This is a genomic window from Paenibacillus sp. FSL W8-0194, assembly GCF_037969745.1.
Classification (GTDB): domain Bacteria; phylum Bacillota; class Bacilli; order Paenibacillales; family Paenibacillaceae; genus Paenibacillus_AQ; species Paenibacillus_AQ cookii.
Window position 1 is genome coordinate 518,074 of the sequence record NZ_CP150205.1, and the last position, 230,686, is coordinate 748,759.

Consider the following 230,686-nt stretch of genomic DNA (forward strand, 5'->3'; position numbering starts at 1 on the left):
TTCAGCGATCCGAACGTATGGGCCGAAGCGATGGGATACTGCGTGTCGGGCGATCCGTCCAAGCTTCTGCAAGCGTTTGGCGGCCCAACCTTTTTTAACATCATGAGCACGAAGGTCGACCAGCAGGTAGGCGGCATCGTCATGAAGTTCATACAGGAGTTCATTTTCGCCTCGATGCTGGGAAGAGTATTTTTCCGCTGGTATCGGGCTGAAAATAAGGAAGAAGACATTCCGCCTGCCGAGTTTAACGAAGGTTCATTGAATCGGGCGTAAACCGCCCGCTTTTGTGAAGTAAGGAGGATTTCGATGGATTTATATACGCTGCTGCCGACCATCAGCACGTCGTTTATCGTCATCAGCGCGATTTTGGTGGCTATAGGCTGGGCGCTCATTATTCGCGGCAAACGGGAAGCCCATAAAAAAGTGATGATCCTTGGTGCCGTTGCGGCGCTCCTGTTTTTCATCATTTACGTGTCCAGAACGGCATTCGTAGGCAACACTTCTTGGGGCGGCTCGGATGAGCTTCAAGTATACTATCAGATCTTCCTCATCTTCCACATTACCCTAGCGACCGTAGCTGCGGTGTTCGGAATAACGACGCTGGTGCTTGGCTTCAAGGAGAAATTCGCGAAGCACCGGAAATGGGGAAGAGTGGCGGCAACCATCTGGTTCATTACCGCCATTACGGGGGTCGTGGTTTATGTCCTGCTTTACGTCTTGTATCCGGGCGGGCATACGAAACCGGTTTGGGACGTTATTTTGGGCGCTTGACCAAGCGAATATGTTCGTTCGAGTGAACGGCTTTAAGAAAGACCTTTTCGAGTTGACCTGGAGGTGCTTCGGCATCTGATACATGCAGGCCAAATGAAAAGGTCTTTTTGTTTTTTCTCCCTCATATTAGTATTTGTGCGCTTTTTCGCGGGTAAACCGGATGATCATGATAAGGGGTGAAAGCATCAAGTCGGACAATTTACAGAAAAATTAAAAAATTGATAACTTTATGGTCCCTCATTACGTCTAAAGAGTATAAGAGTGAAACTCCAAATCACTAAAGAAAGTCCGGGGATCCACATGAAACGTATCGGCAAAACTTCATCGGGGAATATGAGGGGAAGGCTTTACATCTTGGCGGCTGCCGTTATGCTAATCCTGCTTTTTACCACCTCGTTATCAACCCCCGGCTCGATGTCGGCAGACAAGCAGCATGATCAAGAACAAACCGGTCAGCGTCCGGAGGACCAGCCCGCTTCGGGCCAGGAAGGCAATTCAAGCCCAGGGCAAGGCGGCCCTGCAAGCACAAGCGAGCAGGCAAGCGTGCAGTGCGGCGTGCTGAAGCTGGATCAACCGGGAGAAGGCATCGGTCAGATTCCGCTGTATTGCATCTCGGGAACGTTTTACGGCGGGATGACGCCGCCGAATGTTCCGCATAAGGATTTGCCGATATTGCGGGGAACCACCATTCCGGTTCCTGAATTGGCGCATTGGGGAGCCTTTTTCCTGAATGAAGGCAGCAATCACGGTTATCTGCTTCTGGCTCCGCGCCACTGGAAGGTCGTGACGGCGGATACCGGCATGGACGGCTCAGTCAAAATCGAGCTCCAAGACCCGTCCAACCCCCGCATCCGCATGACGTACCTGGACACGGGATCCTGCGGCGGATGCGCGATTCAAAGGATCGGAAGTTATTTTCCGGGTATGAAGGCATGGGCGGAAGAACAAGGGATGATCCCGGATCTGCCGGCATTCGAAAAACGTTCGATGCTGAACGAACATGTCGTTCAATATCGCATGCAAAAAGACGCCGAAGCCTATCAGACGTTCGGGGCGGCCTACCGCTTTACAGGGCAGGACCATAACGCTTTTTCGATGCTGGAAATCGAAGCGCCCGAAGCCCAGCTGAAGGTTATGCAAAACATGCTTGATTTTTTTGCCAAGTATCCGGCTGCATTCATTTATTGATAAGTGATCAAGTCCTTGCGCAGCAAGGCCCGAGATCCGTTACGGCGGATTCGGGCCTTTTTTTCGTCCCATAAATTTTTCCAAACTTTTAGCGAAACGGCTATTGCATGAGTGTGCTTCACCCTGTATACTGTGTATAAAGATATATACAGTGAGCACAGTAAACGTGGCATATGCACACCTGAGAAGATGGAACAATTTTAACCTGACGGATAAGTCTTGACGGGAGCGAGGGAGAGCCGTTTTGGAAAACGCGAGAAAAGCTTGGTTCATCATGCAGAAGGACCTGAGATGTGAGAAAAGATATCTGGTTTGGACCGTTGTTTATGCGGTATATATGGCGGTGATGATCGGGATGGCCGTTCGGGGGCAGATGGAAGCGCCGGAATACGTAAGCCCGGTCACCGACGGGATGTTTTTGCTGCTCATTCCGATGCTGGGTTTTTATTTCAGCCGAAGATCCTTCAAATATTTGAGCGAGGATTCGTATACGCAAATGCTGGCGTATTTCAGGGCGCTGCCGATATCGGATCACGTCATTATCAGCTATCGCCTGCTGCAGATGTTTATCGCTTTCAGCATCAATGGCATCGTATTTTTCGGGATCATGTTCTGGACCGCCGAACCGATACGAAGCGGCATATCGTTGGCCGGTTATGCGGCTTTTGCGTTGACATGGATCGGTTATGGACTGGCGATTTCGGGACCTTATATGTATTTTGAATTTGCCAAACACGGCAAAGCGTATTTCAGATCGACGTTAATCCTGTTTGGTGGAGCGATTGCAGCGGCGGTCGTCATTAAAATATGCGGCGGAAACATGCTGCTTTATTCGATCGAGGCGGGGACCCGGTGGAAGCTGCTTTCCCCCCTGATGTGGGGCATGCTTGCGGCAGCGGCCGCGAGTTTGACGGTGTTTACGAGGTTAACACGGCTTAAACTGAGAAGCAGAGACTTGGTGTAACCCGACCGGAATAAGGATTGGATTAAAGGCTGACCTCTGGCAGAATTGCCGAAAGCGGCGTACTGACCGGGAAAGCAAGAGGTGAGGTGCGAAAGGTGTGGATCCCAATACAACTGAATGAAAATAGCGCTGAACCGCTTTATCATCAGATCGAATCCCAGTTAAGGTCGCTGATCATCAGCGGGCAAATCAAGGAGGGGACCCTATTGCCGTCCATCAGGGAATTTGCTGGAGGTTTGAACTGCAGCGTCATTACCGTCCGCCGGGTGTATCAGGACCTGGAAAGCGAAGGGCTGCTGCGAACGAAGCAGGGCACCGGAACGTTTGTCGCCAAGGTCGGCGATACGGAACGGGAGACCTTCAGGCGCGAAGCGGTAGAGGAGGCGCTGCGTTCGGCGGTGGACGTCGGCATGTCCGTGAAATACGAAGAGGAAGAGCTGAAGCGGCTGTTTCTGGCTATTTTGCATAAAAAATATCATCCGGACGGGAAGGAAGGTGAGTCATAATGGAGCAAACGGCCATCGAAATGAAGGGCGTCGAGAAAAAAATGCGGCAAAAGCTGATCGGCCCGATCAACCTGAAGCTGCCTAAAGGATACGTCATCGGATTGATCGGGGAAAACGGTTCGGGCAAAAGCACGCTCATTCATATGATTTTGAAAATCGTTTTTCCCGACCGGGGCGACATTGCCTGGTTCGGCGAAAGTTATCCCTACGAGATTCCGCAGCAGGTGCGGCGCCAAATCGGGTTCGTGTCGGAAAAGTCCAGCGTCGAAGAGGACAATTTGACCGCGGAGGAAGCCGCCGAGTTCCGGGCGGAATGGTATCCGGAGTGGGATCAGACGTATTTTGAGGAGCTGCTCGGAAAATTTAAGGTCCCCAGAAACATCAAGCTGAAAAAAATGTCCAAGGGGGAGCGGCGCAAATACGAAATATCCGCCGCGCTGGCGCATCGCCCCAAGCTGCTGCTGCTCGACGAACCTTCCTCGGGGCTCGATCCGTTCGCTTGGAAGCTGATGATCGACGAGCTTCGCGAGTACATGGAATCCGGGGAGGCAACCATTTTGCTTTCGACCCATATCGTCGAGGAAGTGAAAAGGCTGGCCGATTACGTTGTGCTCCTGCATCACGGCAAGCTCCACGGCATGGCGGAAAAGGACGGCCTGATGGACAATTGGAAAGAGCTTTGGATCAGCGGCGGCATGGACCTGGCCGAGGATTTGCCCGGCATCATTCAGGTCCAGCAGGATTTCCATGGCGTGGTGCGCATGATTACGACGGAGTGTTTGCAAGCGGAACGGATTTTGCACGACTCGGGCATCTCGGTGTTAAAGACGAGAACGCTTGAGTTGGATGAAATATTAAGCCTGTGGCTCAAAGGCCATCTGCCTGCGGGAATGCAGTCAGGGAAAGGAGATTAAACGCATGGTATCGTTGCAATTGGATCACGTGTTTAAGCAGTATGGGGAAAAAACGGCGGTGAACAACATATCGCTCCAGGTAGGGCAGGGCGAAATCTACGGTCTTTTGGGCGCAAACGGCGCCGGCAAAACGACGACGATGCGGATGGTGCTGGGGCTCATTTATCCGGACGGGGGCGAAATCCGTTACCACGGCAAGCCCTACAGCAATGAACTGACGCGGGTGATGGGATATCTGCCCGAGGAACGAGGCTTGTATCCGAAGATCAAGGTCAGCGAGCAGATCGTTTATCTGGCGCGGCTGCGCGGGATGTCCAAACAGGACGCGGACAAAAGCCTGCGTTATTGGCTCGACCGGTTCGAAGTGCCGGAGTATTACGATAAGCGGATTGAAGAACTGTCCAAGGGCAATCAGCAAAAAATGGGTTTTATCGCCGCCGTCGTGCACAAGCCGCAAATTTTGATTTTGGATGAAGCCTTCAGCGGCCTGGATCCGGTCAACGTGGAACTGCTCAAGGCGACGGTCAAAGAGCTCCGGGACAACGGAACAAGCATTTTGTTCTCCACGCACCGGATGGAACATGTCGAGGAGCTGTGCCGCCGCATCACGATTCTTCATCGCTCTAATACGGTAGTGCAGGGGGATATCAAGGAAATCAAAAGCCGTTACCCGCGGGAAGAGGTCGTGCTGCATACCGAGGGAGAGGTGGAACGGCTGGAATCCATCCCGGGCGTCAAATCGGTGGAACGCAACGAGCGGGGATACCAGATCAAGATCGGCACGCTGGATACGGCTCAGCTGATTTTGCAGCATGCGATGGCGCAGACCGTCGTTGAACGCTTCGAAATCAAGGAGCCGACGTTGAACCAAATCTTCATTCAAGAGGTGGGTGAATCCAATGAGTAACAATCTGGGGACGATTATCGGTTTTACGTTCAAAAATAAAGTCAAAACGAAATCATTTCTCATTACGACGCTGGTGCTGGCCATTCTGATCACGATCGGGATGAACGTGCCGTATTTCATCAAACAATTCAGCGGCGGGGACGACGGCCCGGATCGAATCGGCCTTTTGACCGGCAGCGGGCAGGCCGTGGCGTCCGAGCTGGAAAAGTATGCGGCGGCTTCGGGTAACAAGGATTATACGTTTGTGAAATATGAAGGAAATGCCGAAGATCCGTTGAAGCAGGACGTGAAGGACGGCAAGCTTGAAGGGTATTTGAAGTTCGAGGAGGATCCGGCCGATTCGTCTTTTCCGAAAGTCGTATATGCCGGCGAAGGCGGAATGGGGCAAGGGCTGAGCACGTATTTGCAAGGAGCGCTGCAAAACGTCAAAACGGCCATGATCGCCAAGGATGCCTTGACCGCGGAGCAAATCGCCGCCCTGAATAAACCGGTAAGCCTGGACTCGCTTGACTTATCCGAAGAGGCGAAGGCCAATGCCGGAGGGGACACGGAAAAGGAAAGAAACCAGAAAATCATGAATTACGTCACGGTCTATTTTCTCATGATTTTGTTCTTCAGCTCCAACATGATGACGGGCAACATGATCGCCGCGGAAGTCACCGCCGAAAAAAGCTCGCGCATTATGGAAATTCTCATTACGAGCGTGAAACCTCTGAACCAAATGTTCGGCAAAATCATCGGGATTTTCCTGGTAGGGCTCGTTCAAATCGCCGTGTTTGGCGTGGTGGTGGCAGCGAACCTCATGCTGCCGAACAACGTGGGCATGCTTCAGGAGTTCCATCTGAGCCTGACCGATCTCAATATTTCCGTGCTGCTGTACGGTCTGGTGTTTTACATTGTCGGCTACTTCCTGTTTGCGGTGCTGTATGCCGCCGTCGGTTCCATCGTCAGCCGCACCGAAGAGCTGGGGCAGGCGGTCATGCCGATTACGATGCTTGGGCTTGCCGCGTTCTACATCGGCATTTTCAGCATCAGCTCGCCGGGAACGATGCTGATCAAAGTCACGAGCTTCATCCCGTTCACGGCTCCTACCGCGATGCTGGTGCGGATCGGAATGGGTACCGTGCCGACCTGGCAAATTCTGATTTCCCTGGCGCTGCTCGTCGTATCGATCATCGTGTTCGGCTGGTTGTCGGCCAAGATCTACCGCACCGGCGTTCTGATGTACGGCAAACGTCCGTCGTTCAAAGAGCTTCGCAAAGCGATGAAGGCGTACAAGATTTGAATATCATCCAAATACTCATTTCATTTTAAGGAGAATCCAACATGAAACATTGGAAACGAATGCTCTTATCCATCACGATCTCGGCGGGACTCATGGCCACGGCTGCGCCTGTCATGGCCGCTCCGCAGCAGCCGGCAGTCAAAGTGAATAACCATGCCGTTCAATATGCCGGAGGGGCGCCGATCATCGAGCAGGGGACCACGTATGTTCCGCTGAAATCGACGCTCCAGGCCATGGATGCGAAGCTGACGGGCGCGGAGAATGATACGATTCACGCCGTCGTGAACGGCAAAACGATTACGCTGAAAGGCAAACTCAAACGCATCAACGGCGTGACCTATGCGCCTATTCGGGTGGTTGGCGACGCAGCGGGTTACGAGGTTCGCTGGGATGCCAACACGCGCACGGTTCTGCTCGTTTCCAAGGGAGCCGAAACCGCCAAGACCGGCGGCAAAGGTTTCATGTGGGAAGTGGAGAACAACGGGAATACGGTGTATCTGGTAGGCTCGATCCATATTGCGGATGACAGCTTTTACCCGCTGCGTCCGGAGTTTGAAGAAGCGTTTGCCGAGGCCGACTATCTCGGCGTCGAGATCGATTTGAGCAAAGCGGCCGACGAAGCGCAGCAGAAGATGGTCATGGATATGGGCATGTATCAGGACGGAACGACGCTGAAGAATCATATTTCCGGCGAGACGTACGCCAAGCTGGGCAAAATTCTGCAGCAAAGCGGCATGAAGCCGGATGCCTTGGATGCCTTCAAACCGTGGGTCGTCGAAACCACAATCAGCAGTCTGAAATCGGTGAAGGCCGGATACGAAGCGGCTGCAGGAATCGACCTGTATTTCATCCAAAAAGCGATCGAACGCAAAATCCCGGTGGTCGAGCTGGAATCCTATGAGTCCCAATTGAGCATGTTCAACGGCTTCTCCAAGGAATTGCAGGAGAAAAACCTGAACACCGCGCTGGACAATTTCGACGTGCTGGATGACGGTGTAGACAAGATGGCCGAGATGTGGAAAACGGGCAATGACGAGCAGCTGCTCGAGCTGACCAACAGCATGGCCTCCGAGCCGGAATACAACAAAGCGATGCTGATCGACCGAAACGAGAAAATGGCCGAAAAAATCGACGGATACTTGAAAAACGGCAAAAAAGAAGAGTATTTCATCGTGGTTGGGGCGGCTCACTATTTGGGCGAGCACGGCATCATCAAGCTGCTGCAGGATAAAGGATACACTGTCGTTCGGAAGTAAATCGACTTGAATTCGTTGAGGCCCAAAGACCAGGTTTGAAGAAAATGTAGAAAGATGCACAGCCTTTTGTCCCCCGAGCCTTTGCCGTTACCGCGGCAAAGGCTCTTTTTAGCGTACGCCGAAAAAGAGATATCCAGGCTGTTAACGAGCGGCCTTAACCGGAAAAAGCGCCGGCTAGGCGCTCTACGTTCCTGTCCCCAGGCTACCCCCTGCACGGAACGAAAAGCTTCTGTGGGGGCATCCATTCCAATGATCATCCGTTCAACTCCTGCATAGTCGATGTATGAAGAATAAACGGTTGTTGCTTAGACCATAATGGAATTACAGGGATTCTTGTCTATACGACGCAAATGTTGCCTTAACAGGGGGCCGACATGTGGAAAATGGTGCTTTTCTACCTTCCGGATTGGAAGGTTTTTATGCAGGGTTTCATTGCATTTGCGATTCCGTATGTGCTCTCAAGGTTTTTTAAATGGATTCATCACTCCAAGGAAGACGAAGGAAAATAACATGGCAGGTACCAACGATGGAACAACATGAAAATAAAGAAAACAACACATGGAATGCTGCCCAAGCCTCATTAGAGCCATTTACGGGGAATTTTGCCTTAGATCTTGAACGGGTGAGAAAAGAAATCGGTCATAACTCGGATGTGCACTTTAGGGAGTTTCAGATCGGAGGCACAGGCATTTGTGCTGCCGTCATTTTTGTGGATGGACTGTCGGATAAAGAACTTATCGACAAACACATTATGAAATCGCTGATGGCGAGCTTCTCGGAAAAACATCATCAGGAGCCAGCCTTTGTGCAAGGCCCTGTTTCTAAAGAGTATATTAAAAATCAAGTTCTTACCATTGGTGAAGTAACGGAAGCACGTCATGCAAAAGATCTGGCGTCCAAGATATTGACGGGTTCGACCGCCCTGTTAGTGGACGGCGTGCGGAATGCGCTCATTCTCGGTACAACCAAAGGGAAGTCGCGCAATATGGAAGAACCGTCATCGGAGCCGTTGGTTCGAGGCCCGCGGTTAGGTTTTACGGAATCGTTAAAAGATAATACCGCCCTCTTACGACAGCAAGGCGGCAACAACAACTTATCCATCATCAAGTTTCAAGTAGGAGAGCGTTCAAAAAAAGAACTCGTCATCGCCTATATCCAAGATCTGGCTGATCCTGCTTTGGTGGAAGAGGTCCAGCAAAGAATCAAAAAAATCAATATCGATGATGTGCCGGAATCAGGCTATGTAGAGCAGCTGATCGAGGACAATTACCTCAGTCCTTTTCCGCAAGTACAGAATACGGAGCGCCCCGACCGCGTATACAGTGCCTTGATGGAAGGACGAGTTGCCATCCTGTTGGACGGGACGCCTTTCGCTTTGATCGTTCCTGCTTCATTAAGTATGATGCTGCACTCACCGGAAGACTATTATGATCGTTGGATGCCGAGTTTCCTCATCCGCTTATTACGATATTTTGCAGCCCTCATCTCGCTTTTTGGACCCTCCCTGTATATTTCGTTCGTCTCGTTTCACCAAGGGTTGATCCCTACCAAACTGGCCTTGTCCATCATGGGCACGAGGGAAGGGGTACCGTTTCCCGCCATCATCGAAGCCCTGATCATGGAAGTTTCGATCGAGATCCTGCGGGAGGGCGGTCTGCGATTGCCTACACCTATTGGTCCGGCCATGGGGATCGTTGGCGGATTAGTCATAGGGGAAGCAGCCGTACAAGCGGGGATTATCAGTCCTATTATGGTGATCGTGGTGGCGTTGACGGCGATTTCCTCCTTCGCTATCCCTCAATACAGCGCCGGAATTTCGTTTCGCATGCTTCGTTTTGCAGCCATGTTTTTCGCGGCGGTGTATGGATTGTACGGGGTGGTTTTGTTTTTCCTTTTCCTTTGCAGCCATTTAGTGAGGCTGAAGAGTTTTGGCGTTCCTTTTATCACGCCGGTCGTTCCGTATCGAGTGAGTGATTGGAAAGACTTTATGATTCGAATGCCGCTTGTGAAAATGAGACGCTTTCGGAAGGCGATACATAAGAAAGATTCCATGCGTAAAGGATAGCTCTTTATGAAAGGAAATAAAACCAACATGAGTAGTCCAAAAGGCCAAATTACGAATTTGCAGGCAGCGGTTATCCTCGTCAATTACATTCTGGCAGCCGGGATCCTCACCCTCCCCCGAACATCCGTGGAGAAGGTGAAAACACCCGATGTGTGGATCACCGTTATTTTGGGCGGGATCATCGCCATGATCATAGGGCTGATCATCGTGAAATTAAACCAGCGATACCCCGAAAAAACCTTCTATCAATACAGCCAGGAAATTGTAGGAACGTGGGTGGGCGGGTTCCTCAGTTTGCTTATTATAGGTTACTTTTTTACTCTTTCTGCATATGAAGTCAGAACGATGGCAGAAGTAACCGGGCTTTTTTTGCTGGAAGGAACCCCCACCTGGGCCATCATCCTTCCTTTTATATGGATAGGTCTTTATCTGATCATAGGCGGAATCAATGCGATCGCCCGATTGTTCGAAATTATATTTCCTATTACGATCATCATTTTTTTACTGGTTGCTTTTTTGAGTTTAGGCATATTTGAAATAGATAATCTCCGTCCCGTATTAGGATTGGGAGTTGTCCCTATGCTCAAGGGAATCAAGACAACTACGCTCGCTTTTTTAGGTTGTGAAATTATGCTGCTCCTTGTAGCATTTATGAAACAGCCGGACAAAGCCGCAAAAGTCGTTCTGATTGGCGTATTCATCCCTTTGCTTTTTTACGTCATCACCGTTGTCATGGTCATCGGAGCCCTGTCAATCGACGGAGCGGTCATGAGTACATGGCCTACGCTGGAGCTGATGCGAAGTTTCGAGATCCCCGGGTTGATCTTTGAACGGTTTGAATCTTTGCTGCTTGTCATCTGGATTATGCAAATATTCACGACCTTTACGATTACCTACTATGCGGCTGCTTTAGGTTTGGCCCAACTTTTCAAAAAGAAGATTCGCCCATTTGTTTATGGCTTGGTTCCGATTATTTATCTCATTGCCATGGTTCCAAAAGATATCAATGACCTGTTTAAATTCGGGGATATGGTCGGCAATGCCGCGTTATTATTATTTGCCGTACTGCCAGTCATTTTGCTTCTGGTATCGAGCGTGAGAGGTGGAAAAGCTTGAAGCACGTTACGGTACGAAACCTTTTGATTTCGCTGTTGGTTCTTACACTCCTGTCTCTTACAGGATGCTGGAGCAGTAAAGAAATTGAGGATTTAGGCCTGGTTGTAGGCACTTCTTTGGATCTGGACACACAGGAGGAGTCCCGGGAAGAATCTGCTGGTCAAGCAGGCGGGTCTCCCCGCCGGGATCGAATTACGATAACCAATCAGTTTGTCACCGCAGAGACGACAGGCAAAGGCACAAAAAACGCTTCTTCACAACCAAAAGCTTATAACAACGTTTCCGAAACCGGAGATGCGATCATCCCGACCTTACGCAATATGATATTAAGAATCGAAAAGCGCGCCTTTGCCGAGCATTCAAAAGTGATTATTATTGGCGGGGATCTTGCACGTACCTTGGATCTGCAAAAGATCTTGGATTTTTTTATTAGGGAACAGGAAATGAGGCCAAGCTGCCTCCTTCTCATCGCTCAGAACCGGGCGAGCCAAACGCTGGATTCGAAAAAGCCGATGGAAGTTCCAGCGTTTAAACTGGTTGAAATGACACATGGCCACGGCAGAACCACCAAGATATTACCACCGACAACACTGACCAAGATCGAGGGGAAGCTGCATTCCGGGACCAGCTTTCTATTGCAAAATGTCGTCTCGTCGGCGAGTGGCGACATAAAATTTGAAGGAGCTGCCGTCATTGAAGGGAAAACCAGAAAGCTGCGCGGATTTTTGAATGAAAAGGAATTGGAAGGCTTAACGTGGATCATCGGAGAGGGGAAGGGCGGTTTGGTTAAAAGCGTGGACAAAAAGACAGGTGAGCCCATAGTATACGAGGTGTTGTCCATGAAAAGCAAAATGAAGCCCCGCGTTGATGGAAACAACATTTCATTTAAAATAGAAATCGAGTCTGAAGGAAGAATCGCCGAGCATTGGGTGGTTTCGGAGAAAACCATCGAAACGGACTTTTTGAAAAGAGCGGAAAAAGCGGCCGAAGAAGAGGTGGAGCGTTTAGTAGAGAATGTATTGGATAAAATTCAGCATGAATACAAAACGGACGTTGCCGGCTTCGGAAACAAATTGAGAATTGCATATCCTCATGTATGGAAAACAGTCAAAAAAGATTGGGATCAAACCTTTAGCGAGGTTCCGATCCGGTATGAGGTCAACCTAACGATCAAAGATTATGGGACGGCCGATGAATAAGTTGGGTGCTAAAAACGGCTGAAGGACGGGGACGAGGCGGCTGCAGGGATCAGCCTGTATTTCATTCACAAAGCGATCGAACGCAAAACCGGTCCCGCGTTACTGCAAAATCCGGATCGGAAATTGCACAAACAAAACATATTAAGCTAAAGACGTACCAAAGCCCCGGGCAGGCATGCCCGGGGCTTCTTTGCGGTACGTGGATACGTTGTGCGGCTATGGCATGGTTACGCCCGGAAGGCGGCCGGCAACCTCCTCGATGGAGGGACCGGGATTTCCCTTGACGTAACGATCGAAAAATGCAACGGTGAGCGCGTTGATCGAAGCTTGCGTCTGCCTCGGTTCGGCTCCTTTCGGGTGAAGCAGCGGCGAGAACAGATAAAAATCGGTAAAGCTCATATGGTTCGCGTGGGCAAAAGTGACCGAATACGCCTCGCTCGAGGCAGTGGCCCGCTGGCGTCGTTTCGCGGACTCGTCCCAAAATTGTTCGTAATCCTCCCGGCTGCGGCCGGATTGCTGGATCGCCTGATCCAGCGATTTGTCGAAGACGTCCCGGCTGATGCTCAGCTCCGCGTTCATTTGCAGATAGGGTTTGCCGAAGCCGCCTTCCGGCACAGGCTTGCCGTAAAGCGTGCCGTCCATGTTCAGGGCTGCTTTGACCCGTCCATCCGCCAGCAGCATTTGCGCTGCCGTGGCGCCGCCGAAGGAATGTCCGAACATGCCGACCTTGTTTAGATCGAGCCTGCCGGAAAACATCCCTTTTTGGCTCGGATCGTTCAAACGCTGCAGTTGATCCAACACGAATTTGGCGTCTTGGACCCATAATCTGCTTTTGTCCACATAAGCATCGAAGCCGGATGTATGTTCAAGCTTTAGCGTGGCCGTATGGTCCGGAAAAACGACGGCGGCCGCATCGTAGGTATGGTCGATGCCGACCACGACATATCCGCGGCTGGCGAGTTCCGCCACCTGAAACGTGTTTTGGTTCCGGAAGCCGGTTAATCCGTGGGAAAACAGCAGCACCGGGTAACGTTCCTGTTCCCTGGATGGTTCCGCATTTTGCATTGCATCGGTATGCACGTATTTGAGCTGGCCCAGCAGGAACGGGGGAAGGGTGATCGCCTGGCGCAAGCCGTCCAATATTTCCGGCAGGTGCTCGATGTAGGGGGCCGGCCCCGTTCCGGTACCGGCTTGGGCCGGATACCAGATTTGAATCATGAGCTTTCGGCGATCGGCAGGGTCTGCGGTGGCCGGTTCTTCCCTGCTTGGATCTTCAAGCATCATCGTCGTGGTTCCTACCGGGTACGGCCCTTGGGGTTTGGCGAAACTGAAGACGGGCAGAAGGGTCGGCAGCGCGACCGACACTCCCGCATATACGAGAAACAGAAACGCCACGATTCCGCGGCGGAGTCCTTTGGCTGCGGCGCGCGGTTTTTCCGGCAGCGTATCTGCCCGGGCCTCCGCTTTTCGCGACGTATGCCGGCGGAGCAGGGCCAAGCCTCCGGTGACAAGACTGGCTGCGTAGACGGGAAGCATCTGCCAGCGATATCCTTCGGCGATTATTTGAACCAAGCTAAGAACTGCCGTTGCGGCGGTGGCCCAGGCATACCCGTAAAACGAGCGCCCCCGTTTCCTAGTAACCAGAACGCTGCCGAGAATCAGCGTAAAGTTCGCGATGAATAAGGCAATTTCCCAGATTCGCATGTTTTTCCTCCTGTTTTGGATGTGTACCATCAGCGTATCAATCGAAACTGTAGCCCATCTGTAGCCAACCTTACATTATCCTTACAATTGACATTCGTTTCGCATGGGACGATCATAGCAATGTATATTTTTAAATGAATAGGGCGGACAAGCCGCCAACATACAAGTGGAGGAAGAAATCATATTGATGCATGAACGAAGAGAGATCGAGGAGCGTACGATTCTTGTCGCGGATGACGAGCCGGAGATTGCGGAGCTGCTGAAACTGTTTCTGGAGCGGGAGCGCTGCCGCGTGATCGTGGCGGGAAACGGGCAGGAGGCATGGAGGATCATTCAGCAGGAACAGGTGGACCTGGCCGTGGTCGATATTATGATGCCGGAGCTGGACGGCTACCAGCTGATCGGGCGGATCCGGGAAAAACATACGATCCCCGTTATCATTTTGTCGGCCAAGGGCGGTGACGTGGACAAGGTGACCGGGCTTGGGATCGGGGCGGACGACTACATCTCCAAACCGTTTAGCCCGATCGAGGTGGTGGCGAGAATCAAAGCCCAGCTTCGCCGTTATTATGAGCTGAAAGGGGCCGGCGGAGACGGTGCTTCGCCGAAGCTTGCCACCGTCTGCGGGCCGCTGAAGCTGGATCATGAAGCCTGCATGCTGTACAAACGAGGCGAAGAGATTGCGCTTGGGCCGCTCGAATATAAGCTGCTCAAGCTTTTGATGGAATCGCCGGGAAGGATATTCACGAAACGCCAAATATACGAAAACGTATGGAACGAGCCTTATCTGGAGGACAGCAACACCGTCATGGTTCAGATCAGCAGGCTGAGGGACAAGCTGGAGGACGACCCGCGGGAACCGCGGTTTCTCGTGACCATTAAAGGGCTGGGATACAAACTGGATCCAAGGGACGTGGCGCCATGAGGAACATGCGCAGCGTCCATGCTGGCTTAATGCTGAATTACGTCCTTTTTTCCGTCATTCTCGGCATCATTGGTTTCATGGTGTACAAAGGCATGTACGATGCGCGGGACCAGTACTTGAACCAAACGCTGCCTATGGTCGAAGCCAGCCATTTGATCCGGGACGATTGGGAAAAGATCCCCTATGAAACCGTTCAATCCTTGGGCGGTTACATTCAGGTGCTGGATTCCGATTTGCACGTCGTTTTTTCGCGCGGCAGCGGCAAGGAAAAAGCCAAATCCGCTTATACGGAGGAGGAGGTGTACGCGATGTTTTATGATGGAAACCGTTCGGCCTACTATTCCTTGGCGCCTTTCGTTGCGCCTGACGGCCGGCCATACCGGCTGCTTGTCGCGATCCCGGGCGGGGCCGTTCAGAAGGAAAGCCGGTTGGCCAAGACGAACGCCGAAACCACCCGCGTATTTGTCGGTTTTCTGCTGCGGGGCTTGTTGTGGTTCGCCGCCGCGTTTTTGGCAAGTGTATGGCTGTACAGCCGGATCACGGCCAAACGGATTACGAAGCCGCTCGCCGCGGTAACCCGCGGACTCGACCGCATCGCCGAAGGCTGGGAAGACGAGAGGCTTTTTTATCGGGCCGACCGGGAGCTGATGGACCTCCAGTTTCGCTTCAACCGCATGGCCGACAGGCTTAAGCAGGCCGAGGCGGCCAAACGGAAGCTTGAAGAAGGGCGCCGCCGGATGATGATGGATATTTCCCATGACCTCAAAACGCCGATTACGACGATCCAAGGTTATGCGGAAGTGCTGCGGCTCGGCATGGAACAGGACCAAACGCAACGGTTCGAATTCGCAAACCGCATTTATTTGAAAGCCAAGTTCATCGCTTCGCTTGTCGATGACTTGTTCGAGCTGACCAAGCTTGAAAGCTTGGAGCCGGCGTACGAGCGCAGGACCGAAGATTTGGCGGAGCTGTGCCGTACCGCGGCGGCCGATCTATATGATTCGTTTGAGCAAAAAGGCATCGCCTTCGATGTCCGGATTCCGGAAACGCCGGTCAGGGTGTGCTGCCACGAGGGGCTGATACGCCGGGCGGTCACGAATTTGTTGGCCAATGCGTTGAAGTACAATACGGAGGGGGCCCGTGTATGGCTATCGCTGGAGGTTTCGGAAGAAAACGTTCGGGTGACGGTAGGAGATAACGGGCCGGGGATCTCGGACCAAGTGAAAGAAACCGTGTTCGAGCCGTTCGTTCGAGGCGACCGGGCCCGCCGGAGCGACGGCGGGAGCGGGCTGGGACTATCCATCGCCAAAGGCGCCGTCGAGCGGCATGACGGGCGGATTTGGCTCGATCCGGAAGCGAAAGGCACCGTCATTCACATCCTCCTCCCGACTCAACATTGCACGGAAGGCGCCAAGGTTAAAGGGCGAACGAAAATGACAATTTGAGCCATGCCTACGCAAACGCCGTATAACATTTCCGGTCCCCGGTCCATCTAATCCTATAGAGGGCCCTCGAACGATACTGAAATGTTTAGGAGGAACTATAAATGAAGTCGATATATAAAGTGATGAGCGCCGCCGTCTTGGCCAGCTGCGTATTGGGAGGAGCCGCATGGGGGACAGCCTACGCCGCCCAGGCTCAGGCAACCAAATCCGCTTCCGGCACCGTGACTCAGCAAGACATTTCCCTGCGCGTCTCCAAGGCGACATACGACGGCAACGTCGTTCAGCTGGAAGTCGAACGTAACGGAAAGGGCCTCGTCGGAGGCATGACCGACTGGAAATGGGATGATCAAAAACAAGAAAGCGTTCAGGAAAAAGGAGCGATTACATCCCTGGAACTCTTTATTAACGGTATCTCCGCCAATGCGTACGGCGGGTCCAAGCTATGGGAGCGCCCCAACGTTACTTGGCAAGCGGGCTCCGGCCCGGACAAAGCGCTCATCACGATGGCCGATGCGACTTATCTCGGAGATATAGCCAGCCTGAAGGCTTTGCCGGACAACTTCAAACTCACGGCGAAGATTACGCTGAAAGGCGTCAACAAGCCGTATACGCTGAACGTTCCCGTACAAAAAAATGCAGGCACGGTGCAGAAGCTGAATCCGAACATCACGAAAAAATCGGGTAAAACCTCCATTACATTCAAAAAGGCAAACGTGACTTCGCATTCCGCGAGACTGCAGCTGATCGTTACGGGGGTGGACGCGAACACGACGATGCTGTACGATTTTTATGACGATCAAGGCCGTAAAATCGAGCAGTTATCGGGCGGAAGAGGCACCGACGAAAACGGGGCCAAGGGGGTCATGTACCACGACTTCTTCCTGGATATGCAGGGGAAAAACATCAAGTCCATTACGATTAAGCCGGCCAAACCCGTCTTTGAGGAACCGGGCGCCACATCCGGCGCATTCAAGGTAGATGACCAAGGCGAAGTGGTGATGGAATACTTGAAAGATCTCGAAATGACTGCCAAGATAAAATAGAAGCAGCAGAATAAAAGGCTTATCCTACACTTTTTTTAGGGTTCAATGAATTTTGAAAACATCGCGGTCCCTTTCCGGCAGGCACCTGTTCGCCGGGAAGGGATTCTTCGTTCTGCCGCAATTTTTTCCATATAACATTTCGCGCCTCCGGACCATCTAATCCATAGAGGGCCTTTAAAAGGAGATGAAAGCAACGTGGTAACCATGGCACTTGAAGTCAAGAAGGCGCAGAAGGGAGACCTGGATGCGTTCGTCCGCATCATGCGCGGTCTGGAGCCCCGGCTGTACAGCTTGGCTAAGTCCATTCTGAGAAGAGACGAAGACTGCGCGGATGCGATGCAGGAGGCAACGCTGAAAGCCTATAAATCGCTGTCGACTTTAAGAAAACCTGAATATTTCAAGACATGGATGATCCGGATTCTTATCAACGAATGCAATCAATTGCTGCGAAACAGGCAGCGGACCGTGGTGATGGACGAGCTTCCGGAAGCGAAAACCTCGGAGGCTTATTATGGCAGCTATCAGAAGGTGGATCTTCAGGAGGCGGTGAGCCGGTTGGACGAGTCGCTTCGAATCGTCATCCATCTGTTTTATTATCAGGATCTTCCGATTAAGCATATTTCAGAAATTCTCGGCATTTCGAACGGTGCCGTCCGGGCGCGCCTGCACCGGGCAAGGGGCATTTTGGCGGATCAAATGAAAAACGGAAAGGAGGGGGATTTATCGTATGAGCCTGTTTGATTTGGAACGTGAACTGACACAATCCGGCAAGAAACAAATCGCCGCGGAGGTTCCGGAGCTGATCCGCCGCAAGCAGGATGAAATCTACGCCGCTTTGGCCGAAATGGAAGAGGACGCGCGGCCGGGAAGAGACCGTCAACGAAAGAAAACCGGCAAAATCGCTGCAGCGGCGTCGGCTGCCGCCTTGATCGCGGTTTTGGGAAGCGGCTTCGTTTCTCCGGCGATGGCTCAAACGATGAAACAGATCCCTGTCGTCGGCGGCATTTTTAAGCTTGCGGACGAATTGGGGCTGCGGACGGCGGAAGAACAGGGGCTTGTATCGAATCCCGAGGCCTACGACGAACATGACGGAACGGTTCTTAAAATACGCGAGGTCGTATTCGACGGCACGCTTCTGTCGTTTTCCCTTCAACGGGAGGGCGGAGATTTTCACGGAGGAATATCCGATTATAAAGAAGTTCGTTCGGGCGGCGAATCAAAAATCGTCTACGAAAAGGGAGCGATCAAAGATGCCGAAATGTTCGTGGACGGCGTTGCGATGAATAGTTTTCCGGGATCGTACCGTCCGGATTTGACATGGGAACCGTCGGCCGATGACGACGCGGTGTTGTTCCATGTCTTTAACAACAGCAATGGCTCGGTCCCGAATTCCACGCATTTGCCGGACAAATTTTCGCTCACATTGAAGATTACCCTGGAAGGCTTCAAGGATCCTTTCGTGATCACGCTCCCTGTCTATAAACAGGCGGATCGCGTGACCGTTTCATCCGGTGAACAGAAAACGTGGAACGGGCTATCCATGACGGTAAAAGAATTGGAATTCTCGCCGGTTTCAACGATCCTAAGGCTGGAAGTCCATGCCGACCATGAATGGACCGATGCCGAGAAGGGCAACCTGCTTTTTGAGGTGGTCGGAAGCAACGGCGAAAAGGGAAATCAAATCGGCGGCAAAGGGATTTATCCGGACCGAAAGACGGTAGCGTTCGATATCGTGCTGGATCGCTTCAAGGAAGCGCCCGAATCCGTCACCATCAAGCCGTTTATGCCCGTCTTTGCCAATCCGGGCGCGACCTTTGGCGGGTATGCGCTGGACGAGAACGGGGAGATTCGGAAACATTTCATGCAGGAATTGAACATGACGGTTCCCGTCGACCGGCCGCGCATCGACGAACTGTATCGTCTTAGATAGAGATGTTGCCGTTTTTGGCGGAAGGATAGGTTAAATCAGTCTATCGGATCGTGAGATCAAGATCGGGGTATGAAAACAAGGTCAGGCGCTCATGTTATGTATGGAGGTGAACGTTATGACTGGAAGAAACAACAAACCGAAGAATGACGGACCTGCCTCCTCCCCTGGACGGCTGGATCAATTCGGCGAGAAGCTGGCGGAAGATCAAGGAAAGAACCCGATGAACCCGGGGAAAAACGGCGGAAAGAGCTGCTGAGTTTATTTAGTTGAAAAGAAGCCGAGAGCAGAGATTTGCTCCAGGCTTCTTTTTTATGGTTCCGTGTTCAAAAGCATATCTGCCGCTCAGTAACGCGACAAAAGGAGCCTCTTATCATGTATGCCTAAATCATGTCGCGAAGGCTGCTTGTGGGGATGACTTGAGCAAACGTACCCTGCAGCGATGCCATAAAAACATCATGGACGGTTTGGGCCGGAATCACGGCACCGTTCCATTCCAAGTCCCTGGTGGCACACGCATCGTCCAGCAGCACCACTTCATATCCCAAGCGGCTTGCGCTTCGAACCGTCGAATCGATGCATATGTGGCTCATCATGCCGCAAATGACCAACCGCTTTGCTTGGATCGATTCAAGATGCTCTTGCAATTCGGTTTGAAAAAAGCTGTCCGGCGTATGTTTGACGATTACTTTTTCGTCGGATCGAGGTTTTACGCCTTCATGAATGCGGATTCCTTCGGTGCCGGGGAGGAAAAACGTAGCCTGCTCATCCAGAAGAATGCACTGAATATGAATGATGGGCAGGTTCTTTTCCCGGAACAGCTCCAATGCTTCTTGGGCATGAGTTAACGCCTGGTCGGGATGATATAACTCGTTTCGGCCCCCTTTGAAATAATCGTTCTGAATGTCTACCGATATAAATGCAGTATTCATGGTACATGGCTCCTTTGCTCGTAGAAAAGTTGGTTTCTACACGCATTATAGTACCGGTATGACGTACCGTGAATTACCCACTTTTTTGTGGGTATGGAATGCCTTTGCGGTCGAGAAGTTCGGTTTGCCCCATCTCCACCATGTAATCAATGCCTATTTCCTGCATGATCAACACCGCGTCCAGCAGCCTTTTTCCGCGCTCGGTAAGATAATATTCGACGTGCAGCGGATAACCCTCCGTTTTGATTTTATCGACGATTCCGGAAGACCTGAGCTCTCTTAAATGCTGCAGCAGCATCTTTTGGGTGATCTGGTCGATATCCCTCTCCAGTTGGGCCAAGGACATACTACCGTCTTTTAGTTGATAAATGATCATGGTTTTCCATTTGCCCTTTATAATGTCATGTACAACCTCTAAAGGGCAGGTACATTGCTCTCGAATCATCATCGGACTCACCTCTATGCCATCATATCAAAAACAGGAAAATTCTTCATTTGTTCGTTTGCTCCGTTTTTTTCGTTCGCCGCTTGTTTTTACCATAAAAAAACTGGCAAGCATCCCAAAATGCTTTACACTAGAGTTACATTTTCTGACAATCGCCGCGTATGTGGAAATGCCCATGATGATCGTAGAAATGCACATACTGGCCCGATTTTAGAACTGATATATTGAAAGGGCGGAGGTGTTGGCAGATGAAGCTGCGGAACCCGTTAACGAAAATGAACGTCAAGCAGCAGATGATCCTGCTGTTTCTGGTGCTCGTCATTCCGCTTTTTATCCTGAACAGTTACGGCAACGGCAAGGCCGGGCAAGTGTTGAAACGCCACGTGACCAATGCGTACATCGAGTTGAACAAGCAAAACTTCAAGCTCATCAGCCGGGATATCGAGACGATCAACAAGGTGACGTCCACCGTGCTGCAAAATGCGATGATTCAGCAGCTCAGCACGGCCGGGGACGAAACGATTTTGACCCGGGTGAAAAATTACGAAAAAATCGAGGTCATGCTCAATACCTATTCGCAGGAGACCGATGAGCGGGAGCCGCTGTATTATTCGCTGTACGTGTACGATCCGGATAACGCTTATTTTTTTGCCCCTTATTACCCGGAATCGAAAAAGTCGGGGCTGTATTTCTTTTCGAGCGAGAAGGAAAAACCGGAATGGTTCGACGAAGCCGTTTCCCGCAAAGGGAACGGTTATTTGAGGCTGACGGATCATCTTTCCCCTCCCGTGAAGGGACAGAAGGATCAGCAGACGCTTCTTTACGTGCGGGCGATCAACAACATCTACAAAGGCGGGACGATCGGCGTGCTGGCGGTGTCCAACGTCGATGCCCGGATCGGCGAATCCTTGAAAACGGTGTCACTGCCGGAAGGCGAGATTTATTTTACCGATTGGAACAACCATATTTTGACGACGACGGAACAAGGGAGAACGGGCGTGCTCGACCTGCCGCCGGAGCTTGACCCCGGCAATTCCGCCATTGGCGTCAAGGACGTGATCGCGAAGGATTTCATCTACGTGGCGGATTACAATTACGTGCTTCAGCAGAAGCTGATCTACAAAGTGCCCGTCAAAGCACTGCTTCAGCAGCAGAACGAAATCAAGCGGGTCATTCTGGTCATTTCGATCGCTTATTTTATCGTCGGCCTGATCATCATTTTGTATTTCTGGCGGTCGCTGATGACGCCGCTGCAAAAGCTGGTGTTTTTCGTCCGCAGGTACGAACCCGGCCAGATCGTGCCGCAGACCCCGCTGCGGAAACGAAACGACGAGGTCAGCGTGCTGATCTCCACGATCTATGACATGGCGCGAAGGCTGAACGATCTCATCCATTATCAATACGCGATGGACCTGAAGCAGAAGGAATTCCAGCTTTCGCTTTTATACCAGCAGATCAACCCGCATTTGCTGTACAACACCCTGGAGAGCATCTACTGGAAAAGCATGATGGAAGGGAACACGACTTCCGCCGAAATGATCAAGGATTTGTCCAAGCTGATGAAAATCAGCCTCAGCCGCGGGCGGGAGCTGATTACGCTGGAAGAGGAACTCGAGCATGCCACGGCTTACATCAAGCTGCAGCAGAACCGGTACGATTATGCTTTCCGCGTCGAAATGGACGTACCGGAGCATTTGTATTCAGTCCACATTCCGAAAATCACGCTCCAGCCCCTGATCGAAAACGCGATCATTCATGGCATTAAAAATATGGGCGAAGACGGGGAAATCCGAATTGCCGCCGAAGAGCGCCGGGGCGTGCTGTACATCCGCATTTCGGACAACGGCTTCAAACCCGTGGATTACGAAACGATCCGCAAAGTGCTCGGCGACGATTCGCAGAATCCCGCGAAAGGGTACGGCATCCGCAACATTCACCAGCGCCTGCAGCTGCATTTCGGGCCCGAATACGGACTGGCTTACGAGGCGCGGGAAGGCGGAGGCACGACGGTCACCGTATCGCTGCAGATCACGAGGCAGGAGGACTAAAAGGAGGCACTAAAGCGATGTACAACATTTTGGTCGTGGATGACGAACCGCTGATTTGCAAAGGGCTGGCCGGGCTTTTGAACGCTTCGGGCCTTGGCATCGGCAAAATCATGACGGCGGGGAGCGGAGAAGAAGCGCTGGATTACATTCGCATGGAGGATATCGATCTGCTCATCACGGATATCCAAATGGGAGAAATGAGCGGGATCGAGCTGATGCATCAAGCCAAAATCGTCAAACCTTGGGTGCAGACGATCATCATTTCCGCGCACGAGACGTTTCAGTATGCGCAGATGGCCATCCGCCTGGGGGCGCGCGATTATTTGATCAAGCCGCTGAACAGCGAGCAGTTTCTCGACTCGGTGCGCAGCGTGCTGCTCAAGATGGATAAGCCGCTGCCGCGCACGGAAGAGGTGCTGTCGGGCGGCCAAGGGGATTTTCGCATGGAGGAACCGCAGCCGGAGGTTAACGAGCCGCTGAACCGTCTGCTCGCGGAAACCGTCGAACATCCGGATGAGCCGTATCCCGAGCAGCCGTATTACGAAAGCATCGGGATTGCCGGACCTTATTTCGCCGTCATCAAGGTGAAGCTTGCCTTGAACGGGACGGACGGGGAAAGCCCGTTTCCGGAAAAGGACATTCCGCTCATGCAGTACGCTTCGCTGAACATCATCCAGGAGCTGCTGGATCGGGAGCTGGATGCGCGGGTATTTTATGCGCCCGACCGCAGCATCAATATTTTGGCGCAATGGAGCGAGGAGGCATACGAGGAGCAGCATGCGAACCGGATCAGCCAGCTGGAGATGATCGGCCGGAGCATGCACCATCATATCGGCAAATATTTGAAAATGGAGTGCACGGTCGGCATCAGCCAGATCCTGAAAGGGCTGCAGTTCGTCCACGTACTCAGCCGCCAGGCCGACAAGGCGATGCTTTGGGCCCGGGAGCACGGCGATTACCACGTTTTTTATTACGGCGATTTCAGCTGGCATAACTATGCCCGCGACCCGAACCCCGACGAGCTTTCCACCCAGAGCAACCGCATCGTGGAGCAGGCCAAAGCCTACATCGAAGACAACTACTGCCAAAAAGGGCTCACGATCCAAGAGGTCGCAAGGCGCAACCATGTCAGCCCGAACTATTTGAGCTATTTATTCAAAAAAATGACCGGCTTCAACCTGTGGGAATACGTGGTGAAGCTGCGGATGGAGGAAAGCCGCTCGCTGCTGCTGCACACCGATCTGCGCCGCTACGAAATCGCCGAGCGGGTCGGCTACGAATCGCCGGAGCACTTCAGCAAAATTTTCAAAAAGTACTACGGCGTCAGCCCGAGCGACCTGAAGAAATAGAAGAAGTAAGATCAACCATAATTCACATAGAACTAGACATGTTCCAGGGCAGCTCCCTTTCCTACAATGAAACGTAAGCTGGAAATCAACAAGGAATGAGGGAGAACCATGGGGGAGCCAGGTTTGGTGAGGCAGCCGGCCATCGAGAACCAATCGTCCAAAAGAAGAGGCCTTTTGAAAAAGCACTTTTGGGGATACATGTTTTTGCTGCCGGCTGTCGTGATTTTTATTTTGTTTTTATGGGTGCCGATCGCCAAAGGGGCTTTGTACAGCTTTTACGAGATCGATTTCGTCAATGGCAACACCTTTGTCGGTCTGGACAACTACGTCCGGGTGTTCCATGATCCTGACGTATGGACGGCGATCAAAAATACGCTGTATTACATGCTGCTGACGGTCATTATCGGATTTTGGGTGCCGATCGTCGCTTCCATCGCGATTTCGGAGCTGCGCCGGTTCCAAGGCTTCGCGCGCATCGCCGCCTATTTGCCGTTCGTCGTGCCCGGCGTGGTGCTGTACGGCATGTGGAGATGGATGTACGATCCGGTCGGGCCGATCAACGGGCTGCTCAGCTCGCTCGGCGTCGATCCGGTGTCGTTCATTTCGGACAGCCGCTGGTCGATGATCGCGATCGTGTTCATGGAGACGTGGCAGCAGTTCGGGTCGGCGATGCTGATTTACCTGGCCGGCGTGCTCAGCATTCCGCGGGATTGGTATGAGGCGGCCGAGATCGACGGCGCCGGCGTATGGAGCCGGATTCGGCACATCACGCTTCCTTCGATGCGCAGCCTGATCATCCTGATGTTCATTTTACAGGTCATCGGCACGTCGCAGGCATACCAGTCGCAGCTGGCCTTGCTGGACGGCGGACCGAACAACGCGACGCTGACGTATGCGCTGCTCATCGTCAAATACGCCTTTACGCGGCTGGATTACGGCACGGCCACGGCGCTCGGCATGCTGATGTTCATCGTGCTCAGCCTGGTGGGCCTTCTTCAATACAAGCTGAACAAGGAGGAGTATGAAAGATGAGCAAGCAGCATGAACGCGGTATCCTGTCCGATTCCGACCTGAAAAAGCCGTTGAACCGGGTCGTGTACGGCCTCATGGTGTTCGGCATCCTCGTCATGATCGTGACGATGCTGTATCCGATTTTGATGACGATGTTCAACGGCCTGAAAACGAATCAGGAAGTCAACACGTTTCCGCCGCATTTTTTCCCGGAGACGTGGAACTGGAGCAACTTCAAGGAAGGCTGGGAATACATCGATCTGCCGATGTTCCTGAAAAACACGCTGTTTGTATTCGCCGGCAACCTGGTGATGACGATTTTCGTGCTCGGCCTTGCGTCCTTCAGCATTTCGCGCCTGAAGGTGCCCTATCACCGGGCGATCTACTTCTTTATTTTGATGACGTTATTTATTCCGGCTTCGAGTTACATGATTCCGAACTTCGTCAACCTAAAGGACCTCGGGCTGCTTAACACCTTCTGGGCGTTCTGGCTTCCGGCGGGGGCAAGCGCGTATTATTTCCTGCTGATGAAAAATTTTTTTGACGGCATCCATCCGGAAATCTTCGAGGCCGCGCGAATCGACGGAGCTTCGGAAATCAACAGCTACATCCGCATTGCGGTCCCGCTGTCCGTGCCGATTTTTGCGACGCTGGCGATCTTTATTTTTTCGGGCGCCTGGAACGACTGGTTCTGGCCGTCCCTGGTGCTGCACAGCGAAGAGAAATACACCTTGGCGACGGCGATCTACAAATACGTCATCAACGCGCGCAGCATGGACAACAGCATCAAATTCGCGATCCTCTTCATGGTCATGGTGCCGCCGATTTTCGTGTTCCTAGTGTTCCAGCGGTTTATTATGCGGAGCGTCAGCCTGTCCGCGGTGAAGGGATAACATCCGGCAACATCGTAGGCCTGCACACGAAGGGCATATGATTGCACATCGTTAGAACGAATCATCTCTTTTATGATAAAAGGGCAAGTATAACTTTGAAACGAAAAGGGGAGTTTCCATGCGCAAGTTTTCCATGTTGCTGCTCAGCCTGATGCTGTCGGCCGCCATGCTGGCAGCCTGCAGCGGCAATAAAACGGCGGAGGATAACAAAAGCGGAACCGATTCCCAAGGCACGGGCGGGACGGGAAGCAAAACCGAAGAACCGGCCAAAACGGACGACATTTCGCAGAAAAAGATCACGATCAAGATCCACTATCCGCTGCCGGACCAGAAGGAAGCCAGAGCCCAGGAAGACGATAAAATCAAACGGTTTACGGAGAAATATCCGAACGTGACGATCGTCAAGGACGACTGGCAGTACAACGTGAACGAAATCGGCATCAAAATGGCTTCGAACGAGGCGCCGACGTTCTACAACACCTTCGCGACCGAAGCCCAAATGCTCGTCGAGCACGGCTGGGTGGCGGACATCAGCGACCTCTACAACAGCTGGGAATACAAGGACGAGATGAACCCGCTCCTGCAAAACCAGTTTATCGTGGACGGCAAAGTGTACGGCATCACGCAAAACGGTTACGTGACCTCCACCGTCATCAACAAAGGCCTTTTGGATGCCAAGCAGGTTCCATTGCCGGACATGGACTGGACGTGGGATGACATGTACAACACCGCCAGAGGCGCCACGGACGCCAAGAAGGGCATTTCCGGGATCGCGCCGATGGGCAAGGGCAACGAGGCCGGCTGGAACTGGACCAATTTCCTGTTTGAAGCCGGGGGAGAAATCCAAAACATCGAAGGCGAAAAATATACGGCGGCCTTCAACTCCGATGCCGGCGTCAAAGCGCTCGACTTCTACAAAAAGCTGAGATGGGAAGCGAACGCGATCCCGCAGGACTGGGCGCTCGGATGGAGCGACGCGATTAACGCGTTCCAACAGGGACGGACGGCCATGGTCATCGCGGGCGCATACGATATTATCGACTCCGCCTTGAACCAGGGCGGCCTCAAGCCGGAAAACGTCATTGCCTATCCGATGCCTGCGGCGGAAAAAGGCGGCAAGCATATCGGCATTTTGGGCGGCAACTATTTGGTCATCAACCCGAACGCGACGAAAGAAGAGCAGGAAATGGCTTTCCGTTACATCACGTTCGATTACTTCACGGATAAAGGCCTGGAAGCCCTCGACGCCAACATTCAGGAGCGCAAGGGCAAAAACAAATATTACGTGCCTGCTCCGCTGAACTACTTCAGCGACAACTCCGAATACGCGAAAAAGGTCAATGCCATCTACGCCAAATACGACAACGTCTACCATTACGACGAAAAAATGCTGAGTCTCATCGACGGCAAACCTGAAGCGCAGTACGGAACGCAGGACTATTACGGCGCCATGTCCAACGTCGTGCAGGAGTCCTTCTCGAAGAAAGGAACGGATTCGAAAGCGCAGCTGGACGCAGCGGCCAAACTCGTGCAGACGAAGTTTTTCGACCAGATCAAAGCGCAATAATCGATATTCAAAGAAGCAAAAAGAGGTTCCACTCGGGCGCGCACCCCGGTGGAACCTCTTTTTGCTTTCGGGATGCGGGGCATATAACGGGGACGGAGGACTGCCGCGGTTCGATTCCGCCTTACAGTCCTCCGTGGTGACTTTCTCTTTTAATTGTTATTCATATACGAGCCGGTTGGTGTGATCGGCCGGGCCATGTTCAGCTTGCCGAAGCCGGTTCGTTTGCTTACCAGTTGTTTCCCGACACCCGGATCACCTTAAAGTTCGGGCTTTTGTCTTCGCCGTAAATGGCCTTGATTCCGGGATTGTTCACTTTAACGTTGGTGAAGCTTGCCGCGCCGACTACGGGCCCTTGCCCGTCTTCCGCTTTGGCTACAAGCTTGATGCCGTAGCGGGTCGGATTGTTGATGTTGATGTTCTCCAGGCGGATGTTTTCCATCGGTAGGTTTTCCGGGGATTTGGATTGGAACATCAGCCCGAAATACACCGGATTGTTGATGTCGACGTTTTTGACGACGATATTTTTGAAGCTTCGGTCGCCGCCGTAGAACCAAATCGCGCCGAAGTTCTGGTAGTCGTTGATTTTATCGTCGGCCCCGACGCTGGTCCAGAAATCTCCGCCCGTGCGGTCGAGCGTCACGCCGTCGATGACGGTATCCTGATCGCCGAAACCTAACGTGTTGTATCCGAAGCTGAGGCTGCTGACGGTCACGCCCGGGTAGGTCAACGTATCCGCGCCGTACAGGTTCTGGAACAGGTTGCCTTGACCGCCGTAGACCGCAAAAGCGGCCGCGCGTCTGACGTTGGTGGCGGTGAGGTTGGTGTACTTGTTGCCCACGTTGTAGGATCCGCCCGAATCGATCGCGCTGAATAACGCAAACGAGTCGTCTCCGGTGCCGCGGGCGTAGTTGTTGTCGATGATATTGTAGGACGATCCGTTGGTCATGTTGATGCCGTCCGCGAACATGTTTTTGATCCGGTTGTTTTTGAATGTGTTGTAGGAAGAGTTGACCCCCCAATAGAGGCAGACGAAATGCTCCGCCCAGACGTTTTCGACGGTTACGTTCCGCATGCCGTTCCCGTCGATGAATTTGCCGGGACCGTCCTGCCTGTACACATAGTTGCCCCAGGCGGACAAGTTCTTGATCGTTGAACCGTTTGCTTCCGATCCGATATTAAATCCGACATCGGTATTCGTTTGGTTTTGGGGGGCCATCAGTTTGGTGTGCCAAGGGCCTGCGCCGATAATTTCGGTGGCCCGGCCGTATAAGTAGATCTTGGAAGGAATCGTCCATTCGCCGGCCGGTATAAAGATCCCCTTTTTGGTCGGGTCTTGCCTGAATTCGTTCAGCGCCTGCTCAATCGATTTGGTGTTCGACACCTGGACGTATTTGCCGGGATCGGGATTAGCGGCGGGCGGAGCGACGTTTTCCGTTTCGATCATATCGACGTAAATCCACGGAACGTCTCCCGGGTCTTTTTGAATCTTGATCTTGGTGCCCTTCGGATAGACTTGGTCGAGCATGAGCTGGGCATCTTCGTACAGCCAATACGCCTTGGAACCCGAGTTGTCGTATCCCAGCCGGCCAAGCGTAGACGGCGTGGCATAGACGTACGAGAATTTGGACGAGACGGCAAAGGTGCCTTTTTTCACGCCGTCGACGTACACGCTGACCGTTCCGGCGGTGTTCTCCGCAACGGCATTGCGAAGCACGAAAGCGTTCGCCGGGGAGGTGAGGGTGAACTCTACATATTCTCCGTTAGCGTCCAGGTAAACGGCCGAACGTCCGGAAGCTTCGCCCGCAAAATCGCCCGGGGTAAAGTTGGGAGCGAGTTTCGTTCCGTTCGTCTTGTTGGAGGAAGACTCGGCTTCAAGGATGGTGAAAGGCATGTTGGCGCCTCGGCCGGTGTGGTTGTCTCCCGAACCGAACCGGGTGACGGCGTTGCTTGGCGCGGAGGAATTGCCGGCGGCGTCTTTGGCGATGACGTAATAGGACACGGTTGCGTTCGAAGGCTGATTGTCCGTAAACGTAAGCGTCGATCCGTCGACGCTGCCGCGGAGCTGGCCGTTTGCGTAGATATCGTATCCGGCAACGCCTGCATTATCGGTCGCCGCATTCCAGGTCAGCTTGATCGTGTCCGGGGTCGGCTGCGTGAAAGCTAGATTTGCGGGGGCGGCAGGAGGTTCATGGTCTCCGTTGTCCGGCACGAACCGGATCCAGTTGATATTGAAGTCATAGCCGCTGGCATAGATGCGAAGCGTTTGCGGTCCTGCGTTTAACGTCACGTATGCAGTGACGGTTTGCCAATTTTGCCATCCGCCGGTGTTCGGCACCTTTGTGGTGGCAAGCGTCGCCGGGCCGGATTGAAGCTGAAGTTCGCCGGTGGAGGCATTGCTGGCCACCCGGTACTCGACGGCGTACGTGCCGGCGTTTTGCACGTTAACGTTGTAATCCAGCCAGTCGCCGACATGAATCCACCCGACGTTGAGGCCGCCGCCGGTATCCGTCGTCGGTTCGGTTTGGATGCCGTTCATGGCGCTATAATTTTCGGCTTCGATTTTGCCCGGGATCGCTCCGGGTTCGGCTTCGCCGCCGGAAGTGCCGTAAATTTCGATTTCCGAAAACTGCGCGGCCGGCCAGCCGGTATTGGCGGTGACGTGAACCCGCACGTAACGCGTATTGACGGCGGGGAAGTCGATCGCGACCGTATTCCCGGCATTCGGATCGAACGTATAGTTAGCCGATGCCTTGACGTTCGAGTAATTGGTTCCGTCCATGCTTCCCTGAATGGCTAAGGTCTGCGTCCGGCTTTCCCATCCGGAGGGAAGCTTCAGCACAGCCTGGTTGATGGCGGATTCTTTGCCGAGGTCAACCTGAATCCATTGCGGGAAGGCGTTGTTGATGCTTTCCCAGTAGGTGCCCTGATTGCCGTCCGTTACGTTGGAGGCGACATATACGTCGGCGTGGCCGGATGCCGTCGCAGGTTTGCCGGCCGCCAAATTTTGAGCGGCGGCTGCCCGGACAGGGCCGGGGAATCCCGCCGGACTAAGGAACATGCCCCATATCATGGTTAGGGTGCAAACGGAGGCCAAGATTCGTTTTTTGCTTCTCACGTTTTTCATTCTCCCTTTACAATAGTTTTTTTCGAGCGGCTCTGGGTCCCTGTTGTGCTACTCTTGCGTCCTCATAATGGAAAAATACTTCCTTTTATGCAAATGTAAGCGCTGCCTAAAATCGGGAAACACCTCCTTTATTTTCATGATAATCTAGTGCTGCATTATGATCATAAGGCAGTCTTTGCTTCGAATTGAAGTCGCATTTCTATCGACATTGTGTGCGGTATTATGAAATGTCGGGCATCTCCCCGAGTAAGCGGAAGGCCCTCAATCCCGTCTTATCGCGGGGTTGAGGGCCTCGTTGTCCGCATCGGACATCGGACGTGATGGAAGTTTTTCGGTTCCGGACCCGTTTCCAGTCCGATCTCGGGGCAGCATTGATCCGCCGTCCACCGTCCGTAATAGGTTATTCCCGGCTTATGGCTGCTTCGGTACGCGCCAATCGCTTGACTGCCGGAACATCGGTTCAAACGGCAGCAAAATTTTGACAGGCAGCGGATACGGGGAGTGGATGCATTGGAGCATCGTTTTTGCCGCAACGACCCCAAGCTCGAATGCCGGGATGTGGATGGTCGACAGCGGCGGCACCGTGTACCGCGACGGTTCGTTATCGTCAAAGCCGACGACGGCGAAGTCCTGCGGGATCCGGTAGCCCTTCTCCGAGATGGCTCGCATCGCGGCCATGGCCATAATGTCGCTGGCTGCGAATACGGCCGTCGGCAGCTGACCGACGGGCGGCTGCTCAAGGAATTTCAGCATCAGCCGGTAAGCATTGTCGGGCTCCCACTCGGCATTCAGGACATACTGCCTTTGGACGGCGAGACCGGCCTGCTCCAGCGCGGTTTTGTAGCCGCGGTAACGCTTTTCCCGCTCAAAGTTGCCGGAAAGGCCGGTTCCGCCGATGAAAATGATATCGCGGTGGCCTTGGTCGACCAGATGCGCAACGGCCATGCGCGCAGCTTCGACCCGGTCGTAGGAGATCGTCGGGATGCTCGGATCGGACACGTCGATGCCGACAATCTGTTTGACGTGCTTTTTCATATGGTTGTACATTTTTCCATCGAGGCCTTCGATCAAAATGATTCCTTCGATCTGCGGATCTTCCGTCACTTCCCGCCAAATTTCCGGCCGCTTCAGCTCCTCCTGCGTATGGGTAAAGGCGAGCTTGTAACCGTTTCTAGCCAATTCCTTGTCGATGCCTTCGCATATCACCGAAAAGTAGGGATGGTAATGGCGATCCTGCATCGTCGATACGATGCACCCGATTCCCTTGACCGTCGGAGCTTGATCTTGAGAGGCCGGCTTGACGGGGTACCCAAGGTCCCGTGCGGCATCCCAAATTTTTTGCTTGGTTTGGCTGTTGACCGAGCGGTTGGATTCGTTGGCCAGCACGCGGGAGACGGTGGAGATGGAAACGCCGACGCGTTCGGCTATATCTTTTAATGTGGGCATAACGTATAACCTGCCTTTTTTCGCTATGTCAGTCATGTTATTGCTTTTATTTTTGCGGCAAAATCCCACATTCTATGTTAAGGAAAAAGAGATGGGAGGTCAACTGCATTTAGCGCAAATACAGAAAAACACGAGAAAAATTTGCCGCAAAACATGAAATCGAAACCATTGACGTAATCCATTGAATGCGCTATATTTTCCATATGGATTGAGGAGCATTGCCATAGGAACTTGGATAAAGGTTGAAAGGAGGAGGAATGTGCGAACTTCTAAAGTTGCGGCAATTTTATTATTTTTTTGCGCATATTTTGCAATATCAGGATGCTCGGCAGGAGTAGGATTGAACGCAAGCGTTGACGGCAAGGTAAAGCTCGTTTTCTGGGCGCATCAGGAAGACGCTTTCGTTGCGGCTTATGAAAAGCAGATTGAAGCCTATCAAAACGAGCACCCCAACGTCGAAATCAAATTTCAAACCTTTCCTTACGAAATTTACAACCAGAAATTAAAAGCCTCTTTTTCGGCGAGGACCCCTCCCGACGTTGCTGAAATGTTCGGTACATGGGTGCCGGAATATTCCCGTCACGGCGCGCTTGCCGAGCTTCCGGACGGGGAATCGCTGAGCAAGGAGTATTACCCGGCGCCTGTCGGCGGTTATATGTTGAACGGCAAACTGTACGGGCTTCCGATGGAGTACAACATCGAAAACGGCGGCATGCTCATTCACCCGCAGATGTTGAAGGAGAAGGGAATCGACCGTCCGCCGACCACATGGGACGAACTCGTCGATGCCGCGAAAAAGCTGACCGTGCGGGATGGCAAAGGCTTGAAAGTGAAAGGCTTCGATTTCGTATCCTCCGATAACATCACCTTTTCGTTTCTCTCGCTCATTTTGCAGCAGAAGGGCCATTTCTGGGGCGAAGACGAGCACGTGAATTTCCAGACACCGGAAGCTGTCAAAGCGATGACGGCGCTTAAGGCGCTCGTCGCCGACAATAAAGTGGCGGATTTGACGACCTTCGGCAGCCAGCTGGATATCTCGGATTATTTTTTTCAAGGCAACTCCGCCATGACCTACCGCGGACCTTGGACGATCGCGGCGGGGCTGGATAACTACCAGGTGAAGGATTTCGATTACGTGCCCGTGCCGTCGTTCACCTCGGAAAAACCGTTTTTTGCGGCGGAATCCGGGTGGGGAACCGTCGTCGCCCAAAAGAGCAAGGCGAAAGCGGAAGCGCTCGATTTCATTCAATTCATGGCGCAGAAGGATCGTCTGAAAGCATGGAATCTCGACACCTTTACCGTTCCGGCCAAGAAGGAAGTTGCGGCTGACCCGGAATTCGTCAAGGAAAATCCATATATGAAAACATCGCTCTCCGTCCTTCAGTACGGGCAATGGATCGGTCCGATCGCGGACCGCGATTATTTCTTCAAGCAGGTGAATGATCATTTTCAACTGATTGCAGCGGGGAAAGAGAGCGTGGAAGACGGTCTCAAAACGATGGAGAGAGCGATAAACGATAGTCAGGACAACCATAAATGATCGGAGTGTCTGGATAATGAACGAAGCGACCGTAATAAGCGATAACAAGCGGGCAGGAATGCGAAAGAAGCCTGGCCGTTACCGCAACGAGCGGCGATTTGTATTCGCTTTCTTAACGCCTGTGCTGCTGTTGTTCGGCGTGTTTGCCTTCCTTCCCATTGCGTGGAGTCTGATTTTGTCCTTGTTTCAATACAACCCGATGAGCGATCATGCCCGCTACGTCGGCGCGGCGAATTATTTGCGCATGTTTACGGACGGGGTGGTCCTGAAATCGCTGTGGGTCACGTTCAAATTCGTCTTTATTACCGTCATTTCCAATCTTGTCATTACGCTTTTGATTGCGATGGCTATTCAGCGGGTGCGGGTACGCTGGCTCAAGGATTTATTCCGCACCGTATTTTTTCTTCCGACCATTGCTCCGCTTGCCGGGACGGCCATCGTCTGGAGCACGATGTTCAACTACCATAACGGCTTGTTCAACATGATCCTCGGCGAGCTCCACATCGCGCCGGTACAATGGCTGAGCGATCCGCATTACGCTTTGCTGTCGGTCATCATGATGACGTTGTGGGCCGATATCGGATACAACATCGTCCTGTTCATGGCGGGTCTTGATTCGATTCCGGAGATGTACTATGAAGCCGCCATTTTGGACGGGGCGAACCGTTGGCATTTATTCCGCCATGTGACGCTGCCGTTGTTAAGCAGATCGACGCTGTTTGTCACGATTACAACCGTTATTTCTTATTTTCAAGCATTTCCGCAGTTCCAGATCATGACCAAGGGCGAGCCTTTCAACGAAACGAGGGTACTTGCGCTGCAAATTTACGACCAGGCCTTTTCCAATTCGAATATGGGCTATGCGTCGGCTTTGGCCACCTTGTTCCTCGTGATTATATTAATCGTCACTGTGCTGCAGTTGAGATTGGGCCGTACGCAGTGGGAATATTGAAAGGAGTCTGAAAACGTATGCGTCGCAAAAATGTCTGGCTTGATACTGCCGTCACGGCTTTGCTCACGGTAGCAGCCTGTGTCATGCTGGTCCCCTATCTGTGGATGGTGCTTTCGTCATTCAAGGGCAACATGGACATCATTTCGGGCTCAGGCGGCTTTTGGCCCAAGCATCCCAGCCTGGACGGCTATCGTACGGTGTTTGCGGACGCTCCCTTCGGCGTCTGGCTCTTGAACAGCGCAGTCACTTCGGTCATCATCACGGCCGCCACGCTGTTTACCAGCGCGCTTGCCGGATATGTATTCGCCAAACATCAGTTTCGCGGCAAACGAATTTGGTTTCTGCTGATCCTGGCTACGATGATGATTCCCTTCCAAGTCATCATGATTCCGACGTATTTGATTACCGCCAAGCTTGGGCTCGTCAACAATTTGGCCGCGATCGTTTTGCCCAATCTCGTCAGCTCTTACGGCGTGTTCCTGGCGAAGCAGTTTATCGAGGAGATTCCGAACGATTTGCTCGAGGCTGCGAGAATCGACGGGGCGGGCGAACTGAAGTTAATGGTCCGCATCATCGCGCCGCTTATTTTTCCGATGTTGTCCGCGCTGGGGATTTTTACGTTCATGAATGCATGGAACAACTACTTATGGCCGCTCATCGTGCTGAACGATACCGAAAAAATGACGGTTCCGCTCGCGCTGGTCTATTTTAACGGCACCCATGTCGTCAATTACAATGTCGTGATGTCGGCCGCCGTCTTAATTACGATTCCCGTCATCGTCGTGTTCCTGATTTTCCAAAAGCAGTTCGTTAAAGGTTTGACGATGACCGGCATGAAATAAACAAAATGGAGAGAGAACATATGACGAAAATAACGATTATCGGCGCAGGCAGCGCTTTTACGCAAGAAATTGCCGTGGATATTTTAAACATCGAAGGCGTGGAGGGCGGTACGATCGCGCTTGTCGACATCGATGCGGATCGGCTGGAGATCGCCCGGAAGCTCGTCCTCAAAATTATCGAAATGACCGGGAAACGATGGGACGTCATCGCCTCCGTCGACCGCAGAGAGGTACTCGCCGGATCCCGGTTTGTCATTAATCAGATCGAAGTCGGCGGACTGCAGACCGTTCGGTATGAATACGAAATTCCATTGAAATACGGCGTGAATCAATGCATCGGCGATACGCTGGGCCCCGGCGGTTTGTTCAAAACGCTGCGAACGCTGCCGAGCTGGATGGACATCGTGCGGGATATCGAGGAGTTGTGCCCGGACAGCATTATTTTGAACTATACGAATCCGATGTCGGCCGTGACGCTGCTTACTTCCCGGATCACCGAGATCCCGGTCGTCGGGTTATGTCACTCGATCCAGAACACATCCAGACAGCTTGCCAAATATGCAGGCGTTCCTTACGAAGAGCTGCAATGGAAAGCAGGGGGCATTAATCATATGTCCTGGTTCGTGGAGCTGACGCATCAGGGCAAGAACTTATATCCGGTGCTTCGCGAAAAAATCAAGGACCCTGACCTGCTGAAAAAAGATCCCGTGCGTTTTGACGCGATGAAATACTTGGGAGCATTCGTCTCGGAATCGAGCGGACATTTCTCCGAATACATTCCGTATTACCGCAAACGGCAGGATTTGATCGATCTGCATTGCAGTTCCGGCTATAATGGGGCGACCGGCTTCTATGCCAACAACTGGCCGATCTGGCGCAAGGAGAACGATGAGCAGATCCTGCAAAAGCTTGAAGGAAAACTCCCGATCAGCCTGGAGTCCAGCAATGAATATGCCGCGATTATTATTGAAGCGATGCTGAAGAACGAACCGAAAGTGATTTACGGCAATGTGCCGAATGAGGGGCTTATTCATAATTTGCCGCAAAACGGCGTCGTCGAGGTCGCATGCATGATCGACCGGAACGGTGTAAACCCTTGCCGGTTCGGCGAGCTGCCGGAGCATTTGGCCGCGCTCTGCCGCTCCAATATGGCATTCTTCGAGCTGGCCGTCGGCGCCGTGCTCGAAAACGATAAAGAAATGGCGCGGCATGCGCTGATGGTGGATCCGTTATCGGCCGCCGTATGTTCCCTTAAAGAAATCAGCGACATGTTCGAAGAACTGTACGAAGCGGAGCGGGATTTCATCCCGGATTTGCGATGAGCGGAGCGGAAAAAGGGGGGACCGCCCCTACCGTCGTCATCGTCGGAGAGTTGAACGTGGATGTCATTGTTACGGGCAGCGACGTTATGCCGGAATGGAACCGGGAGAAAATCGTCGACGGCTTTCGGGTCGTCCTCGGTTCTTCCTCGGCCATCACCGCCTGCGCCCTTGCCAGTCTCGGGGCGGACGTCAGGTTCGTCAGCGTCGTTGGGGACGATGATTTCGGGACGTTCTGCATATCCGAATTGAAACGTATGGGAGTGAATACGGAACATATCGTCCGTTTGCCCGGCGTGCAGACAGGCGTGACGATGTCCTTCTCTACGCCGTCCGACCGCGGTTTGCTGACTTATCCGGGCAGCATTCCGCTTGTCGGACCGGAGCATGTCCCGGAAACGCTGCTGATGGAAGCAGACCATCTTCATTTCGGCTCCTATTATTTGCAGGACGGAATGAGGCCGCATTGGCCGAAATTTTTCAAGCGCGCACAAAGCCACGGCGTCAGCACTTCGTTCGACACGGGATGGGACGTAAGGAATGTATGGGACCGGGAAGGAATATGTGCGTTGCTGGTCCATACCGATTTGTTTATTCCGAGCGAGGAAGAGATTCTGCATATTTTCGAGTCGGCGTCTCTTGGCCAAGCATTTGCCAAAATCCCGCCGACTGCAGGCCGCATTGCCGTCAAGCAAGGATCCAAAGGGGCTTCGCTGCTTGAACCGGACGGCACGGTTATTTTGGCTGAGCCATACCGTGTGACGCCCGTCGATACGACGGGAGCGGGGGACTGCTTTAATGCCGGCATCATCTATGGGTATTTGCATGGAAAAACGGCTAAATCGCTGCTTCGCTATGCCAATGCATGCGGCGCGTTGTCGACGCTGGGCGTGGGCGGCGCCGGCAGCTTGCCGACGGCGGAGGGGATCGCCCGCTTGATGGCAAAAAAATAGCCTTTCGGCGAGCTAACCCGGTGTTACTGAGTTTTGAAGGAAACGAAGCCGATAGAGAGGGGAGGTGGTTTTGTAATCTTGTTCTAAAACCTATTAATGAAGGAGCTGATTGAAATCATGTTGAAATTCGGTAAACGTATGATCATGGGTCTGAGTATTGCCGCCTTGGCGGTCTCTCTTGGGAATACGGCACCGTCCAAAGCCGCGGCGGATGGAACGGCCGAGTATTACGTATCGCCAAACGGCAACGATTCGAATGCCGGGACGCTCGCCTCTCCTTGGAAAACGCTGCAGCACGCAGCCGACGTTGCCACACCCGGCAGTAAGGTTTACGTCCGCGGCGGAGTCTATAACCAAAAGCTGAAAATCACCCGTTCCGGGTCCGCGGAGCAAGGTACGATCACGTTTTCGAATTATGATAATGAAGTACCAATTATCGACGGCACCGGGCTCTCGGTCAGCGGAACGGAAGGAATCGTCGATCTGACCGATGCTAAATACATCACAATAAACGGCTTTGAAATCCGAAATTATACAACGACCCAAAACGGCGTTATGCCTGTCGGCATCTATGTGCATGGTACGGGCAGCAACATTACCTTATCGAACAATAAGGTCCATGACATCAAAAATACCGCTGCCCCGAAAGGATCGGACTTGGAAGGCAGGGATGCGCACGGGATCGCCGTATACGGCACGAAAGCGCCGGATTCCATCAACAACATTACGATCGACGACAACGAGCTTTACAATCTCGTCCTCGGCTCCAGCGAATCGCTGGTGGTGAACGGCAACGTCGATACGTTCCATATCACGAATAACGTGATCCACGACAACGACAACATCGGGATCGATGTGATCGGCTTTGAAGGCAAGTCCCCGAACGCCGCCTACGACCAGGCGCGAAACGGACTTATCAAAGGCAACAGAATCTACAATGTCACGTCCGCCAACAATCCGTCCTACGAGAAAGGCAGCACCGAAGCGGGCGGCATTTACGTCGATGGCGGCAAAGACAGCATCATCGAGCAGAACTACAGCTACAACAACGACATCGGCATCGAAATCGCATCCGAACATGCCGGCAAGTCGACCAGCAACATTACGGTGCGCAGCAATATGATTTACAAAAATCGCTTGACCGGCATTGCCATGGGCGGATATGACACGGAACGCGGCTCCACCAAGAATTGCAGCATCGTCAACAATACGCTTTATAAAAATGATTCCTTGGGCGAAGGAAACGGCCAACTATACGTTCAGTACGATACGGAAAATAACGTCATCAAAAACAACATCATGGTGGCCGGTTCCTCCGATGTCCTGATCTATAACGAATACACGAAAAATACGGGGAATATCGTCGATTATAATCTTTACTTCTCGCCAGGAGGCAGCTCCAACGCAACGTGGACATGGAAAAGCAAAGAGTACACCGGCTTCTCGGCGTATAAATCCAAAACAGGCAACGACGCGCACTCCATCTTTGCCGATCCGAAGTTCCTGAACGTTTCGAATAACGATTTTCACCTTCAGCCTGCGTCGCCGGCGATCGATGCCGGATCGACGGATACGGCCATCATTGGTGAATACGATATCGATGGTCAAGCCAGAGTGCAGGGTTCGTCCGTGAACATTGGGGCGGATGAATAGGGATAGATCGCATATTTTCTAATGACGGTCGGCTCAAGACGACTTGCGTCGAACCTTTATGCTCAATGAGCATAAAGGTTCTTTTTTTGCGTGGATGAAACGCGCTTTGTTAGAACCCGCCTTGATCTCTTTGTTTTTTTGTATTATGTTTGCTTGGACGTTCCGTAATAAATAGGCGTGGCGCAAACCCCGACAATCGAGGACAAAGGGAGGACGTTCATTTTGGTCATCAAAATTTCCAGGGAACAAAAGGCTGTTATTGCCGATAAAGTGCAGGCTTACTTCGAGGAGGAGCGTTCCGAAAGCATCGGTCGGCTGGCGGCGGAACAGATCATAGATTTTATGATCGGCGAACTCGGACCGTTTATTTATAATCAGGGCATCGCAGATGCCAGGGCTATGATCGCCGAGAAGACCGCTCAGATCGACGACGAACTGTACGCGCTCGAGAAGCCGGTTTTTCAACGGGGACGCTAGCATGGTGAGCGCCATTAAAAAATAAAGCGGGAGGCTATCGTTTGTTCCCGTTCGCTTTTGGGTAAAAACTACCTGACGCAGCTTGGATGATCAGGCTGCAAGCATTTATGCGAAGGTAGGTGGATAGGATGTCCCAAGAGCAAATGCAACAATGCATTGATGCATGTTTACAGTGTATGGTCGCCTGCAGCATCTGTTATGATGCCTGTCTGAAAGAAAATGACATCGGCAGGATGAGGGATTGCATCCGCTTGGACCGCGAGTGCGCGGACATGTGCGAGCTGGCGGCTAAATCCATATCCCAAGGCAGTCCTTTCGTTCGGGAAATATGCGTGTTATGTGCCGACATTTGCGATGCATGCGGAAAAGAGTGCGAAAAACATATGCACGAGCACTGCAAACATTGCGCGGAAGCCTGTTTTGCTTGCGCGCAGGCATGCCGGAACATGGCGGCTTGACGGATAGGAAAAAGGGCGGAATCGGGTTGGCGGCGCTCCTTGGTTACAAAATAGTGCTTATATGACTTGAAAGTGCGTACTTCGCAAAGAGATGTTTTCGATGCACAATGGGAGCATATCAAGCACAGCCAAAAGGAGCTGAATTGCCATGAATCACCCGTCTGTCCATCAAGAACGTAAAGTCGCGCTGGTCATCGGCGCCAACGGCGTCATCGGCCGCAACCTGATCGATTATCTGACGACGCTGCCGGATTGGGATATCATCGGCGTATCCCGCAGGGGAGGGGAGAATACCGATCGGGTCCGCTACGTGGCCGCTGATCTGCTGGATCAAGAGGATACGCGAAAAAAGCTGGGAGGTTTGTCCGAGGTTACCCATCTGTTTTACGCGGCTTTTCAAGACCGTCCGACCTGGGCGGAGCTGGTCGCGCCGAATCTGGCCATGCTGACGAACAGCGTGGAGGCCGTCGAAGCGGCTGCTCCGGGCTTGCGGCATATCAGTTTGATGCAGGGATACAAAGTGTACGGAGCGCATTTGGGTCCGTTCAAAACCCCGGCCCGGGAGACGGACGCCGGCCATATGCCGCCCGAATTTAACGTGGATCAGCAAAATTACCTGGAAAAGCGGCAGCCAGGGAAGTCGTGGACTTGGTCGGCGCTGCGCCCCTCCGTCGTTGCGGGTTTTGCGCTCGGCAATCCGATGAACCTTGCGATGGTGATCGCGGTGTATGCCTCCATCTCGAAAGAGCTGGGCATCCCGCTCCGTTTTCCGGGCAAGCCGGGGGCATATCACACCTTAATGGAAATGACGGATGCAGGGCTGCTCGCGAAAGCGACGGTGTGGGCCGCAACGGATCCGCGCTGCGCCAATCAGGCGTTTAATATCAATAACGGGGATTTGTTCCGCTGGAACGAAATGTGGCCGAAAATCGCCGGTTATTTTGGTCTCGAGACGGCTCCCCCGCTGCAAATGCCGCTGGAGGTCGTCATGGCGGACAAAGAACCGCTGTGGAATGAAATGGTGAAGAAGCACGGACTTGCGCCGCATTCCTATCAGGAAGTGTCCTCCTGGCGGTTTGGCGACTTCGTGTTTTCCTGGGACTATGACTTTTTCGCCGACGGCTCCAAAGCCCGCCGTTTCGGTTTTCATGAGTTCGTGGATACGGAAGAGATGTTTATGGGCATATTTGACGAATTGCGCCGCCGTAAAGTCATACCTTAACGGCAGGGCGTAACCCAAAAAAGGCTGTTCCCATGCCGGCTTCAACGGGAACGGCCTTTATGCGTTTTTACCGGGAGGCTTCGAGCTCGCGGCTTTGCAGGACGACGGCTTTGCCGTCGTATTTTTGTTCGATGTGGGTGTCCCCCCAGCGGCACATCATGTACAAAATGTCTTTCAGCGTCCAGCCGTATTCGGTCAGCTCGTATTCGACTTTGGGCGGCACCTCGTTATAGACGATCCGGGAGATGACGCCTTCGTCCTCTAGTTCCCGAAGATGCTGCGTCAGCATTTTTTGGGTGATGGACGGAATCAGTTTCATGAGCTCGCTGTTGCGCTTTTTTCCGAACGTCAGATGAAAAAGGATCACGGGCTTCCACTTGCTGCCGATGACCTCAAGCGTGGCTTCCACTGCCGTATTGAACACTTTTACGGGTTCTTCCATGCTATTCTCCTCCCATCGATCGGATCATCATAGAACAATATAGCACGAAAATAACCCTTTATGGCAGGATCTCTCGTACCGGGATCGCGTTTTTTTGCCGCGTCGAGGGCATTGGCCTGTTGTCCCTTTTGGATCAGGCGCGCGGGCCGTCCGTTTTTTCGCCCTCTTTTTTATTTTTTTGAAGCATCCTCAAAATTTCGAGCAGCAAGACGTTTAAACTGATCCACACCCCTCCAAAAACGTACCCTGCAACCACGTCGCTCGGAAACTGCGTACCGAAATAGACGCGGCTCGTTCCGATCAGGACGCATACCAGGATGACGATGAGGGTCACGGGAATCGCCACCGCGCTTTTGCCCGCATGACGGAGCAGCAGAAAGGCGGAAAAGCCGTAGATCGTCACCGCGGTGAGCGTATCCTCGCTCGGAAACGTGTTGATCCATTGATGGCCGGATACGACCGGGCCGGGACGATGGAACAACGCGCGCAGCCCCTCATCAAGCAGCTCGCCGGAGGTGAGAACCCAAAGGAAAAACGACAGCTCCAGCAGCTTTTTCCGGGATTTGAACAATACCCATAACGCCGTCACCAAGATCACGGAAGCATAAAGAACATCGGAGCCCAGCGCGGCGAAAAATTCCATCGGCTGCCGCCACTCCGGCCCGAACAGCGCAAGGATGATGTAGGAGGCGATCTCGTCGAATTGGCTGAATTCCTGCGCCAAAAAGTCCTGAATGAGCCCGAGCATCAATGAAACACATGTCACAAACACCACAAACGCGACCAAAACCAGAAAGCGGACTTTGCCCAGCGAGTTGAAATGGCGTATTCCCTTTTGAATTAGAGACCCGATCGATTCCAGCAAACGTTGTTTATTTTTTCGGTATAAATAGATCAAGGCGCCCAGTACTGCGGACAAAATCCCGAATATCACCATATAACGATTTACGGTTTTGTGATACATCTCCCACTTGGGGCCAAGCACTCTTCCGAGCGAAATGAACAGACTGACCCAAAACACCGCGCCGGGGAGCGCATATACCGCGTATTTTCTGAACGGCATCCGGGTGATCCCGCAAAAATAACCGGTGATATGCCTGACGCCGGGGATAAAATATGCGACAAACAGCAGTTTGTTTCCGTATTTCTCGAACCAGCTGGTCATCTTGGCGAGCCGTTCTTCTCCCAAATGAATACGTTCGCCGTATTTGGTCACGAGCGTATTGCCGAAGCGGTAACCGATCCAATAAGATAACGTAACGCCGGCCGAAACCCCCAATCCCGCCGCAACGATGCTTATTAGCCAGTTCAATTTTCCTTCAAAGACAAGCAGACCGGTGTAGCTCATCATCATTTCGCCGGGAAGGGGCAAAGCAAGCATCTCTAAAAATAAGGCCGTAAAAATCAGCGCGTAACCGTATTGTTCAAGCCAAGAAGTTATGCTTACCATAGAATGCCCTCCTTTCCAGTAGTCTGCTCTGAGGATCGTCATTCCATCCGGTCAGGAAGGTGGAAAGGGCAGACCGTACTTACATTTTTTTTGGTATATAATTAAATGGCTTTACTATCCATATATGGTTAAAATGAAATCATTCATCCGAAAGAATGGGGGGATTACATTTATGAAAATGAACCAACGGGGCATCCTGAAAAATTTTATTTATCTTGTTTTTATTGTCGCTTTTTTCGCATTAGGAAGTATGTTAATAGAAAACCATCTTGAGCAAGTAAAAACAACCTATCGTTTTAGTCCTGTATATGTGACGATCATCTCCATCGTGTTTTTTGGAGGCATTGGCGTTTTGCTAGGCCTTGGCAGCAGGGATCGGCGAACCGGGGGCACGATACTGATCGATAAATCAAGGCTGTTGTTGCTGACTTTACCGTCTTTGGTCGTTTCTTTGAGTTATGTCTGGGTTCATCTAGGTTTATTTAAATGGAATCCATCGATCGCCGCATATATCGCAACAAATCATTATATTGTTATCGTCTCCTGCATCATTATGGGGCATTCCCTGATCACTAGTTTTAGAAAGCAATGAGCAAACGGGCGACAAAAATAACAGCACCCTCGATTTGGATGGAGAGGTGCTGTTCATTATTTAATATTCACCTTTAATGACAAAAAACGAACCCCGGATGGTTCCAGCCAGTTTGGATTTCTGCCGGGCAAATTTAAAATTCCCTAATTCTTTTGGTACCTCCATTCCCTCCGAAAGCTTAAAACCAACCGCCCGCTTCTTCGGGTCATCCACCGTATACATGACATTGAGGCCAAGGCCATCTTCATAAAAAACGTAAGTAAATTGGATGTTTTCCACTTGAAAGCGCGACGTTTCCAAAGGTTTGGCCGCAAACTCAATCCCACGTTCTTCTTTCAAAATCCGGTTCACATAATCAAGAGTCTCTTGGCTTTCGCTGGCGGGTACAACCGTAAATTCATGCTTGTATTTGTTCATAAAGTAACGGGCTTCATTCGCGCGCAAACCGGCAAGCGCTTCTGCCACGGGTGAAGACTCCAAACCAACCGTAGACACATTTTTAAAATCAACGATATAGGACATTTCTATTCCTCCTTATAGGGATCAATATTATTTTCTAACCACAGGAATCCACATTTCGCCAACAACGTTGCCGTTTCGCTGACCCATCTCAACCGTCGCGTTTGGTCCGCCGACATAGGCAAAATCCTTTGCTTCCGGCAATACTTGACCAAAGGCAATGCCGGCTAGCGTATTACTCAACTCTTCAGATGTCTTCGCTTCCCCTTTAACTACGAGGTATTCCCCCTTAGGGAATTGGATGATTCTCGATGCTTCGGGTAGCGATGCTTCTGTCATGACGCCGGCATAATACATCATCTTGTTGTTTACCGCTTCGTTCACGGCAAAAATGTAGTTATTTGCGGCGATGGCTTTTAAAGTGTCCAGTCTTCCGTCTTGTTCGACGGCCGACCAAAAGTCTGCTTTTTCCTTGTTTATGCCGGCAAAGTCTGTGTAATGGCTTTTAAGCTCCGTACCAATGCCCAAAACGGTAAAGCTGTCTTTTTCTTCAATCGTATAGTTTGCCATATTCAAAACCTACCTTTTCTTAAAATTAGTGCTTTCGCTTGGTTTTATCATAGCTCTAAATCATGTCAAAAAATGATACTGTTTAGTGGAGTAAGTCCATTTATCATAATCTAGTAAAACAGCTTTAACACATTCGCTAAGTTGTAAACGGCTGGCTCACGCGATTTTCTTTTCGATCCTATGTCACAAAACGGACCCCTGAATTGTTATATGGGCAAAACGTAAAAGGGAGTGTTGCGGGAATGGCGGTTAAAAAATTATTCGATCAAGCGAAGGAAGCTTTTATCGTCAAAGCGCCTGAAGAGGTGCAAGTGCAGGTTTTTCGGCACATAAAGGAGCAGCAGGAGTCCGGCATCGTTTTCGGTTTAAAGGAGGGGGACGAAGCGCCGAATTTTACGCTGGCCAATCCGCTAGGTGAGCAAGTGAACTTATATGACGAGCTTGCCAAAGGGCCGGTCGTTCTGACCTTCTACCGCGGCAGCTGGTGTCCGTTCTGCAATATCCAGCTCAGGGCTTATCAACAATTGCTGCCGGATATTAAGAAACTTGGCGGCCAGCTGATTGCCGTTTCTCTGCAAAGCCCGGACAACTCGCTGTCGCATAAAGAGAAGGAAGAGCTGACCTTCCAGGTGCTGAGCGATTTGAACGGCCGTGTCGCCGATAGCTACCGAATTCTCTATGAACTGCCCGATTACCTGCAGAACACCTACACCAAGTTCGGTATGGATCTCACCGAGTTCAACCAAACCGATCGTTGGATTTTGCCGCTTACGGCGACGTTTATTATAGATAAAAAAGGAGTCATTCGTCGCACGCACGTCGATCCGGACTTCATGACACGCATGGAGCCCCGGGAAATCATCGACCAGTTGAAAAAAATCTATGAGCAGCATGAAAGATAAGCAGCATCGTGCAGTTTCGGATGCTAACAAAGGGGCTGTCCCAAAATGTCATCGTTATTGACAGAGGGGCGGCTCCTTTTTATGGATCGGACAAATTTTCAGCGGGCGTCGATAGCCCCCCTTTTTTTCTTGACGCGGACGTGGTTTTTTATGGAAAATGGGAGAGGCGGTGTTGGATGACGCAAGTATGCCTTGGAAAAGGAGGGACGGCGAATGGAAGAACTGTACGATCAGTATAGAGCACTGCTGTTTACCCTGGCTTATCAGTTGACAGGCTCTGCGGCAGACGCGGAAGATGCGTTGCAGGACGTGTTTTTAAAGGCGTATGACGTGCATCCCGAACGTTTGGAGCAGCCGAAGGCGTATTTGTGCAAAATGGTAACCAATCACTGCATCAATCTTCAGAAGTCGGCGCGGAAGAAAAGGGAAATGTACGTCGGCCCGTGGCTCCCCGAACCGATTCGGACGCCGGAGGCGAATTCGGTCGAGACGGCGGTCGTCCGTCGCGATTTGCTGTCATACGGCATGCTCGTGCTTTTGGAGAGGTTGACGCCGACAGAGCGGGCTGTTTTCGTCCTCCGCGAGGCGCTTGGCTTCGATTATCCGGAAATCGCCGAACTGCTCGGCAAGCAAGAGGCAAATTGCCGCAAGCTGATGAGCCGGGCAAGAAGCAAGTTGGAAATATCGGAGGAGGAGACGGTCGCGGCCGAAGCGGTCGAAATGGAATGGGTTGGCCGGTTCCTGGCATCTCTTGAACAAGGCAACGTTGATCATGTCATGTCCCTGTTGACCGAAGATGTCATGCTTGTCTCCGATGGAGGCGGAAAAGTCAGAGCTTTGAAGCGTCCGATCCAAACGCGCGATCATGTGGCTCGAATCCTATGTATGTTGTCCCAGGCAAAACTCAGCTTCGAGGTTGCCCCTCTGAACGGGGAGACCGGTATAATACTCCGTTCGGGCGACGAAACTCTGGCAGCTATGTTTATACGACGCCGACACGAAAAATATGCCGGAATCTACATGGTACGAAACCCTGATAAGCTTACCCGGATTCACGAAGTGATTTGAGATGTCCCCCTAACGATCAGGAATTAAATTGAAGGCAGCCGACCTCATATGGTCAGCTGCCTTTTTTAACTATCGGGCCCGATTGATTCGCGGATTAAACGGGCGTATGCCAAGGTTAGTCCGCTCCTTTCCAGTGTCACAAATCTGAGGCTTGCATTGTTATATGTGCAAAACGTAAAGGAGCTGAGGAATATGAGCGATTTCACATGCATCATCATCGGGGGCGGCCATGCAGGGCTTGCCGCGCTCAAAGCAATAAAAGAAACGACCCGGGGCGCGGCGAACGGACGGCGGATTCGGTTTGTTCTGATCGACAAGCAGCCCGGTCATGTGCGCAAAGTGCTGTTGTTCCGGCCGGCCGTGGGTGAGGAAGAGATTACGATCCCCTGGAAGCATTATGGTTTTTCGGAAGGGGTCGAATTCGTGCAAGGCATGGTTACGTTCGTGGACCGTGAGGAAAAACAGATTCGGTACACGGATGCGCAAGGAAAGGATGCCCGTATTCGTTATGACCTTTTGGTTGTAGCGGTCGGCAGCGTCGTTCGTCAGCCGGATGCCGACCAGGGCGGCATATCTTTAACTGATCAGCAAAACGCGGCGGCTATCCGGAAGCGCTGGCGCGCCAATCTACGGCAAGCTGTGGGCGAGACAAACCCTAAAAAACGAAAGCAACTGATGACAGCTGTAGTTGCAGGAGCCGGCATCAGCGGCATTGAGACATCCGCCGAGCTGGCGCTTGGGATGCAAAAGGAAGCATCGTCGCTAGGGCTGAATCCTTCCGATATCTCTGTCTATTTGCTGAGCGGGCAGGAACGTTTGTTCACGGAAGGACCAAGGAAGGTAGGACGAAAATTGGATCGCATCCTCAGCGAATGCGGGGTGACGGTGCTTTACAATCGTAAGGCGACCCGGGAAGAAGCCGGAGTGGTGACGCTCGACAACGGCGATCGCCTCGAGACCTCCCTATGTATATGGACGATCGGTCTGATTCCGAATCCGGCCCTTCGTACAATGGGCTTGCCACTTGCCCCTAATGGCCAGGTGCTAGTGGATGAATCTTACCGCGTTCAAGGGGCACCGGGCGTGTACAGCATTGGCGACTGTGCGAGAATCGTCGATCCCAAAAACGGGAAGGCCGCTCTGATGAGATGCGCAGAACTAGCGACACAGGAGCATCGACTGGGAAAAATCGTGATGGCCGATCTGGAAGGCCGCCCCGCGCCGGTCCACAAATCGGCGCCCTTGGATCTCTTCTGCATCGGACTGGGGGAAAATCGCGGATTGGTGTGGGGACACAAATGGGGATTTCATATGATTATAACGGGAAAACCTGCGTGGAAATTCAGAAATGCTGCATGGAATGCAGGCAGCAAGCTTCGTTGGAGGTAAAGGGACAACATGGCGTCCGACTTCTTTGATGCGCGGAGGAATTGGATTACCGGTTGCGTTTTAATGTTTGGAGCGGCCCAAATTAGCAATCTTGTAATGTTGTAAAGTGTAGTTAATCGTAAGCATACCACATGAACAAAAGGAGAATTGACAATAAGAAAGCTTATTTTATTTTTGCATTCACCGCTTGACGGTTTTGTAGAGGGGCCAAACGGCGAAAGGGACATTGGCTGGCAATCATTTGTGATTTACTGTGCTCGGAGCCGCCACGGTCGGAAGGGTTTACTTATTAACCCGCCGCTGATGACGGCTGCGCTTCTTCGTCGTCATGTCCCGCATCACCCGTATGCGGCATGAGGCCCACGGGAACGATAACACAATATAGACATTTGAAGGCAGCCGGCCTTATTTGGTCGGCTGCCTTTCTTAATTTACGGACGGCAGGGTTCCTCTGTACAAAAGTGTCGCCCAATATACGATAAGTGACTAAGAAAAAAACGAGGCAGGAGTAATGGGCTGCCCGGTTTGCCGCGCCGCTTTTACGGCACCATCTCGATGAATTTGGTTGCCGCCGCGGAAATCGGGAGGTTGCGCATGACCATGATCCCGACTTTGGAGGGCGGAATTTCGACGTCCAGCTTGACCTCGAACAGCGAACCTTCCTTGAGTTCCTTGGAGACGAATTCCCGCGTGACGTAAGAAATGCCAAGCCCCCTGCGGGCAAACTCGATGAGCAGGTCGACGCTCCCCACCTCAATGTCGGGCTTCAGCTCGTGGCCGTATTTTTCGAACAGCTCGTTGATCGCCATTCGAACCCGGCTGTTGCGCGAAAACAAAATGATCGGATATTTCATCAGTTCTTCCATCGTCAGCGTCTGTCCGCTCAGCTCCGCATAACGTTCGCCGGCGACGAAGCAATCCTGAAGCTCGGTGCTTTCGGTAACTTCCAGCTGGGCATCCACGATCGGCATCCGCACGACCCCGAGGTCGATGCGGCCCTCCTTCAGGTAGGAGATGACCTCCGGCGTCGTGCCGTGCTTCAAATGCAGCTTGATGCCCGGATAACGCACGTGAAAGTCTTCCAGATACGGGAGGAGGTAATGCTTGAACAACGAATCGCTGCCGCCGATGCGAAGCTCGCCGCTTTCGAGGCTTTTGAGCGCTTCCATTTTTTCTTCGGCCAACGAAATGAGAATTTGGGACTGCTCGATATACGAAAAAAGAATTTTGCCTTCCTGCGTCAGCGACACGCCTTTGGCGTTGCGGTAAAAAAGCGTGAGGCCGACCCGCTCCTCCAGCTGCTTGATGGCATGGCTGACGCTGGGCTGGGTCAAGTACAGCGCCTTGGCCGCTTGCGTCAGGCTCCCCGTTTTGGCCGCCCAATAAAATACCTTATACAGCTCATAATTATTAGTCATAGACATGATCTATATCTCCTCAGAAATATATCAATTACGTGTATGGTACTTATTTGTATTATAGTGAATCCAAGACATAGAAACCAGAGTGGAACCGGCGAAGTCTTCACCCTCGTCCCCAAGCTCTGAAGGAGGGAGAAAATCGAAATGAATCCTACCACTTTCGTATTGTTTGGAGCCACCGGAGATTTGGCCAAGCGCAAAATCTACCCGGCTTTATACCATTTATATATCCACGGAAAACTGCCTGCGTCTTTTTCAGTAGTTGGACTTGGGCGAAAAGAATTGACCGACGAGACGTTCCGCGCGCACGTCAAGCAATCCCTGCATGATTTTTACCGTCTGGAGGTCCAAGAGGGCGACACGCTGCAAGCCTTTTTGGGTTTGTTCGGCTTTCATGTCCTGCATATCGACCGCGGGGAGCATTTTGTTCAGTTGAAGGAACGGGTGGAGCGCTGGGAGAAGGAAGTAGGAGGAGCGGCCAACCGCTTGTTTTATTTGTCCGTCGCCCCGGACTTCTTCGGCACGGTCGCGTCGCAAATCGAGCAAAGCGGCCTGGGCAGCGTCACGGGCTGGAAAAGGCTCGTCATCGAGAAGCCCTTCGGGCATGATCTTGCTTCGGCGCGCGAACTCGACAGCCAACTCAGCCAGGCGTTTACCGAGGACGAAATTTACCGGATCGACCATTACCTCGGCAAACCGATGGTTCAGCGGCTTGAAGCGCTCAAACAAGCGAACCCTGTCATTCAGGCGCTGTGGACCAGCCGCTACATCGCGAACGTCCAGATCACGGCCGACGAAACGGTCGGTGTGGAAGACCGCGCCGGTTATTACGACAAGGCGGGGGCTATTCGGGACATGTTCCAAAACCATATGCTCCAGCTGCTTATGATGTTGTCGATTCATGTTTCGAACAGCAACGCTACGGCCGAAGATATCCGACTGAAGAAAAAGAACGTGTTGGAAGCCTTGGAGCCGCTGTCCAGACAGGACGTGCACACGCGCATCGTGCGCGGCCAATATACGGCGGGATCCATCCAGGGCAAGCCGGTGCCAGGGTATACTTCCGAGCCGGGCATTTCGCCCGATTCGACGAACGATACGTTTATTGCGGCCAAGCTGAACATCGACAATTATTACTGGCGGGGCGTGCCGTTTTATATCCGGACGGGCAAACGCCTGAAATCGAAAAATACGCGGATCGTGATCGAATTCAAGGAGCCGCTCCGCTCCTCGGCTTCCGCGGAGGATTCGAGCGTGCCGAACCTGCTGGTGTTCGAGATCGGCCCGAACGAAGGCATCACGCTGCAGCTGAATACGAAAGACCCGCATCATAAAGACGAATTCAAGCCGGTTCATATCGACATGTTCCCGGACCGCGCAGAAGCGCAGGAGGCTTACGAAACGCTGATTCATGACGCGCTGAACGGCGATTCCACGTTTTTCGTGCATTCGGATGAAGTCGATTTGTCCTGGCAGTGGGTTCAGCCGATCCTTGAAGCGTTTGAAGCGGGCGAAGTGCCGCTTTATCCGTATCCTGCAGGTTCCCACGGTCCGGAGGCCGCCAACGAGCTGCTTGCCCGGGACGGATTCCACTGGTGGTTCGACGAACCGTCCGAACAGGAGGCGGCAAATGCCGCAGAGGCGCGGAAGCAGCCTGTTGAGCATGTCACGGCCAGCTGATTAAAGCAAAACGGATCACCTAATCCAACATAAAACGATGAAAAGAACATTTTCGGGAGGTTGTATTTCATGAAATTTTTTATTGATACCGCCAATTTGCAGGATATCCAATCCGCTTACAAAATCGGAGTGTTGTCCGGCGTGACGACGAACCCGTCCCTGGTCGCCAAAGAAGGCGTCAAATTCGAGGACCGCATCGCCGAAATTTGCCAGGCCGTTCCTGAAGTCGAATCGGTGTCCGCCGAAGTGACGCCGGATGCGGAAACCGCCGAAGAGATGATCGCGCAGGCCAACGAGTTGATCAAAATCAACGGCAACGATCCGAAAATCACGATCAAGCTGCCGATGACCCTGGCGGGTCTGGAAGCCTGCCGTTATCTGTCCCGGAAAGGCGTCAAAACGAACGTTACCCTGATCTTTACGGTCAATCAGGCGCTGCTTGCGGCCCGTGCCGGAGCAACATACGTATCGCCTTTCCTGGGCCGGCTCGATGACATTTCGGAAGACGGCGTGCTGCTGGTGGACAAAATCGCGCAGCTGTTCCGCACCCATAACCTCGACACGCAAATCATCGCCGCATCGGTCCGTCATCCGGACCATGTTACCCGCGTAGCGATGGCGGGCGCCCATATCGCGACGGTGCCGTTCTCCGTCATTGCGCAGCTGGCGAAACACCCGCTGACCGACCAAGGCCTCGTCAAATTTGCGGCCGACTGGAAGAGCAGCGTGAAGTAATTCTACAAATGAAAAAAGGCAATCTCCGCGGTGCTGTCCAAGACAGACCGGGAGATTGCCTTTCTTTTTTACCCTTGTTATGCGATACGCATGCGAGGATGGTGTCTCGAGAGGCGTTCCCTTATTTGAGCTTGATGACGCCGGTCGTGTGCAGAAGCACGAGCACGACAAGGATCGGAGCGATGTACCGCAGCATGAACAGCCATACCCGGAACCATCCGGATTTGAGGCCGGCCGCTTCCGCGGCTCCCTTCCAGAAGTACCCCGCAAACAGGGTGGTGATCAGGCCGCCCACCGGAAGCAGGATGTTGGAGGCGATAAAATCGAGCCAGTCGAAAAAGTTTTTGCTGCCCATGTGCGTAAAGGCCGGCACGATGCCGAAGGACAAGGCCGAAGGAAGGCCGACCAGCAGCACGAGCACCGAGATGATCAGAACGGACTTCATGCGGCTCCAGCCCCAGCGGTCCATCGCAAAGGAGACGGGAACCTCCAGCAGCGATACCGCCGACGTCAGCGCCGCGATCGCCAGCAAAATGAAAAACAGTCCCCCGAAAAACGCGCCGAACGGCATGGCCGAAAAGGCGGCCGGCAGGGCGATAAACACGAGGCTTGGCCCGGAGTCGGGCGCGATCCCGAAGGAAGCGGTGGTCGGGAAAATGATGAGCCCGGCAATGAAGGCATAGATCAGGTCGCCTGCCCCGATCGCGATTGTCGCCGCCCCGAGCGATTGGCGCTTGTCCACGTACGCCCCGTATGTCAGCAAAATGCCCATCCCCAGCGACAGGGAGAAGAAGGCATGTCCAAGAGCGACCAAAGCGGATTCCGCGTTTAATTTCGAAAAATCGGGTTTCAGGAAAAACGATACTCCTTCGCCCGCACCCGGCAATGTAACGGCACGGATCATCAACACGATCAGCAGGATGATCAGGCCGGGGATAAGGACCTTGTTGAATTTTTCGATGCCCCCGGAAATCCCTTTAACGACGACAAAACCCGTGATCGCAATGGCGATGACCTGCCAGACGATCGGCATATAGCCGCCGATAAAGCCGTTAAATTGACCCGTGAAATCCGTACTGTTGTACAAATGCCCGCTAAACGATTGTACCGCGTAATGAAGCGTCCAACCCGCCACGATGACGTAGAAGGTCAGGATCAGAAACGGGGCGATGATCTGCAGCAGGCCGAGACGGCCGAAGATTTTGGAGCCGCCGGCATTGACGAAGGAGGTCGCCGCGCTGCCCCGGCCGGCCCGTCCGATGGCGAGTTCAGCCAGCAGCACGGGCAAACCGATGATGATCAAGCAAACGATAAAAAGCAGAAAAAAAGCTGCACCGCCATTTTCGCCCGTGATGTACGGAAACTTCCACATGTTCCCGAGACCCACGGAGCTGCCGATGGCGGCAAGGATAAACCCTGCCGAGGAAAAACGTTCCTTTTTTCCCGACGCCGCTGGGTTTTTTGGTGGTGTTGTCATAGATGTTCCCCCAGTTTATTTTTGAAAGTTCCTTTTATTATATTTCATTTTAACCGCAAAGCCATATGAAAATCTTCCTAAAAAGCATATTGTGGATGCCTGAGGGCCTCTCCGGCGGTTCGGTGCACGGAATAAAAACCGGCTGCCTCCGGCTTTATTTGGGGCCTTGCTTACACCGTCGCCCCGGTCGACTCCCGCAAAATCGGCTTGGTCTGGATGTGCGTCACTTGGTAAGGCTGGGAAGGTTCCTTGATGCGGGAGAGCAGCATGTTCGCCGCGGCGATTCCCATTTCGTCGCTGTAAATATGGACCGTGGTGAGATGGGGTTCGATGATCCGGGACTCGGGCGCATTGTCGAAACCGGCCACCGCGATGTCGTCCGGCACGGCAACGTTACGGTTTTTCAAAGCTCTCATGACGTTGACCGCGATAAAATCGTTCGCGCATACGAACGCGGCCGGCAGCTCCTTGATTTGGCCGAGCCGTTTCTCCATCCAATCCGATTCCGAAGAAAACTCGCGGTCCGGATTCAGGATGCATTGGCCGGCATCCAGCCGGATTCCCGCCTCGGCCAACGCCCGGTTGAAGCCTGCCCAGCGCTCGTTGAAACTTTTGCAGTGGTTGTAGTCGCCGATGAAGCCCAAGGAGCCGCAGCCGCTTGCTATCAATGTTTTCGTCACGTCGTACGTGCTATGCTCGTTTTCCATCAGGAGCAAGTCGGCTTGCAGGGCAGGATAGGACATGTCGGCCGCGCAATCGATAAAAATAGTCGGGAGCCCGAGGCTCGTGATCAACTTGCTGTATTCCATGTCGAACAGCTCGATGCAGATGATGCCGTCCACCTTGGACGCCTCGAAATTGTTCGGCAGCTGCAAGGCGCTCCGCTCAATATCGCGCACGATATGGATCGAAAGGTTGTATCCTTCGGCGCTGATCCTTTTTTCGAGCCCGCTGATCAGCCGCGAGCCGAAGTGGGAGTTGCTCGGCATATTGGCGGTGAGCAGCGCGATATTTCCCGGGTTTTTGGTGATAAGGTTCTCGGATTCCATGTAGGCAAACTGCTTATATTTAAGCTCGATCGCTTTTTTGATGACTTTGTTCCGGGTTTCGCTCGGAATGCTGCCGCTGCCGTTCAGCGCTTTGGATGCCGTGTTCCTGGAAATGCCCAGCGCATCGGCTATATCTTGAATTGTGACTTTCTCTTTCGCCATGTATACGATTCCACCTCTAATAGTTTTGGTTATCGGCGTCCGATCCCCGTCGTCTTCTCTCTTTAATATACGTCAAATGTATAATAGTTTAGCTAAAATAGCAATGATGAATTTACAAATGCACAATTCGAATTTACATTTACACCATGAAATGACTTTGGCAATTATGGCCGTAGTTTGTTCGAAATCATAGAAATATGCATAATGCGATGGGGGATATTTTGGTTGGGCGATTCCTTGAAATGACGATCGTTTCCACTGATTTGTTACATTTCATGCTGATTTAAGTCATTTATGAACAAATTAAATTTGTCAATTGCACAAAAATTAATTTACAAAAGTTATTGACGAATCGGAAATTCGTTTGGTAAATTGTAAAGGCAGCAGTTCACAATCGTAACTTTGAAAGCACTTTCGGCCTGCTGCATGCACAACTTCTTGAAAGAATGGAGGTCAACGTTTGGAAAACACAGTGGAAGTCGATCGCAGGGGAGCGGCGCTGAGGCGGAGGAGTTCCACAGGACGGGTGCTTCATGAGATGAAAAAGCATTATTTTCTTTATCTTCTGCTCGCTCCGGCACTCGTACTGACCCTTATTTTCAAATACGTCCCGATGTACGGCGCCGTCATCGCGTTTAAGGATTTCAGCCCGATCAAGGGGATTATGGGCAGCGAATGGGTGGGATGGAAGCACTTCGAGAAGTTTCTGTACTCGCCGAATTTCGACGTCATTTTTATGAATACGCTTAAATTAAGCTTGTTCGGCCTTTTATGCAGCTTTCCCGTGCCGATCCTGCTCGCGCTGATGCTGAACCAGATCCGCAGGGCGTCCGTGAAAAAGAACGTGCAGCTCTTTTTATACGCCCCGAACTTTATATCGGTGGTCGTTATCGTCGGCATGCTGTTCATCTTTTTGTCGCCGACGGGCCCGATCAACCACCTTCTCGCGTGGATCACGGGAGAGCCGCTGATGTTCATGTCCGATCCGAAGTATTTCAGGTGGATTTACATTTTGTCGGATATTTGGCAGGGGGCCGGATGGGCATCGATCATTTACGTGGCGGCGCTGGCGAACGTCGATCCGGAGCTGCACAACGCGGCCAACCTGGACGGGGCGAATCTGCTGCAGCGGATCAGGCATATCGATCTTCCGACGATCCGGCCGATCATGGCGATCGTGTTTATTCTGGCGGCCGGCGGCATCATGTCGATCGGGTTCGAAAAGGCTTATCTCATGCAGACCTCGATGAACCTTCCGGCTTCGGAAATCATCGCCACGTACGTGTACAAGGTCGGCTTGCAGTCCGGCGATTACGCGTATTCCGCGGCGGTCGGACTGTTCAATTCCGTCATCAACGTCGTGCTGCTCGTTACCGTCAACCTGATCGTCAAAAAACTGAATGAAGGCGAAGGCCTCTACTAGGAAGGAGTTTTAGGTCATGGCCGTCAAACATTCCCGGTTCGACCGGTTGTTATTGTCCCTCAACGCCGTTGTTCTGGCGCTGGCCGTTCTGATTGTCGTCGTGCCTTTGGTGTACATCGTCGTCGCTTCGTTTATGGATCCGACCGTGCTGCTGAATCAGGGGCTGTCTTTTCGGTTCTCGGATTGGACCTTGGACGGATACAAAAAGATTTTGGAGAATCCGGCCATGCTGCGCGGGTTCGGCAATGCCGTCTTGTATTCCGCCGCGTTTGCCGTCGTCACCGTTGCCGTTTCGGTATTTGCCGGATATGCGCTTTCCCATGCCCAACTCGCCGGCCGCCGTTTTTTTATGACCTTGTTCGTGATCACGATGTTTTTCGGGGGCGGGCTGATTCCTACATACCTGCTCGTCAAGCAGCTGGGCATGCTGAACACCGTGTGGGCCGTCATCATTCCGGGCGCCGTCAACGTGTGGAACATCATCCTGTCGCGTACCTTTTTCAAAGGCGTGCCCAACGAGCTGAAGGAAGCGGCCAACGTCGACGGCGCTTCGGAGGCCGGCATCTTTTTCCGGATCGTGCTGCCGTTGTCCAAACCGATCATTTTTGTGCTGGCGTTGTATGCTTTCGTCGGACAATGGAATTCGTATTTTGACGCGATGATTTATTTGGAGGATGCGAAGCTGCATCCGCTGCAGCTGGTGCTGCGTTCGATTTTGATCCAAAATCAGGCGGCGCCGGGCATGATCAGCGACCAACTGGCCATGAACGAGCTGAAACGGCTGTCGGAAATGATCAAATATTCGGCGATCGTTATCTCCAGTCTCCCGCTGCTTGTGATGTACCCGTTTTTTCAGAAATATTTCGAAAAAGGTGTCCTGGTCGGTTCCTTGAAGTAAAGGCCGCCTGAACATCCATGGCAATGATCCATTCCTTACATTATGGAGGTCATAAAGATGAAGAAGGTAAAAAGAAAGCAAGCGATGGTCCACACGTTGTCCCTTTCCGCCTTGGCGGCGCTGCTGCTTCTATCGGGCTGCGGCGGGGGCGGAGGGGAAAGCAAGGAGCCGGTAGACGGCAAGGTGACGCTCCATTTCCTGACGCAAAGCTCGGCGCTCGCGCCGGCCGATCCGAACGACAAGCTGATCAACAAACGGCTGGAAGAAAAAACGGGCATCCATATCGATTGGAAAAACTACACGAACGACGTGTTTGCCGAAAAACGGAATTTGGCGGTGGCGAGCGGCGATTTGCCCGACGCGATTTTCGATGCCGGCTACGGCGACTACGATCTGCTGAAACTGGCAAAGGACGGGGTCATCATTCCGCTTGACGATTTGATCGAGCAGCATATGCCGAATTTCAAAAAGGTGCTCGAACAGGCTCCGGAATACAAAAAAATGATCACCGCTCCGGACGGGCATATCTATTCCTTCCCGTGGATCGAAGAGCTTGGTTCCGGGAAGGAGCGCATCCAGTCGGTGGACGATCTTCCGTGGATCAACGTCGAATGGCTGAAAAAGCTGGGGCTCGAGATGCCCAAAACGACCGATGAGCTGAAAAAGGTGCTGATCGCCTTCAAAACGCAGGACCCGAACGGCAACGGAAAAGCCGACGAAATCCCGTTATCATTCATTAATAAGCCGGGCGGCGAAGACCTGGCATTCCTGTACGGCTCCTTCGGGCTTGGCGAGAACTGGGACCACACCGTCGTGACGAATGACGGCAAGGTGGTGTTTACGGCGGCGCAGGACGGCTACAAAGAAGCGGTCAAGTTCATCCATGAGCTGTATCAGGAGGGCCTGGTCGACATCGAGGCGTTCCAGCAGGATTGGAACACTTATCTGGCCAAGGGCAAAGATCACCGCTACGGCTTGTATTTTACGTGGGACAAAGCCAACATTACCGGGGCGAACGATACGTATGACCTGATGCCGCCGCTGGCCGGCCCGAGCGGGGAAATCAATGTGACCAGAACGAACGGCATCGGGCTGGACCGCGGGCGGATGGTCATTACGAGCAGCAATAAGCATTTGGAGGAAACAGCCAAGTGGGTGGACCAGCTCTATGATCCTTTGCAGTCCGTCCAGAACAACTGGGGAACCTACGGGGACGAAACCCAGCAAAATATTTTTGAATTCGACGAAGCCAAAGGAATGCTGAAACATTTGCCTTTGGAAGGAACGGCTCCGGTCGAGCTTCGCCAAAAAACGAGCATTGCCGGCCCGCTGGCCATTTTGGACGAATATTACGGCAAATATACGACGATGCCGGATGATGCCGCATGGCGGCTTAAACTGCTGAAAGACGTGATGGTGCCGCATATGAAGGCGGAAAATACGTATCCGAACGTATTCTTTTCCATCGAAGACTTGGATCGGCTGTCGACCATTCAGGCGGATTTGTTCCCTTACGTGGAGCGGAAGCGGACCGAATGGTATCAAAACGGCAACATCGATCAGGAATGGGACGCCTATTTGAAAGAGCTGGACCGTCTCGGATTGCAGGAATGGCTGAAAATCAAGCAGGCGGGTTACGACCGGAACGCAAAATAACGGGCTTGAAACCGATAAAGGAATGCGGCCGCGCACGGCATGTTCCGGCAAGCGCGGCCGTTTCCGCAAGAGGGCCCATAACGAAGGAGTTTAACGAATGTCAACAATCGCAAAGCAAAACCACCGCGGCGCATATCATTTTTCCCCGCGGGAGAACTGGATGAACGACCCCAACGGCATGGTGTATTTCAAGGGGAAATATCATTTGTTTTACCAGCATCACCCGTTCGGAACGACCTGGGGGCCGATGCACTGGGGGCATGCGGTCAGCAAGGACCTGGTGGCGTGGGAGGAGCTTCCGATCGCGCTGGAGCCGGACGAACACGGCATGATCTTTTCGGGCAGCGCGGTAGTCGACCGGCGCAACACGACGGGTTTTTTCGGGGAAGAGCCGGGGCTTGTCGCGATTTTTACCCATCATGCGGAAGGGACCGATTCGCAGCCGCCCGTCCAATGCCAAAGCTTGGCCTATAGCATGGACGAGGGCAGGACATGGACGAAATACGAAGGCAATCCGGTGCTGCGGCATGATTCCTATACCGATTTCCGCGATCCGAAAGTGTTCTGGCACGAGCCGTCGGCGCAATGGGTGATGATTGTCGCTTGCGGCCAGACGGTATGCCTTTACCGATCCCCGAATTTGAAGGATTGGACGCTGTCCAGCGAGTTTGGGGAAGGGATCGGAAGCCATGACGGCGTATGGGAATGCCCGGATTTGTTCCCGCTTCCGGTCGAAGGCGCGAAGGATCAAAGCCGTTGGGTGATGCTGGTCAGCATCGGCGACCATCCGGGTTTTGCGGAAGGGTCACGAACGCAGTATTTTATCGGGGAGTTCGACGGCGAGCGGTTTATTCCGGATGCCGGTTCGCGGGAGAACGTCCGGTGGCTCGATTACGGCCGGGACAATTATGCCGGCGTCAGCTGGTCGGATATTCCCGCGGAAGACGGCAGGCGCCTGTTTATCGGCTGGATGAGCAATTGGAAATACGCCAACCTGACGCCGACGAACGGCTGGAGGGGGGCGATGACGATCGCCAGGGAGCTGCGTCTTCGGGAATATAGCGGCGGCATCGTGCTGGTCCAGCAGCCCGTCCGTGAGCTGGAGGCCTACCGCAAGCCGGTCGTTTCCCTGGCAAACGTAGATGCAACTGCCGCTGCGAAGCGGTTATCCGGCCTGCGGCTGGAAAGCTTCGAAATCGTCGCTCGCGTACGGTTCCCGGATTCAAGCCGGGGGGAGATCGCTTTTCACGTAAGAGCCGGAGCCGGCGAGGAAACGGTCATCGGATACGATGCGGCTGCGGCGGAGATATTTGTGGACCGTACCCGATCCGGCATCGCCGATTTCCATCCGTCGTTCGCCTGCAGGCATTCCGCCATGCTGAAAGATGCGTCGGGGCAGCTTGCGCTCCGCATTTTCGTTGACCGCGCTTCCGTCGAGGTGTTCGCAAACGGGGGCCGGGTCGTGATGACCGATTTGATTTATCCGGATCATGCCTCTACAGGCATTTCCGTTGCCGCCGATGATGAACGGCTGATGATCGAAGCCCTCGACATATACGATTTATCCGTCTAGTCATTTTAGTTTACTCGTTAAGCGAAGACGCGATGGTTACGGAAACCGGAAGATTGGAGAGGAGAAGACGGATATGCGGATTGGAGCGATTGAAGCGGGCGGGACCAAATTCGTCTGCGGGATCGGAAACGAGGAAGGAAAGATCGAAGACAGGATCAGCTTTCCGACCGAACGCCCGGACGAGACCATCCCGAAAGTCATTTCCTATTTTGCGGATGCGCAGGTGGAAGCGATCGGCATCGGTTCGTTTGGACCGATCGACCTCAGGCCTGACAGCCCGGCATACGGCTGCATTACGACAACCCCCAAACCGGGGTGGGCGCAGTACCCTTTCCTAGGGAAGCTTAAACGTCATTTTGCCGTTCCGTTTGGATGGGATACGGACGTCAACGCCGCCGCTTTGGGCGAAGCCGCCTGGGGAGCGGCCCGAGGCCTCGATAGCTGCATTTATTACACGATCGGAACCGGCGTCGGCATGGGCGTCTATTCCGGAGGACGGCCCGTCCACGGATTGGTTCATCCGGAAGGCGGGCATGTGCCGGTCCGGCGTCACCCGGAGGATGACTTCCCCGGCATCTGCCCGTTTCACGGGGATTGCCTGGAAGGCATGGCTGCCGGGCCCGCGCTCGAAGCTCGCTGGAAGGCGCCCGGGCATCGGCTGCCGCCCGGGCACCCCGCCTGGTCCATCGAAGCGTATTATATTGCCCAGGCGGTCGCCGGGGCGGTTCTGACGCATTCGCCGCAAAAGATTGTGTTGGGCGGCGGCGTCATGCAGCAGCGTCAGCTTTTTCCTCTGATTCGGGAAGAGGTGAAGCGCATCCTGAACGGTTACGTCCAAGCCGAAGAGCTGCTGGATAAGATCGGGGAATATATCGTGCAGCCGGTACTCGGAACCGATGCCGGTTTGCATGGCGCATTGGCGCTGGGATTGCAGGCCCTGCAGGGCGGAGGCGCCGATTTTGCCTCCTGTGGATCATCCTAGCTCAAAGCAAAACTGCCCTGGGGAGTCTCCCCGGGGCAGTTTTTTATACTTTAGAAAAAAATCGGCTCAACCGATGCCGGCAAAGGTGCCGTAGACCAGGAATACGTTCAGCGCCGTCAGCACGATCGCGATGGCCCAGGTCAAATATTTGATCCAGGAGCGGTTCGCGAACTCGCCCATCCGCTTCTTGTCGCTGGTGAAGATGACCAGCGGGATGATCGCAAACGGAAGCTGGACGCTCAGGAATACTTGCGTGTACAGGAGCAGCTGTTCGACCGCGTTTTCCCGGCCGCCGTACAAAACGACGCAGATGATGACCGGAATGACGGCGAGGAGCCGCGTAATGATGCGGCGCAGCCAGCCGGGCATCCTCATCCGGATAAAACCTTCCATGACGATCTGGCCGGACAACGTGCCCGTAATGGTCGAGTTTTGGCCCGAAGCCAGCAGCGCGACCGCAAACAGGGTACTCAGCAGCGGGCTGGCGATGGCGCCGACGATGGCGTTATCGGAAAGCGCGTTGTACAGATCGGTGAACCGGCCCAAATCGCTGGTCGAACCGAAAAACATGGCGGCTCCCAGCACCAGCAGCAGACAGTTGATCACGAATGCGATGCTGAGCTGGATGTTGGAATCGATCGTCGCGAAACGAACGGCTTCCTTTTTGCCTGCGGAGGTGCGTTCGAATTGGCGCGATTGCACCAGCGACGAGTGCAAGTAGAGGTTATGCGGCATGACGGTCGCCCCGACGATTCCCAGCGCGATCAGCAGCATGCCGTTGTTGGTCGCGATTTCCGGACTCGGGATAAAGCCTTGGAGCAGCGGCCCGATGCTTGGGCTGGACAATAACACTTCGTAAAAGAACACGATAAAAATGGTGGCGATCAGCGTTGCGACGATGGCTTCGATTTTACGGAAACCGACTTTGGCGAGCAGCAGCAGCAGCAACACGTCCAGCGTCGTAATCAGCACGCCGACCAAAAGCGGAATTTTGAATAACAGCTGCAGCGCCACCGCGCCGCCGATCACTTCGGCAATATCGGTAGCCATGATGGCAAGTTCGGTCAAAATCCACAAGACGATGGCGACCGGTTTGCTTGTCGCTTGGCGCGTCGCCTGCGCCAAATCCATGCCCGTCACGATGCCGAGCTTGGCGCACATGCTCTGAAGCAGCATGGCTATCAGGCTGGAAAGCAAAATGATGCTTAGAAGCGTATATCCATATTGTGCTCCGCCTTGTATGGAAGTAATCCAGTTTCCCGGGTCCATATATCCGACGGCGACCAGGACGCCGGGTCCGCTATAGGCGGCGAGCTTTTTCCAGAACCCCGCGTTTTTCGGGAGCGAAACGGTATTGTTGATTTCGCTGAGGCTGAGCCCGTTCGTGGAGCTGAATACCTGATGTTTCCGGTTATGTTTTGGGGTTGGGTCAATAGAAGTCATGTTTTCCATCGTTATCCCTTCAATCTATTTATGAGTTTAATGATTCATGATATAGAACGTTCTTCGTCTTGATACCTCTATTTTGCCCCCGGTAAACTTTTTTGTCAATGGCAAATATAATTTGATACGATTAACTTAATTGTTGTTGTACAAGTCTTGGAGGATGACGAAAAAAGGAGGGTCCTGCGGGCGCCTGCCTATTAAAAATATAAACGACAAAAAACCGCCCGATAAACCGGAGGGGCGATTTTTTGGATAGGCGTACATTGTGTTTTTCAGTGCGTTTCTCTCGGCTTTCCGGAGCCGAATCCGCGTTTGAACAACATCGTCGTCGACAGCTTGGCGCAGCATAAGGAGACCGCAACGAACACGAGACACCAGACAACGGCCGGAACATACGTCGCTTCGGCCAGGTTGGCGGCATCGCCCGCGGAACCGGGACGCGTCACCGACCGGAACAAAATGACGAACGGGCTGATCACGGACTCGACCAAGCAGATAAAAGCAATAAGCATATAATAGCATTTTTGCAGCAGAGGCGGAGCCGCAAAAGCGACGAGCCCGCTCAAAACCGCAAAACCGATGCACCAGATGACCCCGTAGCCGTTGCGCACGAATAGCGCGGCCGCGACGATGGCCAGAATCATGGCGGTGATCAGTCCGGCGCGCTCTTGTCGTCTGGCATAAAGGTAAAAGAGCAGCACCGCAAACAGCGCGGAACCGACGTATCCGGCAAGCGAGATCGGAATAGCCATCCAGTTGCGGTCAAACGTGGAGAGCGTGACTCCGCCCTGGTTGCTGTACAAATGGATGACATTGACCCGGCCCGATAAGGCCAGCGTCATCAGGGCATGCGACAGCTCATGGACAAGGGTGTCCACGTTGCGGAAAAACGCCGAAAACGGAAGAAAACGCGTTAAAATGCTGGTCAACACGACAACCGCGATCATTTTTAACCAAGCTTGAATGGCGGTTCCCTCATTTCAGTATGATTTGCTTCTATCTTACATGCGGCTGAAGGGAAATGCCAGCGCCAATCCGGAGAAAGCGGATGCCGAACGTGTCTTTTCCTGAGAATCAGGTCTCGCTCCGGAACGTCTTCCCGAGAAAATCGCCCAGCGCGAAATAATGTCTGAAATTATAGATCAGCGGGCTCCATTTGGCGGGATCGACGTGGTTTTCGCGAATCAAAATATCTTCGTGGGCGTGAACGCGAACCGCCTTCGTTTCGATCACCGCAAAAAAGTCGGCGTATTCCGGCAGGCGGATGTTCACCGCTTCCGCTTCGATTTGCAGCGGACACTCCAGAATGCGGCTCGGGCGGACGGCTTCGGACGGAATCGGCGTCAGGCCGCTGACGGCGTATTTGTCTTTGGCGCAGGTGAAGCCTAACGCTTGTTTGAACGCGGGGACGGGGTCTTTGCCCGTAAAAGGGGCAAGTTGTTCGACATGTTTCCACAAGGACGGATCGGGGATATTCAACACGCACTCCGGATGGCGCTTTAAATTGTCGTACGCCTTGCTGCTTGTCCCCAGGCCCAGAACGATGTAATCGCCGAGCGCCCAGGAGGACGAGATCGGGCTGATATTGACCGTTTCGTCCTCGTTCAACGTATTCAGCAGCAGGACGGGGGTGCCGTAATATAATATTTTGGGCTCTATCGTTGCGATTCGAACATCGGATGTTTTCTTTTGCGTATGAGGCATGAACTCACATTCCTTTCTGCGATGGGTTGCAAGGAATAGTTTAATCGAGAAAAAATTCGATGCTCATCGAAATGTGAATGTTAGTTTCGGAACTGCCCCTTCCGGCATGTTAGCGTTCTGATCCGGTCCTTGGTCAAAAATAATGTACAGGAAAAATTTAACGAAATTATATTGCGTATCGATACGTAACATGATATTATTGTTTCAACGAAGGGCACATCGATGAGATGGCCTTCGGGTTGGATCGGGGATGACCTGGGATGTCCGGACGTCCGCGATGTTCCCGCCAATCAGACCAAGGTATCGATACAGGAAAGGAATGATTTTTTTTTGATCATTCATATAGCGTTACGTAACGTCATATACTATTTTGAATCGAAAAGGAGATGTATTTATGAAAAAAGTTTTGTATGTGCCTCTAGACGATCGCCCTTGCAATCTTGACGACGTGGTCGTGCAGGCTCGGGCGGCAGGGATTCAGGTCATCACTCCGGATGCGGAAGACGTGAAAAACAGGCTTGACACCGAAGCGGACGCCGAAGGGAACACGCTGCTCGACACGCATTCCCCGGTCTTTGGAAACACGGATCGGATCCGGCGGTTTATTCAGAAACATATTTTGGCGGTCGACGGATTCATCATCTCGTCCGATATGCTTGCCTACGGAGGGCTCATTGGCAGCCGGCGCTTCCGCACCAGCGGGGGCGGCACTTATCCGGACTATGATCCGGAAACGACCGGATTGCTTGACGTCATTCGCGAAATTAAGCAAACCTGCCCCCATAAGCCCGTGTACGTACTCGATACGATTATGCGGCTTGCCACGACCGTATTCGTCGAGGGACTGACCCAAAGCGCGTACGACGAGGCCCGCGCCTTTGCGCAGCAGCCGCGCGCGGCCGCTTCGGAATTCGATGCGATTTTGGACGGCTACGACATCAAGCCGGACGGCACGCATTTCGGGACGCCGGTACACTTCGACAAGGAGCAGTATTACAATGCGCGGCGCCATAAGTTCAAATCGAATTATTACATTTTGGACCAGCTCGTCCGCTCGGGAGCGATCGATTTTCTTGCCATCGGCGTCGACGATTCGTATACGCAGGGCGTGCAGTCGAATGAAATCGACTTTCTTGAAGCTTATGTAGACCAGCATTTGAACGGCCACGACGGCCAAAATCCGGACCGCGTCATCCTTCTTCCGGATGCGGACGGCCTGGGTCACTCCCTGATGGGGCGCATGGCACTCCATTTGCACCGCTGCGGCTTCAAACCGCGATACAGCGTCCGGTACTTCGGGCCCGACGGTTCGACGATCGTGAATCCCTATGAGTATATGAGCGTGCACGATAATATCCGGTATCATGTGGACATGATCGGCGGACGTTTCGTAGACTCGGGGCCTTGCGACATCGAAATCGTTGCGATTACGGGAGCCGACAAGGCCATGGAAGCCGCGAGCCATATCGCGGGCAATGCCGATCGGCAGCTTCCGACCATCGCGATCGACTTCGTGGGAGGCGGCGCGGCGAACGAAACCGTGACGCAGGCGCTGCTGGACGATGCAGCCACCGGAATGCTGCTTGGGTACAGCGGCTGGAATACGGCCGGAAACAAAATCGGGCTTGCGCTCGGAATGGCCCAATCCCGATATGCGTTTCTGATCACGGAACGCCGGCCCCATGCGTTGGGGGATGCCGCCAACGCGCATGGCTCGCTGCTCTTCAAACGTTTCCTGAAGGATTATTATTATAAAAAGCTGACGATAGCCGAAGTTCGGACCTATTCCCGGGCGCATTCCCTGTACGAGAACGTTCCTTATGCAGACCAGAATATGCTTCTGTTCAACTCGCCGGAAGACTATGAAGTTCTCGTGAAGCTGCTGCGGGACCGGATGCAGGAGAATACGAAAGCTCTTGCGGAACGTAAAGCGTTCCAGGCCTGCGCTTCGCGGGCGATCCGCCAGATCAAACGATCCGGCAGCTGGATTTGTTCGGCTTATGCCGGCGCATCGTTAGCGTATGATAATCCGGCATTCATTTGGGGACGCGCGTTTGAAATTACCCTCGGGCCATGCGTTACGTTGGAGTGAATAAAGATATCCATAACCGCTACAGGAACTTATAAGGAATTATAGATCGTAAAAATCATGAGAGCAGTCCGTTTCCTAACGGGCTGCTCTTTTAGGGATGACGGCATGCCGGATGGATGCCTTATATTGCGTAACGTTACAAGGCATACTATAATACAACCGTGAGAAAGGAGAGGTGGCATGAAATACGCCCTCAATTTATTCGGATATACGGTTGACTGCCGGATCGATTTTCGGGACGGAACGATGCGGATCGACATTGACGATGAGGATCAGGCCGCATTGCGGGCATATCTGCTGCGGGTATTGGTAAAATACGGACGGCAGCCGGGACCGCAGGACAGCCTCGAAAGCCTGGTTCGGGCCGCGATCGAAATCGAAAAGGGCATGAGCGGACACTTAAGCGAGCCGAAGCTGAAGCTTCCTTATGAGTTTCAGCCCGAGATCAAGGAAAAGCTGATCGAAGCCGCCGAGCTCCAGGACATGTCCGCAACGCAGCTTTTGATTCGCCTGATTGAAAGAAAACACCAAAGCGTATTCGGGAAGGAAGGCTGAAGATGGCATACGGAAACAAGGTGAAATTCCATTACGACGTTCCTGTGTACATTAAGCAAATGCTGGCGGATACGGCCAAAAAATTGAACATGACCGCAACCGAGCTTCTGTCGAGAACGATTGAAGAGGAATATGCCCGCGTCAAGGCTTTGAAGGAAGGGGCTAAACAAGATTAAGCTTGTCCGCCATATCGGCAAACACCCGGACGTTGGAAAGCGGCAGGCTTTCATACGCGTACCCGGGGTCGCCCATGTCCGTCGAAAAGCAGTGGCACTGGGCGTAATTTTCCTTACGGTTCCTCTCGATCAGCAAAAGCTGAATCTGGGCGCGATCCGTCAGCAGCTTATAGAAATAATCCGAACCGGAATCGGCTTCGATCAGGTCCATCACCGCTTGCCTGATTTGTTTGGGCAGCCGGCATCTTAAATCCGCGGCTCCCGTTTCCGGATCCATTTTTTGAACGATCGTCGTCAAGCCCATCAACTCCGTTTCTTTCGTTCATCTGTTTTCGCTAAAAACATAAACGGTCCTTTATTTCAAATTATACCAAACATATGTTCCTATGTTAAGTGGATTTTTGATACCGTTCCACGCAAAAAAAAGGGATTCGAGCCCTCCGATAAGGAGCGATCGAATCCCTATTTATGTTGGGCAGCCATAGATTTGGCAGTTTTGGCGTCCCGCTTAATGGGTTAAAGGGGTTTCGGTCTGCGCTTTATTGTTCATCGGCTTTCCGGTTAATAGAAGGTAAATGCCGAACACAAGCTTGAGGCCGATATCGACATATGCGAGCAGATGAAAGCTAATATTCGAATCGAGAAGGCCCAGAAGCGCATCCGCGATCAGCAGCACGGCGAGCACCAACATCGAAGGCCCGTGCACCCAAGCCATCGGGATAAAATGAATGCCTATAGCGAGAAACGCCCCAAGCCATATGAGGCGGTAATTTTCGTCCGCAAAATGCGGCCCGCCGATCAGCACCATCAGTACGAACATGAGGATGATCGAAAAGAAAAGCATCCGGTTTTGCCCTTGCGTCGGTTTTCCGTACGATAATTTGCTGCTTAACGATTTGTTGGCCAGAATGCCGAAAATCCCGATGACGTAACCGAAAGAAAAAACGGGCATCATGATCAGCTGCTTTCCTCCCGCCATCAGCCCGGCGAAAATGACCACAGCGACCCAGATCAGCCATAACCCGCAAACCCGCTTATTCAAAAAGTTAGATTTGTTCCATATTCCCCCAGACAAAGACTTTTCCGTCACTTGTTTCCCTCCCTAACAACTGGTTCAGTAACCATTATAGACCAGAAGATTCGGCTTGAAACCCTGCCCATACACCTAAAAATGCTGATTCTTTCGCCCCTTGCGGCCGCTCGTAACGACCGTAACCGGCTCCGCAAAACCGGCCGCAAGACAATTGTGGAGAACCCTAAACACGTATTCGGTGAAGCCGGATAAAAGCTATGTTAGTCTGTTTACAGGAAGCAATTAACAAATGCACCAAGAACTTTTGAAGGGAGACATTCCTTTGGGAAACTGCTTGAACGTTAACTTGCCCCGTACCCAATTGTCGTAAAAAGGAGGTGAACGTCATGAGCGACCTGAACATGGAATTGAACAAAGAACTGGAAAATCTCGACCTGGAGCTGATCGAGCTTGATCAAGCGGAAGCGATCCCTTCCACTGCGGCATCGAGCGGAAGCGGCAGCAGCTCCACCTGCGGATCTTCGTCCTGCTCCTCTTGCTCTTCATCTTGTGCATAAGCTTAAAAAAGCGAGACCATCCGATCGAACTCATTAAAAATTTTAAAGGAGATGTTAAACATGAACCAATTGAACAAGGAATTGAACAAAGAACTGGAAAATCTCGATCTGGAGCTGATCGAACTTGATCAAGCGGAAGCGATCCCTTCCACTGCGGCATCGAGCGGAAGCGGCAGCCACTCCACCTGCGGATCTTCTTCCTGTTCTTCCTGCTCTTCTTCCTGTGCTTGATCACATTCAGCCGAGCAAATCAAACGCCTGCGCAAGACTTACTTTCCTAAGATGGATTCAAAAACCTTGGATGGGGCGGTAGCGGCCGCTTCATCCAAGGGATTTTCCGGAGGAGGAGCATTGGTGACGGAACCCCACGTATTCATCCGCCAGAATCATCTGTCTTCACATTCTATTCAGCGCCTGAAGGATCATTTCTACCTACGATTCGCCAACTATCGGGAAGAGCGCGCTGCCTATGCAACGCAGCGGCAGAAGCTGCGCCAACAATTATCCGGATTCATTGAACGTGAGCCGGGAGCCAGAATTGCATACATACGCCTCCAGCAGGGGATGAAAAGAGGCAAGGTACAGTTCGAAAAGATCCCCAAGATTGAATTCGTAGATCCGCTTCTGTTGGAAAGCATCCGGTCCCATCTAATCCGTGGACAGGAGCTTCAGCAGCATGAGGAACTTTTGCGGGAACAATTTGAAAAAGTATATAAAAGGCAAGCGGAAGAGCTTTATGAGCTGTTCCGGGAGCAGTCAAACGTACAAAATGCATTGCTGTTCACCAACTTTGAAATGTATTGTTCGATGAACAATTCCTATAGCCCCAAAAAAACAGGAAAGGTTTGGAAAATCATGATGCGTTCATTTGCCAAAACCGCCCCGTTATCCACGTTTACCTCCATCGGCAGGATAGGTGCCCGGACATCGAGTAGCCGGATCCGTTTGGCCCAGTGGATATTGCTTGCATGGTTTGATTATTTTCTCCTGCTGCCGGAAGTCATCCGAGCAAGCCGTTTTCGAATTAAATATGAGGCCGATCCGTCCGGAGAAGCAGTTTGGACCGTCGGCGCCGGGGAGCCGTTAGAGGTCCGGCCCGGTCTATATCAGCGTCAAAAACGGCGATTCATGTTACAGGAACCCAGGCTGCGAAATCTCCCTTCCGGCAGCATCGTTACATGGGAAGAACTCGCCTCCCGCTTGGGTGTCGGAACGGATTGGATTGAAAGCCGGACCGCGAAGCTGTTGGCCGCCGGCTATCTTCGAAATGTGCTGGAGCGCAAGGCGGAGACCCTTACCTTAAACACCCTGATTGACGAAGCGTCTTCTTTCCGGAGCGTTTCCGGGAGAGTCGACGGCTTTGTCAGGCATCTGGAGGCACTGCATCTCATCGCTTCCCGGCTGGAGAACACCGCGGATCTTCATATAAGGGAGTCGCTGATCCTTTCCGCGCAGAAGCATGCGTCAGCATGCTGCGATGCGGTGTTGTGGAAAGGAAAACGTCCCTTGGATCTTTTTCATGAAGACAGCTATATTCCTGCGGGCCCCTATGAGATTCGGGCTTCCGCCAGAAGAATGATCGACAAATGGGCAGATATTCTTCCATTATTCGATCACAGATTAAAGTTCAGGCTGTTCATGAAAGAATGGCTTAAGGACCGGCTCCCTGCTTCCTATGAGTCGCTTCGCCAGTCTCTTTCGGAATACGCCGGCATGTACGAAAAAGAGGTAGCTCTGCGCCGCACCAGCCGAAATACAGTGTTTGCCGCATCGCCCCAGGTAACCCGCCTTGAAGATATGAAGGACGTTTATCGGGAACGGATCCAACCGGCTGAAAACGGCGAGGACGTGCATATCGGGGAAGATGAACTTATGGATCTTAAAGCGCAGCTTGAGGAGCTCGGCATCAAGCCGCAGCGGACGCTGCAGCTATTCATTCAGCCGGCGATGGACGGGAAATACGTCGTCAATGATTGCAAAAACGGTTATCTGGCGTATTCCATCTACCATGACCCGGGGCGCCATGAGCAAGTGCTCCATAAAATAAGATCCGCTTTGGGATGCAAAGAGGCGTTGCTGCTGACGTATTCGCCGTCCTGCGGATTTAATCCGAACACGAACGATTTTACGGAAACGTATTCCTTGACGGAAGAAATACACGATCCGGAGGAAGGGGGACAATCGGAAACATCCCGTTTGATTGCCCTAAACAGCTGCACATTGGAGTGGAACGCGGACATGAACCGGTTTGAGCTGCGGGCCGGAGATGTTCGGGGGATCGCGCTTTACACGGGCAGCCTTGCGCCGGCATATCTTCCGGAAGATTACAGGAATATTGCCCTTCTAAGTCAATCGGGCTTTTTAAACGGAATTGGATTCGAGTATAACGAGATTTCCATCGGGGAGAGCAGGAAGCTGGGAAGAATCAGCTTTGGTGATCTTATTTTGCAGCGCCGCAGAAACATATTGAACTCCAGCCTTTTCTCAAGTCTGACCTTCGACCTGGAAGGATACGGCTCTTTCCATGAGCTTCTAGAATCCCATGATATTCCGCTGCGTTCTTTTGTCAGGATTTTTCCAGTCCGCGAAGGAAAGCTCCATATCGAATATGGGGCGACGGCCATTCACAAGCCGATTTTTTTTGATGCGGAAGAGCCGCTCTATGTTATCGAAATGCTGAAGCACATCCAGCGGAGCCGGCAGCAATATGGGGACATCGCCGTTGTGTTTGAAGAAGCGCTGCCGGATCCGTACCAGACGGATTATACGGCTGAATATGTGTACGAAATGTAATGCCGGAAAGGAGGAAGAAGCGATGGATAAAAGTCCCGTGCGGATCATTGGCGGCCCCGGCAGGGTTGAATTGCTTGGACGCAGCCGGATGATCAGTCTTCCAGCTGCCAGTTATGACGATATCGTCCATCTTTTTGCAAAGCCTGATTCGAACCCGCAGGAAGCGGAGTGGGTGGCCCGCGTTCGCAGCCTGCTGCGGGAGACGGAAAGGCCCCGGCCGAAGGAACGTTACGAGTTGGGAGACCGGATCATATTCGCCGATGGGGTGTGCATGAGCTGTCTTGGGCGGCAATATCCGGTGTCTTCTTTGAACAGGTTTCCTCTTCCCAAGCTGTTGGAAACGCCGTTATGGGAGGGAGACCGCATCATCACGATGGATGCTGACGGCCTTGTGGCCATTGCTCCGCTGCCCGAAACCGCTCATGCGGAATGCTGCCCGCTGGTCCGAAGCCCGCTTCTGAAGTTGGGAGAAGAAACACGCGATGAAAGCGTGCTTGAACAGGAATTGGTTCAGGAGCGGGTGCGGCAAATAGAGATCGATTTCGAAACGTACTGGACGTTAACGGCGGATTTCGGAGATCACGTCCGCAAATTTGACGGTCCGAGCAAACGCCGGGTGCTGGAGGATATGTACGCATACATGCTCACCCATTATTGCAGCTACCGCACGCTTTCTCCCGGATTAACCGATCGGGCCGCCTATCTGAATCATATCAACCGTTACGGATTGAATGGCGGGGAAGAAACAGAGCAGCGGATTTTCGATCCCGGACAATTTTCGTTTTGGATGCCCGGCCCCGTGTTATTCCCGCCTGTCATGAGTTACAAGGTCATTGAAGCCTTGATGCCGGTATACGGCGTTGAATGGAAAAGCGGCGGAGTTCTTTTGCGGGCTTTCGGAGAGGATCTGGAGGATGCCTTGTTCCGGTTATGGAACAGACTCCGCGGAAAGGGAGGATCCACGGAGGCTAATGCAGGAACTTTCAGGGATGAAAATAGGCTGGCGGGGGGCTATCATACACGGGACCGGCAGAATGGCGAGCTTCCTCTTTTTCGATATGAAGACGGGTTTTCCCGCAAATACGGGTTTGCTTTATTGGGGGGAGGTGATGATTCATGATCGCAACACACGCGTTAAACGAGGTACTGAACCGGAGAGAGCCTTGGACGCTTTTGGAGGTCGAGGGGGAACGGCTGCCCTGTTTGATCACGTACGGCGACCGTCCGGAAACAAACGGATATTTGGAGCGGAAGCCTCCGAAATTTGCCCTGCTGCACGTGGACGCGCATGAATGCATCGTCGGGCCGGTTTTTTACCGTGAAGAATTAGGCTGCCCTTCCTGCTTCCTGAAACGAAGGACTTTCAATCTTCGGGAGCATGAATATCGGCTTGAAGGGGCGCCCAGCAGGCTGGTCGGAGACCTGCAGGTACCCGAGGATCTCGTGATGGAATGCTTCGGCATGCTGCTCCGCAAGCGCAGGCGGCCGGGGCTGCTGGACTATTACCGGATGAACGGAAACGGGTTGTTGAAACGGCTGACCTTTTGGCCGGCGGAACGATGCTCCAATTGCCCGGAAGGCGGGAAGCCGGATGACGCCGAAGCGTTTGCGGCGGCTTTTAGGGAGAAGGCGGTTTACACGTATGGAGACAGTTATCGCCCGAAGGAGGCCTCCATTCCGAGCGATGCATTCAGGGCGGATAATACCGACTCGAATTTTATCGTTTATAAAGACCGGAATACGCGGTCCTTCTTTTCCGTCTCCACCTTTTTCCGGGTAAATAGGGAAGAAAAATATGGAATGGGGATCGGAAGTACGACCGATTATCGGGCAAGCGAGCGCAAGTCTTTGTTTGAAGCCCTCGAAAGGTATGCGGGCATGCATCCGCGAGGCCGGGAGCGAACGGTTGCCCGCGCCAGTTTTAACGCCATGCGGCAGTCGGGGCATGTGACGGATCCCCGGATCTTTATCAGGGATGTTGCAGGTTCAAGCGAGAGTCTGATTCCCTTTGACGAAGATGGCGAGTTGCCATGGATCCCCGCCTATTCCTGGAGCTCAAAAGCGCTAACGTATGTTCCCGAAAGCTTGGCTTACTACAAAATGGATCAGAATTATCCGGGCGGCGCGCTGCGGGTTTATAAAGGGAACTCCAACGGCAACGCGGTGGGTACCGGCCTTCTGAACAGCGTGTATTATGCCTGCCTCGAATTGATCGAACGGGATGCTTTTCTGAATCATTGGTATTTACGGCATGCGCCCCCGGAAATTCGACTGGAATCCGTTACGAACGGCAAAGCCCGTTACATGTGCGGAAGGCTGGAGCAGCTGGACTACGATGTCAGGTTGTTCGACATCACCATGGATACCGGAATCCCGGTCATCTGGGCGCTTTGCTTCGGCAGGACGCCGGAAAAGTTTGCGGCGTATTCGACGTCCGCGGCGCATCCCGATCCGGAGAAAGCCATTCAGAACGCGCTCGAGGAAATGCTGCTCGCCCTTGAATTTTACGATACGCATACCGGCGAAATCCGTGAGAAGGCCAAACGCATCAAGCGCCAGGGCGTTCGGGAAGTCGAAGATCACCCGATCCTCTACTTCTTGCCGGAGGAAAGGCATCATTTCGATTTTTTGTTCGGAGGCGGCGACGTGGATCTTATGGAACGCTTTGCAGATTATTACGAAAAACTCAGATATACCGCCATTGATATGGCTAGCGAAACTTCGGGGCTCCTTGACCGGCTGACAGCCATTTTCGGCGACGTCATTCTGGTCCGCCAGACGCCGGAGGGATATACGCATCTGGGCCTGGAGGTCGTCAAAGTGCTGATCCCCCATTTACAGCAGCTCTGGTTTGGAGAGGAACATCGGATGTTAAGCCGGAAGCGGCTGGAGCAAGCAGCCCGGCTCTGGGGCGTTGCGCCGGGAGACATTCAGCATGCGCCTCATCCTTTTCCTTAAAGGAAAGGCTCTAAAGTTTCTATAAAGCTCCTCGTACGAAGCCCGAAACAGAGACATGGCATATTTTACGAAGGCCAAATTTTTAAAGGGAAGAAGGAGATTGTTGATGCTGTTGAAATTTAACCAGGTTGAAAAGCGCTTTAAGGAAAAACAGGTATTGTCCGGAGTAAGCTTCGAGATCGACGAAGGGGAGAGCATCGCGCTGATTGGGCCGAATGGAGCCGGGAAAACGACGATGATCCGTTCGGTATTAGGCCTTACATCGATTGATGGCGGCGAGATCATCCGGAACTTTAATACGCGGCAAGATGTCGGCGTCATGCTTCAGCACGATTTGTTTCCGGATCATTTGCGGGTCAGGGAAGTGATCGAATTGCACAAAAGCTACAGCAAATCAAACGTAAGCACCCATGCCCTGCTCGAGGCCGGCGATCTTGTCAAAGAAGCGCGCTCAATGGTCCAAAACCTTTCCGGCGGCCAGAAACGGAGACTGTCTTTTGCACTTTCGCTGGCGGCGGATCCCAAGCTGCTGTTCCTGGACGAACCGACGGTAGGGATGGATGTGACGGCCTCCCGAATGTTCTGGAATAAAATCCGGGAAATTCAGGAGCAGGGCAAGTCGATTTTCGTAACCTCCCATCACCTCGACGAGTTGAATGACTATTGCCGCCGGTTTATTTTCCTGAAGAACGGCGAGATTATCGCCGATGTGCGCAAAGAGGATTTGAACACCCAAAAGGTGATCGTCGTTTATCTGGAGACGGCAGAGGAAGCATTCGATCTCCAGCGCCAATTCGGGGGTCTGTTGGAAGACCGCAAGCTGTATGTCACCGACAAGAATAAACATTCCGTGCTTTGCGCGTATTTGCAGCAGCGGGGCATGACGTTTGAGGAAAGGCTGAAGGAAGTCAGGGATTGTTACCGGGAAATTTATGATCTGAATCCGCAAGAAGGAGTGAAACAGGCATGATCACGATCATTCGTTATGAAATATTGAAGGTGCTGCGCAACAAACGTTTCGTATTTTTTACGTTGGTGCTGCCGCTGGTGTTTTTGGTGGTTTTGAACGCTTTTGCCAAGCCGGAAGGCGACCAAGGGCAATACATTACTTATCTTGCCGTATTTTGCACGTTGTTCGGAACGGCGGGGAGCGGACTGAACACGCTTAGCACGCGCGTCGCCAAGGAAAAGTCCTACATTGGCAGCATCTATGCCGTCACGCCGTATTCGCCGGGAAAATTCATTTTTGTGACGGCGTTTGTCCAGCTGCTGCTCAACGTGTTGATCGCCGCCGTCATTATTGTATTCGGCCTTGCCGTTTTCAGATTGAACATCGACGGAATGCTGCTGAAAATGGAGCTGCTTGCGGTCTACTCCAGCCTCTACTACATTTTCATCGGGCTGAGCCTGGGATTCCTGCTGGATGTCGTTTCGCTTCAATCCCTCTCCTTCCCGCTCTACATGGGATTTATGGCAATGAATCTGACGAACGATCTCGGACTTCATATGCCGGAGTTCATGGTCCATATTCAGAAGTTTTTCCCCGGATTTTATTTGAACAAGGCTGTCGGAGCGATATCGGCCGGCAGTAACGCAATCCAGGACATCGGGATGCTGACGCTTAACATCGCGGCTCTGCTCGTGGTCACGTTGTTCGTGTACCGATACAAAAGAAGCGCGATGGTGGGGTAGCCGCCATGCCGGACGTATTCGAAGAACTGCGGAGAATTCGGAGAGAACTTCACCGGATTCCGGAGCCGGCAGGGAAGGAAATCAAAACGAGGGCTTTTGTCGAGCATTACATCCGTCAGCATACCCGGCGGATTCGCATCGACCATCATTCCGACAAAGGCTTGATTGCATCTTATGACGGCGGGTCGAAGCTACCGGCCGTAGCGTTTCGGGCTGAGCTGGACGGACTGCCGATCCGGGACGATAAGGAGCTCGACTATAGAAGCCGCCATGCCGGCATGAATCATGCCTGCGGCCACGACGCCCATATGTCGATTTTATTGCAGCTGCTGCGATGGGCGGATGAGGTCGGTCCCCGCAGAAATCTTGTCTTCATCTTTCAGGCGGCCGAGGAAGTGCTGGGAGGCGCGCGGGAGCTTGTTCCGCTCCTGCGTAACCGGGATATCGGTTATATGTTCGCGGTCCATGTCACGCCTGATTTGTATCCGGGATACTTCGCGCTGCGGGGCGGCACGGCGCTTGCCGGCGCCCTGACGGCCGAGCTCGGATTGGAGCTTTGCTCCGGCCATGCGGCGGACCAACAGGATGTTATGGAACTGTTGGCCCAAGTCCATGCGTTCCAACGGGAATATAACGATGAGCGCCGCATCTGTAAAGTTACGCATATCGAAACGAACGGCTACTACAATGCGGTTCCTGACCGGATAACGTTTTTCCTATCGTTCCGATCGGCGGATGAGGAAGCGAACCGCAGCGGATACGCCCAGCTGCTCCACCGGATGCAGCACAACGGTTCCGTGCGCAGCGTTTTGTGGAACCGGGTCGTCTCGGAGTATCCTGCGTATGCCAATGACCCCATATTGGCGGAACGGATCCGGGGCTTGCTCGGCAAGAGATTCGGTCAGGAGTCGGTGTTGAACTCGCCCTTTTTATTTTCAAGCGATGATTTTGCTTTCTATGCCAGGGATTTGCCGGGCCTTCGGACCTGTTATTTCTTTATAGGCGCCTATATAAGGGAACATAACGCGGTGCATACGGCGTCGTTCGATATTGGCGAAGAGGCCCTTCTGTACGGATATGAAAGCCTGCGGGCGATTGTCCGGATGTTCGAGCAGGCTGAAGAACGGGCTGAAAGAATACGACTTTACGAAACCGGGAGTGAAAACGATGAAAGTATCCCCCCTTTATATCTATAGGGAAACCCATTTTCCGCTGCGGCGGGTCTCTCATTATTTGGGCGATTTGGCCGAAAGGTATGCGGAAGCCAAAGCGCGGGCAACCCGGCTCGAACCCCGGGTCAAAGAAGTTATCGAAGAAATGGAGCATGAAATTGCCGGCATCGCAGAGGATCATGACCGCATGGAAGCGATCCGCTTCAAGCGTGATTTTTTTAATGCCCGGCCTTCGGCCCCAGGCCGCTACGAGCGGGTGAAGCATTGGTTTCCTGCAGGCTTGCGGGAAAAAGTGGAGGGCGTATTTGCCGCCCGTGAAGCCGCGCAGTCCGATATGACAGAGATTGAAGAAGAGTTTGGCGAGCTTTCCAGCGCCGACCGGCAATGGCTGCACGACGTCTACCGGGAAGATCCGGAACTATGCGATGCCGTCATGTTCATGAACAGCGCCATCGTGCCCAAATTGGAAAAATATTTGCAGACGCCGGTCGAGCAGCATGACCGCAGCTTGAGAAAGCTCGACTATACCTTAATCAAATTTTTAACCCGGGCCAGCATGAAGACGAGCCCTTTTGCCAATCTGACGTACTCCGGGATGGGCAGCTTCGACGGCGCGGGAAAGGAAGGATGCAAAAAATTGTATCCCCGGATCAACGATTCGCTGATCCTTCAAGCATTCGACAGGCTGTGCCTGGAGCCCGAGCTTATGACCCGCCTGCATTACCGGCTGAACGCCACATGCGTGGAGCTGGAAGGCAAATATTACATTACGGTGCTGCAAAATGCGAAGGGGGAGCGGCAGCTTTACAAATCCAGACAGGGTCTTGTGACGCTGCGTTCGGGCGGAGCTCTCAGGGCTCTTTTTGGCAAATTGTCGGATCGTGGCCCGCTTTCGTACGACGAATTGAAATCAACCCTTACCGGCCTCGGCATTGAAGGGGATCAAGCGGACGGCACGCTTCGCCACCTGATCGGAAGCGGCGTTCTTGAACGTACCGACGTGCTCAACGAACAATCCGGCGAGCTGTTGGCTGAACTCATCCGAAAGCTTGAGCATTACGGCATCGTACACCCGTGCCTGGACGCGTTTCGGCAATTGCGCAAGCTGACCGCAGAACTGGCGGCGTCCTTTGACCGTACCAGGGCGGAACGGCTGTATGAAGCCCTTGAGGAACTGTCCGCGATGTTCGGCATGGATCCGATACCGCGGCGGAGCATGCTGTATATTGACGGCATCGACGAAAAGGTGACCGCTCGCAGCTACCGCGAGCAGCAGCATAAGCTGAATCGGCTGTCGCAATACCAATGGCTGATGATGTGTTTTGACACAGTCGTCAAAATGCAGTTTGCCGCAGGCGAATTTTTCCGGCAGCGTTACGGCAGATCCTATGTGCCAAGCAATTCGCAGGAAGCTTCGAGAATGCTCAGGGATATGGCCCAGGTGATCTTTTCGGATACGGAACTGATGAAAGAGACCTACGGCTTTTTCAACTGGAATAAAGCATATATGCATCCGCGCATTCGCAGCCTGCATGACATTGCCGGAGAGTTGGCATCTTTTCTGACCGGGGCAGGGGATCGCCAGGAAATCGTTATTCCGGACGACCACATTTCCCGGTGGCTGCGGCAAATCGAGAAGGTGCTCGGCGAACGGCTGCTTTCCCATTCCTTTTTCGTGCAGGAAGACGGTGAACGTATGGTCGTTAACCATATGTATAAAGGCTTCTCGATCTATTTTGCGAGATTCCTCAAATATTTGAAAGATACGGGAGCCGCGTACGGCGAATACTTGAGCGAATGCTTCGACGGCAACCGGGTGGCGGATATACGGAACACGTTTGGCTTTAACGCAAACATCCGGAAAAAAACAGTCGAAAGGGAGATCGCGCTGCCGATCCAATCGATGACGGAATCCGAGCGGTTCCTTTCCTGGTTGGATTTGGGCCTGAGATACAACGCTTCCACAGGGAGCGTGGAGTTTTTTGAGAAGGAGACCGGAGAGGTTGTGCGCCCGCAATTTTTGGGAACGCTTGTCCTGGTCGCCGCACCGGCTATTTTAACCACTTTTGACGTGTTGTCTTCCCATGGAACAAGTTATTTTGACCTTGGGGAGCTGGTCATCCGCGAACGGCTGAAACATTGGGATGGGCATGATGATGCAATCATTCGCGTCCCGCGGATCAGCTTCGGGGATTCCGAGTTAATCGTTTCCCGCGCCAAATGGCTGATTCCTGCCAAAACTTTGCTTGAGCTGTATAAAGAAAAGGATCGGTTCGGCTCCTGGAAGCGGGTGCTTGATTTCATGGAGGAACATGGCGTGCCTAGCCGGTTTTATGTGCGCGCATTCATGGCGGAGATGGAGGAAGTCACGGAAGGGGGCGAACGCAAGCCGCAATTCATTAACCTCTCATCGCCTTTGTTGTTCCACCTGCTGATTCAGCTGGCGGGTAAGACCGGGTACCTGATGCTCGAAGAAGAGTTTCCCGTGGCGGATCCGAAACAGGAATGCGTCAGGGAGTACACTTACGAAATTACTTGCGGGGAGGTGTACGGCGATGCGGCTGCGAACCATTAGCTGCTTTTTGTACGACAGCGAGGCGTCGGCGTCATTGCTTCGAGGCATCGTCCGGTATATCCAAGCGGGGAGCCTGAAAAATGCCATATTGCAAAAAAGCTGGGTGAACGGCTTCCATGTCAAAACGACGCTCCCCGTGTCCGAGGCCGACCAAGGTCTTGAACGGATGATCCGGCGGGCCGCGGAACGTTATGCTAAACCGCGCAGTGCGGAGGAATATGAAAAATACGAGAAGATGCTTCATAAGCTTGCCGGTATGGAGAGGTACTCCGGGGATTATTTACCCTTGTGCCGGGACGGCGAAGTAGTTGTGAAGGAGGAAGAGCGGCTGACTGGCGGAAATCCGCTGTGCAGCCCCAGGATCAATTATGGGATGGAACTGCTGAAAAGCCAGCTGCTTGCGGACATTTACGAGGATTGGAACAAGCTTTCGGAAGACAGGCAGAACGTTGAATTCGCCAAAATATTTCTCATTACAGGCAGCGGCAGTCCGGGAGGGCTCAAAGTCGGCTACTTATCCCTGCGTTCGAATTTCGAATACTTTAAAACCCAGATCGAAGCCATGAAAAAGAATCCGGCCATCGAAGCGAAAATCCGGGCGGCGCTATTGGGCCGGTCGGAAGCCGAAAAGGAATTTATCGCGGACGGCGTACAGAAATTTTCAAACGGGATCTTTGAGCGGGAGTTCCTCTTCGGGCGGTTCAAAATCTTCGTCCATTCGCTTTCGGCGATGCTGGCGCAGGCTTATGACGGGGGGGAGCTGGAGGTGGAGAAGCTGACGCATGGCGATGATTTTTTTGAACGTCATGACGAAGTGAGCGAATTTCACCGGACATTTTATTCGAATCCGCAATTTTTACGGCATTACCACGATAAAGGGTTCATTGTATACCGGTTCGTGGCTTCCGCTTTGTACTCGCTGATGCCGCTGCTGGGCATCTCTTCGCTGCGGAGGCAGCGGATTACGGGACTGGTGGCGGAATGCGTGGAGAGCGGCTTCGGCATGGATTGGCGGGCTGCATATCGATATTTGGAAATGAAGATGGCAGGTGATACCGATTATGGCAAACTGGCTGATTAAGCAGGAAGACCGGCTTTATCTGTATGAAAGGAAGGGGCTTCACCGCCTGCAAATGCCGCCGGAAACCCAGCGGATATTGGAAGAAGCCGTGCTTGGAGGCAAGCCGGGCAGAATGGCCGAGATCGACCAGACATTGGCGGATCGTCTTCTAAAAAGGAAAACATCCGGGAGCCCCGTTCAGCAACCAGCCTCTGCTGCGGCCGGCACCAGAATATTGGAAACGGAGCTTCCCCCGGCTTCCGGCCAGTGGCAGATGCTGCATCTTGACGGCGCAACGTCGGTGCTGTTCCGAAACGTGACTCCACAAAACTATGCGGAGCTGATGGCAGCTGCCGAAGCCGGCCCGCAGGAAAAGGACGATCTTTTGCTCGATATTTACGCAGGGCATTTGGCAGCCGCAAGCCGGGCCCGTGCGGGGGATGCAGGAAATGAAGAAGCCAAGACCGTTCTTGCGATTGCCATGGACGCCAAACGGATCGCGGAAGAAAAAGAACTGTTAAGCGACTACGCATTGGAAGAACTTGATTTGCGGGAACTGTTCTCCGGAGAGGAACGTTTGGAATGGACCGCAATGATCGATGCGATGGAGCGCCTCGAAAGCCGCATCATTACGAGCTTTCTATTCCGCCGGAATGAATGGATCCAGGTCCCTTACAAGTTGGCGAGTGCGGATGACGGCAGTTTCTTTGCCGGGGAATCGGGCGCGGAGCAGATCGTATACGCATCCTGCCGCAACCTGGAACTCCGATTGGAGAAGATGGATCCGGAGGCAGCCTGGTTGGTGGTGGCCGGATCCCGGCACGGGCTCCAGCGGCTCGCCCAATTTCTGATGACGACCTATGCCTTGGAGCAGGGGCCGGTGGAAAGACAGGTCATTCCTTATGCAGAACTTGCCCTGAATGGGCGAATAGATGCCATGATCAACCGCTTCGTAAAGGAGAAGGAGCAGCTGTATCTCCATGTGGACCATATTCCTGGAACCTCGCTGTGGAGCGCAGCCGCAGGCCCTAAAGAGGAGACGTGGACGGACAGGGTATACGGCACCGCGTCCAGACGGGTGATGGAGGATGCTCTGATCCTTTATTATGCCTTAGTCCGCCAAAACGGAATCCGGGCCGCGGGTCCGGAAAGTTTCCGGATGATCGAAACGCAACCCCCCGGAGACTTGGACCGTCCGGAGACTTGCCGGGCGGAGGATCTGTATCGGCTGATCACCCGGATATACGAGGTCAGGGCGATGCGGATTCCGCTGCTTCAGGACAGCGGAATATCCGTGATTCAATTGCGCCGCAAAGGAGGGAAGCAAGCATGAAAGAGCTGTTGTTATATGAAACGGGCGGCATGCTGTTCCAGCAAGTTCTGGGCGAGATGGACCGGCGTGGCATGTTGTACCGGCTGACCCAAGAGAGGTCCGGCAAGCCGGGCATGGTCCTTCACGTCATCTCCGATGGCCTCAAGGAAGAGGAATTCGCGCCGTTTTTCCAACCGGCTCCCCAGCCCGCCGGGGGCGTATTTTTCTATCATCAATTGCTGAATACGCTCCTGGTAGGCCCGTTTGTCGCAGACCGGTCCGGCGTATGCTTCGCCTGCTTGAAGCGGAGGCTGCAGGCGAATGGCAGGGAAAATATCGTTTCGCTCGCATACGGGGAGCCGGGGCTGTCTTCGCCGCATCCCCAAGCGGCCGAATTTGTCGTGGATATGATGGAGGCGTTTCAGCTCTCAGGAGAACTGCTTGCACGTTATGACCAGCGGGCGGAGCATATCCAGTTTGATGCATGGCGGGCCGATTCCTACGTGTTGAGCCGAAGCGGATATTGCCCTATATGTTCGCCGGACGTAAAACGCGAAAATCCATTCATCCATGGTTTGCAAAGCGGATTTAAGCCAGCCCCCCGGATATACCGCCTGAATTCCGGCCCGGATACAGGCGCGGTCCTAAAGCGTTGGTTCGACAGGGACAGCGGAACGGCGACGCACAGCTATCGCGAGCTTCGCTCTTCCATGATCGAAGCAGGCGGCGTCGAAATTCGGGTGAGTCCGGCATATGTTGAGACCGGGTTCGGAAGAGCCTATCGTCGGACGGATGCCGAGAAGGTGGCCGTTCTGGAGGCTGTCGAGCGGTATTGCGGCATGTGCGCTCACGAGGCGCCTTCGGCCGAGAAGAAAAGTTATGCCCAAGTGCGCGCCATCGCGGCGAATCCGGTGGATTTCGGCTTGCATACCGAAGCCGATCTGAAACATCCGGAATTCCGGCTGAAACATTACACGGAGGAGCTGCCTATATACTGGACGCCGGCCTATTCGCTGAAGGAGAAGCGGGAGGTTCTGGTCCCCGAGCAGCTCGTTTATTACGCCGACGGGCATTTCAGGGACCAGACCAATCGGTTTGTGTACGACAGCTCGAACGGACTCGCGTTAGGAAGCTCCCGTGAAGAAGCGGTGCTCCACGGATTGTTCGAACTGATCGAGCGGGATCATTTCCTCTGCGCCTGGTATAACCGGCTTCCGTTGCAGGAGCTTGACATCGAGGATACCGGCCTGGACGAGTTGAAACAGCTCCTTTACTTCCTGGAGCTGGAAGGGATCCAAGTCCGGTTTTTCGATATTACGATGGAACTTCGGGTGCCGAGCGTATGGGCCGTGGCTTACGATACCCGAAAGAATGCGCTCATGAAATGCTATAATGCGGCGGCGGCCCATTTTATTCCCGAAAAAGCCATTGAATCGGCCGCCATGGAGGTCATTACGTCGCTTCCGATTTATGAAGATGCGCTTCGCCGGGATGAGGCGATGCGCGAGCGGGTGCGGCAGCTGGCAGGCCGGCCGGAAGCCGTAACGGAATTTGAGGACCATGTGCTTTATTATGCAAGCGAGGAAAACTGCGGGAGAGGTCTGGGATTCTTGCTGAACCGGGACGCATCCGCCAAACTTCCGGTCCGGCAAGCGTATAGGGAAATATTTTATGAAAGCTCCCGCTTTACCCATGAGGATTTGGCGGAGGATTTGGAACAGTTGGCGTCGGAAGTGCTTCAGCATTACGAAAATATATACGTGGCAGACGTAACGCCCGGCGAGGTTGCAGAATTCGGCCTTTATGCAGCCAAGGTGCTTGTGCCTGGCATGCTCCCGATGACTTTCGGTCATCAGCACCGGCGCGTTATTCCCGAGCGGCTAAGCCGCGAGCGGATGCGGCGGGGCTTTCGCGGGAAGTTTGAATTGAATCCCGAGCCCCATCCGTTTCCTTGATAGGAGGAGATATTCCATGGAAACCTGGAAAAGTTACCGGATTTATTATCAAAATTACGCCATGTACGACGGACTGATCCTGCTGCTTGCCGATCTTATGGAGAGATGGATGGCCGAAGGGAACATTTCAAAATGGTTTTTTCTCAGATATTGGGAGGACGGACCGCATATCCGCATTCGTTATCTCGGTCCGGAGAGGCAGGATGCGGAAGAACTGTTTGAAAAGGCCGAATCGTGGATACGGCAGCATCCCGCCAGCAGCCGGCTCACCAAGCAGGAGTACTTCCGCAATCATAAATTCGACGGGGTGCCGTTGTCGCTTGAACAGCTGGGCTGGTACGAGGAAGGGGAGATCGTGGCAAAGCCTTATGAGCCGGAATACGAGCGGTATGGCGGCGTGCAGCTGATGCCGCTGACGGAGACGCTTTTTCTTGAATCGAGCCGGATGGCCGTTCGGCTTCTCCGACTTACGCAGCAATCTTCGTTTACGGCACGTTTTTTGGTAGCCATGACGGCCGTGGAGGAGCTGGCGAATCTCTTTTTCGCCGGGAACGTCCGGCTTGGCGGCGTGGTTTCCTATTACCGCAAAAGCGCGGACAGCTGGAAACGCCTCTATCAATTGGAACGGATGTCGATTCCGGACCGTTTCGTTCAAGCAGGGAAGGATTATCCCCGGCTGAAAGAAGCGGCCTCCCGCCTGATCCGTTCGGATGAGGAGTACGGCAGGTTGCGCGAAAGGCTGATTGCCGGCTGCTCCGCGATGGCGGATGCGATTGAAGACGATCAAAAGGTCAGGTCGATATTCTACTCCCATCTTCATATGCTGAACAACCGTCTCGGGATGGGCCCGGAATATGAATACGCGCTTTATGAAGTTTTATGGAGATTCCATACCGGTCAGGAGGCGAACGGAAATGCAACCGTCTCATAACGAGCTTTCCGAATTTTATGATTACGACGTGCTGTTCGAGGAGTTGGCGAATCAGGAACCGCGGTCCGTCGCATGGCGTTTTAACCAGCGGCCGCTGGACGATTACGTTTTTTCCAAGCATGAAGTGCCCCTGCCTGAATATTTGGAGAAAATTGCGCTGGAGCGGGGAGCGTCGTTTCCCGAAAACGCGGAGGCCGAATTGGCCCGGCTGCTGCTTAAACGAAGATCAACCTTTATTAACGGCATGGGGCAGACGTGGACGTTATCCGACGTGAACGCTTTGTTGACCTGGTCGGCGGGAATCCGCGATACTCACCGCCATATGGGCAGCCGGGGAACGGAAGAAGTGATTGCGATGCGTACATATCCGTCGGGCGGCGCCATGTATCCGATTAAGCTGTACATGTATATCCGCGGCGTGGAGGGGCTGGAGGAAGGCGTGTATTATTACGCGCCGGTACAGCAGGAGCTCTACCGGTATCGGGGTTCTCTTGAAATAGGCGAGCTTGAACGGATGCTTCCGATGACGCTATACAAAACGGATGCCCGCAGTTCCATGCTGGAAGGCGTTTCGATTTTGCTGTTTTTCATTGCAGACCTGCAGTACAGTTTCCGGAAATACGGGCGGTTGTCTTATAAGCTTGCATTGATCGAGGCAGGCCATATCGCCCAGAACATCCAGCTGATCAGTACCGCGCTCGATAAACGAACGCTGCCCATCTGCGGTTTTTTTGCCGATAAAGTGGAGGAAATGCTGCAGGTGCGTGAACAAAAATACCAGCACTGCGTGTACGCCATGCTGCTGGGGTAAAGGAGGAGGACATTCGAATGATTAATGCCTTTTTCGAACTTGAGCCGGCCGAAAAGGCTTTGCGGGTGATGAACCGTTACCGCCGCGACCATCCGCTTTACACGATTCCCCATCAAGAGCCCGAGAAGCTGAAGCGGATCTTGGAGAATCAGGACCTGCCTGCGGGCGCCCAGGGGGTCCAAAACTTGTACCATAAAGGGATTTTGGTGGACCGGGTCCGCTCGGAAGGGCTGGAAAGGTTCAAACGGTTCTTTTCGCAGGTTGGCCCCGACGTGGATCTCTATTCATTGTCGCTGGTCGTCGCCAGGGAATATTTGCGCTCGGAGTTTGCCGTCATCGCATACGAGGACACGGACTTGGACCTTCGGTTGTGGCAGACCCCGTCGGCTGAAGACACGAACGCTCCGAGAAACTATCTGGTCTTGTACCGCGAGCCCGGACAGCTTCGGCAGCTGAAGCAGGAGATAGATTCCAAGCGGGGAGATACCCTGTTTCTGTGCCGTGTCGTGCAAGGCCGGATCGCTGAGATTGGACCGATGTATGTCACTCACCCAACCTTTTGCCTGGATTGCATGGTCCGCAAGCTCGAAGCTTATCAAATCCGTTGGTCGAGTCCTTTGTCGGTGCCTGCCGGACAGCTCCTGGAAGAGGAGTTCCTCAAATCGCTGATCGACCACTACAGCTCCTATATTACATTGCTTTCTACCGTCCATGAGCGGAAAATGCTGCTTCGCGATCAGGAGATCGGTTTTACGAGTTTGATCACTCCGCGTTATTCCCGCTGTCATTGCCTAATAAGCTGAATAAAAGCGTCTGCCGGCCGATCCAGGGCCTGCAGATGCTTTTTTTTTTCAATATTATAGGGCCTATCAATTGCGGGGGAGTTTTAGGAAAACTATGGAAACGGATTGTAGCATCCATTAAAATAAGAGTTAAATATTGGTGGAAATTGCGAAATTTCGGGAGGGGAGTTCGTGGAGCAATTTGAACCCAGGATCATGTCCGAATTGGAAGGCCAAGCAAAGGCGTTTTTCAGAGTGGAAATGCTGCTTGAGGCTGCTTTGGCGTCTTTGCGGGTGAAGCAAGCCGAATCCCTATTGTTCGGCAAAATGACCGTTTTGCATTACCGGATGTTCGGCGGGGAAGGCGACGCCGTCTACAGGGCTGCGGCAGCGGTGGAGCTGATGATTCTTGGCCTGGACATCATCGACGATTTGCAGGATGAAGACCATGGAGGAATGCCTTGGCACCGGCTTTCGAAGGATATTGCGCTAAACCTCGCCATCGGCTTTTTGACCTTATCCCAGGAGACGCTGCTTTACAGCGACTTTCCGCTGGAGAGGGTGCATGAGTCCGCAGCCTTTTTAAACCGTCAAATGCTGGTGGCCATTAACGGCCAAACGTTGGATCTGCTGAATGCCGCCCGCGACGAGGATGAATACCTGAAGATGGTGGAGCAAAAGTCGGCGGCCCTATTGGTATGCGCCTGCATGATTGGAGTCATTTTGGCTACCGGACAGGCGGACGAACGGGTGGCCGAGTATGCCCGGGAGGTCGGCATCGCCGCTCAGATTAAAAACGATTATAGGGATTTGCTGGATTGGGGAAACAAAAATGATTTTTTGCGCCGCAAAAAAACGCTCCCGGTACTGTTTTTGCTTTCTACTGCCGAGGAACAGGATGAACGCTGGATCGTGGACTATTTTGCGGGTCGCCTCCAACCGGAGGAGGTGCTGCATCGCGAAGAGGAGTTTTGCGCCGTGGTGCAGCGGACAGGCACCGCATTATATACTTCCGTTCGGATGCGATCCCACTATTACCGGTTTCTGAACATCATCGAGGGCATGGAGATGGACGCGAAATGGCGTGACTTAATGATCGAAGCCGCGCGGTAACAAGCTGATCAACTTGTTCGGGGTACCGCAATGATGCCGCAAACTCCCACGCAATCGATTTGCGGGAAATACGTGATACGTTGTCGTTTTGCAATGGATGCTGCCTTGATATATTGAAATCAAAGGAAGCAAATTGATCCATTGGGAGGAAACGACAATGTTGAAAGAAATGATTCGCAAAATTGTAACGGAACCTGAATTTATGGCCCGGATTCAAAACGGACAACTGCAGCTGGCCGGCATGTCGGCATTCGAACAGCGCGCATTCTTGGATGTCATGCAAGAGCGCAAACCGGATGACTCCCTCCGCAAAAGCGCATATTGGGCTTAAATTCTCAAGTTGCTTAACCCCCATACAACACACTAAGTGATCTGGAGGCCTACTTCATTGTCGAAATGGACGAATAACATCAAACTTGCTGCAGGATGGATTGCACTCATCGTATTGGTCGCATATTTGGCAGGCGTCATCATCAACCAGCGGGACATGGGGATCGACGTCGCTCCGAACGCGGACGGCCGCATGGCCGTGACGGCCATCGAGCCCGACAGCTGGGCCAAAGGCATCATTAAGCCCGGCGACATCGTGGTCAATGTGGACGGAGCCGATCCCCTCCAATCGGAAGCGATCCGGACGTATGGAGTCATTGTAGGCGCAGACCACATCGAGATCGAACGTCAAGCACCGGACGGTTCTTCGTATACGATAACGCTGCCCGTTGATCATGGCGTTTCGGCGTACGGCACGTTATTTTATCTGGTCATCCCCGGCTTATCTCTGGTGCTGCTGCTGATTTTCTCGGTTTATGTATATAAGAAGGAAAAGGAAGACCGGGCTGCCAAGCTCTTGATCCTGTTTTTTCTGAGCATTGGTCTAAGTTATTTCAGCTCGGCGGCTTCGGGGCTGCTGAACCCCGTCGGAAGAATTACGCTCGGAATCAGTTTCGCCAGCATACCGGTCTTCTTTATCCACTTTATGGAGGCCTATCTTCGGAACTATCAAGAACGATTTATTACCAGGGCGGGGCTCAGAGCGTTTTACCTGTTCGCCTCGTTGGTCGGCATGATGATGGTGCTGAGCGTCATTCCCGGAATCCCGATCCATCCGTATGAGACGACGGCGCTGCTTGTGTTTTTCGTGTACGCCAATGTGGTCATCGTTTACAAATTGATTAGCAAATTCATAAAGCACCGTTCCGGGGAGCTCCGCTCGCTTTTCAAAATTACGTTAACCGGACATACGGTTGCTTTTCTGCCATTTTTGCTGTTTGACGCCATTCCCGGGTTTTTCGGCCTGTCCTTTGCCCCGGCAAAGCTGACGGCGATTTTTCTGGTGGCCATTCCGGTCGTGTATTTTTATCTCTTTATCACGAAAAGGCTGTTTGATATCGACTTTGTGCTGAACCGCTTCTTTTATTATACGTCGATTTCTTTTATTCCGGCTTTGGTCATCATCGGTTTGATGGCCGTAATTATGCATCAGGATCAATATACCTGGGTCAAGTGGATTCAAATTTTTATATTGGTCTACTTCATGATTACGCTGTTTTTGTTCGCCAAGGAATTTATGGACTATAGGCTCAGGCCGCACTTTCTTAAGGAAACTCATGATTTTCAAGGAAGCATCGACCGCTTTTCCAAGCGGATTTCGAAGGTGATGAAACGTTCCGATCTGGAGAAGCTGCTGGAGCGGGAGGTCTGCATGATTTTGCCCGTTCGGAATGTCTCCTTTCTGAAAATCGTTCAGGATAAAAGCATGGACCGACCTGCGGTTTCGGGGGACGGGAAAGCCGCTCCGGAGATCGAAGCCGCGCTGCAAAAACTGGGTCATAAGCCGGCGGTAGGAGATATGATCCGCCTGCCGGTCGGCACCGGGCTGGTGACGGGCAATTACGGAACAACGCAGCACGTATTGTGGATCGACGAAAAGGTTAACCATACGAGCCTCAACATGGACGAAAAAAACTGGCTCAAAACGATAGCTCATTACAGCGGGATCGTATACGAAAACCTGTATTTGATCGAAGGGTTGATCGAGAACCTGGAAATGGAGATGAAAAGCCAGAGGGAAGCGCCTTCCTGGGTGCTCCGCCTGATTTTTACCCTTTCCGAAAACGAGCGCAGACGGCTTGCTTCGGATCTGCATGACGCGGCTTTGCAGGATCAGCTCATCTGGTACCGGAAGCTGGAGTCGCTGATGCTGGATTACCCGATGGAAGACGGTTTGCTGGAACAGCTGGACCAGATCAAAGAAGGACTTCTCGACGTTATACATCAGATCAGGCAGACCTGCAACGAGCTGCGCCCGCCCCTCCTGAAAGAGATGGGGATCGTGGAGGCGCTGGAACAGCTGATTCAGCAGGAGCAGATCCGCTCCAATTATTCCGTGACGCTTCGGGCGGAACCGACCGTCATCGAGCTTAATGACGTGCAAATATTGGCGGTTTACCGTATCGTGCAGGAATTGCTGCGAAACGCCGACAAGCATGCGGGGGCGTCCCAAATCCTGATCGAGCTGGAGCAGCGCGACAGCGAATTGTATTTTTACTATAAGGATGACGGCCGCGGGCTTCAGTTGACGGAACTTACCGATTCGTTCAAGCATATGGGGATTTCGGGCATCAAGGAACGCGTGCGCAGCCTTGACGGGGATATTGTTTTTCATTCGGAACCGGGCAAAGGCTTTGAAGTTCAGTTGACGCTGCCGATGAATCCCCACAGTGAAGAAGGAGGAGAGAACGATGATTCGTATTTTGCTAGTTGACGACCATCCTTCAGTTTGTGAGGGTACGAAAACGATGATCGAACAGGACCCCGATATGGAAGTAACGGTTTCCTATCATTCGCCGGAGGCGTTGGAAATAGCCAAAACCCAGGAATTTGACGTCATGCTGTTTGATCTGAACATTCCGGTGATCAGCGGTCTGGAGCTTACCAAACGATTGATGGGCATCAATCCGGATTTTCGGATTCTGATCTATACGGGCTACGAGATCAGCTCGAATTTCAATTTGCTGGTGGAGGCGGGTGTTTCGGGCATCATAAGCAAAACGGCCAGCCGGGAGCAGCTGTTAAATGCGATCCGCTGCGCGCTCCGCGGGGAAGCGGTAATCCCTGTTTCGCTTTTGAGGCAGCTGCGGCGAAGCGAGGTACGGCTCTCTTCCATCCGCAACGATAAGACGATGGAGGACGTCTCCATTAATGAGCGGGAGCAGGAAATTTTGCAGGAGGTCGCAGGCGGCAGCAGCAACAAGGATATCGCCGCGAAGCTGCTTATGAGCCAGCGTACGGTCGAGTACAATTTGACCCGGATCTTCGAAAAGCTGGGCGTGCGTTCACGCTCGGAGGCGATTGTAGAGGCTAAAAGGCTCGGGCTGATCCACAATGGGGAATTCGTGTAAGCCCAGGTTTCATGGAACAAGGCTTTTCATTCTTGACTCTGCTTCGCCTTTCTGTGTATAATTCTTCCAATAACTTCAAACTCGACAAAAGCGATGAAAAGAAGAGTACCGCGGCGACGCCCTCTGCAGAGAGCTCCGGCAGCTGAAAAGGAGCAGGGAATACCCCCGGGAACATGGTCTTGGAGCTGCGCATCGAATCCCGCACGGGATGTAGGCTGCGCCGGATGCCCGCACCCGTTAACGTGCTAGGGTATAACCGCGGATTTGCCTGCGGCGTACCTGACGAGGTGAGTGCCGCGAGGCATTGATGAATTTGGGTGGTAACACGTGAGCAATCAGCTCTCGTCCCTTATGGGGATGAGGGCTTTTTTGTATTTTCAAGCGAAAAAAGGAGGAGTAAACGATGAAGCATATTTTTATCGGCGGGGCGTGGCCTTACGCCAACGGCTCGCTTCACTTGGGCAGGCTGGCCAGCCTGCTGCCAGGGGACGTGCTGGCGCGGTATTTCCGGTCCAAAGGAGAGAAGGTGCTTTACGTTTCAGGCAGCGACTGCCATGGAACGCCAGTGGCCGTTCAAGCGGGGCAGGAAGGCATCGAGCCGGGAGAGTTTGCGGGGCGGTACCATGAGGAATTCGCGGCTTGCTTCGAAAAAATGGGATTCAGCTATGATCTGTATACGCGCACGGATCGGCCGGCCCATCATGCAACGGCGCAGGAGCTGTTTTTGCGGCTGCTGGAACGAGGATACTTATATCCAAAAACGGTGCTGCAAACCTACTGCGAAACCGACCGGCGCTTTTTGCCGGACCGGTATGTGGAGGGCATTTGCCCGGTTTGCGGCAAGCGGGCGCGGGGAGACCAATGCGATGATTGCCAGACGCTGCTGGAGCCCTCGGAACTTAAGGAGCGAATTTGCAAGCTGTGCGGGAATGCGCCGGTGGAACGGCCGACGGAGCATTATTATTTGGCATTATCTCGGTTTCAGGAGGAGTTGTCCCGTTATGCCGGGCAGGCGGAGGGGTGGCGTGACAACGCCGGGAAGATAACGAAGCGGTATTTGGAAGAAGGCCTGCAGGACCGGGCGGCGACCCGGGATTTGGCATGGGGCGTGGATGTTCCGCTCCCGGGTTTTGAGGATAAAAAAATATACGTCTGGATCGAAGCCGTCAGCGGTTATCTGTCAGCGAGCAAGCAATGGGCCGCGCAATCCGGGGAACGATGGGAGCCGTTTTGGGTTGAGGGGGAGGGAGAAATGACTTCCTATTATGTGCACGGGAAAGACAACGTTCCGTTCCATACGCTGATTTGGCCGGCCATTTTGCTGGGGGCAGGCGGTCTGCATCTGCCGGACCGAATCCTTTCCTGCGAGCATTTGACGCTTGAAGGCAGGAAGTTTTCGACCAGCCGCAACTGGGCGGTGTGGGTTCCCGACCTGCTTGCGAGATACGAGCCGGATTCCATCCGGTATTTCCTGATTGCGAACGGACCGGAGCACCGGGACGCGGATTTTTCGTGGCGGGAATTCATTCACAGCCATAACGGCGAGCTGTTGGGCGCTTTCGGCAATTTCGTGCAGCGGACGCTTGCTTTCGTTCATAAATCGTTTGACGGGTCGATTCCGGAAGGAGAACTTCCGGCCCGATGGAAAACATCGCTTGAAGAGCTGTACCGAAGCACGGGAAACCTGATCGAAGCCGGGCGTCTGAAGGAAGCTTTGGAGGGTGTTTTCGCCTTTGTGCGCAAAGCGAACAAATACTTTGACGAACAAAAGCCTTGGCTGCAAATCAAGGACAACCGGGAAGCCTGCGGCGTCACCCTGCACAACTGCGTTCAGATCATCGCCAATTTAAGCAGCCTGCTTATGCCGTTCATCCCTTTTTCCTGCCGCAGGATCCAAGAATTCCTCTCGCTGCCGGAACCTGAATGGCAAATCGTCTTGGTGCCGGCCGGCCGCAAACTGACCGCTCTTGCGCTGCTGTTCGAGCGAATCGAATCGTCCCGGATCGCGGAGGAAACGGAGCGTCTTTTGGCAAAGCTGACATAAGGAGTCAAAATGCTTCGAATAACAACCATTTTAACGCACCCTGATTTTTGCAAATCCTCGTATGAAAATATTGACAATCCAAATTTGGGCGGGTAAATTAAACGATGTATTAAACATTGTTTAAAAACGGCCGGAAAGGGGGACGGAACCCGCTTTGATGAAGGAAGACAGCTCGGTAAACGCAGCAGGAAACGATACCAAATTAGACTTGTTAAACGCCACCGTCGAGCTGATCCGGGAGGAAGGGATCGCATGCGTTACGCTGCGCAGAATTGCGGATAAGGCGGCGACGAATTTGGCGCTGGTCAACTACCATTTCGGCTCGAAGGAGAAACTGATCGCTCAAGCCATCGGCAGCATCGTAGGCACCTTTGGGGACGCCTTCGCCCTGCTTGACGAACATGACATGGAGCCGATTGAGCGGCTGAAGCAGTTTTTTTACCGGTATATTTCGCATCTTCAGGAGTATCCGGGCCTGGCCAAGGAGCTGCTTGACCAGAGCCGGCTGATCCTCTGCTCCCAAAACGAATATGTCCGGTACAGCAAAGTGATGAAGACGGAAAAGCTGATGGACACGTTAATGAAGATCACGGGCGAAACGGACGAATCGGTTGTGCGCGGCATGATGGCCCAGCTTTACGGAGCATTGTTTTACCCGGTCATCATGAACTCTTACCTCGGCATGGGCGGGGAAGAGCCTGCGCCGGAGATTCACCTGCCTGATCTGGAAGATCAGGTCGACATGCTGTTCAGTCACTATTTTCACCGGTACAAAACAGATTAAAGAGATGTTAGAGACGAATCCAACTATAGAAATGAGTGGAGAAACCTATGTCTAAACCGCTGTCGGGCCATACTGCCGCCGAAGAGGCGCCTTTTTCGCTGAAGGCGATCCTTCCGCCTCTTTTGGCGATCATCGTCGGGATGATTATGGTTATTTTGGACGGTACGGTCGTGAATGTCGCCGTTCCGAACCTTGTAGACTTTTTCAATTCGGATCTAAAAACGATCCAGTGGGCCATAACCGGCTATACGCTGGCGCTGTCAGCCGTCATTCCCCTTGCCGGCTGGATGACCGACCGCTTTGGGGCAAAGCAGGTTTTCGTCACGACGGTCGTCTTGTTCGTGCTGGGATCGGCGTTGTGTTCGATCGCCCAAAATGCAACGCAGCTGATCATCTATCGCGTCATTCAGGGGCTCGGGGGCGGCATGGTTGCGCCGATCGGGATGGCGATGGTGTTCAAGCTGGCGCCGCCGGAACGTCGGGGCGCGATCATGGGGATGCTCGGAGTGCCGATGCTGCTGGCCCCGGCGCTCGGACCGGTATTGTCCGGATGGCTCGTGGAATACGCCAACTGGCGCTGGATCTTTCTGATCAACGTGCCGATCGGCGTCATTGCCGTCATTCTCGGCATCGCTTATTTGCCGAAGGCGGACCGCTTCGCGCCGAAGCAGCTGGATCTGCTGGGCATTCTTCTGGCGCCGATCGCGTTTGCGATGCTGGCCTACGGGGTCAACGAGGGCGGCAGCGTATCCTGGACCTCGCGCGGAGCCGAGCTTGGCCTTGCGATTGGCGGCGTGGCTTTGGTGTTGTTCATCATCGTGGAGCTGCTTCATAAAAATCCGCTGCTCGAGCTGAGGGTATTCCGCTCGTCGGATTTTACGCGCGGGATCATTTTGACGTGGATCATGCAGGCCTCGCTGTTCGGCTGCATGCTGTTCGTGCCGCTGTACCTGCAAAACATCCGCCAATTCACGCCGCTGGAGACCGGCCTGATCCTGCTGCCGCAGGCGCTTTGCTCTGCCATTGCGATGCCGATCGGCGGCAAATTTTTCGATAAATACGGCGCTCGTCCGGTCTCCTTCGTCGGACTCGTCATCATTGCCGTATCCTTGTTTTTGCTGGGCGGAATCCATGCCGACACGTCGCTGTACGTCATCATGCCGCTGCTTGGGGCCATGGGCTTCGGCATGGGCTTGTCGATGATGCCGCTGAACACGCATGTGCTGAATGCGGCGCCCCGCCAGTGGGTAAACCGCGTGACGCCGCTTACGTCGGCGCTGCAGCAGGTGGTCGTGTCCTTTGCCGTGGCAGGCATGACCGGATATATGACGAGCCGCATCACCCATCATGTCGCAGCGGCCGGAAAAGGAGGCAACCCGCTGGAGGCCACGGTGCTTGGCTTCGACGACGTCTTTTTGCTGTCGGCCTGGATGGCCGTCGCAGGCGTCGCGCTTTGCCTTATTTTACGGAAACCGAAGGAAATGATCGTGGGGGCGGGGCCGGAAGGCGAAGGCAAGCCGGATCCGTCGCTCATGATCGGACACTGATGCGGACAGCCGCGCCCTGATGCTGTATAGAGCCTGAAGCCTGTTTTCTTGCATGAATCCGGCTTCGGGCTCTTTTCCTCATTTCGATACGCGGCGGGAATCTTCGGGTTCGCGCGCAAGAGGTTTGAACGTCCGGCATGCGGCGGCATATCGCAGATAGTGGAATGTTCGCGCCCATTCAGGATATGATGTAAGATAGACGTTTTCTTTTTGGAGGAAACAGGCAAAATTTTTTTAGGCTGCAGTTGAAACCTTAGCAGCTGAATTATCGTATTAGCATTTTATATAGTTGATCAATTTTATTTTGCAAAGGAGAAGATGAGCTTTACATGGACAGTGACAGGTATGTATTAAATTTGGTTTTGGTTGCACTCATGATTGGATTGTCGGCCTTTTTCGTAGCAGTGGAATTTGCGGTGATCCGCGTCCGCGCCAGCCGCGTGGACCAGCTGATCGCCGAAGGGCGCAAAGGCGCGAATGCCGTGAAAAAGGTGCTTGGAGACCTGGACGGCTATTTATCGGCCTGCCAGCTCGGAATTACGATTACGTCGCTTGTGCTGGGCTTTCTCGGAGAGCCGACGGTGGAGAAAATTTTACATCCGCTGTTTGAAAAATGGAATGTTTCCGAAGGGTTAAGTTCTTTCTTGTCCCTCCTGATCGCTTTTGTCGTCATTACGTACCTGCATGTGGTCATCGGCGAACTCGCGCCGAAAACGGTGGCGATCCGCAAAGCGGAAACCATTGCCCTCTGGTTCTCGGCCCCCATTATCTGGTTTAAAAGAATCATGTACCCGTTCATCTGGCTGCTTAACGGTTCGGCTAACCAGCTCGTTCGTTTGTTCGGCGTCAAGCCGGCCTCGGAGCATGAAGAAGCCCATACCGAAGAAGAGCTGCAAATCATTTTGAACGAAAGTCACGAAAGCGGAAAAATCAACGACAACGAATTCGGATACGTAAGCCGGATCTTTGCGTTTGACAATATGCTGGCAAAAGAGATTATGGTGCCGCGCACCGACATGATTTGTCTCGACAAAAACAAGCCGCGCAGCGAAAACGTGGAAATCATAAAGGAGCAACAGTATACCCGGTTTCCGCTGATCGACGGCAGCAAGGACAACGTGATCGGCATCATCAACACGAAGCAGTTTTTCCTCGCATATGAGGACAACCCGGACGTTGACGTATCCACGCTGATCCACCCGGTCATGGCCGTGTCGGAAGTGACGCCGGTGAGCGTGCTTCTGCAGCGGATGCAAAGCGAAGGCACGCATATGGCGATATTGATCGACGAATACGGCGGTACGTCGGGCATCGTTACGATCGAGGACATCATCGAGGAAATCGTCGGCGAGATCCGCGACGAATTTGATGCGGACGAAGAAGATGAGATCCAGGAAGTGCAGAAAAACCATCTGATCGTAGACGGGATGGTCTCCGTTTCGGAAATCAACGACTACTTCAATCTCGAGCTGGACACGAAGGAATGGGATACGATCGGCGGCTGGCTGTACAGCCAGAGCAATGAAATGGAAGAAAACGAATCCTTCGAGCATGAAGGGGTGACGTTCAAGCTGCTGGAACGGGAGAACAACCGTTTCTGCAAGCTGGAAATTATTAAGGAAACGCAAAGCGAGGAATAAAAGATGGACAACTCCGTGAATTGGGCGAGCCGCTTTAAAAAGTTTTTTCTGAACAACCGTTTCGTATTGTTTTTGCTGGTGCTGCTTTTGATCGGCCTCAATATTATGGTGCTCAGCAAAATATCGTTTATTTTCCATCCGGTGGCCGTTCTGTTGAAAACCGTCATTTTGCCCATTATCCTCACGGGGATTGTGTATTATCTGCTGAATCCGATCGTCGATTTTCTTGAGCGGCACAAGGTGGGGCGGCTGCAGTCCATATTGCTGCTGTACGTGCTCATCATCGGCATCATTGCGGTGCTGCTGACGCTTGTCATTCCGGTCATCCGGCAGCAAATCATGGACCTGGTCACGAACTTTCCGGCATACAGCGAGATGATCCGGGTGCAAGTCGAACATCTGATGGGCAGCCAATTGATCAATCAAATCCAGGAGTCCATCAATTTCGACCCGCAGGAAATGATCCGCACCGTCTCCGAAAAGGCATCGACCTTCCTGAACAAAACGTGGACGGGGATCGGCGGGGTTCTCGGCAATATCATCGAAGTGGTGCTGGCCGTCGTGACGGTGCCGTTCATCCTGTTCTATTTGCTGAAGGACGGGAAGAAGCTGCCGGGTTTCATCCTCGGCTTCGTGCCTACCAAGCTGCGCGGGGAAACAAGCCGCGTCATGAACGAGATGAACCATCAGATCAGCTCCTACATTCGCGGGCAGATCATCGTCAGCTTCTGCATCGGCGTGCTGTTGTTCATCGGCTATATTATTATCGGGCTGAAATATTCGCTCATTTTGGCAGTCATCGCCGCCTTCACCAGCGTCGTGCCGTATTTGGGGCCGGCCATCGCGATTACGCCTGCCCTGATCGTCGCCGCGGTCACGTCTCCGATGATGCTGCTGAAAATGATCATCGTGTGGACGGTGGTGCAGCTGATCGAAGGCAAGTTCATTTCGCCGCAGGTGATGGGCAAGACGCTGAAAATCCACCCGATTACGATCATTTTCGTCATCTTGACGAGCGGCAACCTGTTCGGCATCGTCGGCGTTTTGCTGGCCGTGCCGGGGTACGCCGTGTTGAAGGTCGTCGTTTCGCACATCTATCGGTGGTTTAAAGTCCGCTCCGGTTTATACGAACCGGTGAAGCCGGAGTAATAAGCAAGAGAAAGCCGCAGGCGAGTCCTGCGGCTTTTTTTCATAGATCTTCGTATGAGCAGCAATGAAGGGAAATCTCAGTGTCAGTCTCCTTTGACCCCCGCCTCGATGGTTTCTTTCATCACTTCCGCTCCGCGATGTATGCGTGCTTGAATCTCGGGGGCAAGGTGCTCCGGCAGGAAATCGGTGATCCACACGAGCTTAGAAGCGTTCTCGCCATGAGGGAAAACCTGAAAGGACGCATGATGATGCAACAGGGGCAAACGCGTTTCTTTTACCGCATAAGCCATCCGCCGTTCCTTGTGATCAATAGAGACGATGAATTCGCGGGTGATCCCGCCGTTCGGCAGAACCAGAGTCCTTTCGTAGCCGTTCATGATCGTATCTTCGGTATAGCCGGGAACCAAACGATGATGAACTGCTCCTACATCGCTTACTGCATCCCAAACATGTTCAGGTGTGGCCTCAATCAAAATCTCCTTACGAATCGTTGGCAAAAAGATCACGCTCCTTGAGGTTATTTTATTTTAGAGGGAATTCATGGTCAATCAGTAATTGTGGTAGAATATGTAATTATACGCGAAAGGACTAGACGAATAAAATGAATGCGGATATAAAGGCAAGACTGGCATCCTTAACCGATGCGGAGGAACTGTCGAGGCTAAATCAAGAATTTAACGGAGGCGACAGTAGACCTCCGGCCCAAATCATTAAAAGCCTGAACACCAGCAACGAATTGGTTGCCGTGGCGGAGGTTCATGGCAGAATCGTCGGTTTTGGCTGTGCCCAAAGTTTTGATTCATTTTGCTATGAAGAGCCTCAGGGGGAAATTACCGAATTGTATGTAGAAGAAAACGCCCGAAGAAAAGGGGCTGCAGCCGCCATACTTTCTTGTCTGGAAGACAATCTTAGAGAGCGTGGCGTAAAGGATATAAAAGTACTTACAGGAAAAGGGAACGACGCCGCAATTAGAACGTACGAACATAACCATTATGTTATAGACGATGAACTTTTATTGAAGAAAAGACTAGGGGAATAAACCGCAAAAAAACCGGCATCCGTAGTCGTGAACAAGTGGATTGTGCCTCAAGTGAACCAAGCCGCCGATTTTTATACAAAAAAACGAGGAGAGGGATCCGTGCAATCCATGCAAATAAAACTGGAAGCATACATAAACGAATATTTGGCATTATGGGACTTTTATGGCATTATTCAGGTCATCCAGCAAGGCAAAGTGCTTTTTGAAAACGCCTATGGCTACGCAAGCATCGAGTTCGGAATTAAAAACGGTCTGCATTCGCGCTTCTCCACCGCTTCCTTATCCAAACAATTTACGGCCTTTGCGATTATGCTCCTACATGAAAAGGGACTGCTGGACATCGACCAGCCTGCTAAGCGATATCTTCCTGCCGATATGAACGTGGATGAGTCGGTCACGGTACACCATCTGTTATCGCATACCTCCGGATTATATAATTTCTATCATTTTAAAGACGATTTTTTTGGTCAATACAATCGCTTGGAGTATTCGCAGCAAGATTTCTTCAAGCGGTATATCGATAAAAAACCTGCGGCGCCGCCAGGCGCAGTGTTTGATTACAACAACTCAAACTATAATTTGCTTGCATGGATCATCGAGCATGTTTCCGGGGAGAAGTACGCGGATTTCATTCGAAACCATATCTTTCTGCCCCTGAATATGATGAACAGTGACGTTGATGACGGCTCCAAACCTATTATCAACAGGTCCTCCAATTACGTAAAAGATTATGATGTATACATCAAAAGTCCATATCATAACGAGAAATTCAGCATCGGCGCAGGCGCCATCGTTTCGAACTGCGAAGATTTATACTTATGGCATGCCTGTTTGCGGGACCGGAACATGCTGTCGCGGAAGACGTATGCCAGGTTTTTTAATGTGAACCAAAACAACTACTGTTATGGGCTGGAACACCATCATATTTACGGAACGGACCGCTATTCCCATGGGGGAGATCACCTCGGGGTCAGCGCTTATATGCAAAGTTATTTTGAAGAAGATATTTGCATTATCATTCTCTCCAATAATGACGCTGTGAATCAGTACAGGTTGGGGAATGCCATCTCGGATATTTTGCATGGCGTCGACGTCGAGGTTCACGAGAAACATCAAGAATTTCCCATGAGCGAAACCCTGCTGATGGAGTACTGCGGAACATACTTGAAAGATAAAATCCAGGTGGAGTTCATTCATGGCAAGTTGTACTTTACGCGATTCTCCGGCAATCTTCATATCGAGATCTATCCGGTAGGCGAGGGGAAATTCGTTCGCAGATATTCCGATCAGACCCATCCCTACAGTATCACTCAGAACGAAAATGGAGAGATGACGTTTTTCGGGTATGCCAAGCACTGATTATTGAATTGGTAACCGAAAGGTTATTTTCAAATACAGAAGGGACAGATGCTCAATGAAAATGTTTGTGCCGATAAGCTGGGGACGCGAAAAACGAAGAATATGTTGCTTAGCTGAGTTTTGCACAGCTAAGCAACAGCAGGCGGCTTAGATTTCTGTCGACTAGTCGGATAGCAGTGCTTACTGTGGGGAGTAACGATCAAGCACCATGCTCATTTAAAATAGGTATTTCCGAAAGCAGTTTTTTTAAGTTAATAGAATCCCACGGCATATGCTCCGTTATGCCTAATCCAACTACATCGGATTCTGCTGACAGCTCTTTAATGAGATTAAGGAGCTGGGGAATTTGCATGGTACCGGCAGCGGAAAAATCATAAGAGGCTTCAGGGTTGGCGAATAATAATGAACGAAATGCCTTTGGGTCAAGCACATCCAAATCAAGGTGAATAGCCAGGTGCTGGATGTTATTTTGTTTAATCCAACTTTTTATAGGCTCAGTGCTGTTCAATAACTCCTGGCTTCCAGCAGTTTTAATACCAAGTCTTTGAATAATTTCTGTATCTAGTTTTGTTAGTACATTTATACCTGCGATAAACACATTTTCAGGCTTTAAAGGGATTTTCACATGTTGGGCAAACTCTTCATCTCCTTCACCCAACAGATTCCCCAGAGGCAAGGTATGTCCATAATCATAGCCAACAATCCTACCTAAATCGCTATGAGCATCAATCCAAATTAAACCTAAATTCCCGCCGTATCGTTCGTTCAAATAGGCAAATGGGGCTTGCTCGACTAAGCAGTCACCACCAAACATGACAATGCGATCCGGCTTATGGGCATCAATGATGTGATGAGCAGCCTCTAATTGCTCAAGCAGTTGTTTTCTTCCATACGTACCGTTCTCGTTTTCCAGTGGAGTTCCGTCATAAGCTTGAACAGGGACATGAATAAGGGGCTGATCATTGTCAGGAGCAAGCCAGGCAAGCAGTTCGGCCCCGATAGAGTAGTTAGGATTATTTCCTCCTTGCCATTGCGGCATCAGCAGGCGTATGGTTTGTTTAGTCATTTTTTTCTCCCCTTTACTTGAAGTAATGTTAGTATAGAATTTAGACGTACAAAAGAATAGAACGCACTTTTTTGGTAGGTACTATCAGAAAGGATAGTGTAAATATGAGTATGGCTGAATATAAAGGTAAGGTTAAGCATATACAAGATACGCCTTTTGGTTATACATTGTCAGTTATTGGTGGGAAATGGAAGATGGTTATTATTTACCTCCTAGCCGAAAACCAAACAGTTCGCTTTAATGATTTGAAAAGACAGATTGGTGCTATCACCTATAAAATGTTGAGCGCACAGCTTAAAGAATTGGAAGCAGATGGCATGGTTAAACGGACGGAGTACCCTCAGATTCCCCCTAAAGTCGAGTATAGTCTCACAGAGAAAGCGGAAACCTTATTGCCCGTTTTGGAAGGGTTATGTGAATGGGGAGTCAAGAACCAGCCGAAGGAGTAGAACATCCATCGGATCTGGGAGATTTACGGGAAAGAATCGACCCCCTAACCAGGAAGGCCCTGCGTTGCGGGGTTATTTAGCATTTTTCGGCACCCCATTGTAATTGCGCATGGAGCATGTGATAATGGGATGTTCGTTATAAAAATGAGCGGTAGAACGATTTTGATTGGAAAGCTGAGGTTATTCGAACGTGGAACGGTACCCATTTGCATATGATCCTTCCCGGCCTTTTATCCAGCAAGCGTCGGATTGGGTGGCGGATGTATTTTATGAGCTGCTGCCCGAAGCGGGCTTTGAAGTCCGGGACGAGCAGATTTACATGGCCTTTCAACTGGAAAAGGCGTTTGCCGAGAAAAAAACGATTTTTGCCGAAGCCGGCGTCGGTACGGGCAAAACGTTGGTGTATCTTTTGTACGCCGTGTGTTACGCGCGTTATACGCGGAAGCCGGCGGTCATCGCCTGCGCGGACGAGTCCTTGATCGAGCAGCTGGTCAAGCCGGAGGGCGATATCGCCAAGCTGGCCCGCCATTTGGATCTCGTGATCGACGCGCGGCTCGGCAAGTCGCCGGATCAATATCTTTGCCTCAAAAAGCTGGATCAGGCGCGGATTCAAGGCGATGAAGAGATGGTCTGGGAAGACATCGCGTCCGGTTTGCCGGATTTCGTGTATTCTTCTGCGCCGATGCAAACCTTCCATGCATACGGCGACCGGCGGGACTATCCGCAGCTCGGCGACGAGGAGTGGAAGAAAATCAGCTGGGATCCCTTCCAGGACTGCTTCACCTGCGACCGCCGCCACCGCTGCGGGCAGACTTTGTCGCGGGACCATTATCGCCGGGCCGCCGACGTGATCATCTGCTCGCATGACTATTACCTGGAGCATGTGTGGACGTACGACGGCCGCAAACGGGAGGGACAGCTGCCGCTGCTTCCGGAACATTCCTCCGTCGTTTTTGACGAGGGGCATTTGCTGGAGTCGGCGGCCATGAAGGCGCTTGGCTACAAAATGAAGCATACGGTCTTCGAGGACCTGATTACGCGCCTGCTGCAAAACGAAATCCGCGAATCGCTGGCCGTCCTGATCGACGACGCCATCGTGCAAAGCGAAGCGATGTTTGCCTTGTTCGGGCGAAACAGCCGCCCGATTCCCGGGTCGGACCGCAAAGAAATCCTGCTGACGGACGAGCTGCTCGGCGAAGTGCGCCGGTTCCGGGGGCTGCTGACGGCGATTGAAGAAGAGCTGGTATTCGAAGGCGAGCTGTACACGCTGGACGAATATCAACTCCGCATCGTGGAAGAGCATTTGGATATGATGCAGCAGGCGCTGATGCTGTTCGAGCGCTCCGAAGCGCTGATTTGCTGGGTGGAGGACAGCCCCGAAGGACTCACGCTTTCCATTATGCCGGGAACGGTCAAGGATGTGCTGAAGACGCATGTCTTCGGCCTGCGCATGCCGATCGTGTTTTCGTCGGCGACCATGTCGGTGGACGGTTCGTTCCGTTACCTGGCGGACAGCCTCGGCATCGAAAGCTTCCTGTCTTTTTCGGTCGCTTCGCCTTACGCGTATCCGGAGCAGATGGAAGTGCTGGCCCCGGCATGGAATCTTGCGGAAGGCTTTGAAGGCAAAATGAAGGAAGCGGTACGGCTGCTGCAGGAAAGCGGCGGCAGGGCGCTGATCCTATTCCGTACGCGGGAGGAGCTGCGGCAGTTCAAGCAAGCAGCGAAGGACGAGCCTTTGCTGGCGGGAATACCGTTTTACTTTGAAGGCGACGGGGAAATCAGCCACCTGATTTCGGCCTTCCAGCGCGAAGAAGAAAGCGTCCTGTGCGCGGTCAGCCTATGGGAAGGCCTCGACGTGCCGGGGCCGTCGCTGTCGAACGTCATCATCTGGTCGCTGCCGTTCCCGCCGCATGATCCGGTGTTTATCGCCAAACGGAAGGCCGCCGCCGACCCGTTTGGCGAAGTGGACCTGCCGTATATGCTGCTCCGTCTCCGCCAAGGCATCGGGCGGCTGATCCGTTCCCGGGACGACCGGGGGATCGCCGTGCTGCTGGGCGAAGAGCTGCGGACGAATCCCGAGGTCAAAGAGAAGGTGCTGTCCGTGCTGCCGGAAGGCGTGGAGCTTCGGGAGCAGCTTTGAATGTTGCCATGGCTTGCGGATGCAGCTGAAAAAATACATCGTAGAATCGGCAAAAGCCGCGCTAAATGCGCGGCTTTTTGTATGGAAGCGTCCAGCGGAGCCATCACTGTAACTCCGTATTTGCACTCGATGATAAGTTGAACGTTGGTTATGTTCTGTTTTACGCCGGATTCTCGACCGTCCCCATAAACAGCCAAAGCCCGGTTTGGCCGTCTTCGATGCAGAAGAAAAAAGGATGGTCCACATTCATCTCGAACCGGTCCGTCGGCGGAGCCGAACTCGCCATGCCCATTTCCGTGACGGCTGCGGCTTCCGTGCCCACTTCGTTTACGTCAAGCACCATCTTATGCCGCACCGAAGACACAAACAGCGGCTTCGCGCCAGACATGGCCGTGAAATCGGCGGCCGCCGGATCAAACGCCTGCTTCATACCCATCGCGATGAGCGCCTCGTTTAACTCCAGCGACGATTCGGCTTTGAAGCGGGGGAGCCGGATTTCGCCGGAGGCATGATCGAACCGGGCCTGCCATATGGAAGGGTCCTTGCGGATGGTGTTCATGACATCGGCAAGCGAACGCCCTCCGGCCGGTAGCACGATCAGCATGTACAACCGTCCGTCCCCGTAGGGCAGGCGAATCGCCTGGGCTTCGGGCGTTTGCTTGTATTCGTACAAGCCGGTCTGCTTCATCATCGGCACTTGTATATCTGTTTGATCGCCAAGCGTAAACCCGCCTTCCCGGGTGTTTTTCGGATCGAAGGGACTTTGCCAGGCTCCGTTGAAATAGACCGTGTTCAGCAGCATTGCCCGCGTATCCGGGGCAGGGGCTTGATCGAGAACTCCCGGAATTTTGCCGCGGGTATGCCGGCTTACCCAATCGTTGATCTCTTTTACCGCTTCCTGTGCTGCAAAATCAACGGCCTGAACGTCGGCATGGTAGCTGTCTTTGGCCGTTTGAATAAAAGAGTTTTTGATCTCCATGCCCCTGCTGTACCAGACCGAATTGGCGGAGTTCAATCGGACGCCCGACCCCGCATCCTCGAGCAGGGTATGCAGCGTGCGGATTGAGGCGTTCGCCTGCTCCCGGCCGATCTTGTCGATGCCGAGCATCCGCGCCATTTCTTCCCCGGTGTTTCCGCCGCTGCCCTGATAGGCCAACGATAACGCGGTAAAGATACTATAAGGGGATAACAGGGTGTTGTCTCCCGGTTTTGCCGCCTCTGCGAGCTTTTCATGAATACGAAGCCCGAACCGGTTTTGCGCAAGTACCACGTCCGGATGGAGCTTTTCCGCGACCTGCCGTCTTTCGGCGAGGGAGAGAACCTGCACGTTCGATTCCTTTGCCGAGGAGTCGGGCTGCAGGCCGGCACAGGAGGTCGTCATGAGCAGCAGCAAAACGCAACATATCGGCAGCAGCGGGTTGTTTTTCCGGATCATCGCCGTCGAACCGCCTTTCCGTTCACATGATATTCATAGACGCTTCCAGTTGTTAGGAAGTTGCACCGCAAAAATCCGGGACCGATTTGATTCTCTTTGATCCGGAGCGGTATAATGGACCTATAAGTCAACTAAACTGACCAATTTTTAACTTTTACACCTAACAAGGAGTTGTGCTACTTATGCCCAAAACACCCCGTCGACATCAAGAGGATTTGGCATCATTGTTTTCGCTCGCATTCAGCGCTTTGAATGAGGAACTTCATGAGCGCCTGAACGAGCTAGGATTCGGAGATATCCGGCCCATGCACGGTTTTTTGTTCCAGGGCCTGATTCCGGACGGGGCCACGGCCAAAACGCTGGTTGAGCTTTTGGGTATATCCAAGCAGGCGGTGAGCCAGATGCTGGATGATTTGGAGGAGCGCGGCTACGTTGCGAGAAAACCGCACCCTTCGGACGGCAGAGGCAAGCTGGTGGTGCTTACGGAGCGCGGCCAGGCGCTGATGAAGGCCAAAGAAAGCATCTACAGCCATATCGAAAGCCGGTGGGGAGCCGTCATCGGCCATGACCGCCTGCAAACGATGCGTCTCGATTTGAAACGAATTCTCCAAAGCGTAAGCGAAGGGGATGCTCCGAGAAAGCTGCGTCCTTCCTGGTAACCCCCCTGTTTGCTTCACTGCTTGGAAAATATTATGCCAAAGGATCGAAAAACCAATGGAACCGTCATTAATCATAAAAGCTTTATCGAATGAAACACGCCGTCAAATATTAACGTGGTTAAAACATCCGGAGGAGCATTTCGATGAAACTCCGTATGTCCAGCATGGGCTGCCCCAGCAGATCGGCGCCTGCGTAAGCGACATCCAGGAAAAGGCGGGGCTGGCCCAATCGGTCGTTTCCAGCTATTTGCTGATGATGCAAAACGCCGGACTGCTCGAAATGGAACGGGTAGGCAAGTGGACCTTTTACCGCCGCAACGAAAAAACCATTCAGGCTTTCGCGGATTACATCCGAAATGAATTGTAACGCGATGAAAAAGGAGGAAGCTCCTTTTTTTTGCGCTTACGCATTTACATATCTAGATAATTGGATGTATAATGACTGAGGATTAAACGGCCGGGTCATTTGGCGGAAGGGGGGCAAGGCGGGAAGGGTATTTTTTTGCGAAAATACATCCAAATAATTGGATATGTAGATATGAAATAACTTGAATGGAGAGAGAACATAAGGCATGAAAAATAAAGTAACGCTGCTGATTCTGATGTTGTCTTTGGGCGTTTTTGGCATCATCACAACCGAAATGGGAATCGTCGGGGTTTTGCCCCAGATTACCGAAAAGTTTCATGTTTCCGCTGGGCAGGCCGGGCTGTTGGTGAGCGTGTTTGCGCTGGTCGTCGCCGTTTCGGGCCCTTTTGCCACGTTGCTTGCATCCGGCGTGAACCGCAAGGCGATGTTAAGTTTGGCGGTGTTGATGTTTGCGGTTTCCAACGTATGTTACGTGCTGACGAGCCGTTTTGAAGTGCTGATGGCGTTCCGCATCATCCCGGCGATATTCCATCCGGTATTTTTTTCGATCGCGCTCGTTACGGCTTCGCAGCTGGTTTCTCCGGAAAAAAGCGGGCAGGCGGTGACGAAGGTTTTTGCCGGCATCACGGTCGGTTTCGCGTTCGGCGTGCCGTTGACCTCGTATTTGGCGGAGCAAATTTCGCTGGATACCGCTTTTTGGTTTGCGGCTGCCGTCAATACGATTGCCTTCGTCGGCATTTTGGCGCTGATGCCTTCCATGCCCGTCCAAGGTAAAATGTCATACGCCAAGCAGCTTGGCGTACTGCGCAAACCGGCCTTGTGGCTGAACATCGCGGCAGTTTGCTCCATATTTGCGGCCATGTTTTCGGTCTACAGCTATTTTGCCGAATACCTGGGACAGGTCACGCGCATGAACGGCACCTGGATCAGCGCCATGCTGCTGGCGTTTGGGGTCATCATGATCGGCGGCAATTTCCTGTTCGGGGGGTTGCTGCAAAAAAACATGCGTAAAACGGTAGCGTTTTTTCCGGTGTTGTATCTGGCGCTATACCTGCTCGTTTATGTCTTCGGCGCTTCCTTCATCCCGATGCTGCCGATCGTCTTTTTGTGGGGCATCGTTCATTCCGGCGGGCTGATCGTGAGCCAAACCTGGCTGATGAGCGAGGTTGAAGAAGCGCCCGAATTCGGCAACAGCCTGTTCGTTTCGTTTTCCAATCTGGGCATTACGCTTGGTTCTTCTTTGGGCGGCTGGGTTATTTCCCGTTTCGGGATCCATCAGCTGATCTGGAGCGGGTTGCTGTTTGCGGCGCTGGCTTTCGGATTGATCGTAGTGAAGATGAGCGTCTTCGGCACGTCCCGGAATGCGTCGGCTGCTTCATTCGATAACCTGTAAAAGGTTTGGGTTTTCCGGGATGACCTTGTTTTGCCGAGCGGCTATGGCACCGGGCAGCATCCTTCATTAAAAAGCAAACGTTCCGTACAACAGATATATGTTAAGCACCGCGATGAGGATCGCGATGAACCAGGACAGCAGCTGGAGCCACCGGGGGGCGGCGTGCGGGCCCATTTTTTTTCGGTCCGAGGTGAACATGACGAGCGGGATGACGGCAAAAGAGAGCTGAAGCGACAGGATGACCTGGCTCAGGATCAACAGGCTGCCGGTTGCCTGTTCGCCGACGATCCCGATCACCAGCACGGCCGGAACGACGGCGATGGCGCGGGTAATAAGCCTGCGAATCCAAGGTTTGAGCCGGATGTTAAGAAAACCCTCCATGACGATCTGGCCGGCCAGCGTCCCGGTCAGGGTGGAGTTTTGGCCGGAAGCGAGCAGGGCGACGGCAAAAAGCACGCTGGCGATGCCGGTGCCGAGCAGCGGCGTCAGCAGCTGGTACGCATCCTGGATTTCGGCGACTTCCGTGTGACCCGCCGCATGGAACGTGGCGGCGGATAAAATCAGGATCGCCGCATTCACGAACAGGGCCAGCATAAGCGCCACGGTCGAGTCGATCGTCGCGAAACGGATCGCCGATTTTTTGCCCTGCACCGTATCCTCGTAATTCCGCGTCTGCACGATCGACGAATGAAGGTACAAGTTATGCGGCATGACCGTCGCGCCCAAAATGCCGAGGGCAATGTACAGCATGGCCGGATTTTGGACGATTTCCGCCTTGGGCACGAAACCGGACAACACGCCGCCTAGATCGGGCCGCGACAGCACCATTTCGGCGACGAAGCAAAGCATGATCATGGCGATGAGCGAGATGACGATCGCTTCGATGTAGCGGAAGCCTTTGTTTTGCAGGAAAAGCACGAGCAAGACGTCAAGCACCGTCAGCAGCACGCCGTAGATGAGCGGCATGCCGAACAGCAGCTGAAGGGCGATGGCCGAGCCGATCACTTCGGCCAAATCGCAGGCTGCGATCGCCAGCTCGCACAGTATCCACAGGCCGAAATTGACCGGTTTGCTGTAATGGTCGCGGCAGGCCTGCGCCAGATCCCTTCCGGTGGCAATGCCCAGCCGGGCGGAAAGCGATTGAAGCACGATCGCCATCAGGTTGGAGATGAGGATGACCGACAGCAGCGTATAGCCGAACATGGCTCCGCTCGCCAAATCGGTAGCCCAGTTTCCCGGATCCATGTACCCGACCGCGACGAGGTATCCCGGACCGACAAAGGCGAGCAGCTTCCGAAAAAAGCTGCCTTTCGTCGGCACCTTCATCGACTTGTAAACTTCGGGCAGGCTGGGGGCATCCCGCTTGGAGCGCCAGCCCTGCTCGGACTGCGATTCCTTTACGCGTGGTGCGGACATGTTCATGTGTACAACCTTCTTTCTTACAGGAAATTATTTTGCCTCCGGACAACTTTTGATGTAAAAAAAATCTCTCCTTTACCGAAGTAAGATATGAACCTACCGCTCTTCTATGTGCATGGATGTTCCAAAGCGATCCGCAGGCAAAAGAATTGGATTGAAACCCGCTCCTTGTCAAGGCGCTTCTCGACGAAGCGCCCTAGCGCAGGAAATGGGTGAGCCCAATCATGGTCAGCAGGCCGAAAATGAAGGAAAACGTCGCGGCCCGTTCATTGCCGTCCCCGTGGCTTTCGGGGATCAGCTCCTTGTAGACGACGAACAGCATGGCTCCGGCCGCAAAGGCAAGTCCGTAAGGGATGACCGCATGGAAGGTTTCGGCGAAGCGAAGCCCGGCCCAGCAGGCGGCAAACTCCAGCACGCCGGTAAACGCGGCCAGCGCCAGCGCCCAGCGCCGCCGCATGCCATGGGTAATCAGGAACAAAGCGGTGAGGAACCCCTCCGGAATGTTTTGCAGGCCGATGCTGAGCGCGACGATCGTTCCGAGATCCTGGCTGCTGCTCCCGTAGCTGACCCCGACCGAAAGCCCCTCCGGTAAGTTATGCAGCGCCATCGCGGAAAGGAACATGAGCGAGCTTGTCCGGCCGTTTTTTTCGTTGTGCGGATGATGTCCGGGATCCTGATGGGGGATGATCAGCTCCAATATGGTTAGAACCGCCGTTCCCAGCAGCGTGCCGATCGTGAGAATCCACAGGTTCGATAATTTCAGCGCCGCCGGGATAAGGCCGTAGGTCGAAGCCGCAACCATGATGCCGGCAGTGAACGCCAGCAATATATCCCGCCTCCGATGCGTGACATTGTTGAACAGGAGCGCGGGCAGCGCGCCCAAAGCGGTGCAAAGCGAAGTCGCCAGACTTCCCAGCAAAATGGCGTTCATAGGATCCTCCTTACCCAGCAGATTGCAGTCGCATGTTTCGCTTGTACAACCATATGAGCAAGTCCGGGACTCTATTCGCAAAATAAACTTCGGCGGCCCCACCCACGTACGGCCCGTTCCGACGATCGTCCCGACTAAAGAAAGGCCCCGCGGCATTTGGCCGCGGGGCGTTTGTCGTGTCCTTATTTTTCTTTGATGGCGATGCTATCGATCGTTACTTTTTCGGTCGGTTTGCTCAGCTCGTCCGTGTCCGGATTCGCTTCGACCGGCGTGGCGGCGATTTTTTTCACAACGTCCATGCCGCCGGTGATTTTGCCGAAAATGGTGTAGTTCGGGATCTGGTTCAGATCCTTGCTTTCCTCGCCCGTGCAGATGAAAAACTGGCTGCCGTTCGTATTCGGTCCGGCGTTCGCCATCGCGACGATGCCCGGCTCGTATTTGTAGCTCGTTTTTTCATCCTCGAAGGCGTATCCCGGGCTGCCCGCGCCGGTTCCCGTCGGGTCACCGGTTTGAATCATAAATTCTTTTATGATGCGGTGGAAGGTGACGCCGTCGTAAAAGCCTTCCTTGGAGAGGAACACGAAGTTGTTGACGGTTTTCGGCGCGTCTTTCGCAAACAGCTGGATCGTAAACGTGCCTTTGGACGTTTTGACCTCGGCTTCGTAGGTTTTCTTCGTATCGATTTGCATGGCCGGCGGGCTTGTCCAGCTTTTCGCCCCCTGCGATGCATTCGTGCCGCTATCCTTCGTGCCGTTATCCTTCGTATCGGTATCGTTGGCATCCGTACCCTTCGTGTCCTGCGGCTGCTGCGTTTCCTGGGTCTGGTTCGGGTTGGCCTGCTCGGCGGACGATTCCGGTTTTTTGCCGCAGCCGCCGAGAACGAGGGCAACCACGATCATGATCATCAACGGAAGAAAATACGCTTTTTTCAGTTTCATGAGTCGGTTGTTCACTCCTTATGCATTTTCGCTATGTCTAATGATAGCGGCTTTTCGCTCCAAAATCTAGCGCACCTCCGGTTTGTCCCGTCCTTGCAGAAAAAACCGGCTCTTTGCAGGTATTCTTGAAACTTCTCCATTCGCTGCAACGTTTAAACAGGTAATGAATGTAAAATTTGACATGGGGGGATACCGATGTTCGAGGCGGAAAATGCCCGTCTGACGGAGCTGAAGGAGAGCATGAGGAACAAAGTCAAATGGGAAAAACGCCTTCAGGAGCTGGAAAAAGAGCGGGAGGAACGACGGCGGGAAGCGGATCGCTGGAAACAGCGGCTGGCGGACGAGGAAAAGGACGTAGAACGGCTGGCTGGCGCCTCTTTGTCCGCGTTGTTTTTCGGCTTGATCGGCAAAAAGGAAGAAAAAATGGAACGCGAACAGCTCGAAGTGCTGGAGGCGAAAGCAAAATACGATGCGGCGGTCCGGGCCGCAGAAGACATTCAGAAGCAATGCGAGGAAACGGACCGGCTGCTCCGCGACTTGCGCTATTCGGAATTCGAATATGAACGGATATTGAAGGAAAAGGAAACCATCCTTTTGCGGCAGCCCGGGGAACTGGCGGAACTGGCGGAGCGGCAGGCGGATCTCGCCGTGCAGCTGAAGGAAATGAAGGAAGCGGTGCAAGCGGGCCGCTCGGTGCTTCATGATTTGGAGCAGGCCCGGGATTACCTGCAGTCCGCCCGCAGTTGGGGCACTTACGACATGCTGGGCGGCGGCATGCTGTCCACGCACGTCAAGCATAACAAAATCGACGAGGCCATGGATTATATCCATGACGCGCAAACCAGCTTGCGGAGGTTCGGCAAAGAACTGAAGGATGTGGAGATGCATTTGGCCGTCGAGATCGACATCGGCAGTTTTTTGCGTTTTTCGGATTATTTTTTCGACGGGTTTATTGCCGACTGGATGGTGCAGGGACGGATCAACGACACGCTTTCGCAGGTGGAAGAAAAGCTGGATGCGGTCAAACGGGTGGTGCGCCGGATCGAGTCGGAGCAGCGCAGCTTGGAGACACGCTTGGCAGACGTAAAAAGAAGGTACGAGTACGTGGTCGAGTCGGCGGAATGAGATTTGAAGGAGCCGCCCGAAGTCGCTTGGACTCGGGGAGCCGGCAAGAGGCAAATAAAAAAGGAGGGCGTTTGCCCTCCTTCAAACTATGCTTTCTATGCTTCGTTCTTCCATTCGACGCTGCGGAGCAGGCCGTGCTTCATCAGCGCCAGCACGAAATCCGCGTAGTAATCTTTCCGCACGATGGCGGCGTATTCATGGTTTTTATAGGCGTAAAACAGCGCGTCGGTATAAACGTCGTTATCCTCGAAATGTTTCCGGATTTCCCGCAAACGGTTCAAATACGGCTCCTCCTGGAGGAGATGGATGCGAAATTCGACATCGTCTCCGTTGACGGTTTCCGTGATGCGGGCAACGTCCTCGTTGCAGCGGTAAGTCAGCATGGCGGGCGCCTCCATTCCGGTTAAAATGTTTTCCCTTGCTTATTCCTTCCCACGATTCCTGCCGTTTAACAACCGTCCTGTATCCTCCTGGTCACATCAAATATCTGAGATATACATATGCGCTGGACAATAAAACGGACAAAATCATGATCGGGAAGCCGTATTTCAAAAACGTCGTGAATTTCAGCGGATACCCCTCTTTGGCGGCCATGCCGGCCACGATCAGGTTGGCGCTGGCGCCGATCAGGGTACCGTTGCCGCCGAGGCAAGCGCCTAGGGCGAGCGACCACCAGAGCGGTTCCAGATTGCTGATCCCCATGCTGCCCATGTCCTGAATCATCGGAATCATCGTGGCCACAAACGGGATGTTGTCGACAAACGCCGAAGCGATCGCGCTTAACCATAAGATCAGCATCGAGGTCGACGTGACGTTGCCTCCGGTCAGCCCGACAGCCTTTTCGGCCAGGGTGGAAATGACCCCCGTTTCGATCAAGCCGGCCACGAGCACGAACAGCCCCACGAAGAAAAAGATCGTCGGCCATTCGACCTTGGCGAACGCTTCTTCAAGCATATGTTCCCCGGTCAGAAGCAGGAGCAGGAAGGCGCCGGCCAAGGCGACGGTGGCGGATTCGATATGGACGAGCTGGTGGATGAAAAATCCGACGATGGTCAGCCCGAGCACGGTTACGCATTTGACCAGCAGCTTTTTGTCGGTCAGCAGCTCTTTTTCGTCCAGATCCATGATGCTTTGCATCAGCTCGGGCGTCGTTTGGATCTGTTTCCGGAAAAGCAGGATGAAGATCGGAATCAAAACCAGCATAATGATGAGCGCCATCGGCATCAGGTTTTGAATGAAAGCCATAAACGTCAGCTCTTTGACCGCGCTGCCGATCATGATGTTCGGCGGATCGCCGATCAAGGTCGCCGTGCCGCCGACGTTGGAGGCGATGATCTGCGTGATCAGGAATGGCAGCGGATTGACCCGCAGCTGGCGTGTAATACTAAACGTAACCGGCACCATCAGCAGGACGGTGGTGACGTTGTCCAAAAACGCCGACCCGAGCGCCGTCAGCAGCATCAGCGCGACCAGGATGGCGAGCGGACGGCCTTTTGCTTTTTTCGCGGCCCAGACGGCCACGTATTTGAACAGCCCCGTTTCGGCCGTAATGTTGACGATGATCATCATGCCGACCAGCAGTCCCAGCGTGTTGAAGTCGATATGGTGGATGGCCGTTTCCTGGCTTACGATCCCGAACACGACCATCAGCACGCCGCCGATCATCGCGATGATCGTCCGGTGGATTTTTTCGGAAATAATCAGTGCATACGCAATCAAAAAAATAACGATAGCCAAAATCGCTTGTTGTTCCATATGGTTCCTCCCCGTTTGTCTCTATGTCGAAGTCCGCAAGATTAGAGTGATCATCAGCGCATGATCCAATTCCTCCTTTTGTCCAAGGAGAAGAATGCCGCATGCGGACCCGCCATCGGGACGAGAAGGCTGAAAAAGACAAAAGGAGCCCGCACGTGGCAGGCTCCTCCAAATGTTATTCTATGCGATTGGAAACACAGTCGCCCCTCATGTGAAAGGGGATCTGAAAAACAGTTTACATGTATTATAAATGGATTCCCCCGGGTTGTAAAGACAAGCCGGTTTTACTGCAAGGAAGGAGACGGACATGAACAAAACATGGTGGAAGGAAAGCGTCGTATACCAAATTTATCCGATCAGCTTTTTGGATTCGAACGGCGACGGCATCGGCGACCTGCGAGGCATCCTGTCGAAGCTCGATTACTTGAAGGAGCTCGGGGTGGACGTCGTCTGGCTGTGCCCGATCTATAAGTCCCCCAACCACGATAATGGGTACGACATCAGCGATTACAAGGACATCATGGAGCAGTTCGGAACGATGGAGGATTTTGACGAGCTGCTGCGGGAAGCCCATGCAAGGGGGCTTAAAATCATGATGGACCTGGTGCTGAACCATACATCGGACGAGCATCCGTGGTTTATCGAATCGCGGTCGTCGAAGGACAATCCGAAACGGGATTATTACATATGGCGCAAAGGGAAAAACGGCGGCCCGCCGAACAACTGGGAGTCGTATTTCAGCGGTTCGGTATGGGAATACGACGACACGACCGGCGAATATTACCTTCATCTGTATTCGAAACATCAGCCGGACCTGAACTGGGAAAATCAAGATGTCGTCGACTGCATGCACGAGATGATCGAGTGGTGGCTGAAAAAAGGAGTGGACGGCTTCCGGCTGGACGCGATCGCGCATATCGCCAAGGCCGTCGGCCTGCCGGACGGGGATAATCCGCATCACCTGCCGACGGTCCGTGCTTATGACCTGTTTTCCAATCTGGAGCATGTCCACACGCTGCTGCATCAGCTTTATACCGAGCTGCTGTTTCATTACGACATCATGACGGTGGGCGAAACGTCGGGCCTGGGACCGGAAGAGGCGCTCAGTTACGTCGGGGATACGCGCGGAGAGCTGAACATGGTGTTTCAATTCGAGCATATGCAGCTCGATGCCGTATCCGGCGGTTCGGGAAAATGGGACATTCGGCCATGGAACCTTCTTGAGCTGAAAAAGGTGATGAGCAACTGGCAGACGGTGCTGCACGGTCGGGGCTGGAACGCCAACTATTGGTGCAACCATGACCAGCCGCGCCCCGTGTCCCGGTTCGGGGATGACGGGCGGTACCGGGTGGAATCGGCCAAAATGCTCGCCACCTTCATGCACATGCTCGAAGGTACGCCCTACATCTACCAAGGCGAGGAAATCGGCATGACCAACATCGCCTTCGATTCGATCGAGGACTACCGGGACGTGGAGACGCGCAATTTTTACCGGGATCAGTTGAAGCAGGGGGCGTCCGAGGAAAAAGTGATGCAGGTGATCCGCCAAAAAAGCAGGGATAACGCCAGAACGCCGATGCAGTGGGACGGAACGAAAGACGCGGGGTTTACCACGGGAACGCCGTGGATCGCCGTGAACCCGAACTACCGCGAAATCAACGTCGAAGCGGCGCTGAGAGACCCGGATTCCATCCTTCACTACTATAAAAAGCTGATCGCGCTGCGTAAGGAGCATGAGGTTATCGTGTACGGGAAATACGAGCTGTTGCTTCCGGACGATCCCGAAATCTACGTTTTCACCCGGACGCTGGGCGAAGCCAAGCTATTGGTCATTTTGAATTTCTTCGGAAGGGAGCCGGAGCTCCAGCTTCCGCCGGAACTGGATCTTTCGGCAAAGGAGCTGCTGATCTCCAACTATGCGGTTTCGGGGGACGACGATCTCGGCGACACCGTCCGGCTCCGCCCTTATGAAGCCAGGGTGTACATGCTTCAGGCATAAAGGCTTGACATGGATGAACAAAATTGATAAATTTGCCTCATCCTATACCAAAGGAGAGATTTTGATGTCGGTGGTTGTTCTTAACTAATCCAATTCCATACGAAGACCGTACGAAGAGACCAAGTCAAGCTTGCTTAGGAAGGCAGCTTTGTTTCCTTGCGCCTTTTCGGGATTTGAACATCGGACGAAGCCTGGGCTTGAAGTCCGCAAGGTTCGCGCGCGGTCATGGAAAATAGTTAAGAACACGCGAAGCATCAAACGGTACTTTGGCGCCGTTTCATTCTTTGTTATTCAATCATGTTCCTTCGTGAGCGGCATCTCCGCCAGCGAGGACTTTTTTGGAGACCGTGCTCTTGCAGCACGGTTTTTTTGCGTTCATAGGATAGGCGAACATGGCGAAAGCCTGGGCCGTCTCCGGGATTTCCCAGGGGAGGGCCGGATTCGGGCTATCCAAGACGCAAAAAACAAATGAAGAATAAAGCGGCCGAAAACCAAAGGGACAGAGAATTCGCATGCGCGTTCTTTGTCCCTTTTTGCGTTTTTTAAAACAACGAAAAAGGAGAATCAAGCGATGGATCACATGACCATGAGCATGCTGGAGTATGACAAAGTGAAGGAAAATCTGCGGGAATACGCAGTATCGTACGCAGGGAGGAAACAGATCGACGACCTGATGCCGGGAAGCCACCTGCGGGCGATCGAAGCGGCGCTGAGGGAAACGGCCGAGGCCAAAGCGATACTGGAAAAAGGGGCGAGCGTGCCGCTGCCGTCGCTGGAAGGCATCGAACACATCGTGTCGCTGCTGCATACGGGATACCTGTTTACCGAACAGGATTTTGCGGCGGTGCAGACGTTTTTGCACAGCTGCGGGCAGCTGAAGAAATATATGGCGGGCAAAAGGGACATGGCGCCGACCGTCAGCAGCTATGCCTTATCTATGCAGGAGCTGCCGCGGCTGAAAAGCGAAATCGAGCGCTGCATCCGCTTCGGCAAGGTCGATGACCAAGCGAGCAAGCAGCTGGAGAAAACCCGGAAAAAAATCGCCGTGGTCAAGGAGCGGATCCAGAAAAAAATGAGCTCCATCCTGTCCCGGCACGGCTCGATTCTGCAGGAGCATCTGATCAGCGTCCGGGGAGGACGGTATGTCGTCCCGGTCAAACGGGAATATCACAAACAGATCAAAGGGGCCGTGCTTGACCAGTCCACCAGCGGCCAGACGGTATTCGTCGAGCCGGAGGAAATCTCCCAGCTTCAGACCGAACTCGGGATGCTGGAAGCGGATGAAGCCCGGGAGGAGGCCGTCGTGCTCAGCATGCTGACGGGCCTGCTCGAAGCGTCCAGCGCCGATTTGCTGCTCAACATCGACATTACGGGCAATTACGACTTCATTTTCGCCAAAGCCAAATACGGGCGCTCCATCGAAGGGCGCATGGTCCAGCTGAACGATCAGGGACGCATCCGGCTGCGGGGCGCCAAACATCCGCTCATGCTGAAAACGATGGTGCCGCTGCAGCTGGAGATGGGTAACGGCTACCGCTCGCTGATCATCACCGGGCCGAATACGGGCGGCAAAACCGTCGCGCTGAAGACGCTGGGGCTGCTGACTTTGATGGTTCAGTCCGGTTTGCTCGTGCCCGTTGAGGAGGGCAGCGTGTTTGCGGTGTACGGCAAGGTCATGACGGCAATCGGCGACGGGCAAAGCATCGAGCAATCGCTCAGCACCTTTTCGGCCCAAATCCGCCGGCTGATCGCGATGGTGGAGGAGTCCGACCGATCGACGCTGCTTCTGATCGACGAACTTGCCGCCGGGACCGATCCCGGGGAAGGAATGTCGCTTTCAATCGCCATTTTGGAGGAATTGAACCGGCGCGGAGCGATGATGATGGTCACGACCCATTTTAACGAGCTGAAGGGTTTTGCTTCATCCGCTCCGGGCTTTCAGAACGCGCGCATGGAATTCGACGTCGAGACGCTCGAACCGCTGTACCGCTTGACGATCGGCGAATCGGGCCAAAGCTACGCGATCGAAATCGCCACCAAACTCGGCATGCCTTCAGGCATTACGCAGCGGTCCAGGGAGATTTTGCACAACCATAAGCCGGGAGCGGGGAGCGGCAAGGCTGAGACGATGTTTTCGGATGGGGCGACGGCAATGGAAAACGGCGGCAACGCGGCCTTCGGTCACGACCCGTTGGAGCCCGAATACGAGCAATCCGGGGCGGGAACGCTGCCGGAAGAAGCCGGACGACGCCAACCGGACAGCGGGGAATCTGGGCGCAAGCACCGCCACGATCGGGAAGAATCCATGGAAAGCGACGAGGGAGCGGAACCCGAAGAAACGGCAAAACCGCGGAAGCTGGAAGTGGGCGACGCCGTATTCGTCAGTTCCCTGCAGCGCGTCGGAATCGTGTATCAGGAGGAAGACGCCAAAGGCATGGTCGGGGTCATGGTCCAGAAGCAAAAGCTGAAAATCAATCAGAAGCGGCTGAAGCTGTATATCGAGAAAGGCAATCTGTATCCGGAGGATTACGACTTCGACATCGTCTTTGAAAGCAAGGAAAACCGGAAAAAAAGCAAGATGATGCAGCGGAAGCATGTGGAAGGGTTATCGATCATTCGGAGACCGGAGGATGTTTGAACGCGGCTTGCGGGGATGAAACGGATTCCTGATCGGGAAGGAAGCGAACAACACCCGTGACCCATAAAAAAGAAGCGGCATTCGTTATGGGCGAATGACCGCTTCTTTTACATAAAATTACAATTTGGAGCTGATAATCTCGGCGAACTGCTCCAAAAATTGCTTCTCCTCATGATCAAAGCGCCCTTTGAGCGGGCTGTCGATGTCGAGCACGCCGCGCAGTTCTCCATCCTTGACGAGCGGAACGACGATTTCGCTGTTGGAAGCCGCGTCGCAGGCGATATGTCCGGGAAATTCATGCACGTCATCCACGACGATCGTTTGGCGTTCGGCCGCCGCCGTGCCGCATACGCCGCGGCCCAAAGGAATGCGGATGCATGCCGGAAGACCCTGGAATGGACCAAGCACCAGCTCTTGCCCGTCGTAAAGATAAAAGCCTACCCAGTTGATATCCGGCAAAAAGCTGTTCAGCAGCGCCGATGCATTGGCCAGATTGGCGATGGAGCTGGGTTCATCGTGAATGAGGGATTTCAGTTGTTCCAGAACGGCGGCAAACTGCTCGCTCCGGTTACCTTCATAAGGAAGTGCTTGAAACATCATACTCCACCTTTCTTTTAACCGTTGGTTAATTATAACGATAGTATACAGGAATGACCTCCGAGTCAAGCAAAAGATGATGCCGGCGAGGCGGTTTTCCGGGATTCGTTTTTAGCCGGATGGAGGCAGGAACGGTCAAAAGAAAACCCCCGGCTGGCCGCCGAGGGGATGATGCGGTTATTCAAGAAAGGAACGGGCCAAGCACCGATCCATTTTAGGCATTTGGCACGCCGGTCAGTCCAAATCCGCCAAACTCCTCCTTTTCCGGCGGCGACAGCTCCGCGGCTTGCTCCATGCATTCCGCCGGGCTGCCTGCGAGCGCCTCGCGGACGAACTCCTGCACGGACCGTTTGTACAGGGCCGGGTCGGCGTCCAGCGCAAAGCCGTGCGTCGCGTCTTGAATGAGCAACAGCCTTTTGGAGCCGGTTTTGGCCGCAAACAACTCCTCGCTCATGGACGGCGGAATATAGTTGTCCTTGGCGCCGTGGATAAACATGACCGGAACGCTGCTTTTTTGCACGGAACGGACAGGGCTGACCTGATCGAGCGTGAAACCGGCTTTTTTTCGCATCCGGGCGTTAACCAGCGGAAGAAAAAGCGCCGCGGGAAGATGGTTCAAGCGCTGCAACTGATGATGCATCAGGCGCGTCAAATCGGAATAAGGACAGTCGGCGATGACGAATTTCGCGTCGGCTTCCGGCAGCGACAAATATTCCAGCACGGTGCCGCCTCCGAGCGAAACGCCGTGGAGACCGACGACGCAGTTTTCGCCGTAAGCGTCTTTGATGTATCCGACCCAAGCAGCCACGTCATGTTTCTCGTGATAACCGTACGTCGTGTATTTGCCTTCGCTTTGTCCGTGCCGGCGCTGGTCGACCAGCAGGACGTTAAACCATTCCTCGCGAAACATATCCATAAAAGGAATGGATGCCGGAAGGGAAGTAGTATATCCGTGCACGAGAATGACCCATTTGGGCGAAGGCTGCTCCGCTTTGACGACGACCCCGTGCAGGCGGAGGCCGTCATGGCTCGCGATCCGGACCTCCTCCTTCCGCAGCGGCTCGTACATTTCCCGGAAGCGGGCTCCGGCCCGTTCAAAAGCGTCAAAAACCTGCTGATAACTTAAGGCTTTCATCTGCGTCATTTGTATGAATGCGTAATGGGTGATCCCTGCGACCGCAAGCGCTGCGGCGGCAGCGACGAGGACGACGGCCCACCAGTCCAATTCCGCTCACCTCCCGGATGATGATTCATTAGGCAAGGTTTATTATATGCATTTATAACCAAATTTAACCGCATGATGCGACATGCAGCCACCAACTTTTGGAAAAATTCTGACGAATTGGGGAAATGGTTGTCTGAAATCGTGAGACCCTTTCTCTCCGATATAGCCTTTCAAAGATCAAGATGCTAAAATAAAGTGGACAAGTAGCGCTTTCTTGCGGCTATTTATGGAAGAAAACAAAAAATCATGCCAAGGCGCCTCGAACTGAAGTTCGAAGAGAGGAGAGGGTCGGCAATTTATGAAAGCAAAGAAAAAGCCGGTGAATAAAATCGCACAGAAAAAAGCCCAGAGGGAACAGCAGGAAAAGCGGATGAAACGGGTGATGTGGATCACGGGGGCCTGCATCGTCGTTTTGGTGGTGCTGCTGTTGGCCATCCGACCGTCGTCCCAAAAGGGGGATTTTGACTACAGCTCGCTCCCGGTGCTCGGCAATCCGGATGCGCCGGTCAAAATCGTGGAGATGGGCGACTACAAGTGTCCAAGCTGCCGATATTTCACGGAAGAGATTTCGCCGGAGCTGAAGAAGGATTTCATCGACACGGGCAAAGCCGCTTTGTATTTCAGCAATTATCTGATCATCAGTCCAAAAGGGGATTCCAATACCGCCGCTTTGGCCGCCCAGTCGGTGTTCCATCAGAACAAGGATGAGTTCTGGAAATATTACGAGGCGATTTACAGAAACCAAGGGGACGAGGCCACCGAATGGGCCACGCCGGATTTCCTCGTGAACCTCGCCCGCACGGAGAACATTAAGGTCGATTATGACCAACTGCGCAAAGATATCGACGAAAAAACGTACCAAGAAGAAATCGACAGCCAAAACGCTTTGGCGCGGAAGCTCAACGTCATGAGCACGCCGACCGTGTTCGTCAACGGGGAAAAAGCGACCGAAGAAGCTTCCATGAACTATCCGGTGCTGAAGCCGTTCATCGAGAAAAAGCTGGCCGAACAAAATAAAGAATGACGAATCTTGGAAGAAAAAGGAGTTAGAGCGATGGGAGGCAATCGTTTCTTGGCGTCTATTCGCCCGTATGCCCTGTACATGGCGTGGATCGTATCCATCGTGGCTGCCGGCGAAAGCTTGTACTTAAGCGAAATCATGCATTACGAGCCATGCAAGCTGTGCTGGTTCCAGCGGATTTTCATGTATCCGGAGGTCATTCTGCTCGGGATCGCAAGCTACAAGAACGACCGCAAAATCATTCCCTATGCCATGACGCTCAGCATCATCGGGGGCTGCATCTCCATCTACCATTACCTGGAGCAGAAAATCCCTGCGCTGGCCAAAGCCCTTCCGTGCACCGTCGGGATCCCGTGCAATTTCGATTACCTGAACTGGTTCGGATTCATCACGATTCCGCTTCTGGCATTGATCGCATTTATCCTGATCGTCCTGCTGCTGCTGGCGGGACGCGAGCCTAAGGAGGAAATGCAAGAAGCATAAGCATCCGTCAAAAGCGCTTGCCCGAAACCGGCGATCCGGAAGGGGCAAGCGCTTTTTGCATGCGGAGAATGCGGGCATGCCGTCATGGGCGGCGGACATTACTGGCCTGCCAAGGATGGAACGACGGCTCGGAATTTCGCGCACCGATCGCTGGGGTTCGAATGGTTGGGGCTCGCTTGCCGCAATAAGGAAGCTTGATCGATATGGGGCTCAAGGTGTACAGTGGATGGTGATATTTTGCGTGTAAGGAGGAAGTGCCGTGCCATACAGCTGCGAAGGAAACATCCCTGAGCTGGAGGGGGAACGGGTCGTGTTGCGCCGCCTTGCCGCGCGGGACGCGCAGGCGATGTTCGAATGCTGGTCCGATCCGGAAGTCAGGCGTTTTGCGGATCTTCCCCGCATGCCGGACGCCGCGGCGGCGGCGGAACTGATCGGCCTCCTCAACCGCCTGGCCTTGACGGACGACAGTTTGCGGTGGGGGATTCAGGCGCCGGACGGGAGCATCATCGGCAGCTGCGGGTTGAACTGGTGGCAGCTTGAAGGAGCCTACCGCGGAGAAATCGGCTGTGAGCTGTCCCGGCCTTTTTGGGGCGAAGGTTACATGCGGGAGGCGATCGGCCTTGTCATCGATTATGCTATGGAGGAGATGGGACTGAACCGGCTCGAAGCGCTGACCGATCCCCGCAATGACCGTGCCGGTCGCCTGTTCCGCGCCCTCGGATTTACGCTGGAGGGGCGGCTCCGCCAGTACCGCCATACGGAGCAGGGCTTCGTCGATGCCGATATGCATGCCATGCTGCGCCGGGATTGGGAGGATTTCCGGACAGGGCCCGGATCAAGGGGAAATCGGGGGGAACAAACAAGATGATCGCATTTCATAAACAACCATCGCTGCTGCACCGTACCGATCCGCTCGGCAAGCTGGTGCTGCTGTTCTGCATCGCGCTGCTGACGATGAGGTTTCACTCTTCGCTCGGACAAGCGCTGCTGCTTGCTGCCGTGTTCGCATTGGCGAGATGGGCGGGAGGCATGCCATGGAAAAAGCAGGCGAAAGCGCTGGCGATCCTGCTTGGTTTCGCGGTCCCGTATTTTATCGTGACGCTGCTTACGGCTGCGGGAGAACATGTGTTCATGCAGTTGGGACCGCTTCGGCTCACAACCGAGGCTTTGGATTCGGCAGGATCGGTTACAGTGCGCATGTTTACCGTTTTTCTGTCGTCATACGTCTTCATGTTTACGACCGATCCGCGCGATATGGTGGTATCGTTGACGACGCGGCTGCGGATTCCGTACCGGTTTGCGTTCGGATTATCGATGGCGCTAACCTTTTTGCCTCTGCTGCAGGAGGAAGGAAGAAGCATTTCCGCAGCCCATCAAGTCAGGGGCGGGGGAACGCCGGAGGGCCTTCGGGGGCGGCTGCGCTGGTGGCTGACGTTTATTTCGGCGGTCATGCATAACGCGCTGCGGCGGATTCAGCAGACGGCCGGGGCGATGGAAGCCAAAGGCTTCGGGGCGTATCCGGACCGGACGTTTGTCCGGGAAAGCATGCCGCTCGGACGGGGGATCGTCCTTGCGGGGACGGCGGTCGCGCTTACTGCGTTTTTATGGTGGTTTATTCATATTGTTAACCTTTGACTAAAATTTAGGTTGACGTTAACGGGCGGACAAGGCAAAATAACAAGGTAAAGCCATTTTTAGATTAGGAGTTGACATGGAATGGAAACCTCATCAAAATCAAAGAGAAACCGCCTTTCTTTTACCACATTGGATATCGTGCTCATGGCCATGCTGGCTACAGCCAATGCTGTATTGACCTTTTATTTGTCTTATATCAATAAAATGCTGAACAGCCTGGGCGGCCCTGTAGCGACATCGACCATCGTCGGGGTGTACATGGTTTACGGCCTGCTCGCGTATTATATTATCCGCAAGCCGGGCACGGCTGCCATTACCTACGGCATCGGCGGAGCCATCCAGTGCTTTGTGGGAACGACTTACGGCATCGCGTCCGCGATCGTGGCGGCGCTTTGCTACATGGTGGCGGCGGAGGCCGTTTTTGCGATTTCGCGCTACAAGCGCTGGGGGACGGGCATGATGATGCTTGCCGGCGGAGCGATGGTTCCTTTGTGGTTCGTATGCGCAGCCAATATGTTCGGTTACACGGCGTGGAGCTGGCAGGTGCTGGCGCTGACGCTCGTGATGCGTCTTATAAGCGGTATCGTGCTTTGCGGTTTATTGACCAAAATGCTTGGGGACATGCTGCAGCGCAGCGGACTTCTGCGGCGGTTTGCCATCGGAGGGAAGAGAGCCGAGCATGCGCCCGATATCCATTAATTGTTCGAATCTAACCTACTATTATGATGACGAGCGGGAACCCGCGCTGCGGGAGGTGACCCTGTCGATTCCGGAAGGGGAATGGACGGCGGTCGTCGGACCCGGCGGCAGCGGCAAGTCCACGCTGTGCCAGCTGCTGAGCGGATATTTGCCGCGAAGCGGCGGAGGCACGAGAAAAGGGCGGCTGGAGCTGGCCGGACTGGACCCGGCCGAAGCGGCCATCGCCGACGTCGCGCAGCTATGCGGCATCGTGTTTCAGGACCCGGACGCGCAGCTGGTCCAAGGGACGCCCGGGGATGAAGCCGCCTTTGGCCCGGAGAATCTGCGGGTGCCGCCGCCGGAAATCGAGCGGCGGGTGGAGGAGGCGCTGGCGGCGGTGGAGCTGTCGGAACGCCGCCACTCGCCGGTGCGCGAGCTGTCCGGGGGACAGCGCCAGCGCACGGCCATCGCCGCGGTGCTTGCCCTGCGCCCCCGCATCGTCGTGTTCGACGACGCCGGGGCCAGCCTGGATCCCGCGGCGCAGAAGCAGTTCGTGCAGCTTTGCCGCAAGCTGCACGCGGAAGGCCGGACGCTCGTGACCGCGTCCGGCCGCTTCGACGATGCCGCGCGCTCCGCAGGGCGCGTCATCGTCCTGGACGGCGGCCGCGTCGTGCTGGACGGGCCGCCGCGGCAGCTGCTGCGCGAGAGCCGGGAGCGGCTCGCGCAGCTCGGGCTGCTGCCCCCTTGGGAGGGGGCAGCGACGCAGGCGGGTCCGGCCATCGGACCGGACCCGCAGGGCGCGGCGCCTCGCAGCGCGGCGCCGCCCGGGGCTGCCGGGGGCTCCGGCAGCCTGCTCGAGATCGACCGGCTGAGCTACGCCTATGCCGGCGCCGCAGCCCCGGCGCTTCATGAGACCAGCTTCGCCATGAAGCCGGGGGAATGGGGCATCGTCACCGGGGAGAACGGCTCCGGCAAGACGACGTTGACGCGCCTGCTGATGGGACTGCTGCCGGTGCCGCCGGGCTCGGTGTACTGGGAAGGCGAAGATGTCGCTACATGGCGCGTTTCGCAGCGGGCGGCCCGGATCGGTTACGTTTTTCAGCAGCCGGAACATCAGTTTGTCGCCCATACGGTATGGGACGAGCTGGTGTACGGACTTGGCCGGAAAAAAGGCGGGCCGTCCGAGCCGACCGCCGCTCAGCGTGAAACGGCTGAAGCGCTGCTTAGGACCGCGGGATTGGAAGGAAAACGCGGCGCCTCCCCTTACATGCTGAGCCAAGGGGAAAAAAAGCTGCTCAGCATCATCGGCCAATTCGTCCATCCCAAGGCGTTGTACATTTTGGACGAACCGACGTCCGGGATCGACTTTGGGGCGGCCGAACGGGTGCTCAGGTTATGCCGGGAGAAAACGGCGGCCGGCGCGGCCGTGCTGATGATCACGCATGACCCCGATTTGGCGGAGAGGGAAGCCTCGTTTATGCTCAGGCTTTCTCCGCATAAAACCGCCGATTTCCGGCGGCTCGGGCCGGCGTAAGGCCCTTCCGGCGGTTTCCGCCTCGTCATCTGGAAAGGAAACCTATGTCTGATAACGCTGGCATTCAACTTGCCAAACGCAAATATATTTTGATCGGTATTTTGGTATCGACGTTTCTGTCGGCGATCGAAGGAACGGTGACGGGTCCGGCAGGCCCGGCGATCATCGGCAGCTTCGGAGGCATGAAGCTGCTCAGCTGGATTTTTACCGCCTTCCTGCTGACGATGGCCGTTTCGACGCCGATTTTCGGCAAAGTCAGCGACCTGTACGGCCGCAAGCCGGTTTTCCAAATCGGCTCGTTGCTGTTCGTGCTCGGTTCGCTGCTTTGCAGCTTTTCGCAAAACATGGAGCAGCTCATCCTGTTCCGGGCAATTCAGGGGATCGGCGCCGGAGCGATCGTTCCGGTCACGTTCACCATCATCGGCGACGTGTACCGGATCGAGGAGCGCGCCAAAATCCAAGGGCTGATCAGCTCGGTGTGGGGCATTTCCTCGCTGATCGGTCCGCTTGTCGGCGGCTATTTCGTCGACTATTTGAACTGGCGCTGGATATTCGGCTTTAACGTTCCGTTCGGCATCGTTTCCATGTGGCTTATCGCCCGTTATTTCCATGAAAGCCGGGACAAGCGGGAGAAGGTGTCCGTCGACGTGGCCGGCGCGGCGGTATTTACGGTCGGCATGACCGCGTTGTTATTTGCGCTCGCAACGGGCGGGCAATATTTCAGCTGGAGCTCGCCGCTGCTCATCGGATGTTTTGTTTTGGCGGCCGTGCTTCTTGTCGCCTTCGTTTGGATTGAAAACCGCGCGGCCGAACCGATGCTGCCCCTCAAGCTGTTCCGCATCCGCGACATTTCGATGTCCACGGTGGCCAGCATTTTGACCAGCGCGCTCCTGATCGGGTTAACCACCTATACTCCGCTTTGGATCCAGGGCGTAATGGGCAAAAACGCGACGCTGTCGGGGCTGACGATGGCTCCGATGTCGATCGGCTGGCTGTTCGGCTCGGTGTTCGGAAGCCGGCTGATCCTGACGGCAGGCTCGCGCAAAACGAGCGCCATCGGCCTTGCCGGCATCGTGATCGGCGCAGCGGGACTCGCTTGGATGAACGGGCAAACTCCGCATTACGTGCTGCTGATCTTTACCTTCATCTATGGTTTGGGCTTCGGTTATTCAACCACCGTGTTTACGATCATCGCCCAGTCCTCGGTCGGATATTCGCTGCGCGGAGCTTCGACGGCGCTGAACACGTTCGTCCGTTCCTTGGGACAGACGGTCGGCGTTGCCGTGTTCGGAACGTTTATCAATCTGAGCATGGCCAGCCGGATTGCGAGTCAGCCGGGTCTCGAGCATGTAGGCCAGGAGGACGTGAACCGGCTGCTGACGCCGGAAGGCGGCGCCGATATGCCGCAGGAAGTATGGAATCAACTGAAGCATGTGTTGGAAGGAAGCCTTCATTCGCTGTACATCGTGATGGGAGTCATTGCGGTGATCAGCCTGATTTCCGTCCTGGCGCTGCGCAATACGGTGCCATCGCCGGAAGAGGATGCGGAAACGGAAAAAGCCTGATTCTCAAGATCGGATGACCAACCAAAAGGCACGGCACCCCATGGGAGAGTTTTTTTGCCCAGGGGTGTCTTTTTATGTTTTCAGGTTAGGTTTGCCCTCCGGGCATCAGCTTTTCGGCTTGCATCCCCATCTTTTTAAGCAGGCGGATCAGCTCCGCCTTTTCTTCGCCGTTCAGGCCGCTAAAGGCGTGGTCGATCCGGCCGGCGTATCGGGGATACAGCTCGCGCATCAACGCTTCGCCTTCCGGCGTGAGCTCCACGTAGATGACGCGGCGGTCGTTCGAACACGGTCTGCGGTAAATGCATCCGCGTTTTTCGAGCTTGTCGATGACATACGTGACGTTGCCGCTTTGAAGGAGGAGGCTGGAGCCGATTTGCTGGATGGGATGCGCTCCTTTGCAGTACAGTATTTCCATGACGGCAAAGGCCGTCGGATGGAACCCTTCGGACTTTGCGCCGATCGCGGCATGTTCGCTGACGCTTTTGAAGCTTTTGGCGAACGCCCGGTACAGCTGCATAGATAACTCGGTATCGCGTTCCTGTGCGTGAATCATGATACAATCCCGCCTTTTGTTTTATATTTTTATGAAACATAACCGCAGTCTGATCCGTATTGTATTTACATCATACCCTTCGGATTGTGCGAAAAACATGTCATTTGTCACAATCCATCAACTTTGAAACGTTAAAATTTATAGTAAATCCTGTTCCAGCCGGAAGAAGGTCCGGATCAAGGACAGGGAAGGGCAGAGCCGGCCAAGATTTTCGTTTGGAGCGATGGTCGTTGCGACCGGCTTTCGGGCGGTGGAGGAATGTGCGGAAGCTGCTTTTTTGGGGAGGAGAGAAACAGCATGGACATGGAAAGCGCGGAAAAACCGCTGCTGGACGTTGAAATAGAGGAAGCGGGATACGAGGAAGGACATCCGAAGATCCGCCAAATCGCTTTTCGGGTGTATGCCGGAGAGCTGCTCGGGCTGATCGGCCCGAACGGGGCCGGCAAAAGCACGACGATCAAAACGCTGCTGGGGCTGCTGAAATACGCCAAAAGCCGGGTATCGTTTTTCGGCGGTTCGGGAAGGTATGCTTACATCCCCGAGCAGCCGGTGTTCCACGACGATTTGACGCTGTGGGAGCATATGGATTTGGCCGCGGCCGTTTACGGTCTCGACTACGAAAGGTTTTGCGGGGAAGCGGACAGGCTGCTGCGCCAATTCGGCATGGAGGAGGTCAAACATGACCTGCCGGGAGGCTTCTCCAAAGGGATGAAGCAGAAAATGATGCTGATGCTCGGATTTTTGAGCGAACCGGACGTGTACATCGTGGACGAGCCGTTTATCGGGCTGGATCCGCGCGCGACCAAGGATTTTCTGCGGCTGCTGGACGAGGAGCGCGCACGCGGCGCGGCGGTGCTGATGTCCACGCATGTGCTGGATACGGCCGAAAGAATCTGCGACAGATTCGTCATGATCTCCGGCGGCAGGACGGTGGCCGAAGGAACGCTGGCGGACATCCGCGATGCGGCCGGGCTGCCCGATGCGTCGCTGTTCGACTGCTTCGATTCGCTGACGTAACGCTTCGTTTCCGGGAAGAGGGGCCATTTTTTCGGAAAGAAAGGACGACACGATGATGACGAGGGAAAAAGAAGGATATCTGTTTCCGAATCCCGCAAGTTTGTTCCGGCGGCGTCTTCGGAGCCATTTCAAAGAAACGGCGGCCGCCTTGCGGTCCGTCGTCGACGATTGGACGGTCTTATTGTATATTCTCGTCCCGGGGCTTTTGCTTGCGGGCCGGTTTTATTACGGGTTTTGGAAGGAACCGCTGCCGGAATGGGCCGGCATGCTGTCGTTCCCGACGGTGCCGTTATCGCTTTTGCTGATCGCCTTGACGGGGGGCATCCTGCTGCTGGTCCGGGAAGGAGATGCGCTGTTTTTGGTGCAGCGCCGGGAATGGCTGCGAGGCATCATGCTTCGGAGCGGTTGGTACAGCATGGCTGCGGCGGCCGTAAAAACGTCGTTTTGTTTCTTCGTTTTGCTGCCGTTCCTGGTCCGGCTGTTTCATGTGGACGGCTTGTATGCCGGGGGATTGCTTGCTATCACGATCGCCTTCGAATGGGTGCTGATGTGGTCTCGCCATCTGGTCAAGGTACAGGCCAAAGGCGTGCGGAGATGGCTGCTTTATGTTCCGTTCGCGGTTTTGCCTTGCGCCGCTTATGTGGGGTTTGTCCTGATGTTCAGGCAGCAGGCCGCCATGCTTTGGACGGGGGCGCTGGCGCTGGCTTTGCTCAGCCTGCTGCTGCTGAGGGCGAGGCTTGGCCTGCGCGGCACGTTCATGGCCGACGTCCAGGAGGACCTTGCAAGACGCACCCGATTGACGGGGCTGCTGCTCAGCCAGTCGGTCGATCAACCGCGCCGGGTCCGCAGCAAAACATGGATATTCCGGAAATCGCGGCATGTGTTCCGCTCGCGGGAGCCCGCCAAACGCATCGCCGGGGCGATGATCAAATCGCTGCTGCGCCATCCGGGACAACGCTCCCTTTATCTGCGATTCGCCGGGATCAGCACGATGGTGCTCGTTACGCTTCCGGTGAAGATGCAGATCTTGGCGTTTGCGGCCCTGCATGCCTTAATCGCGTACTGGCTGTTCCTGCAGTGGTCCGCTTTCAGGAAAGATCCCTTTATCGCGCCGCTGCCCTGGCCGGAAGCGGACGGCGTGCAGGCCGGCTTCGCGGCCGTCCGGACGCTGCTGTTTCCGTTTTCGGTATGGGCTTCCGCTCTTGTTCTGTTTTCCAGCTTGAGTCCATGGCTGGCGGCCATTGGTTTCATCCCGCTGGGCATGGCGGCCGGCTGGGCGGTGCCTTATCTCATGCGCATGTTTTTTCTTCATACAAAGATGTAGCCTTCGCGGCCCTGCCCGTTTTCCGATTCTAAAAAACCTCCCGCGGTTTCGTTATGAAACGCGGGAGGTTTTTGAATGCCGCCCTGGATCAGGAAAGCGGACCGCCCCGAAAACGGGGCGGATTATGAAAGGCCGGACGAAGCGGAGCGGGCTGCCTCGGCCGCATGCATGCCTGCCGTGTAACCGGTGGAAAAGGCGGCGGTAATGTTATACCCTCCGGTGTAGCCGTGAATGTCGAGAATCTCTCCGCAGAAGAAAAGACCCGGCATCAGCTTGGATTCCATCGTTTTCGGATGGATTTCCTTCAGGTTCACCCCTCCGCCGGTCACAAAAGCTTCCTCGATCGATTTGGTTCCGGTCACCCGGATGACAAACTTTTTCAAGATGTCGATGAAGGATGCCCATTGCTGCTTCGGCAGGTGGGCGAACGTGGCGTCGCCGTCAAGGCTGGCCTTGTTCATGAGCAGCGGAAGCATGCGTTCCGGGATTTGGGCTTTCAGCACGTTTTTGATCGCCTTTTTCGGCTCGGCTCCGAGCTTGTCCCGCAGCATGCGGTCCAAGTCGTGGGGAGGCAGGTCAGGGAACAAATCGACCGCCATGTCGACCTCGTTCACCTTGAATTTCTTTTTCACCTGGCGGATGAACTGGCTGCACCGCAGCGCAATCGGGCCTGAAAGCCCGAAATGGGTGAAAATCATGTCTCCGCGGTGACCGATCACTTTTTTTCCTTTCGGCGTCCATACCGACAATTCGACGTCGCGAAGCGACAATCCCTGCAGCTCCTTCGACGCGATCCAGCTTTCGCGCGAAACGATGGGAACCTCCGTCGGATAGAGCTCGGTGATGGTATGCCCCGCGGCCTGCGCCCACGGATATCCGTCGCCGGTCGAGCCGGTATGCGGCACCGATTTGCCTCCGGTCGCAACGATGACCGCGTTTCCCCGCAAGATGTCCCCCGAAGCGAGTTTTACGCCGGATACGCGATGTTCCGAATAGAGGACCTCCGATACGGGAGTGTCGGTTTTGATGTCCACGCCGAGCCGGCGGACCTCCCCGATCAGCGTATTCACGACGCTTGCGGCTTTGTCGGACACCGGGAACATTCTGCCGTTGTCTTCTTCCTTCAGGGCGATTCCCAAGCCTTCGAAAAACGCCATGATATCGCGGTTGTTGAAATGCTGAAAAGCGCTGTACAGAAAGCGGCCGTTGCCCGGGATATGGGCGATCAGATCCTCGGTTTCCTTGGCGTTGGTCACATTGCAGCGCCCGCCCCCGGAAATGCCCAGTTTGCGCCCAAGCTTGGCGCCCTTGTCGAGCAGCAGCACGGATGCGCCGAACCTTGCCGCCGCGACGGAGGCCATCAGCCCGGCCGACCCGCCGCCGATCACAATGACATCATAAGACTTCAAATTTATTCTCTCCTTTTGACTCCAAACGTGACGGATCGATGGTTTTCATCATGCTCCGCAGGATATTTCAGGGTATATTGTAATATAGTGTAGGCTGTGATTTAATCTACATGTATATTACTTTCGAAAGTACCATCCATCTTCCAAAAAAGCACGATTTTAGTCGTTTCCTCTATAATAAAACATCATGATTTTCGCAAAATTCTGATTTATACTTTATTAAACCAATAGACTTTGTCGCCATTTCATGAAATGGTGGAGCAGAACGATGCCCGGTCCAAGCGACGAACGGGTATTGGCCACCCCGAAGGGAGGATGGATTGCGATTATCGATGCGCTGAAAAATATTATAACACAGGTGCTCATGGCAGGTTCCTTCGCGTTTTTGTTTCCGCTGAGCCTGGACAAATACGTCCGGCTGATCAGCCGGAACAAAAAATTGCGGGCTTCCGGTTTTGAAGTCGTTATCATTATATCCAGCGCCCTGAGCATTTTAATGTGCTCTTTTTTCTCTACCTCGTTGTTTCATCTGATCCCTTTGAATCTGGGCATTTTACCGCTGTTTATCGGCATGCTGTACGGGGGCTACAAAAGCGGGCTTCCCTTGGCCGGATTGTACCTGCTATGCGATTATTTGTCGAATGAAAGCGGATCGTTTTCAAGCCTGTTCCTGCGTACGGGATTATTGTTTTATCCGCTTCTGGTTTGGATGTCGCCGAGATTCCGGACGGGTACCCTGACCGACAAAATCAACAAGCTGTGGGTTTGCCTCTTGCCCGCAATGCTTCTGTTTACATCGTCCCCGATCATTGAAGATCCAAACCTGGATTTGTCCGATGCCGGTCCGATTCTCATGCTTTTGTTTTATGTTTTGATCACCGTGTTCGCCGGCGGGGCTTTGATCTATATGATCGAATTTGCGCTGGAAAAGCTGCTTTTGACCGAGCAAGTCAAAGGCATCTCCGAAAAATACCTCCGCGAAGAGGAAAAACTCCAGCAGGTGATGGACGTGGCTCCGCTGTGCATGGTGTCGGTCGATACCGAGGGGCGTATTACCAGCGTCAACGAAATGATGATGGGGCTGTTCAAAAACCGCTCGCCCGAGCTGACCAAAACCGACGTTTTGGGACAGCCGCTCAGCGTATTCGTCGACATGGTCGAAGAGGACTACATCAACCGCCGAATCGCCCAGGCTTTGAACGGCGTCAAGATGGACAACGAACTGATCCGGATCGGCTCGCAGATCCACTATACGAGCACTTCGCCGCTGACGAACAGCTATACCGGCGAAATCCTCGGGGCCGTGCTGGTCATCCAGGATATTACGGAGCTGGAGAGGCTGCGGACCGAATTGGTCAATGTGGAACGGCTGAGCCTGGTCGGGCAGATGGCGGCCAGCATTACGCATGAAATCCGGAACCCGATGGCGGTGGTGCGCGGTTTTTTGCAGCTGATGAAGGAAAAAAGCCCCGATTCGCTGGACCATTACTATCGGATCGTGATGGAGGAGCTGGACCGGGCCAACGGCATCATCAACGATTTTTTATCCCTTGCGCAAAACCGGATATCCGAAAAGGAGCAGTGGCATCTTCATCAGATCATCAACGATCTCAGCCCGCTGCTGTGGGCGGACGCGAACCTCCGCGGCCAGACGATCGAGCTTCTGCTGGACGAACGGGTGCCGAAGCTCCACCTGAACGCCAAGGAAATCAAGCAGGTGCTGCTGAATCTAGCGCGCAACGGGATGGAGGCGATGGAGGAAAAAGGGAAGCTGACCATCCAAACCCGGTTCAGGGAAAGCGACAACATGGTGGAGCTGATCGTCAGGGATACCGGCGTCGGCATGTCCAAAAGCCGGCTGGAGCGGCTCTTCGAGCCGTTTTTTACGACGAAGGCCAAAGGCACGGGGCTTGGTCTTGCCCTTTGCTTGAGCATCGTGGAGCGCCACGGGGGCAAAATCGACGTGGAATCGGAAGAGGGGAAAGGGACGGCGTTCATCATTTCCCTGCCGCTTCTCGAATCCTGACCGCAGAAGAGTCCGGAGCGTCCGTCGCCGGGCTTTATCTTGATTTCAAACCTTGGGAAGGTATAATAGTATTGAATGCAGTCTGATATTTTGCGGATCGAGGAGTGATGAAAGAAATGTCGATGTCTTTTGACAGATATATGAGAGATATGATTCAACCGATGAGAGACGAGCTGACCAGCCTGGGCATCAAAGAGCTCAGAACGCCGGAAGAGGTGGAAACCCATTTGCAGGATGCACCCGGCACGACGCTGGTGGTCGTCAACTCGGTATGCGGATGCGCAGCAGGCCAATGCCGTCCGGGCGTAGCCCTGGCGCTGCAGAACGAATTGGTGCCTGACAATCTGTACACCGTATTTGCCGGACAGGATAAAGAAGCAACGGCCAAAGCAAGAGAATATTTTGCTCCGTATCCGCCGTCTTCGCCTTCCATCGCTCTGTTGAAGGATGGAGAGCTCGTTCATTTCATCGAGCGCCACCAGATCGAAGACCGTTCCGCCCAAGAAATCGCGGAAGATTTGATCGAAGCTTTTGACCGCGTGTGCCGTTAATCGGTTCCGCGTTCGGATTTGCCCCGGATTTTCGGCGTCAGCCGATGTCGGGGCTTTCGTATTTTAATGCGGGCGTTTCGCGGTGAATACATGCCGATTCGTTACGCGCGACGTCCATGACACTAGGAAAAGAGGTGGCCGGCGATGAGCCTGCAGGAAGAAATCATTGCAGCATTTGGCGTTAAACCCGTGATCGACGAAGAAACGGAAGTCCGAAAAAGAGTGGATTTTCTGAAGGCGCATGTAAAAGAGGCCGGAGCGACAGGGCTATTGATCGCCATCAGCGGCGGAATCGACAGCGCCGTGGCCGCGGGATTGTGCAAAAAGGCGACCGACGAGCTGTCGGCGGAAACCGGCCGGGAATACATAACGCTGGGCATTTTCCAGCCTTACGGGACGCAGGAGGACATCGAACACAGCTATGCCGTGGCCCGGGCTTTTGACCTGAAGCATACCGCGGAGACGAACATCGAAGACGCGGTCGGCGAAATTGCGCTTGAAGCCGAGCAGGGACTGAAGCAAATCGGGTTGTACCGCCATTTGTCCCCGCAAGGCAAAGGCAACGTCAAAGCCCGGACCCGCATGGTGATGCAATATGCCCTGGCGTTCGAATTGAAGCTGCTTGTGGTGGGCACGGACCACGCCTCCGAAGCCGTGACCGGATTTTATACGAAATGGGGCGACGGCGCGGTGGACCTTGCCCCGCTCAGCACGCTGAACAAACGCCAGGTTCGTCAGCTCGCGCGTTATTTGGGCGTGCCGCAGGCGATTTTGGACAAGGCTCCGACCGCCGGGCTGTGGGAAGGGCAGACCGACGAAGGCGAGCTGGGCATTACCTATGAGGAAAACAGCGATTACCTCGAAGGCAAGGAAATCAGCCCGGAGGCGCAAAAGCGCCTTGAAAGCTTTTATAAACGAACCGCGCACAAGCGCAGTCCGATTCCGGGCATTTGAGCGGGCTCGGGGAGTGAACAGCAGGGACAGGCCGCGGCTGCGGCCTGTCTTTTTGGGTTCGGTCATCTCCGGGTTCCCGCGTACGGCCTGAATGCGCTTGCCGTTTAGCGGAAGGTCTTTGGGCGGCCGATGATGCCGGAGACATGCCAAGGGGTTGCGAAAAGTGCAGAAATGTTGCAGGGGCATCCCTTTTCGCCCTCACGCCTGCCCGGTACAATGGAGACAAAGATGCGCCGGCTGCCACTCGGGTATATGAAAGCGTGTTCAGCCCGAGCCTGCATCGGACCCGATAACCAATGCGGCATGGCAAAGCTGCCGGTTTCCGGCGGCTTCCTTTTTGCATTTTTTTCAGCCAATCCCGACTTTGCCGAAACGGATCTGCTGGATTCGACCGGTATACCGTATCATGATGTTTGCTTTTTGGCATCGTGAGGCTTGGCAAACGATTCATCAGATAAAATTATGGACGTAAGGTGTGAATTTCCCGTGCCCAGACATACGTTGTTCCGAAAAATGGTCCTTCTTCTCGTCATGATGCTCGTCCCGATCGTAGGGCTTTACTATTACTCCAACCGTACGAGCACGGAAGTGCTGGGAACGGAGCTTAACCAATCGAACGCAAACCAATTGAGTTTTTTCCAGTCGCAGGTTAATACGAACATCGACCTGTTTTCGCTGTGGCCGAACCTGCTGATCCAGGATCCCGACATTTTCGGGTTTAAAGACATTTTTTTAAGCAGCGAATATTTTAACCTCGATATCATTAACGTGGTGAAACGAATCCAGACCAAGCTCAACATCCAGGAAAGCTCCTCCAACTGGAAAACGAAGCTTTACATATTTTCCCCGTCGCTTGGCAGGGTGGTATCCGACAACGATGTGGACCACTATGACAACGACGATCTCAAGAAGCGGATGAAGCCCGGCTGGCAGGTGAAAAAAATGGGGCAGGGAGACGAGGCGTATTACGTGTTTTCGTTGTTTACGGCTTATCCCTACTCCTCGTTCAGTCATCCGGAGGACGCGAACCTGATCATTGAGCTTCAGTTCGAAAGCGGCAACATCCAGGATATGCTCGACAAATTCAAAAGCGACGGGCGCAGGGATCCCGTATACTTCAAGCCGGGTCTGGGCGTCATTTACAACCGGTCGGCGGACAAGCCGCTGACGGAACGGATTTTGCGCCAGCTGCAGAAGGAAACGCTCCAGGCCGAGGAGAACCGCACGCTCGAGCTCGACGGGCAGACCTACCTGGTCAATGTGGCTGCTTCGGCCACGACGGGCTGGTATCTTGTCGACTATATGCCGCTGAAGGAGATCGTGGCGCCGATTGAACAGTCGAACCGCTTGTTCTATTTTTCGGTAGGCCTCACGCTTCTTTTGGGGTGTCTGGCGGCATACATGCTGTACGCCCAGGTACAGGTTCCGGTGAAAAAGCTGGTCGTCGCCTTTAAAAAGCTTCAGCACGAGGACTACTCCATCCGTTTGCAGGCCAAAGGGAACAACGAGTTCGGTTTCGTGTTCGGGCGCTTTAATTCCATGGTGGAGCAAATCCAGGAGCTGTTCGAAAACGTGTATATGGAACGGATTCATGCCAGGGAAGCGAGGCTGAAGCAGCTGCAGTCGCAGATCAACCCGCATTTTTTCTATAACTGCTTTTCCTTCATCTCAAGCATGGCGAAGCTGGGGAACATGAAGGCGGTCGTGGCGATGTCCCAAAACCTGTCGAGTTATTACCGGTACACCACCCGGCAGGAGCGGGACGTCGTGCCGCTTGCGGAGGAACTGGCATTCGTGCGCAATTATTTGGAGATTCAGAAGATGCGCAAGCCGCAGCTTGAATTTTCCATCGACGTACCGGAAGCGATGCAGCGGTGGGAAGTGCCTTTGCTGGTGGTTCAGCCGCTCGTGGAAAACGCAGTGCTTCACGGCATCGAACCCCGGTCCGGCGGGGGATGCGTCCGGATCGTAGGCGAAATCGGAGCAACCGAAATCCGGATATGGGTCGAGGACGGGGGCAAAGGCATGACCGGCCCGGAATTGGAGGAGCTGCGCCGCTCCTTGTCCCGGCCGATGAACGAAGAGACGGGCTGCGGTCTTTGGAACGTGCGGCAGCGCATGCTGATCCGCTACGGCGAGGACGCGGGCCTCAGGTTTATGCCGTCCGCGCTGGGCGGAGTGAGGGCTGAGCTGTACTGGCCGGCCGGGCAGGAAACGAAACGGACAGTTACGCAAAGGGGAGGACATGCATGATCGAAATTTTGCTGGTGGACGACGAATCCTACGTCACCGAAAGTATTGAAGCCACGATTCCTTGGAACGATCTCGGCGTCGAGAAGGTGTACCGGGCCGATTCCGCGGAGGCGGCCCTGGCGGTTCTGCGCGAGCAATCCATCGATATCGTCGTGACGGATATCCGCATGCCCGAGATCGACGGCCTGGAGCTGATCGAACGGATTGAGCGGGAATGGCCGCATATCCGCTGCATGGTGCTGACGGGGTACTCGGATTTTGAATATGCAAAAAAGGCGCTGCAGCTGCAGGCGTTTGACTATATCCTCAAGCCGGTCGACGACGAGGAGTTTATCCGCAGCCTTACGAACGCGATCGAAGCTTTGAAGGACGAATGGGAGGCCGCCGAAAGATACCATAAGCTGGCCTACGCGGTCAAATCGGGTTCCCCCGTGCTGAAAACGAGCCTGATGCATGATCTGGTATTAGGACGAACCTGGTCGGAGCGAACCGTGGCGGACAAGCTGGCCCAATACGACATCGGGATGACGGTGGACGAGCCCGCCGTGCTGCTGATGATGCAGCTTGGCGGGAAGTTCGCCCACTACGATCATCATTCCATGTCCTTGATGGAGTATGCGGTCGGCAACATCGCGGAAGAGGTGTTTGCCGACTCCTTTGCGATTTGGATCTGCAAAGCCCCGCATGACGGACTCGTCATGCTGGCGTCGCCCCAGCCTTCCTTCCGGCATCGCATCGAGCGGTCGCCGGACTTCGAATCGCTGCGGAGACGGCGGCTGCACGAGCGGGCCGAAAGCTTCCGCGAGCAGGTTAGCCGTTATTTGAAGGGCGACATCCGAATGGTCATTTCGGACTGGTTCCGGTTCCCGCACGGGGTGGCCCAGGCTTACCGGTCGGGGCTTGGAAGCATCATGATGTCCGGGTGCGACGGAGCGGGGGCCATCATGTATTTGGAGGATTTGCAGGCCGGGCATGCCCGGCCGGTCCAATCCATCGAGTCGCTGTATAAGCCGCCGACGCTCATCCATCTGCTTGAATCGAAGCAATGGGACGCGGCGCGCAGCAAGGTGGACGAAGTGTTTAAGGATTTGCGAAACACGAACTACACCCGGGAGCACCTGTACGAGGTGTACCTCCTGATGACCAATGCGTTTATGTACATAGCCCACAAGCAGGGGCAGTTTGCGTACCAGATCGACCAGTCGGGCTTTGACCTGATGCATGACCCCAGCATGGTTCTTTCGCTCGATAAGCTGAAAGGATGGGCCGAAGCCATGCTGGCGAAGCTGCGGACGGAGCTGTCGGCGAGCGACCGGTATACGAGGAGCTATATCATTCATCAGGTGCAGGAGCTGGTCTCCAGGGATTTGGGACAGGACACGTCCGTCAAGACGATTGCGGACAAGGTCTTTTTGCACCCGGTTTATTTGTCCAAAATCTACAAAGCGGAAACGGGCGAAAGCCTGGGGGACTACATTATCCGCATGCGCATGGAACGGGCGCTTTACCTGTTGAAAAAAACGAACAAAAAGATATACGAGATCACCGCCGAGCTCGGTTACCAAAATCCGCAATATTTCAGCAAAATGTTCAAAAAGCATTACGGCCTCAATCCGAACGAGTTCAGGGATCAGTAACTGGTTGCAAAAGGTGCAGAAATGTTCGAAGAATGACATGGGACGGAAAATCGGACGCCTCTATAATGAAACATGTAGCAAGATCTATAAAGGGGGAGCGACATGAAGGCTTATACGAAAAAAGCATGGATGCTGGCTTCCAGCCTCGTGCTGGTCAGCGCGCTGTTCGCCGGATGTTCGGGTTCCAAGGGCGGAGAGGCTGCCGACTCGGCGCAAAATCCGCCGGCCGCATCCGGAAGCGAAAACGCTTATAAAGAAAAATACGATCCGCCGGTCACCATCACCACCGTTTGGGGCGTGGATCCGGAGCTGAAATTCAAGAACGGGGAGACGATCGAAAACAACGTCGCCACCAAATGGGCCAAGGACACGCTTGGGATCGACATCAAATCGCTTTGGTCCGTGACCGACACGAACAACGCTTTTGCGACCAAACTTCGCCTCGCGATGTCCTCCGGCCAGGAAATGCCGGACGTGGTGACGATCGGCGATGCGCAGCTGGCGCAGGACCTGATCGATTCGGGCATGTTCCGGGAGGTGGGATCGCTGTTCGACAAGTATGCATCGGATACTTGGAAGAAAGCGATGGAGCAGGATCCGAACGTGTGGAACCCGTACATCCGCGACGGCCAAAAAATGGGCATTCCGGTGCTGGATTATGCGTACAACCACGATTATTTGCTGTGGATCCGGAAGGACTGGCTCGACAAGCTCGGCCTGGCGGCTCCGAAAACGATCGATGAGCTGGAAAAGGTGATGGATGCCTTCAAAAACAAAAACCCGGACGGCTTGAAGCCGGACGAGGTCATTCCGCTCAGCATCGGGTTCAAGACGACGATGAATACATGGATGGGCGATCCTTCCTGGATTTTCGGCGCCTATGGCACCATTCCGCAGCAGTGGAACAAAGGCCAGGACGGCAAGTTGGAGTACGGCTCGATCAACCCGGCCATGAAGCCGGGACTGCAGAAGCTGAACGAATGGTTCAATAAAGGGTATATCCCGAAGGAAGCCGCGCTTTGGGACGAAAACAAAACCTCGGAACCGGCGGTGGCGGGCAAGGCGGGGATCATTCCGGGGCCTTACTGGATGAGCGGCTGGCCGCTTTCCGACACGGTGAAAAACGCCAAAAACGCGGTCTGGGAACCGATTCCTCTGCCCGCCGGTCCGGACGGCAAGGCCGGGCGCCACGGGACGCTGTTTACCAACGGCGTGACGCTGATCAACAAGGACATGAAGCATCCGGAAGCGTTTTTTACGTACCAGAACTACATGTATGACAATCTGGCCGATTCCAAACCGGGCGGCGTATTCGAAAACGGCTTGTTCAAAGGCTACGACTACGATTTCGACGCGAGCGGAAAACCGCTGCGGTACGACCAAATTCCGGGAGGTTACGTCAACAGCCTGCGCTACCTGCTCGTTCGGGACGGCGCGCGCATTCCGGACGCCCAAATAAAGGCGCTCCTGAATCTGGCGGACGGCAAGGAAGCGACGACCCGCCTGGAAAAAGAAGTGAAGCTTAACTACGGCCTGGAAACGCCGGCGGCGGCCAAAGTGCTGATGTCCCAGGAAGGCATCGCTTATCCGAACATGTACACCGGCCCGACGACGGCCACTATGAAATCCAAGCTGGATTACCTCAATAAAATCGAGAACCAGACCTTCAACGAAATCATCTATGGGAAGCAGGGCGCAGAGGCCTTCGACAAGTTCGTCGAGCAGTGGAAAGCCTCTGGCGGCGATCAGATGACGAATGAAGTGAACGACTGGTATTCCAAGCTGGGCAAATAACCGGCAAAAGGCAAACGGGCGGCATGCGATGGCATGCCGCTTTTTGATGTGCGGCCGATTCCCGGCAGGGCTTTTCGCAATTGGTTGCAATAGTGCCATTTATGTTGGTTTTATGGGCTACAGGCCGCTTCGGGCCCCTTGCTATAATGTCGGTACCTAGAAGGAGATAAGCAATCATGAGGGGGAAAACGCGCATGAACCGTTTAAAAAGAAACTGGCCGCTGCACGCGATGGTGCTGCCGGCGCTCGTGTTTCTCATTATTTTCAGCTACGTGCCGATGGCAGGGATCGTCATGGCCTTTCAAAATTTCAAGCCGTGGCTCGGATTTGCGCATTCCGAGTGGGTCGGGCTGGACAACTTCCGGACCTTGTTCGCGCGGCAGGACAGCATCGAGGTCATTTGGAACACGCTGATCATCTCGGCGCTCAAAATCGTCCTGAACCTGGTGGCGCCGTTTACGTTTGCGCTGCTGCTCAATGAGGTGAGAAGGGCGTTTTTCAAGCGTTTCGTCCAGACGCTCGTCTATTTGCCGCATTTTTTGTCCTGGGTCATCCTCGGCGGCATTTTGCTGGACTTCCTGTCCACGGACGGCGGTTTCCTGAACCGGATTTTAAGCTCCTGGTTCGGCATTCAGCCGATCTTTTTCCTCGGCGACAACAACTGGTTCCGCTTTACCGTGATCGTTTCGGACGTTTGGAAGGAATTCGGCTTCGGGACGATCGTCTTTCTGGCGGCGCTGGCGAACGTCAACCCGTCGCTTTATGAGGCTGCCGAAGTGGACGGCGCGTCCCGCTGGAAGCAGACGCTGCACATCACCATCCCGTCGATGCTGCCGATCGCGGTCGTCGTCGGCACGCTGGCCCTCGGCAACATTTTGAATGCGGGCTTCGACCAGATATTCAACCTGTACAACCCGCTCGTATATCAAAAAGGGGACATCATCGACACCTTCGTGTACCGCACGGCGATTTTGAACGGGGAGATGGGGCTCGGAACGGCGATCGGATTGTTCAAGTCCGTCATTTCGATGGTGCTGATCCTGATCTCGTACCGATTGGCGTATAAGCTGGCGAATTACCGGATTTTCTAAGAGGGGGACATAAAAGCATGTATCATAAAACCGCTTCATACCGCTTGTTTACCATTTTCAACACGATCCTGCTGCTGTTCCTGTCGCTCGCGTGCATCATTCCGCTGCTGCATGTGCTCGCGGTTTCGTTCAGCGCCAAGTCGGCGGCGGACGCCAACCTCGTCGGCCTTTGGCCGGTACAATTTTCGACCGAAGCCTATAAAAAAACGATCGACAACCCGATCTTTTTGCATTCCATCTGGGTGTCCGTCAAACGGACGGTCATCGGGACCGGCTTGACGCTGCTGCTTGCCTTTCTGGCGGCATATCCGCTGTCCAAGGAATCGCGTGTGTTTAAGGCGAGAACCGCGTATTCGTGGATCTTCGTGTTCACGATGATTTTCAGCGGGGGGCTGGTGCCTTTTTATATCGTCATCCAAAAGCTTCATCTGATCAATTCCTTCTGGGTGCTGGTGCTGCCGGGAGCGGTTAACGTTTATCTGACGATTTTGCTGCTCAACTTTTTCCGGGGAATCCCGACGGAGCTGGAAGAAGCTGCTTTTATCGATGGCGCCGGACATTTTCGTACGCTTTTTGCGATTTATCTTCCGGTTTCGCTTCCGTCCATCGCGACGCTGGCTTTGTTCAGCATGGTATTTCATTGGAATTCCTGGTTCGACGGGCTGCTGTACCTGAACAATTCCAAGTCGTTTCCGCTGGCCACCTTTCTCCAGACGGTCATTGTGCAGAAGGACATGAGCTCGATGAGCATCGATCCGAAGGAAGTGGCGCTGCTGTCGCAAAAGACGGTCAACGCGGCGCAAATTTTCATCGGCGCGCTGCCGGTGCTGCTCGTCTATCCGTTTCTGCAGAAATATTTCGTTAAAGGCCTGGTTTTGGGATCGGTTAAAGAATAAGGAGGGATGGGCATGGAACCAGCATGGATCAAGGGCATGGACGTATCCTTTCTCGACGAGATCGAGCAGGGAGGGGGCGTTTTTCATGACGCAAACGAAAGCGGGGATGCGCTGCGCATCCTCCGAGATGGCGGCGTCAATTCCATCCGGCTGCGGATCTGGAACGACCCGCCCGGAACGTATTGCAATCTGGAACGGACCCTTCTGATGGCCAAAAGAGTGAAGGCGCTCGGGATGCAGCTTCTGCTTGACTTCCATTATTCGGACCGCTGGGCCGATCCGGCGAACCAATGGAAGCCTGCGTTATGGATGGACCTCCAAGGCCGGGAACTGGAGCAGGCCGTTTACGACTACACGTACGAAGTGCTTGCCGTGCTGCGGGCGGGAGGCGCGCTGCCGGACATGGTCCAGATCGGGAACGAAATTACGTACGGCATGCTGTGGCCGGACGGCAGGATCGGAGCTGCAGGGGATCCTGGCGCGGCTGACGGACAGTGGGCCCGATTGTGCGGCCTGCTGAAGGCGGGCATCGGCGCCGTGCGGGATACGGATGAGTCCGTCCGGATCATGCTGCATATCGACCGGGGCGGCGATCCGGAAGGGAGCCGGTCGTTCTTCGACCGGATGGAAGCGGAAGGAATCGATTATGACGTCATCGGTCTGTCTTATTATCCTTGGTGGCACGGCCCGTTGGAGCAGCTAAGCCGTAATCTGGACGATCTGGCGGCGCGGTACGGCCGGGACCTGATCGTCGTGGAGACGGCTTACCCGTGGACTTTCCGTGCCAAGGAGGGTTTTCCCCTCATCGTAGAGAATGATGAGGCGTTGCCCGCCGCGTATCCGGCCACGCCGGAGGGGCAGGCGGCGTACATGAAGGCATTCGCGGACGTGATCCGCAGGACGCAGGGCGGCCGTGGGATCGGGTTTTATTATTGGGAGCCGTGCTGGATCCCGTCGCAGAGGGAGTGGTCGGTCGGCCACGCGAACAATTGGAGCAATCTTACGCTGTTCGATCACGACGGCCGCCCGCTGCCTGCGCTGTACATTCCATAACTGAAACGAGGTAGTTATACATGGTGAAAACTTATCCGCCCATCAGCCCGAAAATTACCGGGTTCATGCATGGGGCCGATTATAATCCGGACCAGTGGCAGCATAGTCCGGAAGTGCTCGAGGAAGATATCCGGCTGATGAAGCTGGCGAAATGCAACGTGATGGCCGTGGGCATCTTTGCCTGGGCCGCCCTGGAACCCGAAGAGGGGACGTTTACGTTCGAATGGCTGGACCGGGTGCTGGACCGGTTTGCCGCGAACGGAATTTACGCGTGGCTTGCAACGCCAAGCGGCGCTCGGCCGGCATGGCTGTCGCAGCGGTATCCCGAGGTGCTGCGGGTTTCCGAGAACCGGGTACGCAATTTGCATGGAGGACGGCACAATCACTGCTACACTTCGCCGGCTTACCGGGAGAAAACCCGCATCATCAACACGAAGCTGGCGGAGCGGTACGCCAACCATCCGGCCGTGGTCGGCTGGCACATCTCCAACGAATACGGCGGAGAATGCCACTGCGATTATTGCCAGGAAGCGTTCCGCGAATGGCTGAAAAAGCGCTACGGCACGCTTGAAGCGCTGAACCGCGCCTGGTGGACGGCGTTCTGGAGCCATACGTACACGGACTGGTCGCAAATCGAATCTCCCGCCCCTCACGGGGAGAAGATGGTCCATGGTCAGAATTTGGACTGGAGACGGTTCGTGACGGACCAAACGGCGGATTTCTGCAGGGCCGAAATCGCCCCGCTTAAGGCGATCCGGCCGGATCTGCCGGTGACGACCAACATGATGGACTGGTTCGAGGGCCTGGATTACCGCAAATTTGCCGACATGCTGGACGTCATCTCCTGGGACGCGTACCCGACCTGGCATGATACGCAGGAGCCGGGCAAGCTTGCCGCCTGGTTCTCGTTCAATCACGACCTGTTCCGTTCGCTTAAGGGCGGGCGGCCGTTCATGCTGATGGAAAGCACGCCGAGCCTGACGAACTGGCAGCCGGTCAGCAAGCTGAAACGGCCGGGCATGCACCTGTTGTCGTCGCTGCAGGCGGTGGCGCACGGTTCGGACACCGTGCAGTATTTTCAGTGGCGGAAAAGCCGCGGTTCGAGCGAGAAATTTCACGGAGCGGTCGTGGACCATGTGGGTCACGAGCATACGCGCGTATTTCAGGATGTGGCCGAGCTGGGCGGGCTGCTGGATACGATCGCCGAGGTGACCGGCTCCGGCGTTCCGGCGGAGACGGCGATCATCGCCGACTGGGACAACCGCTGGGCCGTGAAGGATGCGCAAGGACCGCTGAACCGGGGCATCGACTACGAAAACACGGTGATGCAGCACTACCGGGCTTTGTGGAACATGGGCGTACCCGTGGACGTCATCGGCTCCGAAGACGATTTTTCCAGGTATAAGCTGATCGTGGCACCGATGATGTATCTGTGCACGGAGCAAGCCGGCGCCGCCCTGGAGGCGTTTGTCGCCGGGGGAGGCACGCTTGTCGCCACGTACTGGTCGGGGATCGTCAATGAAAGCGACCTGTGCCATTTGGGCGGATTCCCCGGGCCGCTGCGGCAGGTGCTCGGCATTTGGTCCGAGGAGATGGACGGCCTGCATGAAGGCGAGCGCAACGAGATGGTATGCCTCAAAGACAACGCATTGGGGCTTGAAGGATCATACGGGTTATACGACCTGTGCGATTTGATCCACCCGGAAGGCGCCCGGGTGCTTGCCGAATACGGCGACGATTTTTATGCAGGGCGTCCGGTGCTGACGGTTCATGCTTACGGGGAAGGCAAAGCGTATTATTTGGCATCGCGGGCGAAGGAGCCGTTTTACGCCGATTTTTATGCTCGGTTGATCCGGGAGGCCGGGGTCCGCCAAGCGATCGATACGGAGCTTCCCGAAGGGGTCACGGCACAGCTGAGATCGGACGGAGGCACGGACTACGTGTTCGTTCTGAACTTCAGCGGCCGGGTGCAGCAGGTAAAGCTCGATTCCAGGCAGTACACCGACGTGTTGAGCGGGGAAACCGTAGAGGGCGGAATGGAGCTGAACAAGCACGGTTTCCGGATCTTGAAAAGGAAGACGAGAAATTTGCTTTAGGGATGAAAGGCGGGGCCGTCCATGGCTCCGCTTTTTGTATGCCCGATGGGGATACGGCAGCCTGGCATAAGCCGGCGGCGAATACGCCGCCAAAGTTTTCGTTTATGGGGCCACTCGTTCGAACGAACCCGAAATACGGGCTGCACCCTTTGCTTTGTTGAGGCTGAGAATCAGCCACAAGCAGTGAAGAAGCAGGATCGCGAGGACGACATAATCCATTACGGAAACCGACCGGCCGTCAGGGCCGAGAAATTGGATCAGGTTATGGATGAAATGATAGAAAATCAGCGGAAGGATGTTTTTGTTCTTGACGATGAGCAGGGCTAGGGCAGCGCCCGTCAGCAGGGCGTAAACAAGCTGAACTACCGTGTCTTCGGCGCTTTGGCCCGACAACATGTTCAGCATATGCGTGACGGAGAACAGCAGGCTTGAGGTGATGACAGCGGCGGTAATGCTTTTTTTGCGAAGCAGAATATGCAGAATCAGACCCCGGTACACCGTTTCCTCCACGAAACCGACCAGCAAGGTGAAAAAAACGAAAAACAGAGCCTCGCGGACCGAAACGGTTCTAAACCCGTTCAAAGCGATGCATCCCAGTACCAGGACAAGCGGGAGGTAGTAGACCAAATTTTGTCCCGGAATGGCGTTTAACGGCAGGAAGCCGTAACGGCGCCAGCTTTTTTTCCATGTCAGGCCGATCAGCAGGACGATCGAAATCGGAATAAAAGCGATCAGCACGGGCGCGGTGTAGCTCAGCTTCTGAACGGTGGCGTAGGCTCCGGCGGCGAACATGGCTACAAGGAGCAGCAGTTCGATCAGGACAACGCTGAGGATGGGGCGTTTTTCCGAAAAAGGGACGTTAAGGTTTACCGGTGTGACCGTTGTTCTCATGGCTCGATTCCTCTCCTTTAAGCAATTGATCCACATAATCTTTTAACATAAGAAAAAAATGCCTTCCGTACGACAGCACGGAAACCCTGAAGTAATGCTTCTGCGGGTCGGGAATTTCCGCAAGCTCCCCGGCCACGATCTCCTCGACGGCCTGCAAGCGGCCGATCTCCCGGTTCAAGTTGTATCGGCATTCATGAAGGCGAAGCCTGCGGGTTTCATCATCCAAATAATCATAGAAAAAGACTCTCAGCAAAAATTCGTTCCGGTCCAGCGTGAGCGGCTTTTCGAGCCATTGCATGAAACGGCTGCGTCCTTCGGGAAGAAGGGAATATATCTTTTTGTTTTTGCTGCTGCCTTCTTCTTCCGTGACGGATACCCATTCTTTTTCGGCCATGCGCTTCAACGCCGGATACAGGCTGCCGTAGCTTGCTTTGTAAAACATGCCTACGGACAGGTCGATGGTTTTCTTCATCTCATACCCGCTCATGTCTCCTTCCATCAATAAACCCAAAATAATGTATTCGATCAATGCAGTTCACCTCTAATGTATCGATTCGATGTATCGTCTTGATATAAATATAGCGGCGAAGCAGTCGAATCGTCAAGGATATTTTTAACAAAAATTTCCGTGCTGATTCTGTCGGAAATATGGCCGGCATGGACTCGCTTCCCGGGATGTCTCCTGCTACAATAGAGTTTGTATGTCACGGAAGGAAGGTGTGGTCCATTGATTCACGGAATCGGGCATGACGTGCTGGAAATCAAGCGGCTTGCGCTTTTGCTAAGCGGACAGCTTGGATTCAGGTTCATGGAGCGGGTGCTTACCGAAAAAGAGCGGGAGGAAGCCAGAAAAAGAGGCGGGAAGCTGACGGAGTTCGTTGCCGGCCGTTTTGCCGCCAAAGAGGCGATTTCCAAAGCTTTCGGCTGCGGCATCGGGAGTAAAATCGGCTTTGGCGACATCGAAATTTTGCCGGATTCCGTGGGGAAGCCGGTGGCCGTCCTGAGCAGGGAAGCGTGGGAACGCCTGAATCTTCCGGGCGAGCCGGAGTATGCCATACATTTGACCATATCCCATCAGACCGAGCTGGCTTCGGCGTTTGCGGTGATCGAAAAAAGAGCGTAAAGCTTTTGGGAGAAGAAAGCGGAAGGATTTGAAGCAGCGTTATGGATCAAGCGGAACAAAAAGAGTATTTCAGCGGGCACCTGCTGGAATGGTACATGGAAAATAAACGGGATTTGCCGTGGCGCCGCCACCGGGATCCTTATTATATTTGGGTATCGGAAATCATGCTGCAGCAGACGCGCGTCGATACCGTGATCCCTTATTTCAACAGGTTTATCGAAAGGTTTCCGACCGTCGAGGCTTTGGCGGACGCGCCGGAGCAGGACGTGCTGAAATGCTGGGAGGGCCTTGGGTATTATTCGCGCGCACGAAATCTTCAGGCGGCCGCCAAGCAGGTAAAGGAGCTTCACGGCGGACAGGTGCCGGATGACAGGGCGGCGGTATTTGCGCTCAAAGGCGTCGGCCCGTACACGGCGGGGGCGATTCTCAGCATCGCCTTCAACAAACCGGAGCCGGCGGTGGACGGCAACGTGATGCGCGTGCTGTCGCGCTATTTTTTGATCGAAGAAGACATCATGAAAGGAAGCACGAGGGCGCTCATGGAGGGACTCGTCACGGAATTGATCCCCGAAGGACGGGCTTCGGATTTTAACCAGGCGCTGATGGAGCTTGGCGCGCTCGTATGTACGCCGAAATCGCCGCACTGCTTGACCTGCCCGGTCATGGAGCATTGCGCCGCAAGGATCGAGGGAGTGGAGGAATCGCTCCCGGTGAAAACCAAAGCGAAACCGCCGCGTCCGGAGTACCGGATGGTCGCTCTGGTCGAAGGATCGGGTCCGCACGAAGGCAAGGTCCTGATCCGTCAACGTCCGCAGGAGGGACTGCTCGCCCGAATGTGGGAGCTGCCGCATGTGCAGATTCCGCAAAGCCGCAAGGGAAGGCTCCCGGACGAGCCGGCCATGGATATCGTGGCGGACATGCTGCTGGAAGAGGGGATTCACGCACGGCCGGAAGGGTTCATGATGGATGCCGAGCATACGTTCAGCCATATTCATTGGAACCTTCAGGTGTACCGCTGCCGCGAAGAGGATTTGCTTTCCGTGGCCGTGGCCGAATCCGGGGAGGCTTACGCGGCTGATGCTGATCCTGACGGTGGCACGCAACGCCCGCAGTACCGCTGGATCAGCGAAGAAGAGATGGAGCTGTACGCGTTTCCGAACGTGTTCCTGAGAATTCTCAGGGAGCATTTTAAGGGGAAGCGGCCTTAAGTCGAATTGTGGAAGCGCGGAGTTGGTTGAATACAATGTTAAACATCTTATGGTGAAAATAAAAATGGATGGAGGTTTCAGAGATCTGAACTCTATCCATTTTTTGTTGTTTACAGCAGCATTTTTGTTCAGTCTGGATTTTGTAAAATTCGATTCCGGCTGCTCCCGGGTAAAATATATAGACGAATTAAACCGTTTCGCTCTATCTATTGCTGATTGAAAGTCGCTCTTTGGATTTTTGCAAAATCCTCCACTAAATCGACCCTCGATTATAAAACTATCGTATCCCGTTAGTTTAATCCGCTATGCTTGCTTTTTGCTTCTTTGGAGGAGTTTACCCCACGGCCATTGTGATGCTGATTGAATGATGACAGGATGATCTTTCCACGGCCATGACCGCTTTCGATCTCTCGATGAGCTTCTTGGGCCCGGTGAAGCGGAAGGACGTTTCGGATATGGATGTCCACCTTGCCTTGGGTATAAAGATCAACAAGCTCTGCCAGTCTCTCCTTGCTGCGTTGGCCGTCAAGCTGCCGGATGCCGAGCTGCCGGGCGAGATCGCCCGGCAGCATCGACACGATTCGGCTTCTGTTGCGGACAAGATCGACGGTCATACGCAGGACGTCGTCCCCTCCGGCCGCATGCAACGCAGCATCCACGCCGCCTGGGGCGGCAGCGCGCACGCGCTCTGCCAGCCCATCACCGTAGCGGACCGGAATGGCGCCCAGCCGGCGGAGGTAATCATGATTCGCTTCGCTCGCCGTGCCGATAACGGTCTTCGCTCCCCATGCAAAAGCAAGTTGTACGGAGAAGGTACCTAGCCCGCCCGCCGCGCCATGGATCAGTACCGTATCCCCCCTCTGAATTCCAAGGGCTTGCAAAGCCATATGCGCTCCCTGACCGTTCCCCGAAAATCCGCCTGCCGTTTCCCAAGGCATAAAACTTGGTTTGCGCACGATTTGTTCGGGGCTGACGACCACATACTCGGCATAACCGCCGAATGTCGTAAAGCCGAGTACTTCGTCGCCGGAATCAAAGCCGCTCACGCCTTCTCCTACTTGATCGATGATGCCGGCGAACTCATTGCCGGGAATGATCGGGAAAGGGCGGGAATGCGCAGCCGGAATGTTCCCCTCACGAGCCCAACAATCGAACGGCATTACCCCTGCCGCTCTAACGCGGACTCTAATGAAGCCGGGACCTGCCACAGGGAGTGGAAGTTCGGCCAGCTCTAATACTTCGGGCGAACCAAAATGATTGAAAACAACAGCTTTCATGCCGTTCACTCCTTTATTTCAAATATGATGACGAATAGCTTCAGTCATGCTTGCGAATCCCATCCCGAAATGAAGCTAAGCAATCCCCTTTCCTGTATGTTCACAAGCGTTTGCCGGAACGCCGCATTGATTTTCCTTTGAATCCCATTTTATAATCAACATGTGATAAACGAAAATATATATATAGTTATAATACTTATATACTTGAGTATATGATGTGGGAGGATCGGCATGGAACTTCTTCAACTGCAGTATTTCAGAACGGTAGCCAGGCTGGAACATATGACAAAAGCCTCTCGGGAGCTTAGAATCGCGCAGCCGGCGCTCAGCAAGACGATCTCGAGGCTGGAGGAGGATATCGGCGTTCCGCTATTCGACAGGAACAAAGGAAAAATCCGTTTGAACCTGTACGGAAAGGCGTTTTTGAACAAAGCGGAGCAGGCGCTGCGGCTGTTGGAAGAGGGGAAACGGGAGGTGGCCGACCTGGCCGGATTGGAGAAAGGCGGCATCCATTTAGCCACATCGAACTTGGACCGGATGGCTGGGGCGATGAACGAATTTTTGGCCCTGCATCCGGAGGTGAACTTGCGTATTTCCCATGTTTCTCCGGCGCAGTCGGCTCATCATATTGCTTCGGGTGAAGCCGATCTGAGCTTTTCGCCGCTGCCCGTGGAGCAAACCGATTGCGCCCAAGTTCCGGTACTAAGCGAGGATTTGTATCTGGCAGTTCCTCTCGGGCATCCGTTTGCTGGGCGCAGCCGTATATCCTTGAAGGAAGCGGCAAGGGAGCCCTTTATCGGGTATCGGGAGGATTTTATATTTCAACAAATGAATGACGACATTCTGAAACAGGCTGGCGCCGTCCCCCGGTACATTTGCAGGGTTGACGAACCCCCGGCGATTCTGAGCCTGGTCCGAGCCGGAATCGGTGTTGCTTTGTTCGGCTGCAAAAGGGGAGAGAATGCCGATTCGGACCTCGTTTTAGTTCCGGTCGAGGATCCCGGATGCCGGCGCCAATATTACTTGGCATGGCATGAACAGCGGTACCTGTCGGCCGCTGCCCGGGAATTCCGCGATTTCGTCGTCCAGTATTTCGCAAAAAATTGACCGGAACCCGGCACGGGCCTTGAGGGGCGTGTTTCCAAATGATCTTGCTGCAGCAATAAAAAAGCGGTTCAAGCCTAGGCTTGAACCGCTTCTCTAGGGATCGGACGGCAACGGAACGGCCCGTCACCTCATGAACCCTTATTATTTTTTGGCAGCGTCGTAACGTTTGCCGACTTCGTCCCAGTTTACAACGTTCCAGAAAGCGGCGATGTAATCAGGGCGTTTGTTTTGGTATTTCAGGTAGTAAGCATGCTCCCAAACGTCCAGGCCGAGAACCGGAGTTTGGCCTTCCATGATCGGGTTGTCTTGGTTCGGCGTGCTTGTGATAGCAAGTTTGCCGTCTTTGCCGACAACCAGCCAAGCCCAGCCGCTACCGAAACGGCCTGCAGCCGCTTTGGCGAAGTCTTCTTTGAATTTATCGAATCCGCCCAGCTCGCTGTCGATCGCTTGAGCCAAAGCGCCGGTTGGAGCGCCGCCTCCGTTTGGTCCGATGATTTCCCAGAACATGCTGTGGTTGGCATGGCCGCCGCCGTTGTTGCGTACTGCGGTACGGATGCTTTCAGGCACGCTGTCCAGGTTGGTCAGCAGCTCTTCCAAGCTTTTATTTTGCAGTTCAGGAGCGTTTTCCAACGCTGCATTCAAGTTCGTTACATAGGTGTTATGGTGACGGTCGTGGTGGATCTCCATCGTTTGGGCGTCGATATGCGGCTCGAGCGCATCGTTGGAGTAAGGAAGTGCAGGTAATTGAAATGCCATGATAAATACCTCCTGTATTGTTTTCTTTTTATTCAAGGAATCAATGAACATTGATCCTCTTCATAAAGGAAACTCCGCGGTTGGCGAAGGCTTCCTTTATTGACCGGTTTCAAACAGTAATGCTTCCAAGTACAATTAAACCGTATTTTTTCAATTAAATCAACATTTATGTTTAAAAAGTCTGCGTGACCGTGCGATTAGGTTATAAAGGCCTATAACCCATATTAACCATTACCCGTTTTACGGATAATTATGCGCGGACAAATAACCAATATCTGGTTTTATAAACTTATATTACATTGAAAACGTTTGCTATAAAGCGCTTTCAAAAGAAAAAGCGTGTTTTTTAAAGAAAACTATGCTTTAATGGATGATAAAGCAGGAATTTAACGTTTTTTGTCGTAATATTTATTCTGGATTATAAGAGGAGCTTGATCTTCCGAGGATCCAAACAAGCTGACGAAAAAGGGAGATTTAATCATGCGTGTTCGTTCCTTTCAGTTAAGTGATTGTACCGATGTGACCGAATTGATGAAGATTGCCTTGTCCGAAGAATGTTACCGGAATACGATGGGGCCGTTCTCCAGGCAGTTGTCCTGGGATTCGGAGCTGATTTTGGTCGCAGAGGAAGACGATGAAATCGTGGGCGCGTTGATCGGCACGATCGAGCACAACCACGGCTGCTATTACCGCATTGCCATTCATCCCGACTACCGCCGCCAAGGCGTCGGCAAAGCCCTTGTGTCGGCGATGGAGCAGCGTTTCCAGAACCGGAAGGTGAGCCGGATATGGATCGCGGGCGACGAGCATAACCAAGCAGCGATGCCTCTTTACGAAGCGATGGGTTACGGTGCCAACAAGGTGCTAGAAGCATTCCAGAAGCTGAGCATCATAAGCCCGCAGCACTAATTTAGTTTCATAACTAAAAATAACCTTTGCGTGTGTGCGGCCGCCGTCCGGACATGCCCAAAACGCCAGAAATTACAAAAAACACATCCATTATTGTTGTCAACAAACAATATTTTCTATATTGAGCATATCTTTGCTGCCGTTGCAAAACCGCGCAAGATATGCTTTTCTGTATATAAGGGGAATTTGTCTAAAAATGAGGTGTGGCATGAATCAAGCTCGACTGCAAGAGCAGGGGCGCTCCGGGAACGATCCGGGACGGCCGCCCGAAGCGGAACCGAAAAAGCGCAGTTTTGCCGCCGAAGTGTGGGACTGGGCGAAAACGATCGTCATTGCGTTCGTTATCATGATGCTGCTGAATTTGTTCGTGTTTAACCTGTCGATGGTCAAAGGCCAATCCATGCAGCCCACGCTGCATGAGAAGGAACGGCTGTTTATCGATAAAATCGTGTACGATTTCAAATCGCCGAGCCGGGGCGAAATCGTGGTGCTGCATGATCCGAGCAACGGGCCGGATAAAAAGGAATATCTGGTCAAACGGATCATCGGCGTTCCCGGCGATACGGTGGAGGTCAAAGACCACAAGCTTTACGTGAACGGCGAGGTCCAGACGGAGCCGTATACCGAGGTCGAAATTCAGGATCCGGATTTCGGTCCGGTCAAGCTGGACAAGGATCATTATTTCGTGATGGGGGATAACCGGCATGCCCGCGCCAGCAAAGACAGCCGCTCTTTCGGCAGCGTCAGCGCCAAAGCGATCGTCGGCAGGGCCGAATTCATTTTTTGGCCGATCTCCCAAATCAAGGGCTTGTAACATCGGTTTGAATGCATGCTGTAAAGGAGGCGCAAGCTTTTGACAACCATGAATCCATCCGCTTATGCTCCTCCGCCTTCCCGGTGGGAGCAGCTGAAGCAGGAAATCAAGGAGGCGGCGGCCGATTTCGGCATCGACGAGATCGGCTTCGCTTCCGCGGACCCTTTCGTATCGTTAAAAGCCATTTTGCAAAATCACCGGGACCTTGGGTATGAGTCCGGCTTCGAGGAGCCGGATTTGGATAAACGAATCACCCCCGCATTGCCTTCCGCAGAACCAGCCTCGCTGATCTCCATCGCCGTCGCGTATTCCTCCAAAATGCCAAACCCGCCGAAAAACGAACCCGGCAAATACCGGGGCGTCTTGTCGCGTTCATCTTGGGGCAAGGATTATCATCAGGTGCTGCGCGAGGCGATGGGAAAGCTGGAGGCTTTTATCCGCGAACGGGTGCCGGATGCGGTCATGGAAAGCATGGTCGATACCGGGGCGCTTGTGGACAGGGCGGTCGCCGAGCGCGCCGGAATCGGCTTCAGCGGCAAAAACTGCTGCATCATTTCGCCGAAATGGGGCTCCTGGATTTTTCTCGGCGAGATGGTCACGAACATCCCGTTCCCGCCGGATACGCCGGTGACGGAGGATTGCGGGGATTGCACGCTATGCATCGACGCTTGTCCGACGGGCGCGCTGGTCGGTCCGGGGCAGCTGAACGCGCAGCGCTGCATCTCCTTTTTGACGCAAACGAAAGGATTTCTGACGGACGAGGTCATGCGTAAAATCGGCAACCGGCTGTACGGCTGCGATACGTGCCAGGTGATTTGCCCGAAAAACAAAGGCAAGCATTGGACGCATCATCCGGACCTGTTGCCGGTGCCCGACAAAGACCGGCCGCTGCTGCTGCCGATTCTGGACATGAGCAACCGGGAGTTCAAAGAAAAATTCGGCGAAAGCGCCGCCGCCTGGCGGGGCCGGAAACCGATCCAGCGCAACGCGGTCATCGCGCTCGGTAATTACAAAGACAAATCTGCGGTGCCCAAACTCGGAGAGGTGCTGCTGAAAGATCCACGGCCGGAGCTGCGGGGAACCGCCGCCTGGTCGCTGGGACGCATAGGAGGCGAAGAGGCATTGGACATCATGAATAAAGCATTGGCGGAAGAGCAGGACGAGAAAGTAAGGGAAATGCTCACGGACGCCAAAGCGCAACTTCAATCGCAAACGAAAGCGGACGCAGCGGAAAACAAAAACGAGGCATCGGAATTTTCGCCGGCGCTCGGCGGAGAACCGGAAACGATTTATTATGACGAAATGCAGTCGATCATCGGGCCGTTAACGTTATGCGCCACCGACAAAGGGCTGTGCCTGATCGAATTCGGCAGCTTTAGCGTCAAGGAAGCCGTCCTGCAAAAATGGTCCCGCACCTGGTGCGGAGGCGGCGAATTGGAGCACGACGATGCACGACTGGAAGAGGCCAAACGCCAGCTTGGCGAATACTTCGCGGGCAAACGGCAGACGTTCGACGTTCCGCTCGATTTGCGCGGCACATCGTTCCAGCTTCAGGTTTGGGACGCAGTTGCCGATATTCCTTATGGAGAGATCCGCACTTACGGGACGATCGCAGAGACCATAGGGAGACCGAAAGCGATGCGGGCCGTCAGCGGAGCCGTGAACAAAAACCCCGTTCCGGTCATCATTCCCTGCCATCGCGTGCTTGAGGAAGGCGGAGGCCTGACGGGTTACAGCGGCGGGCTTGAAACGAAACGGAAGCTTTTGAACCACGAAAATGCGCTCCCCGAAAGAAACAAGCGGATCGAAGAGTAAAGCGGCGAAGGGTTCTTTTTTCGGCCGCTCCGAAATCGGGGGAAGACGATGAGGTATGTGAGCATAGACCATGTGGAGCCCGGGCAGTATTTGGGCAAAACGATCTACTCCGCGAACGGGACGGTGCTTTTGGGCGCCGGCGTTCAATTGACGGTGTACATGATCAGCACGCTCAACCGGATCGGCGTGACGATGCTGTATATCCAGGATCCGATGTTCGAGGACGTCGAGACGGACGATATGCTCAGCGAGGCCACGAAGCAGGGCATGATCCAAGCCATGAACAGCACGTTCGAGGCGATCCGTTCCGGCAAGGATTGGAACACCCAGATGATCGGGAGCAGCGTGGACAGCTTGTTGACGGACGTGATGAGCAACAAGGAAGTGTTGGTCCAATTGACCGATATCCGGACGAAAGACAACGGCCAATATATACATGCCATCAACGTATGCCTGTTATCCAGCGTCATGGGCATCAACATGGGCCTCAACTATCAACAGCTGAAGGAACTTGCGACGGGGGCCCTCCTGCACGACATCGGCAAAACGGGCATGAGTGAAGAAGATCAGCTCATTCCCGACCTCAAAGGACATCATACCTGGAGAGGATACGAAAAGCTGAAAAGCAGAAGGGAATTCAGCCTCCTGATCGCGCACGTGGCCTTGCAGCACCATGAACGGGTGGACGGTCTGGGCCTTCCCCGGGGACTTGCGGGGGATGAAATTCATCTGTACGCCAAAATCGTGTCGGCGGCGGACACCTACGAACGGCTCGTTCATCCGCTGCATCCGCAGGCCAAACAGCTGCTGCCGCACGAAGCCTGCGAGGAAATGATGGCGATGTCGGAAAAGCAGCTGGACCATGAAGTGCTGCTGCAGTTCAACCGGATCGTATCCGTTTATCCGAACGGGACGGCGGTACGTTTGTCCACCAAGCAAACGGGCGTCGTCGTCCGCCAGCATCGCGGCCTGCCCGGGCGTCCGGTCATCCGGATCGTTCAGGGGGAGGCCAGCCGGTTCGACGTCAAAGAGCTGGATTTGGCGAAGGAGACGACGGTATTCATCGAGGCGGTTTTATCGTAGAAATCCATTTGCGAGCCACACGGGGACATGCTATGATAGGTTCGTGTTGCTATGCACGCAAAGTATTGATTTATAACGATGAGGTGGCGGAACATGCAATATGTCATTCCTGTGATTACGCTGATCGTCGGCTTGGTCGGCGGCTTTTTTATCGGCGTGTTTTATTTGCGCAAGCAAATGGAGAAAATGCAGAGTGATCCACAAATGCTGCAAAAAATGGCCAAACAGATGGGGTATAATCTAAACAATCGTCAAATGCAGAAAGCGCAGCAAATGATGAAAAACAATCCGCAGTTCAGCGGCAAAAAGAAGCCTGGCGGAGGCAAACGCAAATAAGCCGGATTGTCGATAAATCCGTGAAGCGACAAAAAAGAAGCCGCGAGAGGAGGGAAGTGCCGTGGCCGGCGTTAAAGACTACGTAAACAACAAGGTTCGGGAAAACCGTGAACAGGTGGAACACCACATCGCGGAAATTTTGAAATTGATCGGCGAAGACCCGCAGCGGGAGGGCCTGCTTGAAACCCCTGCGCGCGTGGCGCGGATGTACGAGGAAATTTTTGCGGGGTACGAAGTGGACCCGAGGGATGTGCTGGGCGTTACCTTCGATGAAAACCACGAGGAGCTCGTGATCGTCAAGGATATCGTTTATTACAGCCAATGCGAGCATCATATGGCTCCGTTTTTCGGGAAAGTCCATATCGGGTACATTCCGAGCGGCAAAATCGCGGGACTGAGCAAGCTGGCCCGTTTGGTGGAGGCGATCACGCGCCGTTTGCAGGTTCAGGAACGCATCACGTCGCAAATTGCCGACATCATGGTCGAAGTTCTGCAGCCTCATGGCGTCATGGTGGTCGTGGAAGGCGAACATCTGTGCATGTGCGCCCGCGGCGTGAAAAAGCCGGGCAGCAAAACGGTGACATCCGCGGTCCGCGGCATTTTCCGCGAGGACCCGGCTTCCAGAGCCGAGTTTTTGTCTTTGATCAAAGAATAATCGGAACATCATAAAAAGGCATCATGGAAGACCCGAATCGGATCTTCGATGATGCCTTTTTTGTTTGCCCGGGCTTCGGAAGCGCCTTGATCCAAACGGGCGAAAGGCTGTTTACCGTTTGTTTTGGATCATGGGCGCATTGTCGATGTCCTTCCGTTCGGCAAGCTTCACGTTGGCGAGGAAGGAGGAGACGCGGCGAAGATACTCGCGCGGATGCTCGCGGAAAATGAGCTCATGATGGCTGTTTTTGACGATCCAAACGTCCGAATACGGATTCGACTGGTTGGACGCCAATTTTTCGGCAATCGGATAAGGGGCCTTCTCGTCCTCCGTGCCGTGAACGAAAAAGATCGGGAACGGGTAATCTTCCTTTTTGACCTGCTGGTAAGGAATTTGGTGAAGGCTCGTTCCGTTAAGCACCGGGAACAGCAGCTCCAAAATTTCGAGCGACGGATGGCGCGGCAGGTCGATTTGGTTTTTGATATTATGGTACAACGTGTCCGGCTCCAGCAAAAAGGTGCTGTCCAAAATCATCGCGTCGATATCCTTGGTTTGCAGCCCGGCTTGAAGCGCCGTCCCGGCTCCCATCGAAAAGCCCCACACGACGATCTGCTTCGCGCCGCGTTGTTTGGCCAGCTCGATCGCCCCGAGCAGTTGCTGCGATTCGGCTTTGCCGCCGGTGGCCACCGCCTTGCTGGTCTGGGACGCGAAGCCGTAATCGAACATGATGACGTTAAAATTCATCCGGTGCGCGTAATGGGCCAGATCGTACATCGGAATCCACGTTTCCTCGCGGTTTGCGCCGTAGCCGTGGCTGAACACGATTGTTTTTTTCGATCCGGCGGCGGGAATGTACCAGCCCTGCATCATCCGGCTGCCGTCCAAGGCGGGAAAGGTCACGTTTTCGTAGGCCATGTTTTTCGCCTGCTTCGGATTCGAATACAGCGGCGCAACGGTCGGGTTCGAAAGCACCCAAGCGATGTACGCGTGCAAGGCGATAAAACAAAATAGAAGGAAAAACACGACCGACAGCAGCAAGGCAACGAGAATATGCTTCACGCGGATCAGCCGCGGGGATAGTGGAATGGGTGTCTCGGTCAAGGGGGGAGAAATTTGGGCGTCGTTTCGGGTTGCCATATTCATGCGTGCCCCTCCTTTATATCAAAATTTCAGGATTCTACAAATTTCGAGCCTGTCTCTAGTTTACCTATTATACACCCGATTCGGAAACAGAAAAAATTTTACTCTATATCCTATGCGGTAGATCGCCTAAAGTCAATCGGCCTGGCCCCGAAAAACGGTTTCTTTTTTTAGCGCCGCCCAAACAGATTTTTAGCGAAAAAGTAGACTTTGGGGGCTGAATTTTTTATAATTATTGTAACCATGTTTCATTTGGTGAAACATTAAGAGGGGCGGGAACAGGAATGGAAGACCGCAAATTAACCGTACGCGCCGTCGAGCGCGCGCTTGACATATTGATGTGTTTTACCAAAAGCAGCGAGCTCGGGCTGACCGAAATCGCCGGGCAGATCGGCCTGCATAAAAGCACGGTGCATCGTTTGATGACGACGCTCGAGGAGAAGGGATTCGTCGCGCGGGATGCGGCAACGGAAAAATACCGCCTGGGGCTGAAGGTATGGGAGCTGTCCACGCATCTGTCCAAAAGCGATGATCCGGCCGTGCTGCTTCTTCCGGCGATGGAGCGGTTGCGCGACCGACTCGGGGAAACGGTGAGCTTGTATTTGCGGGACGGAAAAGACCGCTTGCGGATCCAGGCGGTGCAGAGCAACCAGGCGATCCGCCGCGTGGCCCAGGTCGGCGCCCGCCTGCCGCTGTACGTCGGAGCTTCGAGCAAGGTGCTTGTCGCTTTTGCTTCGGAGGAAGACCGGCGGGAGTTGTTCGGCGATCCGGAATGGCCGGAGATGCCCGATCCGGAAGGTTATCTTCGCATGCTGGCGGAGATCCGGGAGCGCGGATACGCGACCAGCTTCGAAGAGCGCGAGCCGGGAGCGGCCGCGGTAGCCGTGCCGATCGTGAACCGGAGGGGGGAAGTGGCTGCGGCGCTTTCCGTATCCGGTCCGATCAGCCGGATCGGCGAGGATACGCTGCATGAGTTTGCGCCGGTACTGATGGAAGCGGCCCATGAAATGGGACTGATGATCTAGACGGCAAAAAGCCCGCGTCGACCGTAAACGTAACGGTCGGCGCGGGCTTTGTTTGATTTTATACCTCGATATGCTCTTTGAACCAGCGGACGATATGGCTGAGGCGTCTTGTGCGAAGATACGGATTGCCGCTCCGGGACAGATTGTGATCCGCCCCCGGGAAACGGATCAGCTGCGTTTCTTTGCCCAGCCGCTTCAGCGCGACGAACATCTGCTCGCCCTGCTCGATTGGACAGCGCATGTCCTGCTCGCCGTGAAGGATGAGCAGCGGGGTGCTTACGTTTTTGACATAAGCAAGCGGGGAATGCTTCCACAGCTTTTCGACGTCATCCCACGCATTGCCCCAGATTTGGTCCTCCGTGAAGTGGTAGCCGATATCGCTCACGCCGTAGAACGAAAGCCAGTTGCAGATGGAACGCTGGGTGACGGCCGCCTGAAAGCGGTTCGTATGGCCGACGATCCAGTTGGTCATAAATCCTCCGTAGCTTCCGCCGGTCACGCCGAGACGGGAGCCGTCCACGAAAGGATAGTGGTCCAGCACGTAGTCCGTAAATTCCATCAGGTCGAGGTAATCCCGTCCTCCATAGTCCCCGCGGACCGTGTTGACATGGACCTGGCCGTAGCCGTGCCCGCCGCGCGGATTCGTGTAGAATACCGCATAACCGGCGGCGGCCAGCAGCTGGAACTCATGCATGAACGTATGGCCGTACATGGCTTGCGGTCCGCCGTGGATTTCGAGAACGGCCGGTACCTTGGAGCCTTCCTTGAAGCCGATCGGCTTCATGATCCAGCCCTGCATCGGCCAGCCGTCTCCGGCCGCGTACCGGAACTCTTCCGGCTCGCTCAGCGTCAGCTCGCTCCATAGCTCTTTGTTGCATTCGGTCAAGCGGGTTTCCGTTCTGCCCTGCAGTTCCAGCCGGTACAAATCGCCGGGGTGCAAAGGATCGGCAGCGGCAAATACGAGGCTGCCTTCCGGCGTCAGGGCGAACTGGTAGATCTCGCGGTCCCCGCCGGCGACGATTTCGAATTCGGAGCCGTCGAGGGCATAACGGGCGATCTCGACGCGCCCCAGCTGGCTCACCTGAAGGTACACATGCGCTCCGTCCGGGCTGAAGACCGGCGGCGTTCCGGCGCCTGCGCGCATATCGCTGACGCAGCTGTGGCCGATCTGAATGTCGAGATCGGTATAGAGGGCGCGGTATTCGCCGCCTTCCGCCGGGATGAGATATATGCGGGTCAGCGTGGCGTAACCGCAGGACAGATCATCCGCAAGCATCAGGATGGATCCGCCGTCCGGCGTATAGCTGACGGAACCGATGCTGATTTTGCCGTCCGTCAGCCGGCGCGTTTCGCTTCCCGTACGATCCGTTACATACAGATCGTTCGTCGGTCTCAGATCGGCGTCGGCATACTCGTCCGTAGGCAGCTCCGCCGTATACGCGATGCGACTGCCGTCCGGCGACCAGGCGAAAGCCCCGACGTCAAACGCGCCCGACGTTATCTGGACGCTGCTTGCGCCCGCGATGTCGAATACGAATAAATGCGATCTGCGGCCGCTTCGCGAACCGACGCCGTCGGCTTTGTAACGGATGCGGTCCACGATTTTTTCCTCGGGCAGCGCAGGTTCGTCCTTGGCTTTGGCGTCCAATTGCTCTTCCTTGTCGTCCGGCGCTTCGGCTTTAAGAAGCAGGGCGGAACCGTCCGGCGACCATTTGAATGCGCTTACTCCATGCTTCAATTCGGTCACGGCCTGGGCTTCGCCGCCATGGGCGGGCATGATCCACACCTGGCGCGCATCGCCTTTTTTCCGGAGAAAAGCCAGCTGCGAACCGTCAGGGGACCACTGCGGCGCTCCGTCCTGCTCGCCGGCCGTAAACGGAACGTCCGCGCCGCCGGGCTGAATCAGGCGGATTTGGGTCACGTATCCGTCATGTTTGTCGTTGACCGATTTCAGTATGTACGCAGTCGCGCCGTTTTCGGGCGAGACTGCAGGATCGCTTACCCAGCGGATGCGGTACAGGTCCTCGGCTGTCATTACGCGTTTCTCACTCATCGAAAAAGACCTCCCATATAAAAGATGAACCATTTCATGAGTTCATTATCCCAGAGATTGGACGTAAATTCCATCCCGATTCCTTCGGAAGCCGAGAACCCCGCAGTCCGTTACTTTTTCTGAATCCACGCCGCGATATCGGAGATCAGCGCGGAAGATACGTTGGACGGCATCGCATATTCGGCACCGATGGAGATGCCGTCGTATTCCGCGAGCAGATGATTCATTTTCGGATACGACTTGAATTCGACGCCGCTCCGGCCTTGAAGCGATTTTTTCCACTCATTGAACTGGTTCATCGTTACCTGCCAGTCGTTTTCGCCTTGCAGGACGAGCATCGGCGTTTGTTGCTTGACGGCCAGATCGACGGGTTTATAGTTTTTCTGCTCAAACCACCAATACGCCGGGGAGAGCGGGAATTTTTCCGGCATATGGTCCACGGTATACTGCGGATCGTTCACCAGCTGGGCGATTTGAGTCCATGCAGCCGCCTGCTGTTCGAACGGGGCAGGGTCCTGGCCCAGCTTTTTGACGCGCGCAACCAGCTCCTGCTGCTGCTCGATCAGCGTATCGGCAAACTTCAGGCTAGGGCCCGAGAGCACGATCGCGCCCGCGATGTCCTTGCTTTGGTCCGCATCGATGATCAGCGGCATCGCAAAACCGCCTTGGCTGTGGCCTGCGACGAAGATCCGGCCCGGATCGATCTTAGGCGTTTGTTTGAGCAGCTTGACGGCGGTGACGGCGTCATCCACGGTTTCCTTCTTCAGCGTGAACTTCGGATCGGCCGCAACCTTGAAGGTATGCTCGTAGGTCACCTTGTCATAGCGAAGAACGGCGATGCCTTTGGCCGCCAAACCGACGGCCAGGTCGCGGAACGGCTTGGCCGCGCCCATCGAGGAATCGCGGTCATGAGGCCCGGAGCCGTGGACAAGCACGACGGCAGGGAACGGTCCTTCGCCTTGCGGAAGGGTCAACGTGGCGGGCAAGGCCCACTGGCCTTCACCGATGCGCACTTCCTGTTCCGTATAGGCGGCCGGGTTGTCATAAGCGGGCTTTTGGTATCCCCCAGAGCTGGAAGGGCCGATATACATGTCATCCACCCGGCCTTCGCCATTCAGCCTGAGCGTTACTTCCACCGGCATTTGTCCCCACTGAAGCAGATAGGAAACGTTGCGGTAGACGGCATTCGTTTGCTCCGTTCTGGCAGCGGGTTTCGAAGGCGCCTTCCCATACAGCTGCTCGTAATTGCTCCACAAGCCGTTGACGGCTTGAACAGGCAGCGCTTTTTGGAAAGCGGGGCTCATGTATTCGGCGGCTTTGGCGCCGTTGCCCGCTTGCAGCTCCTTCAGAAACAAATCGGCGGCGTCTTGGGAAGCTTCCGGGTTGTTAGTTTCCCCCGGGGTTGCCGGTTGGCTGAAAATGCCGGAAAGGAAACCGGCAGGCACAAGCGTTTTGCCGGAAACGAGCTGAACCGGACCTCCCACGTTTACGGCTTTGCCGTTGAATACGCCTTGGGCTTTGCCCGGGGTCAGCACGAGGGTTTGGCCGCCTTTGACCAGCGTGACCGTGCGGGCAGCTTGATCCCAGCGAACCTCTACGCCCAGCTTGGACGCGGCTTCGCGTACCGACACGTACGCCGTCTTGTCCTTGGACGATTCTGCAGCGGCGGAGGCTGCAGGTACGGACAGCGCCAGCGCAAGGGATGCGGCGGCAAATTTGCGCAGTTTCTTTGAATTTTTTTTCATGACGTTTCCTCCTCTGGAGCGGTTAGCCCCTTTATATATAATGAAAGGCATCGTATGAAGGCGGAGGTTGGATTCTAGGATGTCCGATGCCGATGAAACCGCGGATGCTCCAATTTCGTTGATCAACCTGTGAAAAAACTGGCGGCAAATATGAGGAGCAGAATCCCCGCAAAAATCATCCATGCCGCCGGTCTGGCGAAATTGATCGTCCAGCCGATGCCCATCCGCTTTTCCACGAACATGGCCGGATCGTCCGGATTGTAATAAATAAAGCCGAGTTTCCAGAAACGGTCGTCATTCACGGCAGTCGCGCTGGCGGTCCCGGAAGGGCGGCCAATGCGGCGGCCTCCTTGTCCGGTCGTAAACGAGAGGACAAGGGCCATCACGATGATGATGGACGGCATCAGCAGCGTGATGGGAAACACGACGTTGCCGGGCAGATTGTAGCGCATATTTAGCTGAATAAACGACAGCAACAGCGTGATCAACATCCCCGAGACGACGTTAAACATCGACCACCGGAGGCGGAAAAGCGCATTCCGCTGCGCCGAAAGCTCGGGATGGTCGGGATGGATCTGCTGCTTGCTTTTCAGGATCATCCAGTTCATGAACATAAACAGGAAAATCATGACAAGCTGCATCAGGTTCGGACCGAGCACCGCCCGCAGCGATTTGTCGACGGAGCGGGTGATTTCGCCATGCCAGTCGTATTTCATCGCGATCGTCTCAGGGAATTGGTCGTAGTACGCAAACGCAAGGATGGCACTGATCAGCATGACGGCAATATGCAGGACGAACCAGCGGTTGGAAACCGTGATCTTTTTGCTGCGGAACCGGGTGTCGATCGCGATTTTTCCGCTCTGCTGCACCGCGGTCGGCAGGGAGGCCTTCGTTTTTTTCATTCTCAGGTAAAAGGCGAAGTTCATTGCTGCCGAGCAAACAATCACGGCGGTAATAAAGATGGATATTACGGCGGCCTGGCCTTCTTCGCCGGCGTTCATCAGCGAATACAGGCAGCCGAGCAGCAGGATGGCATACAACGTGCCGCTGATCCAGGCAAATTGTTGTCTCATCTGCCGCAGCTGCGGGCTGTGATACATCTCTTCGCTGACCGAAACGCCGAAACTGACGGTTTCCCTGCTGAGAAACGGTATGGAAATCAGCGCGATGATGATGGGGATGAAGAGGGCGACAATCATGAAAGCAGAAATCCAGTACATTATGCATTCTCCTTTTTGCCATGTGAGATGTCTTCATAAATGGATTCGACGATTTGCAGCAGGCTCGCCTTATCCATGCTCCGGCATATGGCTTCGGCGATCAGCGGCCTGAATTGCTCCGCCTGCTTCTGCTCAAACTCCGGCGTAGCGGGAGGCATGCCGTCCGGATTGACGACGACGCCTTTTTGCCTGTGGATCTGAATGTAGCCTTCCTGTTTGAGCAGCGTGTACGCTTTGTTGATGGTATGCAGGTTGACGCCGATATCCGCGGCAAGGCTCCGGACGGACGGGAGGTCTTCTCCCGGCTGCAGGCTGCCGCTCGCGATGCCTTCGATAATCTGATTAATCAGCTGCGTATAAATGGGAAGTTCCGACTGCATATCCAGACGGATGATCATAAGAAGCCCTTCTTTCGCAAACAAAATGTCAAAAGTGCAACTGTTATACTACAAATATAACAGATAGAATTTTGGGTGTAAATAAGGGCTTTGACCAAAGCCGCAGCTCAAAAAAGCCGCAAACGGCGGCCGGGCTTGCGCAAAAAAAGCGCCTGCTTAAGCAGACGCTTTGGTTCTCGAAGCGATAGGTTATTCACGTTGTTGTTTTTGCTTCATTTTTTTCATGAGCAGCTCTTTGAAGGTTGCGTTTTGCTCGAGGTTTTCCTTTTTCCTCGATGCGATGATCTGTGGTCTTGGATACGAATGGTGAAAAGGCGCAATGCGCGGCACATTCATCATGATCTCTCCTTCCGAAGGTTTGCTAGCCCTGCATGCGTCATGGCGGCAGCAAACCGGAAGCGCCCTTATTTTTCGGCGCGGCTTGTGTAGAACCATTACCCGTTTCATGGCGGTTATAAACATCATATTTCGAAACGCTCCATTTTGCAAAAAATGCGAAAGCGCAAACTGTTACGACATTTTATGTCGCATCACATCTCCTATAATGGGCATGTAACTCGGAAAAATGAATGAAAAGAGGTTGTATGTTCATGGCAAAAACGAAACGGGGACGCGTATTATGGAATTTGCCGTCCAGAGGCCGGGGGACATGTCCGGTTTGCGGCAGCGGGCGGATCAAGCTTTTATATACCCGCACGAGTACGGAAGGCGCATCCATGAAAGTCTGCAAAAAATGCTTTAAAGCCACACAAGAAAGGGTTGACGCCGCCAGCCGAAATCCGGAACCGGCCGTTCGGACGGAGTAAGGATCAAACGTTTTTCAGCAGGAAAAAGATTCAAAAACCGCTTGTATCCCAGAGCCTGCAAATGCTTCAATATAGCTGAAGGGCATGATCTTCTGACAAGGAGAAGCAAGATATGAGCAATATGCACAGGATTCACTGGTTTGACCAGCGGATTAGGGGAGGGCATTATCCGAGCAGCAGGGATCTTGCCCTTCAATTCGAAATTTCCAGAAGGCAGGCGCAGCGCGACATCGAATACCTTGCGGTTTCATTGCGGGCGCCGCTCGTTTATATAGCCAAACACCGTGGATACGGTTACGAGGATAAAACGTACATGCTGCCGCATTTGTACATGACGGAAGAAGAAAAGTCGGTGCTGAAATTTTTGGCCCGAAAATACGGGGAGTATAGCACCGATGCCCCGTCCGGCGTTCAGCGGGTCGCACACCTGCTGGGCAGGTTTGCGGGCGAGGAAGAAGGGGAGGGAGCCGGGAGGCTTCCTTATTTCGATGCCGATCCCCGGCTTATCCATATCAGCGGGCAGCTGTCGTTTGCGATCGAGCAGCGAAGGACCGTGCATCTCCATTACCGGTCCGAAAACGGAGAGTTCCGGGAGGACGTATGTCCGGTGCGTCTGGTGTCCCGATACAACGCCGATTATGTTGCAGCGTACCAAGAATATGAGGGGAAAACGCGCCTCTACCGGCTGGACGCCATCGAAAGCCTGCATGTGACGAATCGCATGTTCGAGATAAACGAAGCGGAGGACGTTCCTTTTGTAAAGGGCAGACCTCCCGCGATCCAACCTTTTACGGCCCGGCTTAGGCTGGATCGGGAGCTTCAGGGGGAGGCCTGGCATGGTTATCCGGCAAGACCCGCCGGGGACGGCTTTTACGACATCGACTTTTATGACGACGACGCGTTCCTGCAGCAGCTTTTGCTGGGCGGGTGGCTGAACCTGGTATCTCCCAAATGGCTGAAAACCAAGCTGCAGAACCGGTGCGGACAAATTTTAAAATGCTTGGATGGAGAGGAATGATGCCGATGGCCGAAGTGATTCTGCGCGGACTGGAGATGAAAAGGGAATCGAAGTCTTTTACCGACAGCCTGTACGCTGTCCTGACGGGAGCCGGGTTATTCTCCGGACCGAAATACAGGCTGTCCGCGCTGAGCGGCATGGCCTTCATCTTTTCCGTACATGAACGGCTGCTGCCGCTTTCGGTAACGGCTTACGGGGAGTGGGGGACAGTTCATAAGCGGGCCGCCGACAGCCTCGGCATTTTTACGGTGGCGGATGCAGGCAGGACGCGGCATCCCACGTTTAAGAAATATCAGCAGGATGCCGTCAAGTGGATCAAATCCAGCCTGGACCGCGGACTTGGAGCGGTGTATTGGCTTCCCGAATTCGGCGTCATCCACGGATATGACGATGCCGACCGGATTTTTTACGTGCAGGACGGGTACTCCGCGGAAAGCAAAATCGTGTTGTACGATAATTTCGGCATCAACTTCACCCCGTTTTGGTATGCGCAAATGTTTGGCGGGAAAGTGGACATCGGGGCCAAAGACATGGTTCTCGAGGCACTCCGTATGGCGCTGGACGATTGGGAGACCCCGCATCCGGTTCCCCCGAACCGCAGCATTGCTTCCGGAAGGAAGGCTTATTCGTATTTTATCCATGCGCTGGAGCAAGGGGACTTTGACTCGTTTGGCGCCGTTTATGTTTGGGATGCCTTTCGGGCCTCGAGGACGGAAATCATGCTTTTTCTGCAGGAGGCGTCCCTCATGTTTCCGGGGTTGCAGGAAGCGGCGGCATGTTACGAGCAGCTTGCGGGCATGATGGAACCGGCGGAGCGTTGGACCGTTTCCGCGAACCAGGGCCGAACGCTCAGCCAGGAGAGCATTCCGGCACTGATCGGGGTGCTGAAGGAGGCGGAGAAGCTGGAGGAGCGGGCGATGGGCGTTTTTAAAAGCATCTCCGTCCAATATCCGGATTTGAAACGGTCGACGGTTCCGCGATGGGGACTGCATACCGCAAGATAAACGGAAGGGAGAAGTTATGGCCAATACCATCCTGAAAGATTTGCGCATGACGACGGAGTCCAGATCCTACATCGATGCGATGCATGCGGTGTTGACCCATGCCGGCTGGACGTCCTGTTCCAAGGCGATGCTTGCCGGCATGACCGTTACCGGCTTCCGGTTTGCGGTCCATCGGCGTTTAACCGCCGAGTCGCCGACGGCATACAATTGGGTGGCGGAAAACTTTCTCGCCGCGGATTTTATGGGAGTTACTGCTTCGTCATCCGCCGGGTTTACCTTTCACCCGACGTTTCCGTTATATCGGCAGGAGGCGGTTGCCGAAATTAAGGCGTCGCTGGACCGGGGAATTGGAGCCGTGTTCTGGAAGGACTGCTTTGCCGTTGCAGCCGGATATGACGACGAAAAAGGCATCCTGTATTACGACGACGGCTCCGGGCATAGGCTGCAGCGATTGCCGTACGGGGAATTCGGACAGAATCGTTCCCCCTACTGGTATTATCAGATACTCGAAGATACGGTTGAGCTCGATCCGATCGAAATTTATAAGGAATCTCTTATGCAAGCAATCTACAAATGGGAGACGCATGACCGGATGCTCCCCGAAGCGGATTATGCCTGCGGCTCTAAGGCTTATGATGCGATCAAGCAGGCACTCCATGGAGGTGCATTCGATCCCGTTCAGGCCGGCGAGGTTTTCGAATGTTATGCGGCCGCCAAAAGGGATGTCGGCGAATATACAGGCGTGCTGGCGTCTTTATGGCCGCAGCTTGAACCGGCGGCTCAAGCTTACCGAAAGACGGCACAAGCGTTTCGCGAGGTGCTGGGCCTCATTGCCGAGGATCCAAGCATGAAACGACAGGCCCGAAATCTCGTTCGATTATTCGATGAAGCGCAGCGTGCGGAGCAGGAGGCGATCGGACGGATCAAGACGTTTATGCATGAACGGATCCGGAACCGCTTTGACCATGTCGGGCTGAGATAGAGTTTCCGGTTGCCGGCATCGTATTGAAGATAAGCGCGATTCACCTCCATACACGAAAGAAAAAAGGCGTCCCCGAGCCATGCATCATGGCTGGGGTACGCCTTTTTCATTAAGCTTATTATTGGTTTGCGATCATTTGGCGAAGCACGGTTTGCAGAATGCCGCCGTTGTGGTAGTAATCCACGTCCACCATGCTGTCCAGACGGGCCGTAACCGGGAATTCGAAGGTCGTGCCGTCCTCGCGCGTCGCTTTCACGGTCAGCGTCTGGCCAGGTTGCACGTCGTTGCTCAGACCCACGATGTCAAAGGTTTCCCTGCCGGTCAGGCCAAGGCTCTTCCAGCCGGTTCCTTCTTGGAACTGCAGCGGAAGCACGCCCATGCCGACGAGGTTGCTGCGGTGAATCCGTTCGAAGCTTTCGGCGATAACGGCTTTGACGCCAAGCAGGAACGTTCCTTTGGCCGCCCAGTCGCGGGAGCTTCCCGTGCCGTATTCCTTGCCTGCGATGACGACCAGGTTGCGGTCTTCGTTTTGATACTTCATGGATGCATCATAAATGGACATCACTTCGTTCGTAGGCAGGTACGTCGTAACGCCGCCTTCCGTTCCAGGCGCAACCTGGTTGCGGATCCGGATGTTGGCGAACGTGCCGCGCATCATGACTTCATGGTTGCCGCGGCGGGAGCCGTAGGAGTTGAAGTTTTTGCGTTCAACGCCGTGCTCTTTCAGGTACAGGCCTGCAGGGCTTGTCGGCGAGATGTTGCCGGCAGGGGAGATATGGTCGGTCGTGACGGAATCTCCGAGCAGTGCCAGTACGTTAGCGGCGTTGATGTCCTTAATGTCATCCAGCTGCGTGCCGAGGTTCTTGAAGAACGGCGGATTCTGGATGTAAGTGGATTTTTCGTCCCACTCGTACAGTTCGCCTTCCGGAACCGGAATCGCGTTCCAGCGTTCGTTGGCGGTAAAGACGTTGGCGTATTTTTTGCGGAACATTTCCGCGTCCATGGATTGGTTCATGGCTTCCTTGATTTCCGCGGAAGTCGGCCAGATATCCTTCAGATAGACAGGCTCGCCTTCCTGGTCATGGCCGATCGGATCGTTTTGCAGATCGATGTTGACCGTTCCGGCCAGCGCGTAGGCTACGACGAGCGGAGGCGAAGCCAGGTAGTTGGCTTTGACCTGAGCATGGACGCGGCCTTCGAAGTTCCGGTTGCCGGACAATACGGCGGCTACGGTCATGTCGTTGTCGGCGATCGCTTGGCTGACTTCGTCCGGCAGCGGACCGGAGTTGCCGATGCAAGTCGCGCAGCCATAACCTGCAACGTAGAAGCCGAGGGCCTCCAGGGATTCAAGCAGGCCTGCTTTTTCCAAATATTCGGTAACGACCAGGGAGCCCGGCGTCAAGCTGCTTTTTACGTAGCCCGGTTTTTTCAGGCCGCGTTCAACCGCTTTTTTCGCCAAGATGCCCGCGCCCAGCATAACGCTTGGGTTGGACGTGTTGGTACAGCTCGTGATCGCGGCGATGACGACGGCGCCGGTTCCCATTTGGCTGGTGGTGCCGTCCGCATGTTTCACGGTCACTTTCTCTTCGATTTTGGCATCGCTGAGACCGTATCCGCCTTTTTCGATCGGCGTGCGCACGATATCGTTGAAGGCTTTTTTCATGTTCGTCAGCTCGATGCGGTCCTGCGGACGTTTAGGTCCGGCAAGGCTCGGTACGACGGAAGCCAGGTCGAGTTCGATGATGTCCGTGAACTCAGGGTCTTCCATGTCGGCCGTACGGAACATGTTTTGTGCTTTATAGTAAGCTTCCACCAGCTCGACTTGTTCGTCGGAGCGGCCGGTGTTGCGCAGGTAGGCCAGCGTTTCGCTGTCAACCGGGAAGAAGCCGATGGTCGCGCCGTATTCCGGTGCCATGTTGGCTACGGTCGCGCGGTCCGCCAGGCTGATGTTGGCAAGTCCAGGACCGAAGAATTCGACGAATTTGCCGACGACGCCTTTTTTGCGCAGCATTTCGGTGACCGTCAGGGCCAGGTCGGTCGCGGTTGCGCCTTCTGTCAGGCTGCCTGTCAGCTTAAAGCCGATGACGTCCGGCGTGACGAAATAAAGCGGCTGTCCGAGCATGCCGGCTTCGGCTTCGATGCCGCCGACGCCCCAGCCCACGACGCCGAGACCGTTGATCATCGTCGTATGGGAGTCCGTTCCGACGAGGGAGTCAGGGTAGACGACGGTTTCGCCGTCAACCGTTTTGGTGGCTGCCACGGACGCAAGGTATTCCAGATTGACCTGGTGAACGATCCCCGTTGCCGGCGGAACCGCGCGGAAGTTATTGAACGCCGTTTGCGCCCAGCGCAGGAAGCGGTAGCGTTCTTCGTTGCGCTCGAATTCGACTTCCATGTTATAGTTCAGCGCCTGGCTTGTGCCGAAGGCATCAACCATAACGGAGTGGTCGATAACGAGGTCGACCGGTACGAGCGGGTTGATCTTCTTCGGATCGCCACCGGCTTTTTTCACGGTGTCGCGCATCGCGGCAAGGTCGACGACGACCGGAACGCCGGTGAAGTCCTGGAGCACGATCCGCGCCGGGATAAACGGAATTTCTTTGTTGCGGCCTACGCCTTCGTTCCATTTTGCCAGCTGTTTGATATGCTCCTCGGTAATCGCGCGGCCGTCAAATTGGCGGACGGCGGCTTCCAGAAGCACTCTGATCGAGAACGGGAGCTTGGAAATGCTGCCGAGTCCCTGTTCTTCAAGCGCCTTCAGGCTGTAGTAGCGGTATGTTTTGCCGCCGACTTCCAGGCTGCGGGCTGTGGAGAATTGATCCTTTGCTGTCATACATGTACCTCCTTAAGAATGTGCTCTCGTGAACATTTTCGGTGGGATGCGGTAAGCGATAGGGCAATCACTTTGCCGTTCCTGTTTCACTAGATGAAACATAATTTCAAAATAGTGAGGTTTGCTTTTAGTATACCGTTTACAAGCCGGGGAGTAAAGAACTTTTTGCGTCTATTTATATGAAACGAAAGGCGGGATAAAAGGAAGAAGGACGACTGCCCGGGAGGCCTCCCGATCCTTGCGGCGCCAAGGAATTCGCATTCCCAAAAACCGCCGGATATCATTCTTTCCCCGGGCCGCCTCTTTCAACCGCGGATGAATGAAGTTCATAGCGGCTCGTTTCGGTTCATATACGTTATATTAGGAAGCCGTTTCATGGCTTGTTCGAGCCTGAAGCCCGTTCAGGGCCTGAAAACGGCTGCAAGTAACGGAAACGAGAGGGGATTAGAGCGGATGGAGAAGGAATGGAAACAGACACTCTACACCTATGTGAACCAATATAATCAGCTGCAGATCGATTACCGGTCGCAGCAAGGGGAGCAGGTCGTCACCGACCCGGGTTATCTGATGGCCAAGGCGGAGCGTTCCTTCCGGCTTTCGCAATGGTACGAAGCGCGCGGGGCCCGGCCTCTTCGCAGCGAAACAAGGGCCAAGCTGCTGCGGACGATCCAGGACGCCCCGGATCAAGCGGTCGTCGACGTGCAGCTCCATGTGCAGCTTTTTTATGAAAAAGGAGGGGTGACCCATGCGGAGGAAACGATCCAGAGGGAGCGCCTGACGCTGATCCGCGACGGCGACGATTGGGTCATCGTGTCCGTGGAGCATCTCACGCCGGAAAAGCATCCGTCGGCGGCGGGCATCGACGTCTTTGCGGAACCGCAGCAGTCCGGTGACCCGTCCTACGGCAGCAGTCCCCAGCCTTACCTGAACCCGTACATCCTGGGCGGGGGAATCAACCGGAAGTCCGTCCGGTACCGCCGGGAGGAAGCGGCTGCGTATGCCGACCGCTGGTGGAATTCCTATAATCCCGAGTTTGCGGTTTTCGACGTGGATTGCACGAATTACATCTCCCAATGTCTCTTTGCAGGCGGTGCGCCAATCAACTATACTGGTAGAAGAGAAACGGGCTGGTGGTACAAGGGATATGTCGGCGGCAAGGAATGGTGGAGCTACAGTTGGGCCGTGTCCAACGCGTTGTCCGCTTTTCTCGCGGCAAGCACCTGGGGAACCCGGGGGGAACTGGTGGAACGTCCGGAGCAGCTGATGCTCGGCGACGTCATTTTTTATGATTGGGACGGGGACGGCTCCTTCCAGCATTCGACGATCGTCACCGCTTTCGATGCCGGCGGGCAGCCGCTGGTGAACGCGCACACGGTCAGCAGCCGGCACCGTTACTGGGATTACAGGGATTCCTATGCGTGGACCGAAAATACCGCGTACCGTTTTTTGCATATCCCGGACTACTTCTAGAGCGTTATAATGATAAGGTACGACAGCAGGAGCAGCCTGCAATACAGTAAAAAAGAGAGAGGTTAGGCATGGGGAACAACAAAACAACCGTAGGGCTGGTATACGGCGGCAAATCAGGCGAACACGAGGTGTCGCTGCAAACGGCTTTTGCGGTCATGAACGCCTTTGATTACGATAAATACGAGCTGATTCCGTTTTACATCACGAAGCAGGGGGAATGGAAAAAGGGACCCGCGCTGTCCGCTCCGCTCGACAAGGTGGAAAAGCTGAAGCTGGAGGAAGGCGGGGAAGGCACCGAAGCGGCGCTTGGCGCGATTTTCAGCCGATTGTACGGCGGAGATCCGGCCGTGGATCTGATGTTTCCGCTCCTTCACGGAACGTTCGGCGAGGACGGCACCATCCAGGGGCTGTTCGAAATGGCGAATATCCCTTACGTCGGGGCGGGCGTGCTGGCATCGGCGGCCGGGATGGATAAGGTCGTGATGAAAAAGCTCTTCGCGCAGGCCGGCCTTCCGCAGTGCAAGTTTTGCCATTTCACCAAACATCAATGGGAACAAGGCAGCTTTAATCTGATCCGAGGCGTAGAAGACGATCTGGGGTACCCATGCTTCGTCAAGCCGGCCAATCTCGGCTCGAGCGTCGGCATTTCCAAAGCGAGAAACCGCGAGGAGCTGGAGCGTGCGGTCGAGCTTGCTTTCCGTTACGACCTGAAGGTCATCGTGGAGGAATTCGTCGATGCCCGCGAGGTGGAGGTGGCCGTGCTCGGCAACCAGGAGCCGATGGCTTCGGTTCCGGGGGAAATCGTATCCTCCGCCGATTATTACGATTACGCCGCCAAGTACACCGACGGCCAGTCGGAGATGATCATTCCGGCTCCGGTGGATCCGGACGTGGCGGACCGCCTGCGCGAGGCGGCTTTGGTCGCGTTCCAGGCGATCGAAGGCAGCGGCATTACCCGGGCGGACTTCTTCCTCCGCAAGTCGGACGGCGCGATTTTGATCAACGAGGTCAACACGATGCCGGGCTTTACGCCGTACAGCATGTATCCGCTGCTCTGGAGGGAAACGGGGCTCGGCTATCAGGCGCTTCTCGACCGGATGATCGAGCTGGCGTTCGAACGCTACGAAAACAAGCAGGCGCTGAGCTACACGAACGAACCGTAAGCGGCTGCCCCGCTCGAAGATGAAGAAACGTTTCATAAGGTGTCCGGCCGGCGCAGTCAAAGGCCCGGGCACCTTTTATGCATGAGGGAACGCCATTTTATGGGGAAAGGGAAGGTGCATGGATGGGATTTCAAACGGAATTCAACTCGGTATGCAAGTTCAAGAGCGACCAGGAGCTGTACGAACTGATGGAATACGGGCGCGGCAAAATGGTGAAGCAGGGCTTCCGCGTTTTTCCGACGGGGCAGAAAGTGATCGCGTATACGCCGGACAACGTCGCGGTGGCCATCGTCAAAATCGTGGGGTGCATTGCCGAAATCAACTTTCAGGGGCAAGAGGTGACCGAGGTCGAAATGGAGCTGATCCGCAAGCTGAATGACGAGGAATCGCGGATTCAAACGGCTTTGGCTTACGAAATGTTTTTTGGGGAACATAATCCTTAAGGTATAATCATTTACTAAGACCCTAAGGAGCGGAATTATGATCGTAAGGTTCGGCTACGTGGCCATGTCGATGGAGGTTCAGGACGCTTCCCCGTCCAAAACGATGACGATGACGAGTTTTCGCAAGCTGAGCGACCGGGATGCGGCCATTCGCAAGCTGGAGAGGATCGCGGAAGGGAATCTGCACAACACGCTGCGGCTTCTGAAGCATAACCATGCCCATGACATCCGGGTATACCGCTTTTCCTCCAAGCTGATCCCGCTGTCGACCCACGAGGACTTGCAGGATTGGGACCCGTTTGCGGCGCTGCATGGGGCTTTCGGAGAAGTGGGGCAGTACGTCCGCGACCATGGGATGAGGGTGTCTTTTCATCCGGATCACTTTACGGTGCTGAGCACGCCGAGGCCGGAGGTATTGCGCAATTCGGTACGGGATCTGAAGCATCACGTCGCGATGCTGAAGGCTATGGGACTGAATGCCACCGCGAAAAACAACATCCACATCGGAGGGGCCTACAAAGACAAGCCGTCCGCCGCCGACCGCTTCAAAGAGCATGTCGCTATGCTGGACCGGGAAATCCAGGAGCGTTTGACGCTCGAAAACGACGACAAAACCTTTACCGCGGCCGAAACGCTGGAGGTCTGCCGGGCGACGGGCCTGCCCATGGTGCTCGATCTGCATCATCAATGGGTCAATAACGACGGCGAACAGCCGTGGGAGCTTTGGCCGGGCATTCAGGAAACGTGGGCCGGAGAGCTGGCGCAAAAAGATGCGGATCCGAACCACCCGCTGCCGCCGAAAATTCATGTATCCAGCCCGAAAAGCGAAAGCGATCCGCGCAGCCACGCCGATCTGGTGGATCCGGGCCCGCTGCTTGCCTTTCTGCGCCGCATCGCAGGCAGCACGCCGGCCATCGACGTAATGATCGAAGCCAAACGGAAGGATGCCGCCCTTTTTGACCTGATGAATCGTTTAGCTAATTACGAATCGGAAGGAGTCCGGATGCTGGACGGGGCGAGCATCGAAATTTCGGGCTGAATCCCCGATGGAGCGAAGCGGCGATTTTGGACTGTCGCCAAGGCCTTTTCAGGCTGCCGCCGGATTTGAACCGCCTTGTGAAAAAGGGCGAAACTTTAAATCTTTCATCACGTATATTTTTAAAGATAATAACTGCAAGAATCGGTCTGTCTTCAAGGAATCACATCGATCAGATGTTTGACTTACGATAACACGGAAAGTAGAGTGAGCGCTTTGAACCAAAAGGAAACAACTCCTTATGTCGTGACGAGCAAAAGCTATACCGCTGTGGCGATCAATGCCGCCTCCAAAGCGGGGGAATGGATTAAAACCAGATTGGGCACCGTAAAACAATTAAATACCAAATCCGCGGTGAGCGATCTGGTCACGGAAGTGGACAAGGGTGCGGAATCGATGATCCGCAAGCTGATTTTCACCCATTTCCCGGATCACGCCATTCTCGGCGAAGAGGGCGTTGCGCCCGGTCCGGAGGCTTCGGCCCAAGCGCTCGAGAAATATGCGGAAGAAGAATACTTGTGGATCGTCGATCCCGTGGACGGCACGACCAATTTCGTGCACGGCTTCCCGTTTTTTTCCGTATCCATTGCGCTTGCGCATAAAGGCGAGGTGATCGTCGGCGTCATTTACGATCCTTCGCGGGACGAAATGTTTGTCGCCGAAAAAGGAAAGGGAGCCTACGTCCACGGCAAACGCATGCAGGTATCCGGCGAGGCCAAGCTGGAGGAAAGCCTGCTGGCGACGGGATTCCCCGTAGGCCGCGAGAGCACGCTTCCGGTCAACATGGCGGGGCTGATGCATTTGGCTCCGAAGGTCCGCAATATCCGCTCCGGCGGTTCGGCGGCGCTGCATCTGGCTTATGTCGCCGCGGGCCGGCTGACGGGATTCTGGGAAATCGGCCTGAACGCCTGGGATACGGCCGCGGGCGCGCTGATGGTTACCGAATCCGGCGGACAAATCACCGATACGGCAGGGAACCCTTATTCCCTTCGTACGCGCCATGTTGCCGCCACGAACAAAGCGGTGCATTCGGAGCTCGTTCAGGCTTTGAAGGAAGCAGCGGCCACCGGACTGGAAAACGCGTGATCATGCCGGAAGGCGTTTCATTTCCCGATTGACGGGATAACACATATCGTAAGCACCTACCCCGGTGCGGAATCTATCGCAAGGAGTGTCTTTGCTATGAGTGAAAAACATGAACTGGAGCGTCAGCTTAGTGAGATGCTAACCGAAGGCGAAATGGAAGATCAGGGTGACCGCAAGGAGCAGGAGCGGGAGCTTATTTCCCCCCGATATGAAATCCGGATTCAGACGAAAATGGATCCGATCGTGGAAGAAACGTTGAAATACCGCAGCATCGCGCGCGAGCTGGACGACCGGTACGACCGATATCTGGAACGGGCGAAGAAATGGGAACACACGCCCGATCACGAGAATCAGGAATAAGAGGCAAAGCGGACGGAGTGGATATGTCACTTCGTCCGCTTTTTTTGCGTCGTCAAGAAACTTGATTGTACCTTCAGGCGCGTTCAGTCAAACATCCGCCAAAATTTTGCGACATGCAGTCCGCTTTGACGGCTTAAACGTTGCTATTAGTGAACCAGGACGCGGTAAGGCATCCGGATATGCTCCGCATACCGCTGCCCTTCTTGCCGCAAGCGGGAACCGTCCGCCCGGTTGGCATCGTAAACGACGAATGGGGGGAGAAACACGCCGCTGCATTTGTTGACCGTCCCCTGAATCGGTTTCAGATATTCGCTCATCGCATACCAGTTGTCTCCGCCGGCTTGGAAGGATTTCTCCGTTCCGCCCGCCGTGGTGGCCACCATGAATTCCTTCCCCTTCAAACGGTCCCCGCCGGGGCCGTAAGCCCAGCCGGATAGGATCACGTCGTCGAACCACTTTTTGAGGAGGGGCGGCGTGCTGTACCAATAAAAAGGAAACTGCAGCACGATCCGGTCATGTTCGGTCAACAGCCGATGCTCGCGGGCGACGTCGATGTTCCAGTCGGGATATTCCGCGTAAAGGTCGTGGACGAAAATGCCCTGCTCTCCTTTCACCGCGTCAATGAGCGCTCGATTGGCTTTGGAGACGCCAAGATCGGGATGTGCCGCAATAATCAATGTTTTCATATGGAATCATCCTTTCGTCGGTTAACGTGGGTTTCAAAATGATGCATGCGTTTGATTCATCTCCAGTATGGTTCCGATTCCGTTTTCTGAAAAGTACGCTTTTTTTTCATACCAGGTCTCTCAAACCGTACCATCCGTTCGGACGCGGGTTGCGGAATGGTACCAAAAAACGTACTATGTCCGAGAAATGAGAGTACTGTAAGATAACGGTGTGATTTGGTAAAATGGAAAAAAAGCCGAAACCGCATCAAAGGGAAGGGGGACGAAAGAACGTGAGCACGGACGAACGCCGCCCCGGGAACACGGAAGGAATCATGGCGACGCTGCATGCGATCGGGGGGAAATGGAAGCCGTTGATATTGTTCATTTTGCTCCACGAGGGGACGAAACGGTTCGGGGAACTGCGGAGGCAGCTTCCGAACATAACGCAGGGCATGCTCACCAACCAGCTTCGCGAACTGGAGCGCGACAAGCTGATCACCCGGAAGATTTATCAGGAAATTCCGCCCAAGGTCGAATATTCCCTGACGGAGCACGGCAAGTCGTTAAGCTCGGTGCTTAAGGATATGTGCTCCTGGGGATTTAAGCACCGGGATTATGTGGAAGGTTATGAGGAGGAGCGGGCAAGCAGGTAACTCGTCATGCCTGATTCAGCACCGCCCGTTTTCGAATTGAACTGAATATGGAGGCGCCGGGGGGAATCCTTCGGCGTTTTTTTGCGCCGTAATAATTTCAACCTCGAATCGAAATATTGTCTCCTCAAAATTTATGGCCCCCTCGATTAGACTAAACCTTAGACGACGTCAAACTTATTTTCGAGAGGGGCAAAAGAAAAATGAAACGAGGCAAAAAATGGCCGCTGCTGCTGCTGTCGCTGCTGCTTACGGCATCGCTCGCGGCATGCGGCGGAAACGGCGGCAAGCAAGATACCCAAACGACGCCCGGGAACACGACGGACAACAACGCCGCGCCATCCGGCGATGCAAAAGGGGACTCCGGCGAAAAAGTGGAGCTGACCTTCTGGTCGCTCGGAACGACCAACTACGAGGAACTGGGCAAGGAATACACGAAGGAACATCCGAACGTCACGATCAAGTTTCAAAATACGTCGGACCAGACGGCCCATCACAACAACCTGACGACGGCGCTGTCCGCAGGCTCCGGGGCGCCCGACATCTTCATGCTTGAAATCGGATTCATGGAGCGGTTCATCACCGCCGAGGACAAGTTTTACAACCTGAACGAATTGGGCGCCAAAGATATCGCCGGCAACTATCTGGACTGGAAATGGAAACAGGGGTCTTCCAAGGACGGCAGCTTCCAGATCGGCCTTCCGACCGACATCGGCCCGACCGTCGTCTATTTCCGCACCGATTTGGCGGAGCAGGCCGGGCTCCCGACCGACCCGGAGGCATTCGGCCAAACGATCGATACATGGGATAAATTCGCCGCTACGGCGAAGCAATTCAAAGAAAAGACGGGCAAACCGTTCGCGGATCTGACCGACCTGGTATACAACGCCATCCGCGACCAATCCGAAGGGGAAATCTACTTCAGCAAAGAAGACGGCTCTTTCATCGGCGACAAAAACCCGCAGGTGAAAAAAGCTTACGACTTTACCGTCAAAGGCATCCAGGAAGGCTGGATCGGCAATACGCTGCTGTGGTCTCCGGAGTGGGGACAGGCGACCAATGACGGCGGGTTCGGCGTGATGCTCGGCCCGGCTTGGATGGCGGGCAACATCAAAAGCAACGGTCCGGACTCCGCGGGCAAATGGCGGATCGCCCAGCTTCCGGAGGGCGCCGGCAACTGGGGCGGCTCGTTCCTGACGCTGCCGAAGCAGGGCAAACATCCGAAGGAAGCGTACGAATTCATCGCATGGCTCGACAGCAAGGAAAACCAGCTGGAATCGTTCAAAACGAAAGGGCTGATGCCGTCCATCCCGGCCTTGTATACGGATGAGGCGTTTACGGGCTTCAAGGACGACTTCTTCGGCGGCCAGGCGACGGCGGTGGAATACGGCAAGGCGGCGCAGCGCGTCAAACCGATCTATTACGGTCCGCTGCACGACCAAACCGATACCTACTTCAAGGACGCGCTCAAAAACGTGCTGGAGAAAAAAGCCGATCCCGCGAAAGAATGGGACGCGGCGGTGGAGAAGGCGAAGACGCTGGCGGCCCGCAGCTAAGCAGGCAGCCGGCAGACCCGGCATGACTGGCAACCGGCGGACCGCCTCAAAGAGGCGTTGACGCTTCGGGAATCGGCGGTTCGCGCCGCGGTTGCCGTCAGGCCGGAAGGACTCTCCCGAAGCAGGCCGGAAGCAGGCACGAGCCTCATTCCGGTCTGCTCCGGGCATATCACAAGCGACTTCATGGAGGTGCGTCATGGCAGAACCCGTCACCGCCGCGCGGCCCGTTTCGGCAGGCAAGCGGCCGTTCTGGACCGAGCAAAGGCGAAGCCGGTTAACGGCTTATACGTTCATATCGCCTTTTTTTATTTTGTTTGCGATTTTCGGCTTGTACCCGATTTTCTTCACGATCTATCTGTCTTTTTTCAAATGGGATGCGCTCGGGCCGATGACCTATGTCGGCATGAAAAATTACGACCTGGTCACTGGCGATCCCTTGTTTTGGACTTCGTTCACGAACACGCTCATCATGGGCGTCATGGGCACCGTTCCGCAGCTCGTTATAGCCCTGCTGCTGGCGGTTATGCTGAATTCGGCGATGACCCGGTTCAAGAAAACGTTCCGCGTCCTTTTTTTCATGCCCAACATTACGTCCATCGTGGCCGTCACCCTCGTGTTCAGCACGCTGTTCGGCAACAACGGCATGATCAATTGGCTGCTGAACCATATGGGCATGGAGAGCATGGCGTTCAACTCCGGGTGGTGGGGCGTCAAAATCGCCATTTCCACGATGGTCATGTGGCGCTGGACGGGCTACAACGCGATCATTTTCCTGTCGGGCCTGCAGAGCATCCCGCTGGACCTGTATGAAGCGGCGCGCATCGACGGCGCCAATCGGCGCCAGCAGCTGCTGTACATTACGATGCCGCTTCTGAAGCCGTTCATCGTGTTCGTTACCCTCATTTCGACCATCGGAGCGCTGCAGCTCTTTACGGAGCCGTACGTGTATCTCGGACAGTCGGGAACGGGCTCGACGCGCGAGGAAGGCATCACCATGGTAACGTATCTGTACAGCGAAGCGTTCCGCAACGGCTTTTTCGGCACGGCGGCCGCGACCGCGGTCATACTGTTTATCATTACGATCATCTTTTCGATGATCAATATGTGGGTATCGAACCGCATGGAAGGCAGTACGGGAGGTGGCAAAGCATGAGCTCGAGCAGCTGGTCCCAACCTTCAAAGGCCCCCGGCGGAGCCGGAATTTTCGGCAAAACCGTATTTTATGTCCTGCTCATCGCAGGTGCCCTGATCTCGATCTTTCCGTTCTACTGGATGTTCGTCATCGCCACGAACGACCGCGGCGCGGTTTTCCACATTCCGCCCCTCTTGACGATCGGGGGCGAGTTTTTTAACAATTTTCAGCGCGTGCTGGAGCGGACGGACTTTTTCCAGGCGCTGCTGAATTCCCTGTTCGTCTCGTCGATGGTGACGGTATCCGTCGTTTTTTTCTGCACGCTGGCGGGGTATGCTTTTGCCAAATATGAATTCCCGTTCAAAAACGCGCTTTTCTATTTCGTCATCGCCACCTTGTTCGTGCCGTCGCAGCTCAGCGTCCTTCCGACGTACATCATCATGGCGAAGCTGCAGTGGATCGACACGTACCGCGCCTTGATCGTTCCGGCCATGGTCAACGCGTTCGGCATTTTCTGGATGCGGCAGTATGCGGCCACGGCGGTGCATTCCGAGCTGATCGAGTCGGGGCGCATCGACGGGGGCGGGCATTTCCGGATTTTCTGGAACATCGCGGTTCCGGTCATTACGCCGGCCATGGCGACGTTAGGCATCCTGAATTTCATGAACGTATGGAACGACTTTTTCTGGCCGCTCGTGGTGCTGAAAAACAGCGAGCATTTTACGATCCAAATCGCGCTGCAGCAGCTTTTTGCGAACCGGGACGGCCTCGATTACGGCATGATCATGTCCGCGACCTTTACGGCGACGCTTCCGCTGTTGATCGTGTTCCTGCTGTTCAGCCGCTGGGTCATCGCCGGCCTGACCTCCGGCGCGGTCAAAAGTTGAAAGTTTCCCGCTTGGTGCCGGCAAGCCCGGCACTGCTTGCGGCGGGACCTTCGCCCGAAAACGTTTCATGCAAGGAATATTCAACCTGATGAAGAATAATAGAGTGAAGCCACAGATCAAGGCGCAGGAGGGACTGCCATGAAGCTCCGCCGCAAAATCTTGCTTGCTATTATTCTTCTTGTGTTTATCCCGGTTATCGTCATGGGCGTCGTCTCCTATTACAATTTTTCGAGCGCGATGGAAAAGAAGTCGAGCAATTTTTATTGGATCTCCCTCCTGGAGACCGACCGGAAGCTGAAATTCGCCCTCAGCGAAATCAACTCCATCTCGAATGCGGCGATCACGCAGCCGGCCATCCAGCAGGCGCTTAAAAACCACGGCACCGGGTTGACCTATGACCGCAAGCAGGAAATCAACAATCTGCTCATCAACCATCCGATGATCGCTTCGTTCAGCCTGTATTCCAAAGCGGATCTCGTCTACCAATACAACGCGCCGTTGCCCTACGGGGACATGAAGCGGCAGGCATGGTTCGCCGACATGGAAAAGGCCGAAGGCAGGCCGGTCTGGTCCGGTCCCGGAGAAAACGGCTCCGCCGCAGGGGGAAAGCCGGTCATGATCCATGCCCGCGTCATCAAAGACTACTACTCGCTGGAGGATATCGGGTATTTGGTCATATACGTGAAGCCGGACATTTTGGACCAGGTATTTTGGGAGTCGGCCACGCTCAAAAGCGGGGATATTTTGCTCGTGAACAAAGCGGGCAGCATCGTGTTCAACAAATCCGGGGGCCATGTGGGCGAAAAAGTGCAATTTCCGTTTTTGTCGGACGGTTACCGCCAGGAAAAGGATTACTACGTCGATACATACCAGCATGAAAAATCGCTGATTACCTTTTTGCCGTCCCATAACGAGCAGTGGTACCTGGTCGCCGTTACCCCGCTGAAGCTGATCCGCTCCGAGTCGTTGTCGATCCGCAACATCGCGGTCATATTGGTGCTGTTTTCGCTCCTGTCGGCCTTATGGTTCGACCAGTTTTTCATCCGCAGGCTCGTGCGCAGCATCATCAGCGCGGTTAACGGCATGAAGCGGGTGAAGCAGGGCATTTTCGTGCCGATTCAGGCGCATGTGGAGCGCTTCGACGAGACCGATCTGCTGATCGACGGCTTCAACCGCATGAGCAGCCAAATCCAGGAGCTGCTTCAGCAGGTGGAAACCGAACAGACCCGCAAAAAAGAAGCGGAAATGCAGGCGCTGGTCGCCCAGATCAACCCGCATTTCATATACAATTCGCTGGAGTCCATCAACTCGATGGCCGTCCTGGCCGGCAACCGGGATATCAGCAAAATGGTCGTCTCGCTCGGCAAGCTGCTCCGCATCAGCATCAGCGAGAACCAGGAGCTCATCACGATGAACATGGAGTTTGAGCATGTCCGCCATTACATGAACATCCAAAAATACCGCTTCGAGGACCGCTTCGAATACGAGCTCGTGCTGCCGGAACCGCTGAAGCTGTTCATGACGCAAAAGCTGATCGTCCAGCCGATCGTCGAAAACGCGCTGTACCATGCGATCGAGCCGATGGAAGGCAAAGGCCTTATCCGGATCGAAGCCAGGGATGCGGACGGGGATATCATCATCGACGTGACCGACAACGGCCCGGGTTTCGATGAGCATACGCTGCGGCATTTGGCGGACGACAAAGCGGGCGGCGTGAAAAAATACCGCGACAGCGGCGTGGGGCTGAAAAACGTGCATGAACGGCTGCGCATCCGGTTCGGCGGACGTTACGGCATTTTTGTCTGCTCTTCACCGGGCTGGGGTTCGGTCATCCGGATCCGGCTGCCCAAAATCACGCCATGAGATGGGATACCGGGAGCGGAAGGGGGAACGGGACGTGAAGCGAGCGCACTTAAAAAAATGGCTGAACTGGAGCTGGGCCCTGCTGTATGCGGCGGTGCTCACCGTCACGGTTACGCTGGTGGCCAGGAGCAACCACGGCGGGATCGAGGAGCAGACCGAAGAAAAAACGACGCTGACCTTCCGACATTTCTGGATCGCCGAGCATGACCGCCCGATGCTGGATATTTTCGAGGATGTCGTCCGGCAATACGAAAGCAGCCATCCCAACGTCAAGGTGAATTTCGAGGGCATGGATCAGACGATCCACCGGGAACAAAAGCTGAAAAGCGAAATGGTGACCGGCGCGCCGCCGGATATGTTCGTCCTGTTCGGAGGGGCGGAGATCGAGCCGTATATCCGTTCCAACCGCCTGATGGACTTGACGGCGTTCGTCCAAGAAAACGGCCTGGAGAAGGAATTCAAAGATTTGAAGTTATGGACCTACGATCAGCGCATTTACGGCCTGCCGATCGAGGGGAACGCGGAGCCGCTGTACGTGAACACGGAAATTTTCAACAAGCTGGGCTTGGCGCTTCCGGAAACGCTTTCCCAGTTGAACGAAGCCGTGACGGTGCTGAAAGCAAGCGGGTATATCCCGTTTGCACTCGGGAACGAGGACCGGTGGCCGGCGGCGGTGTTTGCCCATTATTTGATGGACCGCTACGGCGGCCCGGAGCAAATCGACGGGATCGTCCAAGGGAACGCCGGAGCGGTATTCGACAATGACGGATATCTGAAAGCGTTTGAACAGTTGGCGGAATGGGGCAAGGAAGGCGCCTTCGGGCCGGACCCGAACGGTTTGTCCACCGAGGAAGCGATCGGCCTGTTCACGCATGGCAAAGCCGCCATGTACCTGAACGGGAACTGGGACATCACCTTGTTCCACAACGAGAAGGCGCCGCCGGACTTCCAAAACAAGGTGGGCGTGCTCCCGTTTCCCGCGCTGCATCCGGGAGGGGAGCGATCGATCGCGGGAGGTTACACGTTCGGCATCGGCCTTTCCTCGAACTTGACGGCGGCGCAGCAGAAAGCGGCCCTCGAGCTGATGAAGGCTTTTTATTCGGAGGACGTGCAGAAACGAATCGTGTACGAAGGGCTGCGCATCCCGTCCATGCGGATCGACTTCGATGCGCAAAAGACCGGTCCGGTGTTCACCCAGGTGACGGGACTCATGGAACAGGAGGCGCAGACTTTTGCGCCGTACGACAACATCCTTTCGCCCGAGGTCAAATGGTCGTTCCTGACCGCCGTGGAGGAGACGATCAGCCGGCGGATCGCTCCCGATGCGGCGCTCCGCCGCATGGATGAATCGGTGCGCCGGTATTGGAGCCTGCGCAGCAGCTCCGGGTTGAAATGAGCAGGAGGTGAGGGAGTTGGGGGGATCCGGAAAATATAAAGTCATTCTCGTCGACGACGAACCGATCATTCTCCGCAGCCTGCAGGCGGCCATCGGCTGGGAGGAGCTGGGGCTTGAGGTCGCCGGAACGGCACGCAACGGGGAAGCTGCGCTGAAGCTGATCGAAGCGCATGCGCCGGATATCGTCATCAGCGACATCCGCATGCCGGGCATGGACGGGATCGCGCTGATGAAGGAAGTGCTGGCAGGCGGTCCGAAGCGGATCTTTATCGTCATCAGCGGCTACGGCGAGTTCGAATATGCGAGGGAGGCGCTGCGCCAAGGGGCGTTCGACTACCTGCTGAAACCGATCGACCATGAGGAGCTGACCGGCATGCTTGAACGGGCGGCGGCGCAGCTGGAAGCGCGGGCGGAAAACGAGCGGCTGCTGCACTCGGCCAAGGCGTTGTCCGTCATGGCGCGCGAGCGGTTGTTTGCGGAATGGATCGAAGGCAACGACCGGCCGCTCGGGCATATGCAGTGGATGGAAAACAGCGAGCTGGAGCAGGAATACGTGATGGCGGTCGTGCAGCTTGACCGTTATCTCCGCCTGAACGAGCAATGGATGATGGACGAGAAACGCCTGTGGCTGTTTGCCATCCGCAACATTTTGGAGGAATGGTCCCTGCAGCATGGCGCGCTGACGATGTTTCCTTTCCACAGCGGCGAATGGATCGTTTTGTTCCCGTCGGGAGGGCAAGCGGATGCCGCGGCGCTTGGCCATGACCTGATCAGCCAGATCAAGAAATACGCCAAGCTGGGCTGTTCCGTCGGCTTAAGCCGGCCCTGCACGGGGATCAGGCAGCTGAGCGCCGCTTATCAGAGCGCCACGCGGGCGCTGTACCGCCGTTTTTATTCCGAACGTGAGGGAGTGTTTGCCGACGAAGAGGGGCAGCAGGCTGAGGCCCGGCCTTCGGACCTGAAGTATCCCCGGCAGCTGGAGAGCGTTTTGGCGGAAAGCGTCCGTACGCTGGACCTGCAGCGGATGGAGGCGGCTTTTGACGATTTGAAGCTGTACATCGAACGCCATGCCGCCGCTAAAGATGCAGCCGAACGGCTGCTGGTGGAAATCGCGGTCGTTTTGTATAGGCAGCTGGAGTACGCAAGCGTACTTGCGGACTGGCCGCTGGACGGGCTGATTCAGGCCCTTCACGAGGCGGAACATTTGCAGGAAGCGATCGACCTGCTGAAAAAGGCTTTTGCGGGACAAATGGAAGAGAGCATGAAAAGCCAAACGAAGGAGGACGCCCGCTCCTTGATCGAAAAGGCCAAGCTGTACATGATGAACCATTACCATAAGGATCTCGGCATCGAAGAAGTAGCGGAAGTGGCCGGGCTGAGCATCAGCCATTTTTGCACGCTGTTCAAGCAGGCGACGGGCTACACGTTTTTGGAATATTTGACCGAATGCCGGATGGAAAAAGCGAAATACATGCTCAAGCATACGAGCGTCAAAGTCTATCAAATCGCGCCGATGGTCGGCTACCAGGACCCGAAATATTTTACGCAGGTGTTCAAAAAAGCGACGGGACGCACGCCGTCCGAATTCCGCGAAGAAAGCAGTTACTCCGTCTAGAAGAAGATGGTAAAATGGGAGAAAGCCCTGCGCCGCCATGGTCGAAAGGGCTTTCATAGGCGGAAAGAGGAGTGATGGATCGGATGCGAAAGTCTATTCAAAGGTACATATCGGCCGTTTCGGCGGCGGTGCTGACGTCTTCCCTGCTGCTGGGAGCGGCGTCGGCCGCGCCGGAATCGGCACAAGCTTACGCGAAGCAGCCTTACCGCATCGTGGCGCTTGGCGACTCGTTGACGGTGGGTTACGAACCGGGCAAAGGCGAAAAGGAACGCCCTTACGGGTTCGTCGACCGCCTGCAGGAACAAGCGCTGCTGCACGGGCGCGCGGAAACGGTGAACGTCGGCATTGCCGGGCTGAAGAGCAAGGGGCTGGAAAACTTCGTGGAAGCCGTCAAAAACGGCCGAGCGATTTCGGCCGACGACATCCAGCCGAAGCTGCCCGACCCGCGCGCGTCCCAGATCGGGGCTGCGGCGCCAGTGACGAAGGAAGCGCTTGAAACCGCGGATGCCGTTACGATTACGATCGGCGGCAACGACATGTCCGAGCTGCTGACGACGGCTGGAAAAATGACCGATGCGGATCTGCAAGCCCGCGTCCAGGAGCTGTTCAAGCTGTACACCGACAGCGTCGGCGCGGTCATCACGGATCTGCATGAATTGAATCCGGATGCGCTGATCGTCGTCGCGGACCAATACCAGCCCCTGCCGGAAATCGCCGACAAAGCGCTGTATCCGAAGCTCGGCAAGGCGGCTGAAGCCTTTACCGGCGTGATCGACCAGATGGCCGCCGGTTTCGCGGCGCAAGGGGTCGAGGTCAAAGTCGCCCATGTCGCCAAGGAATTCGTCGGCGGGGAAGGCACGATGACCCATATGATCAAGGATCATGATTTCCACCCGAACCAGCTCGGCTACGAAGCGATGGCCAAGGTATTCTCCGAAACGATTTGGGGCAGCTATACGAAGCTGGCGGTGCATGAAGCAGGAACGCCCATGGGCATTTACGTGGGCGGCAAAGAGCTGAACACGCCTTACAAGCCGGTCATCCGGCAAAACCTGAACTTCGTGGCGATCAAGGATATCGTGGACGCGATCGGCGCCACGTCGACGTGGGACAATAAAACCTCCAGCGCGACGATCACGCACGAAGGGCACAAGGTCGTCATTACGATCGGATCCAAAACGGTGAAAGTGGACGGCAAGGACGTTCCGATCGATGCCGCGGCTTTCCTGAACAAAGCGGGCAAAGAGTCGAAAACCTACGTGCCGGTTGCGGCCCTTGCGCAAGGCCTGGGGCTGGACGTACAGTACGTAAACAAACTTAGAACGGTATTCATCAATCCATAATCAGAGGTCAAAAAACCAGCTGCTTCGGCCAAGCAGCTGGTTTTTTTTAATGCAGGGAAACGCCAAACCTCCGGCGGCTTTGAGTACGGTTATCCGACGGTAAGAACGATCTTTCCGCGGCCATGGCCCTGCTCGATTTCGCGATGGGCGTCCGCCGCCTGCTCCAGCGGGAACGTTTGCCGGACATGAACGCGGAATTTTCCTTGTTCGTACCAGCCGGTTAGCTCCGCCAACCGCTGGGCCGAACGCTGGTTGCGGATCATGCGCACTCCGAGCTGGGCCGCGAGCTCGGGGGAGACGATCGTGCCGATCCGGTTTTTATCGGGGACAAGATCGACGGAAGCTCTCAGCGCGTCTTCCCCGGCGGCATCCAGCGCCGCATCTACGCCGTCCGGAGCGAGGGCCCGGACCCGTTCGGCCAGACCTTCCCCATAGGCGACGGGAATGGCGCCAAGCGAGCGGAGATAATCGTGGTTTTGCGGGCTGGCGGTGCCAATGGGGGTCGCCCCCCACAAGCTGGCCAGCTGTACCGCGGCCGAACCGACGCCTCCCGCGGCCGCATGGATGAGGACGGTATCCCCCGGGCCGACGCCGAGCTCCTTTAAGGCCGTGTACGCGGTCAAACCGCCGGCCGTTAAAGTCCCGGCTTCCTCCCATGGCATATTCCGGGGCTTGCGGACGATCTGATCGGCTGGGACGGTCACATATTCGGCATAACAGGAAAGGAGCGCCCAGCCCAGCACCTCGTCGCCGGCGGCGAATGCCGTGACGCCTTCGCCGATCTGGTCGATGACGCCGGCGAATTCATTGCCAAGGATTTGCGGATAGTTGATCCGGCGCCCGGGCGGCGCCCAGCCGTTTTTCCGGACGGCCACATCGAAAGGCTGAACGCCTGCCGCCTTGACCCGCACCCGCACTTCTCCCGGGCCTGCTTCCGGCAAGTCGAAATGGACGACTTGCAGCACATCCGGCGCTCCGGCTGAATAAAATGCCGCAGCTTTCATTTGTCGCTTCATGGTTTCATCCGCCTTTCTGCTGTTCTATGTCTGAGCCGTGTTTAACACGATTGCGTTTTTAAGCATCGCATTGCTTCAAGGATTATTTTATAATGAACTCTAGATAATGAATAATATATATATCCGTATTTATTAATATACTGAAGTATATCAATGAGGTGGGAAAATGGAGTTTCTGCAGCTGCAGTATTTTCGGAAAGTGGCGGAGCTGGAGCATATGACTAAAGCGGCTGAAGAGCTGCATATAGCCCAGCCCGCTTTAAGCAAAACGATTTCCAGGCTCGAAGAGGACGTAGGCGTGCCGTTGTTCGACCGCAAAGGGCGGCAAATCCGTTTGAACGCTTACGGCAAAGCGTTTTTGCGGAGGGTCGACACGGCCCTGCAGGCGCTGGAAGACGGGCGGAAGGAAGTACAGGATATGGCGGGTCTTGAGCGCGGCCGCATTTTTGTGGCAACCACGACGCATAAATGTTTCTCCGATGCGATCGGCGATTTTATCGCCCGGCATCCCGGGGCAAAGCTGCACATATCCCAGGCTTCGGAGACGGAAAAAATCGGAAAGCTGCGCAAGGGAGAGTTGGATTTATGCATTACGTTCCCGCCGATTCGGCAGCCGGACATCGAAGGGATTCCGTTTTTGACGGAACGGATCTTGCTGGCCGTCCCGCATGGGCACCCTTTTGCGGGCCGCAGCAGCATCCGTTTGGCGGAAGCGGCGGCGGAGCCGTTTATCTGCCTCAAGTCGGAAAACCCGTTCCGGACGATGACGGATGATTTTTGCAGGCAGGCCGGCTTTGCGCCGAACATCGTCTGCGAGGTGGATGAGCATTCCGCGGTCGGGCATTTTCTGCGTGCCGGGATCGGCATTGCTTTTCTGCCGGAGACGCTGCTCGAGAAGTTCGATGCTCCGTTTCACGTGCTGGAGATCGTTGAGCCTGAATGCCTCCGCACCTACCAAATCGCCTGGATGCGGAACCGTTACCTCTCGGCAGCGGCCTGCGAGTTTCGCGATTTTATCGTGCGGCGTTTTGCGTCGATCAGCATGGAAGCGGGACAATAGGGCAGTGGCTTCATGTCTAATTTTTACATGAAAACTGATCTAATTATTAGGGTGTTTTTTAGGGAAACAGTCCCCTTAAAATGAATATACCGCTCTTCAGAAACCGCTTACATACGGAGTGTTTGCAGCTAGGTCGTCGGAAGGCCCGAAGGACGAATGCAAGGCGTCGGGACCCGGAACGATTTCGGAAGGAGGGGACCGGCAGGCATTAGAAGCTGGAACCCATCCTTCTCACAGCGGTTTCAAACTGGCGAGTTCATGTTTAAGGAGGGAGATTCATGTTCAAGAAGACGTTAAGTTTGGTGCTTGCGGCGGCCCTGTCGGCGCCGCTCGCGTCGATGGGCGGACCGTCCGTTTCGGCCAAGCCGGAAGGCGGCAAAGGTTCGGCGCCTTCCGGGCAGGGTTACAGCTGGGACCGGGTGAAGGTCGTCGGCGGAGGATTTGTCCCGGGCATTGTTTTTAACCCGAGCGAAAAGGATCTGATCTACGCCCGGACCGATATCGGAGGAGCTTACCGGTGGGATCCGGCCTTGAAAAAGTGGAAGCAGCTGCTCGATTTTGTTGGGGCCAAGGAATGGAACATGCTTGGCGTCGATACGCTCGCGACCGATCCGGTGGAGACGAATCGCCTGTACGTAGCGGCCGGCACGTATACCAACGATTGGACCGACATGAACGGGGTGCTGCTGCGTTCGACGGATAAAGGAGAGACGTGGCAGCGCACGGAGCTTCCTTTCAAACTCGGCGGGAATATGCCGGGACGCTCCATGGGCGAGCGGCTGGCGGTCGATCCGAACGATAACCGCATCCTGTACATGGGCACCCGCAGCGGCAACGGGCTGTGGCGGAGCTCGGATTACGGGGCGACCTGGCAGAAGGTGGAGAGCTTTACGGCGGTCGGCAACGTTCGAGATCCGTATAACGACCTGGTGGGCGTCGTATGGGTCACGTTTGATCCTTCCACGGGGAGCAGGGGAAAAGCGACCCGGACGATTTATGCCGGGGTAGCCGATACCGAACATAGCTTGTATCGCAGCACCGACGGCGGCCAGACGTGGGAACCTGTGCCTGGACAGCCGGCTCAAGGTTTCATCCCGCATCACGGCATCCTGTCCGCGAACGGAAACCTGTACGTGACGTACACCAAGGAAGTGGGGCCGTATAACGGAGGCGAAGGTTCCGTATGGAAATACGAGACCGCGTCCGGCAAGTGGACCGACATTAGCCCGACGGGGGCGGGGAAGACCGACAGCCCTTACGGCGGCTTGGCCGTGGACGCGCAGCATCCCGATACCGTCATGGTCGCAACGATGAACAAATGGTGGCCGGACGAGTTCATCTATCGAAGCACCGACGGCGGCAAGACATGGAAGCCGTTTTGGACGTTTGATGATACCAAGGATCCGGTCAGGACCAATCAATATACGATCGATTATTCGCTGGCACCCTGGCTGGATTGGGGAGAGAAAAAGAACCTGCCGGAGCAGAATCCGAAGCTGGGCTGGATGATCGGCGACCTCGAAATCGATCCGTTCGATCCGGACCGGATCATGTACGGCACGGGAGCGACGCTGTACGGCTCCAATAACGTGACGGCGCTGGACAAAGGGCAGAACGTCAACATTTCCGTTATGGCCGACGGCATTGAAGAAACGGCGGTATTGGGCCTGATCAGCCCGCCGTCGGGGGCGCATCTGCTGAGCGCCATGGGGGACATCGGCGGTTTCCGCCACGAGGATCTGACCCAGGCGCCGCCGATGATCACCAATCCGTATCTGGGAACCAGCACGGATATCGACTACGCCGAGCTGAACCCGAACATCGTCGTTCGCGTCGGCAACAGCGAAGGCCCGAATCCGAGAATGGGCGTCTCCATGGACAACGGCAAAACGTGGAAACCGGCTGCCAACGCCTGGGTTTCGCCGTCCAATGATGCGACGCAGGGCGGTTATGTTGCGGTCGGTGCCGACGGCTCATCCATGGTCTGGAGCCCGTCCAATGCGGCGGACCCCAAGCCGGTGAGCTACTCGAAAGATCTGGGCGCGACCTGGAAGGCTTCGTCCGGCATCCCAAGCGGTGCCAGAGTCTCCTCCGATCGGGTGAATCCGAAGAAATTTTACGGCATCGCGGACGGCGTATTCTACGTCAGCGTGGACGGCGGGGCGACCTTTGCGAAGGCGGCAACCGGATTGCCGAAGTATTTGATCAGCAATTTCAAGGCGATGCCGGGAGTGGAAGGGGACATTTGGGTAGCCGCGGCAGAGGATAACACCCATCGGGACAGCCCGTATGGACTTTGGCATTCCACCGATTCCGGAAAGACGTTTATGAAATTGGATCAGGTGCAGGCCGCCGCGGCCATCGGGTTCGGCAAAGCCGCGCCGGGCCAAAGTTACATGGCGCTGTACGCCCATGCCTCCATCGGCGGCCGGGACGGCATTTACCGCTCGGACGATGCGGGCAGAACATGGATTCGCATCAATGACGATCGGCATCAATTCGGAGCGGCGAACACGGCGATCACCGGTGACCCGAGAGTGTACGGACGGGTGTATTTGGCCACGAACGGCCTGGGGATCGTGCTCGGCGAGATGGCCGGGACTCCGGGGACGGCAGCGCCCGTGATCACGGTAGACGGCACAAACAAAAAGCAAAACAACAGGAACTACGTGCTTTCCGGCCATGTCAGCAAGCCGGTGGCGGATGCCCGGATCAGCGTCCGCTTGAATGGCGGAGAGCCGGTGTATCTCAAGGTAAACAACGGCAAATTCAACGGGAAGCTCACCTTGGCAAACGGCACGAACCGCATCGTGCTCGAAGCCGCCGATAGCGACGGGAACAAGGCAAGCGTTGAAATGACGGTAGAATATAACGCTAAAAAGTAGGAGCAAAACTTAAGGAATAGAACAAAAAGGGATGCCCCGGTCACCGGCCGGAAGGCATCCCTTTACTTTTTGCAAGAATCAGGCCGGTTGCCGTCTGATTCGATCCTATTTGAAATAATGGATACCCATAGCCTCGCGTACCTCGCCCATCGTCTGCCGGGCAGCGCTCCGAGCTTTGGCCGTGCCCGCCATCAGCACTTCGTCGATATATTGCGGACGATGTTTGTATGTTTCGCGCCGTTCGCGGATCGGCTGCATGACCTTTTCGATCGCATCCGTTACCATGGCTTTGCAGGCGGCGCAACCTATGGCGCCTTTTTGGCAGTTTTCCCGGATGTCTTCGCTGCCTTCAGGGCGGAAAATGCCGTGGTAGCCGAACACCGTGCATCGATCAGGATGGCCCGGATCGGTTTTATGAATGCGCGCGGGATCGGTTTTCGCCTTGCGGATATGCATGCCCACCTCCTCGGGAGAAGCGTCCAGCGTGATGGCATTGCCGAGGCTTTTGCTCATTTTGCTGCCGCCGTCGAGTCCGTCCAGACGTTCGCCGACGAGAATATCCGGCTCCACCAGCACGGGGGCGTATAATTCGTTGAATCGGCGCACGATTTTGCGCGCCTGCTCGATATGCGGAATCTGATCTTCCCCGGCCGGGACAAGCGTCGCCTTGAAGGCGGTAATGTCGGCCGCCTGGCTGACCGGATACCCGAGAAAGCCGTAATAGAGATCTTCGTAGCCACGTTCTTTGGCTTCATGTTTGACGGTGGGATTATGCCGCAGCGAGCTGACCGTGACGAACATCGAAAAGATGACGGTCAGCTCCGCGATTTCGGGGATCATCGACTGCACGAAGATGGTGGAGCGCTCCGGATCGATCCCGACGGACAAGTAGTCCAGCGCGACTTGGCGCACGCTTTCGGCAAGCAGTTCAGGCCGATGGAAATGGGTCGTCAGCGCCTGCACATCCGCGAGCATGATATAGGTCTCATATTGCCGCTGCAGCTGCAAGCGGTTTTTGAGGCTGCCGACGTAATGGCCAAGGTGCAGCTTTCCGGTCGTGCGGTCTCCGGTCAATACGATCTCCCGTTTGGTTTGCGTTATCGTTTGGGTTGTCATTGGAATTCCTCCTAAGGGTTAAGTTGTTCTTTTTCGTTCCGACGTTGAGCCGCCACCAGCCGTCTTCCATGGCCATCACCTCCCATAAAAATCATATGAACCATAAGCCCGAATTCCAAAGGGCCAGCCGTAAAACTTGCATCGGCGAAAAATAGCCTGCAGCCTCGGCGGACTGCATTCCATGCCCTCCCCGATGTTCCCGAAATCAAAAAAAGCCCCGTCCTGCGAAAAGCGGCATGCCGGGATTTCCGGTCATATCGCTTTCCAAGGACGAAGCCGTCAGCTTCGCGGTGCCACCTTGTTTGGCCGCTCTTTTCCATGGGAAAAGGCCGCCCTGCTCATCAGGTACGGAAGCGGCAGCCCTTTAAGCTCCTCTTCGATACCCTGCCCCGGCTAACGGTGGGGACACGCCGCCCGTCCTACTAATCGCCGCCGAAAATCGCGGTTTACGTTCAGACCGGTCGCTCCGAAGCCCACTTCCGCCAACGCAGCCACCGGCTTGCACCACCCGCCGGCTCTCTTGAGGCTCGCTGTCCGCGTACTCTTCTTCATCATCGCGAATATGGGGTTCATTGTACCGCATTTGCCGGCAAAAGGGAATAGGCTTTCGATCGAACGCATCTTCTTTAAGTTTCTTTAGGTTTTTTTGAAAGATAGCAAAGACCTGCAGGGTATCCTTGAAATCAGGAACGGCGAAAATGCCTGAATCGAGACATGGCTTAGGATTAGGAAGCATGTTAAGGAGGACTATTTCCATGTATGACCAACAACTGCGACATGAACGATATCACCAGCAAAATAACGATGCTCTGGCCCGCCCAGCCGATTCGAATCCGGCCCATGCGGCGATCAAGCTGGGCGTGATCCTGCTGTTCGTCGTGTACCTGTACGCGCTCGTCAAAATCATCCTGTTCAAATTCGGCAGCATCAGCCCGGCGTATTACTTGCGGGAGCTGGTCGATCATATCCTGCATCCCGGGATGATCGCCGACCGGCTTCGGATGGCCAGCAATCTTATGCCGCTCCGGGAGATCGAGGGCTATCTCCGCGACCTGGGAGACGGGGTCAACTTCATGAACTTTTTCGGAAACATCGCCGCGTTTATGCCGCTCGGCTTTTTGCTGCCGATGGTGTGCGGCGTCCGCTCGATGACGCTTCCCAAAGTCCTATTGATATCCTTTGGCGTCAGCCTGGCGTTGGAATCGCTGCAGCTCGTCCTTTTTATCGGCACCTTTGACGTCGACGACATCATCATGAATACCGCCGGGGGGCTGCTGGGGTACGCGGCATACCTCGTGCTGTATTTTCTTTTGAAGCAAGGGGAGCAAGATAGGAACAGGAATCAACCGTTTTAAACGGCAAAAGCCGTCCCGGGTCCATCATTGGACCTTTCGGGACGGCTTTTTTTATAGCCAAGGCATCGCGAACTCGAATCGTGCGCTGCCTTTGGCGCTATAGCTTATTTTTGCTCATTTCGCGGAAGGAGGCGTCGGCCGCTTCGAGCGTGTCGATGATATCCTGCTCGGTATGGGCCGTCGTCAGGAACCAGGCTTCATATTTGGATGGCGCCAGGTTGACGTTGCGGTTCAGCATGTTGCGGAAGAACGCGGCAAATGCTTCGCCGTCCGTATCCTGCGCCTCGTCGTAATTGGTGACCGGATGGTCGCAGAAATGCGTGGACAGCGAACCCCGGATCCGGTTGATCGTCAGCGGCACGCCGTAACGGTCGGCCGATGCCTGCAGTCCGTCCGCAAGCTTGGCGGCCAGGCGGTCCATCTCTTCATAGACGCCTTCGCCCTGCAGCACTTCCAGGCAGGCGATGCCCGCAGCGATCGAAGCCGGGTTGCCGGCCATCGTTCCCGCTTGGTACGCCGGGCCGAGCGGCGCGACCTGCTCCATGACTTCCTTGCTGCCGCCATAAGCGCCGATCGGCAGCCCGCCGCCGATGATTTTGCCGAGCGCGGTCAGGTCGGGCTTGATCGCTTCGTGGTTGGCCAGGCCCGCAAACGTTTGGGTCGATCCGTAGTGGAAACGGAAAGCGGTGATGACTTCGTCGTAAATGACGAGCGAGCCGTTGTCGCGGGCCATCCGGCAGAGCCCTTCAAGGAATCCGGGCTTCGGCATGACCATGCCGAAGTTGCCGACGATCGGCTCGACCATGACGGCGGCGACGTCTTTGCCCCAGGTATTCAGCGCTTGTGCGAGGCCGTCCAAATCGTTGAACGGAACGGTGATCACTTCCTGCGCGATGCTGGACGGCACGCCCGCGCTGTCCGGGGTCCCGAGCGTGGAAGGCCCGGATCCCGCCGCAACCAGCACGAGATCGGAGTGTCCGTGGTAACAGCCGGCAAATTTGATGATCTTGCTCCGGCCCGTATACGCGCGGGCGACGCGGATCGTCGTCATGACCGCTTCGGTGCCGGAGTTGACGAAACGGACCTTGTCCATGGAAGGGATGGCTTCTTTGAGCATCCGGGCCATGCGGATTTCAAGTTCGGTCGGCGTGCCGTACAGCGTGCCGTTTTCCGCGGCTTGCGTTATCGCCGCCGTGATGTGGGGATGGGCATGTCCGGTAATGATCGGGCCGTAGGCCGCCAAATAATCGATGTAGCGGTTGCCGTCTTCATCCCAGAAGTAAGCCCCTTTGGCTCTCTTCATAAAGACTGGCGCCCCGCCGCCTACCGCCTTAAACGAACGGGAAGGGCTGTTGACGCCGCCGACGATGTGCTGAAGTGCTTCCTGGTAAAGCTGTTCGGAACGAGAACGATTCATTGAATTTCAACTTCCTTTCGATGTATGTGAAAATCCTCCATTTAGAAAAACAGGCGGGCAGCCGTTAATCGCTGCTGCCCGTACTGCCGCTTTTGCCGGACGTGGCGTCCTGCGATTCGGTATGGGTTGTTCCGGACCCGGCGGTTCCGTCGCTCGAAACCGGTACCGTGGCCGGTTTGTTGAAAACGTCTTGAATATAATCCTTCAATTTGGATTCGCTCGATACGGTAAGCACCGCCGCTCCGCCGATGGTTCTTTCTTTCAGCAGCTTCATGGGCGGAATTTGCTCGCTGCCGGCCATCTGGCTTTTGTAGCCGACCGTCGCCAGCTTCCACATGTCGTTCACCGATAAATTCGTATCGATGTATGGACTGACCCCCTCCAAAATATCCGGAAGTTTCATGATGGAGGTGGTGGACTGCATTTTTGCGGCGACGGCTTTCAGGAAAGCGCGCTGGCGCTCGGTCCGGGAGAAGTCCGAAGTCGCGTCGTGGCGGAAACGGACATATTGCAGCGCCGTTTTTCCGTCGAGATGCTGCATGCCTTTTTTCAGGTCGATGTCGTATTCGTGTTTATCCGCGGCGCTGGGATAATACATGTCTTTTTCCACGTAAAAATCGACGCCGCCGACCGCATCCACCAGCTTGATAAAGCCTTGGAAGTCGGTGTAAACGTAATATTGGATCGGAATGCCGAGCAAATCGCCGACCGCTTTCATGGCCGTGTTCGGACCGTGGGTGATCGCGGTGTTGATTCGGTCCTTCCCGTGCTCGGGAATGTCCGTGTACGTATCTCGCAAGATGGAAAACAGATGAATCCGCTTTTTGACCGGGTCGAGGGAGGCGACCATCATACTGTCCGACCTGGGAATCTCGCCTTCGGAGATGCCGCGGGCATCCACGCCCATGAGGAGAATGTTGACGGGTTCGGTGCCTTCCCATTTGGGAGGCTCGGGGACTTTGGCTTCGACGGGAGTCACGTTTTTAAAAGGGGAGGCTTCGCCGGTTTTTTGCAGGCCCTGCAAACCGTTGTATATCGAAGTAAAATAATATACCGCGTAGCCGATGACGGCTACCAAGATGATGGCTATAATCCATAATATCGTTTTTTTCCTTGAAGTCATTCCTTCTCTTCCTTTCAAGTTATGCTGATAAAGGAGGCTTTTGCTGTATCATTCGACAATTTGTAGGATAAGGATTCATTTATTATAATTTTTTTTGACAATACAATCAATTTTACCTTGGGATATTGCATTTGATGGCACCCGATGTTGGCATGGATTGCCTGCCGAAAGGAGCACGAAGAAGATGACAGAACTGGCGATCGGACAAGAGGTTCCGGATTTTACCCTCCCGGCATCCAGCGGCGCGGACGTTACGCTGAGCAGTTTCCGCGGACGAAAGGTCGTTTTGTATTTTTATCCAAAAGACATGACGGAAGCCTGCACCAAGGAGGCTTGCAGCTTCCGGGACGCGCACCCTCAGCTGGAAGAGAAGGGGGCGGTGGTGCTTGGCATCAGTCCCGACCCGATCAAATCCCACGGCAAGTTTACGGAGAAATACGGCCTGCCGTTTCTGCTGTTATCGGACGAGGATCACCGGGTGAGCGAGATGTACGGCGTCTGGCAGCTGAAAAAGATGTACGGCCGCGAATATATGGGCATCGTCCGCTCGACCTTCCTCATCGATGAAGACGGCAAGCTGCTGAAGGAATGGCGCAAGGTGAAGGTCAAGGGCCATACCGAGGACGTCCTATCCGCTTTATCGTAAACTGCAACCCAAAGATCCCGGCGCTGTGAAGCCTCATGGCGGACGCCGGGATTTTTGGCGTTTTGGTCAGCCTGCTCCGGCTGTTTCCGCAGTGAGTGCCTAAGAATATAAGTTAGAATATTCTAAGCAAACCATGGTGAAATTTCATTGAAAACAAATGTAAACACATCAATATCCATTTACAATTTAGAATATTCGAAGTATAATGTTAATTATCCGGTAAGGAAAGAGGAGAATTACATGGATAAGCAGCCTGAAATTACGGTAGATATGTTATTTGATGTATACAGCGAGCTGTCCCGAAAAATGACTGGCCAGCGCATTCGTGCCTTGATGGATCATCTGCGCAAGCACGAATTGTCCCTGAACCAGTTTTTTATATTGAATATTATCGAACGGGGCGGCGCATGCCTGTCGAGCCATCTGGCGAGCCATTTGAAGCTGAAGGCGGCGTCCATTACGTATTTGGTCGATTCGCTGGAGAAAAAGGGGCTTGTGGCCCGGACGGAAAATCCCAGCGACCTGCGAAGCCATTTCATCAGTTTGACGGACGAAGGGCATGAAATCTCCTCTTTCCCGTTCGAGCATTCTTTTGCCGCTGACTTTTTCAAAAAGCTCAGCCAGGATGACCTCGAGGTTCTGTACGTGATGATGCGGATCATGAACCGTAAATTGGACTCGGAATCAAGCGATATGCAAAAAATATGAATCATAACTTAAGGGAAGTGTTATTTTGAAAAGGTTACTGAAGGTTAAAATCGCCTGGTTTCCGGTGTGGTGCACGGCCTTTCTCATGCTTTGCATGCTTAGCATATATTTGCCCGTATTCGGCGGGCAGTCGCAAAGATTGACGGATTTTCCGCTGATCGTGGTGAATGAGGATCAAGGCGCCGCCTCGGTGAACATGGGCCAAAAGATCATGGACAATCTGATTCAAACGCAGGACGGACATTCCTTTAAATGGACGATCGAGCCCAGCAGGGAAAGAGCCGTCGAACAAATCAAAAACAACAAGGCATACGGGGCGCTCGTCATCCCGGCCGACTATTCCGCTTCGCTGTCCGGCGTGCAGAAATCGCTGATGACCGGACAAACCGGCGGCAAACCTGCACGGATGGAGATATTGGTTAACGAAGCGGGCGGACAGCTCGCCTCCTCCGTCGCTACCACCGCGATTCAAACGGTCGCCTCGACCGTGAACGCCGGCGTCAGCCAGCAAATCAAGGCGGGCATGACGAAGCTCGGCCTGGAGGTATCGCCGCAAGCGGCAACGCTGCTGGATAATCCGGTACAGGCGAAGACCACCAATGCCTTGGGCTTGACGGGGAACATCAACAAAGGGATGACGCCTTTCGTCGTCGTTATGATCTCGTCGATCAGCGGCCTGCTCGGGGTCAACATGATCCACGGATATGTGGAAAAAATCGCCGAAAACATGAGACGCAAAGGTCATCGCCTAAGCCATGCCAAACAACTGCTGACCGAAATATTGCTTGGAGTCATTACGTCGGTGCTCGTGACATCGGTGATCATGATCTTCGTGTTCGGCGTTTTCGATAGCGCGCATACGACGGCCGTTTGGCGCATTTATCTGTTCCTGCTGTTAAGTTCCCTCACGATGTTTTTCTTATTCAAAATGCTCAGCCTGTTCCTCGGCAAATGGGGGATGCTTGCGATGTTCCCGGTCAACATCATGGGGATCTTCGGGAGCGGCGGCGCTTTTCCAGTCACGACGCTGCCCGAGTTTCACCGCGCGCTCAGCTCGTTTTTGCCGACGCGGTACATGGTGGACGGGTTCCGCGCCTTGTTTTATTACGGCGGCCATATGGAAGCCGGACTTGGCACGGCGCTGCAATACATCGTTACCTATTTGATCATGTTCCTGTTCCTTTGCGGAGCAAAGGTCATCATGGCGCATCATCAGGATAAAAAGGGCGCTGCCATCGAGGCGGTACAAGGAGCATCCGCATCCAAAGGAAACGAAATGGGCGCTTTGGCCGCGGAATAATGCAATTGTTCTTTATTTGTGATCCTTCAAAAGCCGGTTTCCGTACCTGCTGCTAAGCGGCGGCGGAGACCGGCTTTTTTGCTGTTCCGGGGATCTAGTTCGGGCTAAGGGGACATGTCTAATCCGAAATAGTTGTTTTCAGATAATTTATGAAATAATATTGTAAAAACATATGTAAATTTGTTCGTATATTTTTATTGACATGGAAACAGGTAGACATTAAACTAATTCGTATGCGAAATATTAGGTTATGAAACAGGGGGGCAGGTTTTGGAATCCCGGGAACAGGAACAAATCATTGAAGTGCTGTATTCTTTTCGCCAAGTGCATTTAAGCTTCTACCAGCTGTTCTGGAAGAGAGCGGAATCGCTTGGGACCACCTGGATTCAATATCTAGTGCTGCGAACGCTCCGTGACCATCCGGACATCGGACTCACCGAGCTCGCGGATTTGATTCTTATAGGCAACAGTACGACCAGCGGCGTCGTGAACCGGCTCGTCAAGGCGGGGATGGTGGAACGCAAACGCTCCGAGACGGACCGGAGATCGATTACGCTGAGAAACACGAAGGAAGGAGATGAACTGCGGAAACGCACCGAGGCCATTTGCCAGGACTATCTTGAACCTCTTTTACATATCAAGGAAGAGGACCGGCGTCACATGTTAAGGACGCACAAGCAGATTATCGACATATTATCCGAAAAAGGGAGAGAGAGAAATCTATTATGAATAGCAGCGAAGCTCAGTCCATCGAGCATATAAAAAAAGGGCCGATTATCGCCGCCCTGCTCATCGGCGCTTTCGTGGCGTTTTTGAACCAGACGCTCATGAACGTGGCCCTGCCCAAAATCATGGCCGACCTCGGGATTACCCAAGCCGCGACGGGACAATGGCTGACCACCGGCTATATGCTTGTCAACGGCGTGTTGATCCCGGTCACCGCCTTTTTGATCGCCCGTTTTACGACACGCCAATTGTTCATTTCGGCGATGTCCCTGTTTTCGATCGGCACGCTCATATGCGCCTTGGCTCCGTCATTCGGCGTATTGATGGTCGGACGGTTGATCCAGGCCGGGGGAGCCGGCATTTTGATGCCGCTGATGACCGTCGTGTTCCTGAACATTTTCCCGATTGAAAAACGCGGCTCCGCGATGGGGATGATGGGGATCGCAATGATTCTCGCTCCGGCAATCGGACCGACGCTTTCCGGTTACCTTGTGGAGCATTACAGCTGGCGCGTCCTGTTCTACATCATTCTTCCGTTTGCCATTATCGCGACGTTGATCGGAATTTTCTTCTTGAAAAACGTCACGAAAGTCACCAAGCCGAAATTCGACGCCGTCTCGGTCATTTTGTCCACGATCGGCTTCGGCGGCCTGTTGTACGGTTTCAGCGACGCGGGTACGGACGGCTGGGGAAGCCGGGAGGTCGTCTGGTCGCTGGCGGTCGGCACCGTGGCTTTGATCGCGTTCGTGTGGATGCAGCTTAAGTCCAAAAATCCGATGCTCGAATTCCGCATTTTTAAATACAATATGTTTACGCTGACGACGATCATCAACGTGATCGTCACGATGGCGATGTATGCCGGCATGATCCTGATGCCGTTGTTCCTGCAGAACATCCGCGGCTTTACGCCGTTGGAGTCCGGCCTCATGATGCTGCCGGGGGCGATCCTGATGGGGATCATGTCGCCGATTACGGGGGCGATCTTCGATAAAATCGGCGCAAGATGGCTTTCGGTCATCGGCCTGGCCATCACGACTTACATGACTTATGAGTTCAGCCGCTTGAGCGTTGAAACGACTTATGCGCATTTGATCACGATTTACACGATCCGCATGTTCGGCATGTCGCTGATGATGATGCCGATCCAGACGGCGGGCCTCAACCAACTGCCGCGCAGCTTGAACGCGCACGGTACGGCGATGTCCAATACGCTGCGGACGATTTCCGGTTCGATCGGTACGGCGATCCTGGTGACGGTCATGACTTCGCAAACGAAGCATTACGTGACCGAAGGGCTGAAAGCCGGCGCCGCCAAAGCGACCGACAAAGCGCAAATGGCGGCCCTGTCGGCCCAATCCATGGTGCACGGCATCAACGACGCGTTCGTGATCGCCACTTGGCTGAGCGCCGTTTCGCTGGTGTTGGCGTTCTTTATCAAAAAGACCAAACCGCAAGACGAAAACATGAAGTCGGAAAAGGCGGAGATGCCGAACGTCGGCAAAGCCGTGAACGCGAAAGGGTAATGAATCGCACGCAAAAAAGGGTGTCCCGGCAGGTTTGAACAACCTGGAGGGATACCCTTTTGTTTTATTTCGATGGACCTTGTACGTTTTTCAAACGTTGCCATCCGATTAACGCGTCTTCGATACGGTCTTTGCTTTATTTTTGCGGAAAAGCTTGTGCATCAGCACCGAGAGAGGTTTCCGGTAACGAACGGCCAGCAGGACGATCGCGAGCAGCAGGATGGCGCCGACGATCCAAACGGAATATTTCTCTACCATATGAAAGGCCATGTTCCACTGAGGACCGAACACCTTGCCGATGCTGATGAAGAGCACCACCCAGAACAGCGCCCCGCTGTATGCATACAAAGCGAACCTCCGGAAGGGAACGGAGATGATTCCCGCAAAATATCCGGTAAAATGGCGCACGCCGGGGATGAAATACCCAATGAAAATGAGGCCTTGCCCGTATTTGTTGAACCATTTTTGCACGTGATCGATTTTGCTTTCGGAAAGCAGCACCCATTTGCCGTATCTGTGAATGAAGGGAAGGCCTGCCTTGAGGCCGATAAAATACGTGATGGTCATGCCGATGGTCGTCCCGAGGAAAGCAAGCACGATCAGCCAGCCGAAATTCAGATTCCCCGCGTAGGATAAATACCCCGCATAAGCCATGGTCGTCTCACCCGGAAAAGGGAGCGCAATAAACTCCAGAACCAGTCCCAAAAACAAAACGATATAACCGTAATCTCCAAACAATAGCTGTATCCACTTCAGCAGTTCCAACATTCTCACTCCAAACCAGATCCAAGATGTTCTTGCCAAAAGACTGATCCGTAAAGTCTATTTTCGAACCTCCCACCATATAATCTACCAGAAAGCAGAATTCATAGAAATAGTGGAGGTTTTCCCGATGGTAAAACGATTATTGATTGCTTTGCTGCTCCTCATGATCCTACCGTTCATCAGCAGACAGGAACTGGTTCGGCAGCCTCAAACCGCGGAAGCTTCGGTGCAGGAACAGGTTCTGCAGCAACTTCCGCCGATGTACGCAACCACATCCGCATCCCCGAAATCCAAACATCCAACTTCAGCCGGAAAAACAGTCTTCCTTACGTTTGACGACGGACCCAGCGCTTTAACCGGCAAAGTTCTCGATATTTTGAAAAAAAATAATATCCGCGCCACGTTTTTCGTTCTGGGCGAGCAGGTGAAACGGTATCCCGAGCTGCTGCGGCGCATCCACGAAGAAGGGCACGCGATAGGCAATCATTCCTATGATCATCATTATACCGAACTTTATAGCGGATTTCCCGCCTTCTGGAACCAGATCAAACGGACCGAAGAAGAAGTTTATGCCGTCACCGGCGTTCGGCCGCAATTGGTCAGGGCCCCGGGCGGTACGGCCGGCCATTTCGATGATACCTATTTTCGCCTGATGAAGCTGGGCGGATACGTCGTGACCGACTGGAACGTGGACAGCGGCGATTCGAAGCGGCGGGGAGTGCCCGCGGCTGAAATCGTGAAAGGGGCTAAGGCCCCGGCGAACTCGGACCGCGTCGTGCTCCTGCTGCATGACGGCAGCGGCCATGAGGAGAGCGTGAAGGCTTTGCCTGAAATCATTGCGCATTACAAAAAGCAAGGGTATCGTTTTGACGTCCTGTCGCCGGACGAAGAACCCGTGCAGTTCAAAGTGAACGAAAAGGCGAAAAAGCTGAAGCGCGCCGCGCCAAGCGAGTCGTGGGTGCAGTCGCATGTCGCCGGCAACGGCGCCTTGTTCGCGAGCGGCAAACCGCTGCGCCTCGAAGTCGGACCGATGGAAACGACGCTGAATCCCGGAGAATACCTGTATAAGGACGGGCATTATCTGGTTCCGGTCCGTGCCGTAGCCGAAAGGCTGGGTGGGAACGCCGTTTGGGATCCGAAAACGCAGACCGCCAAAGTGACCTTGTCGGCGAATTCGGATACCGTGCTGAACATCCAGGTCCGGACCGGACGGCTGACGGTGACCAAAGCCGGGAAAAACGTCTCTTCGGTCACGACGTCCGTCACCATGATCAACGATGCGGTTTGGATTCCGCTGCGGGACTTGTTCGCCAATGCCGGATATGCCCACGCGGCGGCTTCCGAAAACCGGGAGGAGCGGCGGGTCAAGGTGTCCTAACCGTTTCTATGGTAGGCTGCTCAAGAAAAACAACCCGGGCGATCATGTCTACTTCCTTTCATTTGTGGAAAAGCTATATTCATAGATTCCGTTTATAGACGGCCACTCCACAATGAATCGGAGGTTTTGACATTGTCCACTTCTTCCTTACCTCATCGGGATTTTGCTCCCGAGCTGCTTGAAAGGGTCATTCACCGCGTCGGCACGGTCATTGTCGGCAAAGAGGAACAAATCCGGCTGACGTTGATGTCGATGCTCTGCGGCGGGCATCTGTTGCTTGAGGACATTCCCGGCGTCGGCAAAACGATGCTGGTCCGCTCGCTGGCCGCCTGTCTCGGCGCGGGCTTCGGGCGAATCCAATTTACGTACGACCTCATGCCGGCGGACATCACGGGAACGTCGGTATTCCGCCAGCAAAGCGGCGAATTCGAATACCGTCCAGGTCCCCTCATGAACAATCTGGTGCTGGCCGACGAGTTGAACCGGGCTTCGCCCCGGACGCAATCGGCGCTGCTTGAAGCGATGGAGGAACGAAAAGTAACGGTGGACGGCCATACGCATCTCTTGCCTCGTCCGTTTTTGCTGCTCGCGACCCAAAATCCGCTGGAGTTCGAAGGAACCTACCGTCTTCCCGAAGCGCAGCTTGACCGTTTCCTTATGCGGATTCAGCTCGGATACCCGGATCCGGACCAGGAGATCGAGCTGCTGACGCGGATGGCCGGGAACGACCCGCTGGACCGGATCAAGCCGGTGATGCTGGCCGAAGAGATGGTTAACATGCAGCGGGAGGTCAAAAGCGTCTTCGTGGACGACGCGATCAAGCTGATGCTGGTCCAGACTGCGGACGCTTCGAGACGGCATGCGAAGCTTCAGCTCGGCATCAGCCCGCGCGGGACGCTTGCATGGATGCAGGCTTCGCAGGCTGCCGCCTACATGTCCGGCCGTTCCTACGTCATCCCCGACGACGTGAAGCATGTGGCGGTTCCGGTGCTTGCCCACAGGCTGGTGCTCAGCCATGAGGCCGTGCTCTCCGGGACGCAAAGCGAGGACGTCGTGCGGGAGCTGTTATCCGGCCTGACGATGCCGGTCGCCGCCCGCAAAGGAGCAAAGCCATGAAAAGGCGGATTGCAGAGTGGTCGGCCGGGGTTTTCGTGTTTGGCGCGTTATGCGCCTTGTATGTTTGGCATGGGGGCGCCTCCGCGCTGTATTTGATGCTGCTCGCGGGGTGGGTCGTGTCGTCCGGCATCCTGCTGCAATGGCTCGGGCCGAGGAACGTCACGGTCCAGCGCCGGATGTCCGCCCCCGTCGTGACGTCCGGAGAAACCGCCGTCATGGAGGTGGAGATCGGGTTCCGATCGTTTCTCCCCGTGCCTTGGCTTGCCGTCGAAGACTATTACACCGGCGGCAGCAGCCGGCAGATCCTGTTCCCGGGATTCCGGCGCCGCCTGGCATACCGCTGCGAGCTGCGCAGCCTGCCGCGCGGCGTATATTCCTTCGATGCCTGCCGGCTGGAATGGGGCGGGCTTTTCGGCTGGTTTAAAGGGGAGCGGGTGCAAAAATCGGAGGGAAACCTCCTGGTGCTGCCCAAGCCGCTGCCCGTCGCCGGCTTGTCGGAATCCCCGGCCGCCGAGGCTTATGGGGCGGCGCAGCCGGCCCAAACGATGGAACGGAGGCAGGGCGTGAAAGGCCCTGAGGTTAGGCCCTACTTGCCGACGGATCCAATGAACCGGATCCATTGGAAAAGTTATGCCAAACGCGGCAGCCTGGACACCTTTTTGCCGGAAGACGAACGCGATCCGCATTGTCTCGTTGTTCTGGACCGTTCCTACGCCGGATATGTTGCGTGGGAAGGAACGGACGAGGAGCGGGTGAAACGGGCAAAGCGGGATTTTGAGCAGGCGGTATCGGCTGCGGCCGGAATCATCAGCGAGATGAGGCGTTCCGGAGCCAAAGGCAAGCTGGTCTGCGGCGCATCGGACCCGCTCGCGTCGTTTGCCGCCGCACCGGCGGAGGAACGGATTTCAGGCAGCGGCGGTTATTCGCGCATGCTTGCCGCCCTGTCTTCGGTTGAACTGGCCGAGGGCCCGGCCCTGGGCTCCTTGCTGGAAACGGAACTCAGGCATGCGGCCCCCGGGACGCGAGTCCTGCTCATCACCGGGACGCTCAGCGAGCCAACGTCCGAGGCGGCAGCCCGGCTGCTGGCAAGGGGCGTCCAGGTTCATTTGTATTGCACGGCCCTGAATGCCGGGATGGAGGAGGCTGACGGGAAACGCGAGAAGCGTGCAGGGAAATCTTCGGCTTTTGCGGCGGCCGTTCGCCTTTCCCGGTTGGGTGCCGGAATCTATGCCGTTCATCCTGAAGGCGTGACGAAGGTCGGCTTGACCGGTCCGTTTCGCGCCGGAGAGGGGGCGGTGTAAATGGAAACCGGCAAAGATCCGTTATGGTTCCGGCTCGCCATCTCCGCTCTCTTGATGGGGTTGTTCATGGAATGGATCGTTCCGCTGCAACCGCTGGATGTGCTGTCCGTCAGCCGGGAATGGTTCGGCGTCATGTACGGCTTTACGGCCATGCTTTTGCTGCTTGGGGCCTGTTGTCCACGGCTGCCCCTTTTGGCGCCTTTGTACGGACTTTGCACGCTTCTTTTTTGGGCGGATGTCATCGCGAAAAGCGGGGAGAAAGCCGGCCTGGCTTCCATGCTTTCCGTGCTGCGCCAAGATGCCGAACAGCTTGCCGCTACCTTCAGATTTTCGGCATTAAGCCAAGATGCGCGCATGCTCGTGCTCATGGTCGGCTGGGCGCTGCTGGTCTATTCGGTCCAATCCCTGGCCCTGCTCCGAAGCAGCATCCTCCTGTTCGCGGGAGCCACGCTGCTGTATTTGTTCTGCCTTGAAACGCTGCTCGGCCTGTCCGTGTACGGAGACGTGGTCCGGACCAGCGCCTTGCTGCTTCTGCTGCAGGGCATGGTTCATTTCTCGCGTTTAAGGGAACGGTCGCTTCCTGGCAGCCTCCGCATGGCGAAACCGGAGTACGGTCGATGGGGGGCCTCCCTTGCCGCGGTCGTGCTGACGGTCGTTGCCGGCAGCTGGATGCTGGGGAGCCTGGCGGAGCCGAAACCGGCTGCGGGTTTTTCGCTCCAGCAAGCCGCGAACCGTCTGGCGAATTGGGTTCAATCCGAATATGGGGCCAAAGAAGCGGCAGCGGTGACGGGCTATAATTTATCCGGCGAAGAGGAGGACATGGGCCTTCCGCTTCAGCAAAGCAGCCGGATCTATTTCACGGCCCAAACCCCGGTTCCGACCTATTGGCGCGGCGAAACCTTCAGCGAATATAATGGAAGGAAATGGTCGGAGCCCGGCGCTGACGTCAAAACGGGGTATGCCCCCGGCGTGATCGCGGAGCAAGGGGGAGACGCTTCGGCAGGGCTGGCGACAATCACCCAGCATGTCTCGTTCGAGCAACCGCTGCGGCAAAGCTTTCCGTTGTTTGGCGGGGGCAGGGTCGCCGAAATCGTGGACATGCGGCTGTCCCCGGGAGGTTCGGCGCTGCCTGCCGCCATCGAAAGAAACGTTGGCGCCGGCACGGTCAAAGTCGTGCTCGACGGAGGGCAGCCGCAAATTGAAGGGTATACCGTGAAAGTCGCCATACCGGACAAAAACCCCGAGCGGCTGAAACGGGAGTCGGGCCCGGATCCGCTCGCCGTACGCGAACGGTATTTGCAGCTTCCCGAGGAGCTGCCGCAGCGGGTGAAGGATCTGGCGAAGGAAATGACGGCTGGGGCCGGCAGCCGTTACGACCGGGTTCAAGCGGTCCTGAATTACTTGAAGGAGCATGAAAAGTATACGCTGGACACGAGGGTTCCCCCGGCCGGCACGGATTTCGTCGATGACTTCCTCTTCGAGACCCGCGCCGGATACTGCAATCATTTTTCGACCGCCATGGCCGTGCTTTTGCGCAGCGAGGGCATCCCGGCGCGGTACGTGAAGGGATTTGCGCCGGGAAAACAAGAAGTCGGCCAAGAGGGCACGTATCTGGTCAGCGAAGGCGATGCGCATTCCTGGGTGGAGGTTTATTTTCCGGAGTCCGGCTGGATTCCGTTCGATCCTACGCCAGGCTTTGCGTTGACCGGCGGCGCGTCGGAAACGGCAGCGGCGTTCCGTCCGGCAGCGGCAGACGGGCATGTTCTGAAAGCGTTGGCGGGCACGGCCGTTGACGGTTTGCGTTCGACGCTGGCTTTCATGCTCCGTCACGCGGCATGGTTCGCCGTCGGAGCCGCTTTGGCGGGAGCGCTTGCCCTGGCGGTTGTCTGGGCGCTGCCATGGCTGGGGCTTTTGCCTCTATGGCTTCGCCTTTACGCGACCCGACGGCGGTTTCCGGGAAGAAACGAGCTGATCCAAAGCGCACGCCCGGTCTGGCGGGCCCTGGCGCGCCGCTTCGGCGCCGCCCCCGCAGGCTGCACGGTTCGGGAGTATATACGGTCCCTCCCTGTTGAACAAGACGAAATACGCAGGATGTTGTACGATTTTGCCGCCGATTGGGAAATGATAGCTTATGACGAAGGTCCGATGGAACGGGGCAGATGCATCGCCTATTTGCGCCGCTGCCTCCGGATCTCCAAAAAAGTGGCATAAGCTTGCCGCCCCGGTTTCCTTGACGGTATGAATTATCGTTGCGTATAATTAATTTCAACAATTGAGGGAGGCACGTTCATGAACAAACCAAATGAAATCATCGTCGTCTTGGACTTCGGTGGACAATACAATCAACTTATTGCACGACGCATTCGCGATTTGGGAGTATACAGCGAACTGCTGCCATACAATACGCCGATCGACAAAATCCGCGAGATCTCCCCGAAAGGGATCGTTTTTTCCGGCGGACCGATGAGCGTATATGCTGAAGACGCACCCCATGTGGATCCGGCGATTTATGACCTGGGCGTACCGATCTTCGGCATTTGCTACGGCATGCAGCTGATGGCCCATCAGCTGAACGGCAAAGTGGAGCGCGCGGCCAAACGCGAATACGGCAAAGCGGACCTGGAATTCAATCCGGGCACGACTTTGATCAAAGGTCTGGATGCCAAACAAACCGTATGGATGAGCCACGGGGACCATGTCGTCGAGCTGCCTGAAGGCTTCAAGCTCGATGCAGGCACGGAATCGGCGCCGATTGCGGCGATGAGCAACCTGGACAAGCAGCTGTACGCGGTTCAGTTCCATCCGGAGGTACGCCACTCCGTGAACGGCAACGAAATGATCCGCAACTTCCTGTACGAAGTGTGCCATTGCGAAGGCAACTGGAGCATGGAAACCTTCATTGAAGACGCGGTGCGCGACATCCGCGAACAGGTCGGAGACCGCAAAGTGCTTTGCGCGCTCAGTGGCGGGGTAGATTCTTCCGTCGTGGCCATGCTCGTCCACAAAGCGATCGGCGACCAGCTGACATGCATGTTCATCGATCACGGTTTGCTGCGTAAGGGCGAAGCCGAAAGCGTCATGGAAACCTTTGTCGGCAAATTCGACATGAAGGTCGTCAAAATCGACGCCCGCGACCGTTTCCTCGGCAAATTGGCCGGCGTGGAAGATCCGGAGAAAAAACGGAAAATCATCGGCAACGAATTCATTTACGTCTTTGACGAAGAATCCGCCAAGTTCGACGACTTCGATTTCCTTGCCCAAGGCACGCTGTATACGGATATCGTCGAAAGCGGCACGGCGACGGCGCAAACGATCAAATCGCACCACAACGTCGGCGGCTTGCCTGAAGACATGAAGTTCAAGCTGATCGAACCGCTGAAAACTCTGTTTAAAGACGAAGTGCGCAAGGTCGGTTTGGAATGCGGCCTGCCGGAAGCCATCGTATGGCGCCAGCCGTTCCCGGGTCCTGGACTTGCGATCCGCGTGCTCGGCGAAGTAACGGAAGAGAAGCTTACGATCGTGCGCGATTCCGACTACATTTTGCGCGAAGAAATCGCCAAAGCCGGTCTGGACCGCGAAATTTGGCAGTACTTCACGGCATTGCCTAACATGAAGAGCGTTGGGGTCATGGGCGATGCCCGTACGTACTCCTACACCGTCGGCATCCGCGCCGTAACGTCCATCGACGGCATGACGGCGGACTGGGCGCGCATTCCTTGGGACGTGCTCGAGAAAATCTCGGTGCGCATCGTGAACGAGGTGGAGAACGTCAACCGCGTCGTGTACGACATTACCTCCAAGCCGCCTGCAACGATCGAATGGGAGTAAGCCGGGTAAATGTCCGTCCATGCTTGTCCCCCCTTGGAAGTGAGAGGGGACGGCATAACGGTACAGCTGTTTTTTACCTGCGGGCGATCATCTGAAACAACAACTCTCTTTTATCTGCTTTTTTTGGCAAATAATAGGGAGTTTTTTTTTATCGTTCAGGTTCATGCGTTTTTTTCCGCTTTGAAAGGGTAAGATATATTTGACATTTTGAAAAAATACATAAAAATTGAGGTTTGATTTACATGCTTGCAGCCCTTGGACTGACTTCTCTTGCGTTGTTTATGGTGTTCCTGGCCTTTTATTTGACGGACCCGAGACGAATGTTAAACGGTTTTTTGTTTAACGTGTTTTTTTGTTCGCTTCTTCTTTTTTGCGGTTATTTAGGGTATCAGTCGAATATCTTGATTTTTGGGATCTTTGCCTTCGTTGCACTCGTTTTTGTATTTATTATTTCTTCGTTCGGTTTATTGGCTTTAAGTATCGGTCTTTTCCTAAATGCGAAAATTTTGCTGAAAAAAGAAGGCCGGAAATTCTCCAACTGCCTGACGCTGATCTTAGGGATCGCCCTTCTCGCGTTGTCGTTGATCCAAATCATCAACCCGGAGCGTTTTCTATCCGTTCACTTTAAACCTTTATACGCCGGAGTGACCCTCATTGTGGTGTATTTCTTTTTGCACCTCACCAATTTTTTGACCGCATATTTGCTGTATCAATTGAACAGACCTAAATATCATCAGGATTTTATTATCGTTCTTGGCAGTGGATTGATTAACGACAAGGTACCGCCGCTTTTGGCCAGCAGAATTCAAAAAGCCATTGATTTTTACCGGAAGCAAGCGGCGGCGGCTTTTCCGCCGACGATCATTTTTTCAGGCGGAAAAGGCTCGGACGAGAATATTTCAGAGGCGGAAGCGATGCAAAAATTTGCGCTCGAGCGCGGCATTCCTTTGGAGCACACGATAACGGAAACGGAATCGGTAAATACATACCAGAATATGCTTTTTTCGAAACGAATCATGGAGTCGATAAAGGGACGCGAATATAACAGCATTTTTACGACGAACAATTTCCACTTGTTCAGAGCCAGCTTGTACGCGAAAAAGGTAGGTTTGAAGAGCCAGGGAATCGGTTCGAAAACAGCGTTTTATTACTGGCCGAATGCCATGATCCGCGAATACATCGCCATCGTCGTCATGCAGCGGAAACGTCATACCCTTGTGGCGGGAAGCATTTTCGGGGTTTCGCTTCTCGTTACCCTTATTTATTTGTTCACTGAATAATCGGTTCGAAAAGTCATTCATCGTTTACGGCGAATGGCTTTTTCTTTTTTGCTTTTTTTGCCGCGAGAGGCTTTACATGACAAAGCTCCCTTAAAGCAGCTGGACTTATGCATGTCCTGTCTACCTTAAGGGAGCGTCACTTGGGCATGCCGCCGGTTATTCGCCGTTTTCGCGCTCGTTTTGTTCGTCCGTCATCAAATCTTCGGCCGGATAGTCCCGGCCCGAACCTTCATGGAGCTGCAGGTTTTCGTAACCGTACGGGCGCGGGCCGTTTTGGCCTTTTCCCCAAGGGGCGCTTTTGCCGATCGATTCGGCTTCCAGGCCCGAGCCGTAAGGGCCCTCCGGAAACTCCTCGGCCGTCAGGTCGTTGCGCTGGGACTCGACGTTGGAGAAGTCGCTGTATTCGGGTTCGGATTTCGATGTCGTCATGTTCTTCTTTCGCACCTGCCTTTCGATGTATAAAAAGTAATGTCTCCGCCGCGCGGAGATTTCATCCCTTTTTTTCGGGGCATTCGGCGATTCCGCAGCCGATTTCGTTGAATTTTATCATTTCCTTCCTTTCCTCCTATTGTTTATCCTATATAATGGGCTTATGTTAGGAATTGCAAAATACAGGCGAACGCGAGAGGGGAGAGGTTTAAGGCATGGTAACGAAAGAGCTGCTGGAGACGCCCTGCATCCTGATCGATGAACAGGTTATGCAGCGCAATATCGGCCGCATGGCCGACATCGCCGCGCGGAACGGGGTACAGCTTCGCCCGCATATCAAAACCCACAAAGTTCCCGAGTTTGCGCTCAGACAGCTTGCTGAGGGGGCATCCGGCATCACGGCGGCCAAAGTGGGGGAAGCGGAGATGATGGCGGCACACGGCATTGACGATATTTTTATCGCCTACCCAATCGTATCCCCGTCCAAAATCAAGCGGATCCTTGCTTTGGCGGAAAAAATCCGCATGATCGTCGGCGTCGAAAGCATCGAAGGCGCACGGAATCTCTCCCAAGAGGCTGCGCAGGCGGGAATCACCTTGTCGGTCCGGCTTGAAATCGACACGGGGCTGGCGCGCACGGGGGTGCGTCCGGATGAGGCCGTAGAGCTGGCCAAACGGATTGCGGAGCTGCCGGGGCTCGATTTGAGCGGTATTTTTACGTTTAAAGGCGCGGTGTTCGAAGGGGTAGGGACGCTGGACCTCGAAGCAGCAGGACAGGAAGAAGGACGCATCATGGTCGAAACGGCCGAAAGGCTGCGCGCCGCGGGCATCGCCATCCGGGACGTCAGCGTCGGCTCCACGCCAACCGCCCCTTATGCGGCAGCCGTGGAGGGCATCACGGAAGTGCGGCCCGGCACCTATATTTTTTATGACCGGATGCTCGCCGTGATGGGAGCCTGCTCGAAAGAAGACTGGGCGGCCAAAGTATTGGTTACGGTTGTAAGCGTTCCCGCGGAAGATCGGCTTGTCGTCGACGGCGGCAGCAAAACCTTTGCGACCGACGTGCAGCCCGGGCAACCGCCGCTGCATTTGAAGGGTTTTGGCGAAATTGTCGGCCATCCGGATGCCGTATTCGAAAAAATGAATGAAGAGCATGGCATGATCCGAACGCAAGGCCCGCACGGCCTGCATGTCGGCGACGTTCTCGAAATCGTCCCGAACCATATTTGTTCGACGGTCAATTTGCATAACGAGGTTTTTGCGTCGAAAGACGGCAGCATTCGGGCCATCCCGGTCTTGGCAAGAGGGAGACTGGCCTAGCGCAGCGGGAGGGAGAAGAAGATGCTTGATATCGTCATCGAAAACGGAAGGATTGTGGACGGCAGCGGAAATCCGTGGTATTTTGGACAGCTGGGCGTCAAGGATGGGATTATCACGCATGTCGGCAGAACCGACGCCGAAGCTTTGGAGCGGATCGACGCGCGCGGGCAGGTGGTCGCCCCCGGTTTTATCGACGGGCATTGCCATTCCGATTTGCTTGTTTTGGACCAGCCGGACAGCGAGTTCAAGATGCAGCAGGGCGTCACGACGGAAGTCGTCGGCAACTGCGGCCTGGCGCCTGCCCCCTACGTGAAAAACCGGGCTGCCGAGCTGAAAAGCTATATCGAGCCCGTCATCGGACGCACGGATTGGCCCTGGCCTTGGGAAAGCATCGAGGAATACATGCAGCATTTGGCGAAGTCTCCCGCGTCCGAAAACGTCTCCACTTACGTGGCGCACGGCGCGCTTCGCATCTCCGTCATGGGGTTCGAAAACCGCCCGGCCACCAAGGACGAGCTCGACCGGATGAAACGGCTGCTGGAAAACGGCTTGAAGGCCGGTGCGATCGGCTTGTCCATCGGTCTGTTATACGCTCCGGGAAGTTATACGCCAAAAGAAGAGCTGGCTGAGCTGTGCAAGGTCGTTGCCGCGTACGGCGGCTTGTTCTCCACCCACATTCGCGGCGAAGGCAACAACCTGCTGGCTTCCGTGCGCGAAGTGATCTGGATCGCGGAGCAAAGCGGAGTTTCGCTCCATGTCAGCCATTTGAAGGCGGCGGGCCGGATCAATTGGGGCCAAACCGGGGCCGCGATGGAGCTGATCGACGAAGCCAGAAGCCGCGGGATGGACGTCACTTGCGACGTGTACCCGTATTCCGCGGGCTCGACGACGCTGACGACGGTGCTCCCCCCATGGGTCCTCGAAGGCGGAATCGAAGCAACGCTGGAGCGGATCGCCGATCCGGCCATCCGGGCCCGAATCAAGCAGGAGCTCCGGGAAGAACAGACGACTTGGGACAACCTCGTATGCTCGACCGGCTGGCAAAGCGTGTTCGTGTCCTCCGTGCCTTCCGCGGCAGGCAAGCTGCTTGAAGGGAAGCATATGCAAGAGATCGGCGAACTGTGTGGCATGGATCCGGAAGATGCGGCGCTGGAGCTGCTCCGGAGGGAAAACGGACAGGTATCGATCGTGTATTTCCATATGTCGGAGGAAGACGTGCGGGAAGTTATCCGTTACGATTATTCTTTGGTGGCATCGGACAGCTTAGGCTGCGTCACCGGCAAACCGCACCCCCGTTCCTATGGCACATTTCCGAGGCTGTTCGCGGAGTATGTCCGAAAGAACAAAATACTTACGCTTGAGCAGGCGGTACGCAAAGTAACATCGTTCCCGGCCCAGCGGTTCAAGCTTGGCAAACGCGGGCTCCTCGTTCCGGGGTATGCCGCGGACATCGTCATTTTTGACCCGAACCGCATTTCCGACACGGCGACTTACCAGGACCCCATCCGGCATCCCGAGGGGATTTCCGCGGTGCTCGTCAACGGCCGCAAAACGATGGAGCATCGGCATCATACGCATGAACGGCCGGGCGTGTTTATCCCCGTGCAGCATTGCTGCCGGCATGAGTTGGAACGGTAAATGCAAAACAGGTTCGTATCGAAGCACAAGCTAAATTTAAAAGGGAGATGACCATCATGGCAAAAATCGAAAAAATTCTCGAAGAAAAAGGGATCGTCTTAGAAAAGGTTCCGACTCCGGTAGCGGAATACGTTCCGGCCAAAACCGTCGGCAACCTCGTGTATACCTCCGGCAACGACTGCCGCGTCAACGGCAAGCTGAAATATACGGGGAAAGTGGGCAGCGACCTGACGGTGGAGCAGGGGTATGATGCGGCGCGCCAGGTGATGATCAACCTGATTTCCGTGTTGAAAGAGCATTTGGGCGATTTGGACCGGATCAAACAGGTGGTAAAAATGCTGGCCTTCGTCAATTCCGCGGACGGATTCGTCGAACAGCCGTACGTCATTAACGGGGCTTCCGAGCTTCTGGTCGAAATTTTCGGAGAAAAGGGAAAACACGCGCGTTCCGCGATTTCCGCGAATGAGCTGCCTTTTAATACGCCGGTAGAGATCGAATTGATCGTCGAAATCGAATAGAATTTAGATAAAAAATGTTAATTCCGAACAATGGACATTATTTGGCGATTTAATATTCGTTTTTTATATTGACAATTTTCGCGCGTCTCCCTAGAATAAATGATGTAAGAAACGACAATACATCATCATTTTTTTCGTATAATCCCGGGAATCGGCCCGGGAGTCTCTACGAGATCACCGTAATGATCTGGCTACGAAAAAGAAGGGATGCGGATAACCTGCATGCGCTTGACACACCTTATGCGTAAGGCTGTTTGTCAGGACGTGCACGGGTAGCGATCTCTTCCTTTTGCATAATGCCTGCGGATCTGTAACGGTCTGCGGGCCTTTTTTTGTCGTCCTGACACATTTTCTAAGGGGGATTCTGTAAAAATGGAGCGTTTCTTTAAGTTAAAGGAACACGGAACCAATGTAAGGACAGAAATCATTGCCGGTCTGACGACCTTTATGGCCATGGCGTACATCCTGTTCGTCAACGGGCTGTTTTTGGGCGAAGGCGGAGCCGGCATCCCGAATGAGGGAGTATTTTTTGCGACGGCTGTGGGAGCGGGCTTGGTAACGATCCTGATGGGATTATTCGTCAACATTCCGATCGCATTGGCGCCGGGCATGGGGCTTAACGCTTATTTTATGACGGTGGTGCTCAGCTCGAACGGAGCGATCACTTGGCAGGCGGCGCTGGGCGCCGTATTTATCTCGGGTATCGTATTTCTCATTTTGACCGTGACGAAGGTTCGGCAGATGCTGATGACGGCCGTTCCGCAAAACCTGAAAAACGCGATTACGGTCGGCATCGGTTTATTTATCGCGATCGTCGGCTTTAAGCTGAGCAACCTGATTTCCATTTCGGTCAACGCGGGCACGGATGCCAGCAAGCCAGTCGGCGGCGCGAACTTCAACTTGATGCTTAGCGACTTCTTTACGCATAAAGACGCTCTTCTTGCTTTGATCGGTCTGTTGTTTATCGCCGTCCTGATGGTGCTGCGCGTGAAAGGCGCCTTGCTTATCGGGATCGTCGTAACGACGTTGATCGGCATTCCGATGGGCGTGACGGACCTGAGCGGCCTGGCGCATGCCAATTGGATTCCTTCCTTTACGAACCTGGCCGTCGGCCAATTGGATCTTAAGGGCGCTCTTCACATCGGTTTGTTTGATATCGTATTTATTTTCACGTTTGTCGAATTGTTCGATACGTTCGGAACATTGGTCGGTACGGCGACTCGCGCCGGTCTGATGAAAAACAAGGAAAAAGGCGAAAAAACGATCGGGAAAGCCATGCTGGTCGACGCCGTTGGCGTCAGCGCAGGCGCGGTTTTGGGTACGAGCACGGTGACGGCTTTCGTCGAAAGCACCGCGGGCGTCGAAGCAGGCGGACGGACAGGCCTGACGGCGGTCACGACGGGCGTGCTGTTCATTTTGTCCCTGTTTATCGCTCCGCTTGCCCTGGTGGTTCCTTCGGCGGCAACGGCACCGGCGCTGATCGTCGTAGGCGTGCTTATGATGAGCCAAGTCCGGAACATCGAGTGGGATGATTTCTTTGAAGCTTTCCCTGCGTTTTTGACGATCATTTTGATGCCGTTCACCGGCGGGATTGCGAACGGTATTTCGGCCGGGATTTTGTCCTACGTCATTTTGGCGATCTTCGCGAACATCGGGATGAAGCGCAAAGTGAAAATCCATTGGCTGATGTGGGTGCTTGCGGTTATCGTTATTATCCGCTTTGTGTTCTTGGGAACGGAATAAAACATATATAATAGATGAAAAAGGGTCGCTTTCCTTTCTGTGGAGAGCGGCCCTTTCTGTTTTAGAAAGGCTTTTTCTGAAAAATGGCTGCTTCCCAACCCTCCTTAGTATGGTGGCTGGAAACATTTATAGGATCTATTCCGTCTAATGGTAAGGGAGGGGTGGAAATGAGAGTTAAAAAGCTGTTTCTCGGGTTGGCCTTGCTTTGCGTGTTATTAACTGCATGTTCGGACTCAAATACCTCAAAAGATATGGGGGAATTGTACAGTTTAGCATTAGATGCATACATGCCGATTGATGAAGGCTTAAATGGAGGTATGAAATATATTGCAATAGACATGAGCAATTTAAATGATATTGATGAAACAGACAAGAAACAAATTTTAAAGTATTTCGGGAAATACAATGTTGAGGTAATGGAAGCGACTTACGATCAGCTAAAAGAGAAGGGGTTATATGACCCTATAACCATGGTGCTTAATGGCGTATTGTTGCGTGTCGAAAAGACTGAAATTTCAAACAATAAAATTGTTGTCGAAGGATCCAAGTATAGAGCTGGTGATGGAGCAATTGGAACGAAAGTGATTATTGAATACAAAAACGGGAAATGGCAAGTTTCAAAAGCAGACAGCACTTGGATTAGTTAAATATAGTTAACGGGGATGTGAGCGCTAAAAAATCATTGGGGCGTTATTTCTGTAGGGATAGCAAAGTGTTTATTTAAAAGTACCTGTTCTGATCCAAAAAGAAATACTGTGGATCGCAAGATGTCTTAAATGATTGAAGCTCGTGAGCTCGCTTTTGCTGATCTTGATACAGGGCAAGCATAATCGGGTAAATACAGTACTTTAAATTTTTTTTCAAAAAAGTGTTGCATTATATTTCTCTACGTGGTATATTCTAATTCCGGCCAAGAAAACATGATGTTGCGAACCGCAAAATGTGATGAACAACGTTCAAGAATTCGAAGCAAGCAGTGCTCCAAAAAAGATTTTAAAAAGAGCTTGCATAAAACAGTCGGACATGTTATAATATAAAAGTTGTCGCCGATAAGAACTTCGACGATGGCGAGTGAAGTTTGATCTTTGAAAACTGAACAACGAGTGAGATACAGGCTTTGCTTGCAAAGCCGATCGCGAAGCAAATCGGTCCAAGCCTATGGCTGGATGGTTTGCGGAGCACAAATGAGAATTAAATTCTCGTCAGATTCAAAATGAGTCACAAACTTTCTTGGAGAGTTTGATCCTGGCTCAGGACGAACGCTGGCGGCGTGCCTAATACATGCAAGTCGAGCGGACTTGATGAGGAGCTTGCTCCTCTGATGGTTAGCGGCGGACGGGTGAGTAACACGTAGGCAACCTGCCCGTAAGACCGGGATAACTACCGGAAACGGTAGCTAATACCGGATAATTTATCGCTTCGCATGGAGCGGTAATGAAAGACGGAGCAATCTGTCACTTACGGATGGGCCTGCGGCGCATTAGCTAGTTGGTGAGGTAACGGCTCACCAAGGCGACGATGCGTAGCCGACCTGAGAGGGTGAACGGCCACACTGGGACTGAGACACGGCCCAGACTCCTACGGGAGGCAGCAGTAGGGAATCTTCCGCAATGGGCGAAAGCCTGACGGAGCAACGCCGCGTGAGTGATGAAGGTTTTCGGATCGTAAAGCTCTGTTGCCAGGGAAGAACGTCGGGTAGAGTAACTGCTATCCGAGTGACGGTACCTGAGAAGAAAGCCCCGGCTAACTACGTGCCAGCAGCCGCGGTAATACGTAGGGGGCAAGCGTTGTCCGGAATTATTGGGCGTAAAGCGCGCGCAGGCGGTCACTTAAGTCTGGTGTTTAAGGCTAGGGCTCAACTCTAGTTCGCACTGGAAACTGGGTGACTTGAGTGCAGAAGAGGAAAGTGGAATTCCACGTGTAGCGGTGAAATGCGTAGAGATGTGGAGGAACACCAGTGGCGAAGGCGACTTTCTGGGCTGTAACTGACGCTGAGGCGCGAAAGCGTGGGGAGCAAACAGGATTAGATACCCTGGTAGTCCACGCCGTAAACGATGAATGCTAGGTGTTAGGGGTTTCGATACCCTTGGTGCCGAAGTTAACACATTAAGCATTCCGCCTGGGGAGTACGGTCGCAAGACTGAAACTCAAAGGAATTGACGGGGACCCGCACAAGCAGTGGAGTATGTGGTTTAATTCGAAGCAACGCGAAGAACCTTACCAGGTCTTGACATCCCTCTGAATCCTCTAGAGATAGAGGCGGCCTTCGGGACAGAGGAGACAGGTGGTGCATGGTTGTCGTCAGCTCGTGTCGTGAGATGTTGGGTTAAGTCCCGCAACGAGCGCAACCCTTGATTTTAGTTGCCAGCACTTTAAGGTGGGCACTCTAGAATGACTGCCGGTGACAAACCGGAGGAAGGCGGGGATGACGTCAAATCATCATGCCCCTTATGACCTGGGCTACACACGTACTACAATGGCCAGTACAACGGGAAGCGAAGTCGCGAGACGGAGCCAATCCTATCAAAGCTGGTCTCAGTTCGGATTGCAGGCTGCAACCCGCCTGCATGAAGTCGGAATTGCTAGTAATCGCGGATCAGCATGCCGCGGTGAATACGTTCCCGGGTCTTGTACACACCGCCCGTCACACCACGAGAGTTTACAACACCCGAAGTCGGTGGGGTAACCGTAAGGAGCCAGCCGCCGAAGGTGGGGTAGATGATTGGGGTGAAGTCGTAACAAGGTAGCCGTATCGGAAGGTGCGGCTGGATCACCTCCTTTCTATGGAGAATCGTTTCCTGCGAGGAAACATTCAAATATGCCGTAAGGCAAAACGATCTCACTCGTTGGTCAGTTTTGAGAGTTCAAACTCTCACATGCGATTTCCAGAACTTGCTTGGTGACAAGCGGTGCTGAGGATGGTATGATATAAGTCCGGTTGAAAAACCGGGTTTTGATCCTTGAAAACTAGATAACGAAACGAATTTGCGTTTTAGAAATATCCTTTTAGCTGCTTGTGTCTTCATTGAAAGACCAAGTGATAAAAGTAGCAGACGAGCGTTTGAATCGAAGAGCGACTTTGGCTTTGTGCGAAGCACAAAACAACGGAGCGAGGCGAGGCGAACAGGAGTCAAAGGTTAAGCTACTAAGAGCACACGGAGGATGCCTAGGCGCTAGGAGCCGATGAAGGACGTGGCGAACAACGATACTGCCTCGGGGAGCTGTAAGCAAGCTTTGATCCGGGGATGTCCGAATGGGGAAACCCGGCTGATGTAATAGTCAGTCACTCATAACTGAATACATAGGTTATGAAGAGGCATACCAGGGGAACTGAAACATCTAAGTACCCTGAGGAAGAGAAAACAATAGTGATTCCGTCAGTAGCGGCGAGCGAACGCGGATTAGCCTAAACCGGTCAGCTTGCTGGCCGGGGTTGTGGGACGTCTCACATGGAGTTACAAAGGAACTGGTTAGGCGAAGAGGTCTGGAAAGGCCCGGCATAGAAGGTAAAAGCCCTGTAGCCGAAAGTCAGTTCCCTCCGAGACGGATCCCGAGTAGTGCGGGGCACGTGAAACCCCGTATGAATCTGCCAGGACCATCTGGTAAGGCTAAATACTCCCTAGCGACCGATAGTGAAACAGTACCGTGAGGGAAAGGTGAAAAGCACCCCGGAAGGGGAGTGAAATAGAACCTGAAACCGTGTGCTTACAAGAAGTCAGAGCCCGATCTATGGGTGATGGCGTGCCTTTTGTAGAATGAACCGGCGAGTTACGTTCCCGTGCAAGGTTAAGGTGAGAAGCCGTAGCCGCAGCGAAAGCGAGTCTGAATAGGGCGACTGAGTACGTGGGCGTAGACCCGAAACCGTGTGATCTACCCCTGTCCAGGGTGAAGGTGCGGTAACACGCACTGGAGGCCCGAACCCACGAATGTTGAAAAATTCGGGGATGAGGTGGGGGTAGCGGAGAAATTCCAATCGAACTCGGAGATAGCTGGTTCTCCCCGAAATAGCTTTAGGGCTAGCCTCGGTTGTACAGTCGTGGAGGTAGAGCACTGATTGGGTGCGGGGCCCGCAAGGGTTACCAAGTTCAGTCAAACTCCGAATGCCATAGACTGATTGACCGGGAGTCAGACAGTGAGTGCTAAGATCCATTGTCAAAAGGGAAACAGCCCAGACCATCAGCTAAGGTCCCCAAGTGTGTGTTAAGTGGGAAAGGATGTGGAGTTGCACAGACAACCAGGATGTTGGCTTAGAAGCAGCCACCATTTAAAGAGTGCGTAATAGCTCACTGGTCGAGTGACTCTGCGCCGAAAATGTAACGGGGCTAAACACACCACCGAAGCTATGGCTTGAATCGACTTCACTGCTTCTTTGAGGTAGGGAAGACCCGAGAGACATTTTTATCGGAAGCCGAGGTAACAAGGCTGACGATCAAATGCCACCAGGGGATAAACACTTCGAAGGCGGAGTGAAGTCGATTCAGGGGTAGGGGAGCGTTGTATGCAGCGTTGAAGGTGTACCGTAAGGAGCGCTGGAGCGTATACAAGTGAGAATGCCGGTATGAGTAACGAAAAGATCAGTGAGAATCTGATCCGCCGAAAGCCCAAGGTTTCCTGAGGAAGGCTCGTCCGCTCAGGGTAAGTCGGGACCTAAGGCGAGGCCGAAAGGCGTAGTCGAAGGACAACAGGTTGAAATTCCTGTACCACCGTAAACCGCTATGAGCAATGGGGTGACGCAGGAGGGTAGTGACGCAGACTGATGGATGTCTGTCCAAGCAGTGAGGCTGATGTGTAGGCAAATCCGCACATCGTAAGGCTAGGCTGTGACGGGGAGGGAAAATTACAGTACCGAAGGTCATGATCTCACACTGCCAAGAAAAGCCTCTAGCCAGGTGAAGGTGCCCGTACCGCAAACCGACACAGGTAGGCGAGAAGAGAATTCTAAGGCGCGCGGAAGAACTCTCGTTAAGGAACTCGGCAAAATGACCCCGTAACTTCGGGAGAAGGGGTGCCCCGGTAGTGTGAATAGCACGAGGGGGCCGCAGTGAAAAGGCCCAAGCGACTGTTTAGCAAAAACACAGGTCTGTGCGAAGCCGTAAGGCGAAGTATACGGGCTGACGCCTGCCCGGTGCTGGAAGGTTAAGGGGAGCGGTTAGGGATTAGTCCCGAAGCTGTGAACCGAAGCCCCAGTAAACGGCGGCCGTAACTATAACGGTCCTAAGGTAGCGAAATTCCTTGTCAGGTAAATTCTGACCCGCACGAATGGCGTAACGACTTGGGCGCTGTCTCAACGAGAGATCCGGTGAAATTTTAATACCTGTGAAGATGCAGGTTACCCGCGACAAGACGGAAAGACCCCATGGAGCTTTACTGCAGCTTGATATTGGATTTGGGTACGATCTGTACAGGATAGGTGGGAGCCTTTGAAACCTGAGCGCCAGCTTAGGTGGAGGCGACGTTGGGATACCACCCTGATCGTATCTAGGTTCTAACCTGGTACCGTAATCCGGTACGGGGACAGTGTCAGGCGGGCAGTTTGACTGGGGCGGTCGCCTCCTAAAGAGTAACGGAGGCGCCCCAAGGTTCCCTCAGAATGGTTGGAAATCATTCGAAGAGTGCAAAGGCAGAAGGGAGCTTGACTGCGAGACCTACAAGTCGAGCAGGGACGAAAGTCGGGCTTAGTGATCCGGTGGTACCGCATGGAAGGGCCATCGCTCAACGGATAAAAGCTACCCTGGGGATAACAGGCTTATCTCCCCCAAGAGTCCACATCGACGGGGAGGTTTGGCACCTCGATGTCGGCTCATCGCATCCTGGGGCTGAAGTAGGTCCCAAGGGTTGGGCTGTTCGCCCATTAAAGCGGTACGCGAGCTGGGTTCAGAACGTCGTGAGACAGTTCGGTCCCTATCTGTCGTGGGCGTAGGAAATTTGAGAGGAGCTGTCCTTAGTACGAGAGGACCGGGATGGACGTACCGCTGGTGCACCAGTTGTTCCGCCAGGAGCATGGCTGGGTAGCTACGTACGGACGGGATAAGCGCTGAAAGCATCTAAGCGTGAAGCCCCCCTCAAGATGAGATTTCCCAATTAGTAAGACCCCTTGAAGACGACGAGGTAGATAGGTTGGAGGTGGAAGTGCAGCAATGCATGGAGCTGACCAATACTAATCGGTCGAGGGCTTATCCTAAATGACCCACCAAAGTGAAGGGCAGCTTCGCAGCTGATTCCGAGTACTTTGGCGGGGCCCGGAACAAAAACCGGGAAATGCTACGGAGTATTTAAAACGCAAACGTTTCGTATCTAGTTTTCAGGTGATCAAAGCACTTGAATCGTTTGGTGGCGATAGCGGAGGGGTTCCACGCGTACCCATCCCGAACACGACCGTTAAGCCCTCCAGCGCCGATGGTACTTGGACCGAAGGGTCCTGGGAGAGTAGGACGTTGCCAAGCGAAGGACCACTGTTGATGAAACATTGACAGTGGTTTTTTTGTCCCTATTTGTGGATATCTTTTTGAATCCGGAAAAATTTCGTCCACAATTCCCTCTCTTTTTAAATCGGAAAATGGACTTATGCACAGAAAAAATAATCGATTTTTGTAATTTTGTAGTTTTTCACAAAAAGTTTCCCACAAATTCACAAAATAATCCCCATAATACACAGATTCATGGCATGAAAGGTTCAAACGTTGATATTCTCAAATTTCTATTCACATTTTGAATAACGAACTTTTGAAAGCGTTTAAAGGTCGTCCTGTAAGTTTGCGAACTATCCTTATGAAGCTAAGCCGTAGCAGAAATATTGATATCCACATAAAGCCTGGAAGCCCGTCAAAGCATATAGTTTTGGCGGGCTTTTCTATCCCCGCCATCCTCACGAACTTCCTTGCATGCTTGAATTCCGTCTATTTGGGGCATCATGACATCGAGCATGATCCGATCTGACCGGATGGCGGAGCAAGGGAACTTCCCTGAACATGACGGCGATTACGCTGCTTTGAATAAAATAAAAACTAGGAGTATGCTGTATGTATGGGATGACAACCCCCGAACCCTTAACGTGAATGCCATGAAATCCGTAACATTCGCTTCATTACCCGGTTGATGGATTACCTTTAGGATGAGCATTCCCGAGCTTTTAATACATAAGAGGATATGCGCAAGCCGAAATTCATGGGAAGTTCGGACAACGAAAAAAGGTACGCGCCGGGACGCCTCAATTTTTACTCAAAAAGGGAGAGAGCTATGGGCAACAAATGGACAGAAACCTACCTGATACATTCCAACGATATCGATTATAAATCCGAAGCAAGGCTGTCGGTGCTGCTGTCGCTCGCCCAAAGAACGGCCGATGCCGATTTGGAGCAGCTAGGGGCGACGAGAGACCAGATGATCGAAGCGGGTATGGGCTGGATGCTGATGACGATGGATTTGCGCATCGGCCGGATGCCGAAGGCGCTGGAGGAAATCGCGATCGAAACCTGGAACAAAGGACCGAAGGGAGCGCTGTGGCAGCGGGATTTCCGGATCTATTCCGGCGGTGATATCATTGCCGAAGCGTGCAGCATCTGGGCGCTGGTGGACATTCAAAAACGGAGAATGCTGAGACCGTCCAAATTCCCGTTTGACGTCTACATCAACGAAGAGGACTCGGCTGGCGAAACGCCGGATAAAGTCACCATTCCGGAGGACGTCCCTCTTCGGGATGCGTACCGATCCGTGGTACGATACAGCGGGATCGACGCTAACGGTCATCTGAACAATTCGCGTTACGCCGATTTATGCATGGATACGTTGACCCCGGACGAGCTTGCCGGTCTAACGTACGCCGGATTCCGAATCACGTATCATCACGAAGCCCGCTTGGGCGATGAAATTCAGGTCAAGAGGTCTGAGGTGACGGACGGCCGCATTTACGTAAGTGGACAAGCCGGGGACGGGACGCATTATTTTGATGCTTATCTTCTATTAAAAGAAACCGAACGCAGTCATGGATAATTCGGCGCGGATCAGGGGATGGCTAAACGGTAAGGGGGGATAAGCATGCCGCATCATAAACCGCTCAAAATCAACAACCAGCAAAACCGAGCGAGCAGGAAAGAGGAAAACGTAACGCTGCATCCGGATAAAGCTGCTAAATTTCCGCCGAGCCTGAACGAGATTCCGAAGCAGGAACAGGATTAGGCGAACACCGCACCACCTGAAATCCCTTCAGAAAGGTACCGTCATCGGACGTGATGCCCACTGAGGGGATTTTGTCGTTTCACGACTTGAACCAAATCGGTCGGGTTTCATCCCCCTTTGCATTCGCAGCCGCAATCAATGTTATAATAGGACGGAAGAAAGGGTGGATACATAATGAAATCGCTCGTTTTAGCCGAAAAACCGTCCGTGGCTCGCGAAATCGCGCGGGTTATGGGCAGCAGGGAAAAGCATAAGGGATATTTTGAAGGCCCACAATATATCGTGACTTGGGCGCTTGGGCATCTGGTCGGCCTGGCCGAACCCGAAGATTACGACCACAAATACGCAACCTGGAATCTGGAGGATTTGCCGATTTTGCCGAAAACGATGAAGCTGAAGGTGCTCCGCGAAACAAGCCACCAGTTTAAAATCGTGCAGTCGCTGACCAAGCGCCAGGATATCAACAAGCTGATCATCGCCACCGACGCGGCGCGCGAAGGGGAGCTTCTGGCCCGGTGGATCATGAAAATGTCCCATTGGAACAAACCGTTCCAGCGCCTGTGGATTTCCTCGCAAACCGACAAAGCGATCAAGGAGGGTTTTGCTTCGCTGCGTCCGGGCAACCAGTTCGACCGACTGTACGAATCGGCGCGCTGCCGGGCCGAAGCCGACTGGATGATCGGGCTGAACGTCACCCGGGCATTGACCGTCAAATTCGGGGCGCAGCTGTCCGCAGGGCGGGTGCAGACCCCGACGCTCGGCATGATCATGAACCGGGAAAATGAAATCGTGAATTTCCGGTCCCAGGAATACGAGACGCTGAAGGCCGATTTTGGCAGCTTCACGGCAACCTGGCGCGGCAAAAACGGGGATGCGCGCATCTTCGAGCGCCAGCAGACCGATACGATCAAAAAGAAACTCGAAGGACAATACGGGAAAGTCACGCAGGTGAAAAAATCGGAGAAGGTCGAACCGCATCCGCTCGCTTATGACCTTACCGAACTTCAGCGGGACGCCAACCGCAAATACGGATTTTCCGCCAAGCAGACGTCCAACGTGCTGCAGCGCCTGTACGAGCAGCATAAGCTTGTCACCTATCCGCGCACGGACAGCCGTTATTTAACGTCGGATATGGTTCATACGCTGAAGGAACGCCTGGAGAGCGTGGCCGTCGGCCCGTATGCGCAGCTGGCCCGTCCGCTTTTGCGCAAAAACCTGCCTACGTCCAAACGGATCGTCGACGACTCCAAGGTCAGCGATCACCATGCCATCATTCCGACGGAAGAGACGGTGCTGCTGAACCAGCTAAGCACGGAGGAGCGCAAGCTGTACGATTTGATCGTGCGCCGGTTTATCAGCCTGTTTTATCCGCCTGCCCGTTATGACAACGTCAGCGTCGTCGTGCAGGTCGAAGGAGAGCAGCTTCACGTCAAAGGCACCACGATCAAGGATGCCGGCTGGCGGGAAGTGTACGGCGCGGATGCGGACGATTTGTCCGACGACGACAACGACGGGGATGACGACGACAGTCCGGTATTGCTCCCCGAGCTTCGCGAGGGCGATTCGGTGAAAGTGCAGCGCGTGCACGTCCAGAAAGGAAGAACGCTTCCGCCGAAGCGTTACACCGAAGCCAGCCTCCTCTCGCAGATGGAAAAGCATGGACTCGGGACGCCTGCGACGCGGGCCGACATCATTGAAAAATTGATCAATTCCGATACGATCGAGCGTCAAGGCAATCTGCTGCATCCGACCGGAAAAGGAAAACAGCTGATCGAGCTGGTGGCGCCCGAGCTGCGTACGCCGGAACTGACCGCCCGCTGGGAAGCCGAACTCGAAAAAATCGCCCGCGGCCAAGGCAAGCCGGAGCCGTTTATTGAGGGCATTCGCCAAATGTCCAAGGAGCTGGTGGCCGAGGTCAAAAACAGCTCTGCAGGTTACAAACCGCATAACGTCTCGAACAGCCACTGCCCGCAGTGCGGAACCCGGCTCCTCGAGAAAAAGGGCAAACGCGGCAAACTGCTGGTATGCCCGAGTGATGACTGCGGCTACCGCCGTTCGGACGAAAAAAGGCTGTCCAATCGCCGCTGCCCGACATGCCACAAAAAAATGGAGCTCAAGGAAGGCAAAGCCGGCTTGTATGTGCAGTGCCTGCCATGCGGTTTTACCGAAACGCTCAATAAGGATCATAACCACGTCAACAAAAGGGAAGCGCGCAAACTGGTCGAAAAATATGCCAAACAGGAATCGGCTGCCGTATCCAACCTGGGCGAGCTGTTAAAAGCGGCCTTGGAGCAGAAAAACGACAAGTAACGACGAATATCGACGCCATCCGATCTTTTGCGGATTTATCTCCCGTTATGGTTTGGAGTTTGTCCATTGTTTCCGCCGGGATGCGGATTTATAATGAAGGTAGGCAGTAAGAACGGAGGTGGTTCTCCGGGTGAGGACAGCCCTTTGGGTATGGTTTATTTTTATCAATGCAGTGGGCTACCTGGTCATGTCGGAAGATAAGAAAAGGGCAAGAAACAGGCGCGACCGCGTGCCGGAAAAAACGCTGTTTTTGCTGGCGGCCATCGGCGGGGCGCTGGGCGTATGGATCGCCATGTACCGCAAGCGCCACAAAACGCGCCACTTGAGCTTCCGGATCGGCATCCCGGTGCTGCTGTTCATCAATGCCGTTCTGTACGCCTATTTT

The 230,686-nt window shown here is 54.2% G+C and carries 197 protein-coding genes, 3 rRNA genes, 1 pseudogene, 1 riboswitch and 2 other annotated features (2 of these 204 running past the window's edge); of the genes and pseudogenes, 155 read left to right on the plus strand and 46 right to left on the minus strand.

Annotated elements, in window-relative coordinates; all coding sequences use genetic code 11:
• The 12 genes from ctaG to MKY58_RS02280 form a co-directional block, all read left to right on the plus strand.
• A protein-coding gene (gene ctaG / locus MKY58_RS02225; RefSeq protein WP_339323274.1) for a cytochrome c oxidase assembly factor CtaG crosses the window boundary here: on the plus strand, positions 1–273 show its 3' end. The gene continues 636 nt to the left of window position 1, outside the view; only the last 273 of its 909 coding nucleotides appear in the window; its start codon lies beyond the left edge, outside the window; it ends in the stop codon at positions 271–273.
• A 33-nt stretch (positions 274–306) separates the two neighbouring features.
• Positions 307–771: a DUF420 domain-containing protein gene (locus tag MKY58_RS02230; protein WP_339323275.1), complete on the plus strand. Its 465-nt coding sequence runs from the start codon at positions 307–309 to the stop codon at positions 769–771.
• Between the two features lie 369 nt (positions 772–1,140).
• Positions 1,141–1,959, plus strand: coding sequence for a DUF4850 domain-containing protein (locus MKY58_RS02235; protein WP_339323276.1), 819 nt, complete (start codon positions 1,141–1,143; stop codon positions 1,957–1,959).
• A gap of 244 nt (positions 1,960–2,203) precedes the next feature.
• Complete coding sequence (locus MKY58_RS02240) at positions 2,204–2,923, plus strand: hypothetical protein (RefSeq protein WP_339323277.1); 720 nt, start codon at positions 2,204–2,206, stop codon at positions 2,921–2,923.
• A 95-nt stretch (positions 2,924–3,018) separates the two neighbouring features.
• Complete coding sequence (locus tag MKY58_RS02245; RefSeq protein ID WP_339323278.1) at positions 3,019–3,429, plus strand: GntR family transcriptional regulator; 411 nt, start codon at positions 3,019–3,021, stop codon at positions 3,427–3,429.
• Positions 3,429–4,343 carry an ABC transporter ATP-binding protein gene (locus tag MKY58_RS02250; protein ID WP_339323279.1) on the plus strand — a complete coding sequence of 305 codons (915 nt, stop codon included), beginning with the start codon at positions 3,429–3,431 and terminating at the stop codon, positions 4,341–4,343. The genes MKY58_RS02245 and MKY58_RS02250 overlap by 1 nt, the downstream gene beginning before the upstream one ends.
• 4 nt (positions 4,344–4,347) lie before the next feature.
• On the plus strand, positions 4,348–5,250 hold the full coding sequence (locus tag MKY58_RS02255; RefSeq protein ID WP_339323280.1) for an ABC transporter ATP-binding protein: 903 nt from the start codon (positions 4,348–4,350) through the stop codon (positions 5,248–5,250).
• Positions 5,243–6,535, plus strand: coding sequence for an ABC transporter permease (locus MKY58_RS02260; RefSeq protein ID WP_339323281.1), 1,293 nt, complete (start codon positions 5,243–5,245; stop codon positions 6,533–6,535). The genes MKY58_RS02255 and MKY58_RS02260 overlap by 8 nt, the downstream gene beginning before the upstream one ends.
• Positions 6,536–6,576: 41 nt before the next feature.
• Complete coding sequence (locus tag MKY58_RS02265; RefSeq protein ID WP_339323282.1) at positions 6,577–7,791, plus strand: TraB/GumN family protein; 1,215 nt, start codon at positions 6,577–6,579, stop codon at positions 7,789–7,791.
• A 526-nt stretch (positions 7,792–8,317) separates the two neighbouring features.
• Positions 8,318–9,856, plus strand: a complete 1,539-nt coding sequence (locus MKY58_RS02270) for a spore germination protein (RefSeq protein WP_339323283.1) — start codon at positions 8,318–8,320, stop codon at positions 9,854–9,856.
• A 6-nt stretch (positions 9,857–9,862) separates the two neighbouring features.
• Positions 9,863–10,972, plus strand: a complete 1,110-nt coding sequence (locus MKY58_RS02275) for a spore germination protein (RefSeq protein WP_339323284.1) — start codon at positions 9,863–9,865, stop codon at positions 10,970–10,972.
• The gene (locus MKY58_RS02280) at positions 10,969–12,171 is read left to right on the plus strand and encodes a Ger(x)C family spore germination protein (RefSeq protein WP_339323285.1); all 1,203 of its coding nucleotides are present in this window, start codon (positions 10,969–10,971) and stop codon (positions 12,169–12,171) included. The genes MKY58_RS02275 and MKY58_RS02280 overlap by 4 nt, the downstream gene beginning before the upstream one ends.
• 216 nt (positions 12,172–12,387) lie before the next feature.
• Here MKY58_RS02280 and MKY58_RS02285 read toward each other — a convergent pair whose 3' ends face one another.
• Positions 12,388–13,875, minus strand: a complete 1,488-nt coding sequence (locus tag MKY58_RS02285; protein WP_339323286.1) for an acetylhydrolase — start codon at positions 13,873–13,875, stop codon at positions 12,388–12,390.
• 187 nt (positions 13,876–14,062) lie between these two features.
• On the opposite strand from MKY58_RS02285, the gene MKY58_RS02290 reads away from it, so the two are divergent.
• The 6 genes from MKY58_RS02290 (at position 14,063) to MKY58_RS02315 (ending at position 19,474) form a co-directional block, all read left to right on the plus strand.
• Positions 14,063–14,800, plus strand: a complete 738-nt coding sequence (locus MKY58_RS02290) for a response regulator transcription factor (protein WP_339323287.1) — start codon at positions 14,063–14,065, stop codon at positions 14,798–14,800.
• On the plus strand, positions 14,797–16,245 hold the full coding sequence (locus MKY58_RS02295) for a HAMP domain-containing sensor histidine kinase (RefSeq protein ID WP_339323288.1): 1,449 nt from the start codon (positions 14,797–14,799) through the stop codon (positions 16,243–16,245). The genes MKY58_RS02290 and MKY58_RS02295 overlap by 4 nt, the downstream gene beginning before the upstream one ends.
• A gap of 101 nt (positions 16,246–16,346) precedes the next feature.
• Positions 16,347–17,288 (plus strand): DUF5643 domain-containing protein, encoded by a 942-nt coding sequence (locus tag MKY58_RS02300; RefSeq protein ID WP_339323289.1) that lies wholly within the window; start codon positions 16,347–16,349, stop codon positions 17,286–17,288.
• A gap of 204 nt (positions 17,289–17,492) precedes the next feature.
• On the plus strand, positions 17,493–18,029 hold the full coding sequence (locus MKY58_RS02305; protein ID WP_339325021.1) for a sigma-70 family RNA polymerase sigma factor: 537 nt from the start codon (positions 17,493–17,495) through the stop codon (positions 18,027–18,029).
• On the plus strand, positions 18,016–19,218 hold the full coding sequence (locus MKY58_RS02310; RefSeq protein WP_339323290.1) for a DUF4179 domain-containing protein: 1,203 nt from the start codon (positions 18,016–18,018) through the stop codon (positions 19,216–19,218). Before MKY58_RS02305 ends, MKY58_RS02310 begins: the two co-directional genes overlap by 14 nt.
• Before the next feature lie 115 nt (positions 19,219–19,333).
• The gene (locus MKY58_RS02315) at positions 19,334–19,474 is read left to right on the plus strand and encodes a hypothetical protein (protein WP_197069941.1); all 141 of its coding nucleotides are present in this window, start codon (positions 19,334–19,336) and stop codon (positions 19,472–19,474) included.
• Positions 19,475–19,598: 124 nt separating this feature from the next.
• Here MKY58_RS02315 and MKY58_RS02320 read toward each other — a convergent pair whose 3' ends face one another.
• Both MKY58_RS02320 and MKY58_RS02325 read right to left on the minus strand, forming a co-directional pair.
• Positions 19,599–20,147 (minus strand): cysteine hydrolase family protein, encoded by a 549-nt coding sequence (locus tag MKY58_RS02320; protein ID WP_339323291.1) that lies wholly within the window; start codon positions 20,145–20,147, stop codon positions 19,599–19,601.
• A gap of 73 nt (positions 20,148–20,220) precedes the next feature.
• Complete coding sequence (locus tag MKY58_RS02325) at positions 20,221–20,595, minus strand: helix-turn-helix domain-containing protein (protein ID WP_339323292.1); 375 nt, start codon at positions 20,593–20,595, stop codon at positions 20,221–20,223.
• A gap of 245 nt (positions 20,596–20,840) precedes the next feature.
• On the opposite strand from MKY58_RS02325, the gene MKY58_RS02330 reads away from it, so the two are divergent.
• The 5 genes from MKY58_RS02330 to MKY58_RS02350 all read left to right on the plus strand — a co-directional run bounded on the left by MKY58_RS02330 (position 20,841) and on the right by MKY58_RS02350 (position 27,460).
• Positions 20,841–22,640 carry a histidine kinase gene (locus MKY58_RS02330; RefSeq protein WP_339323293.1) on the plus strand — a complete coding sequence of 600 codons (1,800 nt, stop codon included), beginning with the start codon at positions 20,841–20,843 and terminating at the stop codon, positions 22,638–22,640.
• A 17-nt stretch (positions 22,641–22,657) separates the two neighbouring features.
• Complete coding sequence (locus tag MKY58_RS02335) at positions 22,658–23,989, plus strand: response regulator (RefSeq protein WP_339323294.1); 1,332 nt, start codon at positions 22,658–22,660, stop codon at positions 23,987–23,989.
• A 108-nt stretch (positions 23,990–24,097) separates the two neighbouring features.
• Positions 24,098–25,021: a sugar ABC transporter permease gene (locus MKY58_RS02340; RefSeq protein WP_339323295.1), complete on the plus strand. Its 924-nt coding sequence runs from the start codon at positions 24,098–24,100 to the stop codon at positions 25,019–25,021.
• On the plus strand, positions 25,018–25,893 hold the full coding sequence (locus MKY58_RS02345) for a carbohydrate ABC transporter permease (protein WP_339323296.1): 876 nt from the start codon (positions 25,018–25,020) through the stop codon (positions 25,891–25,893). Before MKY58_RS02340 ends, MKY58_RS02345 begins: the two co-directional genes overlap by 4 nt.
• A 118-nt stretch (positions 25,894–26,011) precedes the next feature.
• Positions 26,012–27,460, plus strand: a complete 1,449-nt coding sequence (locus MKY58_RS02350; RefSeq protein ID WP_339323297.1) for an extracellular solute-binding protein — start codon at positions 26,012–26,014, stop codon at positions 27,458–27,460.
• Between the two features lie 226 nt (positions 27,461–27,686).
• Here the strand turns inward: MKY58_RS02350 and MKY58_RS02355 are convergent, their stop codons facing one another.
• Positions 27,687–30,584 (minus strand): carbohydrate-binding protein, encoded by a 2,898-nt coding sequence (locus MKY58_RS02355; protein ID WP_339323298.1) that lies wholly within the window; start codon positions 30,582–30,584, stop codon positions 27,687–27,689.
• A gap of 411 nt (positions 30,585–30,995) precedes the next feature.
• On the minus strand, positions 30,996–32,030 hold the full coding sequence (locus MKY58_RS02360) for a LacI family DNA-binding transcriptional regulator (protein WP_339323299.1): 1,035 nt from the start codon (positions 32,028–32,030) through the stop codon (positions 30,996–30,998).
• 340 nt (positions 32,031–32,370) lie between these two features.
• Here MKY58_RS02360 and MKY58_RS02365 point away from each other — a divergent pair, with 340 nt between their 5' ends.
• The 9 genes from MKY58_RS02365 to MKY58_RS02405 all read left to right on the plus strand — a co-directional run bounded on the left by MKY58_RS02365 (position 32,371) and on the right by MKY58_RS02405 (position 41,446).
• The gene (locus tag MKY58_RS02365) at positions 32,371–33,570 is read left to right on the plus strand and encodes an ABC transporter substrate-binding protein (RefSeq protein WP_339323300.1); all 1,200 of its coding nucleotides are present in this window, start codon (positions 32,371–32,373) and stop codon (positions 33,568–33,570) included.
• Positions 33,571–33,628: 58 nt separating this feature from the next.
• Complete coding sequence (locus MKY58_RS02370) at positions 33,629–34,522, plus strand: sugar ABC transporter permease (RefSeq protein ID WP_339323301.1); 894 nt, start codon at positions 33,629–33,631, stop codon at positions 34,520–34,522.
• A gap of 17 nt (positions 34,523–34,539) precedes the next feature.
• Complete coding sequence (locus MKY58_RS02375; protein WP_339323302.1) at positions 34,540–35,364, plus strand: carbohydrate ABC transporter permease; 825 nt, start codon at positions 34,540–34,542, stop codon at positions 35,362–35,364.
• A gap of 20 nt (positions 35,365–35,384) precedes the next feature.
• Positions 35,385–36,686, plus strand: coding sequence for an alpha-galactosidase (gene melA, locus MKY58_RS02380; protein ID WP_339323303.1), 1,302 nt, complete (start codon positions 35,385–35,387; stop codon positions 36,684–36,686).
• Positions 36,683–37,636 (plus strand): carbohydrate kinase family protein, encoded by a 954-nt coding sequence (locus MKY58_RS02385; RefSeq protein WP_339323304.1) that lies wholly within the window; start codon positions 36,683–36,685, stop codon positions 37,634–37,636. Before melA ends, MKY58_RS02385 begins: the two co-directional genes overlap by 4 nt.
• A 117-nt stretch (positions 37,637–37,753) precedes the next feature.
• Positions 37,754–39,289 (plus strand): right-handed parallel beta-helix repeat-containing protein, encoded by a 1,536-nt coding sequence (locus MKY58_RS02390; RefSeq protein WP_339323305.1) that lies wholly within the window; start codon positions 37,754–37,756, stop codon positions 39,287–39,289.
• Between the two features lie 222 nt (positions 39,290–39,511).
• Complete coding sequence (locus MKY58_RS02395) at positions 39,512–39,766, plus strand: DUF2164 domain-containing protein (RefSeq protein ID WP_339323306.1); 255 nt, start codon at positions 39,512–39,514, stop codon at positions 39,764–39,766.
• Between the two features lie 128 nt (positions 39,767–39,894).
• The gene (locus MKY58_RS02400; RefSeq protein ID WP_339323307.1) at positions 39,895–40,224 is read left to right on the plus strand and encodes a four-helix bundle copper-binding protein; all 330 of its coding nucleotides are present in this window, start codon (positions 39,895–39,897) and stop codon (positions 40,222–40,224) included.
• A gap of 148 nt (positions 40,225–40,372) precedes the next feature.
• Entirely contained in the window at positions 40,373–41,446 is a 1,074-nt protein-coding gene (locus MKY58_RS02405) for an SDR family oxidoreductase (RefSeq protein ID WP_339323308.1), read from the plus strand.
• Between the two features lie 67 nt (positions 41,447–41,513).
• On the opposite strand, the gene MKY58_RS02410 is transcribed toward MKY58_RS02405, so the two are convergent.
• Together MKY58_RS02410 and MKY58_RS02415 are read right to left on the minus strand one after the other, a co-directional pair.
• Positions 41,514–41,888 carry a helix-turn-helix domain-containing protein gene (locus MKY58_RS02410; RefSeq protein WP_339323309.1) on the minus strand — a complete coding sequence of 125 codons (375 nt, stop codon included), beginning with the start codon at positions 41,886–41,888 and terminating at the stop codon, positions 41,514–41,516.
• Positions 41,889–42,021: 133 nt separating this feature from the next.
• A complete protein-coding gene (locus MKY58_RS02415) occupies positions 42,022–43,338 on the minus strand; it encodes a bifunctional DedA family/phosphatase PAP2 family protein (RefSeq protein ID WP_339323310.1) in 1,317 nt (438 codons plus the stop codon).
• Between the two features lie 172 nt (positions 43,339–43,510).
• On the opposite strand from MKY58_RS02415, the gene MKY58_RS02420 reads away from it, so the two are divergent.
• Positions 43,511–43,930 carry a hypothetical protein gene (locus MKY58_RS02420; RefSeq protein WP_339323311.1) on the plus strand — a complete coding sequence of 140 codons (420 nt, stop codon included), beginning with the start codon at positions 43,511–43,513 and terminating at the stop codon, positions 43,928–43,930.
• A 60-nt stretch (positions 43,931–43,990) separates the two neighbouring features.
• Here MKY58_RS02420 and MKY58_RS02425 read toward each other — a convergent pair whose 3' ends face one another.
• Both MKY58_RS02425 and MKY58_RS02430 read right to left on the minus strand, forming a co-directional pair.
• Positions 43,991–44,452 (minus strand): phage tail protein, encoded by a 462-nt coding sequence (locus tag MKY58_RS02425; RefSeq protein ID WP_339323312.1) that lies wholly within the window; start codon positions 44,450–44,452, stop codon positions 43,991–43,993.
• Between the two features lie 27 nt (positions 44,453–44,479).
• Complete coding sequence (locus tag MKY58_RS02430; protein ID WP_339323313.1) at positions 44,480–44,959, minus strand: GyrI-like domain-containing protein; 480 nt, start codon at positions 44,957–44,959, stop codon at positions 44,480–44,482.
• Positions 44,960–45,201: 242 nt separating this feature from the next.
• On the opposite strand from MKY58_RS02430, the gene MKY58_RS02435 reads away from it, so the two are divergent.
• The 4 genes and pseudogenes from MKY58_RS02435 to MKY58_RS02450 all read left to right on the plus strand — a co-directional run.
• The gene (locus MKY58_RS02435) at positions 45,202–45,861 is read left to right on the plus strand and encodes a peroxiredoxin-like family protein (RefSeq protein ID WP_339323314.1); all 660 of its coding nucleotides are present in this window, start codon (positions 45,202–45,204) and stop codon (positions 45,859–45,861) included.
• Positions 45,862–46,074: 213 nt separating this feature from the next.
• Entirely contained in the window at positions 46,075–46,929 is an 855-nt protein-coding gene (gene sigJ, locus MKY58_RS02440) for an RNA polymerase sigma factor SigJ (protein WP_339323315.1), read from the plus strand.
• Positions 46,930–47,121: 192 nt separating this feature from the next.
• Positions 47,122–48,318 carry an FAD-dependent oxidoreductase gene (locus MKY58_RS02445; protein ID WP_339323316.1) on the plus strand — a complete coding sequence of 399 codons (1,197 nt, stop codon included), beginning with the start codon at positions 47,122–47,124 and terminating at the stop codon, positions 48,316–48,318.
• Between the two features lie 153 nt (positions 48,319–48,471).
• Positions 48,472–48,561 (plus strand): annotated as a pseudogene (locus MKY58_RS02450) (dihydrofolate reductase); the annotation flags it as partial.
• A 296-nt stretch (positions 48,562–48,857) separates the two neighbouring features.
• Here MKY58_RS02450 and MKY58_RS02455 read toward each other — a convergent pair.
• On the minus strand, positions 48,858–49,736 hold the full coding sequence (locus MKY58_RS02455; RefSeq protein ID WP_339325022.1) for a LysR family transcriptional regulator: 879 nt from the start codon (positions 49,734–49,736) through the stop codon (positions 48,858–48,860).
• 147 nt (positions 49,737–49,883) lie between these two features.
• Between MKY58_RS02455 and zwf the strand changes: the two genes are divergently transcribed.
• Together zwf and fsa are read left to right on the plus strand one after the other, a co-directional pair.
• Entirely contained in the window at positions 49,884–51,419 is a 1,536-nt protein-coding gene (gene zwf, locus MKY58_RS02460; protein WP_339323318.1) for a glucose-6-phosphate dehydrogenase, read from the plus strand.
• Positions 51,420–51,488: 69 nt separating this feature from the next.
• Complete coding sequence (gene fsa / locus MKY58_RS02465) at positions 51,489–52,154, plus strand: fructose-6-phosphate aldolase (RefSeq protein ID WP_036707271.1); 666 nt, start codon at positions 51,489–51,491, stop codon at positions 52,152–52,154.
• Between the two features lie 121 nt (positions 52,155–52,275).
• Here the strand turns inward: fsa and MKY58_RS02470 are convergent, their stop codons facing one another.
• Positions 52,276–53,631: a sodium-dependent transporter gene (locus MKY58_RS02470; RefSeq protein ID WP_339323319.1), complete on the minus strand. Its 1,356-nt coding sequence runs from the start codon at positions 53,629–53,631 to the stop codon at positions 52,276–52,278.
• Between the two features lie 170 nt (positions 53,632–53,801).
• Entirely contained in the window at positions 53,802–54,863 is a 1,062-nt protein-coding gene (locus MKY58_RS02475; RefSeq protein WP_339325023.1) for a LacI family DNA-binding transcriptional regulator, read from the minus strand.
• Between the two features lie 517 nt (positions 54,864–55,380).
• Here MKY58_RS02475 and MKY58_RS02480 point away from each other — a divergent pair.
• The 5 genes from MKY58_RS02480 to MKY58_RS02500 all read left to right on the plus strand — a co-directional run bounded on the left by MKY58_RS02480 (position 55,381) and on the right by MKY58_RS02500 (position 61,374).
• Entirely contained in the window at positions 55,381–56,265 is an 885-nt protein-coding gene (locus MKY58_RS02480; RefSeq protein ID WP_339325024.1) for an ABC transporter permease subunit, read from the plus strand.
• A 16-nt stretch (positions 56,266–56,281) separates the two neighbouring features.
• Entirely contained in the window at positions 56,282–57,163 is an 882-nt protein-coding gene (locus MKY58_RS02485; protein WP_339323320.1) for a carbohydrate ABC transporter permease, read from the plus strand.
• A 57-nt stretch (positions 57,164–57,220) separates the two neighbouring features.
• Positions 57,221–58,819 carry an ABC transporter substrate-binding protein gene (locus tag MKY58_RS02490; protein WP_339323321.1) on the plus strand — a complete coding sequence of 533 codons (1,599 nt, stop codon included), beginning with the start codon at positions 57,221–57,223 and terminating at the stop codon, positions 58,817–58,819.
• A 97-nt stretch (positions 58,820–58,916) separates the two neighbouring features.
• Positions 58,917–60,392, plus strand: a complete 1,476-nt coding sequence (locus MKY58_RS02495; protein ID WP_339323322.1) for a glycoside hydrolase family 32 protein — start codon at positions 58,917–58,919, stop codon at positions 60,390–60,392.
• A gap of 73 nt (positions 60,393–60,465) precedes the next feature.
• Positions 60,466–61,374, plus strand: a complete 909-nt coding sequence (locus MKY58_RS02500; RefSeq protein ID WP_339323323.1) for an ROK family protein — start codon at positions 60,466–60,468, stop codon at positions 61,372–61,374.
• A gap of 66 nt (positions 61,375–61,440) precedes the next feature.
• Here the strand turns inward: MKY58_RS02500 and MKY58_RS02505 are convergent, their stop codons facing one another.
• The 3 genes from MKY58_RS02505 to MKY58_RS02515 all read right to left on the minus strand — a co-directional run bounded on the left by MKY58_RS02505 (position 61,441) and on the right by MKY58_RS02515 (position 64,524).
• A complete protein-coding gene (locus MKY58_RS02505) occupies positions 61,441–62,817 on the minus strand; it encodes an Nramp family divalent metal transporter (protein WP_339325025.1) in 1,377 nt (458 codons plus the stop codon).
• 275 nt (positions 62,818–63,092) lie between these two features.
• Entirely contained in the window at positions 63,093–63,767 is a 675-nt protein-coding gene (locus MKY58_RS02510) for a M50 family metallopeptidase (protein ID WP_339323324.1), read from the minus strand.
• A gap of 127 nt (positions 63,768–63,894) precedes the next feature.
• Positions 63,895–64,524 (minus strand): flavin reductase family protein, encoded by a 630-nt coding sequence (locus MKY58_RS02515; protein WP_339323325.1) that lies wholly within the window; start codon positions 64,522–64,524, stop codon positions 63,895–63,897.
• Between the two features lie 394 nt (positions 64,525–64,918).
• Here MKY58_RS02515 and MKY58_RS02520 point away from each other — a divergent pair, with 394 nt between their 5' ends.
• The 3 genes from MKY58_RS02520 to MKY58_RS02530 all read left to right on the plus strand — a co-directional run bounded on the left by MKY58_RS02520 (position 64,919) and on the right by MKY58_RS02530 (position 67,347).
• Positions 64,919–66,616 (plus strand): DUF4127 family protein, encoded by a 1,698-nt coding sequence (locus tag MKY58_RS02520; protein WP_339323326.1) that lies wholly within the window; start codon positions 64,919–64,921, stop codon positions 66,614–66,616.
• Between the two features lie 180 nt (positions 66,617–66,796).
• Complete coding sequence (locus MKY58_RS02525; RefSeq protein ID WP_339323327.1) at positions 66,797–67,171, plus strand: hypothetical protein; 375 nt, start codon at positions 66,797–66,799, stop codon at positions 67,169–67,171.
• A 2-nt stretch (positions 67,172–67,173) separates the two neighbouring features.
• A complete protein-coding gene (locus MKY58_RS02530; protein ID WP_339323328.1) occupies positions 67,174–67,347 on the plus strand; it encodes a hypothetical protein in 174 nt (57 codons plus the stop codon).
• On the opposite strand, the gene MKY58_RS02535 is transcribed toward MKY58_RS02530, so the two are convergent.
• Positions 67,334–67,645 (minus strand): hypothetical protein, encoded by a 312-nt coding sequence (locus MKY58_RS02535; RefSeq protein WP_212949964.1) that lies wholly within the window; start codon positions 67,643–67,645, stop codon positions 67,334–67,336. The genes MKY58_RS02530 and MKY58_RS02535 overlap by 14 nt on opposite strands.
• 210 nt (positions 67,646–67,855) lie before the next feature.
• Complete coding sequence (locus MKY58_RS02540; RefSeq protein ID WP_339323329.1) at positions 67,856–68,437, minus strand: DUF6609 family protein; 582 nt, start codon at positions 68,435–68,437, stop codon at positions 67,856–67,858.
• A 329-nt stretch (positions 68,438–68,766) separates the two neighbouring features.
• Between MKY58_RS02540 and MKY58_RS02545 the strand changes: the two genes are divergently transcribed.
• The 24 genes from MKY58_RS02545 (at position 68,767) to MKY58_RS02660 (ending at position 98,656) form a co-directional block, all read left to right on the plus strand.
• Complete coding sequence (locus tag MKY58_RS02545; RefSeq protein WP_156124501.1) at positions 68,767–68,937, plus strand: thiazolylpeptide-type bacteriocin; 171 nt, start codon at positions 68,767–68,769, stop codon at positions 68,935–68,937.
• A 60-nt stretch (positions 68,938–68,997) separates the two neighbouring features.
• The gene (locus MKY58_RS02550; protein ID WP_081992076.1) at positions 68,998–69,168 is read left to right on the plus strand and encodes a thiazolylpeptide-type bacteriocin; all 171 of its coding nucleotides are present in this window, start codon (positions 68,998–69,000) and stop codon (positions 69,166–69,168) included.
• A 123-nt stretch (positions 69,169–69,291) separates the two neighbouring features.
• Positions 69,292–71,730 carry a hypothetical protein gene (locus tag MKY58_RS02555; protein ID WP_339323330.1) on the plus strand — a complete coding sequence of 813 codons (2,439 nt, stop codon included), beginning with the start codon at positions 69,292–69,294 and terminating at the stop codon, positions 71,728–71,730.
• A gap of 22 nt (positions 71,731–71,752) precedes the next feature.
• Positions 71,753–72,850, plus strand: coding sequence for a hypothetical protein (locus tag MKY58_RS02560; RefSeq protein ID WP_339323331.1), 1,098 nt, complete (start codon positions 71,753–71,755; stop codon positions 72,848–72,850).
• Positions 72,847–74,688, plus strand: coding sequence for a YcaO-like family protein (locus tag MKY58_RS02565; RefSeq protein WP_339323332.1), 1,842 nt, complete (start codon positions 72,847–72,849; stop codon positions 74,686–74,688). The genes MKY58_RS02560 and MKY58_RS02565 overlap by 4 nt, the downstream gene beginning before the upstream one ends.
• Positions 74,689–74,794: 106 nt before the next feature.
• A complete protein-coding gene (locus tag MKY58_RS02570; RefSeq protein WP_339323333.1) occupies positions 74,795–75,658 on the plus strand; it encodes an ABC transporter ATP-binding protein in 864 nt (287 codons plus the stop codon).
• A complete protein-coding gene (locus MKY58_RS02575) occupies positions 75,655–76,380 on the plus strand; it encodes an ABC transporter permease (RefSeq protein WP_339323334.1) in 726 nt (241 codons plus the stop codon). The genes MKY58_RS02570 and MKY58_RS02575 overlap by 4 nt, the downstream gene beginning before the upstream one ends.
• A gap of 5 nt (positions 76,381–76,385) precedes the next feature.
• Positions 76,386–77,576, plus strand: a complete 1,191-nt coding sequence (locus MKY58_RS02580; RefSeq protein ID WP_339323335.1) for an amidohydrolase — start codon at positions 76,386–76,388, stop codon at positions 77,574–77,576.
• The gene (locus MKY58_RS02585; RefSeq protein WP_339323336.1) at positions 77,548–80,127 is read left to right on the plus strand and encodes a lantibiotic dehydratase; all 2,580 of its coding nucleotides are present in this window, start codon (positions 77,548–77,550) and stop codon (positions 80,125–80,127) included. The genes MKY58_RS02580 and MKY58_RS02585 overlap by 29 nt, the downstream gene beginning before the upstream one ends.
• Entirely contained in the window at positions 80,108–81,208 is a 1,101-nt protein-coding gene (locus MKY58_RS02590) for a hypothetical protein (protein ID WP_339323337.1), read from the plus strand. Before MKY58_RS02585 ends, MKY58_RS02590 begins: the two co-directional genes overlap by 20 nt.
• Positions 81,189–82,520, plus strand: coding sequence for a hypothetical protein (locus tag MKY58_RS02595; RefSeq protein ID WP_339323338.1), 1,332 nt, complete (start codon positions 81,189–81,191; stop codon positions 82,518–82,520). The genes MKY58_RS02590 and MKY58_RS02595 overlap by 20 nt, the downstream gene beginning before the upstream one ends.
• The gene (locus MKY58_RS02600; protein ID WP_339323339.1) at positions 82,517–84,454 is read left to right on the plus strand and encodes a TOMM precursor leader peptide-binding protein; all 1,938 of its coding nucleotides are present in this window, start codon (positions 82,517–82,519) and stop codon (positions 84,452–84,454) included. Before MKY58_RS02595 ends, MKY58_RS02600 begins: the two co-directional genes overlap by 4 nt.
• Before the next feature lie 16 nt (positions 84,455–84,470).
• The gene (locus MKY58_RS02605; RefSeq protein ID WP_339323340.1) at positions 84,471–85,385 is read left to right on the plus strand and encodes a thiopeptide-type bacteriocin biosynthesis protein; all 915 of its coding nucleotides are present in this window, start codon (positions 84,471–84,473) and stop codon (positions 85,383–85,385) included.
• Entirely contained in the window at positions 85,369–86,196 is an 828-nt protein-coding gene (locus MKY58_RS02610) for a SagB/ThcOx family dehydrogenase (RefSeq protein WP_339323341.1), read from the plus strand. The genes MKY58_RS02605 and MKY58_RS02610 overlap by 17 nt, the downstream gene beginning before the upstream one ends.
• A gap of 17 nt (positions 86,197–86,213) precedes the next feature.
• Complete coding sequence (locus MKY58_RS02615) at positions 86,214–86,999, plus strand: hypothetical protein (protein ID WP_339323342.1); 786 nt, start codon at positions 86,214–86,216, stop codon at positions 86,997–86,999.
• 171 nt (positions 87,000–87,170) lie between these two features.
• The gene (locus MKY58_RS02620; protein ID WP_339323343.1) at positions 87,171–88,091 is read left to right on the plus strand and encodes a polyprenyl synthetase family protein; all 921 of its coding nucleotides are present in this window, start codon (positions 87,171–87,173) and stop codon (positions 88,089–88,091) included.
• Positions 88,092–88,248: 157 nt separating this feature from the next.
• Entirely contained in the window at positions 88,249–88,422 is a 174-nt protein-coding gene (gene comX / locus MKY58_RS02625; protein WP_156124503.1) for a competence pheromone ComX, read from the plus strand.
• A gap of 57 nt (positions 88,423–88,479) precedes the next feature.
• Positions 88,480–90,855, plus strand: coding sequence for an ATP-binding protein (locus tag MKY58_RS02630; protein WP_339323344.1), 2,376 nt, complete (start codon positions 88,480–88,482; stop codon positions 90,853–90,855).
• The gene (locus tag MKY58_RS02635; protein WP_339323345.1) at positions 90,833–91,492 is read left to right on the plus strand and encodes a response regulator transcription factor; all 660 of its coding nucleotides are present in this window, start codon (positions 90,833–90,835) and stop codon (positions 91,490–91,492) included. Before MKY58_RS02630 ends, MKY58_RS02635 begins: the two co-directional genes overlap by 23 nt.
• Before the next feature lie 84 nt (positions 91,493–91,576).
• Positions 91,577–91,845 (plus strand) — a binding site (T-box leader).
• 50 nt (positions 91,846–91,895) lie between these two features.
• On the plus strand, positions 91,896–93,536 hold the full coding sequence (gene metG / locus MKY58_RS02640; protein WP_339323346.1) for a methionine--tRNA ligase: 1,641 nt from the start codon (positions 91,896–91,898) through the stop codon (positions 93,534–93,536).
• Positions 93,537–93,693: 157 nt separating this feature from the next.
• On the plus strand, positions 93,694–94,320 hold the full coding sequence (locus MKY58_RS02645; protein WP_339325026.1) for a TetR/AcrR family transcriptional regulator: 627 nt from the start codon (positions 93,694–93,696) through the stop codon (positions 94,318–94,320).
• A 47-nt stretch (positions 94,321–94,367) separates the two neighbouring features.
• Positions 94,368–95,867, plus strand: a complete 1,500-nt coding sequence (locus MKY58_RS02650; protein WP_339323347.1) for a DHA2 family efflux MFS transporter permease subunit — start codon at positions 94,368–94,370, stop codon at positions 95,865–95,867.
• A 329-nt stretch (positions 95,868–96,196) separates the two neighbouring features.
• A complete protein-coding gene (locus MKY58_RS02655) occupies positions 96,197–97,507 on the plus strand; it encodes a hemolysin family protein (protein ID WP_339323348.1) in 1,311 nt (436 codons plus the stop codon).
• Positions 97,508–97,510: 3 nt separating this feature from the next.
• Positions 97,511–98,656 (plus strand): AI-2E family transporter, encoded by a 1,146-nt coding sequence (locus MKY58_RS02660; RefSeq protein WP_339323349.1) that lies wholly within the window; start codon positions 97,511–97,513, stop codon positions 98,654–98,656.
• Positions 98,657–98,739: 83 nt separating this feature from the next.
• Here the strand turns inward: MKY58_RS02660 and MKY58_RS02665 are convergent, their stop codons facing one another.
• Positions 98,740–99,162 carry an SRPBCC family protein gene (locus MKY58_RS02665; protein WP_339323350.1) on the minus strand — a complete coding sequence of 141 codons (423 nt, stop codon included), beginning with the start codon at positions 99,160–99,162 and terminating at the stop codon, positions 98,740–98,742.
• Positions 99,163–99,257: 95 nt separating this feature from the next.
• Between MKY58_RS02665 and MKY58_RS02670 the strand changes: the two genes are divergently transcribed.
• On the plus strand, positions 99,258–99,695 hold the full coding sequence (locus MKY58_RS02670; RefSeq protein WP_339323351.1) for a GNAT family N-acetyltransferase: 438 nt from the start codon (positions 99,258–99,260) through the stop codon (positions 99,693–99,695).
• A gap of 108 nt (positions 99,696–99,803) precedes the next feature.
• Positions 99,804–101,054, plus strand: a complete 1,251-nt coding sequence (locus MKY58_RS02675) for a serine hydrolase domain-containing protein (RefSeq protein ID WP_339325027.1) — start codon at positions 99,804–99,806, stop codon at positions 101,052–101,054.
• A gap of 199 nt (positions 101,055–101,253) precedes the next feature.
• Here the strand turns inward: MKY58_RS02675 and MKY58_RS02680 are convergent, their stop codons facing one another.
• Positions 101,254–102,120, minus strand: coding sequence for an arginase family protein (locus tag MKY58_RS02680; protein ID WP_339323352.1), 867 nt, complete (start codon positions 102,118–102,120; stop codon positions 101,254–101,256).
• 104 nt (positions 102,121–102,224) lie between these two features.
• Here MKY58_RS02680 and MKY58_RS02685 point away from each other — a divergent pair, with 104 nt between their 5' ends.
• Together MKY58_RS02685 and MKY58_RS02690 are read left to right on the plus strand one after the other, a co-directional pair.
• Positions 102,225–102,569, plus strand: a complete 345-nt coding sequence (locus MKY58_RS02685; protein WP_339323353.1) for a helix-turn-helix domain-containing protein — start codon at positions 102,225–102,227, stop codon at positions 102,567–102,569.
• A gap of 190 nt (positions 102,570–102,759) precedes the next feature.
• The gene (locus MKY58_RS02690) at positions 102,760–104,709 is read left to right on the plus strand and encodes an ATP-dependent DNA helicase (RefSeq protein ID WP_339323354.1); all 1,950 of its coding nucleotides are present in this window, start codon (positions 102,760–102,762) and stop codon (positions 104,707–104,709) included.
• 160 nt (positions 104,710–104,869) lie between these two features.
• Here MKY58_RS02690 and MKY58_RS02695 read toward each other — a convergent pair whose 3' ends face one another.
• Positions 104,870–106,144 carry a serpin family protein gene (locus MKY58_RS02695; RefSeq protein WP_339323355.1) on the minus strand — a complete coding sequence of 425 codons (1,275 nt, stop codon included), beginning with the start codon at positions 106,142–106,144 and terminating at the stop codon, positions 104,870–104,872.
• 182 nt (positions 106,145–106,326) lie between these two features.
• Between MKY58_RS02695 and MKY58_RS02700 the strand changes: the two genes are divergently transcribed.
• The 3 genes from MKY58_RS02700 to MKY58_RS02710 all read left to right on the plus strand — a co-directional run bounded on the left by MKY58_RS02700 (position 106,327) and on the right by MKY58_RS02710 (position 108,563).
• Positions 106,327–106,803 (plus strand): MarR family transcriptional regulator, encoded by a 477-nt coding sequence (locus MKY58_RS02700; protein ID WP_339323356.1) that lies wholly within the window; start codon positions 106,327–106,329, stop codon positions 106,801–106,803.
• 55 nt (positions 106,804–106,858) lie between these two features.
• The gene (locus tag MKY58_RS02705; RefSeq protein WP_339323357.1) at positions 106,859–107,170 is read left to right on the plus strand and encodes a helix-turn-helix transcriptional regulator; all 312 of its coding nucleotides are present in this window, start codon (positions 106,859–106,861) and stop codon (positions 107,168–107,170) included.
• Positions 107,171–107,375: 205 nt separating this feature from the next.
• Positions 107,376–108,563, plus strand: coding sequence for an MFS transporter (locus MKY58_RS02710; RefSeq protein WP_339323358.1), 1,188 nt, complete (start codon positions 107,376–107,378; stop codon positions 108,561–108,563).
• A gap of 66 nt (positions 108,564–108,629) precedes the next feature.
• Here the strand turns inward: MKY58_RS02710 and MKY58_RS02715 are convergent, their stop codons facing one another.
• The 3 genes from MKY58_RS02715 to MKY58_RS02725 form a co-directional block, all read right to left on the minus strand.
• Positions 108,630–109,985 carry an Nramp family divalent metal transporter gene (locus MKY58_RS02715; RefSeq protein WP_339323359.1) on the minus strand — a complete coding sequence of 452 codons (1,356 nt, stop codon included), beginning with the start codon at positions 109,983–109,985 and terminating at the stop codon, positions 108,630–108,632.
• Between the two features lie 193 nt (positions 109,986–110,178).
• Positions 110,179–110,913, minus strand: a complete 735-nt coding sequence (locus MKY58_RS02720) for a ZIP family metal transporter (protein ID WP_339323360.1) — start codon at positions 110,911–110,913, stop codon at positions 110,179–110,181.
• A 182-nt stretch (positions 110,914–111,095) separates the two neighbouring features.
• Positions 111,096–111,845, minus strand: a complete 750-nt coding sequence (locus tag MKY58_RS02725; protein WP_339325028.1) for a peptidylprolyl isomerase — start codon at positions 111,843–111,845, stop codon at positions 111,096–111,098.
• 201 nt (positions 111,846–112,046) lie between these two features.
• On the opposite strand from MKY58_RS02725, the gene MKY58_RS02730 reads away from it, so the two are divergent.
• The gene (locus MKY58_RS02730) at positions 112,047–112,976 is read left to right on the plus strand and encodes a hypothetical protein (RefSeq protein WP_339323361.1); all 930 of its coding nucleotides are present in this window, start codon (positions 112,047–112,049) and stop codon (positions 112,974–112,976) included.
• A gap of 95 nt (positions 112,977–113,071) precedes the next feature.
• Here MKY58_RS02730 and MKY58_RS02735 read toward each other — a convergent pair whose 3' ends face one another.
• Both MKY58_RS02735 and MKY58_RS02740 read right to left on the minus strand, forming a co-directional pair.
• On the minus strand, positions 113,072–113,359 hold the full coding sequence (locus MKY58_RS02735) for a hypothetical protein (protein WP_339323362.1): 288 nt from the start codon (positions 113,357–113,359) through the stop codon (positions 113,072–113,074).
• A 91-nt stretch (positions 113,360–113,450) separates the two neighbouring features.
• Positions 113,451–114,731 carry an ArsB/NhaD family transporter gene (locus tag MKY58_RS02740; RefSeq protein ID WP_339323363.1) on the minus strand — a complete coding sequence of 427 codons (1,281 nt, stop codon included), beginning with the start codon at positions 114,729–114,731 and terminating at the stop codon, positions 113,451–113,453.
• 307 nt (positions 114,732–115,038) lie between these two features.
• Here MKY58_RS02740 and MKY58_RS02745 point away from each other — a divergent pair, with 307 nt between their 5' ends.
• Both MKY58_RS02745 and MKY58_RS02750 read left to right on the plus strand, forming a co-directional pair.
• Positions 115,039–116,730 carry an alpha-glucosidase gene (locus MKY58_RS02745; RefSeq protein ID WP_339323364.1) on the plus strand — a complete coding sequence of 564 codons (1,692 nt, stop codon included), beginning with the start codon at positions 115,039–115,041 and terminating at the stop codon, positions 116,728–116,730.
• A gap of 571 nt (positions 116,731–117,301) precedes the next feature.
• Positions 117,302–119,368, plus strand: coding sequence for a DNA mismatch repair protein MutS (locus tag MKY58_RS02750; RefSeq protein WP_339323365.1), 2,067 nt, complete (start codon positions 117,302–117,304; stop codon positions 119,366–119,368).
• 117 nt (positions 119,369–119,485) lie between these two features.
• Here MKY58_RS02750 and MKY58_RS02755 read toward each other — a convergent pair whose 3' ends face one another.
• Positions 119,486–119,965: a GAF domain-containing protein gene (locus MKY58_RS02755; RefSeq protein ID WP_036707379.1), complete on the minus strand. Its 480-nt coding sequence runs from the start codon at positions 119,963–119,965 to the stop codon at positions 119,486–119,488.
• Between the two features lie 214 nt (positions 119,966–120,179).
• Complete coding sequence (locus MKY58_RS02760) at positions 120,180–121,190, minus strand: alpha/beta hydrolase (RefSeq protein WP_339323366.1); 1,011 nt, start codon at positions 121,188–121,190, stop codon at positions 120,180–120,182.
• Between the two features lie 298 nt (positions 121,191–121,488).
• Here MKY58_RS02760 and MKY58_RS02765 point away from each other — a divergent pair, with 298 nt between their 5' ends.
• From MKY58_RS02765 to MKY58_RS02795, 7 genes are all read left to right on the plus strand, one after another.
• Positions 121,489–122,214 carry a thioredoxin domain-containing protein gene (locus tag MKY58_RS02765; protein WP_339323367.1) on the plus strand — a complete coding sequence of 242 codons (726 nt, stop codon included), beginning with the start codon at positions 121,489–121,491 and terminating at the stop codon, positions 122,212–122,214.
• A gap of 78 nt (positions 122,215–122,292) precedes the next feature.
• Positions 122,293–122,694, plus strand: coding sequence for a disulfide oxidoreductase (locus tag MKY58_RS02770; protein ID WP_339325029.1), 402 nt, complete (start codon positions 122,293–122,295; stop codon positions 122,692–122,694).
• Between the two features lie 259 nt (positions 122,695–122,953).
• The gene (locus MKY58_RS02775) at positions 122,954–123,562 is read left to right on the plus strand and encodes a GNAT family protein (protein WP_339323368.1); all 609 of its coding nucleotides are present in this window, start codon (positions 122,954–122,956) and stop codon (positions 123,560–123,562) included.
• Entirely contained in the window at positions 123,559–124,329 is a 771-nt protein-coding gene (locus MKY58_RS02780; RefSeq protein ID WP_339323369.1) for an energy-coupling factor transporter transmembrane component T, read from the plus strand. Before MKY58_RS02775 ends, MKY58_RS02780 begins: the two co-directional genes overlap by 4 nt.
• A gap of 81 nt (positions 124,330–124,410) precedes the next feature.
• Positions 124,411–125,028 (plus strand): ECF transporter S component, encoded by a 618-nt coding sequence (locus MKY58_RS02785; RefSeq protein ID WP_339323370.1) that lies wholly within the window; start codon positions 124,411–124,413, stop codon positions 125,026–125,028.
• The gene (locus MKY58_RS02790; protein ID WP_339323371.1) at positions 125,009–126,541 is read left to right on the plus strand and encodes an energy-coupling factor transporter ATPase; all 1,533 of its coding nucleotides are present in this window, start codon (positions 125,009–125,011) and stop codon (positions 126,539–126,541) included. The genes MKY58_RS02785 and MKY58_RS02790 overlap by 20 nt, the downstream gene beginning before the upstream one ends.
• Positions 126,542–126,585: 44 nt before the next feature.
• Positions 126,586–128,106: an MDR family MFS transporter gene (locus MKY58_RS02795; RefSeq protein WP_339323372.1), complete on the plus strand. Its 1,521-nt coding sequence runs from the start codon at positions 126,586–126,588 to the stop codon at positions 128,104–128,106.
• Between the two features lie 85 nt (positions 128,107–128,191).
• Here MKY58_RS02795 and MKY58_RS02800 read toward each other — a convergent pair whose 3' ends face one another.
• Positions 128,192–128,659, minus strand: a complete 468-nt coding sequence (locus tag MKY58_RS02800) for a MarR family transcriptional regulator (protein ID WP_339323373.1) — start codon at positions 128,657–128,659, stop codon at positions 128,192–128,194.
• A 303-nt stretch (positions 128,660–128,962) separates the two neighbouring features.
• Here MKY58_RS02800 and MKY58_RS02805 point away from each other — a divergent pair, with 303 nt between their 5' ends.
• Complete coding sequence (locus tag MKY58_RS02805; protein WP_339325030.1) at positions 128,963–129,676, plus strand: ABC transporter ATP-binding protein; 714 nt, start codon at positions 128,963–128,965, stop codon at positions 129,674–129,676.
• 52 nt (positions 129,677–129,728) lie between these two features.
• Positions 129,729–131,000, plus strand: coding sequence for an ABC transporter permease (locus tag MKY58_RS02810; protein ID WP_339323374.1), 1,272 nt, complete (start codon positions 129,729–129,731; stop codon positions 130,998–131,000).
• 122 nt (positions 131,001–131,122) lie between these two features.
• Here the strand turns inward: MKY58_RS02810 and MKY58_RS02815 are convergent, their stop codons facing one another.
• On the minus strand, positions 131,123–132,409 hold the full coding sequence (locus MKY58_RS02815; RefSeq protein WP_339323375.1) for an NAD(P)/FAD-dependent oxidoreductase: 1,287 nt from the start codon (positions 132,407–132,409) through the stop codon (positions 131,123–131,125).
• Positions 132,410–132,677: 268 nt separating this feature from the next.
• On the opposite strand from MKY58_RS02815, the gene MKY58_RS02820 reads away from it, so the two are divergent.
• From MKY58_RS02820 to MKY58_RS02870, 11 genes are all read left to right on the plus strand, one after another.
• A complete protein-coding gene (locus MKY58_RS02820; protein ID WP_339323376.1) occupies positions 132,678–134,435 on the plus strand; it encodes an ATP-binding protein in 1,758 nt (585 codons plus the stop codon).
• 116 nt (positions 134,436–134,551) lie between these two features.
• The gene (locus tag MKY58_RS02825) at positions 134,552–134,986 is read left to right on the plus strand and encodes a BrxA/BrxB family bacilliredoxin (RefSeq protein ID WP_036707403.1); all 435 of its coding nucleotides are present in this window, start codon (positions 134,552–134,554) and stop codon (positions 134,984–134,986) included.
• Between the two features lie 144 nt (positions 134,987–135,130).
• The gene (nadE, locus tag MKY58_RS02830) at positions 135,131–135,940 is read left to right on the plus strand and encodes an ammonia-dependent NAD(+) synthetase (protein ID WP_339323377.1); all 810 of its coding nucleotides are present in this window, start codon (positions 135,131–135,133) and stop codon (positions 135,938–135,940) included.
• Between the two features lie 129 nt (positions 135,941–136,069).
• Complete coding sequence (locus MKY58_RS02835; RefSeq protein WP_339323378.1) at positions 136,070–136,372, plus strand: hypothetical protein; 303 nt, start codon at positions 136,070–136,072, stop codon at positions 136,370–136,372.
• Positions 136,373–136,426: 54 nt separating this feature from the next.
• Entirely contained in the window at positions 136,427–138,193 is a 1,767-nt protein-coding gene (locus MKY58_RS02840; RefSeq protein WP_339323379.1) for a histidine kinase, read from the plus strand.
• A complete protein-coding gene (locus MKY58_RS02845; RefSeq protein ID WP_339323380.1) occupies positions 138,190–139,830 on the plus strand; it encodes a response regulator in 1,641 nt (546 codons plus the stop codon). Before MKY58_RS02840 ends, MKY58_RS02845 begins: the two co-directional genes overlap by 4 nt.
• Positions 139,831–139,932: 102 nt before the next feature.
• A complete protein-coding gene (locus MKY58_RS02850) occupies positions 139,933–141,624 on the plus strand; it encodes a sugar ABC transporter (protein ID WP_339323381.1) in 1,692 nt (563 codons plus the stop codon).
• A 194-nt stretch (positions 141,625–141,818) separates the two neighbouring features.
• Positions 141,819–142,715 (plus strand): ABC transporter permease subunit, encoded by an 897-nt coding sequence (locus MKY58_RS02855; RefSeq protein WP_339323382.1) that lies wholly within the window; start codon positions 141,819–141,821, stop codon positions 142,713–142,715.
• 17 nt (positions 142,716–142,732) lie between these two features.
• On the plus strand, positions 142,733–143,611 hold the full coding sequence (locus MKY58_RS02860; protein WP_339323383.1) for a carbohydrate ABC transporter permease: 879 nt from the start codon (positions 142,733–142,735) through the stop codon (positions 143,609–143,611).
• 12 nt (positions 143,612–143,623) lie between these two features.
• Positions 143,624–144,664, plus strand: coding sequence for an arabinogalactan endo-1,4-beta-galactosidase (locus tag MKY58_RS02865; protein ID WP_339323384.1), 1,041 nt, complete (start codon positions 143,624–143,626; stop codon positions 144,662–144,664).
• A 20-nt stretch (positions 144,665–144,684) separates the two neighbouring features.
• Positions 144,685–146,760 (plus strand): beta-galactosidase, encoded by a 2,076-nt coding sequence (locus MKY58_RS02870; protein WP_339323385.1) that lies wholly within the window; start codon positions 144,685–144,687, stop codon positions 146,758–146,760.
• Positions 146,761–146,862: 102 nt separating this feature from the next.
• On the opposite strand, the gene MKY58_RS02875 is transcribed toward MKY58_RS02870, so the two are convergent.
• Positions 146,863–147,651: a CPBP family intramembrane glutamic endopeptidase gene (locus MKY58_RS02875; protein ID WP_339323386.1), complete on the minus strand. Its 789-nt coding sequence runs from the start codon at positions 147,649–147,651 to the stop codon at positions 146,863–146,865.
• On the minus strand, positions 147,620–148,180 hold the full coding sequence (locus MKY58_RS02880) for a helix-turn-helix transcriptional regulator (protein WP_339323387.1): 561 nt from the start codon (positions 148,178–148,180) through the stop codon (positions 147,620–147,622). The genes MKY58_RS02875 and MKY58_RS02880 overlap by 32 nt, the downstream gene beginning before the upstream one ends.
• A gap of 198 nt (positions 148,181–148,378) precedes the next feature.
• On the opposite strand from MKY58_RS02880, the gene acpS reads away from it, so the two are divergent.
• The gene (gene acpS, locus MKY58_RS02885; protein WP_339323388.1) at positions 148,379–148,774 is read left to right on the plus strand and encodes a holo-ACP synthase; all 396 of its coding nucleotides are present in this window, start codon (positions 148,379–148,381) and stop codon (positions 148,772–148,774) included.
• A gap of 41 nt (positions 148,775–148,815) precedes the next feature.
• A complete protein-coding gene (gene mutY, locus MKY58_RS02890) occupies positions 148,816–149,982 on the plus strand; it encodes an A/G-specific adenine glycosylase (RefSeq protein WP_339323389.1) in 1,167 nt (388 codons plus the stop codon).
• A gap of 290 nt (positions 149,983–150,272) precedes the next feature.
• Here mutY and MKY58_RS02895 read toward each other — a convergent pair whose 3' ends face one another.
• Positions 150,273–151,259 (minus strand): NADP-dependent oxidoreductase, encoded by a 987-nt coding sequence (locus tag MKY58_RS02895; protein WP_339323390.1) that lies wholly within the window; start codon positions 151,257–151,259, stop codon positions 150,273–150,275.
• A gap of 231 nt (positions 151,260–151,490) precedes the next feature.
• Here MKY58_RS02895 and MKY58_RS02900 point away from each other — a divergent pair, with 231 nt between their 5' ends.
• A complete protein-coding gene (locus MKY58_RS02900; protein ID WP_339323391.1) occupies positions 151,491–152,366 on the plus strand; it encodes a LysR family transcriptional regulator in 876 nt (291 codons plus the stop codon).
• Positions 152,367–152,507: 141 nt separating this feature from the next.
• Here the strand turns inward: MKY58_RS02900 and MKY58_RS02905 are convergent, their stop codons facing one another.
• A complete protein-coding gene (locus MKY58_RS02905; RefSeq protein WP_036707423.1) occupies positions 152,508–153,122 on the minus strand; it encodes a superoxide dismutase in 615 nt (204 codons plus the stop codon).
• Positions 153,123–153,602: 480 nt separating this feature from the next.
• Here MKY58_RS02905 and MKY58_RS02910 point away from each other — a divergent pair, with 480 nt between their 5' ends.
• The 6 genes from MKY58_RS02910 to folE all read left to right on the plus strand — a co-directional run bounded on the left by MKY58_RS02910 (position 153,603) and on the right by folE (position 158,734).
• Positions 153,603–154,031 (plus strand): GNAT family N-acetyltransferase, encoded by a 429-nt coding sequence (locus MKY58_RS02910; RefSeq protein ID WP_339323392.1) that lies wholly within the window; start codon positions 153,603–153,605, stop codon positions 154,029–154,031.
• A gap of 208 nt (positions 154,032–154,239) precedes the next feature.
• Positions 154,240–154,845 carry a signal peptidase I gene (gene lepB, locus MKY58_RS02915; RefSeq protein ID WP_339323393.1) on the plus strand — a complete coding sequence of 202 codons (606 nt, stop codon included), beginning with the start codon at positions 154,240–154,242 and terminating at the stop codon, positions 154,843–154,845.
• 48 nt (positions 154,846–154,893) lie between these two features.
• The gene (gene queG / locus MKY58_RS02920; RefSeq protein WP_339325031.1) at positions 154,894–156,660 is read left to right on the plus strand and encodes a tRNA epoxyqueuosine(34) reductase QueG; all 1,767 of its coding nucleotides are present in this window, start codon (positions 154,894–154,896) and stop codon (positions 156,658–156,660) included.
• Positions 156,661–156,708: 48 nt separating this feature from the next.
• Complete coding sequence (locus MKY58_RS02925; RefSeq protein ID WP_339323394.1) at positions 156,709–157,743, plus strand: HD domain-containing phosphohydrolase; 1,035 nt, start codon at positions 156,709–156,711, stop codon at positions 157,741–157,743.
• A 93-nt stretch (positions 157,744–157,836) separates the two neighbouring features.
• Positions 157,837–158,079, plus strand: coding sequence for a YneF family protein (locus MKY58_RS02930; RefSeq protein ID WP_081992101.1), 243 nt, complete (start codon positions 157,837–157,839; stop codon positions 158,077–158,079).
• 61 nt (positions 158,080–158,140) lie between these two features.
• A complete protein-coding gene (gene folE, locus MKY58_RS02935) occupies positions 158,141–158,734 on the plus strand; it encodes a GTP cyclohydrolase I FolE (protein WP_036707435.1) in 594 nt (197 codons plus the stop codon).
• A 111-nt stretch (positions 158,735–158,845) separates the two neighbouring features.
• Here folE and MKY58_RS02940 read toward each other — a convergent pair whose 3' ends face one another.
• On the minus strand, positions 158,846–159,877 hold the full coding sequence (locus tag MKY58_RS02940) for an alpha/beta fold hydrolase (protein WP_339323395.1): 1,032 nt from the start codon (positions 159,875–159,877) through the stop codon (positions 158,846–158,848).
• Between the two features lie 281 nt (positions 159,878–160,158).
• Here MKY58_RS02940 and MKY58_RS02945 point away from each other — a divergent pair, with 281 nt between their 5' ends.
• The gene (locus MKY58_RS02945; RefSeq protein WP_036707437.1) at positions 160,159–160,899 is read left to right on the plus strand and encodes an IclR family transcriptional regulator; all 741 of its coding nucleotides are present in this window, start codon (positions 160,159–160,161) and stop codon (positions 160,897–160,899) included.
• A 58-nt stretch (positions 160,900–160,957) separates the two neighbouring features.
• Here MKY58_RS02945 and MKY58_RS02950 read toward each other — a convergent pair whose 3' ends face one another.
• From MKY58_RS02950 to MKY58_RS02965, 4 genes are all read right to left on the minus strand, one after another.
• A complete protein-coding gene (locus MKY58_RS02950) occupies positions 160,958–162,952 on the minus strand; it encodes a S9 family peptidase (protein WP_339323396.1) in 1,995 nt (664 codons plus the stop codon).
• 110 nt (positions 162,953–163,062) lie between these two features.
• Positions 163,063–164,697 carry an alpha/beta fold hydrolase gene (locus tag MKY58_RS02955; RefSeq protein WP_339323397.1) on the minus strand — a complete coding sequence of 545 codons (1,635 nt, stop codon included), beginning with the start codon at positions 164,695–164,697 and terminating at the stop codon, positions 163,063–163,065.
• A 122-nt stretch (positions 164,698–164,819) separates the two neighbouring features.
• Entirely contained in the window at positions 164,820–165,917 is a 1,098-nt protein-coding gene (locus MKY58_RS02960; RefSeq protein WP_339323398.1) for a DUF5808 domain-containing protein, read from the minus strand.
• The gene (locus tag MKY58_RS02965) at positions 165,917–166,315 is read right to left on the minus strand and encodes a GntR family transcriptional regulator (protein WP_339323399.1); all 399 of its coding nucleotides are present in this window, start codon (positions 166,313–166,315) and stop codon (positions 165,917–165,919) included. The genes MKY58_RS02960 and MKY58_RS02965 overlap by 1 nt, the downstream gene beginning before the upstream one ends.
• A 590-nt stretch (positions 166,316–166,905) precedes the next feature.
• On the opposite strand from MKY58_RS02965, the gene MKY58_RS02970 reads away from it, so the two are divergent.
• The 4 genes from MKY58_RS02970 (at position 166,906) to MKY58_RS02985 (ending at position 170,125) form a co-directional block, all read left to right on the plus strand.
• On the plus strand, positions 166,906–167,121 hold the full coding sequence (locus MKY58_RS02970) for a hypothetical protein (RefSeq protein ID WP_339323400.1): 216 nt from the start codon (positions 166,906–166,908) through the stop codon (positions 167,119–167,121).
• A gap of 112 nt (positions 167,122–167,233) precedes the next feature.
• Entirely contained in the window at positions 167,234–168,139 is a 906-nt protein-coding gene (locus tag MKY58_RS02975; protein ID WP_339323401.1) for a WYL domain-containing protein, read from the plus strand.
• A 5-nt stretch (positions 168,140–168,144) separates the two neighbouring features.
• Positions 168,145–169,143, plus strand: coding sequence for a hypothetical protein (locus MKY58_RS02980; RefSeq protein ID WP_339323402.1), 999 nt, complete (start codon positions 168,145–168,147; stop codon positions 169,141–169,143).
• A gap of 16 nt (positions 169,144–169,159) precedes the next feature.
• Positions 169,160–170,125, plus strand: a complete 966-nt coding sequence (locus MKY58_RS02985) for a hypothetical protein (RefSeq protein ID WP_339323403.1) — start codon at positions 169,160–169,162, stop codon at positions 170,123–170,125.
• 118 nt (positions 170,126–170,243) lie between these two features.
• Here MKY58_RS02985 and acnA read toward each other — a convergent pair whose 3' ends face one another.
• Positions 170,244–172,958, minus strand: a complete 2,715-nt coding sequence (gene acnA, locus MKY58_RS02990; protein ID WP_339323404.1) for an aconitate hydratase AcnA — start codon at positions 172,956–172,958, stop codon at positions 170,244–170,246.
• A 453-nt stretch (positions 172,959–173,411) separates the two neighbouring features.
• On the opposite strand from acnA, the gene MKY58_RS02995 reads away from it, so the two are divergent.
• From MKY58_RS02995 to MKY58_RS03020, 6 genes are all read left to right on the plus strand, one after another.
• Positions 173,412–174,428, plus strand: coding sequence for an amidase domain-containing protein (locus MKY58_RS02995; protein WP_339325032.1), 1,017 nt, complete (start codon positions 173,412–173,414; stop codon positions 174,426–174,428).
• Between the two features lie 68 nt (positions 174,429–174,496).
• On the plus strand, positions 174,497–175,591 hold the full coding sequence (locus tag MKY58_RS03000; protein ID WP_339323405.1) for a D-alanine--D-alanine ligase: 1,095 nt from the start codon (positions 174,497–174,499) through the stop codon (positions 175,589–175,591).
• Positions 175,592–175,713: 122 nt separating this feature from the next.
• Positions 175,714–176,034 carry a hypothetical protein gene (locus tag MKY58_RS03005; RefSeq protein WP_036707456.1) on the plus strand — a complete coding sequence of 107 codons (321 nt, stop codon included), beginning with the start codon at positions 175,714–175,716 and terminating at the stop codon, positions 176,032–176,034.
• 37 nt (positions 176,035–176,071) lie between these two features.
• On the plus strand, positions 176,072–177,073 hold the full coding sequence (uvsE, locus tag MKY58_RS03010; RefSeq protein ID WP_339323406.1) for a UV DNA damage repair endonuclease UvsE: 1,002 nt from the start codon (positions 176,072–176,074) through the stop codon (positions 177,071–177,073).
• Between the two features lie 213 nt (positions 177,074–177,286).
• Positions 177,287–178,156, plus strand: a complete 870-nt coding sequence (locus MKY58_RS03015) for an inositol monophosphatase family protein (protein ID WP_339323407.1) — start codon at positions 177,287–177,289, stop codon at positions 178,154–178,156.
• A gap of 96 nt (positions 178,157–178,252) precedes the next feature.
• Complete coding sequence (locus MKY58_RS03020; RefSeq protein WP_339323408.1) at positions 178,253–178,516, plus strand: hypothetical protein; 264 nt, start codon at positions 178,253–178,255, stop codon at positions 178,514–178,516.
• 146 nt (positions 178,517–178,662) lie between these two features.
• Here the strand turns inward: MKY58_RS03020 and MKY58_RS03025 are convergent, their stop codons facing one another.
• Positions 178,663–179,202 carry an NAD(P)H-dependent oxidoreductase gene (locus MKY58_RS03025; RefSeq protein WP_339323409.1) on the minus strand — a complete coding sequence of 180 codons (540 nt, stop codon included), beginning with the start codon at positions 179,200–179,202 and terminating at the stop codon, positions 178,663–178,665.
• Positions 179,203–179,474: 272 nt separating this feature from the next.
• On the opposite strand from MKY58_RS03025, the gene MKY58_RS03030 reads away from it, so the two are divergent.
• From MKY58_RS03030 to MKY58_RS03065, 8 genes are all read left to right on the plus strand, one after another.
• Positions 179,475–179,837, plus strand: coding sequence for a helix-turn-helix domain-containing protein (locus tag MKY58_RS03030; RefSeq protein WP_339323410.1), 363 nt, complete (start codon positions 179,475–179,477; stop codon positions 179,835–179,837).
• Positions 179,838–180,037: 200 nt separating this feature from the next.
• Positions 180,038–181,390, plus strand: a complete 1,353-nt coding sequence (locus tag MKY58_RS03035; RefSeq protein WP_339323411.1) for an extracellular solute-binding protein — start codon at positions 180,038–180,040, stop codon at positions 181,388–181,390.
• 196 nt (positions 181,391–181,586) lie between these two features.
• Positions 181,587–182,543 (plus strand): sugar ABC transporter permease, encoded by a 957-nt coding sequence (locus MKY58_RS03040; RefSeq protein ID WP_339323412.1) that lies wholly within the window; start codon positions 181,587–181,589, stop codon positions 182,541–182,543.
• Positions 182,540–183,409 carry a carbohydrate ABC transporter permease gene (locus MKY58_RS03045; protein WP_339323413.1) on the plus strand — a complete coding sequence of 290 codons (870 nt, stop codon included), beginning with the start codon at positions 182,540–182,542 and terminating at the stop codon, positions 183,407–183,409. Before MKY58_RS03040 ends, MKY58_RS03045 begins: the two co-directional genes overlap by 4 nt.
• A 138-nt stretch (positions 183,410–183,547) precedes the next feature.
• Positions 183,548–185,272, plus strand: a complete 1,725-nt coding sequence (locus tag MKY58_RS03050; protein WP_339323414.1) for a sensor histidine kinase — start codon at positions 183,548–183,550, stop codon at positions 185,270–185,272.
• A gap of 34 nt (positions 185,273–185,306) precedes the next feature.
• Complete coding sequence (locus MKY58_RS03055) at positions 185,307–186,668, plus strand: extracellular solute-binding protein (RefSeq protein ID WP_339323415.1); 1,362 nt, start codon at positions 185,307–185,309, stop codon at positions 186,666–186,668.
• Between the two features lie 7 nt (positions 186,669–186,675).
• Entirely contained in the window at positions 186,676–188,283 is a 1,608-nt protein-coding gene (locus MKY58_RS03060; RefSeq protein ID WP_339323416.1) for a response regulator, read from the plus strand.
• 83 nt (positions 188,284–188,366) lie between these two features.
• Positions 188,367–189,626 (plus strand): stalk domain-containing protein, encoded by a 1,260-nt coding sequence (locus tag MKY58_RS03065; protein WP_339323417.1) that lies wholly within the window; start codon positions 188,367–188,369, stop codon positions 189,624–189,626.
• A gap of 89 nt (positions 189,627–189,715) precedes the next feature.
• On the opposite strand, the gene MKY58_RS03070 is transcribed toward MKY58_RS03065, so the two are convergent.
• Positions 189,716–190,630, minus strand: a complete 915-nt coding sequence (locus tag MKY58_RS03070) for an NADP-dependent oxidoreductase (protein WP_339325033.1) — start codon at positions 190,628–190,630, stop codon at positions 189,716–189,718.
• A gap of 178 nt (positions 190,631–190,808) precedes the next feature.
• Here MKY58_RS03070 and MKY58_RS03075 point away from each other — a divergent pair, with 178 nt between their 5' ends.
• Both MKY58_RS03075 and MKY58_RS03080 read left to right on the plus strand, forming a co-directional pair.
• Positions 190,809–191,702 (plus strand): LysR substrate-binding domain-containing protein, encoded by an 894-nt coding sequence (locus MKY58_RS03075; protein WP_339323418.1) that lies wholly within the window; start codon positions 190,809–190,811, stop codon positions 191,700–191,702.
• Positions 191,703–191,980: 278 nt separating this feature from the next.
• Positions 191,981–194,587: a xyloglucanase gene (locus MKY58_RS03080; RefSeq protein WP_339323419.1), complete on the plus strand. Its 2,607-nt coding sequence runs from the start codon at positions 191,981–191,983 to the stop codon at positions 194,585–194,587.
• 105 nt (positions 194,588–194,692) lie between these two features.
• Here MKY58_RS03080 and trpS read toward each other — a convergent pair whose 3' ends face one another.
• Positions 194,693–195,703 carry a tryptophan--tRNA ligase gene (gene trpS / locus MKY58_RS03085; RefSeq protein ID WP_339323420.1) on the minus strand — a complete coding sequence of 337 codons (1,011 nt, stop codon included), beginning with the start codon at positions 195,701–195,703 and terminating at the stop codon, positions 194,693–194,695.
• A gap of 263 nt (positions 195,704–195,966) precedes the next feature.
• Positions 195,967–196,267, minus strand: a binding site (T-box leader).
• 191 nt (positions 196,268–196,458) lie between these two features.
• Between trpS and MKY58_RS03090 the strand changes: the two genes are divergently transcribed.
• Complete coding sequence (locus MKY58_RS03090; protein ID WP_339323421.1) at positions 196,459–197,058, plus strand: VanZ family protein; 600 nt, start codon at positions 196,459–196,461, stop codon at positions 197,056–197,058.
• Positions 197,059–197,155: 97 nt separating this feature from the next.
• Here the strand turns inward: MKY58_RS03090 and MKY58_RS03095 are convergent, their stop codons facing one another.
• Positions 197,156–198,475: a glutamate-1-semialdehyde 2,1-aminomutase gene (locus MKY58_RS03095; protein ID WP_339323422.1), complete on the minus strand. Its 1,320-nt coding sequence runs from the start codon at positions 198,473–198,475 to the stop codon at positions 197,156–197,158.
• Between the two features lie 64 nt (positions 198,476–198,539).
• The gene (locus MKY58_RS03100; protein WP_339323423.1) at positions 198,540–199,598 is read right to left on the minus strand and encodes an LCP family protein; all 1,059 of its coding nucleotides are present in this window, start codon (positions 199,596–199,598) and stop codon (positions 198,540–198,542) included.
• A gap of 184 nt (positions 199,599–199,782) precedes the next feature.
• Here MKY58_RS03100 and bcp point away from each other — a divergent pair, with 184 nt between their 5' ends.
• The 5 genes from bcp (at position 199,783) to MKY58_RS03125 (ending at position 204,501) form a co-directional block, all read left to right on the plus strand.
• Positions 199,783–200,244, plus strand: a complete 462-nt coding sequence (gene bcp / locus MKY58_RS03105; RefSeq protein WP_339323424.1) for a thioredoxin-dependent thiol peroxidase — start codon at positions 199,783–199,785, stop codon at positions 200,242–200,244.
• 240 nt (positions 200,245–200,484) lie between these two features.
• A complete protein-coding gene (locus tag MKY58_RS03110) occupies positions 200,485–200,952 on the plus strand; it encodes a MarR family transcriptional regulator (RefSeq protein ID WP_052146821.1) in 468 nt (155 codons plus the stop codon).
• A 25-nt stretch (positions 200,953–200,977) separates the two neighbouring features.
• Positions 200,978–202,252, plus strand: a complete 1,275-nt coding sequence (locus MKY58_RS03115; RefSeq protein WP_339323425.1) for an ABC transporter permease — start codon at positions 200,978–200,980, stop codon at positions 202,250–202,252.
• Between the two features lie 270 nt (positions 202,253–202,522).
• Positions 202,523–202,981, plus strand: a complete 459-nt coding sequence (locus tag MKY58_RS03120) for a MarR family transcriptional regulator (protein WP_036707485.1) — start codon at positions 202,523–202,525, stop codon at positions 202,979–202,981.
• A complete protein-coding gene (locus MKY58_RS03125) occupies positions 202,978–204,501 on the plus strand; it encodes a DHA2 family efflux MFS transporter permease subunit (RefSeq protein ID WP_339323426.1) in 1,524 nt (507 codons plus the stop codon). The genes MKY58_RS03120 and MKY58_RS03125 overlap by 4 nt, the downstream gene beginning before the upstream one ends.
• A 108-nt stretch (positions 204,502–204,609) precedes the next feature.
• Here MKY58_RS03125 and MKY58_RS03130 read toward each other — a convergent pair whose 3' ends face one another.
• A complete protein-coding gene (locus tag MKY58_RS03130; RefSeq protein ID WP_339325034.1) occupies positions 204,610–205,266 on the minus strand; it encodes a DedA family protein in 657 nt (218 codons plus the stop codon).
• Positions 205,267–205,393: 127 nt separating this feature from the next.
• Here MKY58_RS03130 and MKY58_RS03135 point away from each other — a divergent pair, with 127 nt between their 5' ends.
• From MKY58_RS03135 to MKY58_RS03160, 6 genes are all read left to right on the plus strand, one after another.
• Positions 205,394–206,644 (plus strand): polysaccharide deacetylase, encoded by a 1,251-nt coding sequence (locus tag MKY58_RS03135; RefSeq protein ID WP_339323427.1) that lies wholly within the window; start codon positions 205,394–205,396, stop codon positions 206,642–206,644.
• A 132-nt stretch (positions 206,645–206,776) separates the two neighbouring features.
• Entirely contained in the window at positions 206,777–207,760 is a 984-nt protein-coding gene (locus MKY58_RS03140) for a MoxR family ATPase (protein WP_339323428.1), read from the plus strand.
• Positions 207,757–209,061 carry a DUF58 domain-containing protein gene (locus MKY58_RS03145; RefSeq protein WP_339323429.1) on the plus strand — a complete coding sequence of 435 codons (1,305 nt, stop codon included), beginning with the start codon at positions 207,757–207,759 and terminating at the stop codon, positions 209,059–209,061. The genes MKY58_RS03140 and MKY58_RS03145 overlap by 4 nt, the downstream gene beginning before the upstream one ends.
• The gene (locus MKY58_RS03150) at positions 209,062–211,272 is read left to right on the plus strand and encodes a transglutaminase domain-containing protein (protein ID WP_339323430.1); all 2,211 of its coding nucleotides are present in this window, start codon (positions 209,062–209,064) and stop codon (positions 211,270–211,272) included. It abuts the gene before it with no gap.
• 78 nt (positions 211,273–211,350) lie between these two features.
• Positions 211,351–212,889 (plus strand): glutamine-hydrolyzing GMP synthase, encoded by a 1,539-nt coding sequence (gene guaA / locus MKY58_RS03155; protein WP_339323431.1) that lies wholly within the window; start codon positions 211,351–211,353, stop codon positions 212,887–212,889.
• 242 nt (positions 212,890–213,131) lie between these two features.
• Entirely contained in the window at positions 213,132–214,169 is a 1,038-nt protein-coding gene (locus tag MKY58_RS03160; RefSeq protein ID WP_339323432.1) for a YdcF family protein, read from the plus strand.
• 156 nt (positions 214,170–214,325) lie between these two features.
• Here MKY58_RS03160 and MKY58_RS03165 read toward each other — a convergent pair whose 3' ends face one another.
• Positions 214,326–214,598 carry a hypothetical protein gene (locus MKY58_RS03165; RefSeq protein WP_212950109.1) on the minus strand — a complete coding sequence of 91 codons (273 nt, stop codon included), beginning with the start codon at positions 214,596–214,598 and terminating at the stop codon, positions 214,326–214,328.
• A gap of 215 nt (positions 214,599–214,813) precedes the next feature.
• Between MKY58_RS03165 and MKY58_RS03170 the strand changes: the two genes are divergently transcribed.
• The 12 genes from MKY58_RS03170 to MKY58_RS03225 form a co-directional block, all read left to right on the plus strand.
• Positions 214,814–215,917 (plus strand): alanine racemase, encoded by a 1,104-nt coding sequence (locus tag MKY58_RS03170; protein ID WP_339323433.1) that lies wholly within the window; start codon positions 214,814–214,816, stop codon positions 215,915–215,917.
• 21 nt (positions 215,918–215,938) lie between these two features.
• A complete protein-coding gene (locus tag MKY58_RS03175) occupies positions 215,939–217,555 on the plus strand; it encodes a D-aminoacylase (RefSeq protein ID WP_339323434.1) in 1,617 nt (538 codons plus the stop codon).
• 56 nt (positions 217,556–217,611) lie between these two features.
• Positions 217,612–218,073, plus strand: a complete 462-nt coding sequence (locus MKY58_RS03180) for a RidA family protein (RefSeq protein WP_036707512.1) — start codon at positions 217,612–217,614, stop codon at positions 218,071–218,073.
• A gap of 114 nt (positions 218,074–218,187) precedes the next feature.
• Positions 218,188–218,287, plus strand: a riboswitch (purine riboswitch).
• 158 nt (positions 218,288–218,445) lie between these two features.
• A complete protein-coding gene (locus MKY58_RS03185; RefSeq protein ID WP_339323435.1) occupies positions 218,446–219,816 on the plus strand; it encodes an NCS2 family permease in 1,371 nt (456 codons plus the stop codon).
• Positions 219,817–219,983: 167 nt separating this feature from the next.
• Entirely contained in the window at positions 219,984–220,463 is a 480-nt protein-coding gene (locus tag MKY58_RS03190; RefSeq protein WP_339323436.1) for a peptide ABC transporter substrate-binding protein, read from the plus strand.
• 580 nt (positions 220,464–221,043) lie between these two features.
• Positions 221,044–222,597, plus strand: a 16S ribosomal RNA gene (locus tag MKY58_RS03195).
• A gap of 354 nt (positions 222,598–222,951) precedes the next feature.
• A 23S ribosomal RNA gene (locus MKY58_RS03200) occupies positions 222,952–225,997 on the plus strand.
• 145 nt (positions 225,998–226,142) lie between these two features.
• A 5S ribosomal RNA gene (gene rrf / locus MKY58_RS03205) occupies positions 226,143–226,259 on the plus strand.
• Together the 16S, 23S and 5S rRNA genes form the textbook arrangement of a ribosomal RNA operon.
• A gap of 793 nt (positions 226,260–227,052) precedes the next feature.
• Positions 227,053–227,805: an acyl-ACP thioesterase domain-containing protein gene (locus tag MKY58_RS03210; protein ID WP_339323437.1), complete on the plus strand. Its 753-nt coding sequence runs from the start codon at positions 227,053–227,055 to the stop codon at positions 227,803–227,805.
• 45 nt (positions 227,806–227,850) lie between these two features.
• On the plus strand, positions 227,851–227,991 hold the full coding sequence (locus MKY58_RS03215; RefSeq protein WP_197070048.1) for a hypothetical protein: 141 nt from the start codon (positions 227,851–227,853) through the stop codon (positions 227,989–227,991).
• 174 nt (positions 227,992–228,165) lie between these two features.
• Entirely contained in the window at positions 228,166–230,301 is a 2,136-nt protein-coding gene (locus MKY58_RS03220; protein ID WP_339323438.1) for a DNA topoisomerase III, read from the plus strand.
• Between the two features lie 130 nt (positions 230,302–230,431).
• On the plus strand, positions 230,432–230,686 hold the 5' portion of the coding sequence (locus MKY58_RS03225; protein WP_036714253.1) for a DUF1294 domain-containing protein. It continues 9 nt past the right edge of the window; only the first 255 of its 264 coding nucleotides appear in the window; the start codon lies at positions 230,432–230,434; the stop codon falls past the right edge of the window.

Coding starts and splice junctions, on each gene's coding strand:
- MKY58_RS02230 (WP_339323275.1), top strand. CDS start 307: ATGGATTTATATACGCTGCTGCCGACCATCAGCACGTCGTTTATCGTC.
- MKY58_RS02235 (WP_339323276.1), top strand. CDS start 1,141: ATGCTAATCCTGCTTTTTACCACCTCGTTATCAACCCCCGGCTCGATG.
- MKY58_RS02250 (WP_339323279.1), top strand. CDS start 3,429: ATGGAGCAAACGGCCATCGAAATGAAGGGCGTCGAGAAAAAAATGCGG.
- MKY58_RS02255 (WP_339323280.1), top strand. CDS start 4,348: ATGGTATCGTTGCAATTGGATCACGTGTTTAAGCAGTATGGGGAAAAA.
- MKY58_RS02260 (WP_339323281.1), top strand. CDS start 5,243: ATGAGTAACAATCTGGGGACGATTATCGGTTTTACGTTCAAAAATAAA.
- MKY58_RS02265 (WP_339323282.1), top strand. CDS start 6,577: ATGAAACATTGGAAACGAATGCTCTTATCCATCACGATCTCGGCGGGA.
- MKY58_RS02270 (WP_339323283.1), top strand. CDS start 8,318: ATGGAACAACATGAAAATAAAGAAAACAACACATGGAATGCTGCCCAA.
- MKY58_RS02275 (WP_339323284.1), top strand. CDS start 9,863: ATGAAAGGAAATAAAACCAACATGAGTAGTCCAAAAGGCCAAATTACG.
- MKY58_RS02285 (WP_339323286.1), bottom strand. CDS start 13,875: ATGCGAATCTGGGAAATTGCCTTATTCATCGCGAACTTTACGCTGATT.
- MKY58_RS02290 (WP_339323287.1), top strand. CDS start 14,063: ATGCATGAACGAAGAGAGATCGAGGAGCGTACGATTCTTGTCGCGGAT.
- MKY58_RS02295 (WP_339323288.1), top strand. CDS start 14,797: ATGAGGAACATGCGCAGCGTCCATGCTGGCTTAATGCTGAATTACGTC.
- MKY58_RS02300 (WP_339323289.1), top strand. CDS start 16,347: ATGAAGTCGATATATAAAGTGATGAGCGCCGCCGTCTTGGCCAGCTGC.
- MKY58_RS02305 (WP_339325021.1), top strand. CDS start 17,493: ATGGCACTTGAAGTCAAGAAGGCGCAGAAGGGAGACCTGGATGCGTTC.
- MKY58_RS02310 (WP_339323290.1), top strand. CDS start 18,016: ATGAGCCTGTTTGATTTGGAACGTGAACTGACACAATCCGGCAAGAAA.
- MKY58_RS02315 (WP_197069941.1), top strand. CDS start 19,334: ATGACTGGAAGAAACAACAAACCGAAGAATGACGGACCTGCCTCCTCC.
- MKY58_RS02320 (WP_339323291.1), bottom strand. CDS start 20,147: ATGAATACTGCATTTATATCGGTAGACATTCAGAACGATTATTTCAAA.
- MKY58_RS02325 (WP_339323292.1), bottom strand. CDS start 20,595: ATGATGATTCGAGAGCAATGTACCTGCCCTTTAGAGGTTGTACATGAC.
- MKY58_RS02330 (WP_339323293.1), top strand. CDS start 20,841: ATGAAGCTGCGGAACCCGTTAACGAAAATGAACGTCAAGCAGCAGATG.
- MKY58_RS02335 (WP_339323294.1), top strand. CDS start 22,658: ATGTACAACATTTTGGTCGTGGATGACGAACCGCTGATTTGCAAAGGG.
- MKY58_RS02340 (WP_339323295.1), top strand. CDS start 24,098: ATGGGGGAGCCAGGTTTGGTGAGGCAGCCGGCCATCGAGAACCAATCG.
- MKY58_RS02345 (WP_339323296.1), top strand. CDS start 25,018: ATGAGCAAGCAGCATGAACGCGGTATCCTGTCCGATTCCGACCTGAAA.
- MKY58_RS02350 (WP_339323297.1), top strand. CDS start 26,012: ATGCGCAAGTTTTCCATGTTGCTGCTCAGCCTGATGCTGTCGGCCGCC.
- MKY58_RS02355 (WP_339323298.1), bottom strand. CDS start 30,584: ATGAAAAACGTGAGAAGCAAAAAACGAATCTTGGCCTCCGTTTGCACC.
- MKY58_RS02360 (WP_339323299.1), bottom strand. CDS start 32,030: ATGCCCACATTAAAAGATATAGCCGAACGCGTCGGCGTTTCCATCTCC.
- MKY58_RS02370 (WP_339323301.1), top strand. CDS start 33,629: ATGCGAAAGAAGCCTGGCCGTTACCGCAACGAGCGGCGATTTGTATTC.
- MKY58_RS02375 (WP_339323302.1), top strand. CDS start 34,540: ATGCGTCGCAAAAATGTCTGGCTTGATACTGCCGTCACGGCTTTGCTC.
- melA (WP_339323303.1), top strand. CDS start 35,385: ATGACGAAAATAACGATTATCGGCGCAGGCAGCGCTTTTACGCAAGAA.
- MKY58_RS02385 (WP_339323304.1), top strand. CDS start 36,683: ATGAGCGGAGCGGAAAAAGGGGGGACCGCCCCTACCGTCGTCATCGTC.
- MKY58_RS02390 (WP_339323305.1), top strand. CDS start 37,754: ATGTTGAAATTCGGTAAACGTATGATCATGGGTCTGAGTATTGCCGCC.
- MKY58_RS02400 (WP_339323307.1), top strand. CDS start 39,895: ATGTCCCAAGAGCAAATGCAACAATGCATTGATGCATGTTTACAGTGT.
- MKY58_RS02405 (WP_339323308.1), top strand. CDS start 40,373: ATGAATCACCCGTCTGTCCATCAAGAACGTAAAGTCGCGCTGGTCATC.
- MKY58_RS02410 (WP_339323309.1), bottom strand. CDS start 41,888: ATGGAAGAACCCGTAAAAGTGTTCAATACGGCAGTGGAAGCCACGCTT.
- MKY58_RS02415 (WP_339323310.1), bottom strand. CDS start 43,338: ATGGTAAGCATAACTTCTTGGCTTGAACAATACGGTTACGCGCTGATT.
- MKY58_RS02420 (WP_339323311.1), top strand. CDS start 43,511: ATGAAAATGAACCAACGGGGCATCCTGAAAAATTTTATTTATCTTGTT.
- MKY58_RS02425 (WP_339323312.1), bottom strand. CDS start 44,452: ATGTCCTATATCGTTGATTTTAAAAATGTGTCTACGGTTGGTTTGGAG.
- MKY58_RS02430 (WP_339323313.1), bottom strand. CDS start 44,959: ATGGCAAACTATACGATTGAAGAAAAAGACAGCTTTACCGTTTTGGGC.
- MKY58_RS02435 (WP_339323314.1), top strand. CDS start 45,202: ATGGCGGTTAAAAAATTATTCGATCAAGCGAAGGAAGCTTTTATCGTC.
- sigJ (WP_339323315.1), top strand. CDS start 46,075: ATGGAAGAACTGTACGATCAGTATAGAGCACTGCTGTTTACCCTGGCT.
- MKY58_RS02445 (WP_339323316.1), top strand. CDS start 47,122: ATGAGCGATTTCACATGCATCATCATCGGGGGCGGCCATGCAGGGCTT.
- MKY58_RS02455 (WP_339325022.1), bottom strand. CDS start 49,736: ATGACTAATAATTATGAGCTGTATAAGGTATTTTATTGGGCGGCCAAA.
- zwf (WP_339323318.1), top strand. CDS start 49,884: ATGAATCCTACCACTTTCGTATTGTTTGGAGCCACCGGAGATTTGGCC.
- fsa (WP_036707271.1), top strand. CDS start 51,489: ATGAAATTTTTTATTGATACCGCCAATTTGCAGGATATCCAATCCGCT.
- MKY58_RS02470 (WP_339323319.1), bottom strand. CDS start 53,631: ATGACAACACCACCAAAAAACCCAGCGGCGTCGGGAAAAAAGGAACGT.
- MKY58_RS02480 (WP_339325024.1), top strand. CDS start 55,381: ATGAAAAAGCATTATTTTCTTTATCTTCTGCTCGCTCCGGCACTCGTA.
- MKY58_RS02485 (WP_339323320.1), top strand. CDS start 56,282: ATGGCCGTCAAACATTCCCGGTTCGACCGGTTGTTATTGTCCCTCAAC.
- MKY58_RS02490 (WP_339323321.1), top strand. CDS start 57,221: ATGAAGAAGGTAAAAAGAAAGCAAGCGATGGTCCACACGTTGTCCCTT.
- MKY58_RS02495 (WP_339323322.1), top strand. CDS start 58,917: ATGTCAACAATCGCAAAGCAAAACCACCGCGGCGCATATCATTTTTCC.
- MKY58_RS02500 (WP_339323323.1), top strand. CDS start 60,466: ATGCGGATTGGAGCGATTGAAGCGGGCGGGACCAAATTCGTCTGCGGG.
- MKY58_RS02505 (WP_339325025.1), bottom strand. CDS start 62,817: ATGACTTCTATTGACCCAACCCCAAAACATAACCGGAAACATCAGGTA.
- MKY58_RS02510 (WP_339323324.1), bottom strand. CDS start 63,767: ATGATCGCGGTTGTCGTGTTGACCAGCATTTTAACGCGTTTTCTTCCG.
- MKY58_RS02515 (WP_339323325.1), bottom strand. CDS start 64,524: ATGCCTCATACGCAAAAGAAAACATCCGATGTTCGAATCGCAACGATA.
- MKY58_RS02520 (WP_339323326.1), top strand. CDS start 64,919: ATGAAAAAAGTTTTGTATGTGCCTCTAGACGATCGCCCTTGCAATCTT.
- MKY58_RS02525 (WP_339323327.1), top strand. CDS start 66,797: ATGAAATACGCCCTCAATTTATTCGGATATACGGTTGACTGCCGGATC.
- MKY58_RS02530 (WP_339323328.1), top strand. CDS start 67,174: ATGGCATACGGAAACAAGGTGAAATTCCATTACGACGTTCCTGTGTAC.
- MKY58_RS02545 (WP_156124501.1), top strand. CDS start 68,767: ATGAGCGACCTGAACATGGAATTGAACAAAGAACTGGAAAATCTCGAC.
- MKY58_RS02550 (WP_081992076.1), top strand. CDS start 68,998: ATGAACCAATTGAACAAGGAATTGAACAAAGAACTGGAAAATCTCGAT.
- MKY58_RS02560 (WP_339323331.1), top strand. CDS start 71,753: ATGGATAAAAGTCCCGTGCGGATCATTGGCGGCCCCGGCAGGGTTGAA.
- MKY58_RS02565 (WP_339323332.1), top strand. CDS start 72,847: ATGATCGCAACACACGCGTTAAACGAGGTACTGAACCGGAGAGAGCCT.
- MKY58_RS02570 (WP_339323333.1), top strand. CDS start 74,795: ATGCTGTTGAAATTTAACCAGGTTGAAAAGCGCTTTAAGGAAAAACAG.
- MKY58_RS02575 (WP_339323334.1), top strand. CDS start 75,655: ATGATCACGATCATTCGTTATGAAATATTGAAGGTGCTGCGCAACAAA.
- MKY58_RS02580 (WP_339323335.1), top strand. CDS start 76,386: ATGCCGGACGTATTCGAAGAACTGCGGAGAATTCGGAGAGAACTTCAC.
- MKY58_RS02585 (WP_339323336.1), top strand. CDS start 77,548: ATGAAAGTATCCCCCCTTTATATCTATAGGGAAACCCATTTTCCGCTG.
- MKY58_RS02590 (WP_339323337.1), top strand. CDS start 80,108: ATGCGGCTGCGAACCATTAGCTGCTTTTTGTACGACAGCGAGGCGTCG.
- MKY58_RS02595 (WP_339323338.1), top strand. CDS start 81,189: ATGGCAAACTGGCTGATTAAGCAGGAAGACCGGCTTTATCTGTATGAA.
- MKY58_RS02600 (WP_339323339.1), top strand. CDS start 82,517: ATGAAAGAGCTGTTGTTATATGAAACGGGCGGCATGCTGTTCCAGCAA.
- MKY58_RS02605 (WP_339323340.1), top strand. CDS start 84,471: ATGGAAACCTGGAAAAGTTACCGGATTTATTATCAAAATTACGCCATG.
- MKY58_RS02610 (WP_339323341.1), top strand. CDS start 85,369: ATGCAACCGTCTCATAACGAGCTTTCCGAATTTTATGATTACGACGTG.
- MKY58_RS02615 (WP_339323342.1), top strand. CDS start 86,214: ATGATTAATGCCTTTTTCGAACTTGAGCCGGCCGAAAAGGCTTTGCGG.
- comX (WP_156124503.1), top strand. CDS start 88,249: ATGTTGAAAGAAATGATTCGCAAAATTGTAACGGAACCTGAATTTATG.
- MKY58_RS02635 (WP_339323345.1), top strand. CDS start 90,833: ATGATTCGTATTTTGCTAGTTGACGACCATCCTTCAGTTTGTGAGGGT.
- metG (WP_339323346.1), top strand. CDS start 91,896: ATGAAGCATATTTTTATCGGCGGGGCGTGGCCTTACGCCAACGGCTCG.
- MKY58_RS02645 (WP_339325026.1), top strand. CDS start 93,694: ATGAAGGAAGACAGCTCGGTAAACGCAGCAGGAAACGATACCAAATTA.
- MKY58_RS02650 (WP_339323347.1), top strand. CDS start 94,368: ATGTCTAAACCGCTGTCGGGCCATACTGCCGCCGAAGAGGCGCCTTTT.
- MKY58_RS02655 (WP_339323348.1), top strand. CDS start 96,197: ATGGACAGTGACAGGTATGTATTAAATTTGGTTTTGGTTGCACTCATG.
- MKY58_RS02660 (WP_339323349.1), top strand. CDS start 97,511: ATGGACAACTCCGTGAATTGGGCGAGCCGCTTTAAAAAGTTTTTTCTG.
- MKY58_RS02670 (WP_339323351.1), top strand. CDS start 99,258: ATGAATGCGGATATAAAGGCAAGACTGGCATCCTTAACCGATGCGGAG.
- MKY58_RS02675 (WP_339325027.1), top strand. CDS start 99,804: ATGCAAATAAAACTGGAAGCATACATAAACGAATATTTGGCATTATGG.
- MKY58_RS02680 (WP_339323352.1), bottom strand. CDS start 102,120: ATGACTAAACAAACCATACGCCTGCTGATGCCGCAATGGCAAGGAGGA.
- MKY58_RS02685 (WP_339323353.1), top strand. CDS start 102,225: ATGAGTATGGCTGAATATAAAGGTAAGGTTAAGCATATACAAGATACG.
- MKY58_RS02695 (WP_339323355.1), bottom strand. CDS start 106,144: ATGATCCGGAAAAACAACCCGCTGCTGCCGATATGTTGCGTTTTGCTG.
- MKY58_RS02700 (WP_339323356.1), top strand. CDS start 106,327: ATGCCCAAAACACCCCGTCGACATCAAGAGGATTTGGCATCATTGTTT.
- MKY58_RS02705 (WP_339323357.1), top strand. CDS start 106,859: ATGGAACCGTCATTAATCATAAAAGCTTTATCGAATGAAACACGCCGT.
- MKY58_RS02710 (WP_339323358.1), top strand. CDS start 107,376: ATGAAAAATAAAGTAACGCTGCTGATTCTGATGTTGTCTTTGGGCGTT.
- MKY58_RS02715 (WP_339323359.1), bottom strand. CDS start 109,985: ATGAACATGTCCGCACCACGCGTAAAGGAATCGCAGTCCGAGCAGGGC.
- MKY58_RS02720 (WP_339323360.1), bottom strand. CDS start 110,913: ATGAACGCCATTTTGCTGGGAAGTCTGGCGACTTCGCTTTGCACCGCT.
- MKY58_RS02730 (WP_339323361.1), top strand. CDS start 112,047: ATGTTCGAGGCGGAAAATGCCCGTCTGACGGAGCTGAAGGAGAGCATG.
- MKY58_RS02735 (WP_339323362.1), bottom strand. CDS start 113,359: ATGCTGACTTACCGCTGCAACGAGGACGTTGCCCGCATCACGGAAACC.
- MKY58_RS02740 (WP_339323363.1), bottom strand. CDS start 114,731: ATGGAACAACAAGCGATTTTGGCTATCGTTATTTTTTTGATTGCGTAT.
- MKY58_RS02745 (WP_339323364.1), top strand. CDS start 115,039: ATGAACAAAACATGGTGGAAGGAAAGCGTCGTATACCAAATTTATCCG.
- MKY58_RS02750 (WP_339323365.1), top strand. CDS start 117,302: ATGGATCACATGACCATGAGCATGCTGGAGTATGACAAAGTGAAGGAA.
- MKY58_RS02755 (WP_036707379.1), bottom strand. CDS start 119,965: ATGTTTCAAGCACTTCCTTATGAAGGTAACCGGAGCGAGCAGTTTGCC.
- MKY58_RS02765 (WP_339323367.1), top strand. CDS start 121,489: ATGAAAGCAAAGAAAAAGCCGGTGAATAAAATCGCACAGAAAAAAGCC.
- MKY58_RS02770 (WP_339325029.1), top strand. CDS start 122,293: ATGGCGTGGATCGTATCCATCGTGGCTGCCGGCGAAAGCTTGTACTTA.
- MKY58_RS02780 (WP_339323369.1), top strand. CDS start 123,559: ATGATCGCATTTCATAAACAACCATCGCTGCTGCACCGTACCGATCCG.
- MKY58_RS02785 (WP_339323370.1), top strand. CDS start 124,411: ATGGAAACCTCATCAAAATCAAAGAGAAACCGCCTTTCTTTTACCACA.
- MKY58_RS02790 (WP_339323371.1), top strand. CDS start 125,009: ATGCGCCCGATATCCATTAATTGTTCGAATCTAACCTACTATTATGAT.
- MKY58_RS02795 (WP_339323372.1), top strand. CDS start 126,586: ATGTCTGATAACGCTGGCATTCAACTTGCCAAACGCAAATATATTTTG.
- MKY58_RS02800 (WP_339323373.1), bottom strand. CDS start 128,659: ATGATTCACGCACAGGAACGCGATACCGAGTTATCTATGCAGCTGTAC.
- MKY58_RS02805 (WP_339325030.1), top strand. CDS start 128,963: ATGGAAAGCGCGGAAAAACCGCTGCTGGACGTTGAAATAGAGGAAGCG.
- MKY58_RS02810 (WP_339323374.1), top strand. CDS start 129,729: ATGATGACGAGGGAAAAAGAAGGATATCTGTTTCCGAATCCCGCAAGT.
- MKY58_RS02820 (WP_339323376.1), top strand. CDS start 132,678: ATGCCCGGTCCAAGCGACGAACGGGTATTGGCCACCCCGAAGGGAGGA.
- MKY58_RS02825 (WP_036707403.1), top strand. CDS start 134,552: ATGTCGATGTCTTTTGACAGATATATGAGAGATATGATTCAACCGATG.
- nadE (WP_339323377.1), top strand. CDS start 135,131: ATGAGCCTGCAGGAAGAAATCATTGCAGCATTTGGCGTTAAACCCGTG.
- MKY58_RS02835 (WP_339323378.1), top strand. CDS start 136,070: ATGATGCCGGAGACATGCCAAGGGGTTGCGAAAAGTGCAGAAATGTTG.
- MKY58_RS02845 (WP_339323380.1), top strand. CDS start 138,190: ATGATCGAAATTTTGCTGGTGGACGACGAATCCTACGTCACCGAAAGT.
- MKY58_RS02850 (WP_339323381.1), top strand. CDS start 139,933: ATGAAGGCTTATACGAAAAAAGCATGGATGCTGGCTTCCAGCCTCGTG.
- MKY58_RS02855 (WP_339323382.1), top strand. CDS start 141,819: ATGAACCGTTTAAAAAGAAACTGGCCGCTGCACGCGATGGTGCTGCCG.
- MKY58_RS02860 (WP_339323383.1), top strand. CDS start 142,733: ATGTATCATAAAACCGCTTCATACCGCTTGTTTACCATTTTCAACACG.
- MKY58_RS02865 (WP_339323384.1), top strand. CDS start 143,624: ATGGAACCAGCATGGATCAAGGGCATGGACGTATCCTTTCTCGACGAG.
- MKY58_RS02870 (WP_339323385.1), top strand. CDS start 144,685: ATGGTGAAAACTTATCCGCCCATCAGCCCGAAAATTACCGGGTTCATG.
- MKY58_RS02875 (WP_339323386.1), bottom strand. CDS start 147,651: ATGAGAACAACGGTCACACCGGTAAACCTTAACGTCCCTTTTTCGGAA.
- mutY (WP_339323389.1), top strand. CDS start 148,816: ATGGATCAAGCGGAACAAAAAGAGTATTTCAGCGGGCACCTGCTGGAA.
- MKY58_RS02895 (WP_339323390.1), bottom strand. CDS start 151,259: ATGAAAGCTGTTGTTTTCAATCATTTTGGTTCGCCCGAAGTATTAGAG.
- MKY58_RS02900 (WP_339323391.1), top strand. CDS start 151,491: ATGGAACTTCTTCAACTGCAGTATTTCAGAACGGTAGCCAGGCTGGAA.
- MKY58_RS02905 (WP_036707423.1), bottom strand. CDS start 153,122: ATGGCATTTCAATTACCTGCACTTCCTTACTCCAACGATGCGCTCGAG.
- MKY58_RS02910 (WP_339323392.1), top strand. CDS start 153,603: ATGCGTGTTCGTTCCTTTCAGTTAAGTGATTGTACCGATGTGACCGAA.
- lepB (WP_339323393.1), top strand. CDS start 154,240: ATGAATCAAGCTCGACTGCAAGAGCAGGGGCGCTCCGGGAACGATCCG.
- queG (WP_339325031.1), top strand. CDS start 154,894: ATGAATCCATCCGCTTATGCTCCTCCGCCTTCCCGGTGGGAGCAGCTG.
- MKY58_RS02925 (WP_339323394.1), top strand. CDS start 156,709: ATGAGGTATGTGAGCATAGACCATGTGGAGCCCGGGCAGTATTTGGGC.
- MKY58_RS02930 (WP_081992101.1), top strand. CDS start 157,837: ATGCAATATGTCATTCCTGTGATTACGCTGATCGTCGGCTTGGTCGGC.
- MKY58_RS02940 (WP_339323395.1), bottom strand. CDS start 159,877: ATGAATATGGCAACCCGAAACGACGCCCAAATTTCTCCCCCCTTGACC.
- MKY58_RS02945 (WP_036707437.1), top strand. CDS start 160,159: ATGGAAGACCGCAAATTAACCGTACGCGCCGTCGAGCGCGCGCTTGAC.
- MKY58_RS02950 (WP_339323396.1), bottom strand. CDS start 162,952: ATGAGTGAGAAACGCGTAATGACAGCCGAGGACCTGTACCGCATCCGC.
- MKY58_RS02955 (WP_339323397.1), bottom strand. CDS start 164,697: ATGAAAAAAAATTCAAAGAAACTGCGCAAATTTGCCGCCGCATCCCTT.
- MKY58_RS02960 (WP_339323398.1), bottom strand. CDS start 165,917: ATGTACTGGATTTCTGCTTTCATGATTGTCGCCCTCTTCATCCCCATC.
- MKY58_RS02965 (WP_339323399.1), bottom strand. CDS start 166,315: ATGATCATCCGTCTGGATATGCAGTCGGAACTTCCCATTTATACGCAG.
- MKY58_RS02970 (WP_339323400.1), top strand. CDS start 166,906: ATGGCAAAAACGAAACGGGGACGCGTATTATGGAATTTGCCGTCCAGA.
- MKY58_RS02975 (WP_339323401.1), top strand. CDS start 167,234: ATGAGCAATATGCACAGGATTCACTGGTTTGACCAGCGGATTAGGGGA.
- MKY58_RS02980 (WP_339323402.1), top strand. CDS start 168,145: ATGGCCGAAGTGATTCTGCGCGGACTGGAGATGAAAAGGGAATCGAAG.
- MKY58_RS02985 (WP_339323403.1), top strand. CDS start 169,160: ATGGCCAATACCATCCTGAAAGATTTGCGCATGACGACGGAGTCCAGA.
- acnA (WP_339323404.1), bottom strand. CDS start 172,958: ATGACAGCAAAGGATCAATTCTCCACAGCCCGCAGCCTGGAAGTCGGC.
- MKY58_RS02995 (WP_339325032.1), top strand. CDS start 173,412: ATGGAGAAGGAATGGAAACAGACACTCTACACCTATGTGAACCAATAT.
- MKY58_RS03000 (WP_339323405.1), top strand. CDS start 174,497: ATGGGGAACAACAAAACAACCGTAGGGCTGGTATACGGCGGCAAATCA.
- MKY58_RS03005 (WP_036707456.1), top strand. CDS start 175,714: ATGGGATTTCAAACGGAATTCAACTCGGTATGCAAGTTCAAGAGCGAC.
- uvsE (WP_339323406.1), top strand. CDS start 176,072: ATGATCGTAAGGTTCGGCTACGTGGCCATGTCGATGGAGGTTCAGGAC.
- MKY58_RS03020 (WP_339323408.1), top strand. CDS start 178,253: ATGAGTGAAAAACATGAACTGGAGCGTCAGCTTAGTGAGATGCTAACC.
- MKY58_RS03025 (WP_339323409.1), bottom strand. CDS start 179,202: ATGAAAACATTGATTATTGCGGCACATCCCGATCTTGGCGTCTCCAAA.
- MKY58_RS03035 (WP_339323411.1), top strand. CDS start 180,038: ATGAAACGAGGCAAAAAATGGCCGCTGCTGCTGCTGTCGCTGCTGCTT.
- MKY58_RS03040 (WP_339323412.1), top strand. CDS start 181,587: ATGGCAGAACCCGTCACCGCCGCGCGGCCCGTTTCGGCAGGCAAGCGG.
- MKY58_RS03045 (WP_339323413.1), top strand. CDS start 182,540: ATGAGCTCGAGCAGCTGGTCCCAACCTTCAAAGGCCCCCGGCGGAGCC.
- MKY58_RS03050 (WP_339323414.1), top strand. CDS start 183,548: ATGAAGCTCCGCCGCAAAATCTTGCTTGCTATTATTCTTCTTGTGTTT.
- MKY58_RS03065 (WP_339323417.1), top strand. CDS start 188,367: ATGCGAAAGTCTATTCAAAGGTACATATCGGCCGTTTCGGCGGCGGTG.
- MKY58_RS03070 (WP_339325033.1), bottom strand. CDS start 190,630: ATGAAAGCTGCGGCATTTTATTCAGCCGGAGCGCCGGATGTGCTGCAA.
- MKY58_RS03075 (WP_339323418.1), top strand. CDS start 190,809: ATGGAGTTTCTGCAGCTGCAGTATTTTCGGAAAGTGGCGGAGCTGGAG.
- MKY58_RS03080 (WP_339323419.1), top strand. CDS start 191,981: ATGTTCAAGAAGACGTTAAGTTTGGTGCTTGCGGCGGCCCTGTCGGCG.
- trpS (WP_339323420.1), bottom strand. CDS start 195,703: ATGACAACCCAAACGATAACGCAAACCAAACGGGAGATCGTATTGACC.
- MKY58_RS03090 (WP_339323421.1), top strand. CDS start 196,459: ATGTATGACCAACAACTGCGACATGAACGATATCACCAGCAAAATAAC.
- MKY58_RS03095 (WP_339323422.1), bottom strand. CDS start 198,475: ATGAATCGTTCTCGTTCCGAACAGCTTTACCAGGAAGCACTTCAGCAC.
- MKY58_RS03100 (WP_339323423.1), bottom strand. CDS start 199,598: ATGACTTCAAGGAAAAAAACGATATTATGGATTATAGCCATCATCTTG.
- bcp (WP_339323424.1), top strand. CDS start 199,783: ATGACAGAACTGGCGATCGGACAAGAGGTTCCGGATTTTACCCTCCCG.
- MKY58_RS03110 (WP_052146821.1), top strand. CDS start 200,485: ATGGATAAGCAGCCTGAAATTACGGTAGATATGTTATTTGATGTATAC.
- MKY58_RS03125 (WP_339323426.1), top strand. CDS start 202,978: ATGAATAGCAGCGAAGCTCAGTCCATCGAGCATATAAAAAAAGGGCCG.
- MKY58_RS03135 (WP_339323427.1), top strand. CDS start 205,394: ATGGTAAAACGATTATTGATTGCTTTGCTGCTCCTCATGATCCTACCG.
- MKY58_RS03145 (WP_339323429.1), top strand. CDS start 207,757: ATGAAAAGGCGGATTGCAGAGTGGTCGGCCGGGGTTTTCGTGTTTGGC.
- MKY58_RS03150 (WP_339323430.1), top strand. CDS start 209,062: ATGGAAACCGGCAAAGATCCGTTATGGTTCCGGCTCGCCATCTCCGCT.
- guaA (WP_339323431.1), top strand. CDS start 211,351: ATGAACAAACCAAATGAAATCATCGTCGTCTTGGACTTCGGTGGACAA.
- MKY58_RS03160 (WP_339323432.1), top strand. CDS start 213,132: ATGCTTGCAGCCCTTGGACTGACTTCTCTTGCGTTGTTTATGGTGTTC.
- MKY58_RS03165 (WP_212950109.1), bottom strand. CDS start 214,598: ATGACGACATCGAAATCCGAACCCGAATACAGCGACTTCTCCAACGTC.
- MKY58_RS03170 (WP_339323433.1), top strand. CDS start 214,814: ATGGTAACGAAAGAGCTGCTGGAGACGCCCTGCATCCTGATCGATGAA.
- MKY58_RS03175 (WP_339323434.1), top strand. CDS start 215,939: ATGCTTGATATCGTCATCGAAAACGGAAGGATTGTGGACGGCAGCGGA.
- MKY58_RS03180 (WP_036707512.1), top strand. CDS start 217,612: ATGGCAAAAATCGAAAAAATTCTCGAAGAAAAAGGGATCGTCTTAGAA.
- MKY58_RS03185 (WP_339323435.1), top strand. CDS start 218,446: ATGGAGCGTTTCTTTAAGTTAAAGGAACACGGAACCAATGTAAGGACA.
- MKY58_RS03190 (WP_339323436.1), top strand. CDS start 219,984: ATGAGAGTTAAAAAGCTGTTTCTCGGGTTGGCCTTGCTTTGCGTGTTA.
- MKY58_RS03210 (WP_339323437.1), top strand. CDS start 227,053: ATGGGCAACAAATGGACAGAAACCTACCTGATACATTCCAACGATATC.
- MKY58_RS03215 (WP_197070048.1), top strand. CDS start 227,851: ATGCCGCATCATAAACCGCTCAAAATCAACAACCAGCAAAACCGAGCG.
- MKY58_RS03220 (WP_339323438.1), top strand. CDS start 228,166: ATGAAATCGCTCGTTTTAGCCGAAAAACCGTCCGTGGCTCGCGAAATC.